Raw genomic sequence first — 230,686 nt, forward strand, 5'->3', positions numbered from 1 at the left:
ACGTCGACAACGCCGAAGGCCCTTCCGTCTTCTACGACCTGGGCGCCCTGACCAAGGGCCGCACCATCGAGGTCGAACGCAGGGACGGCAGCGTGGCGGTGTTCACCGTCGACGCGAACGAGGTCTACGCCGCGAACAACTTCCCCGACGAGAAGGTGTACGGCGCGGCGGACCGCCCCGAGTTGCGGGTCATCACCTGCGGCGGCACGTACTCGCGCTCGAGCGGCTACCAGGGCAACGTGGTGGTCTTCGCCCATCTGACGGGCGTGCGCTGAGACACCGGCGGGCGCCGGTGGCTAGGCGACCCACTGCTCGTACGCCATCTTGGCCACGAGCCCGAACACCGTGGTCAGGAGCACGATCCGGACGAAGCCGCTGCCCTTCTTCAGGGCGGTGCGCGCGCCGACCATGCCGCCCGCGAGGTTGAAGACGGCCATCAGACCGGCCAGTTGCCACATGACCGCGCCCTGCCAGGCGAACATCGCGAGGGCGCCCGCGTTGGTGCAGCAGTTGACGATCTTGGCGGTGGCGGAGGCCGCCACCAGGTCGAGGTGGAGCACGGCGGTGAGCGCGAGCACCAGGAAGGTACCGGTGCCGGGCCCGATGAGACCGTCGTAGAAGCCGATGCCGAGGCCCGCGAGGCCGATCGCGGCGAGGATCCTCTTGGGCGACGCGGGCCGGGCCGCGGGCGCGGTGCCGAAGGCGGGCTTGAAGATGACGAAGGCGCCGACGCCGACAAGCACGACCATGATCACCGGCTTGAGCACATCGGTGCTCATCCCCGCGGCGAAGACGGCGCCGCCCATCGACCCGGCGAGCGCGGCGAGCCCGATGCGTACGGCGGTCGGCACATCGACGGGTGCCTTGCGTACGTACGTCACCGCGGCGCCGGCCGTGCCGACGATGGCGACGGCCTTGTTCGTCCCGAGGGCGTGCGAGGCCGGGGTCGCCCCCGGAAGCCCGATGAGCAGCGCGGGCAGCAGAAGCAGCCCGCCACCGCCGACCACCGCGTCGATCCAGCCTGCCGCGAGGGCGGCGATACAGAGGACGACGACGGCGGTCAGCGATATGTCGGGCATGATCGCGACCCTATGGAGGGAGTGATCACGCCGTCCATGAAATCGGCGGGAGTTGAGCGTCTTCTGAGGTTGGCCGTCGGCCGGGGCGGGGGTGCCGCCCCGGCCGACGGTCCTCGGGTCAGTCGCCGATCCGCGGCAGCAGGGAGACCATCTCGCTGCCGTTGCGGACGACCAGTGCGTCCTCGTAGAGGAGGACCTGGGACGTGTCCCCGAAGTGGGGCTTCGGCTCGCCGGGCTCGACGTGATCGCGCCAGACCCGCTCACCCGAGCGCAGATCGAGGGCGGACAGGTATCCGGTGGGGCTGTAGAAGTACACGAGCCCCTGCCTCTCCGAGACCACGGGAGGTGCGATGCCGACCGAGGGAGGTGCGACGCCCGTCATCGTCTCCTTGTCGGGCATCTTGACGCCCACCGGCCTTGTCCACAGGGTCTCTCCCGTGGTCAGCGAGTAGACGGAGGCCTCGCCCTTCCAGGACACGGTGATCAGACGGTTGCCGATGACCTCCGAGTTGGCCAGCTCTCCGTTGATCCGGTAGGGGTGTGAGACCTGCTCCCCGGAGCTGCTGATGAGGGTCACCACCAGGTCCTTGTCGGCCGGACTCTTCGCTCCGGCCACGACGAGACGGTCGCCGAAGGTCCCCATGAGCCGCTGCCTGCCGGGGAGGGTCGTGACCTTCTCGGCGTCTCCGGTGGCGGGGTCGAGACGGAAGACGTCGGTGCCGTCCGGCTTCTCGACGTCCGGCGCACACAGGAGGTAGGGCGTACCGCTCAGGACCGCCCGCTGGCACACGGTGCCCTTGTCCCAGGTGTGGCGCCACTTCTCGTCGCCGGTCCGCGGATCGAGGGCCGACATCGTGCGCAGCGACGGGGTGTTCACGAACACCGCGCCGTCGATGAGCATGGCGGCCTGTCCGGTGCGGTCGTCCTGCGGCATCTCGGTCTTCCACAGGACGTCGCCGTTGTCGGCGTCCACCGCCATCAGGTCGGTGCCGCCCATGTAGTCCCCGTTCGGCAGGTTCTCCGCGGTGTGGTTGCGGTAGGTGTAGACGACGCCGTCGCGCACGGCGAACGGGTGGTCGAGCCCGTCGCCCTCGCGGTTGACCTTGACGGTCCACTGCCGCTCGCCGGTGTTGGCGTCGTACTTCGCGGCGTCGTACTTGGACCCGGCGCAGTACAGCGCGGAGCCGTCCACCAGGCAGCCCCGCTCGCTGCCGCCCGGAGTGTCGCTCTGCCACGGCTGCCAGCCCTCCGGCGACGACGCCGCCGGCCGCACGGGCCGGTCGGGCTCGGCGCTGCCGCCGCCCCCGAAGCCGAACACCGCCCCCACAGTGATCGCCGTGACGGCCGTCGCCGCCCCCGCGGCCTGCGAGAAGCGGCGCCGGCCGCGCCGCCGCACCACCTGCTCGGCCAGGTCCCCGGGCGCGCGCACCCCGCCCAGGGCGACCGCCCGCAGCGTGTCCCTGACCTTCTCCTCCACCTGTTCCGTCGTCATCCCTGGACCCCCTTCGGCGTATAGCTGAGCGGCTGCACCTGTTCCGCGGGCCTCTCGGGCCCGAGCTCCGGTACGAGCGACCGGAGTTTGGCGAGCGAGCGGTGCGCCGTGCTGCGCACCGTGCCGACCGGGCAGCCGAGCAGCGCCGCCACCTCGGCCTCCGGCAAGTCCTCGAAGTAGCGCAGCACGACCACGGCCCGCTGCCGCTTCGTCAGCCGGCCGAGCGCCGCCCACAGCGCGACCCGCAGCTCGGACTCCGCACCGGCGTCGGCGTCCGTGCCGGACTCCGGCAGTACGGGCACCATCGTCTCGGCGCGGTGCCTGCGCAGCCGCCAGCGGTTGACCTGCTGGCGGTACAGGACCTGGCGGACATACGCCTCGGGCTGCTCGATGCGCGACCAGCGCCCGTACGCCTTCATCAGCGCGATCTGCAGCAGATCCTCCGCGGCATGCCGGTCCCCACCCGTGAGCAGCACCGCGAGCCGCAGCAGCGCGGTGGAGCGCATCGCTACGAACTCCCGGAACTCGTCGTGATTCGAGGCCTCCATCGACCCTCCCCTTCTTGGCAACCATCACGACGCGATGGGCCGCCCGCTGCTGTCCATCGGCGGGCGAGATTGTGGATCACACCAAGTCGGCGGCGGCTCACGCCTGCGCCGTGGCCGTCCCGACGAGCAGCGCGACAAGGCGCTCCACCCGCTCCCTGGGGTCGGGGGCCTCGCCCCAGCCGGTCATCAGCAGATGGTGGACGGTGCCGACGAGCGCGAGCGCGACGGCCGCGCCGTCCGTGGCGGCGGCCAGCCGCCCGAGCCGCACCTCGGCGTCCAGATAGGCGGTGACCGACTCCTCGATGGCCGCGAAACCGGGCGCGCCGTCCGCCAGCGCCGTGCGGATCCGCAGGGACGCGTCCGCGCGTGTCATGGCAAGGCCTACGACCGTGGGATCCAGGGATTCCAGCAGGGCGAGGGCGACCGCAGTGAGGTTCGCGGGCACGGTCGAACTCCCCGCCCGGCCGGGGAGTCCGGCGGCCTTCTGAGCCGTGCGCGCGAATCGGTCGAGGACCAGCTCCGCGATGAAGGCGTCGAGTCCGTCGAAGTGCGTGTGCAGCACCCCCTTGGCGCAGCCCGCCTCACCGGTGACGGCCCTGCTGGTCAGGGCGGCCGGGCCTTCGCGGGCCAGCACCCGCTCCGCGGCGTCGAAGAGCCGCTCGCGAAGGTCGGGGATCGCAACTCCACGCGGTGACATGCATTTCTCCTGGGGGGATTGCCAGTATGGGCGCTTGCCCATACTGTTGTTTGGGCAAGCGCCCATACTAGCGCCGGCACCCCGGCCCGGGCCCCGTCCCACAGGAGGCACCCCATGGAGCAGATCGCCAACACCGAGCAGGCACAGGCATGGAACGGCTACGAGGGAACCCACTGGGCCCGGAACCAGGACCGCTGGGACGCCGTGAACGCGGGCTTCAACGAGCCCCTGCTCACCGCCGCCGCGCTCACCGGCGGCGAGCGCGTCCTGGACATCGGCTGCGGCGCCGGAGCCACCACCAGGCAGGCCGCACGGCAGGTGGGCACGGGCAGCGCCCTGGGCCTCGACCTGTCGGGACCGATGCTGGAGCGCGCCCGTGCGAGCGCCCGGCACGAGGGCATCGACAACGTGGTGTTCGAGCGGGGCGACGCCCAGGTCCACCCCTTCGATCCGGACACGTACGACGTGATGCTCAGCCGCTTCGGCGTGATGTTCTTCGCCGACCCCGTCGCCGCGTTCACCAACATCGCGGGCGCCCTGCGCCCCGGCGGCCGCGCCGCCTTCATCTGCGCCGCCGAGGCCGAGGGCAGCGAATGGCTCCAGGCCATCGCGGCACTCGGCGACATCCTGCCCATCGGGGGCTTCGGCAAGCCGGGCGGACCTGGCATGTTCTCGCTGGCCGACCCGGACCGCGTCCGCTCCGTCCTGACCGCCGCGGGGTTCGAGCGGCTCGGCGTCACCCACGTCGAGGCGGACGGGAACTGGGGCCGGGACGCCGATGACGCGGCCGCGTTCCTGCTGGACTCCGGCCCCGGCCACCATCTGCTCGGCCAGGTCGGACCGGACGCCCAGGAGCGTGCCCGCCGCACCCTCACCGACGTACTGCGCCCCCACGAGCGGGACGGGGAGCTGCGGCTGCGCGGCACCGCCTGGCTGGTGACGGCCGAGCGCGCGAAGTAGCCCCTACGGCTCTATGCCTCTAAGGCTCTAAGGCTCTAAGGCGCGACCTGCGGCGTCGCGGGTACCCCCGACGAGGGGCGGTCCGGGGCCGGTGGGGCCGCCGGGTCGAGCGTGAGGGTCAGCGCCGTGGCGACCAGCGCGCTCGCCCCGGCGAGGCCTGCCGCCAGCTTCCGCCGCGCCTGAAGCGTGGGCCCCTGCCCGGGGCGTACGGGTCTGCGGTGACGTCCCATGTCAGCTGTCAGCTCTCTAGAAGGCGAAACACTCGGCATGGATCCGCTCCCGCGGCACCCCGCCCCGCTCCAGCGCGGCAACCGCCCCCGCCGCCATCCCCGGCGGCCCGCACACATAGACGTCATGTTCGGCGAGGTCGGGGACGAGATTGCGCAGCGCTTGTGGCGCAAGGGGATCGAAGGCGGCGTCGGACCGGCCGAGGAGATAGTGCAGCCCTGCGCCCCTGCTCCGGGCGATCTCCTCCAGCTCCTCCCACAGGACCAGCTGCTCCGCGCTCCCGGCCCGGTAGAGCAGCGTGATGTCACCGGGCCCGCCGGGCAGCGTCTCGAAGAGCGCCCGCATCGGCGTGATGCCGATCCCGCCCGCGAGCAGCAGCACCTTCCGCTTCGTACGCCGATGGGCGGTCAGCGCCCCGAAGGGCCCGGTGGCGAGCACCCGCGTCCCGCGCTTGAGCCTGCGCACCCGCCGAGTGTGATCGCCGATCGCCTTCACCGTGATCCGGAGCGTGTCGTCGCGCACGGGCGCGGACAGCGAGAACGGCAGCGCGGTGCGCCAGAGCCCGCGCCGCAGAAAGCGCCAGCGGAAGAACTGCCCCGCCTCGGCCCGCAGTTCGTCGAGCCCGATGCCCTGCATGACGACTGACACGACTCCGGGCCCTTCATCGCGTACGTCGATGACGCGCAGGCTGTGCCGGAGGGCCTGCCGCACGGGTACGACGACGCGGTACCAGACCAGCAGGACCGCGACGCCCGCGTGCAGCAGCGACCACAGCCACACCGTGAGCACGCCGCCCGCCACATCGGGCCCGGCGAGCTGGTGTACGAAGGCGAGCGCCGCGCCGAGGTAAGTCAGCAGGTGCACGGCCCGCCACGTCTCGTGCGGCACGCGGCGCCGCACGGCACGCGCCGAAGTGACGCCGACGGCGACGAGCAGGGACGTGCCGACGACGGCGAGGGCGAGCCCCGGATAGCCGAGCAGGCCGAGGGTGGCGCCGACGAGGTCGGTGTCGGCGTGGGCGGCGTATCCGCACAGGGCGAGCAGGGCGTGGCCCAGGCACAGGATGAGTACGTGGCGACCGCCCAGGACGTGCAGCCGGGCGAGCCGGTCGGCGCCGACGCCGTGCTCGATCGCGGGTACGCGGGCCATCAGGAAGAGCATGACAAGGACGCCGTACCCGGCGAGCAGCCCGGTGAGGTGGGCGCCGGTCGCGAACACCACGTCGAGCCGGGCCGAGGGTTCGGCCTGCACGGCCCAGAGCGCGGTGACGGCGAGGGCCGCGCCGAGAATTCCGCCCCGCAGGGCGGCAGGGGTGACACGGACCGGCGCCGCGGGAGTGGCGGCGGCCGGGGGCCGCCGACGCCTCTGACGCAGGTACGCGGACAGCGCGGGGTACGCGGAAAGCCGGGATTCGGCAGCCTCGGTGGTCACCGCCGCAGACTAGGCGCGGGGCGCCGCTGAAAGCGGCTGGTCAGGGGCTGATTGCTGATCCTTAAGGTGGTCTTGAGGATCGGCTCAACGGCGGTTAAGCCCGGGGCAACGGGCGGGTGGGCGGGAAAGGCCTGTTCGGCACGCACCGCCGCGGGGCACCCTCACACCCCGCCCCGGCGCCCGCTGAGGGCAGCGTTCCCCCCGGGAAACAGTGAGGATGCGGTCGGGTAACACCGCCCCCGCACGCTGCCGTACATGACCTCATCTACCTCGAACGCACGCGTGGCGGTGATCGGCGCGGGACTTGCCGGTATGCGGCTCGCCCAGCGGCTCGGGGGTGCCGCCGTGCTCATCGGCGAGGAGCCGCACGCGCCCTACAACCGGGTGCTGCTCGCCGATGTCCTCGCGGGCCGGTACGGACCGGAGGTCATCGGCCTGCCGGCCGCCCCCGGGACGTTCCTGCGCACCCGCGCCGTCCGGGTCGACCGCGCGGACCGGCTCGTGCACTGCGCGGACGGCCGGGTCGTCCGGTACGAGACGCTCGTCCTGGCCACCGGCTCCAACCCGGTCCTGCCGCCCCTGCGCGGCCTCTTCGCGCCGGAAGCCCGCGAGCTGCCGCGCGGTGTGCACCCCTTCAGGACCATGGACGACTGCCTCGCGCTTTCGGACGCGATACGTCCGGGCGTGCGCGCCGTCGTCATCGGCGGCGGGCTGCTCGGCGTCTCCGCCGCCCGCGCGCTCGCCGTACGCGGCGCCCAGGTCGTCCTCACCCAGCAGGGCGACCGGCTCATGGAGCGCCAGCTCGACCCGGCCGCGAGCGAGCTGGTCCACCGGCATCTCACCGACCTCGGGGTGGAAGTGCACACCGAGTGCCGGGTGCGCGGTGTGCGGCAGGTCGACGGGGCCGTACGGTCCGTCGAGCTGGCCGACGGCTATCTGCTCGGCACCGACCTCACCGTTCTCGCCTGCGGCGTCCGCCCCCGCGTGGGCCTCGCCCAGGCCGCGGGGCTCGACGTACGGCGCGGCATCGTCGTCGACGACGAGCTGCGCACGTCCGATCCGCACATCCGGGCCATCGGCGACTGCGCCGAGCACTCCGGCGAGGTGCGCTGCCTCGCGGCGCCCGCACTCGAACAGGCCGACGCCCTGGCCGATTCCCTGCTCTCGCCGGACAGCGCGCGGCCGTACTCCGGCACCCGCGCCCTGACCCGGCTCACCCTGCACACCGGCCGTCCGGGCTCCGCTCCCCTGGACCTGGCGGCCTTCGGCGACCCCGAGCCCCGACCCGACGACGACGTGGTGCAGCTCGCGGACGCGACCCGCGGGACGTACCGCAAGGTCGTCGTGCGGGGCGACCGGCTCGTCGGCGGGGTCCTGCTCGGCGAGCTCGGCACCGTCGGCGCGCTCGCCCGCGCATGGGAGTCCGACGACCCGCTGCCCGAGGACGACGGCAGCCCCTTGCTCCACCTGCTCACTCACGACGGAGGCCTCTGATGCCCATGCCCACGGACACCCCCCGCCACAGCACCGCCCAAGGCACCATCGTGCTCGTCGGGCATGGCATGGTCGGCCAGCGCTTCCTGGAGGCCGCCGCCGCGCGCGGTCTCACCGACACGCACCGCGTCGTGGTCCTGTGCGAGGAGCCGCGGCCCGCCTACGACCGCGTACAGCTCACCTCGTACTTCTCCGGCCGCACCCCCGACGAACTCTCCCTCACGGACCCGGAATTCATCGAGAAGCACGGCATCGAGCTGTATGTGGGCGATCCCGCCGAGTCCGTCGACCGGGACGCGAAGACCGTCACGGCGCGCTCGGGGCAGACCTTCGCGTACGACACGCTCGTCCTCGCCACCGGCTCCTTCCCCTTTGTACCGCCGGTGCCGGGCAAGGACACGACGGGCTGTTTCGTCTACCGCACCATCGAGGACCTGCTGGCCATCGAGGAGTACGCGAAGACGTACGCGAAGACCGGTGCGGTCGTCGGCGGCGGGCTCCTTGGCCTGGAGGCGGCGGGCGCGCTGCGCGGGCTCGGACTCGACACGCACGTCGTGGAGTTCGCGCCGCGCCTGATGCCGGTGCAGGTCGACGAGGGCGGCGGCGCGGCGCTCCTGCGCACCATCACGAACATGGGCCTGACCGTGCACACGGGTGTCGGCACCCAGGAGATCGTGAGCACGCGGGGCGCGGTCAGCGGGATGAAGCTGTCGGACGGGAGTGAACTCGCCACCGATCTGGTCGTGTTCTCCGCCGGTGTCCGGCCCCGCGATCAACTCGCCCGTGACACCGGCCTTTCGGTGGGCGAGCGCGGCGGCATCACCGTCGACGAGCAGTGCCGCACCAGCGACCCGGACGTGTACGCGATCGGCGAGTGTGCGCTGGCTTCGGACGGCCGGGTCTACGGTCTGGTCGCGCCCGGCTACGAGATGGCGGAGACGGCCGCCGCGACGATCGCCGCCGAGGAGTCGAGCTTCACCGGCGCCGATCTCTCCACCAAGCTCAAGCTGCTCGGCGTGGACGTCGCCTCCTTCGGCGACGCGCACGGCACGGCCGAGGACTGTCTGGACGTCGTCTACTCCGACTCGCGCTCGGGAACGTACAAGAAGCTGGTCATCGGCCAGGGCGGCGAGCTGCTCGGCGGTGTCCTGGTCGGCGACGCGGAGGCGTACGGCGTGCTTCGGCCGCTGACCGGCAGCGTGCCGCCGGTCCCGCCGGAGCAGCTGGTCCTTCCCGCGGGCGCGGGTGGCCCCGTGTCGATCGGCCCGTCCTCGCTGCCGGACTCCGCGGTCATCTGCTCCTGCCACAACGTCACCAAGGGCACGATCCGCGGCGCCGTCACCGAGCACAGCTGCACGACCGTCCCCGAGGTCAAGAAATGCACCAAGGCCGGTACGGGCTGCGGCAGTTGTGTGAAGGTGCTCGGCCAGCTGGTCAACGACGAACTGGAGGCGTCGGGCGTCGAGGTCGACAAGGGCCTGTGCGGCTGCTTCGGCCAGACCCGCCAGGAGCTGTACGAGATCGTCCGCACCCTGGGCATCACCTCCTACCGGCAGCTCCTCGACGCCCACGGACGCGAGGCGGCGCGCGGCACCGAGGGCTGCGAGACCTGCAAGCCGACGGTCGGTTCGATCATCGCCTCGCTCGCCCCGACGATCGGCGCGGACGGCTACGTACTCGAAGGCGAGCAGGCCTCCCTCCAGGACACGAACGACCACTTCCTCGCCAACCTCCAGAAGAACGGCTCCTATTCGGTCGTGCCGCGCATCCCGGGCGGCGAGATCACTCCGGACAAGCTGATCGTGATCGGCGAGGTGGCACGAGACTTCGGGCTCTACACGAAGATCACCGGCGGCCAGCGCATCGATATGTTCGGCGCCCGCGTCGAACAACTCCCCATGATCTGGGCCCGGTTGGTGGATGCGGGCTTCGAGTCGGGTCATGCGTACGGCAAGTCGCTGCGGACGGTGAAGTCGTGCGTCGGGCAGACCTGGTGCCGCTACGGCGTGCAGGACTCGGTGCGGATGGCGATCGACCTGGAGCTGCGCTACCGGGGTCTGCGCTCCCCGCACAAGCTGAAGTCCGCCGTGTCGGGCTGTGCCCGCGAGTGCGCGGAGGCCCAGTCCAAGGACTTCGGGGTGATCGCCACGTCCAGCGGCTGGAACCTGTACGTGGGCGGCAACGGCGGCGCGACCCCGCGCCACGCGGATCTGCTCGCACAGGACCTGTCCGACGCCGAACTGGTGCGCCTCATCGACCGGTTCCTGATGTTCTACATCCGCACGGCGGACCGCCTGGAGCGCACCTCGACCTGGCTGGAGCGGATCGAGGGCGGCCTGGACCACGTACGCGACGTGGTCGTCCACGACTCGCTCGGCATCTGCTCCGAGCTCGAGGCCCTGATGGCCGACCATGTCGCGCACTACCGCGACGAGTGGTCCGAGACCATCAACGACCCCGAGCGGCTCGCCCGGTTCGTGTCCTTCGTGAACGCGCCGGACGTCCCGGACCCCACGGTGAGCTTCGTCCCCGAGCGGGGCCAGATCAAGCCCGACCTGCCGCTGCTGAGCATCGGCTCCCGCCCTCGCGACCTGGAAGGTGCCGCATCCTGATGACTGCCCCGATGACTGCCCCGACGAGTGTTCAACTCCGCCTGGAAGACGACTGGTTCGAGGTCTGCGACCGCGCACGGCTGCAGCCGGGCCGTGGCATCGCCGCCCTGCTCCCCGACGGCCGCCAGGCCGCACTCTTCATCGACCGCACGGGCCGCGCGTACGCGATCGACAACCGCGACCCGTTCACCGGCGCCGCGGTGCTCTCGCGCGGTCTGCTCGGCGCGGCGGGCGGGCGCCCGTTCGTCGCGTCGCCACTCCTGAAGCAGCGCTTCGACCTGGAGACGGGGCGGTGCCTGGACGACGACTCGGTGACAGTGGAGACGCATACGGTCCGGCTCGCCTGATCGCTCGATCGCCTGATCGCTCGATCGCCTTACTTGACCGCCCGTTCCAGAACCGCTTACCCTTCCCTCGTGGCCAGGACCAAGGGATTCGATCCGGACGCCGCGCTCCAGTCGGCCCTAGAGCTGTTCTGGCGGCGCGGCTACGAGGCGACGTCGATGGCGGATCTCGTCGAGGCGCTGGGCATCGGGCGCGCCAGCATCTACGCCACCTTCGGCAACAAGCACGAGCTGTACATGAAGGCGCTCGACCGATACGCCAAGGCCCAGAACCCGCGCCTCCTGACCGAACTCTCGCAGCCGGGGCCCGCACTGCCCGCCGTACGCGCGGTGGTGCGCCGCTTCGGGGGCGAGTCCGCCTCCGAGCAGGGACGCCTGAACGGCTGCTTCATCACCAATACGGCGGCCGAACTGGGCCCGCACGACGAAGCGGCCGCCCGTTGCGTCGAGCGCAACTGGGAGCACATCGAGACGCTGCTGCACTCGGCGCTCGTCCGCGCACAGGCGCAGGGCGAGCTCCCGGAGGACCGCGACCCGCTCGCCCTCGCGCGCCTGCTGCTGACCCTGACGCAGGGGCTGCGCGTGGTCGGCAAGGCGTCGCAGGATCCGGCGCGGTTGCGGGACGCGACGGAGCAGGCGCTGAGCCTGCTGGACTGAATTCAGACCACTCCGGCTCACCCCTGGCCTCTTTTTTCATGCCCTCATACGCCCCTCTCTCATGCCCTCATACTGAACCGATCGTTCAAGAAAAGAGCTCTGTCATGACTTCAGCACCGCGCACCCGTTTCACCGGCCGTACCGCCCTCGTCACCGGCGGCGGCTCCGGACTCGGCCGGGCCATCGCACTCGCCTTCGCCGCGGAGGGCGCGAACGTCGTCGTCGCCGGGCGTACGGAGGGCCCGCTCAAGGAGACCGTCGGGTTGATCGAGGAGTCCGGCGGCACCGCGCTCGCCGTCACCGCCGACGTCTCGCGCTCGGCGGACCTCGCGGCGCTCGTCGACGCGGCCGTCGAGCGGTTCGGCTCCCTGGACGTGGCCGTCAACAACGCCGGGGTCCTGCGGGCCGGCCAACCGATCGCGGAGCTGCCCGAGGAGGACTGGCGGACGATGCTCGACATCAACGTCACCGGCGTACTGCTCGCCCTCCAGGCCGAGGTGCGGCAGATGCGTACGCAGTCCGGGGGCGGGGCCATCGTCAACATCTCCTCCACGCTCGGCCCGCACATCAGCCTTCCGGGCACCATCGGCTACGGCGCCACCAAGGCGGCCGTCTCCGCGCTCACCAAGGGTGCGGCCGCCGAGCACATCCGGGACGGGGTCCGGATCAACGCGGTGAGCCCCGGCTCGTCCGACACCACCATGTCGCTGCGTCCGGGCGAGACCGAGGCCGAGCGCACGGAGCGCATGAAGAACGCCACACCGCTCGGCCGGGTCTCGTCGACCGCGGAGATCGCGGCCGCCGTGCTCTACCTCGCGTCGGACGAATCGGCGTCGGCGGTGGGCACGGACCTGGTGATCGACGGGGGCGCCGCCGCCTGAGGCACGCCTCTGTCGCTGAGACCACGCTTCCACTTACTCTCAAGTAAGAACAGTCGTGCACTCAAGCAGAGGGAGCCGCGCCATGGCGGGCTGGAACGCGAGCGACATCCCCGACCAGAGCGGCCGCACGGCCGTGGTCACCGGAGCCAACAGCGGCATCGGCTATGTCACGGCACGCGAACTCGCCCGCCGTGGCGCGCGCGTGGTCCTCGCCTGCCGCAGCGAGGAGCGCGGGTCGCGTGCGCTCGCCCGGCTGCGCTCCGAAGTGCCGGGCGTGGAAGCCGAGTTCAGCAGACTCGACCTCGGGGATCTGAGCTCCGTACGGGAGTTCGCGGCATCGTACGAGAGAGATGCGGGGCAGCGGCCCGGCGACGGCGGTCTTGATCTGCTCATCAACAACGCGGGCGTGATGGCGCTGCCCTACCGGCAGACGGTGGACGGCTTCGAGACGCAGTTCGGCGTCAATCACCTGGGCCACTTCGCGCTCACGGGGCTGCTTCTGCCGCTGCTCCTGCGGACGCCTGGCGCACGGATCGTCACGGTGTCCAGCGCCATGCACGCCGTGGCGAACATCGACATCGGGGACCTCAACAGCGAGCGGGGATACCGGCGTTGGATCGCCTACGGCCGCTCCAAGACGGCGAATCTGCTCTTCGTCCACGAACTGGCGCGGCGCCTCGCGGCCGCCGGCTGCGATGTCGTGGCCGCGGCGGCGCATCCCGGCTATGCGTCGACGAACCTCCAGGCGGCCGCACCCCGAATGGAGGGCCGCAAGGGGGCCGAGCGCGTGATGCGCATCGGCAACGGCCTGGTCGCGCAGTCGGCCGATGCGGGCGCGCTGCCCACCCTGTTCGCGGCCACGGCCCCCGGAGTACGGCCGGATTCCTTCACCGGGCCGAGGATTCTGGGGTGGCGCGGGGCGCCGGCGAGGTCGTGGCGGGCGGGGTGGACTCGGGATGACGTGGCCGCGGGGCGGCTGTGGGAGGCGTCGGAGGGGTTGACGGGGGTTGAGTACGGGGCGTTGAAGGGCTGATTCGGGGCGCCGAAGGGGGGTGAGCAGGGGGCTGGCTCCCGCCCCCGCCCCGCCCCTAACCCCCCTCCTCCAGAAGGGACTTCAGCGCGGCCAGGCGGTCCTTCCAGAAGGACTTGTACGCCGCCACCTCAGCCGCGTCCCGCAGCTTCTCGTGGCCGACCCCCACCACCGTCTTCTCCGGCCCCTTCACCGTGAGCGTCACGGAGATGCGCCCGGCGCCCCCGCCGCCCGGGTCCTTGAAGTCGGCGGTCACCGACTTGGCGGGGCGGTGCGTGCGGACGGTGAAGTCGACGTCCGGCAGCCACCGCCGCCGCAGGCCGTCGTCGGCGAACGCCTCGATCACCCGCGCCGCCGTGGCGTCGATCGTCTTGCTGCCGCTGGTCCGCCACTCGCCCGTACTGCTCTGGCCGACCTCGCGAAGACCGCGCTCCTGTTCATAGCCGACGGCCACGGACTGCGCGTACCAGCCGTCGACGCCGTGGTCCTCGCGGACGTGACGGGCGATCTCGGTGTGATTGCGGGACATGCCGCCCCAGGCGTCGAGGAGACCGAACCACTCCTCCCACCCCTTGCCGGTGGCCTCGCGCAGCGACTCGTCCGAAAGCTTCTCGGTGATCTTCTTGCCCGCACCCGCATGGCTCGCGCTTCCGCTCATGGCGCCGACGCTAGGGCCTGTCCGATGGGTCAGGCCGGTCTTCGCGCCGGGTGCCGATTCAGCAGGGCCGAGCGGGCCCTGGTGCGTGCAGCTGCAAGGCGGAGGAGGGCGACAACGCGAATGGGGTCTCCCCTGCTCGAGCGGAGTCGAGAGCTTGGGGAAGTTGGCAACCGACGACAACGCGGCAGATGGGCGTGCCAGGGGTCGCGACCCCGGCAGGACCCATCGGACAGGCCCTAGGACCGGCGCCGCCCCGCTGCAAGACGGAACCGCAGTCGGCAGATGACCGCGTCCGTGTCGCGGCGAACCGCGTGCGCGAGGACCGAGCCGCGCTGGTTCTGCAGCAGCCGCTGCCAGACATGGGCGGGCTCCACCTCGGGGATCAGGACGGTGACGCGGGTGGTGGGGTGGTACGTGTAGATCTTCCGTACGTACGCCGACACCGGCCGCCCGACGGTGCGCGTCTGCGAGGGCAGCTCCACCAGGTCGACACCCGGGTCCCACAGCTCCCAGTCGCGGCGCAGCGCCTCCGCGGCGCGCCGGTCCTCGGGGTCGGCGTGGGTGACGGTGACGGCGCGGACCTCGTCGCCGAGCGAGACGGCGGCGCCCAGTGCCTCGCAGGTGAGGCGGGAGAGGTTGGACACGGGGACGATGACCAGGGAGTGGTCGCGGTGCGGAGGCTCCGGGACGCGCCCCAGACCCAGGTCCTCGCCGATCCTGAGATAGGCGCGGTGCACGGACTCGAAGCAGAGCACGATCGCCGGAAGCGCGAGCACGATCAGCCAGGCGCCCTCGGTGAACTTGGTGGCCGTGACGACCACCGCGGAAATACCGGTGAGCACCCCCCCGAAGCCGTTGAGCAGGGCCTTCGCGGGCTTCCCCGCCTTGCGCCAGTGCAGCACCATGCCGGTCTGGCAGAGCGTGAAGCCGACGAAGACGCCGATCGCGAAGAGCGGCACCAGGGTGTTGGTGTCGCCGCCGGAGAAGACGAGCAGCGCGGCGGACACGGCGGCGAGCGCGAGGACGCCGTGCCGGTGGACCTGGCGGTCGGCCTTGAGCGCGAAGACGTGGGGGAGGTAATTGTCCCGGGCGAGCAGGCTCATCAGAACAGGCAGTCCACCGAAGGAGGTGTTGGCGGACAGTGCCAGCAGGATCATCGTCGCGAACTGCACAACGTAGAAAGCCCAGTTGTGACCGAGTGAGGCGTCCGCGAGCTGGGCGAGGACGGTGACACCCTCGACCGGCTGAAGCCCGAACCGCGAGATGAGCACGGACAGGCCGATCAGCATCACGCCGAGCAGCGCGCCGAGCGCGACCTCGGCGTGCTGGGCGCGCTTGACGCGGGGGGTGCGGAAGGAGGGCACGGCGTTGGCGATCGCCTCGACGCCCGTCAGCGCGGAGCAGCCCGAAGCGAACGCCTTGAGCAGGAGCAGCGCACCGACCGTGGTGGCGTTGTCGGCGAGGACGGATGCGTGCCCTTCGGCCGCAGCAGTGCTGACAGGACCGTCCCGGAAGAGCCCTACGACGATCATGGTCAGGATCGCGCCGACGAATATCGCCGTCGGCGCGATGAAGACGCGTGCCGAGTCGACGATGCCGCGCAGATTGACCCCCGTGACGACGACGAGCACCGCCAGACAGATCCACACCCGCTCGCCGTACAACTCGGGGAACGCGGAGGTGAGCGCGGCGACGCCCGCCGTGACGGCGACGGCGACATTGAGTACGTAGTCGAGGACGAGCGAGGCCGCGGCGACGAGCCCGGCCCGGCGCCCCAGGTGAGTCTTGGCGGCGGCATAGCTGCCACCTCCATCCGGGAAGGCGGCGATGACCTGGCGGTAGGAGGCGACGAGCACGGCGAGCAGCGCGGCGATGCCGAGCGTCACCGGGAGCGTGAAGCCGAGGCCGTGGCCGCCGGCCGCGGCGAGCACCAGGACGATGGCCTCGGGGCCGTAGGCGACGGAGGCCATCGCATCGAGGGAGAGCGCGGCGAGCCCCTGCACGGCGGTAAGCCGATGACGATCCTCACGGGCGGCAGCCGCTCCTCCGGTATCCGGGGGTTCCTCGACGGCGACGCCGACGGGGCTGCTGTCCGGCGACTCGGACACGGTGGTCATGGGCTTACCTCCGGGCAGGGGTGGGGGTGGGGGTGGGGGTGGCAAAGGAATCCCCAGCGTCAGGGCGCACGCCACGCCCCACGCGCCGTCTTGGTGACTCCCTTGCGCGCCGGGCCGGGATCTTCACGCGTTGTTGACGCGGAGTCGCGCGGGCCACGGCGTGGCATCAGCGGTACGTCAAGGAGTACGGCGGCGGAGTAAGCGGCCCGTCAACGCAGCTGACGCGACACGGTGCCGGGCCTACGGTGCCGCACATGGGACATGACAGGACGACACGGGGCAGGGTGCTCGGCAGGGGCGTGGAGGCGTGGGAGGGCGCCGCGGAGGACACCGTGTCCGACCGGCGCTGGGCGGGCGACGTACGGGCCGCGGCCTTCTGCTCCCTCGCCCTCTTCCTCCTGGTCACGCTCGTCGACCTGGCCAACGGCACGCTGGACGCGGTGCGGGCCGGGCTCTGGGCGACGCTTTCGGCGCTCCTGTACGTCATCCTGCATCCGGTGCGGGTGACGGCGGGCCCGGGATGGCTGGCCGTCCGCGGACTGCTGCGCGGCCGTCATGTGTGTACGGGCCTGCTGACCGCGGTGCGGCACGAGCCGGGAGTCGCGGCGCGCCTGATCCTGAGCGACTCCCTGGGCAACCGTGTGCAGCTCGACCCCAAGGTGCTCGCGGAGAACCCCTTGCTGCTGCACCGCCTGGACGCGGGGGCGCGGGATGCGAAGCAGCGGGGGCTGCTGCGGACAGGCACGGAGGTGCTCGGCGGCCTGTCCGCCCGCCTGGACGCGGAGGGGGCGCGGGGGGTCTTCGAGGCGTCCGACCTGCGGTAACCCCGGTAACCCCGGTAACCCCACCCCATTCCAGCCCGTCGAGGGGGTCTCCCCTGCTCTTTAAGAGCTTGGGGGAGTTTGAGGACGAACTCGGCGGAGCCGGTGACAGACGGCCACCGCGCGGCGTACGGCGTACCGCCTACCCCCGCACCTCGAACCGGTACAACGAATACCCGTACTCCGTCTGCCGCTTCACCCCCTGCATCCGCACAAACCGCGCCGCGGCCGACGGCAGGTCGACCACGTCGACCCCCGTCTCCTCCCGCCCCCGCCGCTCAGCCACGGTCCGCCACCCCGACGGCCCCCCGTCCGCCGAGACCTGCACGTCATAGTCCCGCCCGGCCGCCACCTCCCAGTCGAAAAGCACCCGCCGCACACTCCGAACCTCCCCGAGATCAACGGCGATCCACTCCCCATCGGTGTACTTCGAGGCCCACCGAGTACCCGCATCCCCGTCGACCGCGTTCTCCGGCCCCAGCGAATCCGTCTCCGCGGAAGAAGCCGTCACCTCCCGCCCCCGCGCCAGATCGGGCACGTCGAAGACCTGCACCGACCACAACACCCACCGCACCCGCCCGCTCTCCCGCCCCCGCACCCGGACGTACCGCGCCTCCACACCCCCGAACTCCACCTCGTCCCAGCCGGACCGCGACACCCCCCGCCGAGAGGCGACCCTCCGCCACGCACCCCCATCCTCCGAAACCTCGATGTCGTACGAACGCCCGTGCTCCCGCCCCCAGTCCAACCGCACCCGCCCCACATGCCGCACCTCACCGAGGTCCACCCGCAGCCACGGTCCCCCCGCCTCCACACCACTGCTCCAGCAGGTGACATGGCTGCCGTCGGACGCGTACGACGCATGCGCACCCGACGAAGCGGTCGCAGCCGCGCCGAAGCCGAGCTCGTCGGGCTCGGCCAGTGTCGGGGCCACCGTGGAGAGCCCCGGACCCTGCGCCCCGCGCCGCAGCAGCGCGGTGAACTCCCCGTAGGCAAGGCCCTGCCCGCCACCGCTCCACATCTTCTGAGCAAGCGTTCCGTACGTCTTCTCAACAAGACCGTGCACGTCCTGCTGGGTATACGTGGCATGCACGAGGTCGTTCCACACCGCAGACATCGCACCCCGCAACTGCGGATCGCCGGGAGGCAGACTCTCGCTCCCGGGGAAGACGTGCGGCTCCCAACCCTCATACAGATAACGGCCGTCGAGCCCGTGCCCGTGGTAGTAGTCGGCGAACGGCACCACGTACAAAAGCCCGTCGTTCGTATTCACGATCTCGTAGCCATCCGCCTTGGCGGCCTGCGGCCCGTACCACCCGTTGTTCCAGCTGTGGATGGTCACGTCCCGGTCGTACCCGTCCGCCGAACCGGCCATCTCGGTCAGGCTCCCCCAGGCACGCGGATGCTTGCCGAGGCTCCGCAGATGCTCCGCCATGTCGTTGAAGTACGCGCGGTACTGGGCCTCGGGCCCGGTGTACTCGTCGGCCCCGTAGTGCACTTCGGGACTGCGGAACCACGGCACGAACTCCTCGAAGACGGCCTTCATGAACGCCGTCGTCCCGGGCTTGGCGAGGTCGAGGTGATCGGAGTTGCCGCCGTCGAGCCCCAGCGATGGCCGGAAGCGTACGAAGGAACGCGAGTGCGCCGGAGCATCGATCTCCGGGGTGAGCTGCACGGCATGCAGGGCGGCGGTGTCCTCGAAGGAGTCCCAGTCGCCACGCGAGTACGACCCGTCGGGCGCCGCAAGCCCCTCCCACTCGGCGGCATCACTCCGCAGCCGGAAGGCGTCATAGGCCTTGCTCCAGTCGCCGCCCGGAGCCTTGATCTCGTTGTCGTTGAGGTGCAGCTGGAGATCATTGAGCTTGAACCACCCCATGACGCGCAGGTAGTCCCGCACAAATCCGGGCGTGAAGAAGCGCCGCCCGACATCCAGCATGAAGCCGCGCAGACGGTAGTTGGGCCAGTCCTGCGCGGTCCCGACGGGCAGGCGCGAGCGCTGCTCGTCGTGGAGGAGTATCTGGAGCAGAGAGCGGGTGCCGTAGTAGACGCCGCTGTAGGCGGGCGCGGTGATGGTGACGGCGTCACCCGTGACGGCGAGTTCGTACCCTTCGCGAGCGTAGAGCTCACCACCCTTGCCGTGCCGGGCGCCCGCGTCGAGGCGCAGCAGGATCTCGCCGTCGGCGGCACGGGAGCGGCGGACGGCGCGAGGCGTGGCGAGCTTCAGCCCGCTGACGTCGGCGACGTCCCGCGTCAACTGCTGTGCCAGCTCCAGAAGTTGACCGGCATCCTGAGCGGGAACGACGACCCGAGACTCCGGGGTGAGCCGGTGGACGCCGTCACCGCCGGCCCATTCCTGGAGGGCGGGAATGACGGTCGGGCGGACATTGCCCCGACTCGCGGCACCGGCAGGGGGCGCTCCCGCGCCCACGGCGTGAGCCGTGGGCAACGGAAGGGCGACGGCCGCGCCCGCGACGGCTGTCGCGGCGATGAGAGTGCGACGGGAGAGGTTCGTCATGGCAGTGGACTACACCACTCAACTCCCCAGTCTCACAAGGGAATCAACAAAGACACTCGCGAGCCGTCGCCACAGGAGCGGCGGCTATCCGCATTCGATGCGATCGATCTGATCGTAGGCCGCGGCATGGAATTCCCGGCCGTCGTACGTCTCGATGAAGCCGTTGGTGACGCCCTGGTAGTCGTGCGTCCCCGTGCCGGAGCAGTCCACCCAGATGTAGGTGTCCAGGGAACTGCTGTCATCGGTGTCGAAGGTCTGCTCGTAGAGCTCCTGCCAGCCCCACCAGCGGGACCAGGCCAGACCGCTGTGCATCTGGATGTCGAGCACCTGGTAGAGGCACGAGGTCAGCGAGTCGTTGTAGATCAGATTGCCCTGGCGGTACACAAGGACCCAGAGCCCGCAGCCCGTTGGGTACTGGGCCGGCCCGACCTCCGCCGTACCGCTGCTCGCCTTGCTGCCGTACTTCAGTCTCTTGAGCTCGGCGGTCGAGGAACCCTTCGAGGACCCCTTCTTGGTCTCCTCGTACGGAGCCGAGGTGACGCCGAGTATCTCGGCGCCGTCGGCCTTCAGTTCGGAGATGCGCTTCTCGAGCCGCTCGGGAAGCTTGTCGGGGACGGTGTTCGCACCGCTCCCACCGCTCGTGCCGTTCCCGCCGCTCGCTCCGGTCCCGCCGCTCGCGGTCTGGGCCTGCGCCGGGCCGACCACCAGGAGCGTCATGGCACTGACCAATGCGGCCAGCAGAAATAAGAATCGCCCTTTCATTGTCTCCCCCTGTCTGGCAGTGGGGATCCAGTAACCGCCCAGGGGCATTCCAGGAACTGGTCCAAGATCTCCCCCGGCGATCATTGGATCAATGTCGGGCGCAACACTATTCGCCGTTATGGACAACCGGGGCGCTGTTCACAGACTCTCCTTCAGTCACCCCTTGCCGGGGTGGCGCGTTCCTCACCGCTGCCCGGATCCTCCGGCGGATCGACGCGCGGCTCCCGCGTCCCGCCCGCCTCTCCCCCATCCTCATCCTCGAAACCGTCCCGAGCTGCGTCTTCCCGCTGCGGCCAGGTCCGCTCCTCCGGAGAATGAGATCGGAACGAAAGCGTCCGCCGCACTTTGATCTTTTTCATTCGACCACCCCTTCTGTCTCGATGATATCGGCGAGCACAATCCGGGGGTCTCATAAATTATCCCCACGAAGGTCACCAATTCTGCACGTCAGCAGTCGATTCACGCCACCCTCAAATAGGGACAGGGGAAGGGGCAGGGGTAGGGCGACGGAAACTCCGGGTCATTTCCAACCACGGGTGTGCCACTCGGTGCTGCGGCGCGGCGAGTCCGGCACGTTCAGGTGTCCAGCTCCCCGTCGCCGTCCTCAGCGGGCGCAACTTGTTCCATGTCGCCATCCCCATCGTCGTCATAGGCGGGGGCGAGACCCGAGCCGCCCGGCGCTCCGCCGCTCTCATCCATCGCGGAACTGACGTCGTTGGTGCCGTCGCTGTTCAGCGCCGCCGCGGAGCCCCCACCGGGTGCTCCGGTGTTCTCGGTCGCGCCCCAGGACGCGTAGTCCTGAGTCCCGTCACCGTCGGTCATCGGCAGCAGGCTCCCGCCGCCGGGCGCCCCGTTGCCCTCGCCCTGCGGCGCGATGCCCCCACCGCCGGGAGCTCCGGTGTCCTCGCCCATCGGGTCCAGGGTTCCGCTCCCGGGAGAGCGGTCCGAGCCTTCCCACTCCAGCACCGGCGCGAGTCCGGCCCCGCCGGGGGCGCCGCCGCTCTCATCCATCGGGGCGAGGCCGCCACCAGGCGAGCCGGAGCCGTCGCCTGCTGTTGCGGCACCGGTGCCGACGGCAAGACCCCCTGTAGCAAGACCCCCTGTAGCAAGACCCCCTGTAGCCAGGAGTGCCACCGCGGTAGCGCGCACCACCATCCTCTTGATCGTCATGCTTCCCCCATCGAATCGCGAACGGATCCAAGCGAGTCTCATCCGCCCGCCGCGAGGGACACCACGCCTTTCGGCCCTGCCCGAAACAGCACCGCCCCTCATACCCGAAGGGGCAGCACCCCCGCACAGGGTGCTGCCCCTTCATGGTGGACCGGGACCGTCGCCGCATCGGTTCTGAGGGTCGGGGACACGGCGACGGTCCCGGGGCTTTACCGGTGGTCGCTGCCCGTGGAGTGGGAAGCGGCGCGGCCTGCCTCGAGGCGGGCCACCGGGATGCGGAACGGCGAGCAGGAGACGTAGTCCAGGCCCACCTCGTGGAAGAAGTGCACGGACTCCGGGTCACCGCCGTGCTCGCCGCAGACGCCGAGCTTGAGGTCGGGGCGCGTGGCTCGGCCCGCCTTGACGGCGTCCTTCACCAGCTTGCCGACGCCGTCCTTGTCGATCGTCTCGAAGGGGGAGACACCGAAGATGCCCTTCTCCAGGTATGCCGTGAAGAAGGAGGCCTCGACGTCGTCCCGCGAGAAGCCCCAGACCGTCTGCGTCAGGTCGTTCGTGCCGAAGGAGAAGAACTCCGCGGCCTCCGCGATCTGGTCCGCCGTGAGCGCTGCGCGCGGGAGCTCGATCATCGTGCCGAGGGCCAGCTTCAGGTCTACGCCCGTCGCCTCGATGACCTCCGCGATGACCTGCTCGGCCTCCTCGCGGACGATCTCCAGCTCCTGGACCGTGCCGACGAGCGGAATCATGATCTCCGCGCGCGGGTCGCCCTTGGCGTTCTTACGCTCGGCCGCGGCCTCGGCGATCGCGCGGACCTGCATGGTGAACAGGCCGGGGATGACGAGGCCGAGGCGTACGCCTCGCAGGCCCAGCATCGGGTTCTGCTCGTGCAGGCGGTGGACCGCCTGGAGCAGGCGCAGGTCGTTCTCGTTGGCGTCCTTGCGGGACTCGGCGAGAGCGACGCGGACCGAGAGCTCGGTGATGTCCGGGAGGAACTCGTGCAGGGGCGGGTCCAGGAGGCGGACCGTGACCGGGAGGCCGTCCATTGCCTCGAAGAGTTCGACGAAGTCGCGCTTCTGGAGGGGGAGCAGCTCCTTGAGGGCTTCCTCGCGCTCGTCGTCCGCGTCCGCCAGGATCAGGCGCTCGACCATCTCGCGGCGCTCGCCGAGGAACATGTGCTCGGTGCGGCACAGGCCGATGCCCTGCGCGCCGAAGCGACGGGCACGGAGCGCGTCCTCGGCGTTGTCCGCGTTGGCGCGGACGCGCAGACGGCGTACTCGGTCCGCGTACGCCATGATCCGGTGCACCGCGGCGACCAGCTCGTCGGCGTCGTCGGCGCCCGCGTGCATACGGCCCTCGAAGTACTCGACGACCGGGGAGGGGACGACCGGAACTTCGCCGGCGTAGACCTTGCCGGTGGAGCCGTCGATGGAGACGACGTCGCCCTCTTCGATGACCGTGCCGTTCACCGTCAGGCGGCGGCGCTTGGTGTCCACCTCGAGGTCCTCGGCGCCGCACACGCACGTCTTGCCCATGCCGCGCGCCACCACGGCCGCGTGCGAGGTCTTGCCGCCGCGGGAGGTCAGGATGCCCTCGGCCGCGATCATGCCGTCGAGGTCGTCGGGGTTGGTCTCGCGACGGATCAGGATGACCTTCTCGCCCGAACGCGACCACTTGATGGCCGTGTACGAGTCGAAGACCGCCTTGCCGACCGCGGCACCCGGTGACGCGGCGATGCCACGGCCGAGCTGCTCGACCTTCGCGTCCTCGTCGAAGCGCGGGAACATCAGCTGCGCGAGCTGGGCGCCGTTGACGCGCTGCAGCGCCTCGGCCTCGTCGATCAGGCCCTGGTCGACGAGCTGCGTCGCGATGCGGAAGGCGGCACCGGCGGTGCGCTTGCCGACGCGGGTCTGCAGCATCCACAGCTGACCGCGCTCGATGGTGAACTCGATGTCGCACAGGTCCTTGTAGTGCGTCTCGAGCGTTTCCATGATCTGCATGAGCTGGTCGTACGACTTCTTGTCGATCTGCTCCAGATCGGCGAGCGGGACGGTGTTGCGGATGCCCGCCACGACGTCCTCGCCCTGCGCGTTCTGCAGGTAGTCGCCGTAGACGCCCTGGTGGCCGCTGGCCGGGTCGCGGGTGAACGCGACGCCCGTGCCGGAGTCCGGGCCGAGGTTGCCGAAGACCATGGAGCAGATGTTGACCGCGGTGCCGAGGTCGCCGGGGATGCGCTCCTGGCGGCGGTAGAGCTTGGCGCGGTCGGTGTTCCAGGACTCGAAGACCGAGCGGATCGCGAGGTCCATCTGCTCGCGCGGGTCCTGCGGGAAGTCGCGCCCCGCCTCGGTCTTGACGATCTTCTTGAACTTCGTGACCAGCTTCTTCAGGTCCGCGGCCTCGAGGTCGGTGTCGACCGTGACCTTCTTGGCGGCCTTGGCGGCCTCAAGCGCGTCCTCGAAGAGCTCGCCCTCGACGCCGAGCACGGTCTTGCCGAACATCTGGATGAGGCGGCGGTAGGAGTCCCACGCGAAGCGGTCGTCGCCGGACTGCTTGGCCAGGCCCGTCACCGACTTGTCGGAGAGCCCGATGTTCAGGACGGTGTCCATCATGCCGGGCATCGAGAACTTGGCGCCCGAGCGGACCGAGACGAGCAGCGGGTCGTTGGCCTGACCCAGCTTCTTGCCCATGGTCTTCTCGAGGGCGTCGAGGTGTGCACTCACCTCGTCGCGCAGCTCGACCGGCTCCTCACCACTGGCGAGGTACGTCTTGCAGGCCTCGGTGGTGATGGTGAAGCCCGGGGGGACGGGCAGCCCGAGGTTGGTCATCTCGGCGAGGTTCGCGCCCTTCCCGCCGAGAAGGTCCTTGAGGTCCCTGTTGCCCTCGGTGAAGTCATAGACGAACTTCACGGCCGCATCGCTCTGCGCTACGTGGGGATCTTTGTTTTCCGACACGGGTCTCGACTCCTCGAGGACTCGGTGGCTGCCCTGACGGCGAGGAACATACCCAGATCGAAGGCACCTGGGTACGTCCACTTGTGCGTCATACGGCTGTAACCACCCGTCCGCCAGTAGATCGAAAGTAACTCGGCGGTAGCCAACGGACCGACACTGCGTTCAACTCTTGAACGATCAACCCCCGCAGAACCAGGGATTTGCTCAGATGAGCAGAGAAATCTCAGATGTGAGTTCACCCTTTGAATGATCGAGCATTGGCACTGAGTGCCACCCCTTGGAGAAGTGGATTCGCTCAAGATCCGCTCATCTGAGCGCAACCCCTATCAGGGGTGGCGAGAATCACGCTGTCCGGAGGCCCCTGATGTCAGCATCCGGACCCCGATCCGGACGGTCGCGCGGCCGTCATACGCCGAGCGCGGCGAGCCGCTCCTCGGCCCGCCCCGGCGCGTACAGGTGCTCCACCACCAGCGCACCCGCCCCGACCAGGCCCGCACGCTCACCGAGCCGCGAGGTGACGATCTCCAGATGAGCGGTGGAGCGCGGCAGGGCCCGCTGATAGAGGAGTTCGCGTACGCCGGTGAGGAAGGGAGTTCCGGCCAGATCTCCGGCGATCATCAGAACCCCGGGGTTGAGCAGCGTGACGACGGTGGCGAGCACCTCGCCCACCCGGCGCCCCGCATCCCGTGCGAGCCCGACGGCCTCCGGGTGCCCGGCGTCCAGGAGCGCGCGCACATCTGAGCCGGACGCCGCGGGGACGCCCGCCGCGGTCAGCTGCTCGGCGACCGCGCGCCCGCTGGCCACGGCGGCCAGACATCCGTAGGACCCGCATTTGCACAGGGCGGCGGCACCCCGTGTCCCGTCCATGACCCGTATGTGGCCGATGTCCCCGGCGCCGCCGTCGATGCCCCGGTACACCGCGCCGCCGACGACGACGCCCGCGCCGATGCCGGTGGAGACCTTGACCAGGGCGAAGGCCGAGCACTCCCGGTAGGAGGCGCGCTGTTCTCCGTACGCCATGAGGTTGGCGTCGTTGTCGACGAGCACCGGGAGATCGGCGGGGCCGCTCGTGTGCTCGGCGAAGGCGCGGCTCAGGCGGCCTCTTATGTCGTACCCGTCCCAGCCCGGCATGATCGGCGGCTGGACGACGCGGCCCGTCTCGCTGTCGACGGGGCCCGGCACGGCGAGCCCGATGCCGCACACCGTGCCCGGGGCCCGCCCCGCCTTGCGCAGCAGCTCGGCGAAGCGGGCGCCGAGCTCACCCAAGACCGCGTCCGGGCCCTCCTCGATCGACAGCGGGCCCGCGTGCTCGGCGACCATCTCGCCGGTGAGGCTCAGCAGGGCGGTGCGGGCGTGCCGGGTCTCCAGGTCGGCGGCGAGCACCACGGCGTGGGCGTCGTCGAACTCCAGGCGGAGCGCGGGGCGCCCCCCGAGCGGTGACCCCCCAGGACCGCCCGCCCCCTCGCGCAGCCAGCCCGCCCGGAAGAGCCGGTCGAGGCGCTGGCCGACGGTGGCGCGGGAGAGTCCGGTGACCTGCTGGAGGGCGCCGCGTGTGGTGGCACGGCCGCTGCGCACCAGGTCGAGCAGGTCACCGGCGCCGGCGTGCGGTCCGCCCATGCGCCCTCCCGCAGCCTGCCCCATGTGCCCTCCCACCGACTGCCCCGCACGATCCTCACGAACCGATCCGTCCGGCATCCACTCTCCCCTTGCGCTCATCAACTCCACGTTACATATTGAGTTTTGCGTGTTAAGTAGACGTAACCCTATGGTGGATAACACCAAACTGACAGGGCGTCGAGCCCCTCGGGGAGATCCGCGTGGACCGCATGAACGTGGGCACAGCCCAGCTGACCGCCCGCCCCGTCACGCCGCCGTCGCTGCGCGAACGGGCCGCCGAAGTCCTCTGGGCCAACTGGACGGGCACGTCGACCGTCCCCTCCCGTGATCTGTATCCGCACCAGTGGTCCTGGGACTCCGCGTTCATCGCCATCGGGCTTCGCCATCTCTCCCCCTTACGGGCCCAGTTGGAGCTGGAGACGCTGCTGTGCGCCCAGTGGGGCGACGGCCGCGTACCGCACATCGTGTTCAACCCCGCCGTCCCCCTGGACGCCTACTTTCCCAGCCCCGACTTCTGGCGCTCCACGACGGCAGGCCGCACGGCAGGGGCGCCCGGTGCCGTGCACACCTCCGGCATCGTGCAGCCGCCGGTGCACGCGCTCTCCGCCTGGCTGGTGCACCGGGCCGACCCGGGCCTCTCCCGGGCCCGTTCCTTCCTGGCCCGCGTGCACCCGCGCCTCGCCGCCTGGCACGGCTATCTGCTCGGCAGCAGGGACGCGGGGGGCGCGGGGCTCGCCTCCGTCGTCCACCCCTGGGAACAGGGCATGGACAACAGCCCTTGCTGGGACGCCCCGTTGAGCCGGGTGGCCCCCGCGGACCCGGCCGCCTACCGGCGCGCGGACCTGGATCACGGGGCCGCGGAGGACCGGCCCACCGATCTCGACTACGGCAGATATGTGCGCCTGGCCGCCGACTACCGAGATGGCCGGTACGCGGACGGGGCGGGCGCATTCGCCGTCGAGGACCCGTCGTTCAACGCGCTGCTCATCTCATCCGAGTACGCACTGGCCCGTATCGAGGCCGAGTTGGGCCTGCCGGATGCGCCTGAAGAGCGCGCAGCCCGTGCCGACGCCCTGACCGGGGTCCTCGTGGAGCGGCTCTGGGACGCGGCGCAAGGCATGTTCTTCTGCCGCGACCAGCTCTCCGGGCAGCTGGTGCCGGAGCGCGGGGTCGGCGGTCTTGTCCCGCTGATCCTGCCCGCGCTGCCGCGTCCCGTGGCCGCCGCGCTCGTCCGCACCACGCACGGACCGCACTTCGGGCTCGGCGGCGCGGCCCGCCTCGTGCCGAGCTACGACCTCACCGGGAGCGCCTTCGACCCCCGTCGGTACTGGCGCGGGCCCGCGTGGTTCAACACCAACTGGCTGCTGGAGCGGGGACTTCGGCTGCACGGCGAGCGGGCGCGGGCGGACGGCTTGCGGCGCGCGTTGCTCGAAGTGGCCGGGGAGTCCGGGTTCGCCGAGTACGTGGACCCGTACACGGGGCGGGGCTGCGGTGCGCGCGGCTTCGGCTGGAGCGCCGCGCTCGCCCTGGACCTGCTGCTCGACGATCCCGCCGGGCGCGACGAGGGAGAGCTTCGAGGATGGACGAGGGAGGGGTTTGGGGATGACTGAGGGACATCAACTGCTCGTGCGGGGCGGTACGTTCGCCACCATCGGCGCAAGCGGCGACATCAGCGGCGTGCGAGGCAGCGGCACGGCTCCGGACGGGCTCTTCGTCCGTGACGCCCGGCATCTGAGCCGCTGGCAGCTCACGGTCGACGGGGCCGTCCCGGAGATCCTCACGCCGGTGTCGCAGGCCGACGCGGAGGCGGGCGCCGGGCGCTGCGTCCTGGTGCCGCGCGGCGGGCGCCAGGAGCCTCCCGCGTACACCGTCTTCCGTGAACAGGCCGTCACCGACGGTACGTTCGTCGAGCGCCTTCGGGTCACCAGCAATCGCGGGGTGCCGACGACCGTGCAGGTCGCGCTGACCGTCGACGCCGACTTCACCGACCAGTTCGAGCTGCGGGCCGACCACCGTACGTACGCGAAGACCGGCGCCGTCAGGTCGCGGCGGGTGATCGGCGGCGGCGACGAAGGGCCGATCCTGGGCATCGAGTTCGGCTACCGGCGGCGCGAGTGGCGCTCCTGTACGACGGTGACCGCCGAGCCCGCGCCGGACGCGGTCGAGGAGACCGGCACCGGTGCGCGGCGCCTCGTCTGGTCCCTCGACCTCGAAGCGCACGGCACGGCAGAGGTGGCACTGCGTGCCGCGGCGCGTCCGCACGACGCGCCGGAGCCGGAGGTGCCGGGCTCCCCCTCGGAGGCGGTGCGCCAACTCGCCGCCTCCGAGGCGGACTTCACATCCGGGGTGACGCTCCCCGGCGCCTGGCCGGAGCTTGCGGCCGCGTGCCGCCGTGGCCTCGCCGACCTCGCCGCGCTCCAGGTCCCCGCGTCGGGCCCGGACGGCGAGGCCCTGCGCGTCCCTGCGGCGGGCGTCCCCTGGTTCCTCACGCTGCTCGGCCGTGACGCCCTCCTGACCTCCCTCTTCGCGCTCCCCTATGTGCCGCGCCTGGCCGCGGCGACGCTGCCCGCGCTCGCCGCGACGCAGGCGACGGAGTCCACCGAGGGCACGGTCGCCCAGCCGGGCAAGATCGTGCACGAGGTGCGGCACGGGGAGCTCGCCCACTTCGGGCAGGTTCCGTACGGGCGCTACTACGGCTCGGTCGACGCGACCCCGCTCTTCCTCGTGCTGCTCGGCGCGTACACGGAACAGTCCGGCGACACCGCCTTGGCCCGCCGCCTGGAGCCGCACGCACGGGCCGCCGTCGGCTGGATCCTGGACCACGGCGGGCTCACCTCGCGCGGCTATCTCGTCTACCGCGCGGACGAGGGCGGCCTCGCCAACCAGAACTGGAAGGACTCCCCCGGCGCGATCTGCTCCGCCGACGGGAGCCGCGCCACGGGCCCGGTGATGGCGGCGGGCGCGCAGGGATACGCGTACGACGCCCTTGGCCGCACCGCCTGGCTGGCCCGCACCGTCTGGGACGACAAGGTGTACGCCGATCTGCTCACGCAGGCGGCCGCCGATCTGCGGGACCGCTTCCAGCGGGACTTCTGGATGCCGGGTCAGGGCTTCCCCGCGCTGGCCCTGGACGGCGACGGCAACCAGGTCGACGCGCTCGCGTCGGACGCGGGCCATCTGCTCTGGTCCGGCCTCCTGGACAAGGAGTACGGGGAGGCGGTCGGGCGCCGCCTCCTCGAACCGGACTTCTTCTCGGGCTGGGGCGTACGGACACTGGCTGCGGGCCAGGCGGCGTACCACCCGCTGTCGTACCACCGTGGTTCGGTGTGGCCGCACGACAACGCGCTGATCGCGCTCGGCCTCGCGCGCTACGGCCTGCACGACGAGGCGCGCGCGGTGGCACGCGCTCTCGTGGCGGCGGCGTCGACGGGCGGGGACCGGCTCCCGGAGGTCCTCGCGGGGTACGGGCGCGAGGCGTATCCGGGTCCTGTGCCGTACCCGCACGCCTGCGTACGGGAGTCCCGTTCGGCGGCGGCGCCGCTCGCGCTGCTCACCGCGGTGGGCGGGGCGTAGCGCTCCGCTGGAAGACCGGTACCAAATCCGCGGGCCGCATGTGGCTGGTCGCGCAGTTCCCCGCGCCCCTTCGGGGCACGGAACCTAGCCGCGCGGGAGCTCCTTGCCCAGGTGGGCCAGTGGGGAGAAGGCCATGTACAGCGGGGACAGCGCGAGGGCGACCGCGGTCATCAGGAGGCCTGTGCGCAGTCCCCACTCGCCCGCGAGCAGGCCGCCGAGCAGCGAGCCGAGCGGGGTCAGACCCATGCCGACGAAGTTGATCGTCGCGACGACCGCCGAGGACACGAGCACCATGCCGTGGCCGAACCTTCCCGGCAGCCGTGCGGCGAGGAGCGAGCCGACGACCGCGCCGGGACCCGTCGCCGCCAGGGCGAGGCCGACTTCGGCGCCCGACAGGTGCAACCCGCGCGGCAGGAAGAGCAGATAGACGGTCATCACGGCGGCGAAGGAGAACTGGAAGAGGGCGGATGCGATGCCCACCGCCCACAACGAGCCGTCACCGACGACCAGTTGGAGCCCTTCGCGGATCTGCCGCCAGATGCGAGGGGGCCGCTCGGCCTGCCGGCCCTCCCGGCCCTCCCGGTCCGGCATCGGCTCATGGCGGCGGATCCGCCGGATCGAGAGGAAGGACAGCAGGAAGAAGAACGCGCCCGCCACCGCGGCGACCGGTGCCGAAAGGAGCGTCACCAGCGCACCGCCGAGCGCCGGACCGCCGATCCGCGCGGCGGATCTGCTGCCCTCAAGTGCGCTGTTGCCCAGCATCAGTTGATCGCGTCGTACGAGCCGTACGAGAGAGGCCTGGTAGGCCACATCGAAGAACACGCCGAGCGCACCGACGACGAAGGCGACGACGAGCAGCGCCGGAACGCCGAGCACGCCGAAGAGGTACGCGACGGGAAGCGCGGCCAGGGCGACGGCGCGGGCGAGGTCCGCGGACACCATCACCGTGCGGGACCGTCGGCGGTCCACCCATGCGCCCGCGAGGAGCGAGAGCAGCAGGATCGGCGCCTGTTCGACGGCGCGCAGGACACCGAGCTGTCCCGGGCCCGCGTCCAGGGCGAGGACGGCGATGAGCGGCAGGATCACCTGGCCGGACTGTTCACCGAGCTGGGAGGCGGTCTGGCCCGCCCAGAGGCGGCGGAAATCACGGTCGCGCCACAGGCTGGAGATGTATGCCGACGAGGGCGTGGTGAAGGGATCGGACGGCAACGAGGGCCCCTTGAGGTGCTGATGGCGGCGCGCCCGTGGCCCGGTGCGCGCGGGCGCACGGGGCGGGACGGGGCGTGGAAAGGTTCGCCGTGCCGCAGCTCAAGGGCAGCACGCGATGACAGGTCGGTCGTGGCCTACGAAGTCAACGCGCGCTCGGGTGACCGGGCATCTCAGCTCCTGGGAGGGTCGGTTGCCGGGGCCAGGCTAAGGGATTCTGCCGTGCGGTACCACGGCCCGTCAGCGGCACGGGGCTGTGACATGTGCGGCTCCGCCGCGTGGGCTCGACCAGCCACGGACGGCCCGCAGATTCCGCACAGGTCTTCCAGCGGAGCGTCTGGCCGCCGATCGACCGGCCCGGCAGGGATTTACGCGGCGGCCTCCGGCTCCGGAAGCGCCATCAGCTCCCGCCGGTAACTCCCCGCAAGTGCCGCCGCCTTGGGCCCGCCGAGTGCGGCGATGCCGATCAGCCGCTCGTCCCGGTAGTAGCCGTAGAGCACATCGCTGTCGTACGACTCCGGGTCTCCCTTGAGGAGTTGGGACCGTTCGGCGAGCCCCGGCTGGCCGAACGACTGGATGCGCATCGCGAACTGGTCGCTCCAGAACGACGGCAGCGGCGCGAACGGCCCCAGGCCGTGCTCCCCGCCGGTGAGCCCCGCGACCAGGACGCGGGCCGCGTGCTTCGCGCTGTCGGAGGGGATCGACCAGTGCTCCACGCGCCGCGCGACCGGCCCGTACCGGGGGTTGGGGAAGCGCGCCACGTCCCCGACGGCCACCGCGTGCGGCAGGCCGCCGATGCGCAGATGCTCGTCGCAGAGGATGCCGTCGCCGAGGTCGATCCCCTCGGTGGCACCCAGCCACTCCGCGTTGGGCAGTGATCCGACGGCCTCGACCAGGACGTCGGCGACGCACGCCGTCCCGTCGTCCAACACCACGTACCCTTCCGCTAGTTCGGCGACCAGGCGGCCCATGCGGAAGCACACCCCGTGCGCCTCGTGCCGCCGCCGCAGTACGCGTGCCAGGCCCTCGCCGAGCGCCAGGATCATCGGCTCGGCCTCCGGCGCGACGACCGTCACCTCGCAGCCGGCCCTGCGGGCGGTGGCGGCCACCTCGCAGCCGATGAAACCGGAGCCGATCACCAACACCCGTACCCCTTCGTCGAGTTCGGTCCGCAGCCCCGCCGAGTCCTCCAGGGTGCGCACGACATGCCGGGGCGGTCCCCCGGTCAGTGGGAGCCTGCGTGGCCGCACCCCCGTGGCGGCCACCAGACCCTCGTACGCATGCGTCGCACCGTCGGCCAGGGTGAGTGTGCGCGCGGCCAGATCGGCGGAGACGACCGCCGTGCCGAGCCGCCACTCGACGTCCTGGACGCTGGGGCGGTGACGCAGCGCCGTGACGGTCGCGGGGGCATCCCCCGCGAGGACCTCTTTGGACAACGGAGGCCGGTTGTACGGGAGATGGGGCTCGGCCCCGTACACGGTGATCGCCCCCTGCCAGCCCGCCGCGCGCAGTTGTTCCGCCGCGCGCAGGCCGCCGAGCGACGCGCCGACGACGGCGATTTGGGCCGGGGCCACGGCGGGTCAGCCCTCGACCCGGATGGCCTGCAGCGGGCAGACGTCGGCGGCGTCCTCGGCGTCGGCGCGCAGCGAGTCGTCGGGCGTGGCGACGTAGGAGAGACGGCCGTCGTCGTCGAGCGTGAAGACGTCCGGCGCGGCGAAGACGCACTGCCCGTGGTCCTGGCAGACGTTCATGTCGACAGTGATCCTGAGCATCTCAACTCCCTTCTGTACGTGCCTCTGTACGTGGATGGATCAGCGTGGGTGGATCAGCGGCGCGGCGGCCGGACACCCCGGAACTCCCAGTCGCCGCCGAAGGCCGTCGAGACGACCTCCTCGGACTCGGTGGGCTGGGCGCCGACGTCGGAGCGGATCGCCGTCGGCCCGGTGACGATGCGGTTCATGAGCCTGCCGAGGCCTTCGGCCTCCACCTCGACGACGTCGCCCGGCGCGACGGGCCGGGAGTTGGCGGGGGTTCCGGACAGGAGCACGTCGCCGGGCTCCAGCGTGATCGTGCGGGCGATGTCGGCGACGAGATAGTGCATGTCCCACTCCATCTCGTCCGTCGAACCGTCCTGCACGAGCCACCCGTTGACGTATGTCCGCAGGTATTTGCCGTGGAAGTCCCAGCCGGTGACGAGTCCGGGGCCGAGCGGGCAGAGCGTGTCGGAGCCCTTGACGCGGAGCATCGAGCCGGCGTCGGTGTCGCGGAAGTCGTGCAGGCCGTAGTCGTTGGCGACGGTGTATCCGGCGATGTACGCGCCCGCGTCGGCGGGGGCGACGTTGCGGCACGTACGGCCGATGACGATGCCGATCTCGCCCTCGTAGTTGAGGTACTTGCAGCCGTCGGGGCGGACCACCGCACCACCGTGGGAGTTGAGGGCGGAGATGGGCTTGTGGAAGAAGGTGGGAGCGGGTGGAAGCCCGATCCCGAACTCCTCGACTCTGCTGCGGTGGTTGAGGTGCACGGCGATGACCTTGGAGGGGCGCACGGGAGGCAGGTGGTGCGCCTCGGCCGCCTTGACGCGGCGGCCGTCGGCGGCGACCAGTTCATCACCGTCGCGCACGACCTGGACGGCGGCTCCGTCGAGGAGGATCCGGCGGTACTCGGTGGTGATGGTGGTGGTGTTGGTGTTGTCCGTCATGCGCTGACCTCGGCCTCCGTGTCAGGGACGGCACTCTGCGTGTCCCGTGCGGCGGTCCAGCCCCCGGCGGGGCGGTCGAACCACAAGTGCATCTGTCCGGTGCCGACCGAGTTCTCGTACGCGCTGTAGGCGCGCCCGGCGGCGGAGCACCGCTCTTCTCCGAGAGCACCGATCATCATCAGGTAGTGGCCGAAGCGCGCCTCGGGCTTGTGGGTGAGGAACTCCGGCATCGTGCGCAGGACTTGCGCGTGGTCGCCGCGCTCCAGCCATGCGATGCGCAGCTCGTCGGCGGTCCGCGCCTCGGGCGTACGGATGTGGCTGAGCCCGCTCGACTCGTGGGCGCGCAGCTGTCGCAGCGGCCAGAAGGTGTGCGAGAGAGCCCCGGAGGCGATGAGGAGCACCTTGCGGCCCGGCAGCGCGGCGATACCGTCGGCGAGCGCGCGGCCGAGCCGCAGATGATCCTCGGTGTCTCCGGTCTGACAGACCCCGATCGAGACCCATTTCCTGGCGGGGAGGCCTTCGCCCAGGTACTTCCAGAGATTGATGGTGGCGTAGTACACGGGCAGGTACGGGTCGTCGATCGGGGTGATCCAGGTGCCGTGCCGCTCGGCGAACTCGGCGACGGAGTAGGCGAGTTCGGGGTCTCCGGGATAGTCGTACGGCATGCGGCTCATGCCGCGCGGCAGTTCCTCGGAGGTGTAGAGCCCGGCACGCCGGTGCTGTGCCGAGACGACGAACTCGACGGTGGTCGCCCAGTGCGAGTCGAGCACCACGACGGTGTCGTACGCGAGCGTCTCGAAGACCTCTTCGCGCAGCCTCCGCAGGCCGGGGACGAGGCTGATCTCGCGGCCTTCGTTGAGCTCTTTACGGGTCTCCTCGGGGAGCACGATGGTCGGCACGTGGGCGAGCAGGCCCGCCCCGACGATCTCACCCATGCTGTCGCCAGCCCTTCGGTGCGGTGACGGTGTTCTTCAGGTCGCAGTAGAAGTCGAAGGACCAGTCGCCGCCCTCGCGCCCGATGCCGGACCGGCGGGAGCCGCCGAAGGGTGCGGAGAGGTCGCGTACGAAGAAGCAGTTGACCCAGACCGTTCCGGCGACGAGCCGTGCGGCGACCCGGTCGGCGCGGTCGTGGTCGCCGGTGGCGAGGGTGGCGGCGAGGCCGAAGCGGGTGCCGTTGGCGAGGCGCACGGCCGTGTCCTCGTCGCCGTCGGGGAAGGTCTGGAGAGTGAGGACGGGCCCGAAGACCTCTTCCTGGACGATCTCGGAGTCCTGGGCGACGTCGGTGAGCAGGGTGGGCAGGTAGTAGCTCCCGCCGAGCCGCCCGCTCAGTGCCTCGTTGCGGCCGCCGCCGACGACGGCTTTGGCGCCCGCGTCCAGGGCGCGCCGCACGAATCCGTCGACGCGCTCGATGTGCCGGGGCTCGATATTGGGCCCGAGATCAGTGCTCTCGTCGCGCGGATCTCCCTGGGTCAACTTCGTTACCCGGTCAAGAAAGAGACCGAGGAAGGCATCGCGTACGGATTCCTCGACCAGGATGCGTGTGGCGGCCAGGCAGACCTGTCCCGCGTTGTCGAACTGCTCGACGGCGAGCTCGGCGGCCAGCTCCAGATCGGCGTCGGCGAAGACGAGCAGCGGCGATTTGCCGCCGAGTTCGAAGCTGCACGGCACGAGGTGCGCGGCGGCCGTCTCGGCGATGCGCCGCGCGGTGGGCACGGACCCGGTGAAGCTGATCCGGCGCACGTCCGGGTCGGCGACCAGGGGCTCGCCCGCCTCCGCGCCGTACCCCTGCACGACATTGAAGACCCCGGCCGGAAGACCGGCCTCGTGCGCGATGTCCGCGAGGAGCGAGGCGGTCAGCGGGGTCCACTCGGCGGGCTTGAGCACGACGGTGTTCCCGGCGGCGAGCGCGGGCGCGACCTTCCAACTGGCCAGCATCAACGGGGCGTTCCACGGCGTGATGAGGACGGCGGGGCCCGCCGGATCCCAGCTCACGTGATTGACGTGCCCCCTGGTGTCGAAGTCGTCGTGGGCGAGGGCGAGCAGGCGGTCGGCGAAGTAGCGGAGGTTGTGGGCGACGCGGGGCATGACGCCGCGGCGGTGCGAGCGCAGCAGGGCGCCGTTGTCGGTGGTCTCGACGATCGCGAGGTCCTCGATGCGGGCCTCGACCCCGTCGGCGACGGCGTGCAGGAGCCGGGCCCGTTCGGCGGGCGGGGTGGCGGCCCAGCCGGGAAAGGCGGCGCGGGCGGCGGCCACGGCGGCCCGCGCCTCGGCGGCGCCGCCGCGGGCGATCTCGGCGAGCGGCGCACCGTCGATCGGCGATCGGTCGGTGAAGGTGGCGGCGGAGGCGACGCGTTCGCCGCCGATCCAGTGGCGGGTGTCGACGGGAACGCCTGCGACGGTCGCGAGGGGCGTGACGGTCGCGGTGTGCGGGGTGCGCGGGGCGTACGGGGTGCGCGGGGCGTCGGCCGGTGGTCCGGGAGCGGGGGGAGCCATGGCATCCTCCAGTTCGCCAGTTCGTTTGAACCCAAACAACATTATGAGTGCGGGGTCGCCCGGGTCAACCCCTCGATGGGGGCGCAGTGTTGGACTACCGTTTGAGACCAAACGACACCACCCCGCGTGTGGCGGCGCACCCAGCCGAGTACGCCGCCACAGACGCCCCACAGACCCCTCCGCGCACGCCACGCACCACGTAACCACGTACCCCCACACCAACACCCCCGGAGGCCCCCATGCCGGACGACGCCCTGTCCACCAGCAGCCACCAGGACTGGATGCGGCGGGCCGACGCGCTCATCCCCGTCCTGCCCACCCGGCACCGCGTCGCGGGCGCCGAAGCGGACGGTTCGGGCGGCGCGTTCCCCGTCGTCTCACCCCGCGACGGCCGCACCCTCGCCCTGGTCGCCGACGCGGGCGAGAAGGAGGTGGACCTCGCGGTCGCCGCCGCCCGCCGGGCCTTCGACACCGGACCGTGGCCGCGCCTCTCCCCCGCCGACCGGGGCCGGACCCTGCTGCGGATCGCCGCTCTCATCGAAGAGCACCGCTCCACTCTCGCCCTCACGGTCACCCTGGAGAACGGCAAACCGATCTCCGAGTCGTACGCGATCGAACTGCGCGCCCTGGCGAACACCTTCCGCTGGTACGGCCAGCTCGCCGACAAGCTGACCGACACATCCCCGCACACGGACCCCGACGCCCTCGCGCTCGTCACACGGGAACCCTCCGGCGTGGTCGGCGCGGTGGTCCCCTGGAACTTCCCGCTCACGCTCGCGGCCTGGAAGGTGGCCCCGGCGCTCGCGGCGGGCTGCACGGTGGTCCTCAAACCCTCCGAACTCACGCCCCTGTCCGCCCTGTTGCTCGGCAGGATCGCCGACGAAGCGGGCCTGCCGCCCGGCGCCCTGAACGTCGTCGCGGGCGACGGGCCGACCGCGGGCCGCGCGCTCGGCCGCCACCCGGACGTGGACGTCGTCGCGTTCACCGGCTCCACGGCGGTGGGCCGCCACTTCCTCCACTACGCGGCCGACTCCAACCTCAAGCGGGTCTGGCTGGAGCTGGGCGGCAAGTCTCCCAACATCGTCCTGCCCGACGCCCCCGACCTGGCTGCGGCAGCGGCCACCGCGGCCTGGGGCATCTTCTTCAACCAGGGCGAGATGTGCACGGCGCCCTCGCGGCTCCTTGTGCACGAGTCGGTGGCGGAGGAGGTGACGGCGGCGGTCGTCGAGCGGGCCGGGACGCTGCGGGTCGGCGATCCCCTGGACCCGGCAACGGAGATGGGGGCGCTGGCCGGGACGGCGCGAGTGGAGTCCGTACTGCAGCACGTACGCCGGGGCGCGGAGGCCGGCGCCCGGCTGCGCGCCGGGGGCACCCGGCTCGAAGTCGTCCCCGGCGGCAGCTACTTCTCCCCCACCGTCTTCGACCAGGTCACCCCGCGGATGCCCCTGGCCCGCGAGGAGATCTTCGGCCCGGTCCTCGCCGTCCTCACTTTCGGCTCGCTGGACGAGGCGATCGCGCTCGCCAACGACACCCAGTACGGGCTCGCGGCCGGACTCTGGACCTCGGACCTGTCGACGGCACACACCGTGGCGCGCCGGCTGCGGGCGGGCACGGTGTGGGTCAACTGCTACGAGGAGGGCGATGTGACGGTGCCGTTCGGCGGCTACAAGCAGTCGGGGAACGGGCGTGACAAGTCGCTGCACGCGCTGGAGAAGTACACGGAGCTGAAGACGACGTGGATCCAGCTTTGATGCACCGTGGCGCGCCGGGCGACCTGAGCCCCGCTGAAGCGCGCCGGGCGACCCGAGCCCCACTAAGGAGCACCGGGCGGCCTGAACCCCCGCTGAGGAGCGCCGGGCCACCTGCCCCGCGCCGCCCCCGGCGGATCACTCCTTGGCCCGCCGCCCACTCCTGCGCGGCGCAGGCTCGGCCCCATCCAGCAACTCGACCCTCCGCTCCTCCCCCTTCTCCTCCGTCTGCACAACAATCTTCCGCAGCAGATCCGCCAGCGTCCGGCACTCCGCGTCCGTCAGCCCCTCGGTGACGAACACCTCTTCCCCGTTGAAGGCGGGGAACACCTTCTCCATCAGCCGCTCCCCCTCCCCGGTGAGCCGCAGCAGTGCGAGCCGCCCGTCGTCCGGGTGGCCCCGCCGCTCAAGCAGCCCCCGCCCGGCCAGCGTCCGAGCGACCCCGGTCAGTGTCCCCTTGGAGATCCCGGCCTCCTCCGCGACGTGACGGGTCTCCATCTCCCCCCAGATCCAGACCACATACAGCACCACGAACGACGTCCACGTCAGCTCGGCGCCCCGCAGCACGGAGTTCTCGAAGTGCTGGCGAACGGCCGCCGCCGCGCGGTAGATGTTCGAGACGGCGGCCATCTGCTCGTACTTGACGGGCGTGCCACCGAGCTTGGCCCGGACCGCCTTCTCGGTCTCGCGGATGGAGCGGTAGCCCGTCACGTGCGTGTCCCCTCGTTCTCGTGTGCCCGGCCGTCGTTCGTGTGGTTCCGGCCGGCGGGCCCAGTCTCCCAAGACCTTGCCGGGGCGCATACGCGTCCGTACCATCAGCGCCACTCGAATTTCGTACGGGCTCAAACGATAACGCGTTTCCGGCGGAAACGCCCTCCCCTCCCCGGAGTCCCGGTATGACCATCGATCAGCACGGCGTGCCGTCCCCCGCGCCGCCCCTCTCCTCCGCGACCGCACCCCGCCGCCGCCCCATCGGCGTGACCGGCATCGTCTTCTTCGTCGTCGCGGCATCGGCCCCGCTCACCGTGGCCGCGGGTGGCATACCGCAGTCCCTCGGCGTCACGGGGATCCTCGGCATACCGTTCCTCTACCTCCTCATCGGCGTCGTCCTCGCGCTCTTCAGCGCGGGATACGCGGCGATGAGCCGCCACATCACGGGGGCCGGGGCGTTCTACGCGTACACCGCGCAGGGACTCGGCCGCACCGCCGGTGTAGGTGCGGCGTTCGTCGCGCTGCTCGCGTACAACGCCATGCAGATCGGCATCGCGGGCCTCTTCGGCGCGACGACGGCGCAGTTCATCGAGTCCAAGACAGGTGCGGTCATCCCCTGGTGGGCGCTGGTCCTCGCGTGCACGGCGGTCGTCGGGGCGCTCGGGTACCGGCGCGTGGACCTGGGCGTAAAGGTGCTCGCCGTACTGCTCGTGCTCGAGTTCGGCACCGTACTCGTCTTCGACATCGGGCAGTTCGCCGACGCCCCCGATGGCATCTCGACCACGCCCCTCACCTGGGGCGCCGCCACCGACGGCTCGCTCGGGGTCGCGCTGTGCTGCGTGTTCGCCGCGTACATGGGCTTCGAGTCGGCGGCGCTCTACAGCGAGGAGTGCCGAGATCCGCGCCGGACGGTGGCGCGCGCGACGTACATCGCGGTCGGCCTCATCGGTGTCTTCTACGCGGTCACGGCGTGGGCGATGATCAGCGGCGCGGGCACGGGGCAGGCGACGAAGGTCGCGGCCGAACAGGGGCCGGAGATGCTGTTCTTCCTCTCCGACCGGAGCGACGGCCTGGGCACCACCTTCTCCGACTTCGCCCAGCTCTTCCTCATCACCAGCCTGCTGGCCGCGCTCCTCTCCTTCCACAACGCCGTTGCCCGGTACGTCCGTTCGCTCGGACGCGAGGGTGTGCTGCCGCGCGGGCTCGGCGCGCTGCATCCGCGACATGGGTCGCCGCACCGGGGCTCGCTGCTCCAGACGACACTCACCGTCATCGTCATCGGGGTCTTCGCGCTGGCGGGGCGCGACCCGGTGGCGGACGTCTTCACCTGGCTCACCAACCTCAGCGCGCTGGGCGTGATCCTGCTCCTGCTCGCCACGTCGGCCGCGGTGGTCGGCTACTTCGCCCGCCGCCGCGAGGTGAGCGAGCCACTGTGGCACCGACTGATCGCCCCGGTCCTGTCGGGCGTCGCGCTCACCGTCATCTTCTGGCTCGCGATCACCAACTTCAGTGTGCAGCTGGGGGTTTCACCCGACAACCCGCTGCGGTGGATCCTGCCGTGCCTGATTCTCATCGCGGCAGCGGCGGGGATCGCGTGGGGTCTGTGGCTGCGGAAGTTCCGCCGAAGGACGTACGAGGGGATCGGGGCGGCGGCCCCTGCCGGGGAGTAGCACTGCGCCTCGCCTACAACGCCCTCTCCAGCAACGTACCGCCGTTCCAAGTCACCCCCACCTGCCGGTAGTAGGCCCCGATCGGCTCCTCGACGGCGAGGGCGGACAGCTCCTCCGTCGGCGCGTCGAAGAGGTCGAGCTCCGCGTCGCCCGCCCACGCCTGCCCGCCCTCGAAGGACGCGGCACCGGACGCGACAAGTTCGTCCAGGGCGAGCCCTTTGCCGTCGATGGCGGGGAGTTGGCGGTGGTGGGCCATGGGGTGGGCGTTGACGAAGCCGTTCGTCTCCGAGGGTTCGCGCAGGGTCACCACGGCCTGGGCGATGCGCCGGTCGGCGGCGGCGAGCGTGGCCCCGAAGGCGGCACCGGCCGCGATGCGGGGGGCGGGGCCGTAGGGGTGCGGCCGGGTCATGTGGATGGACCCGAGCTTCTTCGGGTACCCCTGGTGGATCCCCCTGGCGACGGCGAAGTCCTTGTCGACCCAGATGAAGACGCAGCGTGAGTACGTACGTCCGCGATATCCGCAGCGCACGACGGCGAAGCACTCCTTGTACTGGGCCCGGACCGGATCGAGCAGCTCCGCCCCCGTATCCCCGCAGGACTGCCAGTCGGCCCAGATGAGAGCGACGGCACCGGGATCCTCGGGCGCCAACTCCAGGGATTCGGGGAGGAGTTCACGGACCCTTGCCGGGTTGGTCCGATACTCGACGGTGAGGAGGTCGCCCGAGTAGTGCCAGGGCGGTGCGGGGATGAGCGAGGCCCGCCCCGTCGCGGTCCTGGGCGGAAAGAATCCTTGAACTCCGGCCATGGAAAGGCTCCTTGGGCATCCAGGAGTGCAGTTATTTGGACCCGTACGATATGCCTTCCCGGCCCCTCTGTCACGAGCGGCCACCCCCGCCACCCCTCCCTGCTCCGGGGGCACAATTCCCCGCCGCCCCCTTGCCCCGGACCCCACCGACTCCCTATCGTTTGATCTCAAACGACAGCCGCGCGAAAGGCTGGACCACGGGTGAGTGAAGCAACCGCAACACCCCGCAACCAAGCCGCAGGGAACCCCCAAGTCGCCGAAACGGTAGACGCACTCCGCGCCCAGGGCACCGACATCGTCCGCGTCATCTACCCCGACCTCATCGGCGCGGACCGGGGCCGCGACATCCTCGTGAGCCAGCTGCCCGGCGCCTGCGGCCACGGACTCTCCTTCTGCCGCGCCGTCTACCACACCACCCCCCGCGGCGACGTCGTCCCCGTGGCGGGCGGGCTCGATGCCGGGCTTCCCGACGTTTCCGTACGGCCCGATCTGCGCACCCTGCACACTCTCCCCTGGGAGCCCGGCGTCGCCTGGTGTCTCGGGGACACCTTCGATCCCGCCACCGGTGAGCCCACCCCCGAGTCACCGCGCGCCCTGCTGCGGCGCGTGCTCGACCGCGCCGCCGAGCACCCCACCGGCCCCCTCACCCCCGTCGTCGGCCCCGAGCTGGAGTACTTCCTCTGCGACGCCGACCCCACCACCGCATCCGGCTGGTCGGTGTACGGCGGCGCCACCGGGAACGTATACAGCGCGGGACGGCGCGGCGACCCGGACGGTCATCTGCTGCGCACCCTGCGGCAGTTGGCCGAGCTCGGCATCGGCGCGATCGCGGGCAACCACGAATTCGACGGCGGGCAGTTCGAGATCAACCTGGACCACTCCGAGGCCCTGGACGCCGCCGACCGCGCCTTCCGCTTCAAGGCCGCCGTCAAGGAGACGGCCCGCCGCGAGGGACGCCTCGCGACCTTCATGGCCAAGCCGTTCAACGCGCTCGGCGGCTCCGGCTTCCATCTGCACATCTCGTTGGTCGATGCCGCGGGACGCAATGTCTTCGCGGACGCGGATGCCCCCGACGGTCTTTCGGCGACCGCGCGGCACGCCGTCGCCGGACTCCTGGCGCACGCGCCCGCCCTCAGCGCCCTGCTCAACCCGACGATCAACTCGTACAAACGCTTCGGACCCGACACCCTGGCCCCCTGGCTGATCGACTGGGGCCTGGACAACCGCAGCGCGATGCTCCGGATTCCACCTGAGAGGGGGTCAGGGACCCGGCTCGAACTGCGACTTGGCGATGCGTCCGCCAATCCCTACCTCGGCATCGCGGGCGCCGTGGCCGCCCTCCTGCTCGGCATCCGCGACAAGCAGGAGCCGCCCGCACCGCTGGAGGGCTACGGCTACCAGGAGGACTCCGCGCCCCGCCTCCCCGGCACCCTCGGCGCGGCACTCGACGCCCTGGAGGCCGACGAGGCACTCACCCGGCTGCTCGGCGACGGCTTCACCGGCGCCTTCCTCACGTACAAGCGCAACGAGATCGAACGCTTCCAACAGCACATCACCGACTGGGAGTTCACGGAGTACGCCTTCCTCATCTGAATCCGCATCCGCATCCGCATCCGCATCCGCATCCGATGAATCCGACCGCACCCGCCTCCCCCTGCCCCCAGTAGGAGTACGTCCCATGAGTACGGTCACGAGCGCCCCGCCCCTGCCCCTCTCCGACGTCGACCTCGCCGACAACGACCGGTTCACCGATGCCACCCTGCCCTGGCGGATGTTCGACACGCTGCGCCGCGAGGACCCCGTCCACTGGCAGCCCGAGCCCCCGCCCAACTCCGGCTTCTGGGCGGTCACCCGGCACGCGGACATCGTGCGCGTCGACCGTGACCCGGAGACCTTCACCTCCGAGCGGTTCACCAACCTCGAAGAGGTCGACGAGGACTTCATCGCGCTGCGCCGCTCCCTCCTGGAGACCGACGGGCTTCGCCACCGCGCGCTGCGGCTGATCCTGCAGAAGCAGTTCACCGCGCGAGCCGTCGCGACGTACGAGACGTTCCTGCGCGGCCTCACCGCCCGCACCCTGGACGCCGCGCTGCCCAAGGGCACCTTCGACTTCGTCAAGGAGGTCTCGGCCGACTTCCCGATCAACGTCCTCGCGCGGATGCTCGACGTCCCCGAGGAGGACACACAGCAGCTCATCGACTGGGGCAACCGCATCATCGGCAACACCGACCCGGACTACGCCGACGTACTCCTGGAGAGCGCGGAGAGCGAGCGCTACCGCAATCTGCCGTTCCGCTCCCCCGCCGCGCTCGAAGTCTTCGCGTACGGAAGGGAGTTGGCGGCGAAACGGCGCGGCGGCGACGGGACGGACCTGGTGAGCACGCTGGTCAACAACTCGCCCAAGGACGGCGTACCGCTCTCCGCCACCGACTTCGACAACTACTTCCTGCTGCTCGTCGTGGCAGGGAACGAGACGACGCGACACGCGATCTCGCACTCCATGCTCGCGCTGATCAACCACCCGGACGAGCGCGCCAAACTCACCGCCGACCCCTCCCTCATCCCGGGCGGCGTCGAGGAGTGCCTGCGCTGGGCCTCGCCCGTCTACCACTTCCGGCGCACGGCGACCCGTGACGTCGAACTGGGCGGCAAGCTGATCAGGGAGGGCGACAAGGTGGTGCTGTGGTTCGCCTCGGGGAATCGCGACGCGGACGTCTTCCCGGATCCGTACCGCTTCGACGTCACCCGCGAGAACATCGACCACGTGACCTTCGGCAAGGGCAGCCCGCACTTCTGCCTGGGCAACTCCCTTGCCCGCCTGGAGATGCGGGTCATGTTCGAGGAGCTGCTGCCGAGGTTGGCGGACATCCGCGTCGCCGGTGAGGTGCGGCGGGTGCGGTCGAACTTCGTGAACGGGATCAAGGAGCTGCCGGTGACGGTGACTCTGGCGTGAGCGTGAGCGTGGGGTGAGCGTGAGCCTGAGGGTCAGCCGCCCGACGTGTCCAGCTCGGCGTCCTCGCTGATGCCCGCGCAGTCGTAGGGGTCCTTCAGCCAGCCGTCCGGCAGGACGACGCGGTTGTTGCCCGACGTACGCCCGCGCGGCCCGTCGGCGCCGACCGGCCACGGCTGGTCCAGGTCCAACTCGCCGAGCCCGTCCTCCAGTTCGGCGAGCGAGGACGTGATCGCGAGGCGCTTACGCATCTCGGAGCCGACCGCGAAGCCCTTCAGATACCAGGCCACATGCTTGCGGAAGTCGATGACGCCGCGCGCCTCGTCGCCGATCCACTCGCCGAGGAGGGTCGCGTGCCGCAGCATGACCTTCGAGACCTCGCGCAGGTCCGGGGCCTTGGGCGCGCCCGTCCCCTCGAAGGCGGCGACGAGATCACCGAAGAGCCAGGGGCGGCCGAGGCAGCCACGCCCCACCACGACACCGTCGCAGCCGGTCTTCTTCATCATCCGCACCGCGTCGGCGGCGGACCAGATGTCGCCGTTGCCGAGCACCGGGATCTCGGGGACGTGCTCCTTGAGGCGGGCGATGGCGTCCCAGTCGGCGGTCCCGCCATAGTGCTGTGCGGCGGTGCGGCCGTGCAGCGCGATGGCGGTGACGCCCTCCTCGACGGCGATACGGCCGGCGTCGAGGAAGGTGATGTGCTCGTCGTTGATGCCCTTGCGCATCTTCATGGTGACGGGGATGTCACCCGCGCCGCTGACCGCTTCCTTCAGGATCGCCCGCAGCAGAGGCCGCTTGTACGGCAGCGCGGAGCCGCCGCCCTTGCGGGTGACCTTGGGGACGGGGCAGCCGAAGTTCAGGTCGATGTGATCGGCCAGGTCCTCCTCCGCGATCATGCGGACGGCCTTGCCGACGGTCGCCGGGTCCACCCCGTACAGCTGGATGGACCGCGGCTTCTCGGTCTCATCGAAGTGGATCAGCTGCATGGTCTTCTCATTGCGCTCGACCAGCGCCCGCGTCGTGATCATCTCGCTGACGAAGAGCCCCTTGCCGCCGGAAAACTCCCTGCACAGCGTCCGGAACGGCGCGTTCGTGATGCCCGCCATGGGGGCGAGCACGACGGGCGGCCGCACGGCGTGCGGGCCAATCGACAGCGGCTGCGGCGGCTGGGACATCGGGGATCTCTCCGGGACATACGGATGATGGAATGGAGCGGGGGCAAGCATCCATTGTCCCTCACCTCACGCACCGCCTGCCCTCACTCCCCGGGCAGCTCCCCGGACAGCTCCCCGGACAGCTCCGCGAGCCGCTCGAGTCGCTCGTCCGTCTCGTCGTCGGCCGGGACGTACGCGATCAGACGGTGCGCCTGCATCAGCGGGGCCATCCACAGCATGCGGTGCTCAAGGCGCAGCAGCCCGACCTGAGGGTGCTGGTAGCGCTTGACGTGCGGGGACATCGTCGCCACCTCGTGTCGCTCCCACAGCTCGCGGAACTCGGCGGACGCCGCGAGCAGCCGGTCGCGCAGCTCCTTCCAGGCAGGCTCGGCGCCGTGCTCGGCCATGGCCGCCCGGAACTTGGCGGTCAGGTCGGGCAGCATCTCCTCCCGGTCGAGGAAGGTCTCGCGCCAGCTCTCGCTGGTGGCAAGGAGCCACAGGCAGTTGCGGTCCCGCGGCTCCATCGCATCGAAGTCGCCGAAGACGTGTGTCCAGGAACGGTTGTGGGCGAGGACGTCGTAGCGGCCGTTCTGCACGACGGCGGGGTAGGGGACGATGCGGTGCATCAGCCGCCGGACCGGCGCCGAGAGCGCGGTGCACTCCGCCTCGGGGCGCGGGTCGACGACACCCGCGAGCGCGAAGAGGTGGGCGCGCTCGCTCGGGTCCATCAGGAGCGCGCGGGCGATCGCGTCGACGACCTGCGCCGACACTCTGATGGGCCGCGCCTGTTCCAGCCACGTGTACCAGGTGACGCCCACTGAGGAGAGCTGTGCGACCTCCTCGCGGCGCAGCCCCGGCGTGCGGCGGCGCGATCCGCGGGGCAGGCCCGTCTGCTCGGGTGTGACGCGCTCGCGGCGGCTGCGGAGGAAGGCCGCGAGTTCCTGACGGCGGATGATGGCGGCGGAATCGGGACCGGGGTCGAGGGCGCGGGCGCGGGCGCGGGCGCGGTCGGAGTGGTGGCCGGTGGCGTCCGGCACTGCGGTAACGGTCACCATTCAAGGCTGCCCCATACCGCAGCCTGCTTCCAGGTGCGCTTGGTACCAGGATAAGGAGACTCTGGTACCCCTCTGAGGACCGGATCATCGTCGTACCCGTGACTCTCGCACCCCATGACACCCACGGCCGTACGTCTCCCACCGCCGGGACATCCGTCTCCGCGCCGACCGCCCTCACCCCCCTCGGCCTGATCACGGTCCTGCTCGGCGCCTCCCTCTCCAGCATCGACTTCTTCATCGTCAACGTCGCCCTGCCCAGCATCGAGCGCGACCTGCACGCGTCCCCCGCCACCTTGGAGATGGTCGTCGCCGGCTACGCGGTCGCGTACGCCGTGCTGCTCGTCCTCGGCGGGCGGCTCGGTGACGCCTACGGGCGCAGGAAGCTCTTTCTGTGGGGCGTGGCCGCCTTCGGCGTGACGTCGCTGGCCTGCGGGCTCGCACCCGGGGCGTGGTGGCTGGTGGGGGCTCGCGTCGCACAGGGGGCGGCCTCCGCGCTGATGCTGCCGCAGGTCCTCGCCACCATCCACGCGACGACACGGGGCGAGCGGCGGGCCAGGGCCGTCGCGATGTACGGCTCGGTGAGCGGGCTCGCCGTGGTGCTCGGGCAGGTCATCGGCGGGGTCCTGGTGGCCGCCGACGTGGCGGGCACGGGCTGGCGCATGGCCTTCCTGGTGAACGTGCCGGTCGCGGTGGCCGCCCTCGTGTGCGCGGTGCGCGCCGTGCCGGACAGCCGCGCGGAGCAGCCACGGCGCAGCGACGTCGGCGGCACGGTCCTGTTCGGTGCCTCACTCACCGCCCTGCTGCTTCCCCTGTCCGAGGGGCGGGCCGCGGGCTGGCCCCTGTGGTCGGTCGCGCTGCTCGCCGCGGCGCCCCTGCTCGCCGCCGCGTTCGCGTACGTGGAGCGGCGCGCCGAACGCACCGGCGGCAGCCCTCTGCTGCCCCCGTCGCTGCTGCGCGAACCCGGCGTACGCAAGGGGCTCGTCCTGGGTGTGCCGATCTTCGTCGGCTTCAGCGGCTGGCTGTTCGTGACCGCGGTGACCCTGCAGCAGGGTCTGCACTACAGCGCTCTGAAGGCCGGTCTGACGCTGGTCCCCATGGGCATCACACAGTTCGCGACGTCCATGCTGGCGCCACGGCTCGTGGCACGGCTCGGCAGCCGCGCGATGACGGCATGCGCGCTGGTACACGGTGCGGGCCTGGTGGTCCTCGCGCTGACGGTGCTTTCGACGCCGTGGTCCGGAGTGAGCCCGCTCGCCCTCGCTCCCGGCCTCGCCCTGTGCGGCCTCGGCCAGGGCGTCCAACTCGCCCTGTACTACCGCATCGTGCTCGCCGCGGTCCCTGCCGCTCGGGCGGGCGCGGGCAGTGGGCTCGCGGCGACGGTGCAGCAGGCCTGCCTGGCTGTCGGCGTCGCGACGCTCGGCTCGCTCTTCCTGGCCCTGGTGCCGGACCTCGGGATGCGGAACGCGTTCGCGATCGTCCTCACGGCTCAGTTGGCGGGGCTGATCGGCCTGGCCCTGCTGAGCTTGCGGCTGCCCCGGCGGCTGGGTTGAGGGGACGGGCGCGTACGGGCCCGGGGGTCGCGTGTGGCGCCCAGTGGTGGGGAGCCGCACACGCGCCACCCCGCCCCCCCTCCTCCGAGATACCGTCGAACCCATGCCCCAGCAAGAGCTCACGCACCGCCGGCGCATGCTCGTCCTCGCGATCTGCTGCATGAGCCTGCTGATCGTCAGTCTCGACAACACCGTCCTGAACGTGGCCCTGCCTTCCATGGCGCGGGAGTTCGACACCGAGATCTCCGGCATGCAGTGGACGATCGACGCGTACACCCTGGTCCTCGCCGCGCTGCTGATGCTTGCGGGCTCGACGGCGGACCGGGCGGGGCGCCGCCGGATCTTCAAGGCGGGCCTGGTGATCTTCACCATCGCCTCGGTCCTCTGCTCGCTCGCCCCCAACCTCGAATCCCTCGTGGCGTTCCGCATGATCCAGGCGGTCGGCGGCAGGGGGGTACCCCCTGGTCCTTAAGACCTTGGGGGAGCTGAACCCGGTCGCGATGTCGATCATCACGAACACCTTCACGGAGCCCCGTGAGCGGGCCCGCGCCATCGGCGTCTGGGGCGGCGTGGTCGGCATCTCCATGGCGGCGGGCCCGATCGTCGGCGGACTCCTCGTCGACTCCGTCGGCTGGCGCTCGATCTTCTGGATCAATCTGCCGGTGGGCCTCGCGGCCCTGCTCCTCACCATGCGGTACGTCCCCGAGTCCCGCGCCCCCAGGCCCCGCCGCGCGGACCCCGTGGGGCAGCTCCTGGTGATCGTCCTGCTCGGCGCTCTGACGTACGCGATCATCGAGGCGCCGACGGCGGGCCTGACGTCGCCGCTGATCATCGGCTTCGCGGGCGCCGCGCTGCTCGCCCTGCTCGGCCTCCTCGGCTACGAACCCCGCCGCGCCGACCCCCTCATCGACCTGCGCTTCTTCCGCTCGGCACCCTTCAGCGGGGCGACAGTGATCGCGGTCTCCGCCTTCGCGGCGCTGGGCGGCTTCCTCTTCCTCTCCACGCTCTACCTCCAGAACGTCCGCGGCCTGACCGCCCTGCACGCGGGCGTATGGATGCTGCCGATGGCGGCGATGACGCTGATCTGCGCCCCGCTTTCGGGCCGCCTGGTGGGCAGCCACGGCCCACGGCTGCCGCTCCTGGTGGCGGGGGTCGCCATGACGGCTTCGGGCGTGTTGTTCGCCGCCTTCGACGCGGAGACCACGAACGCGACGCTCTTCCTCGGATACGTCCTCTTCGGCCTGGGCTTCGGCTTCGTGAACGCGCCGATCACCAACACCGCCGTCTCCGGGATGCCCCGCGCCCAGGCGGGCGTCGCCGCGGCCGTCGCCTCCACCAGCCGCCAGATCGGCCAGACGCTGGGCGTCGCGGTGATCGGCGCGGTCCTGGCATCGGGGGTGGGGAGTTCGTCGTACGCCGCGGTCTTCACGGAGGCGAGCCGCCCCGCCTGGTGGATCATCGCGGGCTGCGGCCTCGCGGTCCTCCTCCTCGGCGCGCTGACGAGTGGCAGGTGGGCGCGGGAGACGGCGCGCAGGACGGCGGAGCGTCTCGACGCCGGGCCGGAGGACTCGGATGGATCGGAGGGCTCGGAGGGCCTGCCCCGCACTACGCTCGCGCCGTGACTAGGACTTGGGATCCCACAGCGCCGGGCGTGCTGCGACTCCCCTCGGGCCGGCTCGTCCGCGGCCGAGGCCTGAGGCATCCGCTCCCCGAGGGGCCGACCCCCGACTTCGCGCTCTACCTACTGGCCAAGGAGCCGCCTGCCGTCACCTGGGAGGCCCGGTGGGTGCGGTGGCCCGACTTCCGGTTGCCCGCCGACCACGCGGATGCGACGACGGCCCTGCGCAAGGCGTGGGAGCGGGCGGAGGAAGAGCGGGTCGAGGTCGCGTGCGGTGGCGGGCAGGGACGTACGGGGACGGCGCTGGCGTGCATGGCGGTACTGGACGGGGTGCCGGGCGGGGAGGCCGTGGCGTACGTGAGGGAGCACTATGCGCGGCGGGCGGTGGAGACGCCGTGGCAGCGGCGGTTTGTGGCGCGCTTCGGCTGACGCTCCCGTCCGACACGGAGCGCGTCGGTGAACTCATCAGCCATGAACTCCCTGCGGGTTCCCCGGCCGGCCGGGCGCAGACCTGGCTCAACCGGAGGGCGTGACCGAGGACCACACGCCGAACCATTGCTCGGCACGCTCTGCATCGCGCCGATCGAGCGTGATCATGCCGATCATCGCTCCGTCGAGGTCGATCAGCTCGATGAACGTCGCACGGTCCCGGGCCTCCCTGAATGACAGATGACAGATATTGAAATCTGTCATCTGTCATGGCATCGTAGAGGCATGCGCACTCTCACTCTCGGAACCACCGGCCCCCACACCTCCACCCTCGGCCTCGGCGCCATGGGCATGTCCGCCCTGTACGGCGAAGCCGACCGCGCGGAGTCCATCGCGACCATCCACGCCGCCCTCGAAGCGGGCGTCACCCTCATCGACACCGGCGACTTCTACGCCATGGGTCACAACGAAATGCTGATCGGCGAAGCCCTGCGCACCGCGCCCGCCGCGCGCCGCGAACAGGCCCTCACCAGCGTCAAGTTCGGTGCCGTCCGAGACCCGGACGGCGGCTGGTCCGGCTACGACGGACGCCCCGCCTCCGTCAAGAACTTCGCCGCGTACTCCCTCCAGCGGCTCGGCGTCGATCACATCGACGTCTACCGCATCGCCCGCATCGACCCCGACGTACCGGTCGAGGAGACCATCGGCGCGATCGCCGAGCTCGTCGAGAAGGGGTACGTCCGCCACATCGGCCTCTCGGAGGTCGGCGCCGACACCATTCGCCGCGCCGCCGCCACTGCCCCCATCTCCGACCTGCAGATCGAGTACTCGCTCATCTCACGCGGCATCGAGGACCAGATCCTGCCGACCGTCAGCGAGCTCGGCATCGGCGTCACCGCCTACGGAGTCCTCTCCCGCGGCCTGATCTCCGGCCACTTCACCCGCGACCGGCAGCTGGCCGCGAACGACTTCCGCGCCATGAGCCCCCGCTTCCAGGGCGAGAACCTGGACCGCAACCTCGACCTCGTCGACGCCCTGCGCAAGATCGCCGAGCAGAAGGGCGTGAGCGTCGCCCAGACGGCCATCGCCTGGGTGCTCGCCCAGGGCCCCCGGCATGACGCGGCCATCGTCCCGCTGGTCGGCGCCCGCCGCCGCGACCGCCTGACCGAGGCGCTCGGCGCACTCGACGTGACGCTGGACGCGGCCGACCTCGCCGCGATCGAGCAGGCCGTCCCCGCCGACGCCGCCGCGGGCGCGCGGTACCCGGAGGCACAGATGGCACACCTCGACAGCGAGCGCTGATCGACTCCGGGTACGGTCGATGTCATGGCAACCGGCACCCTGACCCCCGAGCGCATCCTCGAAGCGACCGAGGACATGCTGCGCCGCCACGGCGCGGCAAAGGCCACGGTCGTGGACGTGGCCCGCGCCCTGGGGGTCAGCCATGGCACGGTGTACCGCCACTTCCGTACGAAGGCGGCCCTGCGGGAGGCGGTCACCAAGCGGTGGCTGGACCGGACGTCCGACTCCCTGTCCGGAATCGTCACCGGCACCGAGCCCCCCGAGGCGAAGCTCCGCGCCTGGCTCATGGGCCTGTTCGAGGCCAAGCAGCACAAGGCGGGCGACGACCCCGAACTGTTCGCCACGTACACGGTGTTGACCGGCGAGAACAGCGCGGTGGTGGACCGCCACATCGCCGACCTGACGGGCCAACTGGCCACAATCATCCAAGAGGGCGCCACCCAGGGCACGTTCGAAACTCCGGACCCCGCATCCACGGCCCGCGCAGTCTTCGACGCCACCAACCGCTTCCACGACCCGGCCTACGCCCCCCAGTGGTCAAGCCCGGAAATAGACGCGGCCTTCACTGCCGTACTGGACCTGGTACTGCGCGGCTTGCGTCCCTAGGGCCGCGCCCTGGCCCTGCAGGACACCACCACCACGAAGGGCCATGCCGTCTGGGCGGTGGTCAGGACGCGTTCAGCCACGCCGGCGGTGCCCTGGCTATGCAGTTCGATCAGGAACCACGCCGCGCCGGCTCCCATCAGCAGGCACACCGCGAGCGACAGCGCGGGCCGTAGTCCCCAGGGGGCGGCTCCGTCGCGGTCGGACGCCAGGACCGGCCACAGCGCCATGAGCGCGAAGCCGACGGCGACGACCCAGCCGTGCACCAGCGAACCCCCGCTCTCCGGAACCGGGGCCAGGCCCATCCCCATCACGGCCACCCCGCCGCAGCCCAGCGCCACCCTCCCGGCAGGTGCGGCCGGGCGCAGTCCCCAAGCGGTGACGAGGTGACAGATCCCCAGGACGAGCAGCGCCCCGGTCAGCACCCACCGTCCGGAAGCTCCGTCGGCCGCCATGACGCTGATGGTCTCCGTGACCGGGTCGTAGCCGGGCCCGTGCAGTACCGCCGCGACCGACCAGCCACCGACCAGCAGAAGAGGCGCGCACCCGGACGAGAGCACGGCCCACCAAGGTACGAACCTCATCAAGCCACCATAAGCACCCAAATCACCCATCGGTGCCCATGCTGGCGGCCCGGCCAGGACGCGGCGTCGTCGTGGCCGGTCACTAGCTAGGGGGGGGAGACGCCCCCTAGCACCGCAACAGACTCAAGGCACCGACGGATCCACCGTCGCCTGATGCTCCTCGGCGAGGTGTTCCTCCGCCTTGAGCCACGGCAGGAACTGCACCCGCTTTTCCCAGCCGCACGTGTCGCAGCTCAACTGGCGCTGAACGCCTGCCTTTTGCACGTGCACGACGTGTTCGCGCCCGTGCTGGTCCCATCTGCTGACCTTGCTCGTGGTCATCGAAGGCATGGCGAACAGTGTGCAGCAGAAGCCCCCGGTTCCGTACCCGGAACCGGGGGCTTCCTTCAAGCTTCACTCAGCGGACGCCGAAGCGAGGTCAGGCGTCAGCAGCCCACCAGGCGCGAAGCAAGGTAGCCCTCGATCTGGTCCAGCGAAACCCGCTCCTGCTTCATCGAGTCGCGCTCGCGCACCGTGACCGCGTTGTCGTCCAGGGTGTCGAAGTCGACCGTCACGCAGTACGGCGTGCCGATCTCGTCCTGGCGGCGGTAGCGGCGGCCGATGGCGCCCGCGTCGTCGAACTCGATGTTCCAGTTCTGGCGCAGCGCCGTCGCCAGGCCCTTGGCCTTGGGCGAAAGCTCCGGGTTCCTCGAAAGAGGGAGAACCGCTACCTTCACCGGGGCGATGCGGTGGTCGAAGCGCATGACCGTGCGCTTCTCCAGCTTGCCCTTGGCGTTCGGCGCCTCGTCCTCGATGTAGGAGTCGAGCAGGAAGGCGAGCATGGTGCGGCCCACGCCCGCCGCCGGCTCGATGACGTACGGAGTCCAGCGCTCGCCGGCCTCCTGGTCGAAGTAGGACAGGTCCTGGCCCGACGCCTTGGAGTGCGCGGAGAGGTCGTAGTCCGTGCGGTTGGCGACGCCCTCCAGCTCGCCCCACTCGCTGCCGCCGAAGCGGAAGCGGTACTCGATGTCAGCGGTGCGCTTGGAGTAGTGGGAGAGCTTCTCGGCCGGGTGCTCGTACCAGCGCATGTTCTCCTCGCGCAGGCCCAGGCCGGTGTACCAGTTCCAGCGCTGCTCCATCCAGTACTCCTGCCACTTCTCGTCCTCGCCCGGCTTGACGAAGAACTCCATCTCCATCTGCTCGAACTCGCGGGTGCGGAAGATGAAGTTGCCGGGCGTGATCTCGTTGCGGAAGGACTTGCCCATCTGGGCGATGCCGAACGGCGGCTTCTTGCGCGAAGTCTGCTGGACCTGGGCGAAGTTGGTGAAGATGCCCTGCGCGGTCTCGGGGCGCAGGTAGGCGACGGAGCCGCTGTCCTGGGTGGGGCCGAGGTGCGTGGCGAGCATGCCCGAGAACTGCTTGGGCTCGGTGAACTGGCCCTTCGTACCGCAGTTGGGGCAGTTGATGTCGGCGAGGCCATTCTCCGGGACGCGGCCGTGCTTGGCCTCGTACGCCTCTTCCAAGTGGTCGGCGCGGTGGCGCTTGTGACAGGAGAGGCATTCGGTGAGCGGGTCGGAGAACGTCGCGACGTGGCCGGAGGCCTGCCAGACCTCGCTGGCCAGGATCACCGACGAGTCGATACCGACGACGTCCTCGCGCGAAGTGACCATGTAGCGCCACCACTGGCGCTTGAGGTTCTCCTTGAGCTCGACGCCGAGCGGCCCGTAATCCCAGGCGGCGCGCTGGCCGCCGTAGATCTCACTGCACGGGTAAACAAAGCCACGGCGCTTGCTCAGGCTGACGATGCTGTCGATCTTGTCGGCGGCCACGGTGCTCTCTTCATTACGACGGTGGGCGAAGCGAATGCTTCAGGTTACCGGCGGCCTTACCCCCCTAATCAAATCGGTTCCCGAGTAGAGCCCGCAGCGCCCGCTAGTTGACAATCGTTTCCAGATTTGTTGAAAATGAGTGTCATGAACGTACGCCGCCTCATACCCACCGCCGCCATCGCCTCCGCCACGGTCCTCGGCCTCACGGCCCTCTCCGCCTGCTCGTCCTCCAACGCCGCGGACAAGGACGGCGACGGCAAGCTGAATGTGATCGCGTCGTTCTACCCCATGCAGTTCCTGGCCCAGGAGATCGGCGGCGACCACGTCTCCGTGGAGACCCTGACCAAGCCGGGCGTCGAGCCGCACGACCTGGAGCTCAGCCCGAAGCAGACCGCCTCCCTGGGCGAAGCGGACTTCATCCTCTACCTCAAGGGCATCCAGCCCGCCGTCGACGACGCCATAGGCCAGTCCGGCGTGAAGAACACCGTGGACGCCGCGACCCTCACCAAGCTGGAGAAGCACGGCACCGAGGTCGGCCACGACCACGGCCACGAGGGCGAAGAGCACGCCGACGAGCACGGCGACGAGCACTCCGAAGAGGGCGAAGCCGGCGCCGACCCGCACATCTGGCTCGACCCGGTGAAGTACGCCGAGGTCGCCGAGGGCGTCGGCAAGGCCATGGAGAAGGCCGACCCGGACCACGCGGCGGCGTACAAGAAGAACACCAAGGACCTGGTCAAGAAGCTGGACGGCCTGAACACGAAGTTCGAGGACGGCCTGAAGAACACCAAGACCAAGACCTTCATCACCACGCACTCCGCCTTCGGCTACCTCGCCGAGCGCTACGGCCTCGACCAGGAGGGCATCGCCGGCCTCGACCCCGAGTCGGACCCGAGCCCCGCCCGCATCAAGGAGCTCCAGGGCATCGCCAAGGAGGACGACGTCTCCACGGTGTTCTTCGAGACCCTCGCCAGCGATGACACCGCCGAGACCCTCGCGAAGGACACCGGCCTCAAGACGGACGTCCTGGACCCGCTGGAGGGAATCACGGGCAAGTCCAAGGGCGATGACTACGTAGAGGTCATGGAGTCCAACCTCACCGCGCTCGAGAAGGCTCTCGGCGCGAAGTGACCGCACGGCAGTCAGCAGCATCGGAGGCACACGTCATGGAAGCCGCGGGATCCACGTCCGGAGCGGACACCCCGCCCGTCATATCCGTGCGGGCGGCCACGGCCACCCTCGGCGCGCGCCCCGTGCTGCGCGGCATCGACCTCGCCGTCGAGCGCGGTGAGGTCGTCGCCCTGCTCGGCGCGAACGGCTCGGGCAAGTCCACCGCCGTGCGCTCGGTCATCGGCCAGGTCCCGCTCACGGGCGGCGGCATCAGCCTCTTCGGTACGCCCCTGAAGCGCTTCCGGCAGTGGTCGCGCATCGGCTACGTCCCGCAGCGCACCACGGCCGCCAGCGGCGTCCCGGCGACGATACGCGAGGTCGTATCGGCCGGGCGTCTCTCGCGTACGAAGCTGGCGAAGCTGGGGTGGACGACCAAGGCGGACCGTGCGGCGGTCGACCGGGCCATCGAGCTCGTCGGGCTCGCCGACCGCGCCAAGGACTCCGTGAGCGCGCTCTCCGGCGGCCAGCACCAGCGGGTCCTGATCGCCCGCGCGCTGGCCTCCGAGCCCGAGCTGCTGATCATGGACGAGCCGATGGCGGGCGTCGACCTGGCAAGCCAGGAGATACTCGCCACGACGCTGCGCGAGCAGGTCGCGGCGGGCACGACGGTCCTGCTTGTCCTGCACGAGCTCGGCCCGCTGGAGCCCCTGATCGACCGCGCGGTCGTGCTGCGCGACGGCTGTGTGACGCACGACGGCCCGCCCCCGAAGGCGGTCGGCCAGCACGCCCTGCCCGGCCACGACCACGTACATCCGCACTCGGCCGACGAGCGCGAGCCGATCCGCACGGGACTGCTGACCTGATCATGGAAATCCTCGAGACCGCATTCATGCAGCGGGCGCTGATCGCCGCCGTCCTGGTCGGCATCACGGCCCCCGCCATCGGCATCTACCTCGTCCAGCGCCGCCAGGCCCTGATGGGCGACGGCATCGGCCACATCGCCATGACGGGCGTCGGCCTCGGCTTCCTGCTCAACTCCAGCCCCGTGTGGATGGCGACGCTGATCGCCGTCGTCGGCGCGGTGACGATGGAGCTGATCAGGGCGTACGGGAAGACGCGCGGCGACATCGCGCTCGCGATGCTCTTCTACGGCGGCATGGCGGGCGGTGTTCTGCTGATCAACCTCTCGGACACCGGCTCCAACGCGAACCTCTCCTCGTACCTGTTCGGCTCGCTCTCGACGGTCTCCGACTCCGACATCACGGCGATCTGCCTGCTCGCGGCCTTTGTGGTCCTGATCACGGTCGGGCTGCGCAAGCAGCTGTTCGCGGTGAGCCAGGACGAGGAGTTCGCGCGGGTGACGGGGCTGCCGGTGCGCGCGCTGAACCTCCTCGTCGCGGTCACGGCGGCGGTGACGGTGACGGTCGCGATGCGCGTCGTGGGCCTGCTTCTGGTGAGCGCGCTGATGGTGGTGCCGGTCGCGGCGGCGCAGCAGATCACCCGCTCCTTCAAGGTGACGTTCGTCCTGTCGGTGGTCATCGGCACGGCCGTCACGCTGTCCGGCACGGTCACGTCGTACTACGAGGACGTGCCGCCCGGAGCGACGATCGTCCTGATGGCGATCGGCGTCTTCGTGGTCCTCACCGCCCTCGCGACCCCGCTCGCGAGGCGCCGGGCCCGGACCCTGGCGACGGCCGAGGCCGCGACCTGCACGGCGGAGGTCCCCGACCCCCGGCGCTCGGCGGGCAAGGCCACCGTCTGAGAGCGAGCTGGCACAATGGCCCCACGGGATACGACAGATGTGCGGGCGATCGTGCGAGTTTTCAGTTGAGGAGGCACCTGTGACAACAGCTGCGGGACCCCCGGTACGAGGCCGGTCCACCAGGCAGCGTGCCGCGGTGGCGGCGGCCCTGGGCGAGGTGGACGAGTTCCGCAGTGCGCAGGACCTGCACGACATGCTCAAGCACAAGGGCGATTCGGTGGGCCTGACGACGGTCTACCGGACGCTCCAGTCCCTCGCCGACGCCGGCGAGGTCGACGTGCTGCGCACCGACGAGGGCGAGTCGGTCTACCGCCGCTGCTCCACCGGCGACCACCACCATCACCTGGTGTGCCGGGTCTGCGGCAAGGCGGTCGAGGTCGAGGGCCCGGCCGTCGAGAAGTGGGCCGAGCAGATCGCGTCCGAGCACGGGTACGTGAACGTGGCGCACACGGTCGAAATCTTCGGTACGTGCGCAGAGTGCGCGAGCGCGAAGAAGTAGCCGTACGAAGAAGTAGCCGTACGAAGAGGGGCCCGCACCGTCAGCACGACGGTGCGGGCCCCTCGCACATACAGGGATGCCTAACTCTCGGCGATCTGCTGCTCGTTCGGGATCGCCCCACCGAAGCGGCGGTCCCGCGAGGCGTATTCGAGGCAGGCGCGCCACAGGTCGCGCCGGTCGAAGTCCGGCCACAGCACGTCCTGGAAGACCATCTCGGCGTAAGCGCTCTGCCACAGCAGATAGTTGGAGGTGCGCTGCTCGCCGCTGGGCCGCAGGAACAGGTCGACGTCCGGCATGTCCGGGTAGTACAGATACTTGGCGAAGGTCTTCTCGCTGACCTTCGACGGGTCGAGCCGCCCCGCCTTCACGTCCTCGGCGAGGGCCTGCGCGGCATCGGCGATCTCGGCCCGCCCCCCATAATTCATGCAGAAATAAAGAGTGAGCTTGTCGTTGCCCTTGGTCTGCTCCTGGGAGATCTCCAGCTCCCTGGCGACCGACTTCCACAGCTTGGGCATACGGCCCACCCAGCGCACCCGGATGCCGAGCTCGTCGAGCTGGTCGCGGGTCTTGCGGATGAAGTCGCGGTTGAAGTTCATCAGGAACTTCACCTCGTCCGGGGACCGCTTCCAGTTCTCGGTGGAGAAGGCGTACAGCGAGATCGCCCCGACGCCCATCTCGATGCCGCCCTGCAGCACGTCGAGGACGCGCTCGGCGCCGACCTTGTGCCCCTCGGTGCGCGGAAGCCCGCGCTCCTTCGCCCACCGGCCATTCCCATCCATGACGATGGCGACATGCTTCGGCACCAACTCGCCGGGGATCTTCGGCGGCTTGACACCCGTGGGGTGCGGCTCGGGGGTCTTGTACTCACGGCGGGACCGCCCGAGGATTCCGCGTCGTGACACTGCCATGGGGGGCTCTCTCCTAGCTAGCTTCAGTTCTTCTCTACGTACCGCAGTGAACGCAGTCCGCGCTCCAAGTGCCAATGCAGATAGGCGGAAACAAGTCCGCTGCCCTCCCTGGCGTGCCGTGCCTCACACGCGTCCGCCGTGTCCCAGTCGCCGGTGAGCAGCGCGCCGAGCAGCGTGAGCGCCTCCGCCGACGGCACGACGCTGCCGGGCACCCGGCAGTCGACGCAAATCGAGCCGCCCGCCGCGACCGAGAAGAAGCGGTTGGGTCCCGGCATGCCGCACTTCGCGCAGTCCGTGAAGCTCGGCGCATAGCCGTTCACGGCGAGGGAGCGCAGCAGGAACGCGTCGAGGATGAGATGCGGCTCGTGTTCACCGCGGGCCAGAGTCCGCAGCCCGCCCACGAGCAGCAGATACTGCTGCACGGCGGGCTCACCTTCATGATCGGTGAACCGCTCGGCGGTCTCCAGCATCGCCGTCCCGGCGGTGTACCGCGCATAGTCGGTCACGATCCCGCCACCGTACGGAGCGATGGTCTCACTCTGTGTGCACAACGGAAGCCCGCGCCCGATGAGTTCACTGCCGCGCGCGAAGAACTGCACATCGACATGGGAGAACGGTTCGAGCCGCGCCCCGAACTTGGACTTGGTCCGCCGCACCCCACGGGCAACGGCCCGCACACGTCCGTGACCGCGCGTGAGCAGCGTGATGATGCGGTCTGCTTCACCCAGCTTCTGGGTGCGCAGCACGATGCCGTCATCACGGAACAGACTCATGGGTTCATTCTCGCGTACGTCACCGGGGCGGCGGCCCCGGGTTCCCCACCCGGGTTTCGGTTCGCCGCGTATGCCGCCTACCTCCTCCGGTGGACCGGTAGCGTACGAAGACCCGCCCCACCCGCCCGAGCAGGATCCCACGGAGGCGATTTCCGAGATCCGCCGCATCCGGGAGACGGCGGAAGCGGAGACCGGTCTGTGAGCGACTGGGCTTGGGACTACAACCCGAGCGCAGCCCTGCGCGTGTACGGCCGCAAGCTGCCTACTGACGGCTGATCGCGCGCGTAACGCCCGCCGCGATCGTCGTCGCCAGGGTCCAGCCCATGACGATCAGGGCGTACGAGAGCGACTGGTACGCCCCTTGTGCGGCGTACGCCTGTTCCTGGCCGAAGCCGACGATGGGGAGCAGCAGGTCGAGGGTGTAGAAGACGGGGTCGAATTCGGGGGCCTCGTCCGGCTTCAGGGCGCGCGGGTGGTGTACCGCGTACGTCACAGAGCCGATGAGCAGCAGCGAGAGCAGCCACAGGGCCGCGCGTCCGGGCCGGAAGCCGTAGCCGACGGTGAAGTCCTGGAGGTACCCCCAGGCCCTGGCCCACCAGGAGAGCGTCCCGCGGTGGCGGCGCAGTTTGGCGAGCTGGACGGTGCGGGCGGCCGCGTCGTCGCCGATGCCCCGGTACGCGGCGGTGAGTTGCTCGTAGGCATGCGGGACATATCCCTCGGTGTCCCGCTCCAGGACCTCCAGGCGCCGCTCGGCGGGTTCGTTCGGGCCGAGCCTGGTGTAGGTGAGGCCGTCGAGGCGGACCTGGTCCGGCCAGATCTCCGGGGCGATGTGGAGCAGGCCGAGCTGAGCGCCGCGCAACGCGACTGCGCCCTCTATGCGGGCGGCCTTGTCCAGCCAGAGAGTGCCGCCGGTCAGACCGCTGGCCCGCAGGGCTGTCCCGCCCGGGTTGGACAGGTGCGCGGAGTCGAAGTCGAGGTGACCCGGTATCCGGGCGCCCGGCATGTTGATCCGGCCGCGTGCCGTGAGCCGCACGGCGTGCAGATCCGCCCCGCCACTGAGGTTCGACGCGTGCAGGGCCGTGCCGCCCGGGTTGTCGAGGACCGCGTCGTCGAAGGTGATGCTCCCGGCGACGACGGCGCCCGCGAGGCGGACGAGGCCGTGGGCGGTGAAGCCCCCTGCCTGGAGGTCGTCGTCGATCGTGGCGCGGTGGAGCGCGAGGACCGGCTCGGAGAGGTCCACGCCCTCCTCCCCCAGTACCGCCCGGTCGAAGAAGACCGGCCCCGCGATCCTCGCGCCGCCGAGCCGGACAGGACCCCGGACCCGGCACCCGCTCATCCGCAGCGAGCCGTCGACGCGCAGCGCGACGGCGTGCAGGCCCGGCAGCACGGACCGCCCCAGGTACAGCTGCCGGAACTGCGCCCCGTACAGGTCGAGCGTGTCGTCGAAGTAGCAGGACCACAGGTGGACGGGCGCCGCGACGTCCGCGTACTGGAGGTCGAGGCGCCCGCTGATCCGCGCCCCGGTGACCCGGAGCACCGGGGTCTGCCCCTCCCTGCGCGGCCCGTCGAGCAGCAGCTCGCTGAGCACCTCGGCCCGCAGGGTCCGTTCGGGTCCCCAGCCCGCCCCGGATTCGGGGTCGTCCTGAGGCGACGGTCTGAAGTCGACGGTACGGCCCCGCGGATACGCCTCCCACACGCGTGCCTCGGCGGCGGTCAGCTCACTGATCTCCATCGGCGCGACGATGGCGCGGGGCGGGGACGGGTGTCAACTTGCCGGTTCCGAAGGGTTGTTGGGCCCCTAGTCCTGACCAATCCGCCCCCACCTGACAAAATGCCCGCATGAAGAGTGACCTGTTTTCCAGCGAGCACATGGTGCAGCCGTCCGCCGTTCCGGGGATGACCCAGCAGAACGCCAAGTCGATCAAGTACACGGTGAACGGCGAGATGCACGCGCGACAGGGCGCGATGATCGCCTACCGCGGCAGTCTGCAGTTCGAGCGCAAGGGCCAGGGCGTGGGCGGGATGCTCAAGCGGGCCGTCACGGGGGAAGGGCTGCCGCTCATGGCCGTGCGCGGCCAGGGTGAGGCGTGGTTCGCGCAGGAGGCGCAGAACTGCTTCATCGTCGACATCGAGCCGGGCGACGCCCTCACCGTCAACGGCCGCAACGTCCTGTGCTTCGACGCGACACTCTCGTACGAGATCAAGACGGTGAAGGGCGCCGGCGTCACCGGCGGCGGGCTGTTCAACAGTGTCTTCACGGGAGCGGGGCGGCTCGGGCTCGTCTGTGAGGGCAACCCGCTCGTCATCCCCGTCTCGCCGCAGCAGCCCGTCTACGTGGACACGGACGCGGTGGTCGGCTGGACCGCAGGACTCGACACCTCGCTGCACCGCTCGCAGTCGATCGGCTCGATGATCAGGGGTGGTTCGGGTGAAGCAGTGCAGCTGATGCTGCGGGGTGAGGGGTACGTCATCGTGCGGCCCAGCGAGGCGACCCCGGCGAAGCCGCAACAACACTAGCGGCCGGGCCGTGGCCTGTCCGGGTTGCTGATCGCTTCCCAGGGGGCCAGGTTCCACGGGCTCGTACGGTTCGCCGGGTCCAGGAGGGCCTTGAGGTGCTCGTCGGAGGCGGACTGCGGGGCCGGGAAGTTCTCATCCCTGGTGCCCCGGAGGTTGTTGCGCCAGACCTGCCTGCCCTGGAGGTAGTGGTCGGCGTACTCGTTCCAGGAGCCGTACGTCCCCGCGACCGCGGGCACGATGTCCTTGAGCAGGCGCCAGGTGTCGACCTCGGTGAGCATCCCGCAGGCGAAGCCCCTGCGGGAGATGTCGACGTACAGGCCGACATCCCACGCCAGGGGCGCGAACCCGAGGACCCGCTGGAACTGCGCCCGGTAGCCGAAGCGCGCCAGACGTCCGAGGCGGCCGATCAGCTGCTCGGGCGTGGTGATCTCCCACTGCTCCGCCAGCCACCGCTCCGCCTTGGCGTCATCGATGCGGGTGAACGGATACAGCGTCGTCCGCGAGGCGTCCTTGTCCCGGCTGACCGGCGCGCTCAGCGACACCATCCAGAGCTGGTGCATGGTGAGCCGCGCCGGGTACTTGGACTCGGTCTTCGGCCTGCTCCACTTCCTCCATATCGCCATGCGCCCGCACCCTACGTCACGGCACTTCGCCCCGGCTTCGGGCATTCGCATACGCCGTCGCGGCACGGAGGCGTTCGGATGTGGTGGCGGTGCGCAGCGCGTCGGGGGCGCAGTCCCATTCCCGGCCGCCGCCGAAGGGGCGCAGCTGGATGTAGGGGCCTTCGTGGCCCATGACTCTGCCGACCTGGCCGGTGCGGGTGTCCACGGCGTACGTACCGATGGGGAGCGCGTTGGCGTTCATGGCGCAACCCCCAGAGCCGCGGTCAGGCGGGCCGCCGTCTCGACGCGACAGCCGCCCAATTCGATGAGTGGGCAGGGCGCCTCGCGGGCCAAAGATGTGGGGTCGATGCGCAATGAGGGCAAAGTAATTCCCGCTCGCGCGAGTGCGGCGCGCAATTCCTTCATCGTTTCCTCCGCCTCTTCGACACAGACCGGCGCGTGTGTCTTGTTCTCAGCCATCGGGTGGTTCCCCTTTGCTGTCGGATCTCACTCTTCGCATCCCTACGGTGACTGAATCCGCCTACAATCGGCAGGAGTCTGTCTCCTACAACTGCGGGGCAGGGACTGGGGGTTGGCCATGGCCAATGGTTCGAGGCAGGCGGCTTGGGAGTTCTTCGGAGCGGAGCTGAAGCGGCGTCGCGAGGACGCGGGACTTACGCAGTCGGCGCTGGGGGTACGGGTTTTCGTATCCGGCGGATACATCGGCCAATTCGAACAGGCAATTCGTAAGCCACAGTTGGATGTTGCGGAGAGGATCGACGAGGTCCTGCAAACCGATGGCTTTTTCGAGCGGATGTGCCGGAAGCTGATCGATGACAGGCGGTACGCGGATTACTTTGCGGCCGTCGTGGAGTTGGAGGCGCTGGCGACGAGGATCTGCGAGTTCGCGCCCACGCTGATTCCGGGGTTGCTGCAGACCGCCGAGTACGCCCGTGCCGTGACCTTGGCGGCCAACCCGTTCGTCACGGACGAGTACGTGGACGAGAAGGTGACCGCCCGGCTGGAGCGGGCGAGCGTGCTCAAGGACGCTACAAGGCCCGAGTATTGGGTGGTGCTGCACGAGAACGCGCTGTACATCCCGGTGGGCGGACCGGCTGCCATGGCGGAGCAACTGGAGCACGTCGCGGGGCTGATGCGTGAGCGGCAGGCGTTGGTGATGCTGCTTCCGTACGAGGCGGGGGCGCACGCCAACATGACCGGGGACCTGAGGCTCATGGAGTTCGACGACGCTCCCCCAACCGCCTATACAGAGACGGCGTTTTCGGGAACCCTCGTCGACGAACCGGCGGTGGTGGTGCGGGCACAGCACGCATACGATCTACTCAGGGCCGCCGCACTGTCGCCGAAGGCGTCCCTCGCCTTGATCGCATCGGCGGCGGAGGACTACAGACGATGCGCGAGTACGACCTGAGCAACGCACGCTGGCACAAGAGCAGCTACAGCAACGGCGAAGGCGGCAACTGCGTCGAGGTAGCCGACGGAGTCCCCGGCGTCGTCCCCGTCCGGGACAGCAAGAACCCCCAGGGCCCCGCCCTGTTCATCCACCCCGAAGCCTGGTCCGCGTTTGTCGCGGGCCAGCGAGCGGGATGACTCCCAGGCCCCTGGAGGTGAGTGGGGCATGCCCAGCCCTCCCCGTGAGGAACGGCTCTCGGCCGCGTTCGTCGAGCTCGCCGACACGCTCGTACGCGACTTCGATGTCATCGGGTTCTTACACACCCTCGCCGAGCACTGTGTGGATCTCCTTGACGTGTCCGCGGCCGGGGTGCTGCTGAGCACGCCTACCGGCCAGGTGGTGGATGCCGCCGCTTCCGACGAGCGGATCCGCGTCCTGGAGATGAACAGCATCGAGTGGGACGAGGGACCGTGCCGGGACTGCGTACTCGGCGGTCAGCAGGTTCCGGACGTGCCGCTTGACACCGAGGCGGCCCGCAAGCGGTGGCCCCGATTCGCGCCGTGCGCCGTGGAGTTGGGGCTGACGTCGGTGGTCGCCGCTCCGTTACGGCTGCACGACCAGGTGATCGGGGCGCTGAACCTGTTCCGCAGCGAGCCGGGTCCGCTGGACGCGCCCCAGTTACGGCTGGGTCAGGCGCTTGCGGACACCGCCACCATCGGTGTGCTGCAACAGCGGGCGGTGAGCGAGCAGATGGTAGTGAGCGCACAGCTGCAGTCGGCCCTGGACAGCCGGATCGTGATCGAGCAGGCCAAGGGGTATCTCGCGCACCGCCGCCGGACCGGGGTGGAGGAGGCGTTCACGGTGATGCGGCAGTACGCGCGCAGTCACAACGCGCGGCTGACCGACGTCGCCCGGCAGGTCCTGGAGGGCACGGCCGACCCCGTGTTACTGAACCCCGGACGGTGAGAGGTGAGGGCGGTGCCGATGCGCGCGATGGCGTCGTATCTGCGGGCACTGCACACGCACTCGGGTCCGGGGCTTGCCCCGCTGCCGCTGAAGGCGTGCTCCGAGGCGCTGGGCCTGGACGGTCTCGCGCTGCTGCTTGCCCGCGAGGGCAGCACCCCGGAGCTGGTGCAGTCCTTCGGTGAACGCACCGGTGCGCTGGAGGATCTGCAATTCACCCAGGGGCACGGGCCGAGCCGGGACGCCGCCGCCGACGGCGCGCTGCTCCTGATGCCCGATCTGGGCGATGCGACGGGCTTCGCGGCCGTGCGCTGGCCCGGACTGCCGTACGCCGTCGAGGAGTTGGGCGTAGCGGCCGTGTTCGCGTTCCCGCTGCGGATCGGGGTGATCGCGCTGGGGGCGCTGACCGGGCACCGCACCACGCCGGGGCCGCTCGGCACCGATCAGCTCGCGGGCGCGTTCGCGCTGGCGGACACCCTCTCCCAGGTCGTCATCACGCTCAGCGCCCGTCCACTCCCCTCCTCCGGTCTGCTCCTGGACGAAACCTGCCTGCACTTCGCGGAGGTCCACCAGGCGACCGGCATGCTTGCCGCGCAGCTGAAGATCCCCTGCGCGCAGGCGCTGATCCGCCTGCGCGCCTACGCCTACAGCCACAACCGCCGTCTCCTTTCGTGCGCCCGTGACGTGATCCAGTACCGGTTGGACCTGGACGACAAGGGCGCATAGTCGCGATGTCAGGGCTTGCGCGCCCGGAAGCGCAGGCCGCCGCTCTCCGGGTGGCGGTCCACGAGCGGCTCCGTGAATCCGGCGGCCGTCAGGCGCGCGGGGAGGTCGGCCGGGGCCACGGTGTTCATCGTGTCGCGGAAGTGCAGCAGCCGGAAGCGGAGGCTGGGCTGGCTGTCGCTGCCCGCGAAGACGCCGCCGGGCCGCAGCACGCGGAACGCCTCGGCGAAGATGCGGTCCTGGAGTGCGTCGGTGGGCACGTGGTGCAGCATCGTGAAGCAGACGACGGAGGAGTAGGTGTCGTCAGGGAGCGGCATGTCGGAGCCGTCCGCGTGCAGGATGCGGGCCCGGTCGCCCCACTCCCGCTCAAGGAGCCGTGCCGTGTCGCCGTCGATCTCGACGGCGGTGAGGCGGGGCACTTGGTCGACGAGTACGCGCAGATTGGCCCCGTACCCCGGACCGATCTCCAGTACGTCATCGCCGAGTTCGACGTCTTCGAGGGCCCAGGGAAGGAGGCGGTCCTTCACGGCCTGGGCCCATTCCTGGGAACTGCACAGCTTGCGGTGTGCTCGGTTCATCGGCATACGACGACGCTAGGTCCGGGCCCGAGGTGTCCGCGACGGGCTAGGCTGCCGTCCCATGTCGCAGACCGGACACGGGACCGAGCACTCCCACCGAGCGCTGACGGCGATCTTCGTCGGCGACTTCACGATGCCCCGCGGCCTGACGTACCCGACACACCACCATCCGCAGCATCAACTCGCCTGGTCGGCACGGGGATTGCTCCGCATCAGAACTGCGACCGGCTCCTGGCTGCTGCCACCCACGCTCGCGCTGTGGATCCCGGCGGGGCTGCCGCACGCGACAGAGGCGGCGGGCGACACGGTGATGCGCTGCCCGTACATCGAACCGGCGAGCTGCCCCGCGGCGGCGTCGTGGACGGAGCCGACGGTACTTGCGGCGGGCCCGCTGCTGCGCGCCCTGATCGACCACTTGCTCCGCACGGATCTGGACGTGGCCGCACGGGCGCGCGCGGAGCGGGTCCTGCTCGACGTACTCCACCCCGTCCCCGTGACGAGCATCTCCGTGACGGAGCCGAAGGACCCACGGGCGAGGGAGGTGGCAACAGCCCTGGCCACCGACCCATCCGACAGCCGCTCCCTGGAGGCATGGGGCCGGACGGTCGGCGCGAGCGCCCGGACGCTCGCCCGTGCCTTCTCGTCCGACACGGGCCTGACGTTCGGCCAGTGGCGGGAGCGCCTGCGCATGCAGGCGGCGATGCCCTTGCTGGCGGACGGCATGACGATCGAAGCGGTGGCGGCGCGGGTCGGCTATGCGTCGGCGAGCTCGTTCGTGGCGGCGTTCCACCGGATCGTGGGTCTGACGCCGCGCCAGTATTTCCCGGTGCGGCAGGAGGGTGGCCGGGGCTAGCGTTCGCGCATGCCCGAACTCCAGCGCCTCCGCCACGACCACGCCCCGGCCCTGCTCGCCTTCGAGCAGGAGAACCGCGCGTACTTCGCCAAGTCGATCCCCGACCGCGGCGACGCCTACTTCACTGATTTCGAGACCCGCCACGCATCCCTCCTCGCCGAACAGGCAGCCGGGGTCTGCCACTTCCACGTACTGGTGGGAGACGGCGGCGAGATCCTCGGCCGGGTCAACCTGATCGACGTGACACCGGACGGCGAGGCGGAGCTGGGCTACCGCATGGCGGAGAGCGCGGCGGGCCGGGGCCTGGCGACGCGCGCGGTACGCCAGGTGTGTGTGCGGGCGGCCGAGGAGTACGGCCTGCGAAAACTGCGGGCGGAAACGACTCTCGACAACCCCGGCTCGCAGACAGTACTGACGCGCACGGGCTTCATGGCGACAGGCGAACCGGACGTGGAGCTGGACGGCCGCCCGGGCATCCGCTACGTACGCCAACTCCCGTAGAGGACCTGTCCGCGCCCCATGTCGCGATATAACGTTAGTCCTCAACGGCGGACGGAAGGAAAGCATGTCGGGAGAGACCTCGCCCACCGGAAAGCACTCCGGCGACGGCTCGTCGCCCGAACTGCGGGCCTCTCATGCGGACCGGGACCGCGTGGTGGACGTACTGCGCATCGCGGCGGGCGACGGCCTGCTGACCGCGGCCGAACTGGACGAACGCCTGGAGACCGCCCTGTCGGCCCGAACCATCGGCGAACTGACCACGCTCACCGCCGACTTGCCCGGCGCGGCTGCAGCAGAGGCCAAGGACGTGGTCCGGATCCAGCAGGTCCACAGCGGCGCGATCGAGCGCGTGGGCCGCTGGGTGGTGCCGCGGAAGCTGGAGCTCTCGGTGTACTGGTGCGACGTGACACTCGACTTCACCGAGGCCGTGATCACGCACGACACCCTGCGGATCGAGATGGAATCGGCAGGGAAGACGCTGACCCTGATCACGAGGCCGGGCATCGTGATCGACGCGGACGACCTGCAACTCGTCTTCAGCAAAATCAAGTACCGCAAGGCCCCGCCGTCTCCCGACGTGCCGGTCGCGCTGCGAGTACAACTGGCCGGCACCAAGACCCACGGCCGAGTGGTCGTAAAGCCCCGCCGCCGGACGTTCGGCCAGTGGCTGACCAGAAGGTGAGTACTGGGTACTGAGCCTTTCTCGGCAGCTACGAGGGTGCGCGCAGGAATGGCCTGATGGTGCGGACGAGTTCCTCGGGATGATCCCACTGCGGCGTGTGTGCGCCCGGGGTCTGCACTACCTCGACCCCGAGTCGGGCGGCGAGCCAGGCGGCGGCTTCGCGGAAGAAATCCGGTGATTCCTGGCCGACCAAGACCTGGGCAGGGGCGGTGATGCCGGCGAGCGTCGCATCGTCAGGGCGGTAGGACTCGAACGTCCCCATCTCGAAGCCGAAAAGGGTCTCCCCGTTCGAGGCCATCCTGTGGCGCAGGTCCGGGTCCAGGCGATCCCAGTTGTCGTCGCCCGCAGCGAATCGGATGAAGTGCTCGACGGCTGCCTGAGGCCCCCCAGCGGCCATCCCCGCTTCGACGACCGGCCCCACGACGGCCTGGGCCTCGCCCGGGTTCTCCAGGACTGAGAAAAGCGTGATCTCGTGCAGCAGGGCGCCGCGGACGACACCGGGGTGGCGGATGAGCAGGTCGAGGGCGGTGATCGCCCCGTAGCTGTTGCCGAACACGGCGGCGGGAGCGAGCGCGAGCGCGGTGAGAAGTGCCGCGGCGTCGTCGGCCTGCTCACGTACGGAGGTGGCCTCCCACCCGCTGGGGCGGGGGCTGCGGGAGTTGCCGCGCCGGTCGTAGGTGACCACGGTGAATTCGTCGGCGAGCAAGTCCGCGACGCGGTCGAAGTGTCCGGCATCGCCGGTCGCGCCGGAGATGAACAGCACCGATGGGCCATCGCCCCGAAGCTCGTAGTAGATGTCTGTCCCGTTCACGGCAATCGACGGCATAGCGACTTCCTCAGCTAGACGGGGAACTAGACGAGGGCCTTCGCGCCTCTGCGGGATACTGCTGGTCCTGCTAGCTGTGCGCGTCGGACGCGGCGCGCGGTGTCGCCTGCGGGTGGGCGCGTCGAGCGGCCAAATGGCGGTCGCCGGCTGTCCGCTCGCGTTCGTATCGGACAGGCCCTAGCGCGGTCCGGTACGGAAGTTGAGGGCGATGAGCAGCCCGCAGGTGAGGGCCGCGAGTGCCGCCATGCCCGTGAGGATCACGGGTGGGGAAAGCGCGCCGGCGCCGGACAGGAGCGTGACCGCGTACGGGGTGAACATGCCGACGTACGCCGCCGTCCAGAAGTACGCGGTGATGCGGGCCAGGCGCCGGGGCGGGGCGATGGCCGTGACCTCGGTGAGACCGTGGGTGAGGGCCAGGCCGTATCCCGCGCCGAGTATCGCCGCGGCCGCGAGGGCGAGAAGCTGCTGGTCGGCCTTCACCGCCGGTACGGCCAGGGCGAGGCCCGCGGTGATGGCCGTCAGCGCGGCCACCGCCGTGGCCAGACGGTGCCTCGCCGCCAGGAGGCGGGCCGCCGGCTGGATCAGCAGACCGGCGCCGGGGACGACGGCGGTGGCCACGCCGGTGTAGACGAGGCTGCCGTGGACCAGGGCGGGGAGCGTGACGAAGCCGGTCGCGGGGGCGGCGAAGATCCAGGGGGCCAGGGGGAGAACGGCCCGCCGGAAGTGCTTTCCGGGGCGAGTGCCGTCGTCCGTCGGGCTCGGCACGGCGGGGACGGCGGGGCGGCGCGGAACGGCGGGGCGACTCAGACCGGCCGGGCTGCTCAGACCGGCGGGGCGGCTCAGACCAGCCGGGCTGCTTGGACCGGCCGGGCTGCTCATACCGGCGGGGCGGCGCGGAACGGCAGGCCGGCTCAGACCAGCCGGGCGGCTCAGACCAGGCGGGCTGCTTGGACCGGCCAGGCGGATCAGACCGGCGGGAACGGTCTCCGGGGACCGTCGCGCCGCCAGACCGGCGCCCGCCGCCAGCAGCATGTGGGGCAGATACGCCGTGATCAGCGGATGCGGTGCCCACTCCGCGATCAGCGCCGCCGCGAGGCCACCCGACGCGAAGCCCGCCGACACGAAGAGGCCCGCCCGGCGGGAGGCCGTGGACGCGGGGCCGCCCTCGGCAACGTACGGCGGAGAAGAGAGTTCCTTGATCCACGCGCTGCCCGCCGCGAGCAACGCGCCCGCACTGACGCCCGTCAGAAAGCGACCCGGCGGCACCCACGCGGTGGCCCCCGCGCCCAGCATCAGCAAGCCGGTGGAAACGAGGTTCAGGGCCAGCGCGGTCAGGGCGACCGGGCGGCGGCCGATGCGGTCCGCCAGCGGTCCGCCGACCAGGAGGCCGGGGATGAGGCCGATGACGTACAGGGCGAAGAGGCCGGTCACCGCCGACTCGGAGAAGCCGAGCTCGGAGCGGTAGGCGCCGAGGAGGGCGGAGAACTGGTTGGCGCTCCAGCCGGAGGCCATCATGATCCAGCCCGTCCGGAGCCCATGGCTCGGGGCGGGCGCGGGTGGCTGTTCCATCGGGGCGAGACGCGTGGCGGTGGTGCTCATGAGGCCCAGTTCTATGGCTGCCAGGCGCCCGCCCGCCGCCTGCGTTCACGATTCGTAAATGCCGCGCGGCCACCCACCATCACCCCGTTTACGCTGGTCCGCATGGCCTCCGCACCCCTCGACCTGCGACTCCTTTCGTCGTTCCTGGCGGTGGTCGAAGAGGGTCACTTCGGGCAGGCCGCAAGGCGCCTCTTCCTCTCCCCGCCGGCCGTGACGCAGCACGTCCGCCGCCTGGAGACGGAACTCGGCACGCGGCTGCTCGACCGCACGGGCAGCCCCGTGGTCCCCACCCCGGCGGGCACCCGCCTGGCCGGGCACGCGCGCGTGCTGCTCGCCGCGTCGAACGCGGCGCTCGACGACATGGCCGAGGCGACAACGCCCCCTGCCGGGCGGCCGCTGCGGGTCGGCATCATGGGCCACGGCTCGGCGGAGCTGACCCCTGCGTCGATCAACGCGTTCCGCCGCGCACGCCCCGAAGTGGCCGTCGAAATCCGCCAGTTGGACTTCACCGAACACGTCACGGCCCTGACGGAGGACCGTGTGGACGTGGCCTTCGTCCGCCCGGGCCCCGACGACGAACGGATCACGGCCGACGTCCTGACGACCGAGCAGCGCATCGTGGTCGTTCCGGAGGGCTCCGCCCTGGCCGACGCCCGCCTGACCGGCGCGACGGTGGCCGACATCGCCGACCTCCCGTTCTTCCGCGTCCCCGGCCACACTCCGCGCACGTTCACGGACTACCTCTACTTCGACGACGAGGCCAGGCGCCGCAGCACGGCGTACGCGGTGACCCCGCAGGAGGTCCTGACCGGGGTGATCACCGGCACGGCGGCGGGCTCGGGCCTCAAGTCCTTCGCCCGCTACTACGCCTGGCCGGGCGCGGTCTTCGTACCGATCCTGGACGCCCCATGGGTGAGCAGCTACCTGGCGGTACGCGCGAACGACAACAACCCGGAAGTCCGCATCTTCCGCGCCCTGACGATCGCCCTGTCCCACGACCCGACGTTGACGGCAGCCATTCGGGGTCCGTCACGTCCATCATCGGACGTTGCGTAGTCGTTCAAGGCTGATGAGGAACCTGCTGACATGCTGCACGATCTCGCGGGCGCGAAGGCGTACATGGACACCCGTGAAGGGGATGAGGGCTAAGCCGTCGAGGACGCGGCGCCTCACCCCACCCCCCTGGACTCCTGCCCCGCCCGCGCCTCGATCCCCCGGAAGTGGTCCGCCATCGCTCGCTGGGCCCGGGGTACGTCCCGGGCCCGTAGTGCCGTCACTATGTCCCGGTGCCTGCTCACCGTCAGCTCCGGTGCGGGGTCGTTCGACCAGCCCCGGACGCCTGCCACTCGATGGAAGACGTTCCAGAACGCGGTCAGGAGCTGGGGCACCAGTTCGTTGCCCAGGGAGCGGTACAGGGTTTCGTGGAACTCTCGGTCCAGGTCCGGGAAGGCGACCCCCTGCTCTGCCGCCTCCTCCATCTTTCCTACCAGCGCCTCCAGTTCGCACAGTTCGCCGTCCGTCAGGAGAACCGCGACCCGGCGTATCAGGCCCTCCTCCAAGACCTCTCGGAGTTGGAGGATTTCCGCCAGCGCGTGGGTGTCGTCCGCCAGTTGGACCAGGGTTCGGAATGTCAGGCCGTCCGCCAGAGGGGTCAGTGACGCCTGGCCCACGTATGTGCCGTAGCCGTGTCTGATCTCCACTATGTCCAGGGCCTGGAGCGCCTTCAGCGCCTCCCGTACCGAGTTCCTGCTGACACCGAGGGCCTCCATCAGTTCGGCCTCGGTGGGCAGCGACGCGCCCGGGCGAAGTCTCCGATCGAGGATCAACTGCATGACGGCGCGCTGGACTTGACTGCCCACGCGCCGTTCGCGGACTGGCTCCTGAGGCATGCGGCACATCGTAGGCACGGATGACATCCCACGTCCCACCTCTGGACAGAGATCATCGGCGCGGAGCCCGAAACCGCCCGGAATCCGATCCGTGCGCGATCTCTTGACCGGCCATCGCGGCGCTCTTATGGTCGCCACGCCACCACGACGTAGGACGTGGGATCTCTCAAGGAGCAAGGGGAGACACAGTGAGCGACCAGAAGACCAGCATCGGCTCCACCGGACCCGCACCCGACCGCCGCTCCTTCCTCAAGTACACCGGTGCCCTTGGCGCTGCCGCGGCCATCACCACCACGCTCTCCGCCTGTTCGTCGGGGCCCGAGTCCACCAATGAGGCGGGCGGGGGCGGCGGCAAGGGCGGGGGTTCCACGCTCACCGCCGTCATCGGGTATGGAAACGACGGCAGTTGGGACCCGACCCAGACCGCGTCCGCGTTCGCGATGGCCGGCAACGAGCACATCTACGAGGGTCTCCTCGGCACCGACCCCATCACCCGCGAGCCGTACGCCGCGCTCGCCACCGAGGTCCCCACCGACCCCAAGGCGACCACCTGGAAGTTCACCCTGCGCGCGGGCGCCAAGTGGCACGACGGGAAGCCCGTCACCGCCGACGACGTGGTTTTCGTCTTCGACCGGATCCTCGACCCGAAGACGCAGACCCTCGCCAAGGGCTTCTTCGAAAGCTGGCTCAAGGGCGTCAAGAAGGTTGATGCGACCACCGTCGAGATGACGCTGAAATTCCCCTTCCCCGACGGCATCGCCCGGCTCTCCCTCGCCAAGATCATGCCCAAGCACGTCTTCTCCAAGCCCGGCGCCTGGGACGAGGCGACCAAGGGCAAGGCCGTGGGCTCGGGACCGTACAAGCAGGCCTCGCACGCCCCGAAGTCCAACACCACCTTCGAGGCCTTCGACGACTACAACGGACCCCGCAAGGCCGCCTTCAAGAAGATGAACTGGCTGACCATCGTGGACGCCGCACCCCGCGTCGCGAAGATCTCCGGCGGCAGCGCGGACTCGGAGATCGCGGACAACATCCCGTATGCCAACATCACGCAGTTGGAGAAGGGCGGGCTCACCGTCGAGGGCGGGGCAGGGATGAACAACCTGTTCCTGATGTTCAATACCGCCCACAAGCCCTTCGACGACGTGCGTGTGCGACAGGCTCTGCACTATGCCATCGACACCGAGAAGATGATCGAGGTCGCCCTCAAGGGGCATGGAAAGGCGTCGACTTCGTTCCTCAACGAGTCCAATCCCGCCTACCGGCCCGCCAAGACCGTGTACGCGTACGACCCGAAGAAGGCGAAGCAGCTTCTGGAGGACGCCGGGGTCAAGGATCTCACCGTCAATCTGATGGCTGTGAACGTCAGTTGGATCGTCGACTGCCTTCCGACCATCAAGGCCTCGTGGGACGCCATCGGTGTGAAGACCACGCTCGATCCGCAGGAGACCACCGCCGTCTTCACCAAGATGGATCAGAAGAAGGACTATCAGGTCGTTGCCGCCGCATCGAATCCCAATCAGTTCGGGATCGACGCCGATCTGATCATGCATTACAACTACGGGCCCGAGAACCTGTGGATGGGCTACGCCCGCTGGGCCGGCAACTCCACCGCCAAGAAGCTCTTCAAGGACATGGACCAGGCCACGCGCGAGCCCGACGCGACAAAGAAGAAGGCCATGGTGCAGGACTACATCGACATCGTCGCCGAGCAGGCCGTGATCTATCCGGTCGTCCACAACGAGCTGATGACCGCCTGGGACCCGAAGAAGCTCACCGGCATCAAGGCCCAGCCCTACCCCGGCATCAATCTCCTCCAGGCCAAGTGGGCCAACTAGCCCCGCCTGTCGGCCCGTAAGACCGTTGGGAGTCGTACGAACGTGACCGCGATCGTCAGAATCCTGGCCCGCCGCATCGCCCTGCTCGTCCCGCTGCTGCTCGGCATCATCCTGTTCGTCTTCCTCGTGATGCGGTTCTCGGACATCGATCCGGCCTCGGCGTTCTTCCAGGGCGCCAATCCGACCCAGGAGCAACTGCATCAGTTCCGCGAGGAGAACGGTCTCCTCGATCCGCTGCCGGTGCGCTACGTCGCCTTCGTGGGCGACCTGGCCCAGGGCGACATGGGCATCAGCGTGCTCACCCGCTCACCGGTGGTGGACCAGGTCACCACCGCTCTTCCGCTCACCGTGCAGCTGACCTTCATGGGTCTCGGCATCGCCGTCGTCATCTCGCTGCTGCTCGGCGTGACCGCCGCGATCTACCGTGACCGGCTGCCGGACCAGCTGATCCGCGTCGTCTCGCTGACCGGTGTGGCGGCGCCCGGCTTCTGGCTCGCGCTGCTCATGATCCAGTACTTGGCGGTGGAGGCGGGGTGGTTCCCTACCGGCGGATACGTCAACCCCGGTGACTCACTGAGCGGTTGGCTGAAGACCATGACGCTGCCCGCCTTCGCGCTCTCCCTGCCCGTGGCCGCCGGGCTCACCCGCATCATCCGTACTGCGGTGGTCGAGGAGCTCGACAAGGACTACGTACGGACGGCGATCGGGAGTGGCCTGCCACCCGTCGTGGTCGTCGGACGCAACGTACTGCGCAACGCCCTCATCAATCCGCTGACCGTGCTCGGCCTGCGCGTCGGCTATCTGCTCGGCGGCGCGGTCGTCATCGAGACGATCTTCTCGCTGCCGGGGATGGGGAAGCTGATGATCGACGCCGTGAAGAACGGTGACCCGGCCGTCGTGCAGGGCGTCGTCATCACGACCGCCGTGGGGTTCGTGGTCGTGAATCTCGTCCTTGACATCCTCCACTTGCTCGTCAATCCGCGCCTGAGGGGGGCCGCTTGATGATCACGTCGCGCAAGGCACTGGCCGAGCGGCTCTCCCGGCCCGGCATCCGGCTCACCTCTCTGCGCCGCCTGCCTCTCCTCTCCCGGGTCGCGGTCGGCGTCGTAGGCATCGTCGTGCTCGTCGCGCTCTTCGCACCGCTGCTCGCCCCGCACGACCCGCTCGACCAGCAGCCGCAGGTCGACGGCACGGGACATCCGTCCGGCGGCCACTGGATGGGGCAGGACAGCCTGGGCCGGGACATCCTCAGCAGGCTGATGTACGGGGCGCGTTGGTCCCTGGCGATCGGTCTCGGGGCGACGCTCCTCGCCCTGATCGTCGGCGCGGTGCTCGGCGCGATCGCGGCGACCTCGCGCAAGGCCGTCGACGAGACGCTCATGCGGTGCCTGGATGTGGTGATGGCGTTCCCGGGGATCGCGCTCGCCGCCGTGCTCGTCGCGGTCTTCGGAGGCGGCATCCTCGTCCTGATCTGCGCCATCGCGTTCCTGTTCACGCCACCCATCGCACGGGTCGTACGCGCGAATGTGATGGATCAGTACGGGGAGGACTACGTCGTCGCCGAGCGCATCGTCGGCGCCCGCACCCCGCACATCCTCATCAAGCACGTCGCCATCAACTGCGCCGCGCCCATCCTGGTGTTCTGCACGGTGCAGGTCGCCGAGGCCATCGTCTTCGAGGCCTCGCTGTCCTTCATCGGCGCGGGCGTACGGCCCCCGGACCCGTCCTGGGGCAGCGTCATCGCCGACGGCAAGAACATGGTGCTGCTCGGCGGCTGGTGGGCGACGGTCTTCCCCGGCCTCCTCATGCTGATCACGGTCCTCGCCCTGAACATCCTCTCCGAGGGCGTCTCGGATGCCTGGGCGGCGCCCGCGACCCGCGACGTGCCGGGCGCGGCCCGCAAGGAGGATCGCCTCGAAGCACCCGAGCCGGGCAGCGGCAAGGTCCTTGAGCTGCCGGGCCTGACGGAGGCGGCCCGGCGGCTGCGCTCACGCGCACGCCCTCTGCCGGAGGGGACACCGGTCCTGACGGTCTCCGATCTCGCGATCGGCTTCGACGCCCGCCACGGTGGGGTGGACATCGTCGACGGCATCAGCTTCCACGTACGACCCGGCGAAGTCCTCGGCCTGGTGGGCGAGTCGGGCTGCGGCAAGTCGCTCACCGCGCTGACCGTGATGGGCCTGGAGCCGAAGGGCGCCCGCATCGGCGGCCAAGTCACCTTCAACGGCGAGCAGTTGATCGGTATGCCGATGCGCGCCCGCAGGCGGCTGCTCGGCCACGACATGGCGATGATCTACCAGGACGCCCTGTCGTCCCTGAACCCCGCGATGACGGTCCGCGCCCAGCTCAAACAGGTCGTACGAAGGGGCGGCCGCCGCACATCGGTCGAACTCCTCGAACTGGTCGGCCTGGACCCGGACCGCACCCTGCGCAGCTATCCGCACGAACTGTCGGGCGGCCAGCGCCAACGCGTACTCATCGCCATGGCGCTCTCCCGCGACCCGAAGCTGATCGTCGCGGACGAACCGACGACGGCCCTGGACGTCACGGTCCAGGCCCAGGTGATCCAGCTCCTCCTGCGGCTGCGCGAGGAGCTGGGCTTCGCGCTGATCCTCGTCTCGCACGACCTGGCGCTCGTCGCCGACGTCACCGACCGGGTCGTCGTGATGTACGGCGGGCAGATCGTCGAGACGGGCGTGACGGCTGACCTCGTCGAGTCGCCGTCCCACCACTACACGCGCGGCCTGCTCGGCTCGGTGCTCTCCCTGGAGTCGGCGGCCCAGCGCCTCACCCAGATCAAGGGCGTCGTCCCGTCGCCCGCCGACTTCCCCGCGGGGTGCAGGTTCGCCGACCGGTGCCCGCTCGCCAGTGAGGTGTGCCGCACGACGGCGCCCGAACTCCTGGGCGGGGCACGGCATTCCATCGCCTGCCACCATCCGGCCGTCGAACCGCCCCGGCTGCCGGAACCCAGGGGAAGCGAGGCCCTGAATTGAACCCGACCGACGCATCCCCCGACTCCCCTCACTCCCTCGAATCCCCTGACTCCCTGATCTCTCTCTCCGGCGCGCACGTCGTGCACCGGGCCCGCTCCGGCGGCCTGCTCTCCCGGGACCGCGTGTACGCCCTGACCGGCGCGGATCTCTCCATCGCACCCGGCGAGACCGTGGGCGTCGTCGGCGAGTCGGGCTGCGGCAAGTCGACCCTGGCGAAGGTGCTCGTGGGGGTGCAGCGCCCCACGGCCGGCACGGTGTCCTTCCGCGGCCGCGACCTGTGGACGATGAAGCCCGCAGAGCGGCGCGCCGCGATCGGCCGGAACACCGGCATGATCTTCCAGGACCCGTCCACGGCACTGAACCGCAGACTGCCGGTGCGGCAGATCCTCCGGGACCCCTTGGACGTACACAGGCAGGGCACTCCCGCCCAACGCGACGAACGCGTCCGGGAGTTGATGTCACTCGTCGGCCTCCCCAAGGTTCTGGCGGACGGCCTCCCGGGCCAGTTGTCGGGCGGACAGCGCCAACGCGTGGCGATCGCCCGCGCCCTGGCGCTTGAACCGGAACTGGTGGTCGCGGACGAGCCGACGAGCGCGCTCGACGTCTCCGTACGCGCCCAGATCCTCAACCTCCTCCTCGACCTGAAGGAGCGCCTCGGCCTGGCCCTGGTGTTCGTCTCGCACGACATCCAGACGGTGCGGCGGATGAGCGACCGGGTGATCACCATGTACCTGGGCAGAATCGTGGAGGAATCCCCGGCCGAGGAGATCCTGGACCGGGCCAGGCACCCGTACACACGGGCGCTCTTCTCCGCGACCCCCGGCCTGCTCGACCCCATCGACCCGATCCCGCTGGTCGGGCCTGTCCCGTCGGCCACCCGGCCGCCGAGCGGTTGCCCGTTCCGTACGAGGTGCTGGAAGGCGGACGAGATCTGCGCCGCCGCCATGCCGGACTTCGCGGCGACGGAGGGGTCCGGGCACCGCTACCGATGCCACCATCCCGTGCGGGACGGCCAGTCCACGCACGAACTCGTCATCCAGTCCGCCGCCACGGACACAGCATCAAGGGAGCCTCAATGACCATTCCCACCCCACTCACCGGTGTCATCCCGCCCGTCTGTACTCCACTGACACCGGACCGTGAGGTGGATACGTCGTCGCTGGTGAGGCTCGTCGACCATCTGGTCGACGGGGGCGTCGACGGACTCTTCGTGCTCGGCTCCACGTCGGAGGTGGCGTTTCTTACGGACGGGCAGCGCAGGAAGGTCATCGACACGGTGGTGGGCCATGTCGGGGGTCAACTCCCCGTCCTGGCAGGGGTGATCGACACGGCGACGCCCCGCGTCCTCGACCACGTCCGTTCGGTGACCGATGCGGGGGCGGACGCGGTGGTGGTGACCGCGCCGTTCTACACGCGCACCCACCCGGCGGAGATCGCCCGCCACTTCCGGCTGATCGCCGCAGGATCGACGGTGCCGGTCTTCGCGTACGACTTGCCCGTCGCCGTCCATTCCAAGCTGGGCGCGGAGCTGGTACTCGACCTGGCGGCGGAGGGGGTCCTCGCCGGTCTGAAGGACTCCAGCGGGGACGAGGGGAGCTTCCGTGAGGTTGTCCTGGGGGCGCGGGGGCGGGGGGACGTGAGCGGGTTCAGTGTGCTGACGGGGTCGGAGACGACGGTGGACGCGGCGCTGTCGATGGGGGCGGACGGGGTGGTGCCGGGGCTCGGCAATGTCGACCCCGAGGGGTATGCGCGGCTCTATCGATACTGCCGGGAGGGGGAGTGGGTGTTGGCGCGGGCCGAGCAGGAGCGGCTGTGCGGGCTGTTCGGGATGGTGCGGGTGGGGGACCCCGCCCGGATGGGCGGGTCGTCCTCCGCGCTCGGGGCGTTCAAGGCGGCGCTGCAGTTGCGGGGCGTGATCGCGTGCGCGGCGACCGCGGAGCCGCAGGTGCCGTTGGACTCCGGGGAGGTTGAGCGGGTGGGGAAGTTTCTGGCGGGGGCGGGGTTGCTGTAGCCGGGGACGAGGTGGCCGTCCATCACCGGCTCCGCCGAGTTCGTCCTCACCCCGCTGACGCCCCACCCGGCCGCACAAGCCCCGACTCATAAGCCACAATCACCAACTGCGCCCGATCCCGCGCCCCCAACTTCCCCATGATCCGGCTCACATGCGTCTTCGCCGTCAGCGGCGACAACCCCAACGCCTCCGCGATCTCCGTGTTGTTCAGGCCCCGCGCCACCAGCGAAAGCACCTCCCGCTCCCGCTCGGAGAGGCCCTCGGGCCCGCCCGCGGCAAGCCCCGCCGGAGCCGACGGCGCCCGCAGCACGCGGGCGATAAGGCGGGACGTCGGGCCCGGCGACAGCAGGGACTCCCCCGCCGCCACCGTCCGGATCGCCTCAAGGAGTTCCGCCGGCTTCGTGTCCTTGACCAGGAAGCCCGACGCCCCCGCCCGCAGCGCGTCGACGACGTGCTCATCGGTGTCGTACGTCGTCAGCATCAGCACCTTCACACCCGCCAGGTCCTCGTCCTTGGCCAGCAGGCGCGTCGCCTCGATGCCGTCCAGGTCCGGCATGCGGATGTCCATGACGATGAGATCGGCCCGCTCGGAGCGGGCCAGATCGACCGCCGCACGCCCCGTCTCCGCCTGCCCGACCACCTCCATGTCCGGCGCCGACTCCACGAGCAGCGCGAACGCCGCCCGTACGAGCGTCTGATCGTCGGCGAGCAGCACACGGATCGTCATCGGAGGCCTCCCACGGGCACCAGGGGCAGTACGGCGTCCACCATGAAACCGCCCTCGTCCCGAGGCCCCGCCTCCAGGGTGCCGCCCACGCTGCGGGCCCGCTCGCGCATGCCGACGAGGCCGAAGCCCGGCGTGTGGTCCGGATCGCGTACGGCACGCCCGTCATCCGTGACCGTCACCTTCAGCGCCGCGTCCTCGGTGCGTACGCCGACCCGGATGGTGAGGCCGGGGCCGCCGTGCCGTACGGCGTTGGTGAGGGCCTCCTGGACGATGCGGTACGCGGCTGCGCCCACGGCGGGCGGTGCGTCCGCCGGAGTCTCGCGTACCGAGAGGTCGACCTCCGCGCCGGAGATCCGGGCGGCCGCGGCCAGATCGGTGAGACCGTCGAGACCCGGCAGCGGCCCGCGCTGCTCGTCGGGGTCCGACCTCAACACCTCAAGGGTGGCCCGGAGTTCACCGCGGGCGGACCGGCAGGTCTCCGCGATGTCGTCAAGAGCCTTGGCGACCGCCTTGCGGTCGAGCCGCTCCGGATCGGCGGCCAGGACGTGCGCCGCGACGGAGGTCTGGACGCCGACCAGGGTGATGCTGTGCGCAAGGAGATCGTGCAGATCGCGGGCGACCCGCAGCCGCTCCTCGGCGACGCGCCGCCGCGCCTCTTCCTCGCGTGTACGTTCCGCACGCTCGGCACGTTCCACGACGGAGGCGACATACTGCCGATGGATCCGCACGTACACCCCGAGGAGCAGCACGGCCACGATCCAGCCGGAGATCCGCAGTACTTCCGTGACCTGGTACGGGGCGACGCTCGCGTTGATGGCGAGGGGTACGCCGACGACGGTGAGGCCGGTGAGCAGGGCGCGGCGGGGGCGGCCGGTGGCCGCGACGGTGTAGAGGGCCAGCATCTCCACCGGGACGGCGGCGATGTCGGTGAACTCGGCGGTGTGGTACGGCACTACGAAGGCGGCGACGGCGAGCAGCACCAGCTGAGGGCTGCGCCGCCGCCACACGATGGGGATGTTGGCGGCCATGAGGAGGGCCCACCCGATGGCGTCCGGGCGATGCTCGTCCCGCACGAACGCGGCGAGGAGAGCGGCGAGCAGGGTGACCGCCGCCGCAAGGACGGCGTCGTCCCGCAGGGCCCTGCGGCTGCCGGGGGCCGCGCCGCTGAACGGCAGGATCCCCGCACCGTCGAACCCCTGCGCCGCGTACCGCTCCCCTGAACCGTCCTGAACCTGCGGGCTTTCCACCACCGCTCCATCCTCTCGTACGCCGCTTTCCCCGTGGGGGTTCCTCTGCCCGGAAGCCGGACGGGCTGGAGTCCATCCAGCCCGCCCGGCCCTTTTCCAGGGGCTACGACACCGGAACCGGGGGTGTGTCCGTCTCCTTCGCCACCGCCGAGGGACGCGACAACGCTCCGGGCCACCAGACCTTCCGGCCCAGGGCGACACTCGCGCTCGTCACCAGGTACGTCCGCACGAGGAACGTGTCCAGGAGCACTCCGACCGCGATCACGAACCCCAGCTCGACCAGCTGCACCAGCGGCATGCTGGTGAGCACCGCGAACGTGGCGGCCAGTACGAGCCCGGCCGATGCGATGACCCCGCCCGTCGTGCGCAGCGCGGTCAGGGCGGCGTCGCCCGGCTCCGCCCCGGCCAGGGACTCCTCGCGCATGCGGTGCATCAGGAAGATGCCGTAGTCGACGCCGAGGGCGACGAGGAAGACGAAGGAGAGCAGACCCAGACCGGGATCCGTGCCCTCCAGGCCGAGGAGCGGTTCGAAGACGAGTCCTGCGATGCCGAGCGACGCGCCCCAGACCGCGACCACCGCGGCGAGCAGCAGCAGCGGCGCGACGAGGCTCCGCAGCAGCGCCACGAGGATCAGCAGGACCGCGGCGAGCACCAGCGGCACGACGATGTTCCGGTCACGGGCGTTCGTGTCCTTCAGGTCGATCTGCTGGGCGCTCGCCCCACCGACGTACGAGGAATCCAGATCCGACCGCAGCGTTTCGATGGTCGCGGTCTCGCCCGCCGACTGCGGTGCGGACGATGCGATGACGGAGATCTCCGTCCAGCCCTTCGCGGTACGTCCCTTGGCCGCGCTGTCCACGCCCTTCGTGTCCTGGATCCGGGTGAGCGCGGCGCCCGCGTCCTCGGTGGGCGTCATCACGGTGATCGGCTGACTGCCCAGATCGGGGTAGGCCTTGGCGAGCGTCTCCATGGCGGAGACGGAGTCGGGCGTCTTGGTGAAGGAGTCCTCCTGCTTCAGGGCTCCGGGCAGGTTCAGCGCGCCAAGCGCGAGCGCGCCGAGAAGCACCGCGCCACCGGCGAGGACCGTCAGCGGCCTGCGCCCCGCCGAGCTGCCCATCGCGGAGAAGAGGCTGCGGCGCTGCTTGGGCGTGCTGCCGAACGCGGGAATCAGCGGCCAGAACACCCGGCGGCCGAGGAGGACGAGGATCGCGGGCAGCAGCGTCAGCATCGAGGCGAGCGCGCACAGCACACCCACCGTGCCGAGCGGGCCCATGCCCCGGCTGCTGTTGAGGTCCGCGGCGAGCAGGCAGAGCAGGCCTGCCGCGACCGTGCCGGACGAGGCGAGCACGGCGGGGCCGCAGCCACGCAGGGCGGCCACCATCGCGTCGTAGGGACGCTCGATGCGGCGCAGTTCCTCCCGGTAGCGGGCGACGAGCAGCAATGCGTAGTCGGTGCCCGCGCCGAAGACGAGGATCGTCATCACGCCCGAGCTCTGGCCGGTGACGGCGGTGCCGAACCATTCGTGCAGTCCGTACGCGATGGCCATCGCGAGGTAGTCCGCGAGGCCGGCGACGGCGAGCGGAACCAGCCACAGGAAGGGGCTGCGGTAGATGAGGATCAGGAGGAGCGCGACCACGCCTGCCGTGGTGTAGAGCAGCGGGCCGCCCAGCGAGTCGTAGACCTTGCCCGCGTCGGTGCCGAACGCCCCGTCGCCGCCCACCTCGACGCTCAACCCGCCCTGGCCTTCGGCGACTTCGCGGACGTCCTCGACGAGCGCGTCCCGCTTCTTCTCGTCCTGGCCGGGCTCGGTGCTCGCCACCGGGTACATCAGCGTGGTGCCGTCCTTGGACGGTACGGCGCGGGGCTCGGAGGTCAGTTTATGGGCGCCCTGGATCTCGGCGACCTGGTCCGCCGCGGTCTTGCGGTCGGCGGCGGTCAGACCGCTGTCGCGGTGGTAGACGAGCACCATCTCGGTGGCCTCGCCGCCGGGCAACTGGTCTTCCAGTTCAGCCACTTGGGTGGAGTCGGCGCTTGCGGGGAGGTAGTCGACGACGCGGTCCTGCTGGGTGTCGGCCAGCTTCGCCGCGAAGGGCGCGGCGAGCGCGATGACACCGATCCACAGCACGAGGAACACCCAGGGCACGGCTCGTCGCCGTCGAGCGGTGGTCTGTTCGGCCCGCATGACAGGCCTCCTTCCGGCAGGTTGGCAGGTTCAGCGCCAACCCTCCCGGAATCAGGGGGCCAATCCGTCGGGCCGGAGGGCGAGTTGGGGCGTACACCCCAGGGAGTCAAGGGGAGATAAATACTCCCGGGGGAGTACTGCGCTACGACTGCGTAGTCCGCGCCGCCACCAGAAGTCGGGTCACCTCGTCGGCGCCGATGGTCAGCGCCCCGCCCGTCGTGCCGAGCACCTCGCGCTCGGCGGGGGTGTAAGGCCCGTCGGCGAGGGCGATCCGCGCTCCCTGCAGGAGCAGCGACTCGCGTCCCGCGGGGGCGAGGTGCGGGGCCAGCGGGCCGAGCGCTTCGTGCAGCTCTATGGCCAGACCCGGCACATAGTCCGGCACCGTGGCCCGCCCGGTGTCGGCGGCGAGCGCCTCGACGAGCGCGACGAGCTGTTCCTCGCAGCAGTCGTCGTATCCGGCGGCGCGCAGCGTCGCGACGGCCGCGTCGAGCGTCGTGCGCGACGAGGTGCCGCCGGCGGAGAGGACTGCGAGGACGACCGTGTGCACGGCGTCGCGCACCATCGCGGAGAGCCGGGTGGTCGTGGGATGGCCGAGAACATCCGTACCGAAGTGGTCCTGGCAGGCGGCGCATTCGACGATGGGGCCCGTGGTGCCGCGGGGCAGGACGGGCACGCCGAGGAAGACGAAGCGGCGCCGCCCTGTACGCCGCTGGTAGTTGCGGTCGCCACCGCAGCCGGGGCAGAAGAACTCGCCGTCCCCGACGGTGGTCCAGGCCGTATGCACACCGATCACGCGCCTGCGCAGCGCCCGCGCGCGGGACACGGGCCTGCCGAAGATGCGGGATTCCCGGCCGTTTCGTCCCCGATCTGGCAGCACCACGCACCTCCGTAACGCCCCGGCAACATTGCCTGGTTGGGCGTGATGTTAGCCACATTGTTGATGTGGCGTCAGCACCCTGTGCGAGAGATGGCCGGTAGACGCCGCCGGACGGGCTCACATTGTGAGCCCGTCCGGCGAGGGGAGCGCCCCGAAGGGGCGCGGGGAACTGCGCGACCAGCCACGGCAAAGCCGCAGCCGAAGAGCAGGAGTGCGACTAACGCGCCGCGCGGTTCACCGCGGAGACCGCCGCCTTCAGCGACGCCCGCGTGGTGTTCGCATCGATGCCGATACCCCACAGCACCTTGTCCCCGATGGCGACCTCAATGTACGAGGCGGCGACGGCGGACGCCCCCTCGCTCATCGTGTGCTCCTGGTAGTCAAGCAGGCGTACGTCGATGCCGATGCCCTGCAGCGCCTGGAAGAAGGCCGAGATCGGGCCGTTGCCGGTGCCGGTCAGGACCGTGTCGGCGCCGTCGACCGTGGCCTCCACGGTGAGGGTGTCCGTGCCGTCCTTGTCGGTGGTCGTCTGGCCGTTCTTGACCTGGATGCGGCCCCACGGGTTCTGCGGGTTGGGCAGGTACTCGTCCTGGAAGATGCCCCAGATCGCGTCCGGCGTGACCTCGCCGCCCTCGGTGTCCGTCTTCGTCTGGATGATCTTCGAGAACTCGACCTGCATGCGGCGCGGCAGGTCCAGCTTGTGGTCGTTCTGCAGGACGTAGGCGATACCGCCCTTGCCGGACTGCGAGTTGACGCGGATGACGGCCTCGTAGGAGCGGCCGACGTCCTTGGGGTCGATGGGCAGGTACGGCACGGCCCACTCGATGTCATCGACCGTCTTGCCCTGCTGCTCGGCCCGGACCGCCATGGCCTCGAAGCCCTTCTTGATGGCGTCCTGGTGGGAGCCGGAGAAGGCGGTGTAGACGAGGTCGCCCGCGTACGGGTGACGGGGGTGGACCTCCATCTGGTTGCAGTACTCGGCGGTGCGGCGGATCTCGTCGATGTCGGAGAAGTCGATCTGCGGGTCGACGCCCTGCGAGAACAGGTTCATGCCCAGGGTGACCAGGTCGACGTTGCCGGTGCGCTCGCCCTGCCCGAACAGGCAGCCCTCGATGCGGTCGGCACCGGCCATGATGGCCAGCTCCGCGGCGGCGACGGCGGTGCCGCGGTCGTTGTGCGGGTGCACGGACAGGCAGACGTGCTCGCGCCGGGTCAGGTTGCGGGACATCCACTCGAAGCGGTCCGCGTGCGTCGACGGGGTCGAACGCTCCACCGTGGCGGGCAGGTTGAGGATGATCTCGCGGCCCGGACCCGGCTGCCAGACGTCGCAGACGGCCTCGCAGACCTCCAGGGCGAAGTCCAGCTCGGTGTCCGTGAAGATCTCGGGGCTGTACTGGTAGCCGAAGACCGTCTCGGGGCCAAGCAGCTTCTCGGCGTACTCCATGACCAGCCGCGTGCCGTCGACGGCGATCTGCTTGACCGCATCCTTCGAGCCACGGAAGACGACCTCGCGCCAGACGGGTGCGGTCGCGTTGTACAGGTGGACGGTGGCGCGCTTGGCGCCGACCAGCGACTCGACGGTGCGGGAGATCAGCTCTTCGCGGGCCTGCGTCAGGACGGAGATCGTGACGTCGTCCGGGATCGCGCCGTCCTCGATGATCGAGCGTACGAAGTCGAAGTCCGTCTGCCCGGATGAGGGGAAGCCGACCTCGATCTCCTTGTAGCCCATACGGACCAGCAGATCGAACATCTCGCGCTTGCGGGCCGGGGACATCGGGTCGATCAGCGCCTGGTTGCCGTCGCGCAGATCCGTGGAGAGCCAGCGGGGGGCGACCGTGATCCGGTTCTGCGGCCACGTGCGGTCGGGGATGTCGACCTGCTCGTACTGGCCGTACTTGTGGATCGGCATGGACGTGGCGCGCTGGAAATTCGGCTTGATCGCCATAATGCGGGGCTCCTCGGGTGTGTCCTTAAGGACGGCCGACGGTCGCTTTCGCGAGCAACACCGAACTCCGCGGGGAGGGGGTCGGCCTCGACTACAGGCCCTCGCCGCGGCAGCTAAGGAGAAGCAGCCCGTAACGCATGATGCTCCGCAGCCTAGCCGAGCCGCGCTGTGTGCGCGGATGCGTATCAGTATGCGGGATCACCATCAGGTAACGGGGTAGAGGTGATCAATCCCTCTATTTCACTAATCATGGTTGCAGGTAGTGACAGCGGCATGACCCAGTGCCACATTGCGCCCATGACCGCCAATCCAGGCTTCGAGCCTGTCTTCTGCACCATCATTCCGCCCCACGTGCTCGACACTCTGGCCCAGAGTGACGACGCCTCGCTCGCCGGACCCGCCCGCCGCACCCTGGAGCGGGACGCCATCGAGCGCACCCACCGCCGGCTGACCACGGTCATCGGCGCCCCCTCCGTCACGCCGCCCAAGGAAGCGGCCGAAGGCAAGCCGCACCGCACGATCTACGACGCGAAGCACAAGACCGAGCTGCCGGGCCGCAAGGTCCGCGGCGAGGGCGACAAGCCCGGCAAGGACGCGACCGTCAACCGCGCGTACGCGGGCCTGGGCGCGACCTTCGAGCTGTATCTGAAGTCGTACGCCCGCAACTCCATCGACGGCAGCGGCCTGCCGATGAACGCGACGGTCCACTACGGCGAGAACTACGGGAACGCCTTCTGGAACGGCGAACAGATGGTCTTCGGCGACGGTGACGGCGAGATCTTCCTCGACTTCACCATTCCGGTGGACGTCATCGGCCACGAGCTGACGCACGGCGTCGTCCAGTACACGGCGAACCTCACGTACTTCGGCCAGCCGGGCGCGCTCAACGAGTCCATGGCGGACGTCTTCGGCTCGCTGATCAAGCAGTACACGCTCGGCCAGACCGCGGCCGAGGCCGACTGGCTGATCGGCGCCGGGCTGCTCGCGCCGCGCGTCACGGGCATGGCGCTGCGCTCCATGAAGGCGCCGGGTACGGCGTACGACGACGACGTGCTCGGCAAGGACCCGCAGCCCGCCGACATGGACCACTACGTCCGCACGGGCCGCGACAACGGCGGCGTGCACATCAACTCCGGCATCCCCAACCACGCCTTCTACCTGCTCGCCGAGGCCCTCGGCGGCCACGCGTGGGAGCGGGCAGGACAGATCTGGTACGCCGTCCTGACCGGCGGCGATCTTGCGCAGGACGCGTCCTTCGCGGACTTCGCGAAGCTGACGGTGGCCGCGGCCCGCGACAAGTTCGGCGAGGGCGAGGAGCACGGGGCCGTCCTGAAGGCGTGGTCCCAGGTCGGGGTGCCTACCAACTGACCGCCTCCTGGAGTAGACAGGACCCATGCGTATCCAGGTGAAGCGCACGGGAGGATTCGCGGGCATCGAGCGGCACGCCGAGATCGACACCTCGGGACTGCCCGATGCCCACGAGTGGCACGCCCTGGCCGAAGAGGCCGTGGCCGAGGGCCGGGGCACGCCACCCATAGGGGTGCCGGACGGTTTCAACTACCAGCTCACCGTCGACGGGCGCACGGTGTACTGCTCGGATCCCCGGCTGACGGAGCCGCAGCGGAAGCTGATCTCGCGCGTCCTGAAGGAGGGCTCGTAGCTTGTTCGCAGCACTCTCGTAGAACTTGAGAAGTGTTCATCTTTTCTCGTGTACGCCCATTGACTTCCGTACTGGGCGGTACGGAAGATCGCGCCCATGGCAGCGAGCGATGCGCGCGAACCGATACCTCAGTTCCCCCGCGACTTCCTGTGGGGGGTGTCCACATCGGCCCATCAGATCGAGGGCGCCGTCGACGAACGCGGCCCCTCGGTCTGGGACGCGTTCACGGCGGTGCCGGGCCGGGTGAAGGACGGCACGACGGCCGCCGTCGCCTGCGACCACTACCACCGCTACCGCGAGGACGTGGCGCTCATACGGGAGTTGGGCGTGGGTGCGTACCGCTTCTCGGTGTCGTGGCCGCGGGTGCTTCCGACGGGCGCGGGTGAGGTGAGCGCCGCGGGGCTCGACTTCTACGACCGCCTCGTCGACGAGCTGTGCGCGGCGGGGGTGCGCCCCGTCCCCACCCTCTTCCACTGGGACACCCCGCTGGCCGTGCAGGAGGCCGGCGGCTGGCTGCGGCGCGACACGGCCGAGCGGTTCGCCGATTACGCCGCCGTGGTGGCCGCCCGTATCGGCGACCGCGTCACGAAGTGGATCACCCTCAACGAGCCTGCGGAACACACCCTGTTGGGCCACGCCCTCGGCCAGCACGCCCCCGGCGAGCAGCTGCTCTTCGACGCGCTGCCGGTCGCCCACCACCAGCTCATCGCGCACGGCCTCGCGGTACGGGCGCTGCGCGCGGCGGGCGCGCACGACATAGGCATCGCCAACTCGCACGGCCCGACCTGGCCCGCATCGGCCGCCGACGAGGACACGGCGGCCGCGGACTTCTACGACGTACTCCTCAACCGCCTCTTCGCCGATCCGCTGCTCCTCGCCCAATACCCGGAGGGAATCGGCGAGTTGATGCCGTCGGACGACCTCGAAGCGGACCTGAAGGTCATCGCGGAGCCGATCGACTGGTACGGCATCAACTTCTATCAGCCGACGAAGGTGGGAGCGCCCCTGCCCGGCAGCACGGCCACCGAGTTCTCCGGACTCACGCTCCCGCCCGAACTCCCCTTCTCGCCGAGGGAGATCGAGGGATACCCGGTGACGGACTTCGGCTGGCCGGTGGTCCCGGACGCGCTCACGGAGCTGCTCACCGGCTTCCGCGACCGGTACGGCGACCGGCTCCCGCCTCTCGTCATCACCGAGAACGGCTGCTCGTACGAGGGTCTCGACGACCAGGAGCGCATCAGCTACCTGGACGGCCATCTGCGGGCGCTGCACAGGGCGTTGGAGGCCGGGGTGGATGTCCGCGGCTACTTCGTCTGGTCGCTGATGGACAACTTCGAGTGGGCCGAGGGCTACCGGCAGCGCTTCGGCCTCGTCCATGTCGACTTCGAGAACACAGCCACGCTGGAGCGCACCCCGAAGGCGTCGTACGGCTGGCTGCGCGATGCGCTGCGGGCGCAGCGACCATGACCGCCACCGCGCTGGCGGAGCCGGCGGAGCGGGTCGAACGGGGCTGGACCACTTCCCTGTCGGTCGCCAACGGGGCGATCTGGGTGGGCTGGTACGGCCCGTTGCAGATCCTGCTCGCCGTGCAGGCGGAGGACCTGGCCCCGGCGGGCACGTCGAAGGAGACGGTCCTCGCGTGGGTGACGGGCGTGGGCGCGGTGGTGTCCCTCGCCGCGAACCCGCTCTTCGGCGCGCTCTCGGACCGCACGACGTCCCGCTGGGGGAGGCGCACCCCGTGGATCGTGGCAGGCACGGCAGGCGGCGCGGTCTCCCTCCTCCTGGTCTCCGCGGCGGGCTCCGTCTGGACGATGGCGGCGGGCTGGTGCCTGGTCCAGCTCACCCTGAACGCCGCCTTCGCCGCGGTCACCGCCGCCGTCCCCGACCGGGTGCCGCGCCTTCAACGGGGCTCCGTGGGCGGCTGGTTGGGGGCGGCGCAGCTGCTCGGCGTGGTCGTCGGGACGGGCCTCGCGACGGTGGCGGGCGGGACGGTCGCGGGGTACGCGGCGTGCGCGGTGTTCACCGTGGCGGGCGTGCTGCCCTATGTCGTACGCCATCGGGACCTGCGCCTTGCGGCCGCCGACCGCCCGCCGTGGAACTGGCGGGGCTTCCTCGCGGGCTTCTGGCTGAGCCCGCGCCGCTACCCGGATCTCGGCTGGGCCTGGCTGACCCGCTTCCTGATCAACGTCAGCAACTCGGTGGTGCTGCTCTATCTCCTGTACTTCCTCCGCGACCGCCTGCACCGCTCCGACCCGGAGCAGGGCGTACTGATCCTGACGGCCGTGAACGGCGTGACGATGCTGGCCACGGTCGTGGTGGGCGGCGCCTGGTCGGACCGGGTGGGCCGCCGCAAACCGTTCGTGATCTGGTCGGGCTCCCTGATGGCGGTGGCGACGAGCCTCCTCGCGGTGTGGCAGACCTGGCCGGGCGCGATCGTCGCGGCGGCGGTGCTCGGCATCGGCTTCGGCGTCTTCACGTCGGTGGACTTCGCCCTGATGACGGACGTCCTGCCGAAGGCCCTGGACCGCGGCAAGGACCTCGGCGTCATCAACATCGCCAACTCCCTGCCCCAGGTGGCGGCCCCGGCGATCGCGGCCCCGATCGTGACGTATCTGGGCGGCTACCGGGTCCTGTACCTGGTGGCGGCGGCGGTGGGTCTTGCGGGGGCGCTGCTCGTCACGCGGATCAGAGGGGTGGAGTAGCAGTACCGCCGCCGCCCGCAAGGCCCGAGGTCACGGACGCCTCGGCCGCGCCCGCCTCGTCCCCGGCTGCGAAGGCGAAGTCGCGGAGCATTCCGTGGAGCACCTGGTCCGGGGTGAAGCCGCCCATGATGTAGCCGGCGCGGGCCAGTTCGGCGAGGCCGTGCATCTGGCTGAAGAGCTGGCGCACCAGCAGATCGGGGTCCGCGTCCGCGCGGAAGCGGCCCGCGTCCACGCAGCGGCGGATGGCGTCGCGCGGGGCCCTCAGCACGAACGTACCCATCCGGCGGTCGTCGTCGGAGAGTGCGAAGCCGGTGACCACCGAGCTGCCGAACATCACGGCGTAGACATCCGGTTCGGCGCGCGCGAACTCCTGGTAGACGCGGCAGAGTCCGGCGAGTTCGACGACGGGGTCGGCGCCCTGCTCGATGGCGGCGGCGCGGGCATGGAACCGCACGAAGCCCTCCCGGATGACCTCGCGCACCAGCTCGGGCATCGACCCGAAGTGGGTGTAGACGGCCATCGTCGAGGCCCCGACCGCCTTGACCAGGCGGCGGGCGCTGAGCGCGGCGGGGCCCTGCTCGGCGATGACGCGGGCGGCCTCGTCGAGGAGACGGCGCCGGACGTCGGCCGATTCCCGCGGCGTTTCCTGCTTTCCGGTTGACACGGGGAGCAGCATAACGCTGTTATAGCCATAACAGCGTTATGCGCATGGGGGACGGGACACGGAGCGCGGAAGGGGCTCGGGATGTTCGCACGGGGAATGCGGGGACGGCTGGTTCGGTTGCCGGAAGCAGCCGGGAACGACAGCGGGCTGACCGGGCCGCAGCGGGAGAACGGGGGTCCTCCGCTGCGGCTCGCGGTCATCGGCGACTCGCTCGCCGCGGGCGTGGGCGCGGCCAGCCACGACGAGGCGCTCAGCGGGCAGCTCGCCCGGACACTGACGGCGATGACGGGACGCACCGTCTCCTGGCGGGTGTCGGCGAAGGCCGGGGCGACGGTACCGGTGGTGCGGCGTGGCCTGCTGCCGGGCCTGACCGACCCGATGACCCGCTGGCGGCCCGACCTCGTCCTGGTGGCCGCGGGGTCGAACGACGCGCTGCGGATGCGCCGCCCGCGGGCGTTCCGCCACGACGTGGAGAGGCTGATCAGGGACGTACGACTGCGTCTCGGCGAGGACGTCCCGATGGTCTTCGCGGGCCTGCCCCCGATGAACCGCGTAGCCGCGCTGCCCCGCCCGGCGCGGGGCCCGCTGGACGTCTATGTCCGGCTCCTGGACCGCCAGTTGAGGACGGTGGCCCGCCGCACCCCGGCGGTCTTCCACCTGCCGACGGGCGGACCGCCGAAGATCGCGGGCGAGTGGTTCGCGGCCGACCGCCTGCACCCGTCGCCGGACGGCTACCGGGTGTGGGCGCGGGAACTGGCCGTGGGCCTTGCGACCCTGACGGAAGCGGGTCCGGCACCGGCCTGAGCGCTCCGCGAACGCGTCAGAAGCCCAGCTTCCGCAGCTGCCTCGGGTCCCGCTGCCAGTCCTTGGCCACCTTCACGTGCAGGTCCAGGAAGACGGGTGTGCCGAGGAGTGCCTCGATCTGCTTGCGGGACTTGATGCCGACGTCCTTGAGGCGCTTGCCCTTCGGGCCGATGATGATGCCCTTCTGGCTGGGGCGCTCGATGTAGACGAAGGCGTGGATGTCGAGCAGCGGCTTGTCGGCGGGGCGGTCCTCGCGCGGCAGCATCTCCTCCACCACGACGGCGATGGAATGCGGCAGCTCGTCCCGTACGCCCTCCAGCGCGGCCTCACGGATCAGCTCGGCGACCATGACCTGCTCGGGCTCGTCGGTGAGGTCGCCCTCGGGATAGAGCGCGGGGCCCTCGGGCAGGAGGGGGACGATCAGGTCGGCGAGGAGGTCGACCTGCTTCTCCCCGACGGCCGACACCGGCACGATCTCGGCCCACTCGAAGCCCAGCTCCTTGCCGAGCTGGTCGATGGCGATGAGCTGCTCGGCGAGGGTCTTGCTGTCGACCAGGTCGGTCTTCGTGACGATCGCGATCTTCGGCGTCTTCTTGATGGAAGCGAGTTCCTTGGCGATGAACCGGTCGCCGGGGCCGAGCTTCTCGTTCGCGGGCAGGCAGAAGCCGATGACGTCGACCTCGGCCCAGGTGGTGCGGACCACGTCGTTGAGGCGCTGGCCAAGGAGCGTGCGCGGCTTGTGCAGGCCGGGGGTGTCCACCAGGATCAGCTGCGCGTCGGGGCGGTGCACGATGCCGCGCACGGTGTGCCGCGTGGTCTGCGGCTGGTCGGCGGTGATCGCCACCTTCTTGCCGACCAGAGCGTTCGTGAGGGTGGACTTGCCCGCGTTGGGGCGGCCCACGAAGCAGGCGAAGCCGGCGCGGTGGTTGGCCGCGGACGGCTCGGATGACTGGGTACGAACGCTCATGGCGCCCATTGTCCCTGATCGACGGAGGCCCGCAGTACGCACGGGCCCCGCCGGCGGCGCGACAGCACCGCGGTGAGCTCCCGGAAACCCCCGCGCAACACGAAACACGGCGGAAACGCGTGGTTGCCCGTTCCGAAACGCGTGCCGGTGACGCTCTCCCCCATGACTTTTCTGGCCGCAGCACAAGGCCCCGACACAGGCGACACCGCCTGGCTGCTCGCGGCCACCGCACTCGTACTCCTCATGACCCCGGGCCTCGCGCTCTTCTACGGCGGCATGGTCCGCACGAAGAGCGTCCTGAACATGCTGCTCATGAGCTTCGTGTCGATCGCCCTGGTCACGGTCGTGTGGCTGGTCGCGGGCTACTCGCTCGCCTTCGGCGACGACGCGTTCGCGGGCCTGATCGGCGGCCTCGACCACCTGGGCATGGCGGGCATCGGCCCGGACACCCTCACCGGAACGGTCCCCACGTTCCTCTTCACGACCTTCCAGCTGACCTTCGCGATCCTCACCACCGCACTGATCAGCGGCGCGATCGCGGACCGCACCAAGTTCGCCGCGTGGCTGGTCTTCGTGCCTCTCTGGGCGCTGCTCGTATACGTTCCCGTGGCGCACTGGGTATGGGGCCCGGACGGCTGGATCTCCAACTCCCTCGGCGCCCTCGACTTCGCGGGCGGCCTGGTCGTCGAGATCGCGTCCGGCGCCTCCGGTCTGGCCCTCGTCCTGGTGATCGGCCCGCGCATCGGCTTCAAGAAGGACGCGATGCGCCCGCACAACCTGCCGATGGTCCTGATGGGCGCGGGCCTGCTCTGGTTCGGCTGGCTCGGCTTCAACGGCGGCTCGGCACTCGGCGCGAACGGCATCGCCGCGGCCGCCCTCCTCAACACGCTGCTCGCCGGCTGCACGGGCCTGCTCGGCTGGCTCTTCGTGGAGCAGCGGCGCGACGGCCACCCCACCACCTTCGGTGCGGCGTCCGGCGCGGTCGCGGGCCTGGTGGCGATCACCCCGTCGTGCGGGGTCGTCGGCATCCTGGGCGCAGCGATGATCGGCCTGGCGGCGGGCGTGGTCTGCTCGTACGCCGTCGCCTGGAAGTTCCGCTTCGACTACGACGACTCGCTGGACGTCGTCGGCGTCCACCTGGTCGGCGGCGTGATCGGCACGCTCCTGATCGGCCTGTTCGCGACGGCCACGATGACGGACGGCGCGGAGGGCCTCTTCTACGGCGGCGGGCTCGCCCAACTGGGCAAGCAGACGGTGGCGGTCCTCGCGGTGGCGGCGTACACCTTCGCCGTGACGTACAGCATCGGCAAGGCGATCGACAAGCTGATGGGCTTCCGTGCGAGCGCCGAGGACGAGTTGACGGGCCTCGACCAGACGCACCACGCGGAGACGGCCTACGATCACGGCGTCCTGGTCGGCCCCATGAAGGGCAGCACCGTCCCGCACCACCCGAAGGGAAACACCGTCGCATGAAGCTCGTGACCGCGGTCATCAAGCCGTTCCGCCTGGACGAGGTGAAGACGGCGCTGCAGGAACTGGGCGTGCTGGGCCTCACCGTCACCGAGGCGAGCGGGTACGGACGCCAGCGGGGTCACACGGAGGTGTACCGGGGCGCGGAGTACCAGGTGGACCTGGTGCCGAAGGTGCGGATCGAGGTCGTCGTCGACGACGTGGACGCCGAGGCGGTCATCGACGCGGTCGTGCGCGCGGCCCGCACCGGGAAGATCGGTGACGGGAAGGTGTGGGCGGTGCCGGTCGACTCCGTCGTACGGGTACGGACCGGTGAGCGGGGCCCGGACGCGGTGTGATTCCCGCCGGTGCGGGACCGGCGGCCACCCGCGCCGGGAGTGGAAAAGCACTGCGGCGGTGACAGTGGTGCGTCGTACTCTTGGCAGTGCAAGGCTGTCGAGCGGCCACCAAGCCCCGCATGAGGAGGATGAGCAGGCCCTAGAGCCGGCCCATGACTCAGACACCCACAGCTCGTACCCCTGCCCAGGGTCAGTCCCGAGCCCACTTCACCGTCCCGGCGAACCATCCCATGGTGACGGTGCTCGGCTCCGGAGACGCCCTGTTGCGCGTGATCGAGAAGGCCTTCCCGGCGGCCGACATCCATGTCCGGGGCAATGAGATCAGCGCCGTCGGTGACGCCCATGAAGTCGCCCTCATCCAGCGCCTGTTCGACGAGATGATGCTGGTGCTCCGCACCGGTCAGCCGATGACGGAGGACGCAGTGGAACGCTCGATCGCCATGCTCAGGGCGGACGAGGCAGGAGAGGGCGACGGCCAGGAGACCCCGGCCGAGGTCCTCACGCAGAACATCCTCTCGTCGCGGGGCCGCACCATCCGCCCCAAGACCCTCAACCAGAAGCGCTATGTCGACGCCATCGACAAGCACACCATCGTCTTCGGTATCGGCCCCGCGGGCACCGGCAAGACGTATCTCGCCATGGCCAAGGCGGTGCAGGCCCTGCAGTCCAAGCAGGTCAACCGCATCATCCTGACCCGCCCCGCCGTCGAGGCCGGCGAGCGGCTCGGCTTCCTGCCGGGCACGCTCTACGAGAAGATCGACCCGTATCTGCGCCCGCTCTACGACGCCCTGCACGACATGCTGGACCCGGACTCGATTCCTCGCCTGATGGCGGCGGGCACGATCGAGGTCGCCCCGCTGGCGTACATGCGAGGCCGCACGCTGAACGACGCGTTCATCATCCTCGACGAGGCGCAGAACACCAGCGCCGAGCAGATGAAGATGTTCCTGACCCGGCTCGGCTTCGACTCGAAGATCGTGATCACGGGCGACGTCACCCAGGTCGACCTGCCGGGCGGCACCAAGTCGGGTCTGCGCCAGGTCCAGCACATCCTGGAGGGCCTCGACGACGTGCACTTCTCGCGGCTCACCTCCAGCGATGTCGTACGGCACAAGCTGGTCGGCCGTATCGTCGACGCGTACGAGAAGTACGACGACAGCCAGCAGAAGCAGCAGCAGAGTCAGCAGCACAAGAAACACGGGAAGTAGCGGAAACCGCACCATGTCGATCGACGTCAACAACGAATCCGGGACCGAGGTCGATGAGCAGGCGATCCTCGACATCGCCCGCTACGCACTCGCGCGGATGCGCATCCACCCGCTCTCCGAGCTCTCGGTGATCGTCGTGGACGCCGACGCCATGGAGCAGCTGCACATCCAGTGGATGGACCTGCCGGGGCCGACGGACGTGATGTCGTTCCCGATGGACGAGCTGCGCCCGCCCGCCAAGGACGAGGAGGAGCCGCCGCAGGGCCTCCTCGGCGACATCGTGCTCTGCCCCGAGGTCGCGCTCAAGCAGGGCAAGGAAGCGGAGACGGAGCACTCCATGGACGAGGAGCTGCAGTTGCTCACCGTCCATGGGGTGCTGCACCTGCTCGGATACGACCATGAGGAGCCGGACGAGAAGGCGGAGATGTTCGGTCTCCAGGCGGCCATCGTCGACGGCTGGCGCGCCGAGCACGGCCTGACCGGGCCGTCTCCCGCGCCCACCGTCTCCTAGGGCCGCCGACGCCGTCATGAGTCCTCAACTGATCGCGGGCGCCGTCGCCCTGGTCGTCGTGGCCTGGCTCGCGGCCTGCGCCGAGGCGGGCATCGCCCGCGTCTCCAGCTTCCGCGCCGACGAGGCCGTCCGCTCCGGACGGCGCGGCAGCGCGAAGCTCGCGCAGGTCGCCGCCGACCCCACCCGCTATCTCAACGTGGCGCTGCTGGTGCGCGTCGCGTGCGAGATGGCCGCGGCGTCCCTGGTGACGTACGCCTGTCTGAAGGAGTTTGCCGAGACCTGGCAGGCGCTGGCCGTCGCCATCGCGGTGATGGTCCTCGTGTCGTATGTCGCCGTGGGGGTGTCGCCGCGCACCATCGGCCGCCAGCACCCGCTCAACACGGCGACGGCGGCCGCGTACGTCCTGCTGCCGCTGGCCCGCGTCATGGGCCCGATCCCGCCGCTCCTGATCCTCATCGGCAACGCGCTCACGCCCGGAAAGGGCTTCAGGCGCGGCCCGTTCGCCTCCGAGGCCGAGCTGCGGGCGATGGTCGACCTCGCCGAGAAGGAGTCCCTGATCGAGGACGACGAGCGCCGCATGGTGCACTCCGTCTTCGAGCTCGGAGACACGCTCGTACGCGAAGTCATGGTGCCCCGGACCGACTTGATCGCCATCGAGCGCTTCAAGACCATCCGGCAGGCGCTGACGCTCGCGCTGCGTTCCGGTTTCTCGCGGATCCCGGTGACGGGCGAGAGCGAGGACGACGTCGTCGGCATGGTGTATCTGAAGGACCTGGCCCGCAAGACGCACATCAACCGCGACGCGGAGAACGAACTGGTGTCGACGGCGATGCGCCCGGCGACCTTCGTGCCGGACACGAAGAACGCGGGTGATCTGCTGCGGGAGATGCAGCAGGAGCGCAATCACGTCGCCGTCGTCATCGACGAGTACGGCGGCACGGCGGGCATCGTCACCATCGAGGACATCCTCGAGGAGATCGTCGGCGAGATCACCGACGAGTACGACCGTGAACTGCCGCCGGTGGAGGCGCTCGCGGACGGCTGCTACCGCGTCACCGCGCGCCTCGACATCGGTGACCTCGGCGAGCTCTTCGGGCTCGACGAGTTCGACGACGAGGACGTCGAGACGGTCGGCGGCCTGCTCGCCAAGGCGCTCGGCCGGGTGCCGATCGCCGACGCGTCGTCGATCGTGCCGCTGCCGGACGGGCGGGAGCTGCGGCTCACCGCGGAGTCCGCGGCGGGGCGGCGGAACAAGATCGTGACGGTGCTTGTGGAGCCGGTCGTGCCGGGTGGCACGGGAGAGGGGACTTCGGGGTGACACCGCAGGAGCTGCGTGCGTTCTGTCTGTCGTTCAACGCGGCGGTGGAGGAATTTCCGTTCAACCCCGACACCTCGGTCTTCAAGGTGCTCGGCAAGATGTTCGCGCTCTCCCACCTCGACGGGCGGCCGCTCACGGTGAACCTGAAGTGCGAGCCCGACATGGCGGTCCAACTGCGGGCCGCGCACCCGGAGATCGTGCCGGGGTGGCACATGAACAAGCGGCACTGGAACACGGTGACGGTGGACGCGGAACTCCCGGACCAGTTGGTCCGGGAGCTCATCGAAGACTCGTACGACTTGGTGGTGGCGGGGCTGCCGAAGGCCGAGCGGCTTCGTCTCGACCGGCCTTAAGCGTTGCGCCGGGCGCGCAGGCCCGTCGCCACCAGGGCCGCCGTCACCAGTACCACGACCGCGTCGATCAGGAGCACCGTCCGCGTCCCCGCCAGAAGATCCGTGCCCGTGGTCGCGATGACCCCGAGGAGCGGGATGCCGACGGTGATGCCCACCTGCTGGGTGGAGGTGACCAGGCCCGTGGCCAGGCCCTGTTCCTCGTCCGGGACGCCCGATGTGACCGTCACGCCGTACGAGATGATCGCGCCCAGGTGGAACATGCTGGCGATCGAGACGCCCGCCGTGGCGAGCCAGACCGACCAGGTGCCTTCGTCGATGCCGAGCAGCGACGCGATGAACAGGCCCTGGCCGAGCAGCGAGACGACGAGGGTGCGGTGCGCCCCGAAGCGGCTGATGACCCTGGGCGCGTAGATCCCGGCGACCACGGAGAGCACGCCCTGCACGCCGAAGACGAGACCCGTCCGGAAGGCGGAGAGCTTCAGGACTTCCTGTAGGTAGAGCGTCAGGACGAAGATGACCGCCGACATCATCGAGAAGGTGACCAGACCGCCCAGGTTGCCCCACGCCACCGTCCGCCGCCGCAGCATCGGCAGGGAGACCAGCGGGGACGCGGCACGCGACTCGACGTAGCCGAAGGCCGCCAGCAGCAGCACGCCGCCGATGAGCGTGACGATGACGTCGGTGCCGCCGAAGCCGCGCTCGGCGGCCGTGGACAGGGCGTAGATCAGGGCGAGCAGACCGCCGGTGACGGTGACCGCGCCGGGGATGTCGAGGCGGGGGCGGTCAGGGGTGCGGGACTCGGGCAGCAGGCCGGGGGCCAGCGGCAGCACGATCAGCGCGAAGAGCGTCAGCAGGCCCATGGTGGAGCGCCAGCCGAGCGTGTCGGTGAGTACGCCGCCGAACACCATGCCGAGCGTGTAACCGAGCGAGAGCAGCATGCCGGAGATGCCGAGCGCCCGGTCACGCTGCGGACCCTCGGGGAAGGTCGTGGTCAGCAGGGACATGCCGGTCGGCACGATCGCCGCCGCGGCCACGCCCTGCAGCGCACGCCCGGCGAGGAACGACGCCGGGTCCCAGGCGAACGTCGCGAGCAGCGAGGCCAGGCCGAACAGGGCGAGCCCGCCCAGGAACAGCCTGCGCCGCCCGAACAGGTCGCCGGTGCGGCCGAACAGCAGCAGGAAGCCGCCGGACGGCAGGGCGAACGCGGTCACCGCCCACTGCAGCGCGGACTGGCTCATGCCGAGGTCGGCGCCGAGGACGGGCAGCGCCACGTTCAGCACGGAGAAGTCGAGCGCGACCATGAACTGGGCGGCGCAGAGCACGAAGAGGACGAGCTTGTCGCGGGTGGAGAGCTTGGGGGCCCGAGGCTGCCGCGGTGCCGCGTCGGCGGCTGGTGCGGAAGAGGGAGTGGAGGTGTCGATCGCCATGTCCATGAGCTTCCGGTGTCCGGAATAGCCGTGGGGAGCCGGAACTTATGCTGGTGGTCGGAACACCAGGCAGGGGGAGCTGCGGATGGCAGGGACGAGTGAGGCGGCGGCCACGCGGCCCCAGGACGAGTCCAAGGCACGGCGACTTGGCGAACTTCGCGAGTTCCTGATGAGCCGCCGGGCCCGGGTCAGCCCCGCGGAGGCGGGACTTCCGGACGGCGGGGCGCGACGGCGTACGCCGGGTCTTCGCCGTGAGGAGGTCGCCGTGCTCGCCGGGGTCGGCGCGTCCTGGTACCAGTGGCTGGAGCAGGGCCGCGACATCTCGGTGTCGCCGCAGGTCCTGGACTCCGTGGCGCGCGTCCTGAAGCTGTCGAGCGCCGAGCGGCGGCACCTGTACGTCCTCGCCGGGCTCAACCCGCCCGCGCCGGAGGTCGAGCAGGCCGACCGGGACATGTGCCACGGCATGCAGCGCCTGATCGACACATGGATGCCGTATCCGGCCCACATCATGGACCGCTACTACAACTGCGTCATGTACAACGAGGCGGCCGGGATGGTCTTCGGGATGCGCCCCGAGATCACCCAGAACTGCATCGTCGACTTCTTCACGGACCCCATCTACCGCTCACGGAGCGTGAGTTGGCAGGAGAACGCGGCGCGGGTCGTCGCGCAGTTCCGCGCGTCGTGCTCGGAGCACCCGGACGACGAGGGGTTCCAGGCGATCCTCGCCGAGCTGCGGGATTCGGCGGGCGATGAGTTCACGGAGCTGTGGGAGCGGCGGGACATCCAGCCCGCCGGGCAGGTCCACAAGGAGCTGACGCATCCGCTGGTGGGCTCGCTGCACGTCGAGTCGACGGCGCTGCGGGTGCCGGCCCGGCCCGATCTGACGATCGTGCTTCACACGCCGCTTGACGAGGCGGAGACGGCGGCGAAGCTGGAGTGGCTCGCGTCGCCGGAGGGGCGGCGGGGGTCCATGTTTCCGGTGGCGATGTAGCTCCGTATGCTCGGATCATGACCGAGAGCACCGCGCTTGGCGCTGAGGACCAAAAGATCGTTACGCTGGCGCGTTCGGCGCGGGCGCGCAATCAGGTGCCCGAGGGGGCCGCCGTGCGGGACGAGACGGGGCGTACGTACGTCGCCGGGACCGTCGCGCTTGCCTCCCTCGAGCTTTCCGCGCTGCGGACGGCGGTGGCCATGGCTGTCGCCTCCGGTGCGGAGTCCCTGGAGGCGGCGGCGGTCGTCTCCGGTGCCGAGGAGCTGCCGGCGGAGGACCTCGCCGCCGTGCGGGACCTCGGCGGGGCCGGGACGCCGGTGTTCCTGGCGGGGCCCGACGGGGAAGTCCGGGCGCAGCTCCAGGCCGGCTGACCTGCCGTTACGCCGAACGGAACCCGATCGTCGGCACCGCGCGCCGCAGCGGCCACGGACGGGTCACCTCCGGAATCAGGCCCTCCAGGAAGCCGTAGCGGTGCAGCGCCGCCGGGTCCTGGTCGTCGAGCTCCCGCACGGTGCGCCACCACGCTGCGACCTCCGCCCACCCGGGCGCCGACAGGGACCCGCCGAACTCCTGCACCGAGAGCGCCGCCGTGAGCCCCGCGAAGGCGAGCCGGTCGGCCAGCGGCCAGTCCGCGAGCGTCCCGGTCACAAAGCCCGCCACGAAAACGTCCCCGGCCCCCGTGGGGTCGAGCGCCTCGACCTCGATCGCCGGGACCTCGGCGGTCTCGCCGGTCCGCCCGTCCACCGCGTACGCCCCTTCGGCGCCCAGCGTCACCACGACGAGCGGAACGTGCTCGGTCAGTGCCCGCGCGGCCGCACGCGGGCACTGGGTCCTCGTGTACCGCATGGCCTCTTCCGCGTTCGGCAGGAACGCCTCGCAGTGCTCCAGGTCCGCGAGCCCCGCCAGGTCCCAGCGCCCGGTGTCGTCCCACCCCACGTCGGCGAAGATCCGCGTCCCCTTGCGGGCGGCCTGGGCGATCCACGGTGCGCGCGTGCCGGGCGTCAGGGCGGCGACGGCGGCACGCGCGCGTGGCGGGCAGTGCGGGGCGCCGCCGTCCGGGGAATCGGCGTCGGGCGGCGGCTCGTGGCCGTGGCTGACCATGGTCCGCTCACCCTCGTACGCCATGGACACGGTCACCGGGGAGTGCCAGCCCGGCACGGTGCGCGACGTGGCGAGGTCGATGCCCTCGCCCTGTTCGAGCGCGTCCCAGCAGTACTCCCCGTAGTGATCGTCCCCGAACGCCGCCGCGAGCGAGGTACGCAGGCCGAGCCGGGCGAGCGCGGTCGCCATATTGGCCACGCCACCGGGGCTCGACCCCATCCCCCGCGCCCAGGACTCGGTCCCGCGCACGGGCGCGGAGTCGAGCCCGGTGAAGATGATGTCGAGGAAGACCGTGCCGGTGAGGTAGACGTCGCATTCCGGATCACCGGCTCTGCGGGCTGCCTTGAGCGGGTCGACGCTGGGTTTGAGGGGTACGACCATGCAGGCAACGTAACCGACGGAGCTTTCGGCCACTCGGTGTGGCACGGCATGGAGTCGTCCATGCCGTGCCGTGCGCCTCGAGGGGCTAGGAGATTCCGAGCTCCGCCTCGACGAGATCAGCCGCGCGAGCCGCGCCGCCCTCGGCCCGTGCCTCGGCCTTCAGGCGGGCGAGCCGAAGCTCGACGTCGGGGTCGGATGTCAGGTCGAACAGCGCGGAACGCAGCGCATCCCCCGTCGCATCGGCGGTGTCGATCCTGCGGGCGACCCCCAGCTCCACGAGCCGGTCCGCATTCATTGGCTGCTCCGCCCCCTGAGGCACCGCGATCATCGGCACCCCCGCGAACAGCCCCTCCCCACAACTGCCCATGCCCGCATGCGTGACGAACGCGTCGGCCTGCTCCAGGATCGCCAACTGCGGCACCCACGACCGCACTTCGACATTCCCCGGCAGCTGCTTGAGCTGCGCCCCGACCTCCTCCTCGTAGCCGTCCCAGGCCACATAGGTGGGCGAAAGCTGCACGAACGGCCGCCGCTGCCCCTCGGCCAGCGCACGGGCGACGTACGCGCCGATGTCGTACAGATGGTGCCCGCGCGCCACCAGCTCGCGGATGATCTCGAGACTCCCCACGCTCAGTCGAACAAATACTCAGCGACCTCGGCGAGGTACCGCGCCCGCAGTGCCTCGTCCTCGGCGCTCCCGTCGAGGAAGGACGCCTCGAACGAGTTCCGCGCGAGCTCCCGCAGCCGCTCCTGGTCGAGCCCGAGCGCTTCCCGCACGGCGTGGAAGGTGTCGCCGACATAGCCGCCGAAGTACGCGGGGTCGTCGGAGTTGACCGTGCAGAGGAGCCCGGCGTCCATCATCCGCGCCAGCGGGTGCTCTTCGAGTACGTCGATGGCGCGCAGCCGGACGTTGGACAGCGGGCAGAGCGTGAGCGGCACCCGCTCCCGCACGAGGCGCTCCACGAGCTCCGGGTCCTCCATGCACCGCAGCCCGTGGTCGATGCGCTCGACGCCCAGGACGTCCAGGGCCTCGGTGATGTACGCGGGCGGCCCCTCCTCGCCCGCGTGCGCGACCCGGCGCAGACCGAGCGCGGCGGCCGCCTCGTACACCTCGCGGAACTTGGCGGGCGGATGCCCGACCTCGGCGGAGTCGAGCCCGATGCCGACGATCCGGTGGAGGTGGGGCTTGGCGGCGTCCAGCGTCTCCAGGGCGGAATCGGCGGACTGGTCCCTCAAGAAACACATGATGAGCCGGGTCGAGATGCCGTGCCGCTCCTCGCTGCGGTCCAGGGCGCGCCCGAGCCCCTCCATCACGGTGCCGATGCCGACGCCGCGCGCCATGTGTGCCTGCGGGTCGAAGAAGATCTCGGCGTGCCGTACGCCCTGCTGAGCGGCCCGCGCCAGATAGGCGTCGGCGAGCTCCTCGAAGTCCCGCTCGGTCCGCAGAACGGCCATCAACCCGTAGTACAGATCGAGAAAGGACTGCAGATCGTCGAAGAGATAGGCCTTGCGCAGCGCTTCGGTGTCCGCGAACGGCAGGGTGACGCCGTTGCGGGCGGCGAGGGCGAAGGCCAGATCGGGCTCGAGCGTTCCCTCGATGTGGAGGTGGAGTTCGGCTTTGGGAAGGGGCATGGCGGCGGCTCACTCAGGTGGTTCGTTTGGGCAGGGGTACACGCAACAGGTCCTGTGCGACGGTGAGTTCACCGTCGAACCCGGCCTCCCGGGCCTGCTGCTCGAAAACGCGGGAGTCGGGGTAGCGCTGACTGAAGTGGGTCAGTACGAGATGCCGGACACCGGACTCCATGGCGACACGGGTCGCCTGCCCCACGGTCAAGTGCCCATGATCGACGGCAAGTTGCTCGTCCTCGTTGAGGAAGGTCGACTCGATGACGAGCATGTCGCACCCTTCCGCGAGTGCGTGGACGCCGTCACACAGCCGGGTGTCCATGACGAAGGCGAAGCGCTGTCCCCGCCGCACGGTGCTCACTTCGTCGAGCGCGACGCCCCGCAGCTCCCCTTCCCGCTGCAGCAGGCCCACATCCGGCCCGGCGATCCCCCGCGCGGCGAGCAGCTCGGGCCGCATCCGCCGCCCGTCGGGCTCGGCGATGCGATAGCCGAAGGACTCGACAGGGTGCGAGAGCCTGACCGCGTCGAGCGCGAACGACGAAGAGACGGCCAACTGGCCGTTGCCGTCGACGGGTTGCTCGATCAGCGGGACCGTCTCGCGGTAGGCGGTGGCATACCGCAGCCGGTCGAAGAAGTGCTGCCCCGAGCGCGGGAAATGCACGGTCACGTCATGCGGGACCCGGTCCAGATTTATCCGCTGGATGACGCCCGGCAGACCGAGCGAGTGATCGCCGTGGAAGTGCGTGACACAGATCCGGTGCAGGTCGTGCGCGGCGATCCCGGCACGCAGCATCTGCCGCTGCGTGCCCTCGCCGGGGTCGAAGAGGATCCCCTGCCCGTCCCAGAGCAGGACGTAGCCGTTGTGGTTGCGGTGCCGGGTGGGGACCTGGCTCGCGGTGCCGAGGACCACCAATTCGCGTACGGACAAGGTGAGTTATCCCGGGGGCCACTGGAGGCCGCGTCCGCCGAGGACGTGGGCGTGCGCATGGAAGACGGTCTGGCCCGCACCGGAGCCGGTGTTGAAGACGATGCGGTAGCTCTCCGCCTTCTCCTCGGCGGCGACCTCGCCGGCCTCGCGGAGGAGGTCGGCGACGATGGTGGGTTCGGCGGCGGCGAGGGTGGCGGCGTCCCTGTAGTGCACCTTGGGGATGACCAGGATGTGGGTGGGGGCCTGCGGGTTGATGTCCCGGAAGGCGACGGTCGTCTCCGTCTCCTTCACGACGGTCGCGGGTACATCACCCGCGACGATCTTGCAGAACAGGCAGTCTGCCTGCGGTTCTCCCGCCATGGGGCGCCTCCGGTCCACGCTGATTCACTATGCCCCCCGCATGCTATCCGGGCTGCGCCCACGCCAGGCCGCCTCCACGCCCCCCGGCAGCGGTGAACTGCGCCCCGCGGTCCCGCCAATCCTTTCCCGCCCACCCGCCCATAACCCGGCAGCCCCGCCTGAACGAACAAGCCTTCCCGCCTGCCCACCCGATTCCCCGCGGGGTGATCGGGTGGGTGGGTGGGGAGAGCCGCCGCGTGGTGATCGGGTGGGTGGGCGGGGAAGATCCGCCGCGAAGTGACCAGGTGGGTGGGGAGAACCGCCGCGGGGCGATCGGGTGGGTGGGGAGGGAGAGCCGTCGCGGGGTGATCGGGTGGGTGGGTGGGGAAGATCCGCGGCGGGGCAGGAAGGCCGCCCGAGCACCGGGGCCATCGCGGACCGGCCCCACCGCCCCGGGGCCCGAGGCCGCAGGCCGGCTCCCTCACGACCCCGGCAGCTCCGGGGCAGTCTTCGGCGGGGAGTTCTCCAGCGCGGCCAGCGCCAGGCGGATTGCCTCGTCCAGTTGGGGGTCCGCGCCGGACGCGTAGTCCTCCGGTGTCGTCACCACCTCCACGTCCGGGTCCACGCCGTAGTTCTCGACGCCCCACCCGTACCCCTCCAGCCAGAACGCGTACTTCGGCTGGGTGACCAGCGTCCCGTCCACGAGGCGGTAGCGGCTGTCGATGCCGATCACCCCGCCCCACGTCCGCGTCCCCACCACGGGCCCGATCCCCAACGCCTTGATCGCCGCGTTCACGATGTCCCCGTCGGAGCCGGAGAACTCGTTGGCGACGGCGACGACCGGCCCACGGGGTGCGTCCGCCGGGTAGCTGTACGGCTGTGCGCCGCGCGGCAGGTCCCAGCCCACGATCTTCCGGGCGAGCTTCTCCACGACCAGCTGGGACGTGTGGCCGCCACGGTTCTCGCGTACGTCCACCACGAGACCGTCCCTGGCCACCTCCACCCGCAGGTCCCGGTGGATCTGTGCCCAGCCGGGAGCCTGCATGTCCGGCACGTGGAGATAGCCGAGCCGCCCGCCGGATCGCTCATGGACGTACGCACGGCGGTCCACGACCCAGGCGTGGTATCGCAACGGCTCCTCGTCATCGACGGGGATGACCACCGCGTGCCGCGGATCGCCGCCCCCCGCGGGCGACACGGTCAGCTCGACAGGCTTGCCCGCCGTGCCCACGAGCAGCGGCCCGGGACCCGTCACCGGATCGACCGGCCGCCCCGCGACGGCCAGCAGCGCGTCGCCGGCCCGCACCGCGACCCCAGGGGCGGCGAGCGGGGACCGGGCAGCGGGATCCGACGTCTCGGAGGGGAGGATCCGGTCGATCCGCCACGCCCCGTCCGCGCCCCGCGAGACATCCGCCCCGAGCAGCCCCTGCCGCACCGCGGACGTCCCCCAGGCCCCGCCCCCGACGACGTACGCATGGGACGTACCGAGCTCTCCTGCCACTTCCCACAGCAGGTCGACGAGGTCATCGTGCGTGGCCACCCGGTCGAGGACCGGCCGATAGCGGTCGAGCACGCCGTCCCAGTCGACCCCGCCCAGGTCAGGACGCCAGAAGTTGTCCCGCATGAGCCGCCCGGCCTCGTCGTACATCTGGCGCCATTCGGCGGCGGGGTCGACGGTCTGCCGGACCCGTGTGAGGTCGACGGTGACGTTGGAGTCGGAGTTCTCGTCGCCGGAGGCGCGCCGGTCGCTCGGCACGACCTTCAGCTTGCCGTCGACCCACAGCAGGACCCGCTTGCCGTCCCCGCTGACGGAGAAGTGGTCGGCGTCCGACGCCAGTTCCTCGATGCGCTGTTGTACGAGGTCGTAGCGTTCGAGTTCGGTCTGCGGGTCGGGGTCCGACGGGGTGGCGCGGGACGCGCCGAGTACGCCCCGCACGGGGTGCCGCAGCCACAGGACGCCGTCCTTGGCGGCCCGCAGCGTCGAATAGCGGGCGGCTTCGACGGGGAAGGGCACGATGCGGTCGGCGAGCCCGTCGAGGTCGATCCGGGTGACAGGAGCGCCCTCGCTGTCCGGCGTCTCGTCCTTGTCGGGCGCTTCGAAGGGCCGCCCGTGGCGCTGCGGCCCGAAGGGCGACGGCGTGGTGGCGGCCAGCGTGATCAGGTACGGCCGCGATCCGCCGACGAAGGCGAGGTCGAAGACGTGCTCGTCGTAGACGGGGTCGAAGGAGCGCGCCGACAGGAACGCCAGATGCTTCCCGTCAAGGGTGAACGCGGGCGCGTAGTCGCGGAACCGCAGCGGAGTCGCATCGGACACCGACAGATCGGCCGTGTTCGCCAGCTTCAGCTGACGCAGCGGACGCGGCCCCGGATGCGACCAGGCGAGCCAGGCCGAGTCCGGCGAGAAGACGAGCCCGGTGGCGTCCCCGTGCTCCCCGCGGTCGACCTCGCGCACCTCCCCGCTCTCCCGCTCGACGAGCAGCACACGGCCGTCGTGCGAGGCGACGGCGGCCCGGCTGCCGTCGGGCGCCACGGCGAGCCCGAGCACCCTGCCCAGCTGCCCGGCGGCGATCCTGCGCGGCGTCGCGCCCGGCGCGAGCCCCGTGGCGGGCGCGAACTGGAGCGCGTCGTCGCCCTCCGCGTCCGTCACCCAGACGACGTGTTCCTCGCCGTCGACGCGGAACGTGCGCGGCAGCCGTGCGCGCACCCCGTGATCGACGGCGAGGGCGCGGGCGGGCCCCTCGCGGTGGGTCACCCAGTGCACGCCGCCGCGCACGGAGACGGCGCTGCCGCGTCCCGTGTGGTCGGGAGCGGCGGCACCGAACCAGCGCGCCGCGCTCACGGGGAACGGCTGGAGGTCGGTGCGCTGGCCGCCGAGGCGGATGTCGATGCGGCGCGGCTCGGCGTCCACCAGGTCGTCGAGGAGCCAGAGTTCACCCGCGGACGCGTAGACGACGCGGGTGCCGTCGGTGGCGGCGTGCCGGGCATAGAAGTCGTCGACACCTGTGTGCCGCCGCAGATCTGACCCGTCGGGCAGCGAGGAGTAGACGGCACCGACGCCTTCGTGATCGGAGAGGAAGGCAATACGCTCCCCCACCCACAGCGGGTACTCGATGTTCCCGTCGAGCTCTTCATGGACGCGTACGAAGCGGTCGTCGCCGCCCTCGTCACCCGCACCGCCACTCCGGATCCACAGCTTCCCCGCGGTGCCGCCCCGGTACCGCTTCCACCAGGCGGCCTCGCGCCCCATCGGCGCGGAGAGCAGCAGGACTTGACCGTCCCGCGGGCCGTGCGCGACATCGCCGACGAGCCCGTACGGCAGCGTGTCGGCGGGCCCGCCGTCCAACGGGACGGCCCGCGCCCAGCTGCGGCGCAGCGATGCCTGACCGTACGTACTGACCGCGAGGACCTGCCCGTCCGGAGTCCAGCCCCGCACGGACGTACGTGAACTCCCCCAGTACGTAAGGCGCTTGGAGGATCCGCCGTCGACCGGGGCGACATGCACCTCGGGGGCGCCGTCCCGCGTGGACGTCCAGGCGAGGGTCGTGCCGTCCGGGGAGATGCGGGGGTGGTTCACCGGCATGTTGTCGGCGCTGACGCGCCATGCCCGGCCTCCGTCGAGGGGAGCGACCCAGACGTCGTCCTCAGCGGTGAAGGCGACCAACTCGCCGCGCAGATGCGGAAACCGAAGGTACGCGGGGTGTCCAGTCAGTGTCACACAGCCAGCCTAAGCAGGTGCGGCGGAGCCGGTCAGTGTTTTGGATTGTTTTGGATCACTTGCCCTTGAAGCACGAGCAGGTCGGGTCGGGAGTCGCCGGCGGCGGATCGGGCGTGACGGTCACGGTGACGGTGGGGGCGGGCGGCTGATGGGACGTCGGGGCTTGGGTCGGCTTGTCTCCGCCATGGTCACCGCCGTCGTCACCACCGCCGCCGTTGCCATTCCCGTTCCCGTCGTCGCCCCCGGAGCAGTCGCCGAGCACGTCCACCCGGAACCACTCCTTGCCGTCGACCTTGGCGGTCAGGTTCCCGCGTACGCAGTGCCCGTCGACGACCGACCACACCGTCCCCTTGACGGTGATGTCGCTGGTGTCGTCGGACCCCTTGCCGTTCTTGGCCTGCCCCTGGCAGTCGACATGGGCGACGGCGTCGTCGTCCGGATCCCCGCTGGACGGCGTGACCTTGTCCTTGAAGCGGGCGGTGCAGCTGATCCACAGCACGTCGAGGTGCTGCCGCTCCAGTTCCTTCGTCGCCATCTCGTCGGTGGTGATCGCGATGGATGAGGTGTTCATGCCCCCGTCGACGGGATCGCACGCGGCACCCCCGATCACCGCGGCCCCCGCGAGCCCGACGGCGTACAGCACCCGTCGGCGCCGCCCGCGCACGACCACCGCACGATCACGTAATCGCCTCAATGCCCCCATAGGCGGCAGAGTGCCACTGCGAGCCGCCTGACGGTAGACCCCTTTGCGTCCACTCCGGGCGGATCGCTGGTGGACATGACCGAGAACGACGACCGGAAGTGGCTCAACCTCTACGAGCCCTGATCCGTCCGCTCCTTGAGGGTGCCCTCAGCCGCGCAGCAGCAGCCACTCCTGCAGCTCCACCAAGTTCCCTTCCGGGTCCTTGAGATGGGCGACCCGCATGCGGTCGGTCATGGGCGCGGGGCCCTGGGTGATGACCCCGCCGCGCTCGACGATGCGGCCGCAGTACGCGTCGAGGTCGTCGACCCGCAGCACCACCAGTGAGCGGTGCCCCGTCGCCGACTCCTCCAGTTCGCCGAGGAGTCGGGCCATCATCGCGCGGTCCTGGAGAGCGATCCCCGCGGAGCCGATCGCCGGACTGAACTTCTCGTACGGCCCGTCCACCGCCCCCGACTGCGGCTTGAGGCCGAGGACTTCGGCGTAGAAGCGGTAGCAGGCGCTGAAGTCCGATACGAGCAGCCGTACTTGAGCGAGTTCCAAGGCGTCCCCCTGACAGCGTGCGGGGAGTCAGGACCAGCGGCCCGTGCGTCCCAGGAGCAGTGCGGCCGCCGCCGTCCCCGCGGTCGATGTACGCAACACGCTACGCCCCAGGCGGTACGGCTTCGCCCCCGCGGCGGCGAAGGCCGCGAGCTCGTCCGGGGACACTCCGCCCTCGGGGCCGACCACGAGGACGATGTGCCCGGCCGCCGGAAGCTGCGCCGTGGCCAGCGGTTCGCTGCCCTCCTCGTGCAGGACGGCGGCCAGGTCCGCCTCCGCGAGCAGCGCCGCGACCTGCTTGGTCGTCGCCGCGTCCGCGACCTCCGGGAAGCGCACCCGGCGCGACTGCTTGCCCGCCTCGCGCGCGGTGGCCCGCCACTTGCCGAGCGCCTTGAGCCCGCGCTCGCCCTTCCACTGCGTGATGCAGCGGGACGCCGCCCAGGGCACGATCGCGTCGACGCCGGTCTCCGTCATGGTCTCCACGGCGAGTTCACCGCGATCGCCCTTGGGCAGCGCCTGCACGACAGTGATCCGGGGCTCTTCGGGAGCCTCCTCGCGCACGGTGTCCATCCGCACGATCAGCCGGTCCTTGCCCTCGGTGTCGAGGACCACGCAGTCCGCCCACCGCCCCGCGCCGTCGGTGAGGACGAGCTCCTCGCCGGGGTTGAGACGCTTCACGGAGACGGCGTGCCGACCTTCGGGACCATCGAGTACGTAGCGTCCTTCGCCGCCCGCGGCAGTGCTCTCGAAGGTCTCCACGACGAATACGGGCGCGGTCATGCCTGGCTCCCGGGCTGGGTTCCCTGCTGGCCCCCGGCCGCCAACGCGGTCTTCGCCGCGGCCAGTTCGGCCGCGAGGACCTCCACGAGCTGCCCGGCGGGCAGCTCCCGCGCCATCCGGTGCCCCTGTCCCGCCCAGAGCGCCATGCCCTGCGCGTCACCGGCCTTGGCCGCGGCCTTGCGCAGGCCGCTGGTGAGGTGGTGGACCTGGGGGTAGGCGGCGGGGGCGTACGGGCCGTGCTCGCGCATGAAGCGGTTGACCAGGCCGCGCGCGGGGCGTCCTGAGAAGGCGCGGGTCAGTTCGGTCCGGGTGAACAGCGGATTGGTCATGGCCTGCTTGTGCAGGACGTTCGCGCCCGACTCGGGGCAGACCAGGAACGCCGTGCCGAGCTGCGCCGCGTCCGCGCCCGCCGCGAGCACCGCGGCGATCTGCGCGCCGCGCATCAGGCCGCCGGCCGCGACCACGGGGATCTGCACGGTCTCGCGCACCTGCGCGATGAGCGAGAGGAGGCCGAGCCCGGAGCCGTCCGTCTCGGGGTTGTCGCGGTGCGTGCCCTGGTGGCCGCCCGCCTCGATGCCCTGTACGCAGACGGCGTCGGCGCCGGACCACTGCGCGGTCTGGGCCTCTTCGGGGGTGGTGACCGTGGCGACGGTGATCGTGCCGACGCGGGCGAAGGCGTCGAAGACGTCGCGGGTGGGGCATCCGAAGGTGAACGAGACGACCGGTACGGGGTCGTCGATCAGAATGGCGAGCTTGGCGTCGTAGCCGTCGTCACGCCCGCTGTCCGGATCACCGAGCTGCGTCTCGTACCAGCTGGCCTCGCCCGCGAGCTGGTTGCGGTACACCTCGACGGCCGCGGTGTCGGCGTACTCGGGCTGCGGCATGAAGAGATTCACGCCGAAGGGCTGAGCGGTGAGCCCGCGCAGCTGTTTGATCTCCTGGTACATCCCGTCGGCCGTTTTGTACCCGGCGGCAAGGAAGCCGAGCCCCCCGGCTTCCGACACGGCAGCGGCAAGCTGCGGGCAGGAAGCACCGCCCGCCATGGGGGCCTGCACGATCGGATAGCGGCAGAGATCGGTCAGCGCGGAGGACATGAACGCATCGTGCCATGCCCTGGGCGGGCGGCCGAATCTCGCCCCTTCCGCTGGGCCCGCAGGCGCCTGCGCCTGCGGCGGGCAACAGACCTTTCCCACCCACCCGCCCGTTACCCCGGCACCGGGGCAGAACCCCGGCGCCGGAGCACCAATGCCTCAGCGGCCGTTGAACGCGTCCTTCAAGCGGGAGAACAGCCCCTGCTGGCCCGGCTGGAACTGGCCGGTGGGCCGCTCCTCGCCCCGGAGCTGCGAAAGCTCCCTCAGCACCCGCTCCTGCTCGGCATCCAGCTTCGTCGGCGTGAGGACCTCGACGTGGACGATCAGATCGCCACGGCCGCCGCCCCGCAGATGCGTGACGCCGCGCCCGTGCAGCGGCACGGACTGCCCCGACTGTGTACCGGGCCGGATGTCGATCTCCTCGAGCCCGTCAAGGGTCTCCAGGGGCACCTTCGTGCCGAGCGCCGCGGCCGTCATCGGGATCGTCACCGTGCAGTGCAGATCGTCGCCGCGCCGCTGGAAGACGGAGTGCGGCAGCTCGTGGATCTCGACGTACAGGTCACCGGCGGGACCGCCGCCGGGGCCGACCTCGCCCTCGCCCGCGAGCTGGATCCGCGTGCCGTTGTCGACACCGGCGGGGATCTTCACGGTCAGCGTCCGCCGCGACCGGATGCGGCCGTCACCGGCGCACTCCGGGCACGGAGTGGGCACGACCGTGCCGAAGCCCTGACACTGCGGGCACGGCCGCGACGTCATGACCTGGCCGAGGAAGGACCGCGTGACCTGCGACACCTCACCGCGACCGCGGCACATGTCACACGTCTGGGCGGACGTCCCGGGGGCCGCCCCTTCCCCACTGCAGGTCGTACAGACGACAGCCGTGTCGACCTGAATGTCCTTGGTGGTCCCGAAGGCGGCCTCGTCGAGGTCGATCTCCAGACGGATCATGGCGTCCTGGCCGCGGCGCGTGCGCGAGCGCGGGCCGCGCTGCGACGCCGTACCGAAGAACGCGTCCATGATGTCCGAGAAGTTGCCGAAGCCACCGGCCCCGAAACCGCCCGCGCCACCGCCGCCGCCCGCCTGGGACAGCGGGTCGCCGCCGAGGTCGTAGACCTGCTTCTTCTGCGGGTCCGACAACACCTCGTACGCGGCGTTGATCTCCTTGAAGCGCTCCTGAGTCTTCGGATCCGGATTCACATCCGGGTGAAGCTCACGCGCCAGCCTCCGGAAGGCCTTCTTGATCTCGTCCTGGGAAGCGTCGCGGCGCACGCCGAGTACGGCGTAGTAGTCCGTGGCCACTTACGACTCCGCCAGGATCTGTCCGACGTAACGTGCCACTGCGCGTACTGCTCCCATCGTTCCCGGATAGTCCATGCGGGTCGGTCCGACCACGCCGAGTTTGGCTACTGCCTCGCTGCCCGAACCGTAGCCGACCGAGACCACGGACGTGGAGCTGAGTCCCTCATGGGCGTTCTCATGACCGATCCGTACGGTCATGCCCGAATCCGTAGCCTCCCCAAGCAACTTGAGGAGCACGACCTGCTCCTCAAGGGCTTCGAGTACGGGCCGGATGGTGAGGGGAAAGTCATGTCCGAAGCGGGTGAGATTGGCCGTTCCGCCGATCATCAGCCGCTCCTCGGTCTCCTCGACGAGCGTTTCGAGAAGCGTGGAGAGCACCGTGGCCACCGTGCCACGGTCCTCCGCGTCGAAGGAGTCCGTCATGTCCTGCACCAGCTGCGGCACGTCCGCGAAGCGGCGGCCCGCGACCCGGCTGTTGAGCCGCGCCCGCAGGTCGGCGAGCGAGGTCTCGCCGAACGGGGCGGGACAGTCGATCATCCGCTGCTCGACCCGTCCGGTGTCCGTGATCAGTACGAGCATCAGGCGGGCGGGAGCCAGCGAGAGCAGCTCCACGTGCCGGACCGTCGACCGGGTCAGGGAGGGGTACTGCACGACGGCGACCTGCCGGGTCAGCTGTGCGAGCAGTCGCACCGTACGAGCGACCACGTCATCGAGGTCGACGGCACCATCGAGGAAATTCTGGATGGCCCTGCGCTCGGGCGCCGCCATCGGCTTGACGCCGGCCAGCTTGTCGACGAAGAGGCGGTACCCCTTGTCTGTGGGGATGCGCCCCGCACTCGTATGAGGCTGGGCGATGAACCCTTCCTCCTCCAGCGCCGCCATGTCGTTGCGGACGGTCGCCGGGGAGACGCCGAGGCTGTGCCGTTCGGTGAGGGCTTTGGAGCCGACGGGCTCCTCCGTCCCCACATAGTCGTGGACGATGGCGCGCAGCACCTCGAGCCTGCGTTCACTGAGCATCCGCGCACACCTCCACCGTTTCGTCCACCGTTTCGCCCTGGCACTTGTCTGCCCCGAGCCCCTTCCTGGCACTCCCCTCGGGCGAGTGCCAGTCCTCGCCGCGCCCAGTGTACGGCCGTCGGGTACGGCCCCGGCAAGGGCCGGACCTCCTGCTTCGGTACCACGGCACCGGGCAGCGGCTGCCAAGCCTTCCGCCGGGGGCTAGCGTCGGCATATGGACGTGGCGCTGGCATGGGACGAGGCGGGATGGGAGCGGCTTGCGCCGCATGTCGGGCGGCGACGCCTTCCGGTGTGGGACTGCACGGCGGGTCTTGTCGTCGGCGGCGAATCCGCCCTCATGATCGAGGCGGGCGCGACCCTGCGCGAGGGCGCGGAGCTGCGGACCCAGGCCCGCGACATTCTGGGCGGCGGCCGCCGGGTCACCCATCTCGCCCTGACCCACCCGCACTTCGACCATGTGCTCGGCGCTGCGGCGTTCGCGGGGGTTGAGTTGTACGGCGCGGTGGGCCTGGACACACTCCTTGCCAGGGGCCGCGACGAGCTGCGGGAGTCGGCGGTACGGCACGGTGTCCCCCGGGACGCCGCCACCGAGGCCGCGGACCTGCTCGTCCACCCGCATCACATGGTGTGCGGGGAGTGGACGCTCGACCTGGGCGGCGGGGTGCAGGTACTGCTCGCCAACGTGGGCCCCGGGCACTCGGGCCACGACATGGCGGTCCTCGTCCCCGGCACGGAAAGCTCCCCGGAGATCGTCTTCTGCGGCGATCTGGTCGAGGAGTCCGGCGAACCGCAGGCGGGTTCCGACGCGGTCCCGAAGCGGTGGCCGGCGGCGCTCGACCGGCTCCTGGACCTGGGCGGGGACGACGCGTTGTACGTCCCCGGGCACGGAGCCGTGGTGAATGCGGAGTTTGTCCGTGCGCAGCGGGCCACACTGGCGGCGCGTTTCGGCGTGTCGTAGGCGGTGGGGCGCCGCTTCTTCCTATCGTCGTCCGAATGCGCCAGTACTCCCCCGATCTCACCCCGCCATGGAAGAAGCCGAAGCCCGTGCCGGAGGTCGCCGCGGATGCGGGCCTCGTGGTGGAGGAGCTGAGCACCGGTTTCTGCGGGGCGGTGATCCGCTGCGAGAAGACGGCGGAGGGGCTGACGGTCACCCTCGAGGACCGCTTCGGCAAGCACCGCGTCTTCCCGATGACGCCGGGCGGCTTCTCCCTGGAGGGCCGTACAGTCACGCTGGTGCGGGCCGCGGCCTCGGCTCCGGTACGTCCCACCCGTACCGCTTCCGGGTCGGTGGCCGTGCCGGGAGCGCGGGCCCGGGTCGCCCGGGCGGGGCGTATCTATGTCGAGGGGCGGCATGACGCGGAGCTGGTGGAACGGGTCTGGGGTGACGATCTCCGCATCGAGGGGGTCGTCGTCGAGTACCTGGAGGGCATCGACGATCTGCCCGCGATCGTCGCGGAGTTCGCGCCGGGTCCTGACGCGCGGCTCGGCGTCCTGGTGGACCACCTGGTCCCCGGCTCGAAGGAGTCCCGCATCGCGGCGTCGGTGAGCAGTGCGAGTGCGCATGCGCTGGTCGTCGGCCACCCGTATATCGACGTGTGGGAAGCGGTGAAGCCGGGGTCGGTGGGCATCGCGGGGTGGCCCCGGGTCCCCCGGGGGCAGGACTGGAAGACGGGCGTCTGCGCTGCTTTGGGCTGGTCCCCGAACACGGGCGCCGCCTGGCAGAGGATCCTCGGCTCGGTGCGCAGCTACCGGGATCTGGAGCCGGAACTCCTGGGCCGCGTGGAGGAACTGATCGACTTCGTCACAGCTCCCTAGCCCGCCGACGCGCCGTCGTCGACCGCGCCGCCGTACCGCCGCTTCGCGGCGAGTTTCCCGCCCACCCGCCCGAAACCCGGCACTTACCCGCCCACCCATCGGCAGGTCTTCGAGCCCGGCCGCAGGTCTTTCAGCCCGTCCGGCATTTGAGGACGAACTCGGCGGAGCCGGTGATTGACGGCCACCCCGGCCGGCGGAGCCGGAAAGTTTCGGGAAGGGGCGGGGTTGGGGAAAGGAAGCCGCTCTGACCGTCAGTCGACGAGATCCCGCACAACCCCATCCGCCAGCAACCGCCCCCGCAGAGTAAGTACCGCCCGCCCCTCCCCGAAGGGCCCCGCCTCCAGCAACCCCTCCTCCAACGCCCGCCCCGCAGCCGCAAGCCCCGCAGGGCGGAGCAACGACAACGGGCACCCCGAAAGCAGCCGCAGCTCAAGCAGGATCCGCTCCACGCGCCGGTCCTCCGGCGAGAGGACCTCCCGCCCGGCCCCGGGCGACCGACCACCGGCCAGCGCCCCCGCGTACGCCCCCGGATGCTTCACGTTCCACCACCGCACACCCCCGACATGGCTGTGGGCCCCCGGCCCGGCCCCCCACCAGTCGGCCCCCCGCCAGTACAACTCGTTGTGCAGACACCGCCCCGCCTCCGATGTGGCCCAGTTGGACACCTCGTACCAGGAGAATCCCGCGCCACCGAGCACCTCGTCGGCCATCAGGTACCGGTCCGCGTGCACGTCGTCGTCCGTCATCGGCACCTCCCCGCGCCGGATCCGCCGCGCCAGCTGGGTGCCTTCCTCCACGATCAGCGCGTAGGCACTGACGTGGTCGGGGCCCGCGCCGATCGCCGCGTCGAGCGAGGCCCGCCAGTCGGCATCGGACTCGCCCGGAGTGCCGTAGATCAGGTCCAGGTTCACGTGGTCGAAGCCCGCCGAGCGGGCCTCAGCCACGCACGCCTCGGGGCGGCCCGGCGTGTGCGTACGGTCGAGCACCTTCAGGACGTGCTGCTTCGCGCTCTGCATGCCGAAGGAGATTCGGTTGAAGCCGCCCTCCCGGAGCTCCGCCAGGTACGCCGCGTCGACCGACTCCGGGTTCGCCTCAGTCGTGATCTCCGCGTCGTCCGCGAGGCCGAACTCGTCCCGCACCGCACCCAGCATGCGGACAAGATCACCCGCCGCAAGGAGCGTCGGCGTACCCCCTCCTACGAACACGGTCCGCACCGGGCGCGGGTCGTCGCCCAGTACCTTCCGTGCGAGGCGCACCTCGTCGATCAGGGTGTCCGCGTAGTTGTCGCGCGAGGCGAGGACGCCGCCGGAGCCGCGCAGCTCGGTCGCCGTGTACGTGTTGAAGTCGCAGTATCCGCAGCGCGTGGCGCAGTACGGAACGTGGAGGTAGAAGCCGAGTGGACGGGCCCCCGCCCCCTGCAGGGCGGACGCGGGCAGCGTCCCGTCCTCGGGCATGGGCTCACCATCGGGCAGTGCGGAAGGCATACCTTCGATTGTCCCGCACCGCAGGGAATCCCCGAGCCGCCCTCGTTCTGCCCTGACGCGACTACTGCGCCTGCAGCACAAGCACCGCCATGTCGTCGTCCGGCGGCCGCTCGGAGAACTCGTGCACCAGACGTTTGATCCGCTCCGCGACCAGACCGGCGTCGAGCCCCGCGCAGCCGGCAAGCGCCGTCGCGAGGCCGTCCTCGTCGTCGAACAAGTGGCGGCCCGAGCGGCGCTCCGTGACGCCGTCCGTGACACAGAGGAGCGTGTCGCCTGTCCGCAGCTCGAAGGTCTCGCTCGTGTACGTCGCGTCGTCGACGACTCCGAGGAGGAGCTGGGGCGTGGCCGCTCCCCGGACGTCCCCGTCGGGGGAGAGCAGCAGGGGCAGCGGGTGTCCCGCGCTCGCGATGGTGCAGCGGACGCCGCCCTCGACGGGCACCAGCTCGCCGTAGAGGAGGGAGAGAAAGCGGGACGTGGCGCCGTCCGGCGGCACGCCCTGGCCGCCCGCCACCGCGACCACCACCGCGGCCGCGTCCGCCGCCTCCGTCGCGTCGTCGAGGAGGAGCTGGTTGAGGCGGTCGAGGACCTCCGCGACCTGGTAGCCCTCGCGGGCGAGCAGCCGCAGCCAGGGCCGGGCGAGGCCGATGACGACGGCCGCCTCGACGCCCTTGCCCTGGACGTCGCCGAGCGCGAAGCACCAGCGGCCCTTGCCCGCCTGGAACACGTCGTAGAAGTCTCCACCGGGGCCGCCCTTGTCGCGGGGTTCGTAGACCACGCCGCTCTGTACGCCGGGGATTTCGGCCACGGATCCCGGCAGCAGGCCGCGCTGCAGGACCTGGCTGATATTGGCCTGCCGCTGGTAGCGGCGGGCCGCGCTGACGGCGAGGGCGACGCGGCGGCTGAAGTCCTCGATGAGCCCGGTGACCTCGTCGGCGAAGCGCACCATTCCGGACCGCCCGATGACGAGCGTGCCGAGCGCGCGCCCGCCCGCGGTCAGGCGGTACGCGAGCGCCGTGCCGGCCTCTTCGTCCGGCAGCGCGTCGGCGGGCCAGGGCACGGGGACCGCGCCGGTGCCGACCGCGTCGGAGAGCCGGGGCGGGTCCTTCTCCAGGGTGCGGCGCAGCTCCTCTATGCGCTGTTCGCTGGTGTGCCAGACGCGGGCGAGGCGGGTGCCGGGCGCCCCGGCGCCGACGCCGCGCCCTGCGACCTCCGTCTCGTCGTCGAGCCAGACCGCGCACCAGTCGGCGAGCCGGGGCACCAGGAGCTGTCCGGCGAGCGCCGCCACCAGGTCCTCGTCGAACTGTCCGGCGAGCAGGTCGGAGGCCTCGGCGAGGAAGGTGAGCGCGCCGCGGTTGACCCACTCCGTGTCGTGCGTGATCCGCTTCGGCAGCGGCGCGAGGATCTCGGCGGCCCGCAGACCGCGCTGCAGCGCCTGTTCACTGGCGTACGACTCGATCTCCTGGGCGGCCTGTACGCCCTCGACGGGGAGGCGGGCCCAGACGGTCTTGGTCCCGGTGCGGTAGGTGATGCCCCAGGACTCGGAGAGGGTCGCGACGAGCTGCAGGCCCCTGCCGTACTCGGGAGTGCCGGGCGGCTGGGGCACGGGCTCGCTGCGGACCGCGCGGGCGGGGTGGTGGTCGGAGACCTCGATGACCAGGGCGTCGGCGCTCTCGCCCAGGCCTGCCTCGTCGAGCTGGCACAGGAGCTCGACGGTGGTGCCGGCGTGGACCACGGCGTTCGTGACGAGTTCGCTGACCAGGAGCACCGAGTCGTCCGCCAGGCGGTCGGTGATGCCCGCGGCGGCGGGCACCGCGAGTTCGGTCCAGTCCGCCAACGCCGCGCGCACGAACCTGCGCGCGGCGGCGGGCGCCATCGAGTTGCCGGGCAGCGATGTGCGCACCACGGCCGGCGGGCCGGGGCGTTGCTCCGGCTGGAGGGACGCACGGAAAGTGGTCTCCCGTTGCATCGGAATGGACCCCACGTTTCGGCTCCTGAGCAGTTCGGTCAAATACGCCTCAGGCGACACGGACAGAGTGACAGACTGGCCACGCCCATAAGCACCGAGTTACTGAAGTGGGCCGTTATGAGTGAGAACAGTGGTATGCCTGCGCTCGGTTTCGGTCAGATTCCGGCTCCGATACCCGTGCCGGATCCGGTCACGGTCGCGCCGGTCGGGAGCACGGTCACGTCCGTCGAGAGCTCCGCGGAGCTGACCTCCGACCTGCGTTCCCTCCTGGCGGCGATGCGGGCCGCGCGGGACGGGGACTTCACCAAGATCGCGGTGACCGGTGACGGCCTGGCCGGCGAGCTGCACACGACCTTCAACGAAATGCTGGACCGCTCACTGCACTTCGACAGCGAACTCACCCGCGTACGCCGGGAGATCATCCGCCACGGCCACCTCGACGAACGGTTCTCGGCGAGCCCCGGCCCCGGCAGCTGGACCACGCGCGTCACAAACGTGAACTCGCTGCTCAACTCGCTGGTCGCCCCTGCGGCCAACGCCACGCGCGTCCTGAACGCGGTCGCGGGCGGGGATCTCACCCAGCGCGTGGACCTGCACGACGGCTCACAGGAACTGCGGGGCGATCTGCGGCGCCTGGGCCGCGCCGTGAACACGATGGTCGACCAGCTGTCGCTCTTCACGGGCGAGGTCACCCGGGTCGCGCGCGAGGTCGGCACGGAGGGGCGGCTCGGCGGGCGTGCCAAGGTCCGTGGTCTGTCGGGGAGTTGGCGGGACGTGACGGAGGCCGTCAACACGATGGCGTCCCGGCTCACCGCCCAGGTCCGGGACATCGCCCTGGTGACGACGGCCGTGGCGCAGGGCGATCTGACGCGTACGGTGACGGTCGAGGCGACGGGTGAACTCCTTGAGCTGAAGCTCACCGTGAACACGATGGTCGACCAGCTCTCGGCGTTCGCGGCCGAGGTGACGCGGGTGGCGCGCGAGGTCGGCACGGAGGGGCAGCTGGGCGGCCGGGCGCAGGCGCGGGGTGTGTCGGGGGTCTGGAAGGACCTCACCGACAACGTCAACTTCATGGCCTCCAACCTCACTTCGCAGGTACGGAACATCGCGCAGGTGACGACCGCCGTCGCGAACGGCGATCTGAGCCAGAAGATCACCGTCGATGCGCGCGGCGAGATCCTCGAACTCAAGTCGACGGTCAACACCATGGTCGACCAGCTCTCCGCGTTCGCCGACGAGGTGACGCGGGTGGCACGCGAGGTCGGCACGGAGGGCAATCTGGGCGGGCGGGCTCAGGTGCGTGGGGTCTCCGGCGTATGGAAGGACCTCACCGACAACGTCAACTTCATGGCGGACAACCTCACTTCGCAGGTCCGCAACATCGCGCTGGTGTCGACGGCCGTCGCCCAGGGCGACCTCGGCAAGAAGATCACGGTCGAGGCGAAGGGCGAGATCCTCGAACTCAAGTCGACGATCAACACCATGGTCGACCAGCTCTCCGCATTCGCCGACGAGGTGACAAGGGTGGCCCGCGAAGTCGGCACGGAGGGCAACCTCGGCGGTCAGGCCCAGGTGCGCGGCGTGTCCGGCGTATGGAAGGACCTCACCGACAACGTCAACTTCATGGCGCTGAACCTGACGTCGCAGGTGCGGAACATCGCGCAGGTCACCACGGCCGTCGCCAACGGCGATCTGTCCAAGATGATCACAGTGACGGCGCGCGGCGAGATCCTGGAGCTCAAGGACACCGTCAACACGATGGTGGAGCAACTGCGGGCCTTCGCCGACGAGGTGACGCGGGTGGCCCGCGAGGTCGGCACGGACGGGCGGCTCGGCGGCCGGGCCCAGGTCCTCGGCGTATCGGGCGTGTGGAAGGACCTCACGGACAACGTCAACTACATGGCGGACAACCTCACAGGACAGGTCCGCAACATCGCGCAGGTGGCGACGGCGGTCGCCGAGGGCGACCTCTCCAAGAAGATCGACGTCGACGCGCGCGGCGAGATCCTGGAGCTGAAGACCACCATCAACACCATGGTGGACACGCTGTCCTCGTTCTCCTCCGAGGTCACCCGGGTGGCCCGCGAGGTCGGCTCCGAGGGTCAACTGGGCGGCCAGGCAAGGGTCGAGGGCGTCTACGGCACATGGAAGCGCCTGACGACGAACGTGAACGAGCTGGCCCTCAACCTCACCACCCAGGTCCGCGCGATCGCCGAAGTCGCGTCCGCCGTCGCCCAGGGCGACATGACCCGCTCCATCACGGTCGAGACCCGCGGCGAGGTCTCCGAACTCAAGGACAACATCAACCTGATGGTGTCCAACCTCCGCGAGACCACCCGGGCCAAGGACTGGCTGGAGTCCAACCTGGCCCGCCTCGCGGGCCTGATGCAGGGCCACCGCGACCTGATGGAGGTCGCCGATCTGATCCTGCGCGAGCTGACTCCGCTGGTGAACGCGCAGTACGGCGCCTTCTTCCTGGCCGACGCGGACGCCGAGGACACGGCCACGCTGCAGGCTCCCCCGGTCAAGGGGCTCGCCTTCATCGCCGGGTACGGCTCCGCGCAGGGCTCGGTCATCGACACCGGCGGCATGCCGGCGCACGGTCTGGTGCGGCAGGCGGCTCTTGAGAAGAAGCGGATCCTCGTCGACGAGGTGCCGCCCGACTACATCAAGATCCACTCGGGGCTCGGGGACGCGACGCCGGCCAGCCTCGTGATCATCCCGATCCTCTTCGAGGACAAGCTGCTCGGCGTGATCGAGCTGGCCACGTTCTCCCGCTTCTCCGACGTCCACCTGGCGTTCTTCGACCAGTTCGTGAGCACCATCGGCGTCGCGATCAACACCATCATCGCCAACTCCCGTACGGAATCACTGCTCAGCGAGTCGCAGCGGCTCGCCACCCAGCTGCAGGACCGCTCGGACGAACTCCAGCTCCAGCAGGCCGAGTTGCAGCGCTCGAATGCCGAACTGGAGGAGAAGGCGGCGCTGCTCGCCACGTCGTCGCAGTACAAGTCGGAGTTCCTCGCGAACATGTCGCACGAGCTGCGCACCCCGCTGAACTCGTTGCTCATCCTGGCCCGGCTGCTCTCCGACAACCCCGACGACCATCTCTCGGACCAGGAGGTCCAGTTCGCGACGACCATCCACCGCTCGGGCTCCGACCTTCTCCAACTCATCAACGACATCCTGGACTTGTCGAAGATCGAGGCGGGCCGGATGGACGTCAGGCCCAAGAGCCTCCCGCTGATCAAGGTCCTCGACTACGTCCACGCGACGTTCCGCCCGCTCACCCTCGACCGGGGTCTCGCCTTCGAGGTGTCGGTCGGCGAGGACGTGCCGCGCGAGATGTTCTCCGACGAGCAGCGCCTCCAGCAGATCCTGCGCAACCTCCTGTCGAACGCGGTCAAGTTCACCGCGAACGGCCGCGTCGAGCTGCGTGTGACCCGCGTCAAACACCCCGGCGACCGGCCGCGCCAGGACAACGACGACCTGATCTGCTTCGCCGTCAAGGACACCGGCATCGGCATCCCCGCCGAGCAGCTCCCGGTCATCTTCGAGGCGTTCCAGCAGGCGGACGGCACCACCAACCGCAAGTACGGCGGAACCGGCCTCGGCCTCTCCATCAGCCGCGAGATCGCGGGACTCCTCGGCGGCCGCATCACCGCGGAGAGCAGCCCTGGCCAGGGTTCCACCTTCACGCTGTACGTCCCCGTGGTGCACCCCGGACACGGGGCCGCCGCGGCGGCGTACGCGGCGTCCCGGACCCACGCGCCGCCGATCCCGGAGGACCAGACGGCCGCCATGTCCCCGCACGCCTTCCGCGACCAGGACGACAACTGGCCCACGCCCACCAAGCTGGAGGAGTATCGCGAGGGCCGGGCGGGCCGGGTCCTTCGCGGCCGCCGGGTGCTCATCGTGGACGACGACATCCGCAATGTCTTCGCGCTGACGCATGTACTGAGCCGGGTCGGCATGCCGGTCCTGTACGCGGAGAACGGCCGCGAGGGCATCGAGACCCTGGAGCGCAACCCGGACGTCGACATCGTCCTGATGGACATCATGATGCCGGAGATGGACGGCTACGAAACCATCGCCGCGATCCGCCGCACCCCGCGCTGGTCCGGCCTCCCCATCATCGCGCTGACCGCCAAGGCCATGCCCGGCGACCGCGACAAGGCGATCACGCAGGGCGCCACCGACTACGTACCCAAGCCCGTGGATGTGGACCAACTGCTCAGCGTGGCCTGCGCCCTGCTGGCTCCCGATGGCGGTGCGAACGCGGTGGAGCTGTCCGCACCGGCCACCACTCCACCCGAGAAACCCGTTGTCCCGGAGCAGCCGAGCGCACCAGGGGAGAGCGCTGCTCCGCCGAGGCCCGAGTGAGGCACTGTCACCATGAGCACAGAGGTCATGACCGACAACCGCGCGAGCATCCTCCTTGTCGACGACATGGAGGACAATCTGATGGCGCTCGAAGCCGTCCTGGGGTCACTCAACGAACCACTGGTACGCGCCCGTTCGGGCGAGGAGGCGATGAAGGCGATCCTGCGGCAGCGGTTCGCCGTGATCCTCCTGGACGTACGGATGCCGGGGATGGACGGCTTCGAGACCGCGTCGAACATCAAACGGCTCGACCAGACCAAGGACGTACCCATCATCTTTCTGACGGGCACGGACAATGACGCGGGGTACGCCTTCCGCGGCTACGCGACAGGCGCCGCCGACTATCTCACCAAGCCGTTCGACCCGTGGGTGCTGCGCGCCAAGGTCACCGTCTTCCTCGAACTGCACCGCAAGAACCAGCAGTTGGAGCGCATTCTGGCGCGCGAGCAGCAGCAGTTCGACGAGCTTGCGGCGCGCCTCGCGGCGATCGAGACGCACATGGCCGCCAGCAGCCTCAAGGACGTCCTTGAACTGCGCCACCATGTGACGCACATGGAGGAGATGGTGAAGGAGATGCGGCGCGGACGGGGTGGTGGGTGAGGGCGGAGGCCCTGCGAACACCCCGTCCGCGTGCGGGACTTGAGACTTGGGCTCGATCGAGACTCAGGCCTCGCGCGAGCCCGCGTACATCTCGTCGATCAGGTGCTGGTACTCGCGCTCGACGACCGGGCGCTTCAGCTTGAGGCTGGGCGTCAGTTCGCCGTGCTCGATGTCCAGGTCACGCGGGAGCAGCTTGAACTTCTTGACGGTCTGCCAGCGCTGCAGGCCTTCGTTGAGCTGCTTCACATAGCCCTCGATGAGCGCGACCGTCGCCGGGGCTGCGACCACGTCGGCGTAGCTCTTGCCCTCCAGACCGTTCTCCTTGGCCCAGTCCAGGATGGCGGGCTCGTCGAGGGCGATCAGGGCGGTGCAGAAGTTCCGGTCGGCGCCGTGCACCAGGATGTTGGAGACGTACGGGCAGACCGCCTTGAACTGGCCCTCGACCTCGGCGGGCGCGATGTACTTGCCGCCGGACGTCTTGATCAGGTCCTTCTTGCGGTCGGTGATCTTCAGGTACCCATCGGGCGACAGCTCGCCGATGTCCCCGGTGTGGAACCAGCCGTCGGACTCCAGGACCTCGACGGTCTTCTCGGGCAGGCCGTGGTAGCCCTCCATGATGCCGGGGCCGCGCAGCAGGATCTCGCCGTCGTCGGCGATCCGGACCTCGGTGCCGGGGAGCGGCTTGCCGACGGTGCCGGTGCGGTAGGCCTCGCCGGGGTTCACGAAGGAGGCCGCGGAGGACTCGGTCAGGCCGTAGCCCTCCAGGATGTGGATGCCCGCGCCGGCGAAGAAGTAGCCGATCTCGGGTGCGAGCGCGGCCGAACCGGAGACGGCGGCGCGCAGGCGTCCGCCGAAGGCTTCCCGCAGCTTGGAGTAGACGAGCGCGTCGGCAACCTTGTGCTTGGCGCCGAGCCCGAACGGCACGGAGGCGTTGCCGGTCCTGCGGAAGTTGTCCTGGCTGACCTTCGCGTACTCGCGGGAGACCTCCGCGGCCCACACGAAGATCTTGTACTTGGCACCGCCGCCGGCCCGCGCCTTGGCCGCGACGCCGTTGTAGACCTTCTCGAAGATGCGCGGCACGGCCGCCATGTACGTCGGCTGCACCACCGGAAGGTTCTCGATGATCTTGTCGACGCGGCCGTCGACGGCGGTGACGTGCCCGAGCTCGATCTGGCCGGACGTCAGCACCTTGCCGAAGACGTGCGCGAGCGGCAGCCACAGGTACTGCACGTCGTCCGGGCCGAGCAGACCGGTCGCGGCGATGGCCTTCGCCATGTACGACCAGTTGTCCTGCGGCAGCCGCACGCCCTTGGGCTTACCCGTGGTGCCGGAGGTGTAGATGATCGTGGCGAGCTGGTCCTTGGTGATCGCCGCGATCCGCTCCTTGACCGCCTCCGGGTTCTTCTCCAGGTGGGCGGTACCGCGCGCCTCCAGTTCGGCGAGGGTGAGCAGCCAGCCGTCGGGGTCGCCGTCGACGGGCTCGGCGCCCTCGGTGTCGATCACCACGACGTGCTTGAGCTCGGGCAGCTCGGCCCGCTTCTCGCGCGCCTTGGCGAGCTGCTCGGCGTTCTCGGCGATCAGCACCCGGCTGCCGGAGTCGGCCAGGATGTAGGTGGACTCCTCGGCGTTGGTCTGCGGATACACCGTGGTGGTGGCCGCGCCCGCGCAGAGGATGCCGAGGTCGGAGAGGATCCACTCGACCCGGGTCGACGAGGCGAGCGCCACCCGGTCCTCGGGTGCGAGGCCGAGGTCGATCAGGCCCGCGGCGATGGCGTAGACGCGCTCGGCGGCCTGCGCCCAGCTCAGCGACTTCCAGTCGTCGGGGCCTTCGCCGGCGGCCGCCGGCACGGGATAGCGGTAGGCCTCTGCGTCCGGCGTGGCAGCCACGCGCTCCAGGAAGAGATGCGCCACGGACGGCGGACGGTTCTCGATCAAGGTCTGTGTGTCGCTCACGACATCCTCCGGGCCCGCGACAGTGCGGCGACTGGCTGGCGGCTGCTTGATGTTTCTCTGGCGGCTGCTTGTTTAACTTGCGAGTAACCTGCGAGTGGTGATCAGAGTAGAGCGCCGAAGCCCGCTGCGTAAGGGCCTTCTGCCTGTCACTTCCTACAGCTTCTGCCTGCCACCTCATACAGAACGGGTCCGCCGCGCAAAAGCGCGACGGACCCGTCAAAATGCCCGTGCCGGGCGGGGCGTCTGTTACTTCTCGGCTACTTCTTGGCCTTGCCGGGGCCGCTGTCGTCGCTGGAGAGCACCGCGATGAAGGCTTCCTGCGGCACCTCGACGGAGCCGACCATCTTCATGCGCTTCTTGCCCTCCTTCTGCTTCTCGAGCAGCTTGCGCTTACGGGAGATGTCACCGCCGTAGCACTTGGCGAGGACGTCCTTGCGGATGGCGCGGATGGTCTCGCGGGCGATGACCCGGGAACCGATCGCGGCCTGCACCGGCACCTCGAAGGCCTGCCGGGGGATGAGCTCGCGCAGCTTGGCGACGAGCCGCACGCCGTACGCGTACGCCGCGTCCTTGTGCGTGACGGCGGAGAACGCGTCGACCTTGTCGCCGTGCAGCAGGATGTCGACCTTGACGAGCTGCGCGGACTGCTCGCCGGTGGGCTCGTAGTCCAAGGACGCATAGCCCCGCGTCTTGGACTTCAGCTGGTCGAAGAAGTCGAAGACGATCTCGGCGAGCGGCAGCGTGTAGCGGATCTCCACGCGGTCCTCGGAGAGGTAGTCCATGCCGAGCAGGGTGCCGCGCCGGTTCTGGCACAGCTCCATGATCGAGCCGATGAACTCGCTCGGGGCGAGGATCGTGGCGCGTACGACGGGCTCGTAGACCTCGTCGATCTTGCCCTCGGGGAACTCGCTCGGGTTGGTGACCGTGTGCTCGCTGCCGTCCTCCATGATCACGCGGTAGACCACGTTGGGAGCGGTGGCGATGAGGTCGAGCCCGAACTCGCGCTCGAGCCGCTCACGGATCACGTCGAGGTGCAGGAGGCCGAGGAAGCCGACGCGGAAGCCGAAGCCGAGCGCCGCCGACGTCTCCGGCTCGTACACGAGCGCGGCGTCGTTGAGCTGCAGCTTGTCGAGGGCCTCGCGCAGGTCGGGGTACTCGGAGCCGTCGAGCGGATAGAGACCCGAGAAGACCATCGGCTTCGGGTCCTTGTAGCCGCCGAGGGCCTCGGTCGCGCCCTTGTGCAGGGAGGTGATCGTGTCACCGACCTTGGACTGACGGACGTCCTTCACGCCGGTGATGATGTAGCCCACCTCGCCGACGCCGATGCCGTCGGCCGGGGTCATCTCGGGGGACGAGACACCGATCTCGAGCAGCTCGTGCGTGGCCCCGGTGGACATCATCCGGATCCGCTCACGCTTGTTGAGCTGGCCGTCGACGACACGTACGTACGTCACGACGCCCCGGTAGGAGTCATAGACCGAGTCGAAGATCATCGCGCGGGCGGGCGCGTCCGCGACGCCGACCGGCGGCGGGACCTCGGCCACGACCTTGTCGAGCAGCGCCTCGACGCCCATGCCGGTCTTCGCGGAGACCTTCAGCACGTCCTCCGGCTGGCAGCCGATGAGATTGGCCAGCTCCTCGGAGAACTTCTCCGGCTGCGCCGCCGGCAGGTCGATCTTGTTGAGCACCGGGACGATCTTGAGGTCGTTCTCCATCGCCAGGTAGAGGTTGGCGAGAGTCTGAGCCTCGATGCCCTGGGCCGCGTCGACAAGGAGGATCGTGCCCTCGCAAGCCGCGAGCGAACGCGAGACTTCATACGTGAAGTCCACGTGCCCGGGGGTGTCGATCATGTTGAGGATGTGGGTCTTGCTCTGATCCGGGCCCTCGGTGGGGGCCCAGGGCAGACGCACCGCCTGGGACTTGATCGTGATGCCGCGCTCGCGCTCGATGTCCATCCGGTCGAGGTACTGAGCACGCATCTGCCGCTGCTCGACCACACCGGTCAGCTGGAGCATGCGGTCGGCGAGCGTGGACTTGCCGTGGTCGATGTGCGCGATGATGCAGAAATTACGGATCAGAGCCGAGTCGGTACGGCTCGGCTCGGGCACATTCTTAGGGGTCGCGGGCACGCAGGGTCCTGTCTCTTGAGGCGCCTGTCGCCTCGGGTCGGATCTATACGTAGGTTCCATGGTCCCACGGGTGGGGCACTGGGCCAGGTCTGGGCCGCTCGGGGCGGGGACCACGCCCGGATTGGGCCGGTCGCGGGGCGGCTGGTAATCTGGGCAGCTGTGTCTCCTGGCCCTCTCGGCCCTGAGGTACGTGTCAAAAAAACTCATCTGCAGTACCTCTGCAGTACCTGAACCTGAAAAGGCTCTTTCGTGGCGAACATCAAGTCCCAGATCAAGCGGATCAAGACCAACGAGAAGGCGCGTCAGCGCAACAAGGCGGTCAAGTCTTCCCTGAAGACCGCGATCCGCAAGGCCCGCGAGGCCGTTGCCGCGGGTGACACCCAGAAGGCCGTCGAGGCGACGCGTGAGGCTTCGCGCCAGCTCGACAAGGCCGTCTCCAAGGGCGTCATCCACAAGAACCAGGCCGCCAACAAGAAGTCGGCGCTTGCTTCGAAGGTTGCGACCCTCCAGGGCTGAAGCCCTGTCCGAGCGCCGCTCTGCGGTCGCTCACTTGATTGACGCCGGAACGGACCCAGCGGTCCCTCTCTTCCGCTCCTGACCGGCACCTCGGATCCGCACGCGACCTGCGTTCGCCACGCGGGTGCGGATCCACCAGAGCTCGAACCGGAAGCCCCGTCTCCCGTCCTTCCCCAGGACGGCGAGGCGGGGCTTTTGGCGTTGCGCCCCGGAGGCCCATTCGAACAAGGTGGAATTTTGCATTCCGGTAACTGGGAATTCGGTCCCGTGCCACCCCGTCGCGCAATCCCTTGTGATGTAGGCGACAGAACGCCTCACCAAAGCCGCCCACGAAACTGACGTGCCGTCGCATGGTGCTAGCATTCGATCTTGTTCGACTTTGGAAAGTGTGTGCGGGCGGGGGTGAACTCCCGTACACCGGGGGGCCAGAGGAGATTCGCCCCCTGCTGACGCGTGGGGGATTCTCAGAGTGTTCGACGGGCCGCAGTCCGCAGGTAATCCTTTGTCGGTGGCACAGGAGCGCGTCTGGTTCGCTCAGAAGCTGGCCCCGAACAGCCTTCTCTACAACGTCAACGGCTACGTGGAGATTCGCGGCGCACTCGACGAGGAACTGTTCGAGAAAGCACTGCGCCGAGCGGTCGACGAGGCCGAGGTGCTGCACGTCACGTTCAGCGAGACGGACGGCGTCCCCCGGCAGTCGCTGCGCTCCGAGCGCGACTGGCCGCTGCCCCGCGTGGACCTCACGACCGACGACGACCCGCGCGCCACGGCATTCGCGACCATGGAGTCGGACCTCGAGCGGCCCATTGATCTGCTGAATGGTCCACTGTTCAAGCAAATCCTTTTCAAGGTGGGGCCCGACCAGTTCTTCTGGTACATGCGGACGCATCACATCGTGTTGGACGCCTATGCCTTCAATCTCCTCGTGCAGCGTGTCTCCGAGTGCTACTCCGCACTCACGGAAGACGGCCACGAGATACCCGCAACCCCTTTCTCGCCGCTCGACGAATTCCTCGACGAGGACACGAAGTACGCCGAGAGCGAGCGCAGTGTCAGGGACCGCGACTACTGGCTGGACAAGTACGGTGACGACCCCGACATCCTGAACCTTCCCGACCGCGCCACCGGCCTGTGGGCCGAGTCGAAGAGCCATGTCTCCTGGCTGGAATCCGATTACTTCGCGGAAATCAAACGGCTGGCCCGAGAGGCGAGGTCGACCTGGCAGGTCACCCTGACCGCCGCCGCCGCAGCCTATCTGCGGCACTTCACCCGCACCGAGGACGTCGTTCTGGGCTTTCCCGTCACCGGTCGCCTCACGCCGGTCACCCGGGAGACCCCCGGCATGAACTCCAACGTGCTTCCGCTGCGGGTCGCCGTACGCCCCGACATGTCGTTCGGCGACCTGCAGCGTCATGTCGGCCAGGAAATGCGCGGCCTGCTGCGCCACCAGCGCTACCGCGGCGAGGACCTGCGCAAGGACCTCGGCCTCGGCGGTCTCTCCCGCCGTATGTTCGGCCCCTCCATCAATTTCCTCCCCTTGGAGGAGGGCCTGCGGTTCGGCCCCTGTGTGGCCTCCGTCCACGGCATGCCCAGCGGTCCCGTCGACGACCTGGTCATCATCTTCGAGGGCGGCTCCGGCGATGACGGCATCGGTGTCCGGATCACCGGCAACAACGCCGCGTACGACGCCGAGGCCATCACCGGCCACGGGCAGCGGTTCGTCGCGTACCTGCGGGCACTGACCGCCGACCCCGCCCGGCCCATCGGCACCCTCGACGTGATGGCGCCGGACGAGCGCGGCCGCGTACTCGACGAGTGGAACGGCACCGCGGACGGCCTGGACGCCGGGACGCTGCCCGCCTGGTTCGAGGCACAGGTCCTGCGCACCCCCGACGCCCTCGCCCTGGTCCACGAGGGCGAGCGGCTGACCTACCGCGAGCTGAACGAACGGGCCAACAGGCTCGCCCACCGGCTGATCGACCGGGGAGCCGGGCCCGAGCGGCTCGTCGGGCTCGTCCTGCCGCGCTCCGTCGAACTGGTCGTGGCCGTCATCGCCGTGCTCAAGTCCGGCGCCGGATATCTGCCGATCGACCCGGACGCGCCGGCCGCCCGCATCGACGCCGTCGTCTCCGAGGCCAGGCCCGTCCTGGTGCTCGACACCGTCGAGTCCGTACGCGACGTGGCCGGGTGCCCCGCGAGCGACCCCACTGACGCCGACCGGTCCGCCGCGCTGCGGGCCGAGCACCCGGCGTACGTGATCTTCACGTCCGGTTCGACGGGCAAGCCCAAGGGCGTGGTGATCTCCCATCGCAACGTCACCCGGCTGCTCTCGGCCACCGAGGAGCAGTACGGCTTCGGCGAGCGGGACGTCTGGACGCTCTTCCACTCCTACGCGTTCGACTTCTCCGTGTGGGAGCTGTGGGGCGCGCTGCTGTACGGCGGCCGCCTGGTCGTCGTGGAGCACGCGGTCTCGCGCTCGCCCGAGGCCTTCCTCGACCTGCTCGCCGCTGAGCGGGTCACGGTGCTCAATCAGACCCCCTCGGCGTTCTACCAGCTGATCGAGGCCGACCAGCGGCGCCCGGACACGCGGCTCGCCCTGCGGTACGTCATCTTCGGCGGCGAGGCGCTGGCCCCGGGCAGGCTCGGCGAATGGTTCGCCGGCCACCCCGACGACCGGCCGACGCTCGTCAACATGTACGGCATCACCGAGACCACCGTGCACGTCACCCAGCACGCCCTCACCCGCGAGTCGGCAGCCGCGGACCGCGGCAGCACCGTCGGCCGCGCGCTGCCGGACCTGCGCGCCTATGTGCTGGACGCCGCGCTGCGGCCGGTGCCGCCCGGCGCCGTCGGTGAGCTGTACGTGGCCGGCGCCGGACTCGCCCGCGGCTACCTCGGCCGGCCAGGACTGACCGCCGACCGGTTCGTCGCCTGCCCCTTCGGCCCGGCCGGCACCCGGATGTACCGCACCGGCGACCTGGCCCACTGGACGTCCGACGGCCTGCTCGTCCACGAGGGGCGCGCCGACCACCAGGTGAAGATCCGCGGGTTCCGCATCGAGCTCGGAGAGATCGAGGCCGCGCTCGCCCACCATCCGCGCGTCGCCCAGGTCGCGGTCGTGGCCCGCGAGGACCGCCCCGGCGACAAGCGGCTCGTCGCCTATGTGGTGCCGCGTGACGGCGGGGCCGACCCGTCCGAACTGCGGTCGTACGCGGGTGAGTCCGTCCCCTCGTACATGGTGCCCGCGGCCGTGGTCGCCGTCGACTCCCTGCCGCTGACGCCGAACGGGAAGCTCAACCAGCGTGCGTTGCCCGCCCCCCGCTTCGATGCCGCGTCCGCCGGACGTGCGCCGCGCACCGCGCACGAGGAGATCCTCTGCGGGCTCTTCGCCGAGGTCCTCGGCGTGGAACGGCCCGGCATCGACGACAACTTCTTCGAACTGGGCGGCCACTCGCTGCTCGCCACCCGCCTGGCCGTACGGGTCCGGGCCGAGCTCGGCGCCGAGATCCAGCTGAGCACCCTCTTCGAGTCGCCGACCGTGGCCGGCCTCGCCGCCGCGCTCGCCGCCGACCCCGCGGCCGGTACCGCCGTACGCCCGGCGCTTGTGCCGATGCCCCGGCCCGACGCCGTCCCGCTCTCCTTCGCCCAGCAGCGGCTGTGGTTCCTGCACCAGGTCGAGGGCGTCGGGTCGACCTACAACATGCCGCTTGCCCTACGGCTGCGGGGCGACCTCGACCACGCTGCGCTGCGCACCGCTGTGGGTGACGTCGTCGCCCGGCACGAGTCGCTGCGCACCGTCTTCCCGGAGACCGACGGCGCCGCACGCCAGACCGTGCTCGGCTCCCCCGCCGTGCCGCTGCCGGTGATCGAGACCGACGAAGCGCGGTTGTCCGGCCTCCTGGACGACGCGGCGCGCACGGACTTCGACCTGTCCAGCGAGATACCGCTGCGCGCCACCCTGTTCAGGCTGGGCGAGCGGGAGCACGTGCTCGCGCTCGTCCTGCACCACATCGCGGGCGACGAGTGGTCGATGGCCCCGCTGGCACGCGACCTCGGCACGGCGTACGCGGCCCGCCTGGAGGGCGGCGAGCCCGGCTGGCAGCCGCTGCCCGTCCAGTACGCCGACTACAGCCTGTGGCAGCGCGAACTCCTCGACGACGAGACCGAGCCGGACAGCCTGGCCCACCGGCAGCTGGCGTACTGGCGCACCACGCTGGCCGCCCTGCCACAAGAGCTCGACCTGCCGACGGACCGGCCCCGCCCCGCGGTGACCGGTCACGAGGGCGCGGCGCTGCCCGTGGCCTTCGACGCGGAACTGCACCGGGCCCTGGCAGGCCTTGCGGCGGGCCGCGGGGCCACGCTGTACATGGTGCTGCAGGCCGGTCTTGCGGCGCTGCTCAGCCGGTTGGGCGCGGGCGACGACATCCCCGTCGGCAGCCCTGTCGCGGGACGTACCGACGAGGCGCTCGACGATCTCGTCGGGTTCTTCGTCAACACCCTGGTGCTGCGCACCGACACGTCGGGGAACCCCGGATTCGGCGAGCTCGTGGACCGGGTCAGGGCCGCCGACCTGGAGGCGTACGCCCATCAGGACCTGCCGTTCGACCGGCTCGTCGAGGTGCTCAACCCGGCCCGTTCCGCGAGTCGGCAGCCGCTGGTGCAGATCCTGCTTGCGCTGCAGAACACCCCGGAAGCCGGCCTGGAGCTGCCCGGCCTCGAACTCGACCGGTACGGCGTCCACCCCGGCGGATCCAAGTTCGACCTCTCGCTGAGCCTGACCGAGACACGGGACGCCGAGGGCGCGCCCGCCGGTCTCGAGGGGTTCATCGAGTACAGCACCGACCTGTTCGACCAGGGCACCGTGGAGCTGATGGTGGCCCGGCTCGGGCGGCTCCTGAGCGCCGCGGCGGCCGAGCCCGAGCGGGGCATCGGCGACATCGAGCTGCTCACGGCCGCCGAGCACACCCAGCTGGCGAGCGACTTCAACGACACCCGCCGGGACGTGCCGCGCCTGACCGTGCCCGCGCTCTTCGAGGCCCGTGCCGCCGGGTCCCCGGACGCGCCCGCCGTCGTCGACGACACCGGCACCGGCATGTCGTACGGAGAGCTGAACCGGCGCGCCAACCGCCTCGCCCGCATGCTGATCGCGCGCGGCATCGGCCCCGAGGACACGGTGGCCCTGATGCTGCCGCGCTCGGCGGAGCTGGTCGTCGCGGTCATCGCCGTGCTCAAGGCCGGTGCCGCGTATCTGCCCGTCGACCCGGCCTATCCGGCCGACCGCATCGCGTATCTGCTCACCGACGGCGCGCCCCGGCTCACCCTCACCACGACCGCTCTCTCGGGCGGGCTGCCCGCGGGCACGGCGCACTGGACGGCCGAGGAGTGGGCGGCGGCCGATGAGGCGACGGCCGGGCTCATCGGCGAGGGCGTTCTCCCCGGCACGGGTGTGCTCTCCGGCGGCGACGTCCTCTCCGAGGTGGGCGACGTTCTCTCCGAGGTGAACGTCACCGACGCCGAGCGGCTCAGCCCGCTCACGCTCTCCCATGCGGCGTACATCATCTACACCTCGGGATCCAGCGGCCGCCCCAAGGGAGTGGTCTGCACGCACACGGGCGTGGCGAGCCTGCTCGACGCCCGGGGCAACCTCCTCGACCTGGGCCCCGGCGACCGGGTGCTTCAGTTCGCCTCGCTCAGCTTCGACGCGGCGTTCTGGGAGCTGTCCATGGCGCTGCTGTCCGGCGCCACCCTGGTCCTCGCCTCACCCGACCGGCTGCGGCCCGGCGCCCCGCTGGTGGCGCTCGCCGCCGAGCACGAGGTGACCCATCTGCTCCTTCCGCCGTCCGTGCTCGACGTCCTCGCGCCGTCGGACCTGCCGACGGTGCGCACGCTCCTGGTGGGGGGCGAGGCGTCGTCCGGCGAGCTGGTGGCCCGCTGGTCCCCCGGCCGCCGGATGATCAATGCCTACGGTCCGACGGAGATCACCGTCTGCGCGACGATGAGCGCGCCGCTGTCCGGCGACGCCAAGCCGCCGATCGGCCGGCCGGTCACCAACATGCGCGCCTACGTCCTGGACGCGCGGCTGCGCCCGGTGCCGGTCGGTGTCGTGGGTGAGCTGTATCTCGCGGGCGACGGTGTGGCGCGCGGTTATCTGGGGCGTCCGGGTCTGACCGGCGAGCGCTTCGTGGCCTGCCCGTTCGGCGAACCCGGCGAGCGCATGTACCGGTCCGGTGACCTCGTCCGCTGGAACACCTCCGGTGAGCTGGAGTACCTGGGCCGCGCGGACGACCAGGTCAAGGTCCGCGGCCACCGCATCGAGCTCGGCGAGATCGAGTCCGTGCTCACGGCCCGGCCGACGGTCGCCCAGGCGGTCGTGGTGACGCGGGCCGACCGTCCGGGTCAGCTCGTGGCGTACGTGGTTCCGGCGGACCCCGGTCAGGAGGTGGACGTGGCGGAGCTGCGCGGCCACGTCGCCGCCACCCTGCCCGAGTACATGATCCCGGCCGCCGTCGTGACCATGGACGCACTGCCACTGACCCCGAACGGGAAGCTCGACCGGCGCGCGCTGCCCGCACCGGACTTCGGAGCAGTCGCGGCGGGGCGTGCACCGCGCAGCCCGCGCGAGGAAGTCCTGTGCGGCCTCTTCGCCGAAGTCCTCGGCGTCCACCAGGTCTCCATCGACGACAACTTCTTCGACCTTGGCGGACATTCACTCCTCGCCACGCGTCTGGTCAGCCGCGTGCGGTCGGTCCTGGGTGTCGAGCTGTCCCTGGGCGCGCTCTTCGAGACGCCCACCGTGGCCGGACTCGCCACCGCCTCCGACGAGGCCGACACCGCACGGCCCGCCCTGACGCGGCTGCCGCGTCCGGATGCGGTGCCGCTGTCCTTCTCGCAGCAGCGGCTGTGGTTCCTCAACCGTCTGGAGAGCGCGGGCGCGCTCTACAACATGCCGCTCGCCCTGCGCCTCACCGGCACCCTGGACCACAAGGCGCTCCAGGCCGCGCTCGGCGACGTCGTCGCACGGCACGAGTCGCTGCGCACCGTCTTCCCCGACACCGACGGCGAGGCACACCAGACCGTCCTGGGCTCATCCCCTGTGCCACTGCCGGTGACCGAGACCGACGAGCAGGCGCTTCCCGGCCTTGTGAGCGCGGCAGCGGGTGCGGGCTTCGACCTGTCCCGTGAACTGCCGGTGCGGGCAAGCCTGTTCAAGCTCGACGCGACCGAGCACGTGCTCTCGCTGGTCCTGCACCACATCGCGAGTGACGGCTGGTCCATGGGCCCCCTCGCCAACGACCTAGGCACGGCCTACGCCAGCCGCATCGAGGGTGCGGCCCCGAACTGGCAGCCACTGCCGGTCCAGTACGCCGACTACGCCCTCTGGCAACGCCAACTCCTCGGCGACGAAACCGAGTCCGGCAGCCTGGCCCACACACAGCTCGACTACTGGCGCGACACGCTGGCAGAACTCCCCGACGAGCTGAACCTTCCCACCGACCGGCCCCGCCCCGCGGAGGCGAGCCACCGCGGCGGCCGGGTCACGGTGGACTGGGACGCCGAACTGCACCAGGAACTGGCCGAGTTCGCCCGCGAATCCTCCTCGTCCGTCTTCATGGTCGTCCAAGCCGCCCTCGCCGCCCTGCTCAACCGACTCGGCGCGGGCGACGACATCCCCATCGGCAGCCCCATCGCCGGACGCACCGACGAAGCACTCGACGACCTCATCGGGTTCTTCACCAACACCCTCGTCCTGCGCACCGACGTATCGGGCCAGCCCACCTTCCGGGAACTGGTCTCCCGCGTCCGCACCACCGACCTCGACGCCTACGCCCACCAAGACATCCCCTTCGAACGCCTCGTCGAACTCATCAACCCCACACGCTCACGAGCCCGCCACCCCCTCTTCCAGGTGCTCCTCGCCTTCCAGAACACTCCTGAGGCGTCGCTGGAACTGCCCGGCCTCTCCGTCGGGATCGAGCCGGTCGACATCGGCGTCGCCAAGTTCGACCTGTCGATCAACGTCCAGGAGCGGCACGGGAGTCAGGGCCCCGCAGGCATCGGCGGCACGCTGGAGTACAACGGCGATCTCTTCGACCACGACACCGCGGCCGCGCTCACCGCGCGCCTCGACCAGACCCTGCGTGCGCTCCTGACGGACCCGGACCGCCCGGTCAGCCGTGTCGAACTCCTCGGCGACGACGAGCGACGCCGCATCCTGACCGACTGGAACGACACCGCCACCCCGGTCGAGCACGGCACCCTCCCGGCCCTCTTCGAGACCCAGGCCGCCCGCACCCCGGACGCCGACGCCGTCAGCCACGACGGCACCACCCTCAGCTACGCCGAACTCAACTCGCTCGCCAACGGTGTGGCACGGCAGCTGACCGAGCGGGGCGTGGGCCCCGAGGACCTGGTGGCAGTGGCCATGCGCCCGTCGCCACGGCTGCTCGCCGCGCTGCTCGGCGTACTCAAGGCCGGTGCCGCCTATCTGCCGGTCGACTGCGACTATCCGGCCGACCGCATCGCGCACATGCTGCGCGACTCCGCCCCGGCCCTGCTCCTGACGACGGAGGAAACGGTCGCCGGGCGGGCGGAGTTCGACGGGGAACCGTCCGGCCTGCCACGGCTCTTCGGCGACGGCCTGCCGCCCGTCGCCGAGAACCCGGACGACGAGCGGCGGACCAGTCCGCTGCGGCCGCACCACCCCGCCTACGTCATCTACACCTCGGGTTCCACCGGTACGCCCAAGGGCGTCGTCGTGGAACAGCGCAACCTCGTCGACTACCTGGAGTGGGCGGGACGGAGCTACCCGAGCGCGGCCGGATCCACGCTGCTGCACTCCTCGGTGTCCTTCGACATGACCGTCACCGCGCTCCTGACACCACTGACCGTCGGCGGAACCGTGTGCGTGGGCAGTCTCGACGAGGCCGGCCTTCCGGCCACCGCGCCGACCCTGCTCAAGGGCACGCCCAGTCACCTGCCGCTGCTCGAAGCCCTTCCCGGGCACGCGTCGCCGACCGGCGACCTGCTGCTCGCGGGCGAGGCGCTCTCCGTCGAGGCCCTGGAGAGCTGGCGCTCCGCGCACCCCGCGGTGACCGTGCGGAACGTCTACGGGCCGACCGAGACCACCGTCAGCTGCACGGAGCACCGGATCGCCCCCGGCACGGGTCCGGAATCCGGGCCGCTGCCGATCGGCCGTCCGCTCGCCAACACCCGTCTGTACGTGCTCGGTTCGGGGCTGCTGCCCGTTCCGGCCGGGGTGCCCGGAGAGCTGTACGTCGCCGGACGCGGTGTGGCGCGCGGTTATCTGGGGCGTCCGGGTCTGACCGGCGAGCGCTTCGTGGCCTGCCCGTTCGGCGAACCCGGCGAGCGCATGTACCGCACCGGTGACCTCGTCCGCTGGAACACCTCCGGCGAGCTCGAATACCTGGGCCGCGCCGACGACCAGGTCAAGGTCCGCGGCTTCCGCATCGAACCCGGCGAGATCGCCGCCGTCCTCGACCGCCACCCCACCATCACCCACGCGGCAGTCGTCGTACGCGAAGACCGCCCCGGCGACAAACGACTCGTCGCCTACGTCGTACCGACCAACCCCGGACAGAAAACGGACGCCGCCGAACTCCGCGCCCACGTAGCCGCCACCCTGCCCGAATACATGGTCCCGGCCGCCGTCGTGACCATGGACGCACTGCCCCTGACCCCGAACGGGAAGCTGGACCGGCGCGCCCTGCCCGCACCGGACTTCGCAACCGCCACGGCGGGGCGTGCACCGCGCAGCCCGCGCGAGGAAGTCCTGTGCGGCCTCTTCGCCGAAGTCCTCGGCGTCCACCAGGTCTCCATCGACGACAACTTCTTCGACCTTGGCGGACACTCACTCCTCGCCACCCGTCTGGTCAGCCGCGTGCGGTCCGTCCTGGGAGTCGAGCTGTCCCTGGGCGCGCTCTTCGAGACGCCCACCGTGGCCGGACTCGCCACCGCCTCCGACGAGGCGGACGCGGCTCGACCGGCCCTCACCCGCCGGCGACGCCCCGAAGCCGTACCACTGTCCTTCGCCCAGCGCCGCCTGTGGTTCCTCAACCGTCTGGAGAGCGCGGGCGCGCTCTACAACATGCCGCTCGCCCTGCGCCTCACCGGCACCCTGGACCACAAGGCGCTCCAGGCCGCGCTCGGCGACGTCATCGCCCGGCACGAGTCGCTGCGCACCGTCTTCCCCGACACCGACACCGGCACCGGCACCGACGGCGAGGCACACCAGACCGTCCTCGGTATCGAGGCCGCGTACGTACGCATCCAGCAGGTCACCGTCTCCGATGAGGCACAGCTGCGTACGGCACTGCGTCAGGAGATGACGACGGGCTTCGATCTGTCCTGCGAACTGCCCGTGCGCGCCGCCCTGTTCACGCTGGGCGCGGACGAGCACATCCTGTCGCTGGTCCTGCACCACATCGCGGGCGACGGCTGGTCCATGGGCCCCCTCGCCAACGACCTCAGCACGGCCTACGCCAGCCGCATCGAGGGTGCGGCCCCGAACTGGCAGCCACTGCCGGTCCAGTACGCCGACTACGCCCTCTGGCAACGCCAACTCCTCGGCGACGAAACCGAGTCCGGCAGCCTGGCCCACACCCAGCTGGAGTACTGGCGCAAGAACCTCGCCGCCCTCCCCGAGGAACTGGAACTGCCCACCGACCGGCCCCGGCCCGCGGTGGCCAGCCACGACGGCGGCTTGATCCCGCTCGACTGGGACGCCGAACTGCACCAGAAACTGGTCGAGTTCGCCCGCGAAACCTCCTCATCCGTCTTCATGGTCGTCCAAGCCGCCCTCGCCGCCCTGCTCAACCGACTCGGCGCAGGCGACGACATCCCCATCGGCAGCCCCATCGCCGGACGCACCGACGAAGCACTCGACGACCTCATCGGGTTCTTCACCAACACCCTCGTCCTGCGCACCGACGTCTCCGGACAACCCACCTTCCGCGACCTCGTCTCCCGCGTCCGCACCACCGACCTCGACGCCTACGCCCACCAAGACATCCCCTTCGAACGCCTCGTCGAACTCATCAACCCCGCACGCTCACGAGCCCGCCACCCCCTCTTCCAAGTGCTCCTCGCCTTCCAGAACACCCCGGAGACGGCCCTCGAACTGCCCGGCCTCACCATCGGGGCCGAGCCGGTGGACACCGGTGTCGCCAAGTTCGACCTGGTGTTCAGCCTGCGCGAGCGCGCGGAGACCGGCGGCATGCACGGCCTGCTCGAGTTCAGCGGTGACCTCTTCGAGGCCGACACCGCCGCGGGTCTGGCGCGCCGCCTGGAAGGCCTGCTGCGCGCCGTCGTCGCCGACCCCGACGTACCGGTCAGCCGTGTCGAACTCCTCGGCGCGGACGAGCGGCAGCAGGTGCTTGCCGAGTGGAACGACACCGCCACCCCGGTCGAGCACGGCACCCTCCCGGCCCTCTTCGAAGCCCAGGCCGCCCGCACCCCGGACGCCGACGCCGTCAGCCACGACGGCACCACCCTCAGCTACGCCGAACTCGACGCGCGGGCAAACCGCCTGGCCCGTCTGCTGGTCAGCCGTGGCGTCCGGCCCGAGTCGGTGGTGGCCCTCGCCGTCCCGCGCTCGGCGGAGCTTGTCGTGGCCGTTCTCGCGGTGGTCAAGGCCGGCGCGGCCTACCTGAACATCGACCCGGACTACCCGGCCGAGCGTGCCGCCTACATGTGCGCGGACGCCGCACCCATGGGCCTGCTGACCGTGGGCGACGCCGGAAAGCGCGTCCCGGACTCCGTGCCGCGCTGGCACCTCGACGGGCCCGATGCCGCCGCCGAGCTCGCCGCCTTCCCGGCTGCCGCCCTGACCGACGCGGACCGGCACTTCCCGCTGCGCACCGACCATCCCGCGTACATCGTCTACACGTCGGGCTCCACCGGTACGCCCAAGGGCGTCCTGGTCACACACCAGGGCCTGGCCGGCCTCGCCCTCTCCCACCAGGAGTCGCTCGGCGTGGACGGCGCGTCGAGGGTGCTTCAGTTCGCCTCGCTCAGTTTCGACGCCTCCGCCTGCGAGCTGGCCATGACCCTGCTGGCCGGTGCGGCCCTGGTCGTGCCGCGCCCCGAGCAGGTCATCGGGGACGCCGTGGTGCGGCTCATGGCCGAGGAGCGGGTGACGCACGCGATGCTGCCGCCCGCGTTCGTCGCCACCCTGGACCCCGAGCGCGTACCCGCACTGCGCGGTCTGATCACCGGCGGCGAGGCCTGCCCGCCCGAGGTGACCGCCCGTTGGTCGGCCGGGCGGCGGATGCTCAACGCGTACGGCCCGACCGAGTCGACCGTGTGCGCCACCCTGAGCGCCCCGCTGACCGGCGCCGTCTCGGCACCGATCGGCCGCCCCATCGCCAACACCCGTGTGTACGTGCTCGGTTCGGGCCTGCGCCCGGTGCCCGCCGGAGTCGTCGGTGAGCTCTACCTGGCAGGCGACGGCCTGGCGCGCGGTTATCTGGGGCGTCCGGGTCTGACCGGCGAGCGCTTCGTGGCCTGCCCGTTCGGCGAACCCGGCGAGCGCATGTACCGCACCGGTGACCTCGTCCGCTGGAACACCTCCGGCGAACTCGAATACCTGGGCCGCGCCGACGACCAGGTCAAGGTCCGCGGCTTCCGCATCGAACCCGGCGAGATCGCCGCCGTCCTCGACCGCCACCCCACCATCACCCACGCGGCAGTCGTCGTACGCGAAGACCGCCCCGGCGACAAACGACTCGTCGCCTACGTCGTACCGACCAACCCCGGACAGGAAACGGACGCCGCGGAACTCCGCGCCCACGTAGCCGCCACCCTGCCCGAATACATGGTCCCGGCCGCCGTCGTGACCATGGACGCGATCCCGCTCTCCCCCACCGGCAAGGTGCACCGCGAGGCGCTGCCCGCCCCGGACTATGACGCGGTGATCTCGGGGCGCGCCCCGCGCACCCCGCGCGAGGAAGTGCTCTGCGGCCTCTTCGCCGAAGTCCTCGGCCTCACCAGGGTCGGCATCGACGACAACTTCTTCGACCTTGGCGGACACTCACTCCTCGCCACCCGTCTGGTCAGCCGCGTGCGGTCCGTCCTGGGGATCGAGCTGCCGCTCGCCGCCCTGTTCGAGGCGCCGACAGTGGTGGGGCTCGCCGCCGTGTCGACCGGCGCCGAAGCGGCCCGCCCTGCGCTGGAGCGGCAGGAGCGTCCGGAGCCGCTGCCGCTGTCCTTCGCCCAGCACCGCCTGTGGATGCTGAGCCGCCTGCACGACGCGGACGCCCTCTACAACATGCCTGTGGTGCTGCGCCTCACCGGCGCAGTGGACCGCGAAGCCCTCCAGGCCGCGCTCGGCGACGTCGTCGCCCGGCACGAGTCGCTGCGCACGGTCTTCACCGAGTCCGACGGGCACGCGGAGCAGCGGATCCTCGCACCGGCGGAAGCGGCCTTCTCGCTGTCCTTCACGCGGACCGACGAGCAGGCGCTTCCCGGTCTGCTGAGCGCGGCAGCGGGCGCGGGCTTCGACCTGTCGTCCCACATACCGCTGCGGGCCCGCCTGTTCACCCTGGACGAGACCGATCACGTCCTGCTCCTTTCCCTGCACCACATCGCGGGCGACGGCTGGTCCATGGGCCCCCTGGCGAACGACCTCGGCACGGCCTACGCGGCACGCCTGAAGGGCGAGGCGCCCGCCTGGCGGCCACTGCCCGTCCAGTACGCCGACTACGCCCTCTGGCAACGCCAACTCCTCGGCGACGAAACCGAGTCCGGCAGCCTGGCCCACACACAGCTCGACTACTGGCGCGACACGCTGGCAGAACTCCCCGACGAGCTGAACCTTCCCACCGACCGGCCCCGCCCCGCGGAGGCGAGCCACCGCGGCGGCCGGGTCACGGTGGACTGGGACGCCGAACTGCACCAGAAACTGGCCGAGTTCGCCCGCGAAACCTCCTCGTCCGTCTTCATGGTCGTCCAGGCCGCCCTCGCCGCCCTGCTCAACCGACTCGGCGCAGGCGACGACATCCCCATCGGCAGCCCCATCGCCGGACGCACCGACGAAGCACTCGACGACCTCATCGGGTTCTTCACCAACACCCTCGTCCTGCGCACCGACGTCTCCGGGCAACCCACCTTCCGCGACCTCGTCTCCCGCGTCCGCACCACCGACCTCGACGCCTACGCCCACCAAGACATCCCCTTCGAACGCCTCGTCGAACTCATCAACCCCTCCCGGTCACGGGCCCGACACCCTCTCTTCCAGGTGCTCCTCGCCTTCCAGAACACCCCGGAGACGGCCCTCGAACTGCCCGGCCTCACCATCGGGGCCGAGCCGGTCGACATCGGCGTCGCCAAGTTCGACCTGTCGCTGAGCCTGCGGGAGGGCACGGACGGGCAGAGCGCCGCCGGAATCCGCGGCATGCTCGAATACAGCACGGATCTCTTCGACCACGAGAGCGCGAGCCTGATCGCGCTCCGGCTGCGGCGACTGCTGCACGCGGTCGTCACTGATCCGGACGTCCCGGTCGGCCAGGTCGACATCCTCGGCCCGGACGAGCGGCACCGGACCCTCGTCGAGTGGAACGACACGCGCGTGGCCGTTGCCGGGCTCGACTCGACGGCGCACGAGAGGTTCGCCGAGCAGGCGCGGCTGCGGCCGGACGCCGTGGCCGTCACCTCCGGCGACCTGCACCTGACGTACGCGGAACTCGACCGGAGGGCCAACGGCCTCGCCCATCATCTGGTGGGCCTGGGCGTGCGCCCCGAGGACCGGGTCGCCGTGCTGATGGAACGGTCCGCGGACCTCGTTGTCGCCCTGCTCGCCGTGCTCAAGGCGGGCGCGGCCTACGCGCCGCTGCACGAGAGCTACCCGGACGAGCGCATGCGCGATGTGCTGCGCGGCTCCGGCGCCCACGTCCTCGTCACCGACCGCGCGTGGCGCGAGCGGGGCGTTCCGGAGAACGCCGCGCGGGTGGTCATCGCCGAGGAGGGCGGGTCCGCGGAGCACGCGCCTGTGGTCCCGGGGCGGTCCGACGCTCTCGCGTACGTCATGCACACCTCTGGTTCCACCGGGGAGCCCAAGGGCATCGCGATATCCCACCGCGCCCTCCTGGAGCTGGCTCTCGACCCGGCCTGGGCGGACGGGGGCCGCCATGAGCACGTGCTGATGCACGCCCCGTACGCCTTCGACATCTCCGACTACGAGCTGTGGGTTCCGCTCCTGTCCGGTGCGCGGGTCGTCCTCGCGCCCCCCGGTGAGCCGGACATCGCCGAGCTCAAGCGGCTGATCGTCGAGGAGGGCATCACCGGCGTCCACTTCACCGCGGGGCTCTTCCGCGTCGTCGCGGACGACCTGGGTGACGCGCTCGGCGGCGTCAAGGAGATCCTCACCGGTGGCGACGTGGTGTCGGTCGCGGCGGTCGAGAGCGTGCTGCGCGCCGCTCCGCACGTGGCCGTGCGTCACCTGTACGGGCCCACCGAGATCACCCTGTGCGCCACGACGCATCTGGTCACCACCGCGGACGGTCTCGGCGACCGGCTGCCGATCGGCCGTCCGATGGCCAACACGCGGACGTACGTGCTCGATTCCTCGCTCGCGCCGGTGCCGGTGGGTGCCGTCGGCGAGCTGTACATCGCGGGCGCGGGCCTGGCGCGCGGGTATCTCGACCGGGCCGCGCTCACCGGCGAGCGGTTCGTCGCCGATCCGTACGGTCCGGCGGGGAGCCGGATGTACCGCACGGGTGACCTGGCGCGCTGGCTGCACGACGGCACTCTGGAGTTCGCGGGCCGGGCCGACGACCAGGTCAAGGTGCGCGGCTTCCGCATCGAGCCGGGCGAGGTCGAGGCGGCGCTCACCCGCCACCCCTCGGTCGCGCAGAGCGCGGTCGTCGTCCGCGAGGACCGTCCCGGTGACAAGCGGCTTGTCGCCTATGCCGTCGCGGCGGATCCGGCCCACGGTCTCGATCCGGCAGAACTGCGGGCCTACGTAGGGGACTTGCTGCCCGACTACATGGTCCCGTCGGCCGTGGTACCCCTGGACGAGCTGCCGCTGACCCCCAACGGAAAGCTGGACCGGGCCGCGCTGCCCGCTCCCGTGTACCGGACGGGATCCGCCACCGCCCCCCGCACGGACCGGGAAGTGCTGCTGTGCCGCCTGGTCGCCGAGGTGCTCGGCCTTGAGCAGGTGGGCGTCGAGGACAACTTCTTCGAGCTCGGCGGGGACAGCATCGGCTCGATCCAGCTGGCGAGCCGGGCCCGCTCGGCCGGTCTCGCGCTCACCCCGAAGGACGTCTTCCGTACCCGCACGCTGACCGAACTTGCGGCTGCAACAGGCGAGTTGACGGAGCAGGGCGCCCCGTCCGCGGCGGATGACGGTGTCGGGGACATACCGCTCACCCCGGTCGTGCGCGATCTGCGCGCACGCGGCGGCAGCCTGGACGGACTGCTCCAGTCGGTGCTCCTGCAGGTACCGGCCGATCTCACCGAGCCGGGCCTCGCGGCGACGCTGCAGGCGGCCGTCGACCAGCACGACGTCCTGCGCCTCGAAGTCGTGGACGACGACTGGCACCTGCGGGCGCGGCCCACCGGCACGGTGTCGGCCGCCGAGCACCTGCGCCGCGTCGACACGGCAGGCCTGGACGAGGAGTCGGCCCGCGCGCTGATGGCCAAGGAGGCGACCGCCGCGAGCGAGCGGCTCTCGCCGCAGGACGGCGTGCTGTTCCAGGCCGTCTGGTTCGACGCGGGCCCGGCGACCTCCGGACGACTGCTCCTGACACTGCATCACCTGGCGGTGGACGGCGTGTCCTGGCGTGTCCTGCTGCACGACCTGAGCACAGCCTGGAGCGCCGTCGCGGCCGGCACCGCACCCCGCCTAGAAGGGGTGGGCACGTCCTTCCGGCGCTGGGCGAATCTCCTGGCCGAGGAGGCCTCGCAGCCTTCCCGTACCGCCGAACTCGCCTACTGGACCGGCCTGTACGACCGGCCCGAGCGGCGCATCGGCACACGGGAACTCGACCCGGCACGGGACACCACCGCCACAGCGCACTCGCTCGCGGTGGCGCTGCCCGCCGCGGTGACCGACGCCGTGCTGTCCCGAGTGCCCGCCGCGTACAACGCGGGCGTCAACGACGTGCTGCTGACCGCGCTCGCCCTGGCGTCACTGGCCTGCCGCGACAGCGGCGACGAGAGCCCGGTGCTCGTGGAGGTCGAGGGCCACGGCCGGCACGAGGACCTGGCGGACGGTCTCGACCTGTCCCGCACCCTCGGCTGGTTCACGAGCGTCCACCCCGTGCGCATCGAGCCGGGCGACGTCGACTGGGACGATCTGTGGCAGGCGGGGCCCGCGGTCTCGGACGTACTCAAGCGCGCCAAGGAGCAGCTGCGGACCGTTCCCGGACAGGGTCTTGGCCACGGCCTGCTGAGGTACCTCAACGCCGAGACCGCGCCGGTGCTCGCCGCACTGCCCGTCCCGCAGATCGGCTTCAACTACCTGGGCCGGTTCGACGGTTCGGGGCAGCCGGCCGACTGGGGTCTGGCTCCCGAGGCCGCGACGGCCGACGGCGCGGGCATCCCGCCGGGGACAGCGATGCCGCTGCGCAATCCACTCGCGGTCAACGCCATGACGCGGCCGGGACCGGAAGGACCCGAGCTGCGCGCCGTGTGGACGTGGCCGGACGGTCTGCTGACCGAGGCGGAGGTGTCCGCGATCGCGGACGCCTGGGTGCGCGCGCTGACCGTGATGGCCCGGCATGTGGAGCGTGCCGACGCCGGTGGCGCGACGGCATCGGACTTCGACCTGGTCAGCCTCGACCAGAGCGAGATCGAGGCGTTCGAGGACGAGTTCGCCTTCGACGACTTCACCGAATTCGACGAGAACGACCAGTTCGACAGGTTCGACAAGTTCGACCAGGTCGACAAGGACGGGGACCAGGGATGAAGCGCGAATCGGGCGCGAAGCGCGCTCCGGCACGCATTGAGGACGTGCTGCCGCTGACGGCCCTCCAGGAGGGCTTCCTGTTCCACTCGATGTACGACGAACAGGGCGCGGACGTCTATCACTTGCAGTTCGTCTTCGACCTGCGCGGGGACCTGGACACCGCGGCCCTGCACCGGGCCGCCGACGGACTGCTGCGCAGGCACGGCAACCTGCGCGGGGCGTTCCGCCAGCGCCGCAACGGCGAATCGGTGCAGGTCGTCCTCGAACGGGTGCCGGTGCCGTGGAGCGAGCTCGACCTCTCGGCGCTGTCCGAGGCCGAGCGGGCGGAGCGGCTCGCCGACGCGCTCGCCGACGACCGGGCGACCCGCTTCGACCTCAAGAAGCCCCCACTGATCCGCTGCCGTCTGATCCGGCTCGGCGCGGCCGAGTACAGGTTCGTGCTGACGAGCCATCACATCCTGCTTGACGGCTGGTCGGTGCCGCTGCTGCTGCACGAGCTCTTCACCATGTACGCCGAGGGCGGCAGCGATCACACCCTGCCGCCCGTCCGGCCCTACCGCGACTACCTGCGCTGGCTGGCCGGCCGCGACCGCACGGAAGCCACCGCCGCCTGGCAGCGGCACCTCGCGGACCTCGAGGGGCCGACCCTGCTCGGCCCGCCCGGCGCGGGCCGCGAGACCGTGCTGCCCGATGAGGCCGAGGCCGAGCTGGACGCGGAACTCACGGCGGCCATCGCCGAGTTCGCGCGGCGCGGCGGCCTCACCCTGAACACGGTGGTCCAGGGCGCCTGGGCGCAGGTGCTCGGCGCGCTCACCGGCAGCGACGACATCGTCTTCGGCGCGACGGTGTCGGGGCGGCCCCCGGAGCTCCCCGGCGTCGAGTCGATGATCGGCCTCTTCGCCAACACCGTCCCGGTGCGGCTGCGTCTCGACCCGGCCCGGTCGGTGGCGGACACGATGGCGGGCCTGCAGACCGAGCGCTCGTCCCTCGCGGCGTACGAGTACGTCGGGCTCGGCGAGATCCAGCAGCTCGCCGGGGCAGGCGGTGAACTCTTCGACACGCTGTACGTCTTCGAGAACTACCCCGCCCCGTCCGGAGACGGCAGGCCCGCCTACCAGGGCCTGGAGATCGCGGGCACGGAGGGCCAGGGCGCCGCTCACTACCCCCTGACGCTCACTGTGCTGCCCGGCACACGGCTCCGGTTCCGGCTCACCTACCGGCCCGACCTGTTCACCCGTGAGACGGTGCTCGGCTGGGCCGAGCGGCTGCGCCGGGTGCTGCTGGCCGCCGTGGCCGCCCCCGAGCTGCCCCTCGCGCGGGTGGACGTGCTCGACGCCGCGGAGCGGCACCGCGTCATCGAGGAGTGGAACGACACGGCGGGCGCGCTCTCCGAGCGGTGCTGGCCCCGGCTCTTCGAGGAGCAGGTGCGGCGCACCCCTGAGGCGGCGGCGCTGTGGCAGGACGGCGGCGTCACCACGTACGCCGAACTGAACGCCCAAGCCAACCGTCTGGCGCGCCTCCTGGTGGCACGCGGCGCTGGGCCCGAGACGCTCGTCGCCCTCGCACTGCCCCGCTCCCCGCAGCTGGTCGTCGCCCTGCTCGCCGTACAGAAGGCGGGCGCCGCCTATCTTCCGGTGGACCTCGGGCACCCGGTCGAGCGCGTCGCGGCGATCCTCACCGCGGCCGGTCCGCAGGCCGCCCTGACCACGTCGGACGACCGGCACCGGCTGCCCGACGGCCAGGTGGCGCTCTGCCTGGACGACCCGGAGCTGCGGGCGGCCCTGGCGGTGCAGGACGAGCGGGACCTGACCGATGCGGAGCGCACCACCGCGCTGCGGCCCGAGCACCCCGCCTACGCGATCTTCACCTCGGGTTCCACGGGCGCGCCCAAGGGCGTCGTCGTCCCGCACCGGGCGCTGCTCAACTTCCTGACCGCGATGGGCGGCACGTTCCCGCTGGACGCCACGGACCGGATGCTCGCGGTGACCACGGTCGCGTTCGACATCCACGCCCTGGAGCTCCAACTGCCGCTGCTCAGCGGGGCGAGCGTGGTCGTGGCCGACCGGGACGCGGTACTCGACCCCGCCGCGCTCGCCGGTCTGATCCGCCGCAGCGGGGCGACGATCATGCAGGCGACGCCCACGCTCTGGCACTCGCTGCTGTCCGAGCAGGCCGGCGCCGCCGAGGGCCTGCGGATGCTGGTGGGCGGCGAGGCGCTGCCCGCGGCGCTGGCCGCCCGGATGCGGGAGACCGGCGCGGAGGTCACCAACCTCTACGGACCCACCGAGACCACGGTGTGGTCGACGTCCCTCGTGATCGAAGGCCCCGTCCAGGGCGCGCCCACCATCGGCCGCCCGATCCTCAACACCCGTGCCTACGTGCTCGACAGCACCCTGCGCCCGGTCCTGCCCGGCGTGGCCGGAGAGCTGTACCTGGCGGGCGAGGGTCTCGCCCGGGGCTATCTGGACCGACCCGCGCTCACCGCGGGACGCTTCGTGGCGGACCCGCACGGGACCCCGGGGGCGCGGATGTACCGCACCGGTGATCTGGCGCGCTGGACCCCGGACGGCGAACTGGAGTACCTCAGCCGCACCGACCACCAGGTGAAGGTCCGAGGGCACCGGATCGAGCTGGGCGAGATCGAGACCGTACTCGAAGCCGACGCGCGGGTGACACAGGCCGCGGTCCTTGTCCGCGAGGACCGGCCCGGCGACAAGCGTCTTGTCGGGTACGTCGTGACCTCAGGGACCTCAGGGACCTCAGGGACCTCAGAGAACGTCTCCGAGTCGCTCCGGGCGCAGGTCCGCGGTCGCCTGCCGGACTACATGGTCCCCTCGGTCGTCATCACGCTGCCCTCCCTGCCGCTCACCCCGAACGGCAAGCTGGACCGCAAGGCGCTCCCGGCGCCCGGCGTCACGGACCGCCCCGGCACCGGTGGGCGCGCGCCGCGCACCGAGCAGGAAGCGATGCTGTGCGGGCTGTTCGCGGAGGTGCTCGGCCTGGAATCGGTCGGCATCGACGACGACTTCTTCGACCTCGGCGGCCACTCGCTGCTCGCCACCCGGCTGGTCAACCGCGTCCGTGCCGAGCTGGGCACCGGCACCTCGATCCGCAGCATCTTCGAGGCACCGACCGTCGCCGGACTCACCCGGCGGCTGCACCAGGACGACGACCCGTTCGCCACCCCGCTGCGGCTGCGCGCCGGACAGCGGGGCAGCACCCCGTACTTCCTGATCCACCCGGTGGTCGGCATCGGCTGGTGCTACTCCGGGTTCATCACGCGCCTGGGCCAGGACACTCCCGTCTACGCTCTGCAGGCCCGCGGCCTGAACGCCGACGAAAAGTGCGCGGCCGATCTGCGGGAGATGGCCGCGGACTACGTGGCCCAGATCCGCGCGGTCCGGCCGACGGGCCCCTACCGCCTGATCGGCTGGTCGTTCGGCGGCCTGGTGGCCCACGAGATCGCCACCCGGCTGCAGAGCGAGGGCTCCGAGGTCGAACTGCTCGCGCTGCTCGACTCCTACCCCGCACGGGCGGAGGAGACCGGCGCCCCGGACGGCGACCTGGAGCAGGAGATCCTCGCCGTGCTCACGGCCGCGCTCGGCCCGGCCGCGGGCGACCGGGGCAGATCCCTGTCGGCGGCGGAGATCGCCGAGCTGCTGCGCGAGCAGGACAGCCCGCTGGCCGGCATCGGGGAACGCGGGATCGCCGCGTTCAACCGGGTTGCCACCAACAACCGGCGGATCGCCGGGGAGTTCGAGCCCGGCGTGTTCCAGGGCGACGTACTCGCCTTCCGCTCCGGGCAGGCCGACGGGGCGCACCCCTATGCCGTCAAAGCGTGGGACTCCCACGTGACGGGAGAGATCCATGAGTACGAAGTGGACTGCACTCACCTGGAGATGACCACCCCGGCCGCGCTGGACGTGATCACTCAGGTACTGAACGACCGGATGTCCGGTCGAGGACAAGGAGAGGAAACAGCATGACGACCAACCCCTTCGAGGACGACAACGGCAGCTACCTGGTCCTGGTCAACTCCGAGGGCCAGCACTCCCTGTGGCCGGCCTTCGCCGACGTACCGGACGGCTGGGAGCGGGTGCACGGCGAGGACACCCGGCAGGCATGCCTTGACCACATCGAGCAGAACTGGACGGACATGCGTCCCAAGAGCCTGGTCGATGCCATGAACTCCATGAACACCGAACGGGCCTAGCAAACCGGGGAATTGGTGAAAGCGTGTATATGACCGAGAAGGCGTCGGTGGGGGGATCCGCTGAGCACCTCGACCAGGAGAAGACCGGCGTCGGCGGGACGGCGCTGGGCCGCGGGACCTCCCGCGACCACAACCGGGCGCTGCGGCAGGCCCACGATGCGGTGACCGCCTGGTCGCACCGGGCGCTCGGGCCGGGCCCGACCGACTTCGGCGGCTTCCCGTACCGCGAAGTCGTCGACTATTACCAGCGGGTGGGCAAGCAAGCCGTCTCCCCCGAGCTGGTCGCCGCCCTGCGCGGGGCCAGGCTCGGCGTCGAGTGCTCCGGCCGCGCACGCCCCTGGTCGTCCCCGGACGCCTGGATGTTCGACAGCTGGCTGCCACAGACCTTCACCGACCGGCCCATGAACTACGTCTCGTACGCGGGGAACAACGTACTGGGGGTGGCCCAGTGGACGGCGGACGGCACAGCGGAGGCCGCCGACCTGGCCGACGACCGGCTGATGGCGGTGCTGCTCGCCGATCTCGTGACACAGGAGACCGACGCGCTCGCGGCCGACGGGACCGACCCCCGCCAGCGCACCCGGACCACGGCTGTGTGGCAGGCACTTGCCCGGCTCGCCGACTACGCACCGACGGGTCTTTCGGACACCGCGCCGCTGGACGCGCTGCGCGGCGCGCTCGGCGGCCTCGACGACGAGCCCGCGGCGGACGCGGCGCGGGAAGCGGTGACCGCCATCCGGGCCGAGGCGCCGCCCGCGGTGCTGAGGGCCGTGGAGATAGCGCTGCTGCCGGTCACGACACTGCACGACGAGCAGATGTTCATCCGCTCCATCCAGCTGTTCGAGCGGCTGTTCACGCTGACGGCACGGGCACTGACCACGGCGGTCGAGGCCGTCCGCGCGGACCGTCCGGCCGAAGCGGCGGCCGTCCTGGAGGCGGCGGCGACCCGCCTCTCGGGCTCCACCGGGCCGCTCTACCGGGTGCTCACCACCATGCCGCCGGAGTCGTTCGCGGTGATCCGGGACCACACCCACGGCGCGAGCGCCATTCAGTCGCGTCCCTATCAGCTGGTCGAGACGGTGAGCGCCAAGCGCGAAGGCGAGGCGCACCGGCCGGAGAAGGGCCCGCTCTTCACCCTCGACGCCACGCTGCAGGAACAGTTCCTGCAGCGGGCCGCGGGCTGGGCGACGCAGGACACGCGTCGCCTTCAGGACGCCATGCGCACGCTGGACACGAACTGGCGAGGGATGAAGCGCACGCACTGGGGCGTCACGATGAAGATCATCGGCCGCGTGCCGGGCACCGGCGGAACCGCCGGCGCCGACTACCTCAAGGCGGCGGCCGACATGGGACTCTTCCCGCTGCTCGGCACGGTCTGAGGTCGGGCGCGGGGCGCACCGCGCCACGGGGCACGGGCAGGGCACGAGCCACGGGCCACGGGGCACGGGGCACGAGCCACGGGGCACGGGGCACGAGCCACTGGCCACGAGCCACGGGCCACTGGCCACGGGGCACTGGGCACTGGGCACTGGGCACTGGCCACGGGGCACTGGGCACTGGCCACGGGGCACTGGCCACGGGGTTACCGGTCACCGGTCACCGGTTCGGGTCACGCAAGCCGAGGGTCACGTCCGCAGGCCTCATCGGCCGTGGCAGGCGTGACCCTCGGACCGCGTCAGACGTGAACCGTGCGCAGCTCACCCGCGGCCGCGAGGTCGGGGCAACCCGACAGCAGGAGCGCCTCGCGCAGTTCGGTGTGCAGCAGTTCGAGCACGAGTCGCGCCCCGGCCTCGCCGTCGGCGGCCAGGCCCCAGAGCACCGGTCGGCCGCACAGCACCCCGTCCGCGCCGAGTGCCACGGCACGCAGGACGTCCATGCCCGTGCGCACGCCGCTGTCGAACAGCACCGAGCAGCGGCCGCCGACCGCGTCAAGGACCTCGGGCAGCGCGGTGACACTGGGCACGGCGGCCGCGAACTGCCGGCCGCCGTGGTTGGAGACGATCACTCCGTCGGCGCCCAGGTCCACGGCGCGTTCGGCGTCCCGCGGATCCAGGATTCCCTTGAGGACCAGCGGGAGCGTCGTCTGCCCGCGCAGCCAGGCCAGGTCGTCCCAGCCGACCGCCGGGTCGAAGGCCAGGGCGGTGTGGGTGGCCACCGCCGAACTTCCGGCCTGCCGCGTGTGCGCGGCGGAGACCGGGGCCGGACCGAGGTTCGCCGCGACCACGTCGGACGGCAGCGAGAAGCCGTTGCGCACGTCACGCAGCCTGCGGCCCATGTGGGGCACGTCGACCGTGACGACGAGGGCCTCGCACCCTGCCTGTTCGGCCCTGCGGACCAGGTCGAGCACCGTGTCGCGGCCGTGCACCCAGTACAGCTGGAACCAGACGGGACCGCCGACCGAGGCGATCTCCTCCATCGTGCAGCTGCTCAACGTACTGATGATGAAGGGCACTTGGGCGTCGCGCGCGGCGCGCGCCGCGGCCAGTTCACCGTCCGCGTGCAGCAGTCTCTGGTACGCCATCGGGGCCACGGCCACCGGCATCCCGGCCGTGGTGGCGAGCAGCTTCGTGGAGGTGTCGGCCTCGCCCGTGCCGCCCAGGACCCTGGGCAGCAGCCGGACCCGGTCGAGCGCGGTCCGGTTGGCGGCCTGGGTGGACTCGTCGCCGCTGCCGCCGTCGACGAAGTCCCGTACGCCCTGGGGCAGTCGCTCGCCCGCGAGGCGGGCCACATCGGCGATGCAGAGCGGAATCACCGGCCGCCGTCCTGCTGCGCCCGCTCCATCTCCATCTCGACCGCGGTGTAGAGGGCCTTGATGTTGCCGCTGCCGAACGTGCGCGCGCCCAGGCGCTCGATGAGCTCGAAGAAGATGGTGCCGCGGGGGTGCACCGACTTCGTGAAGATCTGCAGCAGCTGACCGTCCTGGTCCTCGTCGACCAGGATGTTGAGCGAGCGAAGCTGATCGACCGAGTGCCGCAGCAGGCTGAGGCGCTCCGGTACGAGGTCGTAGTACGTCGACGGCGTCGTGAGGAAGGCGAGACCGCCACCGCCGAGCAGGGTCACGTCCCGCACGATGTCGTCCGTGGCGAACGCGATGTGCTGGACGCCCGCGCCGCCGTGCTCCTTGACGAACTTGTCGATCTGCCCCGGCTCACGGGAGGTGTCCGGCTCGATCAGGGTGAGCGTCACCGCGCCGGAGCGGCTCTGGACCACCTTGGAGTCCATGGCCTGGCCACCGACGACGATGCGCTCGGTGAAGACCATCTCGAAGTCGAGGACGGTCTCGTAGAACTCGACCGTGGGCGACAGTTGCCCGGGCTCCAGGCACACGGCGAAGTGGTCGATCGTGTGCAGTCCCGCCGCGGCGGCCGCGTCCGTCACGTCAGTCACGTCGGCCGGCATTGTCAGACCGGGCAGCGTGTGTGCGGGCACGCCTGCCGAACGCTGCACGAACGTATGGGTCACATCGCCGAACGCGGATATGGACGCGGTGATGACACCGTCGCGGTCCTGCGGAGCGGCTACCGGGCGGGCGCCACGGCGTACCGCCTCTGCGAAGGCGCCCGCGGCGTCCGGCGCACTCAGGGCGATGTCTGACACACCGTCACCATGGCGCTCCACATAGGCGGCTGCCGGGTGGTCGGTGCCCTGTGCGTCGGTGAGCACGAATCGGATGCCGTGCCGGCCGACGGCGGCGCGGGCCTCTTCGGTGGGCGCCGAGCGCGCGTAGACGCTCAGCCCATAGCTCTCCGCGAAGAATGCGGTGGCGGCGTCGAGGTCACCCACCGAGAAGCCGACGTGGTCAATTCCGAGTTCGTCAAAGGGACTCATTTTCTTCCTTCTTCAGGCAGGCCGAACGGCAGTTTCCGGGCGCGGGAATCCGGGCGCGGGAATCCGGGCAGCGGATTTCAGGCACCGCGATTCGAGTACTGGATCAATGGATTAACGGGTGTCAGACGCCGCACTGCTCGCGAATGAACTCCGCGAGACGGTCGACGCCGACCGAGATGTCACCCGGGGAGAGATAGCTGAAAGACAGGCGGATCTGCCGACGCGGGCGCCCGTCGCCATAGAAGTGATGCATGGGAGTCCACAGGACACGATGCCGGCGCGCGGAATGCTCGAGGAGTTCGTCGTCGACCGGGAAGGGAACCGTGACGACGACGAAGAAACCGCCGGCCGGCGTATTCCAGGTCACCTCGGGCCGGCTTCCCTCGGGGAAGTTCCGCTCGAGTTCCTTGACCAGATGCCGGAGGTTTCCCTGATACAGCTCTGTTTCCCGTACGTTCGCCGCGCGCAGGCTGCAGTCGTTCTCCAGGAGCTTTCCGCCGATCACGGCCTGGGCGACCGGCGATGTGTTCACCGTGAGCATGCTCTTGATCTTCGCAAGCTGGTCGGCGAAGAGTTCGGACCGGCCGCCCGCCGTCGCCACCTGTTGGTCGGCGACCACAAATCCGATCCGCGCACCCGGGAGACCCGTCTTGGCGAAGGAACCGAGATAGACGACCCGCCTGTCCCGGTCGAGGGACTTGAGCGTCGGAAGCGGCTCGATGCCGGTGGCCTGAAATATCCCGTAGGGGTTGTCCTCGAGGACGAGGAAGTCATGCTCGTCGGCCAACCGGAGCAGGGATTCCCTGGCGTCACGGCTGAGGCTGACACCTGAAGGATTGGCGAAATCAGCCACGACATAGCAGGCGCGCGGACGCAACCCGGCCGCCTTGGCCTCCTCGGCGACCCGGACGAGATCGTCCAGATCGATGCCGTCGGCGCTCTCCTTGACGGGAAGTACCCGCATATCCGCCAGTTCGGCCGCGCCCGTCGCTCCCACATAGCAGGGCATCGGGGCCAGCAGCACGTCCTCTTCGCTTCGGCGCAGCGCGCGCAACGTGAGGAAGAGCGCCTCCTGGCAGCCGACCGTGACGACCACACTCTCCGGGTCGACTTCGATGTTCTCGTCGACGGAGAGGTTCTTGGCGATCAGCCCGTGAATGATCCCCTTGGTCCTGCCGTACTGCAGGAGCGTGCGGCGCGTCCGGGTCACGTCCCCATCGTTCTCCGAGAGGAGATACTCCTCGAAAACACGAAGATGCCGATGCATGTCCGCGGTGTCGAAGAATCCCTCGTACGGCCGCCCAGCGGCGAGAGAAAGTGCCTTCGGGAAACGCTGCGCGACCTCGTTGAGGAAGTTCATCGATTCAATGACCGGCGAATCGAGAGACGTGTGCAGATCGATCAGATTCAGCTCTGCGTGCATAAAGTGACGGCCGCGTGTGGCCGGATCCCCTCCGAGAGAACGGAGGCCCCCCACTTCTCACCACATGAACACGGAACCCCGGCCCCCGCTTTGAGGGTTCCCTGCGAATGGCACCCATGAAGTGGCTTGAATCACACCGGAATCAAGAGGGGATCCAGTGGAATCACGCAGAAGTCAATGGGTACGGATTACAACTTGATCGATTCAAGCACGACGCCTGAGTGACCGTCAACCTCCGCCCATAGCACCGACGTCGACCCCCTTGACACGATGGCCGCAGCCGGTCACAGCTGGCCACGGCACGCCAACTGGCCCAAGGTGGCCTGACATTGCCCGTTGTGCCCGCGGGCCCCGGATGCCGTCAGGAAGGGCCCGGAGGCTAGTCTGATCCCGGGCGTGGACCGCGCCCGGCTCGCAGTCCGAATCCTTCAAAGGGGCAGAGAAGTGAATCTGGCCGCCGCCAACGAGAACTTGGCGCACATCAGCAATGTGCTGATCTATTCGTCAATGGCTGTCTACACGTTGGCCTTCCTCGCCCATATCGCCGAATGGATTTTGGGCAGCCGCAGCAAGGTCGGCCGCACGGCCGCCGCGCTCGTCGCCGACAGCGGGGCGGGGGCCGGGCGTGAGGCCGCGGGGGCGGGCAAGGCGCAGGCGAGCGGCGGAACGGCCGTACTGGACCGGCCGAAGGTGATCGGGCGCGCCGCGGCCGACGCGCGCGACGTCAAGGACGGCCCCGGCGCGCACGGCGGCGACGAGAAGGGTGACCTCTACGGCCGGATCGCCGTGTCCCTGACGGTGCTCGCCTTCCTCACCGAGGCCGGAGGCGTGCTCAGCCGCGCCCTCTCGGTGCAGCGGGCGCCGTGGGGCAACATGTACGAGTTCAGCATCACGTTCTCCACGGTGGCCGTCGGCGTCTATCTCGCCCTGCTCCTGGCGAAGAAGGACGTGCGGTGGATCGGTCTGCCGCTGGTCACGACCGTCCTGCTCGACCTGGGCATCGCCGTCACCTGGCTCTACACCGACAGCGCCCCGCTGGTCCCGGCCCTGCACTCCTACTGGCTGTGGATCCACGTCTCCACGGCCATCTTCTGCGGCGCGGTCCTCTATCTCGGCGCGGTGTCCAACGTCGTCTACCTCTTCCGTGACTCGTACGAGACCAAGCTGGCCGCAGGCGGACAGCCCGGCCGCTTCGCGACCTCCGTCATGGAGCGGCTGCCCGCCGCCATCAACCTCGACCGGTTCGCCTACCGCGTGAACGCCGCGGTCTTCCCGCTGTGGACGTTCGCGATCGTCGCGGGCGCGATCTGGGCGGGCGACGCGTGGGGCCGCTACTGGGGCTGGGACCCCAAGGAGGTCTGGTCCTTCATCACCTGGGTCGCCTACGCCTGCTACCTGCACGCCCGCGCGACGGCCGGCTGGAAGGGCCGCAAGGCCGCCTACCTGGCCCTGATCGCCTTCAGCTGCTACCTGTTCAACTACTACGGCGTGAACTTCCTCTTCGGCGGCAAGCACTCCTACTCGGGCGTCTGAGCCGAGCGCCTGAGCCGAGCCGGTCGGGCGCCGAGCCGAGCCGGTCGGGCGTCTGAGCCGAGCAGTCTCGCGCTTGTCCGGTTCACGCCGGGCGGGGCTCGTGCCGTCCTGCCGGCGTGAACCGGCGCGAGGCGGTGGCCGCCGGCAGAGGTTCAGCCGCGACGGGCCCTCGCCGCGCGGGCGACGGCTACGACAGCCTTCTCCAGGGCGTACTCCGGATCATCGCCGCCCCCCTTGACCCCCGCATCGGCCGCCGCGACAGCGGTGAGCGCCGCCGCCACCCCGTCCGGCGTCCACCCCCGCATCTGCTGCCGGACCCGATCGATCTTCCAGGGCGGCATCCCCAGCTCACGGGCAAGATCGGCGGGCCGCCCGCCCCGCGCGGAGGACAGCTTCCCGATCGCCCGGACGGCCTGTGCCAACGCGCTGGTGATCAGAACGGGGGCGACACCGGTCGACAGGGACCACCGCAACGCTTCGAGCGCCTCGGCGGCCCGGCCCTCCACCGCACGGTCGGCCACCGTGAAGCTGGAGGCCTCCGCGCGACCCGTGTAGTAACGCCCGACGACCGCCTCGTCGATCGTGCCCTCAACGTCCGCCACCAGCTGGGAGGCCGCGGAGGCGAGCTCCCGCAGATCGCTGCCGATCGAGTCGACCAGGGCCTGGCACGCCTCGGGCGTGGCCGATCGGCCCAGGGCGCGGAACTCACCCCGTACGAACGACAACCGGTCCGCGGCCTTGGTCATCTTGGGGCAGGCGACCTCACGGGCCCCCGCCTTGCGGGCCGCGTCGAGCAGGCCCTTGCCCTTGGCGCCGCCCGCGTGCAGCAGGACGAGGGTGATCTCCTCGGCCGGCGATCCGAGATACGCCTTCACGTCCTTGACGGTGTCGGCCGACAGATCCTGCGCGTTGCGCACGACCACGACCTTCCGCTCGGCGAAGAGCGAGGGGCTGGTCAGCTCGGCGAGCGTGCCGGGCTGCAGCTGGTCGGGGGTGAGGTCGCGCACGTCCGTGTCCGCGTCCGAGGCGCGGGCGGCGGCGACCACCTGCTGCACGGCGCGGTCGAGGAGGAGGTCCTCCTGACCCACGGCGAGCGTCAGAGGGGCGAGCGGATCGTCGTTTGCTGTCTTCCTGGCCATCGCGGTCAAGCATCCCACGCGGCACTGACACCCCGGCCCGTGCGACCTTTTCCGTATCGGAGAATGAGCACGTGACTGACGTACGACATGTCCTGGTGCTGCCCGACCGCGACGCCGCGGAGGAAGTGGCCGAAGAGCTCCCCGACCGTTTCCGGGTCGCCGAGGAACCCCAGCTCGTCCGTGACGCCCTGGCCGGCGAGGACGACGCGGAGGATGCCCAGTGGCTGGTCGTGGTCGAGGACCCGGAGTCCCGGCTCGACCCGGCGGCGCTCGACGCGTTCGCGGCGGAGCACGAGGGGTGGCTCGAGGCTCCTCAGCCCTGAGGCCCCCTTGGGCAGGGCCCGGTCAGCCCTTGGGCAGGACCTGGATGTCGAGGTCGATCGTGATGCTCGGGCCGATCGCGGCGATACCGCGCGCCAGCATCGTCTGCCAGGTGATCGTGAAGTCGTCGCGGTGCAGCTCGGTGGTGGCACGGCAGGCGACCCGGGTCTCGCCCTCGAGCCCCTTGCCGACCCCGAGGTACTCGGTGTCCAGCGTGACCGTGCGCGTCACACCGTGCAGCGTGAGGCCGCCCGTGATCGCCCAGCGGCTGCCGCCCTTGTGCACAAAGCGGTCGCTGTAGAACTCCATCGTCGGGAACCGCTCCACGTCGAGGAAGTCGCCGGACCGCAGATGGTCGTCGCGCATCTTGACCGCGGTGTCGATGGAGGCCGCGTCGATGACGACATGCATCGCGGAGTTCTCCATCCGGTCGGCGATCCGGATCGCGCCCGCGAAGCTGTTGAAGCGTCCGTGGATACGGGCAAGACCGATGTGCCGCGCGGTGAACCCGACCGAGGAGTGCATCGGGTCGATCTCCCAGTCCCCGGACTCGGGCAGCACCGGAGGCTGAGCGACCTGGAGCATCACATCGCCGAGCGACGCGTGCGTGCTCTCCCCGACCGTGGCGTTCGCCCGGTACGGCGTGAACCCCTCCGCGGAGACCGCCAGACGGTAGTCACCGGCCGGAACCGTCGCCACGAACGAGCCGAACGGGTCCGTCCCCCCGGTGACGACCTTGCGCCCCATGGCATCACTGACCGCGAACTCCGCGTGGCGTACCGGTTCGTTGACGGGGTCGAGCACCCGGCAGCTGAGCACTCCCGCACTGGGCGGAACCGGCACGGCGGACAGCAGTCCCCCAGCCCCACCGCCTCGGTTCGTACGGTTCCCCAGCCAACGGCCGAACATGTGCGACATACCCCCGCGCTACTTGACAACTCCTGTCCCGAAGGTGCATTCGATCACCGTTGCGGCATTCGATGCAACACGAACCCACATCGCAGGAATCAGGCACTGGCGCTTGAACTGTCGTGAGTAGCCCGAATTAACCAGCTAGGGCGGCTTAACCAGCTAGGGCGGCCGTGTAACCACCTCCATCTCCGGAGCCGCACCTTCCACCGCTCCTGCCGTCGGTCCGATGACAGCAATCGAGCCATTCCTGTCCGTCCGCAGCACCTCCGCTCCCCCGGCCCGCAGCGCCTCGACCGTGCGCGGTGAGGGGTGACCGTAGGAGTTTCCGAAGGGTTCCAACTGGTAGTTCAGAAGGAACCCCCCTGATGATGGCAAAACCGCAGGTCAACGGCGGGTCACCGACTCCCTTCGTCGCGGGCATGACCACTCAACTACGCGGGCTGTCCGCCCTCCGCCTGTCTGTGCTGACGGACGAGACCACAAGCCCCGAACGACAGCGCACCGCCAACCACGAAGCCGCCGCCGCCCTGAACATCGACCTAAGCGACCGCGAAGCCGTAGACCTGGGCGTTAGTGCATCGAAAACCACGCCTTTTGAGCGTCCCGAATTGGGCGCATGGCTGGAACGCCCCGAAGAGTTTGATGCACTGGTCTTTTGGCGCTTTGACCGTGCCGTTCGCTCCATGGACGACATGCACGCACTGTCTCTGTGGGCGCGTGAACACCGGAAAATGATCGTGATTGCGGAAGGGCCCGGCGGTCGTCTCGTTCTCGACTTCCGCAATCCGCTGGACCCCATGGCCCAACTCATGGTCACGCTCTTCGCATTCGCAGCACAGTTTGAAGCCCAGTCGATTCGCGAACGCGTGATCAGCGCTCAGGCGGCAATGCGGGTTATGCCGCTCCGTTGGCGCGGTTCTCGTCCTCCGTACGGGTATGAGCCGTCCCCGTTGGAAGACGGGGGATGGACACTCGTTCAGGACAAGAAGGCCGTTACCGTCATTGAACGGATCATCAAGGAACTACACGAGAACAAGCCCGTGTTGGCCGTCGCTCAGGAACTCAACGCAGCGGGCATTCCGTCGCCGCGCGACCACTGGAGTTTGCGGCAGGGGCGAAAGACGGGCGGCAAGACGGGGGGAGCTCCGGGCGAAACCGTCGTGAAAGAGCGGTTCACGTGGCGACACAACGCCATTAAGGAACTCCTCACGTCTGAGCGCCTGTTGGGGTGGAAAGTCACCGAACAAGGGCCCGTTCGTGACAGCGAAGGCGCTCCGGTCATGTCGACCCGTGAACCGATTCTGACGCGCGAAGAATTCGACGCCGTGGGCGCACTCTTCGCCGAACGGAGCGTCGACAACAAGACCTTCCGAACCGATAGCGTCGCCCTTTTGCTTCGGGTGATCGTGTGCGCAGGGTGCAACGAAATCATGTACGCGCACCGCCCTTCTTCGGGCAGCAAGGCAACGAGCAAAACCGAAACATACAAGTGCGGTTCGTACGGGCGTGGAGTCAAGTGCCCAGCCCCTGCGTCCGTTAAGCGCGAATGGGCAGACGAGTACGTGACAAACCGCTTCCTGGCTGCTGTGGGCGGACTGAGGCTGACGGAGACCCGCCGTACGCCTGGGTATGACCCTCAGCCGGAAATTGACGCCACAACGGCCGAATACGAAGCCCACATGGCGGAGCAAGGACAACAGAAGAGCAAGGCGGCACAAGAGGCATGGAAGCGTCGGGCAACCGCACTTGACGCACGCCTTGCCGAGTTGGAAAGCCGAGAAGCTACGCCGCCGCGCGTGGAAGTCGTCCAACTGAAAGAGACGTACGCGGATGTGTGGCGAGACGCGGACGACACGAAGCGACGCAACATGTTGCGCACGGCGGGTGTCGTGTTCAGCGTCAGGAAGGCGAAGCGCGGCAAGGCCTTCGGACTGGACGAAAGCCGGGTGTCGTTCGAGATCAGTGACCAGTTCTTCGCCGAAGGCGCGGAAGAGCTTGCCGGTATCGAGCGCGCGGAACTCAGCGTTACCGAGCGTGCGGAGCAACAACTAGGCCCGACGCTCAACGCCCGAAGGGGTTCCGCTCAACTGGCGTTCAGCGTGCAACAGATCGTGAGCGACGCGGCGGCAGAACGGAACGACGAAGAGCCGGAGCCCGCGGAGTCCATAAGGGCCCGGTACGAAGCACTGATGACCAGTCACGACGAAGCCGACCGCGCGGACATTGAGGCACGAGCGGACGAGTTGCGGCGCCGGTGACGGCAGCGGGAAGGGTCCGATCCTTCGGGGTTGGGCCCCTCTCTTGCACCTTCAGACCTTTAGTTAGACTAACTACTTGTTCCTTCGTCACCTCAGCGGCCAAGCGGCAAGGCTCTGACCTGGGGTTAGTGATGTTGTGACGGAATGACTCGTACCTCAGATTCATATAAGACTTCTCTAAGGGCAATCCGGATTCGACGGCACAGCGTCTCAGCGTCACGCGCCCTTCCCGCTGCTCGCCGGCGAACCCAGGTCACCGACTCCCTTCATATAGGTAGAGGGGTTTGCGCCGCGCATCTAGTAGCGGTGAGCCACGGCGGTCAGAGCGCACCCTTCGGTTTGCCGGGTTGCTCCCCTGCCTTCTCTCCCAGGGTTGAGCCCCGGCGTTGCCCTGTTGGTCTAGCGGTCTAAGACGTCGTCTTCTCATGGCGAAGGTCACCGGTTCGAATCCGGTACGGGGTGCTTGCGTAGGGAGTTGGGATGAGCGGCTACACCTGGGCTTGGCTCGCGTGGATTGCCACGTTCGGAGTCATTGAGGGCAAGGCGCTCTTCAACCGCACTGAGGGCGACACCCTGTCTGAGCATGTGTGGCGTTGGTTCGCTACCGCTCAGGGTTCTACGGGCAAGCCCTCAGGTTGGGTGCGTGCTCGACGCTTTGGCCTGCTCGCTTTCATGGCGTGGCTCAGCGTCCACTTCCTGACGGGTGGCCGGTTCTAAAGGGTAGGGGGGTGTCCCCAGGAAGGGGGTACCCCCGTGCGTACACGGTGCCTTGACTGTAGGGAGTGGGCTACCCACTCAGGTAGGTGTGCACTGCACCACGCTGACTACAACGCACGGCGCAGCATCAAGAGCCATAGCAAGCGGCGTGCTGCGATAGCGCGTGGCAACAACGCTGCGGCCAAGCTGAGGCGTGCTGTGCGTAAGGCTGTTGGTGGGCACTGTGCCTCATGTCGTGGTTGGTTCCTGCCTAGTCAGGTGGACATAGACCACGTGTTGCCGCTCGCTAAGGGTGGCGAAGACGTTGAGACCAACGTTCAAGTGCTGTGCAAGGCATGCCATAAGACGAAGACGGCAATGGACTTCGGCAAGCGCCCTTTCTAGGGGGAATGCGGTCCGAAAGTTCCCGCCAAATTCTCTCAGCGATCCCGGCCCCAGCTCGGAAAACGCGCGCTAGGTGTAAGCCCGGACCCAGGCCCCCCAGTGGCCTGAACCCTTGGTACGACTGGGCAAGCGCCACTTCGGCACGCTGAGAACGGCCCTTCTAACGGGTCCCTAAGCCCGCTGAAGGGAGCGCGAACGTGAGCCGTAGCAAGAGCCCCGACATGAGAACGGGCAACGCCAACACAGCCGCGGAGTCTGCTGCCCCCGTTGTGTACGAGGGTCGCGCGCCCAGAGTGCCCAGTCACTTGAAGGCGACGGGCAAGGACGTTTGGCGGAACGTGTGGGCAGCGGGCATGGGTGCCTACTCCCCTGACACTGACCGCAACGTGATTCAGCGGTACTGCGAACTGCATGACAGGCGCGCTGACTTGCTCGCCCTTGTCGCTGCCGATGGCTACATGTCTGAGGGCTACAACGGTCAGCCGGTTGCGCACCCGATGTTGCGCTACGTGGAGTCGACGGAGAAGGAACTCCGCTCCATTGAGACGGCAATCGGGTTCACGCCCGAAGCTCGTTTGCGCCTGGGCCTTGTGGCCGCTGAGGCGCGGAAGGTTGCGGCCGGTCCTGAAGACTTCTAGCGGCTGAGCGCCCGCTTCAGTTCATTGCGGTACACGCGCCCTACTGGCTCACCTGCGTCGTAGGCGAAAAGCCTCCGCAGTATTCCCGCCGTGTGAATCCAGTAGCGATGCCCCGCACTATCCCATCCGTAGTAGGTGCCGTTCGGATTCTTCCGCGCTCGAACGATCGATACACCACTTCGCATCAAGGCAAGGTATCAGGGGGTGACCGGTGGCAATAGATCCGGTCATCGCTCGACACATACCCGCTGACGCTCCGTTCCCCAGCGAGGGTTACCGGGTCGCGAAGTGGATTGAAGAATTCTGTTACCTGACGGGATCGTTCGCCGGCCAACCGTTCCGGCTTCTCCCTTGGCAGCATGAACTTCTCGTTGATGCGTACGAGTTGACGCAAGACACCTTCGGTCGTTGGCGTCGAAAGCACCGCACGGTTGTTGTGTGCGTGGCTCGAAAGAACGGCAAGTCAACGATTGCCGCTGCCATCATGCTCTACCACCTGATCGCGGACCGCGCGGACTCACAGCGTCAGATCATCGCTGCCGCCAACGACCGCAATCAGGCGCGTATGGTGTTCGACTCCGCGAAGCAAATGGTGAACGCGAGCCCGAAGCTCTCGGCTGTGTGCACCGTGCATCGCGACGTGATCCGGTACAAGGACAACACTTACCGGGTCGTCAGCGCCGATGCCGGACGGCAACAGGGCTTGAATCCCGCGGCTGTGAGTCTGGACGAGTACGCGTTCAGCAAGCAAAGCGACTTGTTCGACGCGCTGACGCTGGGTTCGGCCGCGCGTAACCAACCCATGTTCCTGATCATCTCTACCGCTGGGCCCGATCCAGACGGACCCTTTGCCGCACTGTGCGAACAGGGCGAGCGCGTGAACTCCGGCGAAGCCGATGACCCGACCCTGTTCTATCGGTCGTGGGGTCCGAAGCTGGGGCAGACGGTTGACCACCTTGACCCCGAAGTGTGGCGCGCGTGCAACCCGTCGTACGAGATCCTGAACCCGGATGACTTCAAGGCGGCAGCGCAGCGGAGTACTGAGGCTTCCTTCCGTATTTACCGCTTGAGTCAGTTCGTGCGTGGTGCGTCCACGTGGTTGCCGCACGGCTTGTGGGACAGCTTGGGCACGGACGCTGAGCCGCTTGCACCTGGGGACGAAGTTGTTCTTGGGTTCGATGGCTCTTGGAAGGGTGACAGTACGGCCCTTGTCGCCTGCCGTCTCGCTGACCTTCGGGTGTTCGTGCTGGGTCACTGGGAAGCGCCGGCCGATGACGTGCATTGGCGGGTTCCCATGGCGGACGTCCGTGACGCGCTGAACGAGGCACTAGACGAGTACCGGGTGCGGAACCTTGTTGCCGACCCGTACCGCTGGGAAGAGACGCTAGACAACTTGGAAGCTGACGGCTTCCCGGTTGAAGCGTTCCCGACGAACTCTCTGAAGCGCATGATCCCTGCGACGCAGGCCGTGTATGACGCGTGCCGTGACGCTCGCTTGTCGCACGACAGCAATCCGGCTCTTGCCCGGCACATCGGTAACGCAGTGCTTCGCGAGGACAAGAACGGCGCGCGAGTCACGAAGGAGTACGCGGCAAGCCGTCGAAAGATTGACCTTGCTATCGCGATGATCCTTGCCGTTCACGGCGCGATCATGTGGCGCGAAGACAACGGCATCCACACGGACACAGCGATTCTCGCGACCTGGGAAGCCGACGACGGACACGTTTTCACGTCCGGCCTTCCGGGTGATGAAGCCCTCTTCTCTGATCTCTAACCCACTCACGGTGAGTGGGTTAAACACCTACGCACCGAAGGGGGCACGGTGGGTTTTTGGTCTGCACTCTTCGGGCGGGGCGAGTCTCCCGCGCTGGACGCTGCCACTGAGGCGCGCGCCTGGGAACCGTATGACCCGACGCTGTACGGCTTTGACGTGGCGTCCAGTGGGCAGCGGGTAACGCCGCATGAAGCCCTTCAGGTCTCCGCGGTCTTCGGGTGTGTCCGTCTGCTCAGCGAGACGATTGCGACGCTTCCGGTGACGACGTTCAGCAAGAGGGGCGGAGTTCGGCGAGAGATCAAGTCTCCTGACTGGATTGAGTACCCAAACGCTGAACCGGGCGGCATGGGGCGCATTGACATTCTGTCTCAGACGGTTCTGTCGCTCCTCCTTCAGGGGAACGCGTTCCTTGCGGTCCGGTGGCAGGGGCCGAACATCGTCGGCCTTGATGTGCTGGACCCGACGAAGATTCACGTTCACATGGTTCAGCTTGAACCGAACGGCGTTCGCCGCAAGGTCTTTGAGGCTTTCGACGTAGACGACGACGGCAACGAAGTGTTGCTTGGTTGGTTCACGCCGCGCGACGTCCTACACATTCCCGGAATGATGCTGCCCGGTGAGTTCGTCGGGTGCTCCCCCATCACGTACGCGCGTGAGTCCATCGGGCTCGCCCTTGCCTCACAGAAGTACGGCAGCAAGTTCTTTGCGAACGGCGCTATGCCGGGTGCTGTCGTTGAGGTTCCGGGCACCATGTCCGACGAAGGGCTTTCCCGCGCACGTGAGGCGTGGCGTGCTGCGAACTCCGGCGTGGACAACGCGCATCGGGTTGCGCTTCTCACTGAAGGTGCGAAGTTCAGCAAGGTTGCCATGTCGCCGGACGAAGCTCAGTTCTTGCAGACGCGACAGTTTCAGGTTCCGGAAATCGCGCGAATCTTCGGCGTGCCGCCGCACCTGATCAGCGATGCAACGAACTCCACTTCGTGGGGCTCCGGCCTTGCTGAACAGAACATCGCGTTCAGCATGTTCAGCCTTCGCCCATGGCTTGAGCGCATCGAGTCGGGCGTCAACCGGCTTCTCTTCGCTGAGACAGCGGACCGCATGAAGTTCGTGAAGTTCGACCTTGACGAGATCAAGCGCGGTGCTCCGAAAGAGCGCATGGAGCTTTGGTCTCTGGGTCTTCAGAACGGCATTTACAGCATTGATGAAGTGCGAGCCGCTGAGGACTTGCCGCCGCTTCCTGACGGGTTGGGCGAGGCGTACCGCGTCCCCATGAACCTGAGCGAAGTCGGCGCAGAGCCGGAGCCGGAGCCGTCTGCTCCCCCGGCCATTGAGACCCCGGTATCTGGGCCGGCGGACGACGAAGAGCCGGAGCCGGAAGGCGATCCGGACGAAGGGACAACAGAAGATGACGGAAGCTCGTGAGCTTCGCTTCGCTGTAAGTCCCCTTGAAGAGCGCTCGTCTGGTGACGGGCGCATTTCTATGCGCGGGTACGCGTACCGCTTCAACGAGCTGTCCCATGACTTGGGTGGATTTCGTGAGCGGATCGTGCCCGGTGCGGGGGCTCCGTCGCTGCGTCAGAACGACGTGTTCGCGACGTTCAACCACGACACGGCGAGTCTGCTAGGGCGAACGTCCAGCGGCACGCTGCGAGTTGGGGAAGACCGCGAGGGCGGTTGGTACGAGATTGATCTTCCGGACACGACGGTTGGCCGTGACGTTGCTGCGCTTCTGAAGCGTGGTGACCTTGCGGGTTCGTCCTTCACCTTCAGGGTGCTGGACGGGGGACAGCGCCGTTCGGATGACGACGACCCGGAAACCGGTCTGCCGGTTCGGGAAATCACAGCCATGGATGTTGTGGAAGTCGGGCCGGTTGTGAACCCGGCTTATCCCACGACCCAGGCGGCGCTTCGTTCGGTCGAACAGGCGCTTCAGATCGGGGAGTTCGCGCCCCCGCCGGCTGAGGCCGAAGAGCGCGATTCCCAACCGGCGAGCGATGACGCCCCGGTTTCTCACCCTGACGCGCGTGCACTCATCCGCGCTCTTTCCAAGTAAGGGGTCCCTGTGGACGCTACTACCCTGAGCGCGAACTTTGATGCTCGCGAGAAGGCTACCGCTGAACTCCGCACCCTGGGCGAGCAGTTCGCCGGTAAGGACATGGACGCGGACGCGCGGGCAAAGGAGGACAAGCTTCTTTCCGCGATCTCTGACTTTGACGGTCGGATCAAGCGCGGCGTTGAGGCACTGAAGGCCAATGAGGGTGTGCAGTCCCTCATGGCGCAGCTCGACACCGGCAAGGGTTCTGGACTGACGGAGCGCGGCGACACGCCTTCGGACGCTGACATTCTCCGCTCGCTCAAGGTCAACGAAGGTACGGAGTTCCGCGCCCAGCTCGACAAGACCAGCGGATCGAACGCCCTTGCGCGTGGCCTCTACCCCCAGCTCATGGCCCAGGCTGTGAACCGGTCCGCTGTAATGCGTTCCGGTGCGACCGTGTTCAACACGTCGGACGGCAACCCGCTCGACTTCACCGTTGTTACTGGCCGTTCGACTGCCACGATCGTTGGCGAGAACGCGGCCATCGGTGAGTCGTACCCGACGACCACGCAGCGAAGCATGGGCGCTTACAAGTACGGGTACGGCGCGACCGTCTCGTACGAGTTCGCCACTGATCAGGTTCTTGACCTTGTCGGCTTCCTTGTCGGTGACGCCGGTCCGGCCATTGGCGACGCTATGGGGCGGCACTTCCTGACGGGTACGGGCACCGGTCAGCCTAAGGGCATCATCCCGGATGGCTCCGCCGCGACCGCTACGTTCTCCGCTGCGGCTGCACCTACTTCTGCCCAGTCCGACGCGCTCATTGACCTCTCGTATGAGCTCAAGTCGGCGTACCGGTCGAACGCTACCTACTTGGTGTCGGACAAGAACGCGGCGAAGCTCCGCAAGCTGAAGGACTCTACGGGTCAGTACCTTTGGCAGCCTTCGCTTCAGGTCGGCATCCCGGACACCTTCAACGGGCGGCCGATCACTTCCGACGACGGCATCCCAGACGACAAGATCGTGTTTGGTGACCTGAGCAAGTACCGGGTGCGCTTCGCGGGTGCGCTGCGTGTCGACCGTTCCGTTGACGCCAAGTTCGCCACTGACCAGATCGTGTACCGGTTCCTTCAGCGTGCGGACGGTCTTCTCGTTGACCAGACCGCCGTGAAGGTTATGACCATTGCCGCCTGATTCCTTCTAGCGCGGGGGTTCGACGTACTCACTGTGAGTGGGTTGGGCCCCCTGCCCTAGGAAGGGGCTCAGCGTGGCATACGCAACGATTGACGAGTTGCGCGCGCTGGACGGATTGGACGATGCGTCGCTCTTCCCTGATGAACTTCTGTCCGACGCAATCGACTTCAGCGTTGAAACCGTCGAAGTCTACTGCGGTCAGAAGTGGGACACGGTAGACAACCCGACGCCGGAAACGATCCGTTGGTGCGTGCGCACTCTCGCACGGCAATACGTTCTGGATCACGTGTCGCGCATCCCTGATCGCGCGCTTCAGCTTCAGTCGGAGTTCGGGTCAATTCAGCTTGCTCAGGCGGGCGGGAATTGGCGCCCTACCTCGCTGCCTGAGGTGAACGCGAAACTCAACCTGTACAGGGTGCGCCTTCCATTCATCTTTATGTGAGGGGCGCAGCGTGGCACTGATCTTTGATGCGAAGGTCGCCCTGTTCAACGCCGTGAAGGCTGTCTTGCCCGGTGGCGTTCAGTGCACCTTTGCCGAAACCGTTAAACAGGATCGGCGAAAGCAAGTGTGGTTTGGGGCGACCACTGATGACGACCTTGCCCCCGTTGCCATGCGTTCCGGCGCGAAGCCGACGAACGTCACGGGCTACGTAGAAGTACACGCCGTGGCTGTGATTCCCGGCAATCCCATTGACGCTGAGCGTGCCGTGTACGAGCTGCGCGACTACGTGAAGACGGCGTGCGGGGCGTTGAACTCCGCCCTCGCCGTTGTGCCGGGGTTGCTGGACGTGCGCGCCGAGTCGGCAAGCGTCGAGACGTCCGAGACCACTGACGGCGCGTACTCAGAACTCACTCTTCGCGTCCGGGTTCGTGGGCGCGTCTACCAATAGAAGGGGGCGCACGCATGGCGCTTGACGCAAGCATTGGCATTGGGCAGGAATCCACTTACGGAACTCTGTCCAGCGTAGTTGAGGGCTACGAGGGTCACGCTGACAGTTGGAAGACCGCGCGAGAGTTCATTGAGTCTGTTGGCTTCAGGGCCGGTATGCAGACGGCTCGCGCTGACCGCCGAAACATCATCAACATGGGCGGTGAGGGCGAACTTGAAGTTGATTTGCTGGACGCCGGAGCCGGTTCCCTTCTGACTGCGGCGTTCGACAAGGTCACGGTCACCGACACAGGCGGCGTGAAGACGACCGTTCTTGAGACTTCGGATGTGTCCGCCGCTCCGTCCTTCTCTGCTCAGATGGTGCGTCCGGGCACGGACGGCAGCAAGGTTGCGTACAAGCACGTCGGGTGTGTGGCCACTGAGTGGAGCCTGACGGCCGAAGTTGAAGAGGCTGTCACGCTGACGGTCACGTTCGACTTTCAGGACGTCACGCACACGTCTACGCCCGGTCAGATAGTTGCGCCGACGTACCCGGCGGTCGCTTTCCCGTACGACTGGTCACGGACTTCTGTTGCGCTGACTCGCGGTGGCGCCGCTGTGGTGTTCGACGCTACGTCTCTTGAGTTGTCCGGCGAACTGGGCATGAAGACAGACCGCCGGTTCCTGCGGGGCAACGAGCTGAAGAAGAAGCCCGTACGCAACGCTGTCCCGACGTATGAGGGCACCCTTGAAGGTGAGTTCAACGCCGCGTCTCAGGGACTGTACGAAGCGTTCATTGCGGGTGAGCTGTGCGCGCTGAAGGTGTCGCTGACCGGTATCACGCCGGGTTCATCGCTGACGATCGATGCGCCGGCGATTCAGTTCACGGGTGAGTCTCCCGAAGCGGCTACGGACGAAGTCACGGTTCACAACCTGCCGTTCCGTGTGCTCGACCCTGGGGACGGTACCGCAGCGATCAAGCTTACGTACGTTGAGCCGGGAACCGTCGCGCCGTAATGGCTCAGCGGTCCGCGTACACGATTCGTGTTGACGGACTCCGCGAACTACAGCGCAACGTTCGCACGCTGAAGGACCGGGAACTAAACAAAGCCGTGCGTGAGGCTAACAAGGCTTCCGGCGAGGTTCTCATTCCTCAGGCCAAGCATGAAAGCCCGGATGGTAGACGCGACGCTAAGAGTGCGAAGCGCTACCGTCCGGGCAAGCTTGATAAGTCCATCAAAGTCACGGCGTCCGTGAAGGGTGCCGTCATTAAGGCGGGTAGCGCGTCACGGGTTCCGTACGCCGCCGCTATTCACTTCGGTTATCGGAAGCGAAACATCGGCCCGAACCGATTCCTTTTCCGTGCTATGGCGCGCAAGTCCGATCAGGTTGCCGCCACGTACGAACGGCGTATTGCCGCCGTAGTCCAACGCTACTTGGAGAGTGACTGACTCGTGCCTGCTAAGAAGCCTGCCCCCGCAATGCCTACCGTTGTTGATCTCAAGATGGACGCTCTTACCATCGGTGAGATTTGCGCGATTGAGGACATTACAGGTCAGCCGCTCGATTCGCTGAACAAGCCGGGTGCCAAGCGGGGGCCGATGCTCCGCGCAATGGCTTACGTCGTCATGAAGCGCAAGCATCCCGACTTCTCCATTGAGGACGCTGACAACCTTCAGATCAACCTGAAGGGCAAGGGAAAGCCGGACCCTACCGCAGCCAACGCGTAATTGCGTGCGCGCGTCTGATCAGTCATTTCCGGGGGTTGACGTGGTCGGACGTGCGCGGCATGGAACTTCAGGATTTCAACGCGTTGGTTGAACAGATGGTTGAAGACATTGAAGCGGAGAAGCGCGAGACGAAGCGCGGGGCGCGTGGTCGCTCCGGCGCTACTTCGGCGAATGGGGAACGGCGTACGCCGGTAATGACTTAGGGGGTACGCCGTGGCTAGACCCATTCAAATCACGATCATGGGTGATGCCGAACAACTGTCACAAACCTTGGACGAAGCGTCTGAGGAAATCAGCACGTTCGGTGAGACTGCGGCGGGGCTCGCCACTGCGGCAGGGGCCGGTATCGCTGTGGCGCTAGCTGCGGGCATTGGGCAGGCGCTTGAACAGGAAGCCGGCTCAGACGTCCTTGCCGCCCAGCTCGGCGCGTCGCCCAGTGAAGCTAAGAAGCTAGGCGAAGCGGCCGGAGCCGTATACAGCGACGGATACGGCGAAAGCGTGGCCGATGCGAACGAAGCCCTGAAGAGCCTTTGGCAACAGGGTCTTGTTCCCGCGGGGGCGACCGCTGATGAAATGGCAAACATCAGCAAGAAAGCAATGGACGTCGCTACGGTCCTGGGTGACGAAGTCGGCCCGACTTCAAACGCTGTCGGTCAGATGTTGAAGACCGGTCTTGCGAAGAACGCCGACGAAGCCTTTGACATTCTCGTTGCCGGTACTCAGAACGGCGCGAACAAGGCCCAAGACCTGTTGGACACGTTCAACGAGTACGGAACCCAGTTCAGGAAGCTGGGCCTTGACGGCAAGACGGCAATGGGCCTGATTCAACAGGGCCTCCAGGGTGGCGCGCGTGACGCGGACATTGTGGCGGACACGTTCAAGGAATTTTCCATTCGCGCCATTGACGGCAGCGCAACCACGATTGCGGGCTTCAAGGCAATTGGGCTGAACGCCGACGACATGCGGAAGAAGATTGCCGCGGGTGGCCCGTCGGCTCAGGAAGCATTGGGTCTGACGCTCGACAAGCTGAGGGAAATCAAGGACCCGGCGGAGCGCTCCGCTGCCGCTGTGAACCTTTTTGGTACCCAGGCTGAGGACATGGGCGACGCGCTCTATTCGCTGGACGTCGACACGGCCGTTGAGTCGCTGGGAAAGGTGAAGGGTGCCGCTAAGGACGCAGGCGACACCATGCACGACAACGCCGCGAACAAGGTCAAGCAATTCACGCGCGGGCTTCAGACCGGTTTGGTTGACTTCCTGGGCACTGCCGTCATTCCGGCGATCTCCGCTTTTGCCAGCAAGCTCAGTTGGATCGGGTCTTCCTTCTCGACTGCCGCCGGGTTCATCAGACAACACAGCACCATATTCGCCACGATAGCGAGCCTGATCACGCTTCTCGTTCTGCCCGCGCTGATCAAGTGGGGCATTCAGCAAGGCATTACCGCTACGGCGGTGGTCACCGGATGGGTTACAACGGCTGCCGCATCTGTGACGTCCGCGGCTACTCAGGTTGCGGCTTCGTGGTCGACCATCGGCGGATGGATAGCCGCCGCTGCAAGGGCGGTTGCGTCGGGTGCCGTGATCGTCGGCCAGTGGATTCTGATGGGGGCTCAGGCGACCCTTCAAGGTGCACGGATGGCGGCAGCGTGGCTTGTGGCCATGGGCCCGATTGCGCTGATCATCGCGGCCATTGTGGGACTCGTCGCGATCGTGGTTCTCAACTGGGACACGATCAAGAAGTACACCGTTGGCGCCTTCCGGGCGGTATGGAACGGCATCAAGAGCGTCTTCGGCTGGATCAGAGACCTGTTCGCGAACTTCCCCGGTCCGGGCCTGATCGCCAAGCATTGGGCCACGATCGTCAGCGCAACGAAGCGTGCGTTCACGACGGTCAAGGATTTTGCGCGCACTGCGCTAAACGCGGTGGTCGACTTCGTTCGGGCGCTGCCTTCGCGGATCGTGTCGGCAGGTCGCGCCATCCTGGGAGCCGGCAAGTCCATCGGCAAGTTCGTCATTGACGGGATCAAGAACGGGCTTTCCCGACTGGGCGGCTTCGCAACGTCGCTCGCTTCGGCCGTGAAGGGCGCCGCAAGGGGCGCTATCAACGGGGTGATTGACCTCCTGAACTGGGCGATCCCGAACAAGCTCGGTTGGGGCAAGTTGAGCATTGACCTCCCCGACAGCCCCATTCCGAAGATTCGCGCCATGGGTGGCCCGGCTTCCGGCTGGACCCGAGTTGGCGAGCGTGGACCTGAGTTGGTCAACCTGCCCCGTGGCTCGACCGTCGTTCCAAATCATTCCCTGGGTGCTGGAGGTGGAGTCACGGTCAACGTCCAGACGAACGCTGACCCTTGGGCGATCGGGCGTGAAGTTGCCTGGGCACTGCGGACAACCCCCGCGTAACCCACTACGGCTAGCCCCTCAGCTTCACACGCTGGGGGGCTTCGCCATGGATGAAGGAGGTTCCCCAGTGGCGGAGTTGAGCGACTGGACCTGTGAGTTCAACGAGCTTGTCATGGGGTCGCCCGACTCCCCCATTTCGATCATGGGAGTTGACGGGCTTCTCTCGCTGCCGGATGTGCGGAGTTCAGACCTCACCCTTGTCCAGCGCAACGGACTGTGGGCGGGAACGGACTACTTGAACGGGCGCACCGTGACCATGACGCTTGAGGTCTACGGCAGCACACGTGATGAGTTCACGGACGCACTGAACAAGCTGCAGGCGGCTTTCATGCCGGGTGTCGCTGAATCGCCTTTCCGGTTCAGGTTCCCAGGCGCAGCGGCAGACCAAACGGCGTACGTCATGGCACGCGTCCGTAAGCGGTCCGCTCCCCTTGACCTGAACTTCGCGTACCTCACAGCGAACATGGCCGTTGAGTTGTACGCCACGTCTCCGTACATCGTCGGCGACATGGCGCGGACCGTGAGCGTACGGAGCTACGAACGGGAACAGTTGCCAACTGGTCTTGTTCTTCCCGCGGTTGTTCCGTGGACGATTCAGGGGCAGGGTCCTCAGCCGGCCGACCCAGTAACCCGGTTCACGCAGTACGGCAGTGTCGCGGCGCTGCCCACGGTGCTCATTGAGAACGCCGCTTCCCCCTCTCTGATAGACGACGTCACGGGACGCTACTTCAGCTTGGACTATGACGGCACGGTGTTGATTGACTCCGCCGCCCAGACGGTTACGAACGCTCAGGGTGAGGACGTGGGCGGGCGCATTTCCGTTGGGTCGACGTGGCCGGAGTACGGGCCCGGTGAGCACCGTTTGAGGCTCCGCAGTAGGGACGAATACACAGCGGCTACGGCTGCAATGACGTGGTCGGATAGGTGGGTTTGATGAGTTCCTTTGCATGGTTTCAGGACGGTGTTGGCTACGGCGCTGCGGAGCTTTCGACTTGGCAGGGGCTAACCCATGTTCGTGGGTCGCTCAAGCATGTCTTCAGGTCGACGTCTGAGTTTCTGGCGACCCCCAACCTGACAAACCGCACGGTGGCTGTTGGCTCCGGCAACGTGCTGATTGGTGGTGTGACGGCAGGCGGAACCTGGGCGTGGTCGAGTGGCGAGACCCTCAACGTTCCGACAGCTTCCAACGACAATCCGCGTAAGGACTTGATCGTTGCTCGCCTCACCACTGCCGCTGTGGACGGCGCCAACGGGCTTGCTATCGAGCTGATTCAGGGCGCCCCTGCCGCTGCCCCCACAGCCCCCGCACGCCCGGACAACGCCGTTGCACTGTGCGTTGTGGATGTGCCGAAGGCTTCCACCACGTTCAGTATCACGGTGACACGCCACACGGGTCAGTACGCGGACCAGGCGGCTTTGGCGAACGGGCATCTTGCTATCGGGTGGCCGAACGCTCAGCTTCCCTCAGCTGCGGGATTCCCAACGGGTTTCACGCTGTACGACGTGCTCACCAATCAGCGGTGGGTACGCACCAACTCCGGCACGTGGCACACGACGGACTTCGGCCCGTGGCTGACGTGCACCCTTCTGAATTTCCAGAACGGCGACGGAGTGAACGTGACGACGTCCGGCACGCTGTACGTCCGTGAGTCCTCTGTTGGCTGGGAGTTCTCGGGTCGGGTCGACTTCTCCCCCACCTTCACGGCCTCTGGGCTCATTGCGTCTATCGCATCGATCCCTTCAAGCATTACGCGGCCAACACAGCACACCTACGGAACAGTTGGCCAGACGTGGGGAAACACCCGAAGCGGAAACGCCCGTGTGGCCTACACGACGTCGGGCGGGTTTGAGCTTGGCATTGATACGTCGGCTTCAGCGCTGTACGTGAACGTTCAGCTCAGCAAGTCACCTTGGAACACGGCCGGTTAACCGACTCCCTTCATATAGGTAGGGGGTACAGCCATGCCTGAATACAAGGTTCTACAGGTAGAAGCCCGCACCGGTGACGTCATAGCGACGTTGCCGGTTACCGGCATTAGCTACGGCGAGTCGTTGAACGCAGCGGGAACGGCCACGGTCGGTATGCCACTTGATGCTGCTGACCCGGAGACGCTGAGCCCTGGGCGCGCTGCGCTTGTCGTCACTCGCGACGACTCCCCTGTGTGGGGCGGCATCGTTTGGACGGCAAGCGCCGACCTTTCAGCCGGAACGTTGGCGCTGAATGCGTCCGGATGGCACAGCTACTACAGCGCGTGCTATCTGGGCGGGTGGGTGCCATGGGAAACGGGTCCGCTGCCCGGCAAGTGGCTCGGGTACAAGGGCAAGAAGGATCAAGCCCTTCTTCTCAAAGACTGGATTACGTACGCCAACGACAACGGCGGCATTGACACGGACACTTCGCGCCTCACCACAACGGGGCGCATTCGCTCGCGTGAGTGGGGCTTCTCAGAGTTCAAGAACACTGCTGAAGCGATCAACGAGCTTGCCGACGAAGACGGTGGCTTTGACTTCCGGTACGAAACCTACTGGCGTAGCAAGACGCGCATAGGGAACCGGATTCTGAAGTCTCCGCGGGTCTCGCTCACGTTCCCGACGCTGACGCACGCCGTGAACGCTGACGTGTCCCAGGTCGCTTACGACGGCAGCAAGCTCGCAACTCGCGCTTGGGCGTTCGGCGCGGACATGGGTACCGGCCTGAAGCCGTACGCGTCCAAGATCAATGTTCTTGATACGCCGACGCTGACTCAGGTGGTCACGTACGCCGACTTGAAGGCGACAGCAGACCTGATTCCGAAGGCCGCTGCCCTGGGGGCTGTGGGGCGTCAGGTCATCGCGATTCCGACGCTGAACCTGTATCCCGGCGTGTTCGATCCTGCCGCGTTCCTGCCCGGTTCATCTGGCTTCGTGAATGTCGACTCCGGCTATGTCCGCTTGCTTGAAGAGTTCGTGATCACAGAACGGCGCGTTGAAGTTGACGTCAATGGCACAGAGGTGGCTTCGCTGTCTCTGGCGAGTAAGGAAGTGTTCGCTAGTGGCGATTCAAGCTAACGCGCTGCCGCCCTCACTGATTGCGGAGCTGAACGAAATGAAGCGCCGGCTGACGGCGTTGGAGCGGAAGCCGAAGTTGGGCAGCGTGAACGAGCGCTTGCCGTACGGGTCGATTCAGTCGCCTTCACTTGAGGGCACTGAAGGCAACATTGAGCACGCGCTTGGCACGATCAATTCAACGGGGCTGAATCAGCCGGTACTTCTGTGCGCAATCCCGTTCCACATTCCCCAGGGCGATAGCGGTCCGCTTGATGTGTCGGTGACTTTGTGGATTCGCGACATGGTCACCAACGGCAAGACGGCAGAGATCACGCTGACGAAGGCCAACGACACAGCGGCTCCGAACCGGGGCTTTACGCAGACGATTACTTGGTCTTGGCGGCACCCTCAGCCGATCGGCTTTGACGACTCGAACGAGTGGAAGGGCTTTGCCGTCGAGTACCGCGTGAACAAGCGCGTCACGTACGGGGGCGAGTCGCTGACGGTCGGCATGGGCAACCCGCTGCTGATTACCGGTGTGCCTGACGGTACGTACCTAGAAGAGAAGACCAACGGCAACCCGCGCATCGGCGGCACGCTCACACCTACGGATGGGGGGCCGGTGACGTGGGGGTGACAGATCTCGTGGGCACCGCGGAGATTGTTGGCGGCGCTGCGGTCTTCCTTCTGTTTGTGTACCGGCAGGTGAAGACCGGAACGCGCGACGCGTGGCGAGAGGCTGCGGAGTCACAGGCTTCCCACGCTGAGGCACTTGAGAAGCGCGTCGGCTCGCTTGTCGAGTCCGTTGAGGCACTCCGACTTGAGAACACGGCCCTTCGTAACGAGGTGGCGGAGCTGCGCAGCGAGAACCGTGAGCTTCGCGAGCACATCGACAGACTGATTGGGGGCGACGGCGCGTGAGCATTCCCGCTGCAATTCCTACCGTCCGGGTCACAGCTAAGTACGTCGGCCCTGACGGTCGCTCGCTGAAGGGCACGGTGACGTTTACCGGTCCTGGGCTTCTGACGTTCCCGGAATCCAACCTGTTCATTGCGGGCCCGGTCGTTGCGTCGCTTGATGAACGGGGGCAGGTGATCGATGCGGCCGGCAACGTTGGTATCCGCTTGCCTGCCACCGATTCGCCGGACATGAGCCCTTCGGGTTGGGCGTACACGGTGAAGGAGAACCTCACCGGAGTCACGGGCGCGCGCACGTACGCGATGCTGCTACCGAAGGACACTCCGGGCGGCATGGTCGACCTTGCCGACATTGCGCCTTCTGACCCTTCGACGCCCAACTATGTGCCGGTTGTTGGGCCCGAAGGTCCCATCGGGCCTGAGGGAGCCTTGGGCCCCGTGGGTCCGCCTGGGCCGATCGGTCCGCAAGGTGTGAAGGGTGATCCGGGTAACGGCTCCGTCGACAGCGTGAACGGGAAGCTCGGGCCCGATGTTGAGCTAACCCCGGAAGACGTTGATGCGCTCCCGAAGTGGGGCGGGCAGATTGACGACGGAAGCCTTTCCCTGAACTCGACGGCAGTCGGGTACCGAACTCTGTCGTTCAAGACAGCGAACGTAACCCGCTGGGCGTACCAGGTCAGCAACTCCGCAGAGACAGGTGCAGACGTCGGCTCGAACTTTGAGCTGAGCAACTGGTCCGACGCTGGGGTGTGGAAGTCATCGGTTCTGTACGGCAACCGTGCAACGGGCGGCTTGGGCGTCGGCACGAACACTCTGGCCACGGGCGCGAAGCTCACGGTTGCGGGTCCTGTTGCGCTGCGGAATGCAGCAAGTCCCCCGGCGGCATCCTCAGCTACGGCGATCGTCTACAGCGAAGCCGGGCAACTGAAGGTGGTGCAGTCGGACGGCAAGCGCCACACGATCGGCAGCACGGACGGTCTGATTGATGTTCGCGTGTACGGGGCGAAGGGCGACGGCACGACTGACGACGCTCCGGCTTTCCGGGCGGCACTTGCGGCGCTCTCCGCTCAGGGCGGCGGCACGCTGAGGGTTCCGGGCGGAACGTACCTCATGAACTCCGCGTACGGTGCGTGGCCTGCGCCCTGTCTGTACGTCCGCGACAACATCACGTTTGAGTGCAGCAACGGCGCTGTGATCCGGCGTGGGCTCACGATGGGCACTGCCCGGCTTGTGCAGAACTTTGACGGTACGGAGTCGAACGCCGGCTACGCCGGGCACAGCAACATCCGAATATCGGGCGGCACTTGGGACGGCAACGCACCAGACAAGGTCGACGCAGGCAACATGTTCGCGTTCGCCCATGCCAAGAACATCACGCTTGAGAACGTGCGCGTGATTGATCAGCCGAACAACCATGCAGTCGAGTTGAACGCCATCGACGGCGCACGCGTGGTCACCTGCCGCTTTGAGGGCAGCGTGCCTAAGCCGGGTAGCCCCCAGACCACTGAAGCCATTCAGATTGACGGCGCATTCGGTGACGTGGGGCTTGAGGGCGGCTTGCCGTACGACAACACGTTCAGCCAAAACATCGTGGTGGAAAAGTGCTACACGAGCGCTTCCCCCAAGAACGGTGCATGGGGTGCCCTTGTCGGCTCGCACGCTGGGGTTGCTGGGGGTCAGTACCGGCGCATCATCGTCGTGAACAACACGATTGACGACACGTTGGTGTACGGCATCCACGCGTACGACTGGTACGAGTCGCAGATTGCCAACAACACGATCTACAGCACAGCCCCGGCAACCTACCGGTCCGGTGTGCGCGTGACGTCCGGCAAGACGAAGTGTGACGGCGTGCTTGTGACTGGCAACGTCCTGAACAACACAGGCGGAGTCGGGTACGGAGCCATTGAGGTTGAGCAGCTCAGCGGCGCAACGCTCGCGGGCGGAATCACGATCTCAAACAACATCGTGAGCGCGTACTCAGGCGACGGACTCAGGGTCACTGCTGACGCACCACAGATCAACATGAACCTGATTCGTGCCGCGAAGGCGGGTGCGGTGAACGGAATCAACATCGTTGAGGACGGCTCACACGGCAACGTCTCAATGAACCGGGTCACGGGCAGCGTCGCGAACGTCATTCCCGCCGGAACCATCGGCGGACTCAACGACCCGGCATCCATCAACCCCGCCTAAAAGCCCACTCGCGTAGCCCCTCAGCAAGACCGCTGGGGGGCCTTTTCATGCCCAAACTCAGGAGAAGCACGCATGAGTGTTTTCGAAAAGGTCGTGTCCATAGGTAAGGCCGAAGTCGGGTTCCACGAAGGACGGTCCGGCGGACATTGGAACAACAAGCAAAAGTACAGTCCCGCCGTTCCTGGGCTTGAGTGGTCCGACTATCAGGCGTGGTGCGCAACGTTCGTGGCCTGGGTCGCCATGAAGGCGGGTGCCGCTGACCTGTACCCGCGTACCGCGTCTTGCGCCGTTGGCGTTTCGTGGTTCCGCAACAAGGGGCGCTTCAGCGCGTACCCGGCGGTGGGCGCTCAGGTGTTCTTCGGCAACGGCGGAGGGGCGCACACGGGACTCGTGTACGCCTTTGACGCTGACTACATCTACACCGTTGAGGGCAACACGAACGACGGGGGCAGCGCTGAGGGTGATGGCGTCTACCTGAAGAAGCGTGCACGGCGCGATGCCTACACGTACGGGTACGGCGTTCCCGCGTTCGCCGGCCTTGTGTCCGCTGACCCTCGCTGGGGTGGCAAGTCGTCGGGCAGCGTGAAGGCTCCGGCCAAGCCCGCCGCGAAGTATGAGCCGTTCCCCGGAGCCACGTTCTTCAAGGGCGAGCCGAAGAGCGCGATCGTCACGGCCATGGGCAAGCGTCTCGTTGCTGTCGGTTGCTCCGCGTACAAGGAAGGTCCGGGCGCCCAGTGGTCGGACGCTGACAAGGCTTCGTACGCGAAGTGGCAGAAGAAGCGCGGATTCACGGGCACGGACGCTGACGGTTGGCCGGGCAAGTCCACATGGGACGCGCTGAAGGTTCCGAAGGTCTAAGGGGGCGCAATGGGTGATCACAGCAAGCCGGACAGCGGGGGCAGACTCCGCGCACTACTGGAGTGGGCGAAGGCTCACCCGAAGGTGGTTACGTCCGTCGTCGTTGGCGTGGTGGGTGTCGTGACTGCCATCAAGCCTGACTTCCCAGGCGCCACGGTCCTAGCGATCGTTCACGGCGTGCTCGGCGTGTAGGTCACCGACTCCCTTCCTGGCAAGCGAAAGCAACCCAGGAGGGGAGTACGGAAGTGGCTTACTACCGTCACGTTGGTCTGATCGGTCGCGCTCAGGTGGGCAAAGACACCATGGCCGGGTTCATGGGCCAGAGGTACGCCTACCAGCGAATCGCTTTCGCCGACCGCTTGAAGGCCGCAGCGCTGGACGTGAATCCGGTTGTGGGGTTCGCAGTGGGGGAACCGGTCCGGCTTACCGAAGTGGTGCGTCTGGGCGGTTGGGAGTGGGCGAAGGCGACGTACCCGGAAGTGCGCCGGATGCTTCAGCAGTACGGGCAGACGATCCGCAAGACCGACCCCGATTTCTGGATTCGGGCGGCAACACCTGCCATGGATGCCGTGCGGAGCCTGAACCTGCCCATGGTCGTCACTGACGTCCGATACATCAATGAGGCGAACTACCTTCGCGCGAAGGGCTTCAAGCTCATCAGGGTCACGCGCCCGACGGGTGGCCTGACTGGTGCCGCTGCCAGGCATGACAGTGAGACGGAGTTGGATCGGTACCGCGCTGACCTGACTGTCGCGAACACGGGAACGACGGCGGATCTGAGTTCCATCGTTGACAGCTTGCTTCTGCGCGGCTGACGAACTTGCCCCACCTGAGCCTTCACGGGCTTGGGTGGGGCTCTTTGTGTTTCCGGGCTCACCTACTCACTGTGAGTAGGTTGGACACGGCAAGATCACTCCGCTAGGGTCGGCAGCGCAAGAACGACGGTATCGAAGGGGCGGGAAAATGAGCGCTGTAAGTGCACCCAAGGGGTACCGCACCTTCTACCTAGGTAAGGGCTCGGTCGTGCACGCAGCGCAGGACAGCGACACTGCGACTCTTTGCAAGAAGCCGCTCATCACCGTGAGGCTTGCCCACTCCCCTTATGTCTCGTGCACCCGATGCATGAAGGTCGCTCACTCCCTCAACACTTCCGCTGAGAGCCCCACCACGAAGGCGAAGGACACCATGCCCCCGAAGAGCAAGTCTCCCGCGAAGAAGCCTGCCGCGAAGAAGGCGACCGCAAAGCCGACCGTCGATGTGGACGCCGTTACGAGTGACGTTCATGCGCTTGTTGATCAGATCAAGGCAATCAAGGTGGCGGATGACGACGCGGAGAGCAAAGCCGCGGGGCTGAAGTTCGACGCTGAGGCGAAGATTCTCAAGCTCCCTACTCATAAGCGCACTGCCCTGCGTAAGGCGGTGCGCGATGCTGTCGAAGCTGTCACAGCCGCGAAGGCGGATCTCCGAGCGGCAACGAGTATTGCGCTTTCGGATGACCCGATGGAGTGGGAAGGTCTTCCGCCCCTGATCGCCCATGGCGTCAAGGAAATGCGCAAGGGTGTTGACGCGGGGCTTCAGCTCACGTCCGCTGGGGAACAGGTCGCGAACGTACTCCTGACAATTCGGCAGCATGTTATCGACCCGGAAACCGGTCTGCCGGATCTTGTTTGGCGCTTGAAGGTCACCCGAAACTCTGCGAGCAAGGTGTACAACGACGTCCTCAACGAGATCGCTGAAGACGACGAAGACCGTCTTGCCTCCCACGCCTCCCTGATCAAGGCGACGAACAACAAGGCGAGTGACGTTCTTGTTGAGTGGCTCCGCGGTTACCGGCGCGAGAGTGCCGAAGACATGGAGCTGTTGCGTGAGCTCTACCCCGCTGCCGTGGACGCTTGCGAGGCGGACGAAGACCTGAGCCCCGAACAGGCGATTCGTGATCTGTACGCCGAGCATGGCATTGAGCTTCCGGTTCGGGGGCGCACAGAGCACCAGCGGCTTACTCGCCGAGTCGACAAGATCCTGAAGATCACGAAGGAGCTTGAGGCAGCGCAGGACGAGAACGACACCGAGACGGTTGAGACGAAGCAAGCCGCAATCGACGAACTGAAGGCGACGCTTCCGGAAGACATGCTTGAGCGCCTGGGCGAGACGCACGAGAAGACCGACGCGGAGAAGACCGAAGACGCGCTCAAGCACGCGTGGAAGTCGCTTGAGACGGCAGGCAAGCGCGCGAAGACGCTGAAGGGTGCAGAGAAGCGCAAGGTCAAGACGCAGATGTACAAGAAGATCCGGGCCTTGGCCGAAGAATTCGATCTCGACCTGAGCAAGCTCGTGCCGTCAGACGACAGCGAGTAACCCACGCGTAGTACCCGGAGCCCCGTCGGTCACGAAGGCCGGCGGGGCTTCGTCACGTCCAAGACCACAGCGCAAGGCTTTGACCTGGGCTTAGTGATGAAGTGACGCTGTGACTTCAAATCAAGATTCACCTAAGACTTCTCTAAGAGCAATCCGGATCTGACGGCACTGCGTCCCTCCGTCACTGGTCACCGACTCCCTTCAAGTCGAGAGAGACCAACGAAGGGAGCGACCTTGCCGAAGGTACGCACTATCTACCGTGGCGGTAGCCGGTTCTATGTCCATCCGGAAGACCGCGAGATCGTCCATCCCGGCGTGACGTCGGTTATCGGCATGCTGCCGAAGCAAAACTTTCTCGCCCCGTGGCAAGCGAAGATGACCGCTGAGCTTGCGGTTGACTCGCTCGACTTCATCGCGGAAATGGCTCAGCGGGACAAGGTCGGAGCCGTCGACTACCTGAAGGGTGCCGCGCGCCGGTACACGAAGGTTCGCGCTGACATCGGCAGCGAGGCACACGACCTGTTCGAGCGCCTTATCCGCGGTGAGCACGTGGGGCGGGTACGGGCGGATCTCGAACCGTACGTTGCTCACTTCCGTGAGTTCATGGCTGCCGTGAACCCCCAGCTCGTTCGCGCTGAGGACGTCGCATGGTCGGACACGTACGGGTACGCCGGATCGTTCGACGTCGTCATGTACGTATGGCTCGACGAGAACGGAGATCCGACCCCGGACCGTTCCGGCGAGAAGCATCTGATCATGGGCGACTGGAAGACCAGCAAGAGCACGTACCCGGATGTGGCGCTTCAGATGAGCGCCTACATGAACGCCGACTTCATCATTGATCCGGACGGCAACCGCGAGCCCATGCCGGAGTTCGACGGCGCGGCAGTGCTCCACATCACGGATGAGACCTGGGCGTTCAAGCCCGTCGTCACCGACGCTGCCGTGTTCGCTGAGTTCCTGCGGCTCCGCGGCACGTTCGATTGGGACCGTGACCTTTCTCGGAAGGTGATCGGGAAGCCCATTGCGAAGAAGGTGGGCGGCAAGCTTCAGACCGGTACGCAGCGGAGGGCGCGTTAGTGGCGAGCACCACGGGCACCATCAAGGACGCGTACACGCATGGCGGCACAGTGACGCTGCACATGGACCCCGTGTATTGCGACGTGACCCGACCCTTGGCCGCTGGACTGTCGCCGGATGAGGCGCGTCTTCTGGGGCTCAAGCTCATTCGCCTTGCCGACAAGGCCGACGAACAGGAGTGGTGACGTGACGGGCCCCAACTGTTTGTGCAACCCCCAGCGGTCTGGGCTCTGCCCGAACTGCGGCAGGTAACCGACTCCCTTCAGGGCCAGCACAAGCCCGCAGATGAAGGAGAGACACCCTTGAAGGACTTTCTGAAGGTCGCCGGAGTCGCGTTCGTGCTCGCCATCCTGGGTCTGTTCGCGTCCGCGTTCCTGGTCATGATCCTTGTGGGCATGTGGCACGGGCACAACGCCGCGATTCCTACGCTGGGCTTCGTTGACGCCATGTTCGGCGTGGGCCTGGTGGTGCTGCTCGCACTCGTTGTCTCCCCTGCCACGCGCGACTAGCGCCACTCCCCCACACGTAGCCCCTCAGCGCCTTCACGGGCGTTGGGGGGCTTTCGTGCGTTCCGCGGTAGGTCACCGACTCCCTTCACCAAGAGAGACAGAGCAAAGCGGCTGGACGGGAAGTGTTCGCGCCTTCCCGTCCACCTACCAAGGGAGCAACCCACCTATGGCACAGAACGTCAACCTGTGGGCGAAGGACCCGGAGAACAAGCCGAAGGAACGTCAGAGCTTCTCTGACGACACCGTTGGCCGGCTGCACTCCGGCTACATGGACGAGACGGGTCGGAAGCCGAAGCCCGTCGCGCTTTCGGAGTGGCGTTTCAGCACGGGTGAGAAGACCGTTGCGGACGCTGTTGCCCAGCTCTTCGGCGGCACTCCCGCAGAGAACGAGGAGTCTCCTTCGGAGAACTTCATCGACGTCTTCACCGATGCGGCGAAGGTGCCCGTCATCATCGAGCATGACGGCATCCACTCCGACATGAAGCAGTGGGTCAACGGCAAGCTCATCCACCACTGCGACGGGTACGAGTTCGTGAGCCCCGAAGAGAAGGCGGGGCAGGAGTGCGGTTGCCCGACGCTGTTTGATGAGCGGAAGCAGGCAGCGAAGGACTACCAGGGCCCGAACCCGTCCATCACGGTGACGTTCCGTCTCGCTGATGACCCTGAGCTTGGCCTCTTCAAGTTTCAGACGGGTTCGTGGACGCTCGCGAAGGTGCTTCACGAAGCGCTCGACGCTCAGGACCGTCTTTCCGGCGCCCCCGCGCTTGCGCATCTCGTACTTGAGTACGTGGAGTACACGCCCAAGAAGGGGCCGATGCGCAACAAGCTCGTGAGCTACACGAAGCCCGTAATCAAGATCGTCAAGGCGTACAACGACGCGATTGCGGACGCTGCCGAGTGAAGAAGCTTGACGCGTCGGAGCCGTACAACTGGGCGCGCGCGCTTCGCGGAGCGGCAGACGAAACGGTGAAGGCTCCACTGTGGGAGTTCCCGCCGGAAGCCGCTACCGCAGTCCTTCATGAGCGGCGTGTCCGGTTCGGTGTGCCGACAGCAGACGACTTTGACCCGGAGTACCACTAGTGGGCAAGCGAGGAACGGTCACCGACTACGCAGGCGAAGCCCTGTACAAGGGTGACCTCATCAACTACGCAACGCGCTGCGGGAATCGTGCGCGTGCGACGGACGCAATCATTCTCGACATTGAGATACGGAACGCGTACGGCAAGGCGATTGCCTTCCTGAAGGTTCAGCCTACGGGCGTCGATTCCGGCTATGGCCTGGGCGAGCGGAAGACGCTGCGCAAGGAATGGGTCAGCACCGAACACGTACGCCTGTTGCGGTCGAGCGTGACGAACTAACCACCAACTGACGACAAGCCCCGGACGGAGCACTGAGCTTCGCGCCGGGGTTTGTCGCGTTTAAGGCACTCACGGTGAGTAGGTTATGGCGGCAATTCTGATAGGCCCTGACATTGTTCCGGCCCTGGGGGACGTGCGCGCCCTGGGCTACGGAGACACCATCTTTCTGCGCAAGGGTTGGGCTCAGCGTCCGGACGGCGGACGGTACGCCGACGCTATCGGCTCCGCGATTCAGCGGGGCGCTGACGTTCGGTGGGTGCGTCTTGCGTCATGAACCCAAGTGCCCATGCAAGGCGTGCCGGGACAAGCGGCGGAAGGCGCACATCAAGCGCTACTACTCCAAGCTTCCCCCGGACAAGCGCCACGAACTGACGCACAAGAAGCGTGCGAAGGCGTACGGCGTTGAACATGAGGCGTACAGCCGCACGGAGATCATGCGCCGTTGGGGCTACCGCTGCGCCTACTGCGACGCGAAGGCCACTCACCTTGACCACGTGCACCCCCTGAGCAAGGGCGGGGCCGACAAGGCTTCCAACATGCTGCCCGCGTGCGCTGACTGCAACTTGTCTAAGGGCGCGAAGACGCTTGCCGAATGGGCGGAGACCTTCAGCCGGCGAACAAGTCACCGACCCCCTTCTAGGCCCACGAAGGCAACTAGAAAGGCGCTTCCGTGGACTTCGTGAGCTTGCTGGACCGATTCAAGGACGTCAGCGAAGAGCCGGACGGCGGATATCTCGCCCTGTGTCCGTCTCACCCCGACTCCCGACCCTCATTGCGTATCTGGCGTGGTGACGACCTGAAAGTACGGCTGACTTGCCGTGCCGGATGCGACACGGGCCACGTCGTGAACGCTGCGGGACTCCGTTGGGCGGATCTGTTCAACGCATCGGGTGAGGGTGCGACCGTAGCTAAGGAGAAGCCGCAGCTTGTGAGCGGGGCTCCGGTGACCCGACTCCGCATGTACGTGGACGAGACGTCAGCGCTCATTGGGTCCTACCGGGACGAGTACCCGACTGCTCAGGTTGCCCGCGATTACCTGAGCGCGCGTTTCGGCGTGGACGGCGAGACAGCCGCGGGCCTGGGTATCGGGGTGGACGCGGGTCCAGAGACTGACGGTCGGATCTCGGAATCCTTCCCGTACCGCTCCCCCTCCTTCCGCCGCTTCCCGCGCCTCACCGTTCCGCTTGTGGGCTTTGACGGAGTCGTGCGCGGGCTTCAGGGTCGGGACCTGAGCGGCAAGTGCCCTGGGCGGTGGCTGAGCCTGAGTAACCCGAACGGTCAGCGCTGGGCTCCGTATGGAGTTTTCCGGAGTGACGCCGGGTACGGCGTAATCCTGATCACTGAGGGTCCGGGCGACGCACTTACAGCCGTGTCCGTGGGGTATGACGCTGTAGCCGTGCGCGGGGCTTCTCTGGTCAACAATCCGGAGCTTGTTGCCGAGTTGGCCGCTGGGCTGAAGGGCTCGCAAGTCATCGTGGCCGGAGACAACGACACGGCAGGGAACGGGTTCACACTCCGGCTGTCTGAGGGGCTTGCCGCTCACGGGATCGATGTTCACACGCTCGACATTCCGCACGACGGGGACGACCTGACGGATTGGCGTTCACGCGATCGTGACACGTTTCCCGCGCACCTTCATGCCGCTGTGAAGTCGGCGCGTCCCGTGAAGGATCGTGCCACCGCGGAGAAGGAACACCGACGTGCGGAGGTTGCGCACCGTACGGGCGCTGTGCAGATTTCGAGTGATCAGGGCAGCGAAGCCGCGCGCATCCTGGGCGAACTTGTCACCACCTACGGCGAGTCGGACGCGATGAACGCGCACGCGCTTGTTGCGTGGACTGACGGGCGGATCAAGTACGCGTCAGGCCTGGGCTACTTCGTGTGGGACGGCTCGACGTGGGTCAAGAGTGCGACTCGCGTGCGTCAGGAGATCCACGCCATGGGTGCTGCCCTGGTGCTCGCCGGATGCCTGCCTGAAGCGCGCGGGTTCACCATGACTTCGCGCATTGATGCCCTGATGACGGAGCTTCGTTCCGTGCCCAGCGTCCATGTGGAAGCCGAAGAGTTCGACGCGAAGCCCCACCTGTTGAGCTTCCGTAATGGCGTGGTCGACCTTCGCACGGGGCAGCTTCGGGCACACGACAAGCGCGACATGCTCACGGTCACTCTGCCGCTTGAGTTCGACGCGCACGCCCCAGCTCCGCGCTGGGAACAGTTCATGTCTGAGATCTTCCCCAGCGCTCCGGACCTAGTGACGTACCTTCAGCGGCTCGTTGGCTACGGGATCACGGGCAGCACGTCTGAGCAGTGCTTCGCTGTGTTCTGGGGGAAGGGCGCGAACGGCAAGTCGGTGTTCACGGACACGCTTACTGAGGTCTTCGGCGGCATCACGAAGACAACTCCGTTCGCAACCTTTGAGGACAAGGGCAACGGCGGGGGCATTCCTAACGACATTGCCGCGTTGAGGGGTTCACGTCTCGTCATGGCTTCTGAGGGCGAGTCGGGTAAGCCCATGTCTGAAGCCGTCCTGAAGCGCATCACGGGCAAGGATAAAGTCACGGCGCGCTTCTTGCGTCAGGAATTCTTCACCTTCGCGCCTACCTTCCTGATCATGCTGGCGACCAACCACAAGCCCAAGTTTCGCGGGCAAGATGAGGGATTGTGGCGCAGGGTCAAGCTCATTCCCTTCGTCCGATACTTCGCGCCGGAAGAGCGGGATTACAACCTTGACCGCAAGCTTCTCGCTGAGCGCGCGGGCATTGTGGCCTGGGCTGTGCGTGGCGCCGTGGAGTGGTACGCGAACGGGCTGAAGGACCCGGACAGCATCACGACGGCAACGCGGGAGTACCGGGCGACGTCCGACGCGCTCGCCGGCTTCTTCCCCGGAATCGTGGCCACGGCCAGTGATGACGTCATGCTTCCGGGCGCTGACGCGTACAACGCATACCGCGATTGGTGTGAGGCCGAAGGGCTGAAGAGCACAGAGGTTTGGTCCCGCAAGGCTTTCTACGGCGCCATGGAAGAGCGGGGCATCGGCAAGAAGAAGACCAACAAGGGCATTGCGCTTGTTGGTGTGACGCTCGATTCGTTGGACGCTGCCACGGGTCCGGGCATTTTCTCGCAGGACTGACACGGAGCCCCAACCCCCTCACAGCGAGTGGGTTGGGGCTTTTCGTGTACCCAGGTCACCGACTCCCTTCTAGGCCCACAACGAAGGGAGTGACGCAGTGCCGATACTCGAACTATGCGCAGGATACGGCGGTCTTGGTATCGCCGTAGAGAACCTGACAGGCGACAGAGTCACCGTCGTTGCTGAGGTTCACAAGGCAGCGTGCGAAGTCATGGCGTACCGGTTCCCGGACGCACCCAACATCGGAGACGTCCGAACTCAGACGTGGACGCCACTAGTTGGCGAAGTCGACACGATCACAGCGGGGTTCCCGTGCCAAGACATTTCGAACGCAGGAAAGCGTGAAGGGATCAAGGGTGAGCGCTCCGGAATCTGGTTCAACATTGCAGACGCCATACGGGTCATTCGACCCCGATACGTCTTCTTGGAGAACGTCGGAGCACTCCGAAATCGGGGACAAGCGGCAGTGCTCACATCGCTTCACGAAGTCGGGTATGACGCTGCGTGGACAGCTATACGAGCTTCCGACATTGGAGCTCCGCACATGCGCGAACGATGGTTCTGCGTTGCGACTCCTTCCAACTCCGACGGTGGCTGACGCAGATCGGGGGCCCGACTTCGCCAAGCGCGACCGTGAAGGGGCAGGGGGCGACGACCTTGTTACGGCGGTTGCTCGCCTCTTCCCGCGTGACCGCGCTGACACGCTCTTCAAGACACCGACAGCGAACCTTGCCAACAACGGCAGCGCCCAGCATCCGGACAAGCGCAAGGCAGGCGGACACGGCCCGACGTTGGAAGATGAAGTGTGCTTCCTGTTGAACGTCACGCCTGACGACGAGTTGCCCGACGATGGGCCGCACTCCCCCGCTGAGTGGTGGAACGAGTTTGCCCCTGCCGTGTACCGGTGGGAGTGCATTCGTGGCACAGCGGCACCCGTTCCGGTTGTGCGTGGTCCGCGCGGTGGCGTGAAGCTTTCGCCGGAATTCGCCGAATGGCTCATGGGCCTTGAACCGGGTTGGGTGACTAGCGTTCCGGGGCTCACGCGCAAAGAGATGATTGAGCGCATCGGCAACGGTGTTGTGCCGCACCAAGCCTTCTACGCGTTCCGTGAGCTGAAGGCGACGCTCGACGCGCGCTAGCTAGTCACCGACTCCCTTCCTGGCACTCAGTGAGGAAGGGAGTTTGGTTCATGCGCACTATGCGCCACAACGTGGCAGGTGACATCGTCACGATTCGCATTCCGGAGACGGATGCGGACCTTCGGGAGTTCATGCACTGGGCGCGAAACAAGCCTGAGCTTGCGCTCGATACGGAGACAACAGGTCTCGATATATTCCGGCCCGGATACCGGCTCCGCACGGTGCAGTTCGGCACGGAGCACGAAGCTTGGGTCATCCACTATGAGCGAGGTGGCCGCTTCGTTGAAGCCGCGGATTACGTGCTCAAGCACTGCCCGCGCTTCCTGATCCACAACGCGCCGTTCGACTGGCTTGTGTTGGACGCGCACGCGGGTACGTCGCTTGAGTCGCTCGCCCCGCGCACGACGGATACGAAGATCAAGGCCACGCTCGTTGATCCACGCCAGCCGCAAGAAGGCGGCATTGGAACGGGTCTCAAGCCGCTCAGTGCCCTTCTCGTGGACCCGGCGGCAGCGGACACGCAGGGCGACTTGACCGCAGTGTTCCGAAGTTTGGGGCTCACGAAGGCAACGGGCTTCTCACAGATCGACCTTCAGCACCCGGTTTACAACCTGTACGCGGGGCTTGACGTCATCTACACGGCTCGCCTTAACCCGAAGCTTGACGCGGAACATGCGCGCCTGGGCGTGCGTCCGACGTTGGTTCAGTACGAGCACGAGATAGCACACATGTGCGCGTACATGCAGCGCGCTGGGCTTGTCCTTGATCTCGACTACGTGGACACGCTGCGCACGATGCTGCGCGAGGAAGAGGCCACACACAATCTCGTTGCCGCCCGCTACGGCGTTGAATCGGCCAACTCCGGCACTCAGGTGGCTGACGCGTTGTTGGCCATGGGCGAGACACTCACGGAGTTGACCGACGGCGGAGCGCTGAAGGTCGACAAAGCCGTGTTGCTCCCGCTCGCTGACCTTGACCGTGACTGGCAGCGCATCGGAGCACGCACGCCGAACCCGCTTGCCGAAGCCGTCCTGAGGGCGAAGCGCGCCGGTAAGTGGATGACGTCGTACGCCGACAAGTTCGCGGCGAACGTAGACGCGTCCGGGCGCATTCACCCGACTGTGCAGACCCTTGCCGCGCGCACGGGGCGTATGTCCATCACGGGCGACCTTGCCGCACAAACGCTGCCGTCGTCTGACTGGATGATCCGTCGCGCTGTGGTGGGAGACAAGCCGGATCACGTCATGGGGTCGGTCGACTTTCAGGCGATTGAGATGCGCGTCTTGGCAGCGTTGGCCAACGTCAAGCGCATGAAAGCGGGATTCTGTGACCCGCATCCGGACCCGGAGATCTACCCCAAAGGGTTCGACATTCACATGTACACGGCGCGCCTCATCAAGGGCCGTGACGCCACCGAACGGGACCGAAAGGTTTTCAAGGGCGCCGGGTTCGGCAAGGTCTACGGCGGCGGGATCACGACGATTGCGCGGCAGACCGGAGCCACTGAGCCTGAGATTGCGCGTGCCGTGTCGGAGTACGACCGCGTGTTTCCGGAGATCAAGCGGGCCTCTTCGCGGTGGCAGCGGGAGGCGCGCGGTACGGGCATGGTTACCGTCTCGGTCACTGGCCGGCGATTGCCCCTTGACCGTCATCGCGCGTACGCGGTCGTCAACTACCAGTGCCAGTCAGCAGCGCGTGACGTGCTCGGCCAAGCCATGATCAACATGCGTGAGGCGGGGCTTCTCGACTACATGAAGCTTCCCATTCACGACGAGATCGTGTTCAGCGCGCCGGAGTCCGAAGCGAAGGACGTTGCCCGTGAGTTCGAGCGCTGCATGACCATGGACCTCTTCGGCGTGCCCGTCGTTGCGAAGGCCGATCTAGGCGGGCGTTCGTGGGGCTCCCTGTACGGAGCCGACTTCTAAGCGGAACCGGACGGCCACAGACCGGAGTTCTGACACCCGGTCATTGATCACGCGCCGGTAACAATCAAAGGTACTCACGGAGAGTACGTCAGAAGTAGGAGAGAGGCCCCGCACCGATACATCTTCGGTATCGGGGCCTCTGGCATATGCGCAACCCGTACTCCCGAAGGCTGAGATGCCTGTTGCGCCTTCAAATTCACGGCAACTCCCCTACGCCCCGCCGGGTCTACCGCTACGCAAGATCGGACCTCGTACATACTCACGTGAGTAGGTACGAGCTATGTTCTGCATGCACGACGGACCGGAAGTGATCAGCCCCCGTCGGCAAGAGTCGGTGGCCGTTTGGTCGCCCCGCCATGCCCGAAAACGCATGCGGAACCTTGCCGTGAACAGGCGCTGACACTCCGTCACTTCGCCCTAGGTCACCGACTCCCTTCAGCGGATTCGAACCGACCTAGGGAGTCCCTCAGTGCTGTCTTTCGACACCATTGCCGCAGCTCAGACCAACGACCTTGCCGCCGTAGCTGAGGTCATTGCGGCAACCGAATCCCGCATCATCGTCCTTGCCGACAAGGCAGCACGCCGGATGGCTCCGCACGGTGGCGCCCGACTCGCCAACTACCGCGAAGAGTTCGCTCAGGTTGGCCGAATAGCCGTGTGGGACGCGCTGACCCGCTTCACCGACACCACGACGGAAGCCTTCTTTCGGTACATCTATACGACCGTTGAACGCACCCTCTTGGACGCTGTGCGCAGCGAGCGGAACGGCGGGGCAGGCGCGGACCCGGACGCTGTGAAGGTCTTCGCTTCCATGCTTGAAGCGGCAGACGGAGACGTGAGCGAAGCCGCGAAGCTCGCCCAGACCGTTCCTCCGAAGGGCAGGCGCCTGAGCGCTGAGCGTGCCGAAGCCGCCCGTCTCGCGTGGCAGGGTGCCGTGTCTATCGACAAGGTCACCGGGTCGGACAACGCCGACGCGAACGGGTCTCTTGCGGACACCCTGCGCGTGGTCGACGAAGAGCCGGATGGGGAGATCCGCCCGAAGGTGGGCCGTGGCGCTGTCGTTGAAGCCGTCAGCGTGCTTGAGCGGTACGTGCCCGTTCCGGCTGACGAGAAGACCCGCACGGCACTCACTGAGTCGCTTGAGGTTCTCACCCAGGGCATCGCGACCCTGACGGACGTTGAGGCGCTTGAGGACAGCGTGAAGGTTCCCAGCGATCCGGCGAAGCGCCGTTACGTGCTCGACGCCATGGCCATTCTTCGCTCCGCGGTATCCACTGCCACGGATGGCGCGCTTTCCGATGACCTGCGGGACGTCCGTGATGAGCGCATGGCTGACAGCCGCGAGAAGCACGCGCTTGTGAACGCATGCGTTGACTCGCTGGGTCCGGCTCAGCGTGACGTCCTCAAGCACTCCTTCGGCATCGCTGACGTCATGGACTTCGGTTGGGGCGACGGATGCGACATGGACGGACTCTGCGCGTTCCTCGGCATGACGTACGCCAACGTCAAGGCCCACCGGGGCAAGGGCCGCAAGACCTTTGCGAAGCGCTACGTAGCCGCTGTGAGCCTCACGGATGCCGCCCTTGCCGCGGAGCTTGAGTCTGCCGCCGCCGCGAACCTCACCAACAAGGGCCGCAAGTAGCCCCTTGCTTCCTGGGGCGGAGCTACCCGGTTCCGCCCCAGGTAACCGACTCCCTTACTGGCTCACGAAGGCAACGACGCAAGGGGAACGCAATGGTCTACCGACTTGAGAACGGCTTCCGCATCCGCACTGCCCGCGTGGGCAACGCCGTGGAGTTCGAGACGAAGAACGCGAACGGCGAAACGATCAGCACCGTTCACCGCACCCACGCTGAGGCTGTGCCACTCCTCAAGCGCCTCGCGCTCTCTGACTCGCTCCGCTTCATGCGGCAGTACGGCGGGGTTCATCGCTAGCACTCAGGGGCTTCGGTCCCACAAGCCCCGGTAGCTCAGCGGAAAGAGCACCCGGACCTAGGGCCCGCAAGGGTGAAACGGGAAGCCGCCGGTTCGAATCCGGCTCGGGGCACGCACCAAATTCCAACCTACTCACTGTGAGGAGTCTGGACCGTGAAGGTTTGGCGCGTTGGCCACGAATCGGCCCTTGACTGCGGATTCCCGTCCGGCCCGTACACGTGCAAGGGCATGGACCGGACCGAAGCTAACCGGTTGTGGGGCATGGCGGACGACCACTGCAACTACACCCACCCAAGCCCCAGGGCCGACCCGCTGTTGCGCAGCATCGCTTCCCATGAGCGCTGCGGGTTCGACTCGCGCGACGCGCTGAACACGTGGTTCGACGGTTGGACGGAAACGCTCAACGAGTGCTCGTTTGTCGTGTGGGAGTACGACGTACCGGATTGGGCCGTGCGGGTCGGCAAGTTCGGGCAAGTCGTCTTCATCGCTGACGAAGCCGTTCAGGTCAGCCGGCACAGCTTCAAGCCTGAGCAATTGGCGCTCTCCCTGTGAGTGTGCGGCACGAAGCCGCCGGTTCTCACATCGGCGGCAACTCCGACGACGACTAGCTAACCCACTCACCGTGAGTGGGTTTGGAGAGACGGTCATGTCTGACGCAAACCCTTTCCTGAACCTCAGCCCCGCTGCCGTGGACGTGCTCGACGACATGGCGGACGCATGGGCAGACAAAGACAGACACGGCGAGTTGACCGGAGAACTGATCTACGGCCCGAAGAAGCTCGCGGCATTCAGCGAGTTGCACACGCTGATCAACGAGGCGTGGAGAGCGCGCGTCAAGTTCGGCAACGTTGAGGAGATCTCAGAGTGAAGAAGCCCACCGCCGCCCTTGCCGTTACCGCCTTGCTCGCTGCCGCCGCACTGACCGGTTGCGGCTCCGACGACGATACGGACTGCACCACCTTCACGTCAGTCGCCATTGTCGTTCCGGCTCCGAAGCCCGCTCCCCCGGCTCCGAAGGTTCCCAGCGCTCCGAAGGTGAAGCCGCCCCAGGCTCCGCCCGCTCAGCCCAATTCGCCCCGCACACACACGACCTGTTGGGAGGACGAAGACCAGTGATCAATGCCGTTCTGTGTGGTCTGCCTGGGCACGGCGTTGGGTTGCGGACTTGGCTTCCGTTCCGCGAGGAGTGCTGGGCCGCTGACGTTGAGCCCGAGTTTGTGGACGTGACGACGTACGACTCACGCGCCGATACCGTTGAGGTTGTGCCGACCGTGCGCGTGTACGCGGATGCCGACCCGTACGGCGCTGTGCTTGCCGAGCATCGGGGCGCAGCAACCCGCGAACAGATACGCGCGCTTCTCGAAAGGGGCGCTGTCCTTGCTGCCTGAGATTCCAACGAAGAGCGTCGGTTCGCCGGTTGACGTTCTGGGCGCTGAGCTTGTACGCGATAAGTGGCGTGACGGCGAGCTTCGGACTCGCGTTCACGGCGCTCACGTTGCGGGCGGCAGTAGCTACGGCAACGAGATCATCATTGCCGACCGTGACGCGCTGAAGCGCCTGATCGATGACCTTCAGGGCTGCTACCGCACATGGCCGCATTGACGGTACTCACGTGAGTACCTTAGAGTCTCTCCTGTCAGCACAACGACGGAGGGGAACACCATGGAAGACTTCTTGATCGTCTCTTGCGGGGGTTGCAGCACCGACATCCGGGTCACCCCGAAGCAGTGGGCGAACGACGATACGGCAGACTGCCCCAACTGCCCTGCGGGCGCAGACCTGAAGCACGCGAGACGGCACGCGTAAGGCACCAACGAAGCCCCCGACCTACTCAACGCGAGTAGGTCGGGGGCTTTCATGTTTGCCACAAGGGAAGCCCTCTGTCGTTTCCTACGAAGATCGCTTCACGTAATCACGATCACTACTCTCTGGCATATGACCGATCCGGAGCGTACTGTCCTTCGTACAGTCGTTCGACCCAGGCGCCTCTGTGGGCGCTTTGCTCCCACGACTGCTCAGAGCGCTTGATGGTTGTACAACCTGGGGAGGGGTGTTTATCACCCCTCACGGGTGATACACGTTCACCACACAAGCCACACCATTGGAAGTACAAATTCCGCCATGGGGGGCGCACATGCACGACGTACCGTTCACACTTGCACTGACCGTCTGGGTCCCATCCGGCGCTGCGCGTGCATGGCTTCCGTGCAGTCTCCTCGGTACGTCCATGACGGAGGAGTTGGTCAAGTCGTGTGACGAACTCCGAACTGTGATCGGAGCGCACGGCCGTTTGGTCGCCCGCATCCTCAGCGCCCCAGCGGGCCACCTGTACAGCGGATTTCGCATCATCGGGCGCCGGAGAGACACAGGGGTTCTCGTCGCTGGATCCGAGTGGGTTCGGTCGCGCGAAACGCACCAACTCATTCTGGGCGCAGGCATCTTCACGGCGTGCGAGTGGGTGCATGGGCAAGACCATGCGCTTGTCGCCTAGCTGCTACGGAACATTGCATTCCGAACGTCCTGCATATTCGGCCACACGGCCGTAGCTCATTGAACTCGAAACAAAAGTGTGGGGGAACCATGCGCAAAATCACGTTCGCGGCGTCAATGGCGACGTCCGCGGCCTTCGCGCTGGGTGTAGGGGCACTGACCTTCAGCGACAACGGGAAGCCCGCTGAGGTCACGACAGCACCCGCACCCATCGCAACCACACCAACTCCGGCGCAAGCGTCCACAGCGTCCCCCAGCGCTGCTACTGCGAAGGCCCCGACTTCCCCCGGCTCCACGCCGCCTACGGCCGTAGCACCCAACGTCGTCAGCATCCCTCAGCCGGCTCAGGCGACCCGCGAAGCGACCCAGGCGGCACCCCGGCATGCGAAGCCGTCCAGCGCCCCAGAGAAGCCCAAGACGGCGACGAAGAGGCCGAAGCACGCAAAGAAGCCGAAGGCGGGTAGCAAGGGCCCCATGCGCGACGGCGACAAGGACGGCAAGCTTCTCGACGACGTGGGCGAGTGGATTGCCCCCAACTTGCCTGAGGTACCTGACCCGTTGATCCCGTTCCCTGGGCCGATTGACGGCGCGTTGCCCGGCTATGAAGACCCGTCTCCGTGCGCAGACTCCGGAGAGGTTCACGAGCCGGAGCTTGCCAACACCCAAGGAAATCTTCAGGTCCTCTAACGGCGAGTCACCGACTCCCTTACTGGCCTTCGCAATCAGATGATCACTAACTGAGCGAAGGAGTAAGGGAGTTGGACACACACACGATCAAGCGGACACGCTACGTGCTGACGGGTGGCCGCTGGTTCCTGATCAGCGGGCTTGTCTTCTACAGCCTCATGACCACGACTCCGTTCGTCTCGGAGCACAGCGAGTGGAAGTGGTCGGGGTTCGTCTTGGGCCTGATCGTGGATGCCGCGTTCATCATGGCGTTGAGCGCCGAAAGCACCCTCGCGAAGTACGGCATCCGAAAGCTTGGCCGTTGGCCGGTTGCCTTCCGCTGGGTCACGGGCCTCAGCTCCGTCTTCCTGAACGTGTGGCTCAGCGTCAGCGCGCACGACTGGGTTGGCGTCGCAGTGCACTTGATCGCTCCGGCGCTTGTGATGCTGCTCGCTGAAGTCGGGCCCGTGTACATGGCGGCACTCGCGGACGCTGAGCGAGAAGCCCTGAGAGAGCCGGAGCCGTCGCCACTGCCCGAATGGGTGGCGGAGGCCCTGAGCGAGCCGGAAGCGGCACCGATGCACGTTCCGCCGGTCCCACTCACGTTCAAGACGCCGGAGCCGGTACAGGGCGCGCTTCCGGAGTCGGAGCCCGCGGCACGCATCCCGAACAAGGAAGCCGACGAGATCATTGAGAAGGGTTGGCGTCACCGACTCGACCCGACCGAAGTCGCTGACGCTGCGGGACGTCACCCGGCAACCGTGCGCCGGAAGTACAAGCAACTTGACGCTGAGCTGAGCGTCTGAACTGAGCCCCCAGTATTGGCCAAGTGGCCGGTACTGGGGGCTTTGTCGTATGTGCACGATACGATCGCGCCCCACACACAACATGCACACATGGGGGGCCCATGCGACGCACCACGATTGCCGCACTGTTGACCGCTTCCGTTCTCGCGCTTGCCGGTTGCAGCGACGACGGAGAAACCGACGCTGCCGCAAAGCCCAAGCCGAAGGCCACGCCGACACAGACCACGCCTGACACGCCTTCCGTGCCGTCACCGAACGCCGCCCAGACGAAGGCACTCACTGACGCGCTCAGCGCCATCAAGCCCGAACTTGCCGCTGACGAAGAGCGAGCAGTCCGCCGGGCACAGAACGTGTGCATGGACGTGAAGGGCGGCAAGGACGCGGCGACCATGGCCAAGAACGCCAACGCGCGATACAGCGGCGGAACCGCGGGACAGCTCACCGACGCGCAGGGCGCCCAGATCGTGAAGGCAGTCAAGGACACATTCTGCTCGTAAATCTCGTGCGCACAGAGTGTGTTCAGTCCTACGCTCAATGTCATGGGCGAACTGAGTGATCACGATGTTCGGGAACGGCTCCGCGCGCACCAGGGCAGCGGACCAATCAGCCGACTGTTCGAAACAGGCGAGATCGTTGACGGGGCGGAGCTTCAAACCGCGCTGTCTCTCCGCATGGACGCGTTGGAAGACGACGGCAAGCACGCTGAAGCGGAGTCGCTAGGTGACGTTCTCACCTACGTGTGTGACGTCATGGACCGCCCACCCGTCCCAAACTGGGTGAACCGCTAACGGCAAAGAGCCCCCAACGTCGACGTTGGGGGCTCTCGTGCGCGTGAGGGTCAGTTGGTGGTGCGTGCGTGGCGCTTCTCAGGCGGACACTCACGACACCGATAGGTGCCTGGCCTGGTGTAGCTCTCCACCATCAACACGCCTGGGTGAACGGGGCACCGAACAACCTTGTCCGGGTTGTCAGCGGCCCAATCAGCCTCTTCAAGGGCCCGAAGGGTTGCGTGGTCTATCCCGCTCTCTCGACGGCTCACGCGCTCGCTCCTTTGCTACATGGGGGGCGTGGACGGGTCGTCATCCGGGTTCGGTACGGGGTTGCCGTCGTCTCCGGGGCTGCTGTCGTCGTCATCGTCCCCGTTGCCGTTGCCGCCGTTCCACAAGGTCCCTAGTTCTAGCCTCATAGTGTGCTCTCCCTCTCTCGGGCGTGTCTCGTGATTGCTCGTTCCGGGCGACCCACCCCCGATCGCCGACGACCGAGGGTGGGGTTGAACCCACCCCCTCACCGGACGGGGAGCCTGGGCACTCAGGCAACCGGCAAAGGGGTGGAACTTGACCCGCTTCCCCGCCGGGCGGAACCAGGGCACCGACAAGGAAGCGGGAGCTTCAGGGGCCGAGTCTGTTCGTCAAAGACAGGTAGATCACTAGGACGAGTGAGGCCACGGAGACGAGTGTCAGGATGCCGCCCCAGAACGCCCCGTCATTCGTGACCTTCCAGCCCTTCGTACGCGTCACAGAACTCGCCGCAGCTCTTGCTTACGGGCCTCAACAATCGCTCGGCGCGCGTAGTCGAGACCCTCGACTTCCTTCGGGGTCGCAGGACGGCAGTGCTGATCGTCCGCCGGCCACTCAATGCCAGAGGGGCGAGCCAACGTGAGTCGATCCCCGTTGACCGCAACCACTTCAGCCACTTGGTCACGCCGCCAATCCCTCACTACGTCTCCGACCTTGTTCAGTGCCACGGCGCAGACCGCCCTCTGTCGTGAACTTCCTTGTCTGACTCATAGGTTGGTCGGTTCCGACTAGGGTCACCAGGGGTAGCGGTATCAACACAGAAGCCTTGATATGAGGAGCGGTCATGCCCCCCGCGAGAAAATTGGACCCGACAGCGTCTGTGGCGCATCTGCTCGGCTACAAGGTTCAAAAGGCGCGGGAAGCGCTCGGTTGGACACAGACGGAGCTAGCTGACAAGGTCCCGACCACGCAAAACCGCATCTCTCAGATTGAGAACGCGACCGACCCACCAAGCCTCAAGATGACGACCCAACTTGACGCGATGCTGGGGCTGAAGGGCGCCTTGGTTGAGCTGTGGCCATTGGTCGGCATCTCGGGGTTTCAGGACTACGCTCAACCGTTCCTGAAGCAGCAAGGGACCGCGCGCACCATCCATGAGTTTTCACTGACGGTCCCTGGGCTGTTGCAGACAGAGGACTACGCGAACGCGATCATGAGTCTCAGCGTTCCCGACGGCAGCGAGGATCTAGCCGACAAGATCACGCGACGCATGGAGCGGCAGAGTGTCTTTGAGAGGGACGAGCCGCCTTGGCACTGGGTACTACTCGACGAAAACGCGCTGAATCGCGCACAGGGCTCCAAGGAAACGATGGCTGCTCAAATAGAGCGGCTACTCACGGACGTACAGCGCCCGTACATCAACGTTCAGATCCTGCCTGCCAACGCGGCATGCACTCCAGGGTCGTTCAGCCTTCTGACGATGCCCGACGGAGAGCGCTGCGCATACACCGAAGGGTTCCGTACGGGCATGTACTTTGAAGAACCTGCCGAAGTAGACCGCTACCAGAGGATCTATGATCGGCTCCGGTCTGACGCGCTGGGAACTGACGAGTCAGAACGACTCATGCGGAACGCACTGGAGAAGCACAGATGATGCCCAACTGGCACAAGAGCACCTACAGCGGCGATAACGACAACTGCGTTGAGGTTGCCGACAACGACCCCACAACGGTCATGGTGCGCGACACGAAGCGCAACGAAACGGGTCCTGTGCTCACCTTCGGTGCCCCTGCCTGGGGTGCCTTCGTGAGGCGGGCACAGAGCGAGATCTGACCGTTCTTTACGCAGAGAGAACGGTCACCGGGCCCCCGACATCACGTCGGGGGCTTTGTGCTGCGCTCAGTGCTGCCGAAGAGCCTTCCGCAACGCCCCTTCAATTGCTCGTACCGCCGGACCGTACGAGGGATCTCTCAGGCGCTCTTCGCGCAACTCCGCCACCCTCGCAACGCACACCACATCGTCAACCAGCGTGCGCACAACCTTGCGAAGGTCGTCGTGCGAAACGTCTGGGCGGTCCACCATGGCCAACGCGTACCGAGCATCGTTGCGCGCCATGGTGAGCGTGTGGGCTTCTTCCCGGTCGGCAAAGTCGTCCACTTCTCCGGGTGCTGCGTACTCCGGTTCTCCGTTCGGTCCGGTCCACGGAAGCCGACGGACGTTCAGGGGCACCACGTTTCCGGTTTCAGACACGGCAACTCCCGTCAATCGCATTGCGTTTCTTGCAACCACGCTACGCACGCCGAACACTCCGAACGCCGCTGAGCGTGCCCCAGCTTGTTGCGGGAACCGGCTGTACCGGACACACCGGACATGCTAGAACTACTAGTTCCGACCCTTCGGGTTGTCCCGGCCGCAGGAGATGAGCGCGAGGCGCGGCGCGGACCGTCTCAGCAGCCCGGGGTCCTGATAGGCCGAGCCGTGATGGGCGACCTTGAGCACATCCACCTCCGGCAGCGACGCCACGGCCGGCGTCCGCAACAGGGCACGCTGTGCGGGCGGTTCGAGATCTCCGAGCAGTAACAGAGTGAGCCCTTCGGCGCGGACGAGCAGGGTGACGCTGGAATCGTTGGGCCCCTCAGGACTCAGCGCCCCGCCAACCCCCTGGGCCATGGGCCACAACACCTGCCAGTCAAGGCCTCCGGTGCGCCGCCGCTCCCCCGCCACGGCCCGGGTCACCGGGATGCGATGTGCGGCCGCCTGCTCGTGCACGAACTCCGCCTGGTCCGGCGGTTCATGAAACCCCGTCGTCTGGATCGCGCCCACCCGGCGCCCGCGCAGCACGCCCGGCAGGCCCGCGACATGGTCGGCGTGAAAGTGCGTCAAGAGCACGAGCGGAACGCGCGTGACGCCGAGCGAACGCAGACAGCGGTCCACGAGCACCGGGTCGGGCCCCGCGTCGACGACCACACCCGCGCCGTCCCCCGCAGCGAGCACGGTGGCGTCCCCCTGACCCACGTCACACATCGCGAACCGCCAGCCCGCCGGGGGCCACCCCGCGATCACCCTGGTCAGCGGCGGTGGCTGCACGACCGCGAGGAGAAACAGCAGGGCACAGGCCGCGGCGAGCCAGGGACGCCGAAGCAGCCCGCGCCCGACCAGGACCACGACGACCGTGACGGCGGCGAGCAGCAGCCCGCCGCGCCAGCCACCGGTCCAGTCGACCCCGCTGCCGGGCAGCGCCGCGCCCGTACGGGCGATGTCCGCGATCCATCCGGTGGGCCAACTGGCACACCACGCAAGAAACTTGGCGACCGGCATCATCACAGGCGCCGCCGCCAGCGTGGCGAAGCCAAGGACCGTGGCGGGCGCGACGGCGACCTCGGCCAGGAGATTGCAGGGCACCGCCACCAGGCTCACCCGGGCCGCCAGGACGGCGACGACCGGTGCGCACACCGCCTGAGCGGCGGCGGCCGCGGCGAGCGCCTCGGCCGGACGCGGGGGCACCCGGCGTCTTTGGAGGGACGCGCTCCACCGCGGGGCGAGGGTGAGCAGGGCGCCGGTGGCCAGGACGGACAGCAGGAATCCGGGGCTGCGGGCCAGCCATGGGTCGTAGAGGACGAGCAACAGCACGGCGGCGGCCAGGACGGGGATCAACGACCGGCGGCGCCCGGTGCCGATGGCAAGCAGGGCGATAAGACCGCAGGCCGCCGCCCGCAGCACGCTCGGGTCCGGTCGGCAGACGATCACGAAGCCCAGGGTGAGAGCGCCGCCGACGAGCGCGGTCGTCCGCAGCGAAATCCCCAGCCGTGGGGCGATGCCCCGCCGCTCGGCGCGCTGCGCGATGCCGGGCGGGCCGATGAGCAGCGCGAGCACGATCGTGAGGTTGGCCCCGCTGACGGCGAGCAGATGGGTGAGGTCGGTCGCCCGGAAGGCCTCGTCGAGATCGAGCGGCACGCGGGAGGTGTCCCCGACCACGAGCCCGGGCAGCAACGCCCGGGCATCGGCCGGCAACCCGTCCGTGGCCTCCCGCAACCCGCCCCGCAGCCGACCGGCCACCCGCTGCGCCCCGGACGGCCCCTCCACCACACGCGGCGCCCGCTCCCCGGACACCCGCAGCACCGCCGCGACCCGATCCCCCCGAGGCAACGGAGGCGCGAGACTCCCCTGAACCCGCACCCGAGTAGAGGGCAACAACGCGAACCAACTCGCCGGATGCGCACGGGGATCGGGACGCCCACCCCTGCCAGGATCCCCGGCGGGGCCGCGTGCGGCATCCGCCTCGGCACGGCCGCGCTCAACAGCGGAGTCCCTGACGATGACCAGGACCGGGGCGCGCGTCACGGATGTCGCACCGTCCGTCGAACCGACCCGGACGATCTCCGCGTTCAGCACGACGGAGGGCGGGACGGATCGATCCCCCGTGACGTGCGGGCGGGTCCGGCGAGGGTCGGATGTGACCTCCAACTCGACGTCCACCTCCGCGTATTGCCGGGCCAGCACGGGGACGGGTCCGCGGTGCAGGTCGGCACCGTGCAGGCCCGCCGACGTCGCGGCCGCCGCGCCGCAGAGCAGTGCCGTCGCCACCGAGACCCGCCCCCACGGCTGCCGTCGCCCCGAAGCCCGCGCGCACTCCTGATCCTGCCGCTGCTCGTGCCGCCGCTCCCGCTCCTGATCCTGCCGTCGCCCCCTCCTCCGCTCCCGCGCAGCCCATCGGCCCGCGCCCGTCGGCCACCCCCGCACCGTCAGCGTCACCAAAAGCGCGCCCGACACCACCACACAGACCACCACTGCCGCGATCACCCATCGAGGCGGGGCGTCAAGCGCCAGGGCCGCCGTCCCCCAGGCCGCCAGCGCGGGCGGTACGAGGCGGAGGTCCGCCGGGCCCTCCTGCCGGGGGTGGGAGTCCCCGAGCCGGCGCCCGGACGACGCGTGCACCGCGGGGCGGACCGGGGGCACGGCAGACCCCGCGGCCGAGGGCGGCGGGCTCATGGCCGCACCAGATTCTGCAGGTCGGCGAAGCGGCGGTCGCCGATGCCGTTGACCTCGCGCAGTTCGTCGACCGAGCGGAAGCCGCCGTGCTCCGTGCGGTAGTCGATGATGTGCTGGGCCAGTACGGGACCGACACCGGGCAGCCCGTCGAGCTGCTCGGCGGTGGCCGTGTTGAGCCCGACCGGCGCGGCAGGACTCGCTCCCGTCGGCCCCGCGGCAGCCCCGGCGCCGGGCACGGCGGGTGCCGTCACCGGCGCGCCCACCACCACCTGCTCGCCGTCCATGAGCGGCCGCGCGCGATTGAGGCCGTCCGTGTCAGCGCCGGGACGGACCCCGCCCGCCGCCTTCAGCGCGTCGGCGACCCTGGAGCCCGCGGGCAACCGCAGAATGCCGGGACTGCGGACCTTCCCGCTGACGTCCACGACGATGCCGCCACCGGCACCGCCCTCACCGCCCGCCGCGCCCCCTGAACCAGCCGTTGGACCAGCCGTCGCCTGACTGCCGCCCTCCGGAGGCGGAACCCCCGGAGACGGAGACGGAGACGGCTCCGACTCCCCGTCCGACGCCGCCCGCACCACCTCCGGTGCCCGCACCGGCAGCGTGCGCCCCGCCCAGAAGTGCTGGGCGGCGAACACCGCGGCGAGGACGAGCACCGCGGCCAGCGCGATCAGGCTCCGCCGCTCGATCCCACACCTGAGTTGCAGCCACAGTGGCAGCCGCTCCCGCAAGGCAAGACCCACCCGCCCCCGCACCGGCGGCTCCGCATCGGGCTGCACCGCCGGCTCCGGCGCGGGCCGCCCCACCGGCTCGGGCACAGGCCGCCCCGCCACCGGTGTCGCAGGCCGCCCCGCAGCCGATACCCCCTCCCGACGCACATCCGGAGCCGCTCCCGACCTCAACCCGACGCCGCCGCCCGCCCGTTCAGGCTCGGCGAACAGCGTCTCCGCGCGCAGCCGCAGCGCCTCTGCCGAAGCATGCCGCCGGGCGGCCCGTCTGCGGGCGCGCCCCTGACTCCCACGACCGTCCGAAGCGCGACCGTCGGAACCGCGGCCCCGCCCCGGCCCACTCGTGGCGCCGGAAGTCCATGCAGGACGTGTAGGGGATGACCGTGAAATTGATGTCCGTGAACGTGATCGAAGTGCCATGCAGACGACGCTAGGCACTCCACCAAAGTAATGTTGATCTTGGTCAATTCCCGTGGATTACCCACGAGTTGTGGATAACTCCGTCACCCACAGGCGCGCCCTCCGCCATCCCGCGTCGCTCGGCGAAGCCTCAGCGAGGCGAGACCACAGCCCCCAGCAACCCCGGCCCCGTATGCGCCCCGATCACCGCGCCCACCTCGCTGACATGCAGTTCGGCCAGGTCCGGCACCCGCTCCCTGAGCCGCTCGGCGAGCGCCGCGGCCCGCTCAGGTGCCGCCAGGTGATGCACCGCGATGTCGACGCGGTTCGCCCCGGCCCGCTCGACCACGATCTCCTCAAGCCGGGCGATCGCCTTCGACGCCGTCCGCACCTTCTCCAGCATCTCGATGCGCCCGCCGTCCAGCTGAAGCAGCGGCTTCACCGCGAGCGCGGAGCCGAGCAGCGCCTGCGCCGCACCGATCCGCCCGCCCCGGCGCAGATAGTCCAGCGTGTCGACGTAGAAGTAGGCGGACGTGCCCGCGGCCCGCTTCTCCGCGGCCGCCACCGCATCGTCCACCGAGCCGCCGGACTCGGCCGCCTCCGCCGCCGAGAGCGCGCAGAACCCCAGGGCCATCGCGACCATCCCGGTGTCCACCACCCGTACCGGCACCGGCGCGTCCTTCGCCGCGAGGACCGCAGCGTCGTACGTGCCCGAGAACTCGGCGGACAGATGCAGTGAGACGATCGCCGTCGCGCCCGCCTCCGCGACCTTGCGATAGGTCTGGGCGAAGAGTTCGGGGCTCGGCCGGGAGGTGGTCACCGGCCGCCGTTTCTGCAGCGCCAGGGCGAGCGAGCGGGCGGAGATCTCCGTGCCCTCCTCGAGCGCCTGATCGCCGAGGACCACGGTCAGGGGCACCGCTGTGATGCCGTGCCGCTCCATCGTCCGCTGCGGCAGGTAGGCCGTTGAATCCGTGACGATCGCGACATGACGGGACATGCGCTGGAGATTACCTGCCTGGGCCCGGGGGCGGCAGCCCGACCCCTTGCGGGCGGGCCCGTCAGGTCGTGCTCTCGGGCCTGGTCTTCTTCTGCCAGGGGTAGTCCGGCTGCGGCGCCGACGGGGTGATCGCGGGCCGCTCCGGCTCCTGTTCGGACGCCTTGGACGGCTCGGCCCAGGTCTGCTCGGCTCCCTTGTCCGCGTCCGTCTCGGGCTCGGGCCAGGAGGTCGCCGGGGCCGGGGATTGCGTCGACGACGGCTCCGTCGTCCAGTGCCGCAGGGCACCCGCCTCCATGTCGATCTGTGTGCTCAGCGTGTCCAGGTCGTCGTCGGCGAACCTGCGGGCCCGGTCGCGCGCCGACCACCGCAGCGAGTCCGCCGCCTTCGTGATCTGTTCCGTGCGCTCCCGCAGCCCGGGGAGCCGCTCGGCCAGACTGCCCTTGTCCGGGTCACGCTCGAGCCGCCTGAGTTCGTCGTCCAGCTCGTGGCCATGGGCGCTCAGCCGCTCGAAGAGCCCCAGGGACTCCTTCAGCGAGGCGTCCTCGACCACGCCCGCCTGCAGCGTCTCCTGCGTGGCCCGCATCGACGTGCGCAAGGAGAGCCGCAACTGGGCCAGTTCGCCCGCGGGGCCGATCTGTCCGAAGCTCTTCGCCCGGAGCGTCGTGTCCTCCACCGTCCGGCGCGCCTGCGAGATCGTGCGGTCCACGCCGCGCTTGGCCGCGCCGACCACCTTCACCGTCGCGTACGCCCCAAGGACAAAGAACAGCACGACGAGCAGCGCCACGACTGCGATCACGGCGTCCATGACGCTCCTCTCAGGTCCCGCGGCGGGTTCCGCATCGCCCCTTCAACCGTAAACGCAAAGGGCAGGTCGAGGGTTCCAGCAGAACCCCCAACCTGCCCGTAAGGGAAGACCCCTATGCGCTACGCCGGGACGATGTTCACCAGCTTCGGCGCCCGCACGATGACCTTGCGGATCCCGGCGCCGTCCAGCGCGGCCAGGACGCGCTCGTCGCCCAGGGCCACCTTCTCCAGCTCCTCGTCCGAGATCGACGGGGAGACCTCCAGGCGCGCCCTGACCTTGCCCTTGATCTGCACGACGCAGGTCACGGTCTCGTCCACGACGAACGCCGGGTCGGCGACGGGGAAGTCCTGGTGGACCACCGATTCGGTGTGGCCCAGCCTGCGCCACAGCTCCTCGCCCACATGCGGGGCCAGCGGCGCGATCAGCAGCACCAGGCGCTCGGCGACCGAGCGCGGCAGCGCGCCGCCCTCCTTGGTCAGGTAATTGTTCAGCTCGGTGATCTTGGCGATGGCGGTATTGAACCGCATGCCGCCCAGGTCCTGGCGCACCCCGTCGATCGCCTTGTGCAGGGCGCGCAGGGTGCCCTCGGCGATCTCGGTCTCCGCGACGTCCGCGACCGTGACCTCACCGGTCGACTCGTCGACGATCAGGCGCCACATACGCTGCAGCAGGCGGTACTGGCCGACCACCGCGCGGGTGTCCCACGGGCGCGAGACGTCCAGCGGGCCCATCGCCATCTCGTACAGGCGCAGGGTGTCCGCGCCGTACTCCTCGCAGATCTCGTCCGGAGTGACCGCGTTCTTCAGGGACTTGCCCATCTTGCCCAGCTCGCGCTTGACCGGCTCGCCCTCGAAGAAGTACTTCCCGTCGCGCTCCTCGACCTCGGCGGCCGGGACCGGGAAGCCACGGCTGTCGCGGTACACGTAGGCCTGGATCATGCCCTGGTTGAACAGCTTGTGGAACGGCTCGGCGGACGAGATGTGCCCCAGGTCGAACAGCATCTTCGACCAGAAGCGGGCGTACAGCAGGTGCAGCACCGCGTGCTCGGCGCCGCCCACGTACAGGTCGACACCGCCGGTCGGCTGACCCGAGCGGGGGCCCATCCAGTACTGCTCGACGGCCGGGTCGACCAGCTTCTGGTCGTTGCGCGGGTCCAGGTAGCGCAGCTCGTACCAGCAGGAACCGGCCCAGTTGGGCATGGTGTTGGTCTCGCGGCGGTAACTTCGCAGACCAGCACCGTCGCCCAGGTCCAGGGTGACGTTGACCCAGTCCTCGTTGCGGGACAGCGGCGTCTCCGGAGAGGTGTCCGCGTCGTCCGCGTCGAAGGTGCGCGGGCTGTAGTCGTCGACCTCCGGCAGCTCCAGAGGCAGCATCGACTCGGGCAGCGAGTGAGCGATGCCGTCCTCGTCGTAGACGATCGGGAAGGGCTCGCCCCAGTAGCGCTGGCGGCTGAACAGCCAGTCGCGCAGGCGGAAGTTGACGGTGCCCTCGCCGATGCCCTTGCGGGCCATCCACTCCGTGATGCGCGCCTTGGCGTCGACGACCCCCAGGCCGTCCAGCGAGATGCCCTGTCCGGAGGAGTTGACCAGCTTCGCCTCGTACGAGCCGAACGCGTCGTCCCACGTGGAGGCGTCGGTCCCGCGGTCGTCGGAGGGCTCGACCACGCACCGCATCGGCAGTTCGAAGGCGCGCGCGAAGGCGAAGTCGCGGCTGTCGTGCGCCGGGACGGCCATGATCGCGCCGGTGCCGTAGCCCATCAGTACGTAGTCGGCGATGAAGACCGGGACCTGCTCGCCGCTGACCGGGTTGGTCGCGTAGACGCCGGTGAAGACGCCGGTCTTCTCCTTGGCGTCGGCCTGGCGCTCCACGTCGGACTTGGCGGCGGCGAACGCGCGGTACTTGGCGACAGCCTCGGCCGGCGTCGCATGCCCGCCGGTCCACACGTCGTGGGTACCCTCGGGCCAGGCGGCCGGGATCATCTTGTCGACCAGGTCGTGCTCGGGCGCCAGGACCATGTAGGTCGCGCCGAACAGAGTGTCCTGACGGGTCGTGAAGACGGTGATCGCGTCGTCTCCGGAGCCGACCGGGAAGTCGACGCGCGCACCTTCGGAGCGGCCGATCCAGTTGCGCTGCTGCAGCTTGATGGCCTCGGGCCAGTCCAGGGCGTCCAGGTCGTCCAGCAGGCGGTCGGCGTACGCCGTGATCCGCATGTTCCACTGGCGCAGCTTGGCCTTGAAGACGGGGAAGTTGCCGCGCTCGGAGCGGCCGTCGGCGGTGACCTCCTCGTTCGCCAGGACGGTGCCCAGGCCGGGACACCAGTTGACGGGGGCGTCGGAGGCGTACGCCAGGCGGTACTCGCTCAGCACGTCGGCGCGCTCGTTGGCGCTCAGCTCGTGCCACGCGCGCGTGGTGCCCGGTACGGCGCGCTCACCGACCTCGAACTGGGCCACCAGGTCGGCGATCGGACGGGCCTTCTTCGCCTCGTCGTCGTACCAGGAGTTGAAGATCTGGACGAAGATCCACTGGGTCCACTTGTAGTAGTCCGGGTCGATCGTCGCGAAGGAGCGGCGCTTGTCGTGACCCAGGCCCAGACCGCGCAGCTGCGACTTCATGTTCTCGATGTTGGCCTCGGTGGAGACCCGGGGGTGGGTGCCCGTCTGCACGGCGTACTGCTCGGCGGGCAGGCCGAAGGCGTCGAAGCCCAGGGTGTGCAGGACGTTGTGGCCCGTCATGCGCTGGAAGCGGGCGTAGACGTCCGTGGCGATGTACCCCAGGGGGTGGCCGACGTGCAGGCCCGCACCGGAGGGGTACGGGAACATGTCCATGATGAACTGCTTGGGCTTGGCGACCAGCGCGGCCTGCGCGGCGTCGCCCGCCGCCATGTCGCCGCTCGGGTTCGGCGCCTCGTACGTGCCGTCGGCGTCCCAGAAGTCCTGCCAGCGTGCCTCGATCTCGGCGGCCAGGACGGCCGTGTAGCGGTGCGGCGCGGCCACCTCGGAGGCGGCAGCAGAATTCGTCTCGCTCATGATCCTCAAAGCTCCATCGATCGTCTCTGCCTGCGGAATTGACCGTCCTGGTCAAATAAAAATGCCCCTCGCACAGGAGGGGACGCCGCGCCGATGCCGACCGCGAATTACCGGCGGTCGGGACTGATCAGCGCGGCCCGCTAAGCAGAAGGCGTACGGCACGCATGGCGTCAGGGTACCGCAGCGCCCGCGCGGCCCGCGACGAACCGGGCCCGTGACGCTCGATCACGTCCCATGACGCTCCGGAGGCCCACCGGAAGCCCGGACTCCACCTTTGGCCAAGGGTTACTCCGCGTACCGACCACTATCGGGGCAACACCAAGATCGCGTCGCGCTTTTATAACAACGCAATAACTCAAACCTCGTACTCACTGGTATGCGGCGACTTAGCATGCGGCGATCGAGCCATTTCGGAGTCGCCCCCATGAACCCTCTGAATCCTCATCACAAGAGCCGCGCAAGCCGCACCGATCGCACGAGCCGCACCACGCGCACGACCCGTTCGACCCGTTCGACCCGCAAGAGCCGCACTGATCGCGAAAGCCGCACGTTCCCCGCGTTCCCCGAGCCGAGCAGAACCACCCGCGGGGTCCTGTCCACGGCGGCTCTGCTGCTGATACCTCTGCTCGTCATAGCCGGGAGCGACGCCTTCCGCGCCGCCCTCGACTTCACCACCGGCGTCCTGTCCCTGGTCAGCCTGACCGCCGCCGTGGTCTGGGGCCTGGTCGCCACGGACCGCCTTTTCCTGCACTCCCGTCAGCGACTGCTCGCCCAGGCCGTGCACCGGGCCACGGCGGTCGCCTCCATCGGCTTCCTGCTGCTGCACGTCACCGTCAAACTCGCGCTCGACCATGTCTCGCCGGTCGGCGCGCTCATCCCCTTCGGCCTCGGCTTCTCCGGAAGCGACGGGCTCATCGGCCTCGGCTCGCTCGCCGGGCTCCTCATGGTGACCACGGGCATCACCGGGGCCCTGCGCAGCGCCTTCGCGTCACCGGCCCAGATCGCATCGCGCTGGCGGGCGCTGCACATGCTCGCCTACCCCGCCTGGTGTTCGGCGCTGATCCACGGCCTGTACGCGGGACGCGCGCCCAAACCGTGGGTGATCGCCCTCTACTGCCTGTGCCTCGTCGCCGTTGCGGGAGCCGTCGCGCTGCGCGCGGCACCGCTCCCGGTGAAGCGGAAGGTCGCCGCCCGGATCCTGGCCGTCCTCGAACCGGACCGGAACGGGCCTGCCCGCAGGAACACCGCCGAATCACCGCTCCCCGGCACGACCGCCGCTCCCGGCCGTGCCCCACACCCCGAACCCGAGCCCGATCCGGCCCCCGTGGTCGGCATCGCCGCGGCCTACCGCGTGCTCGCATCCGACAACCGGCCCACGGAGGTCCTCCCCCGCACCGACCCGCCGGCCCCCCGCTGGCCCTCCCCGTCCCCGCCGCCTCCCGCCGAGGCCCCCCGTGTGCCGTACGACTCCTATGACACCGCGCACGACACGGCGTACGTCTCCGAAGACCCCGCCTACCGCTCCCACGAGACCTCGTACGGCTCCACGTACGAACCGGCGTACGACCCCACGCCCACGTACGAAGCCCCGTACGACAGCGGTCCCGCCACCGAACCGCTGCCCCACACCTTCCAGGCGCCGAGTCCGGGCGAACCCTGGAACGCCGCCACCGGAGGCCCCAAGTGAACGCGTCGCTGCCCGATGTCCCCGAAGTCCGCGTGGTCGGACTTCCGCTCCTGACCTCGGGCTTCGACCTGGTCGAGCGCCTTGATCTGGCGATGCACCTGAAGGTGCACGGGCCCCTGGAACCCATGGCCGGCGAATCCCTGGCCACCCTCTCCGAAGACATCTCCTTGCGCGGCAGGGGCGGCGCGGGCTTCCCCTTCGCCCGGAAGCTGCGCGCGGTCGCCGACTCCGCGATACGTCGTGGGGTGCGCCCCGTGGTCGTCGTCAACGGAAGCGAGGACGAACCGGCCTGCCGCAAGGACACCGTCCTGATCAACCGCGCCCCGCACCTCATCCTCGACGGCGCGCTCCTCGCGGCCGAGGCGCTGGGCGCCCGCACCCTCGTCATCGGCGTGACCCGCGACTCCACGGAGTCCTCCATGCGGTCGGCGCTGGCCGAGCGCGGCCTGACCAACCGGCGCGGATCGGGCATCCGCGCGCGCGTGCAGCGCAATCCGGTGCGCATGGTGACCGGCGAGTCGTCGGCTCTGGTCCGCTCGGCGGACGGCGGCCCGCCGCTGCCCCCGGGGCGCAAACTGCGGACCTCCGACTCCGGGGTCGGCGGCGCACCCACCCTGCTGTCCAACGCGGAGACCTTCGCCCAGCTCGCGGTCGCCGCCCGCATCGGCGCCGACCGCTACCGCCGCACCGGTCTGCGGGACGAGCCGGGGACGGTGCTGCTCACCGTCTCCGGAGCGGTCGCCCGCCCCATGGTGGTGGAGGTCCCCACCGGAGTGCCCCTGCGGTACGTCTTGCAGCTGGCCGGCGCTCCGCCGCTCCCCCAGGGCGTTCTGACGGGCGGCTATCACGGCAAGTGGCTCGACGCGGTCACCGCTCATGACGCGGTCGTCTCACGCGCCTCCCTGGAGGCCTGCGGCGGCGCGCTCGGCGCGGGCGCCATCCTGCCCATCGGCCCTGGCACCTGCCCCCTCGGGGAGTCGCTGCGTGTGGCGCACTGGCTTGCCGCCGAGAGCTCGGGGCAGTGCGGCCCCTGCTACCTGGGGCTTCCGGCGGCGGCGCGCGGCCTCGCGGACATCCTGGACGGCGGCGGGCCCACCGCCCTGGAGGCGCTGCGGGAGGTGACACGAGCCGTGCGGCGGCGCGGCGCCTGCAAGCACCCGGACGGCTCGGCGGCCTTCCTGGACTCGACGATCTCGGCGTTCACGGACGACCTCGCCGCGCATGTCCTGGGCGGCGGGTGCGGCCGCCCCGTGGAGGGCGTCCTGCCGCTCCAGGCCGAGGCTCCCCAGGGAGAGGCGCCGAGCGGTCGCAAGCTCGCCGTCGACTGGACGCTCTGCCAGGGCCACGGCCTGTGCGCGGACATCGTCCCCGAGCTGATCCAGCTGGGCCCCGACGGCTTCCCCGGCGTACCGGAGGCCTCCGTACCGCAGTACTCCGAGGCGCGCGCCGCGCGTGCCGTACGCCGCTGCCCGGCACTCGCGCTCCGCATCGAGGAGGACCCCTCGGTGGCGCCACCGCGCCCGGCACTGCCTCCCGCCCTGCCGCCGGGCCGCGGCCGCAGGGCACTCGGAAGCGGGCGCCCTTGATACTCCCGTACATGACACACCCGTAGAAGCGCCGTCTACGTAGACACACGAAAGCGGGCCACCCGATCCGGGTGGCCCGCTTTCGGGGTGCGTGACCCCGCCGAACGCCGCCGTAGCTGTGAGCCCACCCATAGGAGCCACGTCACATGCTAACGACGGTAGTAGTGCCGTCGAGGCGCCCGCTGCGGGGCCGTGAGTCCTCTACGGGCCGTCTGACCAGGGCATCCTGCGTACCCGGGTAGTACGTCACATCGTTGCGTCCCCCTCCGGTGGCCGTTAACCCTTGCTGAAGTTCCGGGGGAGCCGGGATCGCACCCGGCGGATCCGCTCGCTTCGACCGAGCCCCCCACGCACACTTCGCATTGGAGAGTCACCCCCGCATGGCCATCACCGAGACGCAGACCAGCACCGCCCGATTCCGCAAGATCTCCGTCGCCGGCATAGCCACCGCCGGTGCCGCGGCCGCGGCCCTCACGCTGATCCCCTCGACCGCCCACGCCGCCGAGCCGGCTGCGGCGAGCGCCCCGGCAGCCAAGACCGCCGCGGCAGCCAAGACCGCCGCGGCTGCCAAGAAGACGTACCCCAACAACCTCGACGGCTGGATCCGCGAGTCCCTCGACATCATGAAGGCCAAGGGCATCCCCGGCACCTACGAGGGCCTGCACCGCAACATCATGCGTGAGTCCTCCGGTAACCCGAACGCCCAGAACGGCTGGGACGTCAACGCGCAGAACGGCACCCCGTCCAAGGGCCTGCTCCAGGTCATCCAGCCGACCTTCGACGCGTACCACGTCGCGGGCACCGAGAACGACCTGACCGACCCGGTCGCCAACATCACCGCGGCCGCCAACTACGCCGCCGACAAGTACGGCTCCATCGACAACGTCGACTCCGCCTACTGAGCCACCGCTCGGAGAAGTCGAAGAAGTCGAAGCAGGTCGAAGAAGAGGGACAGCGCATGCCGCACGCGAGCGGGAACGAGCATCCGGCTCACCGGGCCGAGGCCCAGGGCCCCGCAGTGCCCGACTACGGGCCCGCGCGGGTACGGCGCTCCCGGCGCAAGCCACGCAAGAAGGCGCTGCGATACGTCGCATGGGGCACCCTGGGCGTGGTCCTGATCGGCGGCGGGGGCCTGGCCTATGCCTGGCAGCACCTCAACGGCAACATCCAGGGCACGGACGTGAACGCCGCCCTCGGGCACGACCGGCCGAGCGAGCAGCGCGACGGCTCGATGAACATCCTCCTGCTCGGGTCCGACTCCCGGGCGGGAACCCACGGCAAGTACGGCCGCGGCATCAGCGGAGCCCGCGCCGACACGGCGATGGTCCTGCACGTCGACAAGACCCACAAGAAGGCTTCGGTCGTCAGCATTCCGCGCGACACCATGGTCGAGCGGCCCCGGTGCGCGAAGCCGAGCGGCGGCACGGCACCGGGCGCGCAGCAGGTCATGTTCAACTCGTCCTACCAAGTGGGCGGCCCCGCGTGCACCGTCAAGACGGTCGAGAAGATGTCGGGCGTCCGCATGAACCACTATCTCGAAGTCGACTTCAAGGGATTCCAGAAGCTCATCGACGAGCTCGGCGGCGTGGACATCACCACCCACAAGGCCATCGACGACCCCAACAGCGGTCTCTCCCTGAAGACCGGCAAGCACACGCTGAAGGGCAAGCAGGCACTGGAGCTCGTCCGCACCCGGCACGGCGTGGGCGACGGCAGCGACCTGGGCCGCATCCAGCTCCAGCAAGCGTTCATCAAGGCACTGATCCACCGTGCCCAGACGGTCGATCCGCTCGGCAGCCCGGCCAAGTCCTACGCCCTGGCGGACACGGCGACCCAGTCCATCAGCGCGGACTCCGAGCTGGCGTCCGCGGACAAGCTGCTCGGTCTGGCCAAGGAGTTGAAGGGCATCAGCCCCGACCGCACCGACATGGTCACGATGCCGGTCACCTACGACGCCCAGGACTCGGGACGGGTCCTGCCGCTGGACAAGGCCTCGCACCGGGTGTGGACCGCTCTGCGCAAGGACCGGCCCATCCCGGAGTCGGCGACCCGGGGATCGGTGGGCGACAGGACCGACTCGCCGGTGTCGGCGGGCGCCTGACTCGGCCACTGCGGGCCGAAACGCGAGATCCCGCCCGATCGCATCGATCGGGCGGGATCTCGGGAACGAACCTGAGGCGACTCAAGTGCGTCTCTCCTGTGGAGCTAAGGAGAATTGAACTCCTGACCTCCTGCATGCCATGCAGGCGCTCTACCAACTGAGCTATAGCCCCTTGCTTCACGCGGCGGCAGCCGCATGATGTCTCGTCGCCCGGTTCCCCCGGCGGCTCGGCCAACATTACACGGTCCTCCCCGTGCTCCACCAAATCGTTTCCGTTCTGTACGGATACGGCCGGTACTGTCTGCCTTCGTGACCGTGATCGCGCTCGCCGCAGCCCGCCGCCGCGTTCCCCTGGCCGCCTGGGGCTGCCTGCTGTCCTTCACGGCCTTCTGGCTCGCGCAGCGCGCCGCCGACGTCTCGATGATCGACCTGATGGTCTACCGGGCCGAGGGCGAGACCGTGCGCGCGGGCGGCGACCTCTACGCACTGCGCACCACCGAGGCCCATCTGCCCACCACCTACCCGCCGTTCGCCGCCCTCCTGTTCACGCCGCTGACGCTCCTGGACACGGCGGACATGCGGACACTGGCGACGCTCGGGAACCTGGTGCTCCTCGTGGTGCTCGTCCGCCTCTCCCTGCGTCTGATCGGAGATCCGCGCCACGCGCGCGTGGAGAGCGTGCTGTGGGTAGCTGCGGTCGCGGTCTGGGCGGAGCCGGTGTGGACGACGCTGCGGTACGGCCAGATCAATCTGCTGCTCGCCGTCCTGGTCCTGTGGGACCTGTCCCGACGGCCGGGCCACCGCTGGGCCGGTGTGGGCATCGGCGTCGCGGCGGCAATCAAGCTCACGCCCGCGCTCTTCGCGGTGTTCCTGCTGCTCACCGGCGCCGCCGAGGCCGTACGGCGGGGGCAGTGGCGAGTACCGGTGCGGCACGCGTGCGTGGCCGCTGTTTCGTTCGCCGGCGCGACACTGCTCGCGGCCGCCGTCCTGCCGTACGACTCCTGGCGCTTCTGGACCCGGATGGTCTTCGAGGCGGGCCGGGTCGGGCTCGCCGAGGACACCGCGAACCAGTCGCTGCGCGGGGTCCTCGCACGGCTCCTTCACACCGAGGAACCAGGTCTGCGGTGGGCGGTGACCGCGGCGGCGGTCGGCGCGCTCGGCCTCGCGGTCGCCGTCGCCGCCGAGCTGCGCGGGGAGCGCACCCGGGCGGCGGTCTCCTGCGCGGCGACGGCGCTCCTTGTCAGCCCGGTGTCGTGGTCGCACCACTGGGTGTGGTGCGTACCGATGGCGCTGCTGACGTGGACGGCGGCGGTGCGCCGGGGCGGCCGGGCCGGCTGGGCGGCGACCGGAGCCGTCGCCCTGGTCTTCTGCTCGTACGCCCTGTGGTGGGTGCCGCATGGCGCGGGACGGCTCGAACTCGGCCAGAATTATGGCCAGATGACGCTGTCCGCCCTCTACGTAGTGACCGCTTTCGCGTTCCTGCTGCAAGGGGTTTGGCCCCGGCCGCAAGAGATGGGGCGCCGGACCCGCCTGGAGATCAGGCCGTGGCGAAGGAGTAGAAGCGCTTGAGCGTGCAGTGCTCGTCGAGCAGCCGACCGTAGATCGGCTCCCCCTCGAGCTCCCGGTACGTCTCGATGGGATCGCCTTTTATGATCAGCGCCCGCGCGCATTCCTCGCACCAGTACTGGTAGTCCTGGTTGACCGGTTCCATGTCGCGGACGATCGGCGTACCACTGCCGCACCAGTCGCACTTCCGCCTGTGTGCACCCATCGATCAGCTCCAGCTGTGGCCGCAGGCCGTGCACACGTACGAGACACCGCCGTTGTCGCCGAGCACTTGGGCGACATGGGACGAACCGCAGGACGGACAGGTCAGGAGGGCGATCGCCGCGAAGGGAGCGGCAGCGCGGCGCGGCGCTGCCACTTCGATGAGGCCTTCGGCCTCTTCGAGGATGCTCGCAGGCATCGCTCTCCCTTCCGTCGGGTCACATTCGGTGATCTGGTGCGGTCCCCTTCCGGCCGTCCGATTCTGCCACGGTCTGAGCGAACCGGTCAGCGACGCATTCGTACCAGTCCGGACACGGCGCCGAGGGCGGCCGCCCCTGCCAGCGCGTACGCGCACACCAGGAGCGCGTCCGCGGATGAATACGCCCCCGGAGCCCCTTGTGACTCAAGCCGGTTGAGGAAAAGTGCGCCGAAGGCCGCGACACCGGTCAGCTGGCCGAGCTGAGCGACCGTCGAGAGCAGGCCGCTGGCGTCCGCGGCGTCCTCGGGCCGCACCGTGGAAAGCGCCCGGGTGAGCGTCGGGCTGAAGCCGAGGGAGAGGCCCACACCGATGCCCACGAAGGCCGCATACAGCCACAGGCCGCCTTCCCCGCCGTCGCGCAGCACCAGACCCACGGCGAGCGCCGACACCGCGGAGAGCGCGAACCCGCCCGGAATCAGCGCGCGTTGGGCCGCCGCGGGCCAGCGCCGCCAGGTCAGGCCGACCGCGCCGAAGACCACGGCGGTCGGCGCGAAAGTGAGCCCGGCGCGCAGCGCGCTGTAACCGAGGCCGCCCTGGATGTGCAGGGTGAGCACGAAGAGGAAGCCCGCGTTGACCGCCATCACCACGGCGATCCGGAAGACCGCGAGGCCCATGCCCGGGATGCGCAGGACCCGCGGCGCGATCAACGGCGCCCCGCCACCGCGGGAGAGCCGGGACTCGTAGGCGCAGAAGAGCGCGAAGACGACCGCCGCCGCACCGAGGGAGAGCCAAGACCAGAGCGGCCAGTCCTTCTCCTGTCCGAGCACCAGCGGCACGGTGAACAGCGAGACCGCGGCGCCGAGCAGCACCAGACCGGGCAGATCGAGCCCGCGGGCCCGCTCGGCGGCCCGCTCTCCCGCCGCCTCCCCGGCCCGCCCGGGGCCACCGCCGCCGTCGCGCGGCAGCACCCGCCGCGCCACGACAAGCAGGGCCACGCCGACCGGCACGTTCACCAGGAACACCGGGCGCCAGCCGGTGCCGAACAGATCGGCGCTGACCAGGATTCCGCCGAGCACCTGGCCCGCCGCGGCCCCGATCGCGAGGACCGCCGAGTACACGCCGAGGGCCCGGGTGCGCGCCTCGCCGGTGAAGTTGCGCTGGATCAGGCTGAGCACCTGCGGAATGAGCAGCGCCGAGCCCGCGCCCTGCAGCAGCCGGAAGGCGATCAACTCACCCGTGCCCTGGCTGAGTCCGCAGGCGAGCGAGGCGACGGTGAACACCGCGAGCCCCAGCAGATACATCCGCCGGTGGCCGACGCGGTCGCCGAGCCGCGCGCCGGTGATGAGCAGCACGGCGTACGTGATGGTGTAGCCGGCGATCACCAGCTGCAACCCGGCGCCGGACGCGCCGAGTTCACTGCGGATGGTGGGGGCGGCGACATTGACGATGAAGACGTCGAGCAGCGCCATGAACTGGGCCGCGATGACGACCGCGAGCAGCCGTCCGGGGCGATTGTCAGTGCCAGGGTCTTTACTGAGTAGGTGACTTGGACCAGTGGGATCGGTCGGAGTTGCCGTTGCCATGGCAGCGAGCCTGCGGGCGGCTCGGTACAGGTAACGAGAGCCTGCCGATGCTGGTACTGACAGCACCTGGCAGTGCTCGGGGAAGGCACGGACGATGGGGGATGTGACGACGATGGGGACGACTCAGCGACGGCGGCCGGAGCTCGCCGCCTTCCTGCGCAGCCGCAGGGCGCGGGTGACACCGGCCGATGTGGGCATGCCGCCGGGGCTGCGCCGCCGCACGCCAGGGCTGCGCCGCGAGGAGGTCGCCCAGCTCTCCGGCGTGGGCGTCACTTGGTACACGTGGCTGGAGCAGGGCCGCCCGATCAACGCGTCCGCGCAGGTCCTGGACGCCGTGGCGCGCACGCTGCGCCTGGAGCAGCCCGAGCGCGAGCATCTCTATCACCTGGCCGAGGTGCCCTACTCGCCGGACCCGGAGGCCGCCGCGAAGGCCGTCGGCCCGGAGATCCAGGGCATCATCGACGCCCTCGATCCGCACCCGGCGGTGGTCTACAACGCGCGGTACGACATCCTCGCCACCAACCCCGCCTACCGCGACCTCTTCTTCGTCCCTCAGATAGCGGCCCTCGGCGTACCGAACGTGCTGTGGACGCTGTTCATCGTGCCCGACCCCGTGTGCCCGCTGGTGTTCCGGGAAACGGAGCTGCCGGTGATGGTGGCGACGCTGCGCAGTGCGTACGGCCGTCATGTGGGCGAGCCCGCCTGGGAGGCGTTCATACGCCGCCTGTCCGCCGCGAGCCCGCTCTTCACCGAGTTGTGGGAGAGCGGGAACGTGGCGCCGCCGGGGCCCCGCGTGAAGACGTTCCGACACGAGGCGGTCGGCGAGCTGCGGATGACGTCGGTCTCGCTGTCCATCAACGGCATGCCGGAGTGCCGGATCGTCGCGTACACACCGGACGACGAGGAGAGCAGGAAGCGGACGACACGGCTGCGGGAGATGCGGGAGCCGCTGTGGCCCATGGAACCGATGGAACCGATGGAACAGGTGGAGTAGATGGAACAGATGGAACCAACAGCGGCCCCGGGAACGGAAAATCCCGCCCTCTGACGAGGACGGGATCCGAATTGTGGAGCTAAGGAGAATTGAACTCCTGACCTCCTGCATGCCATGCAGGCGCTCTACCAACTGAGCTATAGCCCCTTGCGTTCTCCCCGCTCGGCGGGCGAACAAGAAGAACTTTAGCCTGCGACCAGCCGGAATGTGAAATCCGGGTCCGGCCGCCCGCCGAAGCGGTTCCGGGGCGCTCAGTCGTCGTCGCCGAGCACCGGTTCCGGCAGCGTTCCCGCGTTGTGTTCGAGGAGGCGCCAGCCGCGCGCGCCCTGGCCGAGAACGGACCAGCAGCAGTTGGAGAGCCCGCCGAGGCCCTCCCAGTGGTGGGACTCCAGGCCGAGGAGACGGCCGATCGTGGTGCGGATCGTGCCGCCGTGACTGACCACCACGAGCGTGCCGTTGTCCGGCAGCTTCTCGGCATGGCGCAGGACGATCGGCGCGGCCCGGTCGGCGACCTCGGTCTCGAGCTCGCCGCCGCCGCGGCGCACCGCTTCGCCGCGCTTCCACGCGGCGTACTGGTCGCCGAAGCGGGCGATGATCTCGTCGTGCGTCAGGCCCTGCCACTCACCGGCGTACGTCTCCTGGAGACCCTCCTCGTGCGTGACGGGGAGGTCGGTGACGGCGGACAGCTCCTCGGCCGTGGCCGCCGCCCGCTTGAGGTCGGACGCCACGATCGCGTCCGGCTTCAGCGAGGCGAGCAGCCGGGCGGCGCGCCTGGCCTGCGAGACGCCGGTGTCGGTCAGCTCGATGTCCGTGGAGCCCTGGAAGCGGCGCTCCAGGTTCCACGCCGTCTGACCGTGCCGCCACAGGATGATCCGGCAGCCGCGGTTGCTCACCGAAGCTCACCGTCCAGGTCGGCCTCCTCCGCGGCCCGCTGCTCGGCGTGCTCGGCGGCCTTGCCGCGGGTCGCCTTGGCGTCCTCGGGCAGGTCGATCTCGGGGCAGTCCTTCCACAGACGCTCGAGGGCGTAGAAGACACGCTCCTCGCTGTGCTGGACGTGCACCACGATGTCCACGTAGTCGAGGAGGATCCAGCGGGCGTCGCGGTCCCCCTCGCGGCGGACCGGCTTGGCGCCGAGCTGCTTGTTCAGCTGCTCCTCGATCTCGTCGACGATCGACTTGACCTGGCGGTCGTTGGGCGCGGATGCGAGCAGGAAGGCGTCCGTGATCGACAGCACGTCGCTGACGTCGTACGCGATGATGTCGTGCGCGAGCTTGTCGGCCGCCGCCTGCGCGGCGGTGGTGATGAGCTCGATGGAGCGGTCCGTGGCGGTCACAGTTGAGCTTTCCTTCGGAGGGCAATACCTCCCCAAGGGTCTCACGGACCGCCGACAGCACCCCCGGCGTTTTTTCGATCACCCTGTCTGCTGCGTCACCCCGGCGGTGCTCCCGGCCGGGGCGACGCAGCGGACAGCGCTCGGCTCAGCCCGTCTTGTAGTCCCGGCCGAGCACCACCGAGACGTCCGCGTTCGGTGCGGTCTTGCCCTTGCGAACCGCGCTCTCCGGCAGGCCGAGGGTCTTGGCGACCTCGGCGGCCTGCGTCTTCTTGGCCGCGTCGGCGAACGTGACCTGCGACGCCGCCTGAGCGACGGAGCCAGCACCACTGTCGACGAAGGTGTAGCCGCCGTTGACCAGGGAAATCCGTGCGTCCTGTCCCGCGCCCTTGGTCCCGGAGGCGTTCTTGACGCCGACCCGCACGGCCGCGCCCTTCTCGGGGCTCTTGACCGCGCCGCCCAGGACGTTCTCGACCACGCTCTCGCCGGCCTTCTCCGACAGCGTTCCGTCCTGCTGGACCGGGAGCAGCTGCGTGGCGTAGTCGCCGCCCTTGGCTCGGTCGGCGAGCTTGGCGAGGAAGGCGCCCAGGTCCTTCTCCTTGAGCGACGGGTCCAGGATCTGGGCCAGCGACTGCACGGTGGTCGTCGCGGCCTGCGGGTCGGAGGACAGCTTCCGCAGGACGCCCTGCATGACCGCGCCGAACCGGCTCAGCTGGGCCGTCTCGGACTCGCCGGACGCCCGGTAGGTGGCGTACGCGACGGCCATCGGGCCGCTCAGGGTCTGCTGCTCGCCCTTCTTGACGAGCGGGGCCTCGCCGTTCTTCGCCTTGGGGTCGGGCACATCGGCGTTCGTGTCGATGTCGATGTTGCCGACGAGCTCGACGAGGTTGTTCAGGTAGGGGGTGTCGAGGCGCCAGGTGCCCTCGACCTGAGTGCCGAGCAGCGCGTCGATCGACTCGCGCGTCCCGGTCGAGCCGTCGTCGTCGACCGACTTGCCCAGCGTCGTCCCCGCACCGTCGTCGTCCGTCACCGAGAGGGAGTTGGGCAGCAGCACGGTGGTGCCGCGCTTGGTGGTGGTGTTGTTCACCAGGAGCGCGGTGGAGGTGCCGCCGCCCTTGGTGTTGTGCAGATGGACGACGATCACGTCGCGGTTCTGCGGTCCTGCCGCGGCGGCGCCGCCACCGGTCTTGTCGTCCGAGAGGCCGGGCAGCTTGCCCGCGTACCAGAGGTAGCCGACGCCGCCCGCGATCACGAGCGCGAACACCACGATCAGCACGACGACCCGGGAACGCCCGCGCCGCTTGGCCTCCTCGCGCCGCTCGGTGCGGCTCTCGGTGAACTTCAGCCAGTCGATGACGTCTTCGGATTCCTCGTCCGGCTCCTCGATGAACGAGAACTGCTGCGTCTCGTACGCACGCTCGCGCTCCGGCTGCCGTTCGGGCTCCCGCTCGGGCGCCGGCCGCCGCGGCTGCGGCGGTACGGCCTCCGGGGGCTGCTGCGGAGGCTGTTGCTGCTGGGGGATCCAGCCGGTCTGGGGCTGCTGGGCGGCCTGCTGCGACTGCTGGGGCGGCTGGGGCGCCTGCCGCTGGTCGTACGGCGGGTACGAACCGGTGTCGTACGACCCGGAGTCGTACGACGGCACGGGAGGCTGCTGCCCCGTCGCGTACGGGTCGTAGCCGTAGCCCTGCGGCTGCTGTTGCTGCGACTGCTGCTGGTGCTGTTGCTGCTGAGCCCCGTACTGGTCGTACGAAGCCGAGGGCTGCACCTGCTGGTACACCGGCTGCCCGTACTCGTCGTACCCGACGACCTGGTACTGGTCAGCCGCGTACTCGCCCGCATACGGGTCGCCGCCCGCGTACGGGTCGTACTGTCGGTCGTTCACCGGTGCCCCTCTCGGCTCAGTCGCCGCGGTACAGCTCGCGCTTGTCGATATAACGCACCACGCCGTCCGGCACCAGGTACCAGACGGGGTCCCCCTTGGCGACCCGTGCACGGCAGTCCGTGGACGAGATGGCGAGAGCGGGCACCTCCACGAGGGAGACGCCGCCCTCGGGAAGCCCGGGGTCGGCCAGCGTGTGGCCGGGCCGGGTGACCCCGATGAAGTGCGCCAGGGAGAAGAGCTCCTCCGTGTAGCGCCAGGTCAGGATCTGGCCGAGGGCGTCGGCGCCCGTGATGAAGAAGAGGTCTGTGTCGGGGTTGAGCGTGCGCAGATCGCGCAGCGTGTCCGTGGTGTACGTCGGTCCGCCGCGGTCGATGTCGATACGGCTCACCGAGAACTGGGGGTTCTCGGCGGTCGCGATGACCGTCATCAGATAGCGATCCTCGGCCGGGGACACCACCTTGTCGCTCTTCTGCCACGGCTGCCCGGTCGGCACGAACACCACCTCGTCGAGGTGGAACTGCGCGGCGACCTCCTGGGCCGCCACCAGGTGTCCGTGGTGGATCGGGTCAAACGTTCCGCCCATGACACCCAGGCGGCGCTTGCCCTTGCTGGCCGGGCCGGTACCGGGACCGGTAGGCATGTCCTGCTCTCCCATGCGTGCAGACCCTACCGGCCCGGCGGACGGGCTCCGTTTCAGCGTCCGTTCAGCGGTACTGCTCAGCGGTCCCGGTTGAAGCGCGTGGTGATCCACAGGAGCAGGCACAGAACGACGAACGCGCCGCCGCCGGTGACGAGAGGGTTGAGGCTTTCGTGGTTGCCGCCGTGCTCGCCGCCCTCGGAGGCGAGAGTGACCAGCTGGGCGGCGGTGCTGTGGAGGCTCATCTCAGGCAGGACCTATCCGGGGGTGGGATGGACATAAAGACTTCCGGGCCATCGTATGCGGGGGCCATGGCGGAGCTCACGCCGACTCAGCTGTCGCGGCCCTCGGACCGGGCCGCCTCTGCCGTCTCTGCCGTCTTGGCCTCCGGACTCGACTCGTCCTGCCCCTGCCGGTACCCCCGGAGCAGGAACCACGCCACCAGGACACAGCCGACGACCATGACGATCAGCACGACGCGCAGCAGATTGCCCGCCCCCTGCTCCTTGGCGGCCAGGTCGGCCGCCTCCGTGACCCAGTGGTGGGACGCGGCGCTGTGCTCCATGACGGACGACATGACGGACGACTCCATTCGCTGTGCTGCCCTGTCACGGTAACTCCGCCTACGCTGGGACCCACCTCGGGGGCATGACTGGACGAGCATGGGGGATGGCGCATGACCGACGACAACGACCACGGCCACGCGAACGGCGGCCAAGAAGACAGCGGTCACGAGAACGTACCGAGCCGGCAGCGCAGGCGCTTCCCCGGCATCTCGTCACGGGCGTACGAACACCCGGCGGACCGTTCGGCCCTGGTGGCCCTGCGCAAGCTCAGCGGCTTCGACACGGTCTTCAAGGCCCTCAGCGGACTGCTCCCCGAGCGGAGCCTGCGGCTCCTGTTCCTCTCGGACTCGGTACGGGTGTCCGACGCGCAGTTCACGCACCTCAACACCATGCTGCGGGACGCCTGTTACATCCTGGACCTGGAGAAGGTCCCGCCGATGTACGTGAACCAGGACCCGAACCCGAACGCGATGTGCATCGGCCTGGACGAACCGATCATCGTGGTGACCACGGGCCTGGTCGAGCTGCTCGACGAGGAGGAGATGCGGGCGGTCGTCGGCCACGAGGTGGGGCACGCGCTGTCCGGCCACTCGGTGTACCGGACGATCCTGCTCTTCCTCACCAACCTCGCGCTCAAGGTGGCGTGGATCCCGCTCGGCAACGTGGCGATCATGGCGATCGTGACCGCCCTGCGCGAGTGGTTCCGCAAGTCCGAGCTGTCGGCGGACCGCGCAGGCCTCCTCGTGGGCCAGGACCTCAAGGCGTCGATGCGCGGCCTGATGAAGATCGCGGGCGGCAACCACCTGCACGAGATGAACGTGGACGCGTTCCTGGCACAGGCCGAGGAGTACGAGGCCGGGGGCGACCTGCGCGACTCCGTCCTGAAGATCCTGAACGTACTGCCGCGCTCGCACCCCTTCACCACCGTGCGCGCCGCCGAGCTGAAGAAGTGGGCCGAGACCCGCGACTACCAGCGGATCATGGACGGCCACTACCCCCGCCGCGACGAGGACAAGGACACCTCGGTCTCGGACTCCTTCCGCCAGTCCGCCTCCAGCTACGCGGACGACGTACGCCACAGCAAGGACCCACTGATGAAGCTGGTCAACGACATCGCGGGCGGCGCGGGCGACCTGGGCGGCAAGCTGCGCGGGAAGTTCACCGGGCAAGGCGGGCAGGGCGGCGGCGACCAGCGGGGCAGCGGCTCCTCGGACGACAAGTAGCCGACAGAGCGATCCTCACAACGAAGGCTGGGCGGTAGCCGCGAGCGACCCGCACAGCGCCGTGGCATCGCCCGTCGCATACGGGTCGGTGCCCGCGGGGCCGCCCGCCTTCGCCTTCTGCCCGGCGAGCAGCGGCCGCAGCTGGTTCGCGGCGTCGGCGGAGCAGGCGAGCGGTCCTGCCTGCATGTACGAGACGATCAGCTCGGTCTGGCGCATCCGCAGGTCGTCACGGTCGAAGCGGAACTGCAGCTCGCGGCGGACGGTGAACAGCGAGGCCTTGGCGTGCTCGTCCTTGGCGTCCTTGCCGTCCTTGCCTACGGGCTTCAGGGCGTAGACGAACGTGTGGTCCGAGGTCACCTCGAGCGTGTCCTTGTCCGTCTCGGTGACGTGCAGCGAGCCCTGGACGCGGATTCCGGTCGAGGCCAGGGCCACCTTCGTCGGGTCGAACCGCACCAGCCAGCCGGTGGGCGCGTGCCGCCCGTCCGCCGCGGGGTGCGCGAAGCTCTGGTCGAACTGGTCGAGCTGCTGCGGGTCGAGCAGGATCCGCGCGGACCGCACGGCGCCGCCGGTGAGCACGTCCGGGTCGAGCGAGGACTCGACCAGATAGTCCTTGGCGGTGGTCAGGGCGGTCATGACCTGACCGTCCGAGAAGTGTGAAGTGCGGCGCGACGAGGGCAGGTTGATGCCGGACGCGCCCACCCGGAACTGCGCGGCGGGGCTGTGCGCGTACAGTTCGGCGGGCTTCTCGGCGCCGGGCACGGGCCCCTGTGGGGCGAGCGGTATGACCGTCATCCGCAGCGGTTCGGGGCGCTGGGCGACCGGGGCCTGGTAGGGGTGGCGTACGCCCATGTAGATCGCGGTGCCGAAGGCGACGGCGATCAGCAGGACGAGGATCACGGCCTGCTTGGAGTAGTTCCGGCGGGCCGCAGCGGGGCGGCGGCGCACCGCACGTGCGTGATCACCCATGCGCTCCTGCGCGGAGTACTCCTGGAGCCGCGCGGCGCGGACGAACGACTCGTCGAAGACGACGGATCGGTACTCGTCCTCGCCACCGGCGGGAGCGCCCTCGGGTGTCCCCTCAGGTGGTTCTCCTGGCCCGCCCATACCTTCAGGGTAGGTCTCCCGGCCGTCAGGTAAACGCGCTGGTGCGCGACAAGTTCTGACAAGTTCCTACGGGGTGCGGGGCGCCGCCGACACCGGCGGCTGGCCGTACTCCGCGGAGGCCGAGGGCTCCGTCGAGACGGGCGGCGGGATGCGGTCCTGGCGGCCCGACGAGGCTCCCCGGTAGACCGCGGTGAAGGCGAGCGCGACCATGCCGATGCCCATCAGGAGGGCGAGCATCCAGGCGACGGGGCGGTGCCAGCGGGCCTGGCCGGTGTAGCCGCCCGGCCGGCCGTAGCCGTCCTCCGTGAATTCACGGTCGTACACGTCGTCGAGGTCGGGGTCGTGGCCGAACTCTCCGCCGTCGTCCGGGCCGAAGCCGTCCTCGTAGAGGTCGTCGTCCGGCGATTCACGGCCGGAGCCTCGGGTGCGGGCCCTGCGGGCCTCGGCCTCGGAGGCCTCGGCGCGCGCCTGGGCGGCGGCCAACAGCCGCTCCACCGCGGTGGGTTCATGGACCTCGGCGGCCTTGACGAAGTCCTCGTCGAAGACCACGGAGGCGAACTCTTCGTCCGCACCCCCGCGGTCGCGGTCGTCGTCGGGCTCCCAGCCGTCAGGAAACGACGGCGTGCCCCCCACGTCCTCCGGCACCCTTCCAGCGTAGACCCGGAAGGGGCAATCTGGGCAGACGGTAAGGGAATTCAGCCCGTGCGGTGACGGGGCGGGGTCAGCGGATGTGACCGTCGCCGGTGACGATGTACTTCGTCGAGGTCAGCTCGGGCAGGCCCATCGGGCCACGGGCGTGCAGCTTCTGCGTGGAGATGCCGATCTCGGCGCCGAAGCCGAACTGGCCGCCGTCGGTGAAGCGCGTGGAGGCGTTCACCGCGACCGTCGTGGAGTCCACGAGCTGCGTGAAGCGGCGCGCGGCCTGCTGCGAGGTGGTGACGATGGCCTCCGTGTGCCCCGAGGTCCACAGCCGGATGTGCTCGACGGCCTGCTCCAGGGAGTCGACGATGCCCGCCGCGATGTCGTACGAGAGGTACTCGGTCTCCCAGTCCTCGGTCGTCGCGGGCACGACGGTGGCCTTGGACGCGTCGGCGTAGGTGAGCACACGCTCGTCCGCGTGCACGGTGACGCCCGCTTCGGCCAGCGCGTCCAGGGCGCGCGGCAGGAACGCGTCGGCGATGTCCGCGTGCACGAGCAGCGTCTCGGCGGCGTTGCAGACGCTGGGGCGCTGCGCCTTGGAGTTGATCAGGATGTCGACGGCCATGTCGATGTCGGCCTTCGCGTCCACGTAGACATGGCAGTTGCCGGTGCCTGTCTCGATGACCGGGACGGTGGACTCCTCGACGACGGTCTTGATCAGCGAGGCGCCGCCGCGCGGGATGAGCACGTCGACGAGGCCGCGGGCGCGCATCAACTCCCGTACGGAGTCACGGCTTTCGCCCGGGACGAGCTGGACGGCGTCGGCGGGAAGCCCGGCGCCGTGCACCGCGTCGCGCAGCACCCGCACGAGCGCCGTGTTGGATTCGTACGCCGATGACGAGCCGCGCAGCAGCACCGCGTTGCCGGACTTGAGGCAGAGGGCGGCCGCGTCCACGGTGACGTTCGGGCGGGCCTCGTAGATGATCCCGACGACGCCGAGCGGGACGCGGACCTGGCGCAGGTCGATGCCGTTGGGGAGCGTCGAGCCGCGGACGACCTCGCCGACCGGGTCGGGCAGGGTGGCCACGTCGCGCACGTCGGCGGCGATGGCGCGGACCCGCTCCGGGGTGAGCGTGAGCCGGTCGACGATCGACTCGCTGGTGCCGGCCTCACGGGCGCGCGCGGTGTCCTTGCCGTTGGCCTCGACGATCTCGGCGGTGCGCACCTCGAGCGCGTCGGCGATCGCGAGCAGCGCGTCGTCCTTGGCGGCGCGCGGCAGCGGCGCGAGCGTGGCGGCGGCGCCGCGGGCGCGGTAGGCGGCCTGGGCGACCGGCGAGAGGTTGTCGTAGGGCGAACCCGAGAACGGCGGGGTGAGGGACGTCATACCCGCAGGGTAATGCGCCGCGGGCGCGGTCCACCCCTCGTTTCAGCAGCCGAGACCACGGTGCTCACGACGGCTCAAAAAGGGTGGACGCCCACGGGGGTCGCGGGCAGCGGTCCGTACCCTTCCGCGATCCGCTGGTGATAGGTGTCGCGGTCGATCACCTCGAGCCCCACGATCTCCCACGGCGGGAGCTGCGCGCTCTGCCGGTGCTCGCCCCACAGCCGCAGCGCGACGGCGGCCGCGTCGTGCAGGTCCCTGGCCTCTTCCCAGTAGCGGATCTCCGCGTGGTCGGGCGCGTACCTGCTGGTCAGCAGAAAGGGATGGTCGTGGGCGAGCTGTTCGAGGCCTCGCCTGACCTCCTTGAGCGGGGCCTCGGCGCCCGAGACGCTCAGCGTGACGTGCCACAGACGGGGCGCCTCCACCGTCTCGCCCTCCCTCTCGTCCGTCTCAGGCAGCTCGTTCGTCCCGTCCGTCTCGCCCGCCGCTCGCGTGCCACCCGCGTACGTCGCCCCCGCGGCGACGCTCGTCAGGGCCCGCTCGGCCGACCCGCGGGACGCCGCCCCTGGGCGCACTCGTCTCACGACGGCCTCCTTTACTCAATGGTGGTGCGGATACGCAACGGTCGTGCGGAAGTGTCTGGAACAAAGTTGAGCAGGCCAAGCGCCCCCGCGGGGCGGTTTTGGGGAGTTTCACCTCGCAGGGGCCGGTCGCCGCACGGCGTTCGCGCCTGTTTTCGGCCGGGGCCCCCGGGGGCTTCTGTGGCTGCCGGTGCGACGGAACCACGGACCGCCCGGGGGCTCGCGAGGGGCTAGTGGTGCAGCAGGACCAGGTCGTCGCGGTGCACGACCTCCCGCTCGTACGCCGGTCCGAGCTCCCGCGCGAGCTCCCGCGTGGAACGGCCGAGCAACTGCGGGAGCTCCTTGGCGTCGAAGTTCACCAGACCGCGTGCGACGGCTCGCCCCGCGGCGTCCCGCAGCTCCACCGGATCACCCGCGGAGAAGTCGCCCTCGACGGCCGCGATGCCGGCGGGCAGCAGCGACTTGCGCCCCTCGACCACCGCGCGCACCGCCCCCTCGTCGAGGACGAGCGCGCCCTGCGGCTCGGAGGCGTGCTGCAGCCACAGGAGACGGTCGGCGGAGCGGCGTCCCGTGCGGTGGAAGTACGTTCCCGTGTCGCGGCCCGCGAGGGCGTCCGCGGCCTGGCTCGCGGAGGTCAGGACGACCGGGATCCCGGCGGCCGCGGCGATCCCCGCCGCCTCGACCTTGGTGACCATGCCGCCGGTGCCGACGCCCGCCTTGCCCGCGCTGCCGATCTGGACGTGCGCTATGTCGGCGGGCCCTGTGACCTCGGAGATCCGGGAGGTGCCCGGCTTGGCCGGGTCACCGTCGTAGAGGCCGTCCACGTCCGAGAGCAGCACGAGCAGATCGGCGCGGACCAGGTGGGCGACGAGGGCGGCGAGCCGGTCGTTGTCACCGAAGCGGATCTCGTCGGTCGCCACGGTGTCGTTCTCGTTCACCACGGCCAGCGCGCCCATCGCCAGGAGC

Annotated in this window: 198 protein-coding genes, 4 tRNA genes and 2 pseudogenes (2 of these 204 running past the window's edge); 115 read left to right on the forward strand and 89 right to left on the reverse strand. The window is 69.1% G+C overall.

The features are described from left to right. Positions 1 to 275 carry the final stretch of a class F sortase gene (locus AB0O76_RS03945; RefSeq protein WP_365485086.1) on the forward strand. The gene continues 367 nt to the left of window position 1, outside the view, so only the last 275 of its 642 coding nucleotides appear in the window; the start codon falls outside the window, past its left edge; the stop codon is at positions 273 to 275. Between the two features lie 21 nt (positions 276 to 296). Here the strand turns inward: AB0O76_RS03945 and AB0O76_RS03950 are convergent, their stop codons facing one another. From AB0O76_RS03950 to AB0O76_RS03965, 4 genes are all read right to left on the reverse strand, one after another. After that, positions 297 to 1,079 carry a TSUP family transporter gene (locus AB0O76_RS03950; RefSeq protein ID WP_365485089.1) on the reverse strand — a complete coding sequence of 261 codons (783 nt, stop codon included), beginning with the start codon at positions 1,077 to 1,079 and terminating at the stop codon, positions 297 to 299. A gap of 118 nt (positions 1,080 to 1,197) precedes the next feature. Then, positions 1,198 to 2,571 (reverse strand): PQQ-binding-like beta-propeller repeat protein, encoded by a 1,374-nt coding sequence (locus tag AB0O76_RS03955; RefSeq protein WP_365485092.1) that lies wholly within the window; start codon positions 2,569 to 2,571, stop codon positions 1,198 to 1,200. Then, complete coding sequence (locus AB0O76_RS03960; RefSeq protein WP_365485095.1) at positions 2,568 to 3,119, reverse strand: SigE family RNA polymerase sigma factor; 552 nt, start codon at positions 3,117 to 3,119, stop codon at positions 2,568 to 2,570. The genes AB0O76_RS03955 and AB0O76_RS03960 overlap by 4 nt, the downstream gene beginning before the upstream one ends. 97 nt (positions 3,120 to 3,216) lie before the next feature. Next, the gene (locus tag AB0O76_RS03965; RefSeq protein WP_365485098.1) at positions 3,217 to 3,816 is read right to left on the reverse strand and encodes a TetR/AcrR family transcriptional regulator; all 600 of its coding nucleotides are present in this window, start codon (positions 3,814 to 3,816) and stop codon (positions 3,217 to 3,219) included. Between the two features lie 114 nt (positions 3,817 to 3,930). Here AB0O76_RS03965 and AB0O76_RS03970 point away from each other — a divergent pair, with 114 nt between their 5' ends. Beyond that, positions 3,931 to 4,776: a class I SAM-dependent methyltransferase gene (locus AB0O76_RS03970; RefSeq protein ID WP_365485101.1), complete on the forward strand. Its 846-nt coding sequence runs from the start codon at positions 3,931 to 3,933 to the stop codon at positions 4,774 to 4,776. A gap of 35 nt (positions 4,777 to 4,811) precedes the next feature. Here the strand turns inward: AB0O76_RS03970 and AB0O76_RS03975 are convergent, their stop codons facing one another. Beyond that, positions 4,812 to 5,006: a hypothetical protein gene (locus AB0O76_RS03975; RefSeq protein ID WP_365485104.1), complete on the reverse strand. Its 195-nt coding sequence runs from the start codon at positions 5,004 to 5,006 to the stop codon at positions 4,812 to 4,814. A 16-nt stretch (positions 5,007 to 5,022) separates the two neighbouring features. After that, entirely contained in the window at positions 5,023 to 6,435 is a 1,413-nt protein-coding gene (locus AB0O76_RS03980; protein WP_365485107.1) for a ferric reductase-like transmembrane domain-containing protein, read from the reverse strand. A 255-nt stretch (positions 6,436 to 6,690) separates the two neighbouring features. On the opposite strand from AB0O76_RS03980, the gene AB0O76_RS03985 reads away from it, so the two are divergent. The 6 genes from AB0O76_RS03985 to AB0O76_RS04010 all read left to right on the forward strand — a co-directional run bounded on the left by AB0O76_RS03985 (position 6,691) and on the right by AB0O76_RS04010 (position 13,456). Beyond that, positions 6,691 to 7,929 (forward strand): FAD-dependent oxidoreductase, encoded by a 1,239-nt coding sequence (locus AB0O76_RS03985; protein ID WP_365485110.1) that lies wholly within the window; start codon positions 6,691 to 6,693, stop codon positions 7,927 to 7,929. A gap of 5 nt (positions 7,930 to 7,934) precedes the next feature. Next, a complete protein-coding gene (gene nirB / locus AB0O76_RS03990) occupies positions 7,935 to 10,541 on the forward strand; it encodes a nitrite reductase large subunit NirB (RefSeq protein WP_365485556.1) in 2,607 nt (868 codons plus the stop codon). Beyond that, positions 10,541 to 10,888 carry a nitrite reductase small subunit NirD gene (gene nirD, locus AB0O76_RS03995; RefSeq protein ID WP_365485113.1) on the forward strand — a complete coding sequence of 116 codons (348 nt, stop codon included), beginning with the start codon at positions 10,541 to 10,543 and terminating at the stop codon, positions 10,886 to 10,888. Before nirB ends, nirD begins: the two co-directional genes overlap by 1 nt. Positions 10,889 to 10,957: 69 nt before the next feature. Further along, entirely contained in the window at positions 10,958 to 11,542 is a 585-nt protein-coding gene (locus tag AB0O76_RS04000; protein WP_365485116.1) for a TetR/AcrR family transcriptional regulator, read from the forward strand. 104 nt (positions 11,543 to 11,646) lie between these two features. Next, positions 11,647 to 12,423, forward strand: coding sequence for a glucose 1-dehydrogenase (locus AB0O76_RS04005; protein ID WP_365485119.1), 777 nt, complete (start codon positions 11,647 to 11,649; stop codon positions 12,421 to 12,423). An 82-nt stretch (positions 12,424 to 12,505) separates the two neighbouring features. After that, entirely contained in the window at positions 12,506 to 13,456 is a 951-nt protein-coding gene (locus AB0O76_RS04010) for an oxidoreductase (RefSeq protein ID WP_365485121.1), read from the forward strand. A gap of 55 nt (positions 13,457 to 13,511) precedes the next feature. On the opposite strand, the gene AB0O76_RS04015 is transcribed toward AB0O76_RS04010, so the two are convergent. Together AB0O76_RS04015 and AB0O76_RS04020 are read right to left on the reverse strand one after the other, a co-directional pair. After that, positions 13,512 to 14,111: a hypothetical protein gene (locus tag AB0O76_RS04015; protein WP_365485124.1), complete on the reverse strand. Its 600-nt coding sequence runs from the start codon at positions 14,109 to 14,111 to the stop codon at positions 13,512 to 13,514. Positions 14,112 to 14,347: 236 nt separating this feature from the next. Beyond that, a complete protein-coding gene (locus AB0O76_RS04020) occupies positions 14,348 to 16,228 on the reverse strand; it encodes an APC family permease (RefSeq protein WP_365485127.1) in 1,881 nt (626 codons plus the stop codon). Between the two features lie 254 nt (positions 16,229 to 16,482). Here AB0O76_RS04020 and AB0O76_RS04025 point away from each other — a divergent pair, with 254 nt between their 5' ends. After that, the gene (locus AB0O76_RS04025) at positions 16,483 to 17,052 is read left to right on the forward strand and encodes a hypothetical protein (protein ID WP_365485130.1); all 570 of its coding nucleotides are present in this window, start codon (positions 16,483 to 16,485) and stop codon (positions 17,050 to 17,052) included. 139 nt (positions 17,053 to 17,191) lie between these two features. On the opposite strand, the gene AB0O76_RS04030 is transcribed toward AB0O76_RS04025, so the two are convergent. The 5 genes from AB0O76_RS04030 to AB0O76_RS04050 all read right to left on the reverse strand — a co-directional run bounded on the left by AB0O76_RS04030 (position 17,192) and on the right by AB0O76_RS04050 (position 26,058). Continuing rightward, on the reverse strand, positions 17,192 to 19,564 hold the full coding sequence (locus AB0O76_RS04030; RefSeq protein ID WP_365485133.1) for a discoidin domain-containing protein: 2,373 nt from the start codon (positions 19,562 to 19,564) through the stop codon (positions 17,192 to 17,194). 84 nt (positions 19,565 to 19,648) lie between these two features. After that, the gene (locus AB0O76_RS04035; RefSeq protein WP_365485136.1) at positions 19,649 to 20,281 is read right to left on the reverse strand and encodes a hypothetical protein; all 633 of its coding nucleotides are present in this window, start codon (positions 20,279 to 20,281) and stop codon (positions 19,649 to 19,651) included. 621 nt (positions 20,282 to 20,902) lie between these two features. Continuing rightward, positions 20,903 to 21,496: a hypothetical protein gene (locus tag AB0O76_RS04040; protein ID WP_365485139.1), complete on the reverse strand. Its 594-nt coding sequence runs from the start codon at positions 21,494 to 21,496 to the stop codon at positions 20,903 to 20,905. 209 nt (positions 21,497 to 21,705) lie between these two features. After that, the gene (ppdK, locus tag AB0O76_RS04045) at positions 21,706 to 24,441 is read right to left on the reverse strand and encodes a pyruvate, phosphate dikinase (RefSeq protein ID WP_365485142.1); all 2,736 of its coding nucleotides are present in this window, start codon (positions 24,439 to 24,441) and stop codon (positions 21,706 to 21,708) included. Between the two features lie 405 nt (positions 24,442 to 24,846). Continuing rightward, positions 24,847 to 26,058, reverse strand: a complete 1,212-nt coding sequence (locus AB0O76_RS04050; RefSeq protein ID WP_365485145.1) for an ROK family protein — start codon at positions 26,056 to 26,058, stop codon at positions 24,847 to 24,849. Between the two features lie 209 nt (positions 26,059 to 26,267). On the opposite strand from AB0O76_RS04050, the gene AB0O76_RS04055 reads away from it, so the two are divergent. Both AB0O76_RS04055 and AB0O76_RS04060 read left to right on the forward strand, forming a co-directional pair. Further along, a complete protein-coding gene (locus AB0O76_RS04055) occupies positions 26,268 to 27,668 on the forward strand; it encodes a hypothetical protein (protein ID WP_365485558.1) in 1,401 nt (466 codons plus the stop codon). After that, a complete protein-coding gene (locus tag AB0O76_RS04060; protein WP_365485148.1) occupies positions 27,661 to 29,631 on the forward strand; it encodes a glycogen debranching N-terminal domain-containing protein in 1,971 nt (656 codons plus the stop codon). The genes AB0O76_RS04055 and AB0O76_RS04060 overlap by 8 nt, the downstream gene beginning before the upstream one ends. Before the next feature lie 84 nt (positions 29,632 to 29,715). On the opposite strand, the gene AB0O76_RS04065 is transcribed toward AB0O76_RS04060, so the two are convergent. The 6 genes from AB0O76_RS04065 to AB0O76_RS04090 form a co-directional block, all read right to left on the reverse strand. Continuing rightward, entirely contained in the window at positions 29,716 to 30,840 is a 1,125-nt protein-coding gene (locus AB0O76_RS04065) for an MFS transporter (RefSeq protein WP_365485151.1), read from the reverse strand. Positions 30,841 to 31,205: 365 nt separating this feature from the next. Then, positions 31,206 to 32,411 carry an FAD/NAD(P)-binding oxidoreductase gene (locus AB0O76_RS04070; RefSeq protein WP_365485153.1) on the reverse strand — a complete coding sequence of 402 codons (1,206 nt, stop codon included), beginning with the start codon at positions 32,409 to 32,411 and terminating at the stop codon, positions 31,206 to 31,208. A gap of 6 nt (positions 32,412 to 32,417) precedes the next feature. After that, the gene (locus tag AB0O76_RS04075; protein WP_365485156.1) at positions 32,418 to 32,609 is read right to left on the reverse strand and encodes a ferredoxin; all 192 of its coding nucleotides are present in this window, start codon (positions 32,607 to 32,609) and stop codon (positions 32,418 to 32,420) included. 53 nt (positions 32,610 to 32,662) lie between these two features. After that, the gene (locus AB0O76_RS04080) at positions 32,663 to 33,538 is read right to left on the reverse strand and encodes a fumarylacetoacetate hydrolase family protein (protein ID WP_365485159.1); all 876 of its coding nucleotides are present in this window, start codon (positions 33,536 to 33,538) and stop codon (positions 32,663 to 32,665) included. Beyond that, positions 33,535 to 34,473 (reverse strand): catechol 1,2-dioxygenase, encoded by a 939-nt coding sequence (locus tag AB0O76_RS04085; RefSeq protein ID WP_365485162.1) that lies wholly within the window; start codon positions 34,471 to 34,473, stop codon positions 33,535 to 33,537. The genes AB0O76_RS04080 and AB0O76_RS04085 overlap by 4 nt, the downstream gene beginning before the upstream one ends. Further along, entirely contained in the window at positions 34,466 to 36,031 is a 1,566-nt protein-coding gene (locus tag AB0O76_RS04090; protein WP_365485164.1) for an aldehyde dehydrogenase, read from the reverse strand. The genes AB0O76_RS04085 and AB0O76_RS04090 overlap by 8 nt, the downstream gene beginning before the upstream one ends. A gap of 239 nt (positions 36,032 to 36,270) precedes the next feature. Between AB0O76_RS04090 and AB0O76_RS04095 the strand changes: the two genes are divergently transcribed. After that, positions 36,271 to 37,782, forward strand: a complete 1,512-nt coding sequence (locus AB0O76_RS04095; RefSeq protein ID WP_365485167.1) for an aldehyde dehydrogenase — start codon at positions 36,271 to 36,273, stop codon at positions 37,780 to 37,782. Between the two features lie 135 nt (positions 37,783 to 37,917). On the opposite strand, the gene AB0O76_RS04100 is transcribed toward AB0O76_RS04095, so the two are convergent. Further along, positions 37,918 to 38,490, reverse strand: coding sequence for a MarR family winged helix-turn-helix transcriptional regulator (locus AB0O76_RS04100; protein ID WP_365485170.1), 573 nt, complete (start codon positions 38,488 to 38,490; stop codon positions 37,918 to 37,920). A 185-nt stretch (positions 38,491 to 38,675) separates the two neighbouring features. Between AB0O76_RS04100 and AB0O76_RS04105 the strand changes: the two genes are divergently transcribed. Beyond that, positions 38,676 to 40,160, forward strand: a complete 1,485-nt coding sequence (locus AB0O76_RS04105) for an APC family permease (protein WP_365485173.1) — start codon at positions 38,676 to 38,678, stop codon at positions 40,158 to 40,160. Positions 40,161 to 40,173: 13 nt separating this feature from the next. On the opposite strand, the gene AB0O76_RS04110 is transcribed toward AB0O76_RS04105, so the two are convergent. Beyond that, complete coding sequence (locus AB0O76_RS04110; protein ID WP_365485176.1) at positions 40,174 to 40,965, reverse strand: acetoacetate decarboxylase family protein; 792 nt, start codon at positions 40,963 to 40,965, stop codon at positions 40,174 to 40,176. Between the two features lie 294 nt (positions 40,966 to 41,259). On the opposite strand from AB0O76_RS04110, the gene AB0O76_RS04115 reads away from it, so the two are divergent. Together AB0O76_RS04115 and AB0O76_RS04120 are read left to right on the forward strand one after the other, a co-directional pair. Beyond that, positions 41,260 to 42,558, forward strand: a complete 1,299-nt coding sequence (locus AB0O76_RS04115; protein WP_365485560.1) for a glutamine synthetase family protein — start codon at positions 41,260 to 41,262, stop codon at positions 42,556 to 42,558. An 85-nt stretch (positions 42,559 to 42,643) separates the two neighbouring features. Further along, entirely contained in the window at positions 42,644 to 43,918 is a 1,275-nt protein-coding gene (locus AB0O76_RS04120; protein WP_365485178.1) for a cytochrome P450, read from the forward strand. 32 nt (positions 43,919 to 43,950) lie between these two features. Here the strand turns inward: AB0O76_RS04120 and dusB are convergent, their stop codons facing one another. Then, on the reverse strand, positions 43,951 to 45,090 hold the full coding sequence (dusB, locus tag AB0O76_RS04125) for a tRNA dihydrouridine synthase DusB (protein WP_365485181.1): 1,140 nt from the start codon (positions 45,088 to 45,090) through the stop codon (positions 43,951 to 43,953). Positions 45,091 to 45,173: 83 nt separating this feature from the next. Further along, complete coding sequence (locus AB0O76_RS04130) at positions 45,174 to 46,025, reverse strand: helix-turn-helix transcriptional regulator (RefSeq protein WP_365485562.1); 852 nt, start codon at positions 46,023 to 46,025, stop codon at positions 45,174 to 45,176. Positions 46,026 to 46,222: 197 nt separating this feature from the next. Between AB0O76_RS04130 and AB0O76_RS04135 the strand changes: the two genes are divergently transcribed. The 3 genes and pseudogenes from AB0O76_RS04135 (at position 46,223) to AB0O76_RS04145 (ending at position 49,721) form a co-directional block, all read left to right on the forward strand. Next, entirely contained in the window at positions 46,223 to 47,674 is a 1,452-nt protein-coding gene (locus AB0O76_RS04135) for an MFS transporter (RefSeq protein WP_365485184.1), read from the forward strand. Between the two features lie 103 nt (positions 47,675 to 47,777). Then, a pseudogene (locus AB0O76_RS04140) lies at positions 47,778 to 49,296 on the forward strand (MFS transporter). Beyond that, the gene (locus AB0O76_RS04145) at positions 49,293 to 49,721 is read left to right on the forward strand and encodes a protein-tyrosine phosphatase family protein (protein WP_365485187.1); all 429 of its coding nucleotides are present in this window, start codon (positions 49,293 to 49,295) and stop codon (positions 49,719 to 49,721) included. The pseudogene AB0O76_RS04140 and the gene AB0O76_RS04145 overlap by 4 nt, the downstream one beginning before the upstream one ends. Before the next feature lie 87 nt (positions 49,722 to 49,808). Here AB0O76_RS04145 and AB0O76_RS04150 read toward each other — a convergent pair whose 3' ends face one another. Continuing rightward, the gene (locus tag AB0O76_RS04150) at positions 49,809 to 49,985 is read right to left on the reverse strand and encodes a hypothetical protein (RefSeq protein ID WP_365485190.1); all 177 of its coding nucleotides are present in this window, start codon (positions 49,983 to 49,985) and stop codon (positions 49,809 to 49,811) included. 21 nt (positions 49,986 to 50,006) lie between these two features. On the opposite strand from AB0O76_RS04150, the gene AB0O76_RS04155 reads away from it, so the two are divergent. Next, on the forward strand, positions 50,007 to 51,023 hold the full coding sequence (locus tag AB0O76_RS04155; RefSeq protein ID WP_365485193.1) for an aldo/keto reductase: 1,017 nt from the start codon (positions 50,007 to 50,009) through the stop codon (positions 51,021 to 51,023). A gap of 24 nt (positions 51,024 to 51,047) precedes the next feature. Beyond that, positions 51,048 to 51,629 carry a TetR family transcriptional regulator gene (locus tag AB0O76_RS04160; RefSeq protein ID WP_365485195.1) on the forward strand — a complete coding sequence of 194 codons (582 nt, stop codon included), beginning with the start codon at positions 51,048 to 51,050 and terminating at the stop codon, positions 51,627 to 51,629. Here the strand turns inward: AB0O76_RS04160 and AB0O76_RS04165 are convergent. The 3 genes from AB0O76_RS04165 to AB0O76_RS04175 form a co-directional block, all read right to left on the reverse strand. Then, the gene (locus AB0O76_RS04165) at positions 51,626 to 52,210 is read right to left on the reverse strand and encodes a DUF998 domain-containing protein (RefSeq protein WP_365485199.1); all 585 of its coding nucleotides are present in this window, start codon (positions 52,208 to 52,210) and stop codon (positions 51,626 to 51,628) included. The two genes, AB0O76_RS04160 and AB0O76_RS04165, sit on opposite strands and share 4 nt — an antisense overlap. Before the next feature lie 123 nt (positions 52,211 to 52,333). Then, on the reverse strand, positions 52,334 to 52,540 hold the full coding sequence (locus tag AB0O76_RS04170) for a hypothetical protein (protein WP_266867194.1): 207 nt from the start codon (positions 52,538 to 52,540) through the stop codon (positions 52,334 to 52,336). A gap of 95 nt (positions 52,541 to 52,635) precedes the next feature. Beyond that, the gene (locus AB0O76_RS04175) at positions 52,636 to 54,018 is read right to left on the reverse strand and encodes a glycine--tRNA ligase (protein WP_266867192.1); all 1,383 of its coding nucleotides are present in this window, start codon (positions 54,016 to 54,018) and stop codon (positions 52,636 to 52,638) included. A gap of 144 nt (positions 54,019 to 54,162) precedes the next feature. Between AB0O76_RS04175 and AB0O76_RS04180 the strand changes: the two genes are divergently transcribed. The 4 genes from AB0O76_RS04180 to AB0O76_RS04195 are packed head-to-tail and all read left to right on the forward strand — an operon-like array spanning position 54,163 to position 57,389. Next, positions 54,163 to 55,149 carry a zinc ABC transporter substrate-binding protein gene (locus tag AB0O76_RS04180; protein WP_365485202.1) on the forward strand — a complete coding sequence of 329 codons (987 nt, stop codon included), beginning with the start codon at positions 54,163 to 54,165 and terminating at the stop codon, positions 55,147 to 55,149. Positions 55,150 to 55,184: 35 nt separating this feature from the next. Continuing rightward, positions 55,185 to 55,991, forward strand: coding sequence for a metal ABC transporter ATP-binding protein (locus AB0O76_RS04185; protein ID WP_365485205.1), 807 nt, complete (start codon positions 55,185 to 55,187; stop codon positions 55,989 to 55,991). Between the two features lie 2 nt (positions 55,992 to 55,993). After that, positions 55,994 to 56,890 carry a metal ABC transporter permease gene (locus AB0O76_RS04190; RefSeq protein WP_365485208.1) on the forward strand — a complete coding sequence of 299 codons (897 nt, stop codon included), beginning with the start codon at positions 55,994 to 55,996 and terminating at the stop codon, positions 56,888 to 56,890. 37 nt (positions 56,891 to 56,927) lie between these two features. Beyond that, entirely contained in the window at positions 56,928 to 57,389 is a 462-nt protein-coding gene (locus tag AB0O76_RS04195; RefSeq protein ID WP_365485210.1) for a transcriptional repressor, read from the forward strand. Positions 57,390 to 57,469: 80 nt separating this feature from the next. Here the strand turns inward: AB0O76_RS04195 and AB0O76_RS04200 are convergent, their stop codons facing one another. The 3 genes from AB0O76_RS04200 to AB0O76_RS04210 all read right to left on the reverse strand — a co-directional run bounded on the left by AB0O76_RS04200 (position 57,470) and on the right by AB0O76_RS04210 (position 60,802). Beyond that, positions 57,470 to 58,297 (reverse strand): isoprenyl transferase, encoded by an 828-nt coding sequence (locus tag AB0O76_RS04200; protein WP_266867182.1) that lies wholly within the window; start codon positions 58,295 to 58,297, stop codon positions 57,470 to 57,472. A 23-nt stretch (positions 58,298 to 58,320) separates the two neighbouring features. After that, entirely contained in the window at positions 58,321 to 59,070 is a 750-nt protein-coding gene (recO, locus tag AB0O76_RS04205) for a DNA repair protein RecO (protein ID WP_365485214.1), read from the reverse strand. A gap of 262 nt (positions 59,071 to 59,332) precedes the next feature. Then, entirely contained in the window at positions 59,333 to 60,802 is a 1,470-nt protein-coding gene (locus AB0O76_RS04210; RefSeq protein ID WP_365485217.1) for a membrane-associated oxidoreductase, read from the reverse strand. A gap of 107 nt (positions 60,803 to 60,909) precedes the next feature. Between AB0O76_RS04210 and AB0O76_RS04215 the strand changes: the two genes are divergently transcribed. Beyond that, the gene (locus AB0O76_RS04215; RefSeq protein WP_365485220.1) at positions 60,910 to 61,587 is read left to right on the forward strand and encodes an AIM24 family protein; all 678 of its coding nucleotides are present in this window, start codon (positions 60,910 to 60,912) and stop codon (positions 61,585 to 61,587) included. Here AB0O76_RS04215 and AB0O76_RS04220 read toward each other — a convergent pair. From AB0O76_RS04220 to AB0O76_RS04230, 3 genes are read right to left on the reverse strand one after another with little or no spacing between them, the layout of a single operon-like run. Continuing rightward, a complete protein-coding gene (locus tag AB0O76_RS04220) occupies positions 61,584 to 62,210 on the reverse strand; it encodes a DUF1266 domain-containing protein (protein WP_365485223.1) in 627 nt (208 codons plus the stop codon). The genes AB0O76_RS04215 and AB0O76_RS04220 overlap by 4 nt on opposite strands. Positions 62,211 to 62,226: 16 nt before the next feature. After that, a complete protein-coding gene (locus AB0O76_RS04225; RefSeq protein WP_266867174.1) occupies positions 62,227 to 62,451 on the reverse strand; it encodes a hypothetical protein in 225 nt (74 codons plus the stop codon). Then, a complete protein-coding gene (locus AB0O76_RS04230) occupies positions 62,448 to 62,669 on the reverse strand; it encodes a hypothetical protein (RefSeq protein WP_365485226.1) in 222 nt (73 codons plus the stop codon). Before AB0O76_RS04230 ends, AB0O76_RS04225 begins: the two co-directional genes overlap by 4 nt. A 118-nt stretch (positions 62,670 to 62,787) precedes the next feature. Between AB0O76_RS04230 and AB0O76_RS04235 the strand changes: the two genes are divergently transcribed. Genes AB0O76_RS04235 through AB0O76_RS04250 form a run of 4 tightly spaced genes read left to right on the forward strand, consistent with a single transcriptional unit; the run spans position 62,788 to position 65,292 of the window. Continuing rightward, on the forward strand, positions 62,788 to 63,621 hold the full coding sequence (locus AB0O76_RS04235; RefSeq protein WP_365485564.1) for a helix-turn-helix transcriptional regulator: 834 nt from the start codon (positions 62,788 to 62,790) through the stop codon (positions 63,619 to 63,621). Further along, complete coding sequence (locus AB0O76_RS04240) at positions 63,603 to 63,800, forward strand: DUF397 domain-containing protein (protein WP_365485229.1); 198 nt, start codon at positions 63,603 to 63,605, stop codon at positions 63,798 to 63,800. Before AB0O76_RS04235 ends, AB0O76_RS04240 begins: the two co-directional genes overlap by 19 nt. Before the next feature lie 28 nt (positions 63,801 to 63,828). Beyond that, positions 63,829 to 64,569, forward strand: coding sequence for a GAF and ANTAR domain-containing protein (locus AB0O76_RS04245; protein ID WP_365485232.1), 741 nt, complete (start codon positions 63,829 to 63,831; stop codon positions 64,567 to 64,569). 12 nt (positions 64,570 to 64,581) lie between these two features. After that, a complete protein-coding gene (locus AB0O76_RS04250; RefSeq protein ID WP_365485235.1) occupies positions 64,582 to 65,292 on the forward strand; it encodes an ANTAR domain-containing protein in 711 nt (236 codons plus the stop codon). Positions 65,293 to 65,300: 8 nt separating this feature from the next. Here AB0O76_RS04250 and AB0O76_RS04255 read toward each other — a convergent pair whose 3' ends face one another. Further along, positions 65,301 to 65,873, reverse strand: coding sequence for a class I SAM-dependent methyltransferase (locus AB0O76_RS04255; RefSeq protein ID WP_365485238.1), 573 nt, complete (start codon positions 65,871 to 65,873; stop codon positions 65,301 to 65,303). A 55-nt stretch (positions 65,874 to 65,928) separates the two neighbouring features. Between AB0O76_RS04255 and AB0O76_RS04260 the strand changes: the two genes are divergently transcribed. The 3 genes from AB0O76_RS04260 to AB0O76_RS04270 all read left to right on the forward strand — a co-directional run bounded on the left by AB0O76_RS04260 (position 65,929) and on the right by AB0O76_RS04270 (position 67,903). Then, entirely contained in the window at positions 65,929 to 66,720 is a 792-nt protein-coding gene (locus AB0O76_RS04260) for a helix-turn-helix transcriptional regulator (protein ID WP_365485241.1), read from the forward strand. 9 nt (positions 66,721 to 66,729) lie between these two features. Then, positions 66,730 to 67,221, forward strand: coding sequence for a GNAT family N-acetyltransferase (locus tag AB0O76_RS04265; protein WP_365485243.1), 492 nt, complete (start codon positions 66,730 to 66,732; stop codon positions 67,219 to 67,221). Positions 67,222 to 67,285: 64 nt separating this feature from the next. Continuing rightward, positions 67,286 to 67,903 (forward strand): DUF1707 domain-containing protein, encoded by a 618-nt coding sequence (locus tag AB0O76_RS04270; RefSeq protein ID WP_365485246.1) that lies wholly within the window; start codon positions 67,286 to 67,288, stop codon positions 67,901 to 67,903. A 28-nt stretch (positions 67,904 to 67,931) separates the two neighbouring features. Here the strand turns inward: AB0O76_RS04270 and AB0O76_RS04275 are convergent, their stop codons facing one another. Both AB0O76_RS04275 and AB0O76_RS04280 read right to left on the reverse strand, forming a co-directional pair. After that, complete coding sequence (locus tag AB0O76_RS04275) at positions 67,932 to 68,729, reverse strand: alpha/beta hydrolase (protein WP_365485249.1); 798 nt, start codon at positions 68,727 to 68,729, stop codon at positions 67,932 to 67,934. 177 nt (positions 68,730 to 68,906) lie between these two features. Beyond that, positions 68,907 to 70,328 carry an MFS transporter gene (locus AB0O76_RS04280; protein WP_365485252.1) on the reverse strand — a complete coding sequence of 474 codons (1,422 nt, stop codon included), beginning with the start codon at positions 70,326 to 70,328 and terminating at the stop codon, positions 68,907 to 68,909. A 102-nt stretch (positions 70,329 to 70,430) separates the two neighbouring features. Between AB0O76_RS04280 and AB0O76_RS04285 the strand changes: the two genes are divergently transcribed. Further along, positions 70,431 to 71,384, forward strand: a complete 954-nt coding sequence (locus AB0O76_RS04285) for a LysR family transcriptional regulator (RefSeq protein ID WP_365485255.1) — start codon at positions 70,431 to 70,433, stop codon at positions 71,382 to 71,384. A 113-nt stretch (positions 71,385 to 71,497) separates the two neighbouring features. Here the strand turns inward: AB0O76_RS04285 and AB0O76_RS04290 are convergent, their stop codons facing one another. Beyond that, the gene (locus AB0O76_RS04290; RefSeq protein ID WP_365485566.1) at positions 71,498 to 72,226 is read right to left on the reverse strand and encodes a FadR/GntR family transcriptional regulator; all 729 of its coding nucleotides are present in this window, start codon (positions 72,224 to 72,226) and stop codon (positions 71,498 to 71,500) included. A gap of 179 nt (positions 72,227 to 72,405) precedes the next feature. Here AB0O76_RS04290 and AB0O76_RS04295 point away from each other — a divergent pair, with 179 nt between their 5' ends. Genes AB0O76_RS04295 through AB0O76_RS04315 form a run of 5 tightly spaced genes read left to right on the forward strand, consistent with a single transcriptional unit; the run spans position 72,406 to position 79,059 of the window. After that, positions 72,406 to 74,055, forward strand: a complete 1,650-nt coding sequence (locus AB0O76_RS04295) for an ABC transporter substrate-binding protein (RefSeq protein WP_365485258.1) — start codon at positions 72,406 to 72,408, stop codon at positions 74,053 to 74,055. A gap of 42 nt (positions 74,056 to 74,097) precedes the next feature. Beyond that, the gene (locus AB0O76_RS04300; RefSeq protein WP_365485261.1) at positions 74,098 to 75,057 is read left to right on the forward strand and encodes an ABC transporter permease; all 960 of its coding nucleotides are present in this window, start codon (positions 74,098 to 74,100) and stop codon (positions 75,055 to 75,057) included. Further along, on the forward strand, positions 75,057 to 77,048 hold the full coding sequence (locus AB0O76_RS04305; RefSeq protein ID WP_365485263.1) for a dipeptide/oligopeptide/nickel ABC transporter permease/ATP-binding protein: 1,992 nt from the start codon (positions 75,057 to 75,059) through the stop codon (positions 77,046 to 77,048). Before AB0O76_RS04300 ends, AB0O76_RS04305 begins: the two co-directional genes overlap by 1 nt. Continuing rightward, positions 77,045 to 78,127: an ABC transporter ATP-binding protein gene (locus tag AB0O76_RS04310; protein WP_365485266.1), complete on the forward strand. Its 1,083-nt coding sequence runs from the start codon at positions 77,045 to 77,047 to the stop codon at positions 78,125 to 78,127. Before AB0O76_RS04305 ends, AB0O76_RS04310 begins: the two co-directional genes overlap by 4 nt. Beyond that, positions 78,124 to 79,059, forward strand: a complete 936-nt coding sequence (locus AB0O76_RS04315; RefSeq protein ID WP_365485269.1) for a dihydrodipicolinate synthase family protein — start codon at positions 78,124 to 78,126, stop codon at positions 79,057 to 79,059. The genes AB0O76_RS04310 and AB0O76_RS04315 overlap by 4 nt, the downstream gene beginning before the upstream one ends. Before the next feature lie 46 nt (positions 79,060 to 79,105). On the opposite strand, the gene AB0O76_RS04320 is transcribed toward AB0O76_RS04315, so the two are convergent. The 5 genes from AB0O76_RS04320 to leuA all read right to left on the reverse strand — a co-directional run bounded on the left by AB0O76_RS04320 (position 79,106) and on the right by leuA (position 86,037). Continuing rightward, complete coding sequence (locus tag AB0O76_RS04320; protein WP_365485272.1) at positions 79,106 to 79,786, reverse strand: response regulator transcription factor; 681 nt, start codon at positions 79,784 to 79,786, stop codon at positions 79,106 to 79,108. Further along, positions 79,783 to 80,964, reverse strand: coding sequence for a histidine kinase (locus AB0O76_RS04325; RefSeq protein ID WP_365485568.1), 1,182 nt, complete (start codon positions 80,962 to 80,964; stop codon positions 79,783 to 79,785). Before AB0O76_RS04325 ends, AB0O76_RS04320 begins: the two co-directional genes overlap by 4 nt. A gap of 172 nt (positions 80,965 to 81,136) precedes the next feature. After that, the gene (locus tag AB0O76_RS04330) at positions 81,137 to 83,215 is read right to left on the reverse strand and encodes an MMPL family transporter (protein WP_365485274.1); all 2,079 of its coding nucleotides are present in this window, start codon (positions 83,213 to 83,215) and stop codon (positions 81,137 to 81,139) included. A 142-nt stretch (positions 83,216 to 83,357) separates the two neighbouring features. After that, positions 83,358 to 84,038, reverse strand: coding sequence for a TerB family tellurite resistance protein (locus tag AB0O76_RS04335; protein WP_365485277.1), 681 nt, complete (start codon positions 84,036 to 84,038; stop codon positions 83,358 to 83,360). A 271-nt stretch (positions 84,039 to 84,309) separates the two neighbouring features. Beyond that, complete coding sequence (gene leuA / locus AB0O76_RS04340; RefSeq protein WP_365485279.1) at positions 84,310 to 86,037, reverse strand: 2-isopropylmalate synthase; 1,728 nt, start codon at positions 86,035 to 86,037, stop codon at positions 84,310 to 84,312. A 297-nt stretch (positions 86,038 to 86,334) separates the two neighbouring features. On the opposite strand from leuA, the gene AB0O76_RS04345 reads away from it, so the two are divergent. The 4 genes from AB0O76_RS04345 (at position 86,335) to AB0O76_RS04360 (ending at position 90,399) form a co-directional block, all read left to right on the forward strand. Then, the gene (locus AB0O76_RS04345) at positions 86,335 to 87,405 is read left to right on the forward strand and encodes a M4 family metallopeptidase (protein ID WP_365485282.1); all 1,071 of its coding nucleotides are present in this window, start codon (positions 86,335 to 86,337) and stop codon (positions 87,403 to 87,405) included. A gap of 25 nt (positions 87,406 to 87,430) precedes the next feature. Further along, positions 87,431 to 87,697, forward strand: a complete 267-nt coding sequence (locus AB0O76_RS04350) for a protealysin inhibitor emfourin (RefSeq protein ID WP_365485285.1) — start codon at positions 87,431 to 87,433, stop codon at positions 87,695 to 87,697. Positions 87,698 to 87,793: 96 nt separating this feature from the next. Beyond that, positions 87,794 to 89,164, forward strand: a complete 1,371-nt coding sequence (locus AB0O76_RS04355) for a GH1 family beta-glucosidase (protein WP_365485288.1) — start codon at positions 87,794 to 87,796, stop codon at positions 89,162 to 89,164. Continuing rightward, positions 89,161 to 90,399 carry an MFS transporter gene (locus AB0O76_RS04360; RefSeq protein ID WP_365485291.1) on the forward strand — a complete coding sequence of 413 codons (1,239 nt, stop codon included), beginning with the start codon at positions 89,161 to 89,163 and terminating at the stop codon, positions 90,397 to 90,399. Before AB0O76_RS04355 ends, AB0O76_RS04360 begins: the two co-directional genes overlap by 4 nt. Here AB0O76_RS04360 and AB0O76_RS04365 read toward each other — a convergent pair. Beyond that, entirely contained in the window at positions 90,383 to 91,063 is a 681-nt protein-coding gene (locus AB0O76_RS04365; protein WP_365485293.1) for a TetR/AcrR family transcriptional regulator, read from the reverse strand. The genes AB0O76_RS04360 and AB0O76_RS04365 overlap by 17 nt on opposite strands. 81 nt (positions 91,064 to 91,144) lie before the next feature. Here AB0O76_RS04365 and AB0O76_RS04370 point away from each other — a divergent pair, with 81 nt between their 5' ends. Continuing rightward, positions 91,145 to 91,867, forward strand: coding sequence for an SGNH/GDSL hydrolase family protein (locus AB0O76_RS04370; protein WP_365485295.1), 723 nt, complete (start codon positions 91,145 to 91,147; stop codon positions 91,865 to 91,867). A 16-nt stretch (positions 91,868 to 91,883) separates the two neighbouring features. Here the strand turns inward: AB0O76_RS04370 and era are convergent, their stop codons facing one another. Beyond that, positions 91,884 to 92,843 (reverse strand): GTPase Era, encoded by a 960-nt coding sequence (gene era, locus AB0O76_RS04375; RefSeq protein ID WP_365485297.1) that lies wholly within the window; start codon positions 92,841 to 92,843, stop codon positions 91,884 to 91,886. Positions 92,844 to 92,996: 153 nt separating this feature from the next. Between era and AB0O76_RS04380 the strand changes: the two genes are divergently transcribed. The 6 genes from AB0O76_RS04380 to AB0O76_RS04405 all read left to right on the forward strand — a co-directional run bounded on the left by AB0O76_RS04380 (position 92,997) and on the right by AB0O76_RS04405 (position 98,032). Then, entirely contained in the window at positions 92,997 to 94,307 is a 1,311-nt protein-coding gene (locus AB0O76_RS04380; protein WP_365485299.1) for an ammonium transporter, read from the forward strand. Continuing rightward, positions 94,304 to 94,642 carry a P-II family nitrogen regulator gene (locus AB0O76_RS04385; protein WP_365485301.1) on the forward strand — a complete coding sequence of 113 codons (339 nt, stop codon included), beginning with the start codon at positions 94,304 to 94,306 and terminating at the stop codon, positions 94,640 to 94,642. The genes AB0O76_RS04380 and AB0O76_RS04385 overlap by 4 nt, the downstream gene beginning before the upstream one ends. A 152-nt stretch (positions 94,643 to 94,794) precedes the next feature. Next, entirely contained in the window at positions 94,795 to 95,850 is a 1,056-nt protein-coding gene (locus AB0O76_RS04390; RefSeq protein ID WP_365485303.1) for a PhoH family protein, read from the forward strand. A 13-nt stretch (positions 95,851 to 95,863) separates the two neighbouring features. Then, positions 95,864 to 96,361 carry an rRNA maturation RNase YbeY gene (ybeY, locus tag AB0O76_RS04395; RefSeq protein ID WP_135335530.1) on the forward strand — a complete coding sequence of 166 codons (498 nt, stop codon included), beginning with the start codon at positions 95,864 to 95,866 and terminating at the stop codon, positions 96,359 to 96,361. Positions 96,362 to 96,377: 16 nt separating this feature from the next. After that, a complete protein-coding gene (locus tag AB0O76_RS04400; RefSeq protein ID WP_365485306.1) occupies positions 96,378 to 97,679 on the forward strand; it encodes a hemolysin family protein in 1,302 nt (433 codons plus the stop codon). After that, positions 97,676 to 98,032, forward strand: coding sequence for an MmcQ/YjbR family DNA-binding protein (locus tag AB0O76_RS04405; RefSeq protein ID WP_365485308.1), 357 nt, complete (start codon positions 97,676 to 97,678; stop codon positions 98,030 to 98,032). The genes AB0O76_RS04400 and AB0O76_RS04405 overlap by 4 nt, the downstream gene beginning before the upstream one ends. Here the strand turns inward: AB0O76_RS04405 and AB0O76_RS04410 are convergent. Then, complete coding sequence (locus AB0O76_RS04410; protein ID WP_365485310.1) at positions 98,029 to 99,459, reverse strand: MFS transporter; 1,431 nt, start codon at positions 99,457 to 99,459, stop codon at positions 98,029 to 98,031. The two genes, AB0O76_RS04405 and AB0O76_RS04410, sit on opposite strands and share 4 nt — an antisense overlap. Positions 99,460 to 99,628: 169 nt before the next feature. Here AB0O76_RS04410 and AB0O76_RS04415 point away from each other — a divergent pair, with 169 nt between their 5' ends. Together AB0O76_RS04415 and AB0O76_RS04420 are read left to right on the forward strand one after the other, a co-directional pair. Further along, positions 99,629 to 100,453 (forward strand): helix-turn-helix transcriptional regulator, encoded by an 825-nt coding sequence (locus AB0O76_RS04415; RefSeq protein WP_365485570.1) that lies wholly within the window; start codon positions 99,629 to 99,631, stop codon positions 100,451 to 100,453. Between the two features lie 17 nt (positions 100,454 to 100,470). Then, positions 100,471 to 100,824, forward strand: coding sequence for a cytidine deaminase (locus AB0O76_RS04420; RefSeq protein WP_365485312.1), 354 nt, complete (start codon positions 100,471 to 100,473; stop codon positions 100,822 to 100,824). A gap of 7 nt (positions 100,825 to 100,831) precedes the next feature. Here the strand turns inward: AB0O76_RS04420 and AB0O76_RS04425 are convergent, their stop codons facing one another. From AB0O76_RS04425 to hrcA, 12 genes and pseudogenes are all read right to left on the reverse strand, one after another. After that, positions 100,832 to 101,935, reverse strand: a complete 1,104-nt coding sequence (locus tag AB0O76_RS04425; RefSeq protein WP_365485314.1) for a PfkB family carbohydrate kinase — start codon at positions 101,933 to 101,935, stop codon at positions 100,832 to 100,834. A gap of 85 nt (positions 101,936 to 102,020) precedes the next feature. After that, positions 102,021 to 102,518, reverse strand: a pseudogene (locus AB0O76_RS04430) (nucleotide disphospho-sugar-binding domain-containing protein); the annotation flags it as partial. A 47-nt stretch (positions 102,519 to 102,565) separates the two neighbouring features. After that, positions 102,566 to 103,567 (reverse strand): adenosine deaminase, encoded by a 1,002-nt coding sequence (locus tag AB0O76_RS04435; protein WP_365485315.1) that lies wholly within the window; start codon positions 103,565 to 103,567, stop codon positions 102,566 to 102,568. A gap of 13 nt (positions 103,568 to 103,580) precedes the next feature. Continuing rightward, positions 103,581 to 104,489, reverse strand: a complete 909-nt coding sequence (locus tag AB0O76_RS04440) for a ribonuclease Z (RefSeq protein ID WP_365485316.1) — start codon at positions 104,487 to 104,489, stop codon at positions 103,581 to 103,583. Between the two features lie 6 nt (positions 104,490 to 104,495). Then, entirely contained in the window at positions 104,496 to 104,849 is a 354-nt protein-coding gene (locus AB0O76_RS04445; protein WP_365485318.1) for a histidine triad nucleotide-binding protein, read from the reverse strand. A 460-nt stretch (positions 104,850 to 105,309) separates the two neighbouring features. Beyond that, positions 105,310 to 108,537: a S41 family peptidase gene (locus AB0O76_RS04450; RefSeq protein ID WP_365485572.1), complete on the reverse strand. Its 3,228-nt coding sequence runs from the start codon at positions 108,535 to 108,537 to the stop codon at positions 105,310 to 105,312. 61 nt (positions 108,538 to 108,598) lie between these two features. Beyond that, positions 108,599 to 109,246, reverse strand: a complete 648-nt coding sequence (locus AB0O76_RS04455) for a hypothetical protein (RefSeq protein WP_365485320.1) — start codon at positions 109,244 to 109,246, stop codon at positions 108,599 to 108,601. 147 nt (positions 109,247 to 109,393) lie between these two features. Next, positions 109,394 to 109,786 carry a VOC family protein gene (locus AB0O76_RS04460; protein WP_365485322.1) on the reverse strand — a complete coding sequence of 131 codons (393 nt, stop codon included), beginning with the start codon at positions 109,784 to 109,786 and terminating at the stop codon, positions 109,394 to 109,396. A 27-nt stretch (positions 109,787 to 109,813) separates the two neighbouring features. Beyond that, positions 109,814 to 110,563: a 16S rRNA (uracil(1498)-N(3))-methyltransferase gene (locus AB0O76_RS04465; protein ID WP_365485324.1), complete on the reverse strand. Its 750-nt coding sequence runs from the start codon at positions 110,561 to 110,563 to the stop codon at positions 109,814 to 109,816. Continuing rightward, the gene (locus AB0O76_RS04470; RefSeq protein WP_365485326.1) at positions 110,560 to 111,657 is read right to left on the reverse strand and encodes a nitronate monooxygenase; all 1,098 of its coding nucleotides are present in this window, start codon (positions 111,655 to 111,657) and stop codon (positions 110,560 to 110,562) included. Before AB0O76_RS04470 ends, AB0O76_RS04465 begins: the two co-directional genes overlap by 4 nt. Before the next feature lie 156 nt (positions 111,658 to 111,813). Continuing rightward, entirely contained in the window at positions 111,814 to 112,953 is a 1,140-nt protein-coding gene (gene dnaJ, locus AB0O76_RS04475) for a molecular chaperone DnaJ (RefSeq protein WP_365485328.1), read from the reverse strand. Further along, positions 112,954 to 113,970 (reverse strand): heat-inducible transcriptional repressor HrcA, encoded by a 1,017-nt coding sequence (gene hrcA, locus AB0O76_RS04480; RefSeq protein ID WP_365485330.1) that lies wholly within the window; start codon positions 113,968 to 113,970, stop codon positions 112,954 to 112,956. Between the two features lie 214 nt (positions 113,971 to 114,184). Between hrcA and AB0O76_RS04485 the strand changes: the two genes are divergently transcribed. Together AB0O76_RS04485 and AB0O76_RS04490 are read left to right on the forward strand one after the other, a co-directional pair. Continuing rightward, a complete protein-coding gene (locus AB0O76_RS04485) occupies positions 114,185 to 114,928 on the forward strand; it encodes an MBL fold metallo-hydrolase (protein WP_365485332.1) in 744 nt (247 codons plus the stop codon). A 35-nt stretch (positions 114,929 to 114,963) separates the two neighbouring features. Continuing rightward, positions 114,964 to 115,785: a DUF3097 domain-containing protein gene (locus AB0O76_RS04490; protein WP_365485334.1), complete on the forward strand. Its 822-nt coding sequence runs from the start codon at positions 114,964 to 114,966 to the stop codon at positions 115,783 to 115,785. 251 nt (positions 115,786 to 116,036) lie between these two features. Here AB0O76_RS04490 and hemW read toward each other — a convergent pair whose 3' ends face one another. Beyond that, positions 116,037 to 117,269, reverse strand: a complete 1,233-nt coding sequence (gene hemW, locus AB0O76_RS04495; RefSeq protein WP_365485336.1) for a radical SAM family heme chaperone HemW — start codon at positions 117,267 to 117,269, stop codon at positions 116,037 to 116,039. A 61-nt stretch (positions 117,270 to 117,330) separates the two neighbouring features. Then, entirely contained in the window at positions 117,331 to 119,250 is a 1,920-nt protein-coding gene (locus AB0O76_RS04500) for an ATP-binding SpoIIE family protein phosphatase (RefSeq protein WP_365485338.1), read from the reverse strand. Between the two features lie 261 nt (positions 119,251 to 119,511). Between AB0O76_RS04500 and AB0O76_RS04505 the strand changes: the two genes are divergently transcribed. After that, positions 119,512 to 123,618 carry a HAMP domain-containing protein gene (locus tag AB0O76_RS04505; protein ID WP_365485573.1) on the forward strand — a complete coding sequence of 1,369 codons (4,107 nt, stop codon included), beginning with the start codon at positions 119,512 to 119,514 and terminating at the stop codon, positions 123,616 to 123,618. A 12-nt stretch (positions 123,619 to 123,630) separates the two neighbouring features. Continuing rightward, complete coding sequence (locus AB0O76_RS04510) at positions 123,631 to 124,218, forward strand: response regulator (protein WP_365485340.1); 588 nt, start codon at positions 123,631 to 123,633, stop codon at positions 124,216 to 124,218. A 63-nt stretch (positions 124,219 to 124,281) separates the two neighbouring features. Here AB0O76_RS04510 and AB0O76_RS04515 read toward each other — a convergent pair whose 3' ends face one another. Both AB0O76_RS04515 and lepA read right to left on the reverse strand, forming a co-directional pair. Next, the gene (locus tag AB0O76_RS04515; RefSeq protein WP_365485341.1) at positions 124,282 to 126,171 is read right to left on the reverse strand and encodes an AMP-dependent synthetase/ligase; all 1,890 of its coding nucleotides are present in this window, start codon (positions 126,169 to 126,171) and stop codon (positions 124,282 to 124,284) included. Between the two features lie 257 nt (positions 126,172 to 126,428). Continuing rightward, positions 126,429 to 128,300 carry a translation elongation factor 4 gene (lepA, locus tag AB0O76_RS04520; RefSeq protein ID WP_365485343.1) on the reverse strand — a complete coding sequence of 624 codons (1,872 nt, stop codon included), beginning with the start codon at positions 128,298 to 128,300 and terminating at the stop codon, positions 126,429 to 126,431. Positions 128,301 to 128,549: 249 nt separating this feature from the next. Here lepA and rpsT point away from each other — a divergent pair, with 249 nt between their 5' ends. The 5 genes from rpsT (at position 128,550) to AB0O76_RS04545 (ending at position 152,334) form a co-directional block, all read left to right on the forward strand. Next, positions 128,550 to 128,816, forward strand: coding sequence for a 30S ribosomal protein S20 (gene rpsT, locus AB0O76_RS04525; protein WP_135334171.1), 267 nt, complete (start codon positions 128,550 to 128,552; stop codon positions 128,814 to 128,816). A gap of 508 nt (positions 128,817 to 129,324) precedes the next feature. After that, a complete protein-coding gene (locus AB0O76_RS04530) occupies positions 129,325 to 146,742 on the forward strand; it encodes a non-ribosomal peptide synthase/polyketide synthase (RefSeq protein ID WP_365485345.1) in 17,418 nt (5,805 codons plus the stop codon). After that, positions 146,739 to 150,728: an amino acid adenylation domain-containing protein gene (locus AB0O76_RS04535; protein ID WP_365485347.1), complete on the forward strand. Its 3,990-nt coding sequence runs from the start codon at positions 146,739 to 146,741 to the stop codon at positions 150,726 to 150,728. The genes AB0O76_RS04530 and AB0O76_RS04535 overlap by 4 nt, the downstream gene beginning before the upstream one ends. Further along, entirely contained in the window at positions 150,725 to 150,955 is a 231-nt protein-coding gene (locus tag AB0O76_RS04540) for an MbtH family protein (RefSeq protein ID WP_365485349.1), read from the forward strand. Before AB0O76_RS04535 ends, AB0O76_RS04540 begins: the two co-directional genes overlap by 4 nt. A gap of 29 nt (positions 150,956 to 150,984) precedes the next feature. Further along, positions 150,985 to 152,334 carry a hypothetical protein gene (locus AB0O76_RS04545; protein ID WP_365485351.1) on the forward strand — a complete coding sequence of 450 codons (1,350 nt, stop codon included), beginning with the start codon at positions 150,985 to 150,987 and terminating at the stop codon, positions 152,332 to 152,334. A gap of 296 nt (positions 152,335 to 152,630) precedes the next feature. Here the strand turns inward: AB0O76_RS04545 and AB0O76_RS04550 are convergent, their stop codons facing one another. The 3 genes from AB0O76_RS04550 to AB0O76_RS04560 form a co-directional block, all read right to left on the reverse strand. After that, positions 152,631 to 153,707 carry an alpha-hydroxy acid oxidase gene (locus AB0O76_RS04550; protein ID WP_365485353.1) on the reverse strand — a complete coding sequence of 359 codons (1,077 nt, stop codon included), beginning with the start codon at positions 153,705 to 153,707 and terminating at the stop codon, positions 152,631 to 152,633. Next, a complete protein-coding gene (hppD, locus tag AB0O76_RS04555) occupies positions 153,704 to 154,783 on the reverse strand; it encodes a 4-hydroxyphenylpyruvate dioxygenase (protein WP_365485355.1) in 1,080 nt (359 codons plus the stop codon). Before hppD ends, AB0O76_RS04550 begins: the two co-directional genes overlap by 4 nt. Positions 154,784 to 154,904: 121 nt before the next feature. After that, on the reverse strand, positions 154,905 to 156,260 hold the full coding sequence (locus tag AB0O76_RS04560) for a PLP-dependent aminotransferase family protein (RefSeq protein ID WP_365485357.1): 1,356 nt from the start codon (positions 156,258 to 156,260) through the stop codon (positions 154,905 to 154,907). A gap of 390 nt (positions 156,261 to 156,650) precedes the next feature. Between AB0O76_RS04560 and ccsB the strand changes: the two genes are divergently transcribed. After that, positions 156,651 to 157,739, forward strand: a complete 1,089-nt coding sequence (ccsB, locus tag AB0O76_RS04565) for a c-type cytochrome biogenesis protein CcsB (protein WP_365485359.1) — start codon at positions 156,651 to 156,653, stop codon at positions 157,737 to 157,739. Between the two features lie 152 nt (positions 157,740 to 157,891). On the opposite strand, the gene holA is transcribed toward ccsB, so the two are convergent. Then, positions 157,892 to 158,878, reverse strand: a complete 987-nt coding sequence (holA, locus tag AB0O76_RS04570) for a DNA polymerase III subunit delta (RefSeq protein ID WP_365485361.1) — start codon at positions 158,876 to 158,878, stop codon at positions 157,892 to 157,894. Positions 158,879 to 158,949: 71 nt separating this feature from the next. Here holA and AB0O76_RS04575 point away from each other — a divergent pair, with 71 nt between their 5' ends. Next, positions 158,950 to 159,201 carry a hypothetical protein gene (locus AB0O76_RS04575; protein ID WP_365485363.1) on the forward strand — a complete coding sequence of 84 codons (252 nt, stop codon included), beginning with the start codon at positions 158,950 to 158,952 and terminating at the stop codon, positions 159,199 to 159,201. Positions 159,202 to 159,223: 22 nt separating this feature from the next. On the opposite strand, the gene AB0O76_RS04580 is transcribed toward AB0O76_RS04575, so the two are convergent. Beyond that, positions 159,224 to 160,108, reverse strand: a complete 885-nt coding sequence (locus AB0O76_RS04580) for a YceI family protein (protein ID WP_365485575.1) — start codon at positions 160,106 to 160,108, stop codon at positions 159,224 to 159,226. Positions 160,109 to 160,476: 368 nt separating this feature from the next. Between AB0O76_RS04580 and AB0O76_RS04585 the strand changes: the two genes are divergently transcribed. From AB0O76_RS04585 to AB0O76_RS04800, 44 genes are all read left to right on the forward strand, one after another. Next, a complete protein-coding gene (locus tag AB0O76_RS04585) occupies positions 160,477 to 162,369 on the forward strand; it encodes a recombinase family protein (protein WP_365485365.1) in 1,893 nt (630 codons plus the stop codon). 388 nt (positions 162,370 to 162,757) lie between these two features. Further along, positions 162,758 to 162,831 (forward strand) — tRNA-Glu (locus AB0O76_RS04590). An 18-nt stretch (positions 162,832 to 162,849) separates the two neighbouring features. Beyond that, a complete protein-coding gene (locus AB0O76_RS04595; protein WP_365485366.1) occupies positions 162,850 to 163,086 on the forward strand; it encodes a hypothetical protein in 237 nt (78 codons plus the stop codon). 198 nt (positions 163,087 to 163,284) lie between these two features. Next, positions 163,285 to 163,470: an HNH endonuclease signature motif containing protein gene (locus AB0O76_RS04600; protein WP_365485368.1), complete on the forward strand. Its 186-nt coding sequence runs from the start codon at positions 163,285 to 163,287 to the stop codon at positions 163,468 to 163,470. A gap of 197 nt (positions 163,471 to 163,667) precedes the next feature. Then, positions 163,668 to 164,108: a phage terminase small subunit P27 family gene (locus AB0O76_RS04605; protein ID WP_365485370.1), complete on the forward strand. Its 441-nt coding sequence runs from the start codon at positions 163,668 to 163,670 to the stop codon at positions 164,106 to 164,108. 211 nt (positions 164,109 to 164,319) lie between these two features. Further along, complete coding sequence (locus AB0O76_RS04610; RefSeq protein WP_365485372.1) at positions 164,320 to 165,882, forward strand: terminase large subunit; 1,563 nt, start codon at positions 164,320 to 164,322, stop codon at positions 165,880 to 165,882. Positions 165,883 to 165,930: 48 nt separating this feature from the next. Continuing rightward, entirely contained in the window at positions 165,931 to 167,304 is a 1,374-nt protein-coding gene (locus tag AB0O76_RS04615) for a phage portal protein (RefSeq protein WP_365485373.1), read from the forward strand. Continuing rightward, entirely contained in the window at positions 167,288 to 167,935 is a 648-nt protein-coding gene (locus AB0O76_RS04620; RefSeq protein ID WP_365485375.1) for an HK97 family phage prohead protease, read from the forward strand. Before AB0O76_RS04615 ends, AB0O76_RS04620 begins: the two co-directional genes overlap by 17 nt. 9 nt (positions 167,936 to 167,944) lie before the next feature. After that, positions 167,945 to 169,111 (forward strand): phage major capsid protein, encoded by a 1,167-nt coding sequence (locus AB0O76_RS04625; RefSeq protein WP_365485377.1) that lies wholly within the window; start codon positions 167,945 to 167,947, stop codon positions 169,109 to 169,111. A 73-nt stretch (positions 169,112 to 169,184) separates the two neighbouring features. Further along, the gene (locus tag AB0O76_RS04630) at positions 169,185 to 169,553 is read left to right on the forward strand and encodes a hypothetical protein (protein ID WP_365485379.1); all 369 of its coding nucleotides are present in this window, start codon (positions 169,185 to 169,187) and stop codon (positions 169,551 to 169,553) included. A gap of 10 nt (positions 169,554 to 169,563) precedes the next feature. Further along, complete coding sequence (locus AB0O76_RS04635; RefSeq protein ID WP_365485381.1) at positions 169,564 to 170,001, forward strand: hypothetical protein; 438 nt, start codon at positions 169,564 to 169,566, stop codon at positions 169,999 to 170,001. 14 nt (positions 170,002 to 170,015) lie between these two features. Beyond that, positions 170,016 to 170,996, forward strand: a complete 981-nt coding sequence (locus AB0O76_RS04640) for a phage tail tube protein (protein ID WP_365485383.1) — start codon at positions 170,016 to 170,018, stop codon at positions 170,994 to 170,996. Continuing rightward, entirely contained in the window at positions 170,996 to 171,430 is a 435-nt protein-coding gene (locus AB0O76_RS04645) for a hypothetical protein (protein WP_365485385.1), read from the forward strand. The genes AB0O76_RS04640 and AB0O76_RS04645 overlap by 1 nt, the downstream gene beginning before the upstream one ends. A 30-nt stretch (positions 171,431 to 171,460) precedes the next feature. After that, entirely contained in the window at positions 171,461 to 171,709 is a 249-nt protein-coding gene (locus AB0O76_RS04650; protein ID WP_365485387.1) for a hypothetical protein, read from the forward strand. Positions 171,710 to 171,949: 240 nt separating this feature from the next. Continuing rightward, positions 171,950 to 174,112 (forward strand): phage tail tape measure protein, encoded by a 2,163-nt coding sequence (locus AB0O76_RS04655; RefSeq protein WP_365485389.1) that lies wholly within the window; start codon positions 171,950 to 171,952, stop codon positions 174,110 to 174,112. Between the two features lie 67 nt (positions 174,113 to 174,179). Next, on the forward strand, positions 174,180 to 175,046 hold the full coding sequence (locus tag AB0O76_RS04660; RefSeq protein ID WP_365485391.1) for a hypothetical protein: 867 nt from the start codon (positions 174,180 to 174,182) through the stop codon (positions 175,044 to 175,046). Further along, a complete protein-coding gene (locus AB0O76_RS04665; RefSeq protein WP_365485393.1) occupies positions 175,046 to 176,041 on the forward strand; it encodes a hypothetical protein in 996 nt (331 codons plus the stop codon). The genes AB0O76_RS04660 and AB0O76_RS04665 overlap by 1 nt, the downstream gene beginning before the upstream one ends. A 33-nt stretch (positions 176,042 to 176,074) precedes the next feature. After that, positions 176,075 to 177,160, forward strand: a complete 1,086-nt coding sequence (locus tag AB0O76_RS04670; RefSeq protein ID WP_365485395.1) for a hypothetical protein — start codon at positions 176,075 to 176,077, stop codon at positions 177,158 to 177,160. Next, positions 177,144 to 177,776 carry a hypothetical protein gene (locus AB0O76_RS04675; RefSeq protein ID WP_365485397.1) on the forward strand — a complete coding sequence of 211 codons (633 nt, stop codon included), beginning with the start codon at positions 177,144 to 177,146 and terminating at the stop codon, positions 177,774 to 177,776. Before AB0O76_RS04670 ends, AB0O76_RS04675 begins: the two co-directional genes overlap by 17 nt. Beyond that, positions 177,773 to 178,060, forward strand: coding sequence for a cell division protein ZapB (zapB, locus tag AB0O76_RS04680; protein ID WP_365485399.1), 288 nt, complete (start codon positions 177,773 to 177,775; stop codon positions 178,058 to 178,060). Before AB0O76_RS04675 ends, zapB begins: the two co-directional genes overlap by 4 nt. Continuing rightward, complete coding sequence (locus AB0O76_RS04685; protein ID WP_365485401.1) at positions 178,057 to 180,252, forward strand: glycosyl hydrolase family 28-related protein; 2,196 nt, start codon at positions 178,057 to 178,059, stop codon at positions 180,250 to 180,252. Before zapB ends, AB0O76_RS04685 begins: the two co-directional genes overlap by 4 nt. 72 nt (positions 180,253 to 180,324) lie before the next feature. Further along, entirely contained in the window at positions 180,325 to 181,110 is a 786-nt protein-coding gene (locus tag AB0O76_RS04690; protein WP_365485403.1) for a peptidoglycan-binding protein, read from the forward strand. A 245-nt stretch (positions 181,111 to 181,355) separates the two neighbouring features. Beyond that, complete coding sequence (locus AB0O76_RS04695; RefSeq protein ID WP_365485405.1) at positions 181,356 to 181,925, forward strand: hypothetical protein; 570 nt, start codon at positions 181,356 to 181,358, stop codon at positions 181,923 to 181,925. Between the two features lie 148 nt (positions 181,926 to 182,073). Then, positions 182,074 to 183,465 carry a hypothetical protein gene (locus tag AB0O76_RS04700; protein ID WP_365485407.1) on the forward strand — a complete coding sequence of 464 codons (1,392 nt, stop codon included), beginning with the start codon at positions 182,074 to 182,076 and terminating at the stop codon, positions 183,463 to 183,465. A gap of 234 nt (positions 183,466 to 183,699) precedes the next feature. Beyond that, on the forward strand, positions 183,700 to 184,545 hold the full coding sequence (locus AB0O76_RS04705; RefSeq protein WP_365485409.1) for a hypothetical protein: 846 nt from the start codon (positions 183,700 to 183,702) through the stop codon (positions 184,543 to 184,545). Beyond that, complete coding sequence (locus AB0O76_RS04710) at positions 184,545 to 184,730, forward strand: hypothetical protein (protein ID WP_365485411.1); 186 nt, start codon at positions 184,545 to 184,547, stop codon at positions 184,728 to 184,730. Before AB0O76_RS04705 ends, AB0O76_RS04710 begins: the two co-directional genes overlap by 1 nt. Positions 184,731 to 184,847: 117 nt before the next feature. Continuing rightward, positions 184,848 to 185,054 (forward strand): hypothetical protein, encoded by a 207-nt coding sequence (locus AB0O76_RS04715; RefSeq protein WP_365485412.1) that lies wholly within the window; start codon positions 184,848 to 184,850, stop codon positions 185,052 to 185,054. A gap of 166 nt (positions 185,055 to 185,220) precedes the next feature. After that, positions 185,221 to 185,955, forward strand: coding sequence for a hypothetical protein (locus AB0O76_RS04720; RefSeq protein ID WP_365485414.1), 735 nt, complete (start codon positions 185,221 to 185,223; stop codon positions 185,953 to 185,955). A gap of 178 nt (positions 185,956 to 186,133) precedes the next feature. After that, positions 186,134 to 186,412 carry a hypothetical protein gene (locus AB0O76_RS04725; RefSeq protein WP_365485416.1) on the forward strand — a complete coding sequence of 93 codons (279 nt, stop codon included), beginning with the start codon at positions 186,134 to 186,136 and terminating at the stop codon, positions 186,410 to 186,412. 434 nt (positions 186,413 to 186,846) lie between these two features. Further along, positions 186,847 to 187,095: an HNH endonuclease gene (locus AB0O76_RS04730; protein WP_365485577.1), complete on the forward strand. Its 249-nt coding sequence runs from the start codon at positions 186,847 to 186,849 to the stop codon at positions 187,093 to 187,095. Further along, complete coding sequence (locus AB0O76_RS04735) at positions 187,083 to 189,542, forward strand: phage/plasmid primase, P4 family (RefSeq protein WP_365485418.1); 2,460 nt, start codon at positions 187,083 to 187,085, stop codon at positions 189,540 to 189,542. The genes AB0O76_RS04730 and AB0O76_RS04735 overlap by 13 nt, the downstream gene beginning before the upstream one ends. Before the next feature lie 97 nt (positions 189,543 to 189,639). After that, positions 189,640 to 190,140 (forward strand): DNA (cytosine-5-)-methyltransferase, encoded by a 501-nt coding sequence (gene dcm / locus AB0O76_RS04740; RefSeq protein WP_365485420.1) that lies wholly within the window; start codon positions 189,640 to 189,642, stop codon positions 190,138 to 190,140. Then, on the forward strand, positions 190,133 to 190,681 hold the full coding sequence (locus AB0O76_RS04745; protein WP_365485422.1) for a DNA (cytosine-5-)-methyltransferase: 549 nt from the start codon (positions 190,133 to 190,135) through the stop codon (positions 190,679 to 190,681). Before dcm ends, AB0O76_RS04745 begins: the two co-directional genes overlap by 8 nt. A gap of 50 nt (positions 190,682 to 190,731) precedes the next feature. Further along, positions 190,732 to 192,606, forward strand: coding sequence for a DNA polymerase (locus tag AB0O76_RS04750; protein WP_365485423.1), 1,875 nt, complete (start codon positions 190,732 to 190,734; stop codon positions 192,604 to 192,606). Positions 192,607 to 193,075: 469 nt separating this feature from the next. After that, positions 193,076 to 194,248 carry a hypothetical protein gene (locus tag AB0O76_RS04755; protein WP_365485425.1) on the forward strand — a complete coding sequence of 391 codons (1,173 nt, stop codon included), beginning with the start codon at positions 193,076 to 193,078 and terminating at the stop codon, positions 194,246 to 194,248. Positions 194,249 to 194,340: 92 nt separating this feature from the next. Continuing rightward, positions 194,341 to 194,541, forward strand: coding sequence for a hypothetical protein (locus AB0O76_RS04760; protein ID WP_365485427.1), 201 nt, complete (start codon positions 194,341 to 194,343; stop codon positions 194,539 to 194,541). Between the two features lie 24 nt (positions 194,542 to 194,565). Next, positions 194,566 to 194,653, forward strand: a tRNA-OTHER gene (locus AB0O76_RS04765). A gap of 41 nt (positions 194,654 to 194,694) precedes the next feature. Beyond that, entirely contained in the window at positions 194,695 to 195,093 is a 399-nt protein-coding gene (locus AB0O76_RS04770) for a hypothetical protein (RefSeq protein WP_365485429.1), read from the forward strand. Positions 195,094 to 195,187: 94 nt separating this feature from the next. Next, complete coding sequence (locus AB0O76_RS04775) at positions 195,188 to 195,409, forward strand: hypothetical protein (RefSeq protein WP_365485431.1); 222 nt, start codon at positions 195,188 to 195,190, stop codon at positions 195,407 to 195,409. A gap of 443 nt (positions 195,410 to 195,852) precedes the next feature. Continuing rightward, on the forward strand, positions 195,853 to 196,143 hold the full coding sequence (locus AB0O76_RS04780; RefSeq protein ID WP_365485433.1) for a hypothetical protein: 291 nt from the start codon (positions 195,853 to 195,855) through the stop codon (positions 196,141 to 196,143). Between the two features lie 1,362 nt (positions 196,144 to 197,505). Then, entirely contained in the window at positions 197,506 to 197,718 is a 213-nt protein-coding gene (locus AB0O76_RS04785) for a hypothetical protein (RefSeq protein WP_365485435.1), read from the forward strand. Between the two features lie 104 nt (positions 197,719 to 197,822). Then, positions 197,823 to 198,503, forward strand: coding sequence for a hypothetical protein (locus tag AB0O76_RS04790; RefSeq protein ID WP_365485437.1), 681 nt, complete (start codon positions 197,823 to 197,825; stop codon positions 198,501 to 198,503). 101 nt (positions 198,504 to 198,604) lie between these two features. Continuing rightward, positions 198,605 to 199,000, forward strand: coding sequence for a hypothetical protein (locus AB0O76_RS04795; protein WP_365485439.1), 396 nt, complete (start codon positions 198,605 to 198,607; stop codon positions 198,998 to 199,000). 42 nt (positions 199,001 to 199,042) lie between these two features. After that, positions 199,043 to 199,291, forward strand: coding sequence for a hypothetical protein (locus AB0O76_RS04800; protein WP_365485441.1), 249 nt, complete (start codon positions 199,043 to 199,045; stop codon positions 199,289 to 199,291). A 266-nt stretch (positions 199,292 to 199,557) separates the two neighbouring features. Here AB0O76_RS04800 and AB0O76_RS04805 read toward each other — a convergent pair whose 3' ends face one another. Further along, positions 199,558 to 199,689: a hypothetical protein gene (locus tag AB0O76_RS04805; RefSeq protein WP_365485443.1), complete on the reverse strand. Its 132-nt coding sequence runs from the start codon at positions 199,687 to 199,689 to the stop codon at positions 199,558 to 199,560. 674 nt (positions 199,690 to 200,363) lie between these two features. Between AB0O76_RS04805 and AB0O76_RS04810 the strand changes: the two genes are divergently transcribed. Both AB0O76_RS04810 and AB0O76_RS04815 read left to right on the forward strand, forming a co-directional pair. Further along, on the forward strand, positions 200,364 to 201,173 hold the full coding sequence (locus AB0O76_RS04810) for a helix-turn-helix transcriptional regulator (RefSeq protein WP_365485445.1): 810 nt from the start codon (positions 200,364 to 200,366) through the stop codon (positions 201,171 to 201,173). Then, positions 201,170 to 201,352 (forward strand): DUF397 domain-containing protein, encoded by a 183-nt coding sequence (locus AB0O76_RS04815; RefSeq protein WP_365485447.1) that lies wholly within the window; start codon positions 201,170 to 201,172, stop codon positions 201,350 to 201,352. The genes AB0O76_RS04810 and AB0O76_RS04815 overlap by 4 nt, the downstream gene beginning before the upstream one ends. Before the next feature lie 66 nt (positions 201,353 to 201,418). On the opposite strand, the gene AB0O76_RS04820 is transcribed toward AB0O76_RS04815, so the two are convergent. The 6 genes from AB0O76_RS04820 to leuS all read right to left on the reverse strand — a co-directional run bounded on the left by AB0O76_RS04820 (position 201,419) and on the right by leuS (position 210,460). Next, positions 201,419 to 201,769: a hypothetical protein gene (locus AB0O76_RS04820; RefSeq protein ID WP_365485449.1), complete on the reverse strand. Its 351-nt coding sequence runs from the start codon at positions 201,767 to 201,769 to the stop codon at positions 201,419 to 201,421. A gap of 132 nt (positions 201,770 to 201,901) precedes the next feature. Further along, entirely contained in the window at positions 201,902 to 204,508 is a 2,607-nt protein-coding gene (locus AB0O76_RS04825; RefSeq protein WP_365485451.1) for a ComEC/Rec2 family competence protein, read from the reverse strand. After that, entirely contained in the window at positions 204,505 to 205,653 is a 1,149-nt protein-coding gene (locus AB0O76_RS04830) for a ComEA family DNA-binding protein (RefSeq protein WP_365485452.1), read from the reverse strand. The genes AB0O76_RS04825 and AB0O76_RS04830 overlap by 4 nt, the downstream gene beginning before the upstream one ends. A gap of 130 nt (positions 205,654 to 205,783) precedes the next feature. Further along, the gene (locus AB0O76_RS04835) at positions 205,784 to 206,629 is read right to left on the reverse strand and encodes a DegV family protein (protein WP_365485454.1); all 846 of its coding nucleotides are present in this window, start codon (positions 206,627 to 206,629) and stop codon (positions 205,784 to 205,786) included. A 61-nt stretch (positions 206,630 to 206,690) separates the two neighbouring features. Beyond that, the gene (locus AB0O76_RS04840; protein WP_365485455.1) at positions 206,691 to 207,434 is read right to left on the reverse strand and encodes a hypothetical protein; all 744 of its coding nucleotides are present in this window, start codon (positions 207,432 to 207,434) and stop codon (positions 206,691 to 206,693) included. Between the two features lie 119 nt (positions 207,435 to 207,553). Further along, positions 207,554 to 210,460, reverse strand: a complete 2,907-nt coding sequence (gene leuS / locus AB0O76_RS04845; RefSeq protein ID WP_365485457.1) for a leucine--tRNA ligase — start codon at positions 210,458 to 210,460, stop codon at positions 207,554 to 207,556. 424 nt (positions 210,461 to 210,884) lie between these two features. Between leuS and AB0O76_RS04850 the strand changes: the two genes are divergently transcribed. From AB0O76_RS04850 to AB0O76_RS04865, 4 genes are all read left to right on the forward strand, one after another. After that, entirely contained in the window at positions 210,885 to 212,147 is a 1,263-nt protein-coding gene (locus AB0O76_RS04850; RefSeq protein WP_365485459.1) for a cytochrome b/b6 domain-containing protein, read from the forward strand. Next, a complete protein-coding gene (locus AB0O76_RS04855) occupies positions 212,144 to 213,733 on the forward strand; it encodes an NADH-ubiquinone oxidoreductase-F iron-sulfur binding region domain-containing protein (protein ID WP_365485461.1) in 1,590 nt (529 codons plus the stop codon). Before AB0O76_RS04850 ends, AB0O76_RS04855 begins: the two co-directional genes overlap by 4 nt. A gap of 380 nt (positions 213,734 to 214,113) precedes the next feature. Continuing rightward, on the forward strand, positions 214,114 to 214,635 hold the full coding sequence (locus AB0O76_RS04860) for a transglycosylase SLT domain-containing protein (RefSeq protein WP_365485463.1): 522 nt from the start codon (positions 214,114 to 214,116) through the stop codon (positions 214,633 to 214,635). Positions 214,636 to 214,691: 56 nt separating this feature from the next. After that, entirely contained in the window at positions 214,692 to 215,834 is a 1,143-nt protein-coding gene (locus AB0O76_RS04865) for an LCP family protein (protein WP_365485465.1), read from the forward strand. Positions 215,835 to 215,933: 99 nt separating this feature from the next. Here AB0O76_RS04865 and AB0O76_RS04870 read toward each other — a convergent pair. Continuing rightward, a tRNA-Ala gene (locus AB0O76_RS04870) sits at positions 215,934 to 216,006 on the reverse strand. A 137-nt stretch (positions 216,007 to 216,143) separates the two neighbouring features. Here AB0O76_RS04870 and AB0O76_RS04875 point away from each other — a divergent pair. Then, the gene (locus AB0O76_RS04875) at positions 216,144 to 217,403 is read left to right on the forward strand and encodes a glycosyltransferase 87 family protein (protein WP_365485467.1); all 1,260 of its coding nucleotides are present in this window, start codon (positions 216,144 to 216,146) and stop codon (positions 217,401 to 217,403) included. On the opposite strand, the gene AB0O76_RS04880 is transcribed toward AB0O76_RS04875, so the two are convergent. The 3 genes from AB0O76_RS04880 to AB0O76_RS04890 form a co-directional block, all read right to left on the reverse strand. Next, positions 217,372 to 217,605 (reverse strand): hypothetical protein, encoded by a 234-nt coding sequence (locus tag AB0O76_RS04880; RefSeq protein ID WP_006137425.1) that lies wholly within the window; start codon positions 217,603 to 217,605, stop codon positions 217,372 to 217,374. The two genes, AB0O76_RS04875 and AB0O76_RS04880, sit on opposite strands and share 32 nt — an antisense overlap. Positions 217,606 to 217,608: 3 nt before the next feature. Continuing rightward, entirely contained in the window at positions 217,609 to 217,800 is a 192-nt protein-coding gene (locus tag AB0O76_RS04885; protein ID WP_365485469.1) for a hypothetical protein, read from the reverse strand. Positions 217,801 to 217,886: 86 nt separating this feature from the next. After that, on the reverse strand, positions 217,887 to 219,383 hold the full coding sequence (locus AB0O76_RS04890; RefSeq protein WP_365485471.1) for an MFS transporter: 1,497 nt from the start codon (positions 219,381 to 219,383) through the stop codon (positions 217,887 to 217,889). A 112-nt stretch (positions 219,384 to 219,495) separates the two neighbouring features. On the opposite strand from AB0O76_RS04890, the gene AB0O76_RS04895 reads away from it, so the two are divergent. Further along, a complete protein-coding gene (locus AB0O76_RS04895) occupies positions 219,496 to 220,377 on the forward strand; it encodes a helix-turn-helix transcriptional regulator (RefSeq protein ID WP_365485473.1) in 882 nt (293 codons plus the stop codon). A 74-nt stretch (positions 220,378 to 220,451) separates the two neighbouring features. On the opposite strand, the gene AB0O76_RS04900 is transcribed toward AB0O76_RS04895, so the two are convergent. The 7 genes from AB0O76_RS04900 to AB0O76_RS04930 all read right to left on the reverse strand — a co-directional run bounded on the left by AB0O76_RS04900 (position 220,452) and on the right by AB0O76_RS04930 (position 224,803). Further along, positions 220,452 to 220,524: transfer RNA gene (locus tag AB0O76_RS04900), tRNA-Ala, on the reverse strand. A 104-nt stretch (positions 220,525 to 220,628) separates the two neighbouring features. After that, positions 220,629 to 221,270, reverse strand: coding sequence for a histidine phosphatase family protein (locus tag AB0O76_RS04905; RefSeq protein WP_365485475.1), 642 nt, complete (start codon positions 221,268 to 221,270; stop codon positions 220,629 to 220,631). Next, positions 221,267 to 221,710 (reverse strand): ribosome silencing factor, encoded by a 444-nt coding sequence (gene rsfS, locus AB0O76_RS04910; protein WP_266867032.1) that lies wholly within the window; start codon positions 221,708 to 221,710, stop codon positions 221,267 to 221,269. Before rsfS ends, AB0O76_RS04905 begins: the two co-directional genes overlap by 4 nt. Positions 221,711 to 221,855: 145 nt before the next feature. Beyond that, on the reverse strand, positions 221,856 to 223,589 hold the full coding sequence (locus AB0O76_RS04915) for an LCP family protein (protein ID WP_365485477.1): 1,734 nt from the start codon (positions 223,587 to 223,589) through the stop codon (positions 221,856 to 221,858). Positions 223,590 to 223,605: 16 nt separating this feature from the next. Then, a complete protein-coding gene (gene nadD / locus AB0O76_RS04920; protein ID WP_266867029.1) occupies positions 223,606 to 224,244 on the reverse strand; it encodes a nicotinate-nucleotide adenylyltransferase in 639 nt (212 codons plus the stop codon). 62 nt (positions 224,245 to 224,306) lie between these two features. Further along, positions 224,307 to 224,471: a hypothetical protein gene (locus AB0O76_RS04925; RefSeq protein WP_365485479.1), complete on the reverse strand. Its 165-nt coding sequence runs from the start codon at positions 224,469 to 224,471 to the stop codon at positions 224,307 to 224,309. A gap of 86 nt (positions 224,472 to 224,557) precedes the next feature. Next, positions 224,558 to 224,803: a hypothetical protein gene (locus AB0O76_RS04930; protein WP_365485578.1), complete on the reverse strand. Its 246-nt coding sequence runs from the start codon at positions 224,801 to 224,803 to the stop codon at positions 224,558 to 224,560. Between the two features lie 99 nt (positions 224,804 to 224,902). Here AB0O76_RS04930 and AB0O76_RS04935 point away from each other — a divergent pair, with 99 nt between their 5' ends. Next, positions 224,903 to 226,015 (forward strand): M48 family metallopeptidase, encoded by a 1,113-nt coding sequence (locus AB0O76_RS04935; protein WP_365485481.1) that lies wholly within the window; start codon positions 224,903 to 224,905, stop codon positions 226,013 to 226,015. 15 nt (positions 226,016 to 226,030) lie between these two features. Here AB0O76_RS04935 and AB0O76_RS04940 read toward each other — a convergent pair whose 3' ends face one another. The 5 genes from AB0O76_RS04940 to proB all read right to left on the reverse strand — a co-directional run. Continuing rightward, positions 226,031 to 227,119 carry a hypothetical protein gene (locus AB0O76_RS04940; protein WP_365485483.1) on the reverse strand — a complete coding sequence of 363 codons (1,089 nt, stop codon included), beginning with the start codon at positions 227,117 to 227,119 and terminating at the stop codon, positions 226,031 to 226,033. A 66-nt stretch (positions 227,120 to 227,185) separates the two neighbouring features. After that, positions 227,186 to 227,764, reverse strand: coding sequence for a hypothetical protein (locus tag AB0O76_RS04945; protein WP_365485485.1), 579 nt, complete (start codon positions 227,762 to 227,764; stop codon positions 227,186 to 227,188). A gap of 76 nt (positions 227,765 to 227,840) precedes the next feature. Continuing rightward, a complete protein-coding gene (locus tag AB0O76_RS04950) occupies positions 227,841 to 229,142 on the reverse strand; it encodes a glutamate-5-semialdehyde dehydrogenase (RefSeq protein WP_365485486.1) in 1,302 nt (433 codons plus the stop codon). Positions 229,143 to 229,216: 74 nt separating this feature from the next. Continuing rightward, positions 229,217 to 229,723: a hypothetical protein gene (locus tag AB0O76_RS04955; protein ID WP_365485488.1), complete on the reverse strand. Its 507-nt coding sequence runs from the start codon at positions 229,721 to 229,723 to the stop codon at positions 229,217 to 229,219. A 227-nt stretch (positions 229,724 to 229,950) separates the two neighbouring features. Further along, a protein-coding gene (gene proB, locus AB0O76_RS04960; RefSeq protein ID WP_365485490.1) for a glutamate 5-kinase crosses the window boundary here: on the reverse strand, positions 229,951 to 230,686 show its 3' portion. It continues 392 nt past the right edge of the window; the window shows 736 of its 1,128 coding nt (coding positions 393–1,128); its start codon lies off the right edge, out of view; its stop codon occupies positions 229,951 to 229,953.

This window comes from Streptomyces sp. NPDC086554 (genome assembly GCF_040686095.1).
In the GTDB taxonomy this organism is placed as follows: Bacteria; Actinomycetota; Actinomycetes; order Streptomycetales; family Streptomycetaceae; genus Streptomyces.

Bases quoted from the DNA above. Each gene is read 5' to 3' on its own strand.
- AB0O76_RS03950 (WP_365485089.1), bottom strand. From the start codon at position 1,079: ATGCCCGACATATCGCTGACCGCCGTCGTCGTCCTCTGTATCGCCGCC.
- AB0O76_RS03955 (WP_365485092.1), bottom strand. From the start codon at position 2,571: ATGACGACGGAACAGGTGGAGGAGAAGGTCAGGGACACGCTGCGGGCG.
- AB0O76_RS03960 (WP_365485095.1), bottom strand. From the start codon at position 3,119: ATGGAGGCCTCGAATCACGACGAGTTCCGGGAGTTCGTAGCGATGCGC.
- AB0O76_RS03965 (WP_365485098.1), bottom strand. From the start codon at position 3,816: ATGTCACCGCGTGGAGTTGCGATCCCCGACCTTCGCGAGCGGCTCTTC.
- AB0O76_RS03970 (WP_365485101.1), top strand. From the start codon at position 3,931: ATGGAGCAGATCGCCAACACCGAGCAGGCACAGGCATGGAACGGCTAC.
- AB0O76_RS03975 (WP_365485104.1), bottom strand. From the start codon at position 5,006: ATGGGACGTCACCGCAGACCCGTACGCCCCGGGCAGGGGCCCACGCTT.
- AB0O76_RS03985 (WP_365485110.1), top strand. From the start codon at position 6,691: ATGACCTCATCTACCTCGAACGCACGCGTGGCGGTGATCGGCGCGGGA.
- nirB (WP_365485556.1), top strand. From the start codon at position 7,935: ATGCCCACGGACACCCCCCGCCACAGCACCGCCCAAGGCACCATCGTG.
- nirD (WP_365485113.1), top strand. From the start codon at position 10,541: ATGACTGCCCCGATGACTGCCCCGACGAGTGTTCAACTCCGCCTGGAA.
- AB0O76_RS04005 (WP_365485119.1), top strand. From the start codon at position 11,647: ATGACTTCAGCACCGCGCACCCGTTTCACCGGCCGTACCGCCCTCGTC.
- AB0O76_RS04010 (WP_365485121.1), top strand. From the start codon at position 12,506: ATGGCGGGCTGGAACGCGAGCGACATCCCCGACCAGAGCGGCCGCACG.
- AB0O76_RS04015 (WP_365485124.1), bottom strand. From the start codon at position 14,111: ATGAGCGGAAGCGCGAGCCATGCGGGTGCGGGCAAGAAGATCACCGAG.
- AB0O76_RS04020 (WP_365485127.1), bottom strand. From the start codon at position 16,228: ATGACCACCGTGTCCGAGTCGCCGGACAGCAGCCCCGTCGGCGTCGCC.
- AB0O76_RS04025 (WP_365485130.1), top strand. From the start codon at position 16,483: ATGGGACATGACAGGACGACACGGGGCAGGGTGCTCGGCAGGGGCGTG.
- AB0O76_RS04030 (WP_365485133.1), bottom strand. From the start codon at position 19,564: ATGACGAACCTCTCCCGTCGCACTCTCATCGCCGCGACAGCCGTCGCG.
- AB0O76_RS04035 (WP_365485136.1), bottom strand. From the start codon at position 20,281: ATGACGCTCCTGGTGGTCGGCCCGGCGCAGGCCCAGACCGCGAGCGGC.
- AB0O76_RS04040 (WP_365485139.1), bottom strand. From the start codon at position 21,496: ATGACGATCAAGAGGATGGTGGTGCGCGCTACCGCGGTGGCACTCCTG.
- AB0O76_RS04050 (WP_365485145.1), bottom strand. From the start codon at position 26,058: ATGGGCGGACCGCACGCCGGCGCCGGTGACCTGCTCGACCTGGTGCGC.
- AB0O76_RS04055 (WP_365485558.1), top strand. From the start codon at position 26,268: ATGAACGTGGGCACAGCCCAGCTGACCGCCCGCCCCGTCACGCCGCCG.
- AB0O76_RS04060 (WP_365485148.1), top strand. From the start codon at position 27,661: ATGACTGAGGGACATCAACTGCTCGTGCGGGGCGGTACGTTCGCCACC.
- AB0O76_RS04075 (WP_365485156.1), bottom strand. From the start codon at position 32,609: ATGCTCAGGATCACTGTCGACATGAACGTCTGCCAGGACCACGGGCAG.
- AB0O76_RS04080 (WP_365485159.1), bottom strand. From the start codon at position 33,538: ATGACGGACAACACCAACACCACCACCATCACCACCGAGTACCGCCGG.
- AB0O76_RS04085 (WP_365485162.1), bottom strand. From the start codon at position 34,473: ATGGGTGAGATCGTCGGGGCGGGCCTGCTCGCCCACGTGCCGACCATC.
- AB0O76_RS04090 (WP_365485164.1), bottom strand. From the start codon at position 36,031: ATGGCTCCCCCCGCTCCCGGACCACCGGCCGACGCCCCGCGCACCCCG.
- AB0O76_RS04095 (WP_365485167.1), top strand. From the start codon at position 36,271: ATGCCGGACGACGCCCTGTCCACCAGCAGCCACCAGGACTGGATGCGG.
- AB0O76_RS04105 (WP_365485173.1), top strand. From the start codon at position 38,676: ATGACCATCGATCAGCACGGCGTGCCGTCCCCCGCGCCGCCCCTCTCC.
- AB0O76_RS04110 (WP_365485176.1), bottom strand. From the start codon at position 40,965: ATGGCCGGAGTTCAAGGATTCTTTCCGCCCAGGACCGCGACGGGGCGG.
- AB0O76_RS04120 (WP_365485178.1), top strand. From the start codon at position 42,644: ATGAGTACGGTCACGAGCGCCCCGCCCCTGCCCCTCTCCGACGTCGAC.
- dusB (WP_365485181.1), bottom strand. From the start codon at position 45,090: ATGTCCCAGCCGCCGCAGCCGCTGTCGATTGGCCCGCACGCCGTGCGG.
- AB0O76_RS04150 (WP_365485190.1), bottom strand. From the start codon at position 49,985: ATGACAGATTTCAATATCTGTCATCTGTCATTCAGGGAGGCCCGGGAC.
- AB0O76_RS04155 (WP_365485193.1), top strand. From the start codon at position 50,007: ATGCGCACTCTCACTCTCGGAACCACCGGCCCCCACACCTCCACCCTC.
- AB0O76_RS04160 (WP_365485195.1), top strand. From the start codon at position 51,048: ATGGCAACCGGCACCCTGACCCCCGAGCGCATCCTCGAAGCGACCGAG.
- AB0O76_RS04165 (WP_365485199.1), bottom strand. From the start codon at position 52,210: ATGAGGTTCGTACCTTGGTGGGCCGTGCTCTCGTCCGGGTGCGCGCCT.
- AB0O76_RS04170 (WP_266867194.1), bottom strand. From the start codon at position 52,540: ATGCCTTCGATGACCACGAGCAAGGTCAGCAGATGGGACCAGCACGGG.
- AB0O76_RS04180 (WP_365485202.1), top strand. From the start codon at position 54,163: ATGAACGTACGCCGCCTCATACCCACCGCCGCCATCGCCTCCGCCACG.
- AB0O76_RS04185 (WP_365485205.1), top strand. From the start codon at position 55,185: ATGGAAGCCGCGGGATCCACGTCCGGAGCGGACACCCCGCCCGTCATA.
- AB0O76_RS04190 (WP_365485208.1), top strand. From the start codon at position 55,994: ATGGAAATCCTCGAGACCGCATTCATGCAGCGGGCGCTGATCGCCGCC.
- AB0O76_RS04195 (WP_365485210.1), top strand. From the start codon at position 56,928: ATGTGCGGGCGATCGTGCGAGTTTTCAGTTGAGGAGGCACCTGTGACA.
- AB0O76_RS04200 (WP_266867182.1), bottom strand. From the start codon at position 58,297: ATGGCAGTGTCACGACGCGGAATCCTCGGGCGGTCCCGCCGTGAGTAC.
- recO (WP_365485214.1), bottom strand. From the start codon at position 59,070: ATGAGTCTGTTCCGTGATGACGGCATCGTGCTGCGCACCCAGAAGCTG.
- AB0O76_RS04210 (WP_365485217.1), bottom strand. From the start codon at position 60,802: ATGGAGATCAGTGAGCTGACCGCCGCCGAGGCACGCGTGTGGGAGGCG.
- AB0O76_RS04215 (WP_365485220.1), top strand. From the start codon at position 60,910: ATGAAGAGTGACCTGTTTTCCAGCGAGCACATGGTGCAGCCGTCCGCC.
- AB0O76_RS04220 (WP_365485223.1), bottom strand. From the start codon at position 62,210: ATGGCGATATGGAGGAAGTGGAGCAGGCCGAAGACCGAGTCCAAGTAC.
- AB0O76_RS04225 (WP_266867174.1), bottom strand. From the start codon at position 62,451: ATGAACGCCAACGCGCTCCCCATCGGTACGTACGCCGTGGACACCCGC.
- AB0O76_RS04230 (WP_365485226.1), bottom strand. From the start codon at position 62,669: ATGGCTGAGAACAAGACACACGCGCCGGTCTGTGTCGAAGAGGCGGAG.
- AB0O76_RS04235 (WP_365485564.1), top strand. From the start codon at position 62,788: ATGGCCAATGGTTCGAGGCAGGCGGCTTGGGAGTTCTTCGGAGCGGAG.
- AB0O76_RS04240 (WP_365485229.1), top strand. From the start codon at position 63,603: ATGCGCGAGTACGACCTGAGCAACGCACGCTGGCACAAGAGCAGCTAC.
- AB0O76_RS04245 (WP_365485232.1), top strand. From the start codon at position 63,829: ATGCCCAGCCCTCCCCGTGAGGAACGGCTCTCGGCCGCGTTCGTCGAG.
- AB0O76_RS04255 (WP_365485238.1), bottom strand. From the start codon at position 65,873: ATGCCGATGAACCGAGCACACCGCAAGCTGTGCAGTTCCCAGGAATGG.
- AB0O76_RS04260 (WP_365485241.1), top strand. From the start codon at position 65,929: ATGTCGCAGACCGGACACGGGACCGAGCACTCCCACCGAGCGCTGACG.
- AB0O76_RS04265 (WP_365485243.1), top strand. From the start codon at position 66,730: ATGCCCGAACTCCAGCGCCTCCGCCACGACCACGCCCCGGCCCTGCTC.
- AB0O76_RS04270 (WP_365485246.1), top strand. From the start codon at position 67,286: ATGTCGGGAGAGACCTCGCCCACCGGAAAGCACTCCGGCGACGGCTCG.
- AB0O76_RS04275 (WP_365485249.1), bottom strand. From the start codon at position 68,729: ATGCCGTCGATTGCCGTGAACGGGACAGACATCTACTACGAGCTTCGG.
- AB0O76_RS04280 (WP_365485252.1), bottom strand. From the start codon at position 70,328: ATGAGCACCACCGCCACGCGTCTCGCCCCGATGGAACAGCCACCCGCG.
- AB0O76_RS04285 (WP_365485255.1), top strand. From the start codon at position 70,431: ATGGCCTCCGCACCCCTCGACCTGCGACTCCTTTCGTCGTTCCTGGCG.
- AB0O76_RS04290 (WP_365485566.1), bottom strand. From the start codon at position 72,226: ATGTGCCGCATGCCTCAGGAGCCAGTCCGCGAACGGCGCGTGGGCAGT.
- AB0O76_RS04305 (WP_365485263.1), top strand. From the start codon at position 75,057: ATGATCACGTCGCGCAAGGCACTGGCCGAGCGGCTCTCCCGGCCCGGC.
- AB0O76_RS04315 (WP_365485269.1), top strand. From the start codon at position 78,124: ATGACCATTCCCACCCCACTCACCGGTGTCATCCCGCCCGTCTGTACT.
- AB0O76_RS04320 (WP_365485272.1), bottom strand. From the start codon at position 79,786: ATGACGATCCGTGTGCTGCTCGCCGACGATCAGACGCTCGTACGGGCG.
- AB0O76_RS04330 (WP_365485274.1), bottom strand. From the start codon at position 83,215: ATGCGGGCCGAACAGACCACCGCTCGACGGCGACGAGCCGTGCCCTGG.
- leuA (WP_365485279.1), bottom strand. From the start codon at position 86,037: ATGGCGATCAAGCCGAATTTCCAGCGCGCCACGTCCATGCCGATCCAC.
- AB0O76_RS04345 (WP_365485282.1), top strand. From the start codon at position 86,335: ATGACCGCCAATCCAGGCTTCGAGCCTGTCTTCTGCACCATCATTCCG.
- AB0O76_RS04350 (WP_365485285.1), top strand. From the start codon at position 87,431: ATGCGTATCCAGGTGAAGCGCACGGGAGGATTCGCGGGCATCGAGCGG.
- AB0O76_RS04355 (WP_365485288.1), top strand. From the start codon at position 87,794: ATGGCAGCGAGCGATGCGCGCGAACCGATACCTCAGTTCCCCCGCGAC.
- AB0O76_RS04360 (WP_365485291.1), top strand. From the start codon at position 89,161: ATGACCGCCACCGCGCTGGCGGAGCCGGCGGAGCGGGTCGAACGGGGC.
- AB0O76_RS04370 (WP_365485295.1), top strand. From the start codon at position 91,145: ATGTTCGCACGGGGAATGCGGGGACGGCTGGTTCGGTTGCCGGAAGCA.
- era (WP_365485297.1), bottom strand. From the start codon at position 92,843: ATGGGCGCCATGAGCGTTCGTACCCAGTCATCCGAGCCGTCCGCGGCC.
- AB0O76_RS04380 (WP_365485299.1), top strand. From the start codon at position 92,997: ATGACTTTTCTGGCCGCAGCACAAGGCCCCGACACAGGCGACACCGCC.
- AB0O76_RS04385 (WP_365485301.1), top strand. From the start codon at position 94,304: ATGAAGCTCGTGACCGCGGTCATCAAGCCGTTCCGCCTGGACGAGGTG.
- AB0O76_RS04390 (WP_365485303.1), top strand. From the start codon at position 94,795: ATGACTCAGACACCCACAGCTCGTACCCCTGCCCAGGGTCAGTCCCGA.
- ybeY (WP_135335530.1), top strand. From the start codon at position 95,864: ATGTCGATCGACGTCAACAACGAATCCGGGACCGAGGTCGATGAGCAG.
- AB0O76_RS04400 (WP_365485306.1), top strand. From the start codon at position 96,378: ATGAGTCCTCAACTGATCGCGGGCGCCGTCGCCCTGGTCGTCGTGGCC.
- AB0O76_RS04410 (WP_365485310.1), bottom strand. From the start codon at position 99,459: ATGGCGATCGACACCTCCACTCCCTCTTCCGCACCAGCCGCCGACGCG.
- AB0O76_RS04415 (WP_365485570.1), top strand. From the start codon at position 99,629: ATGAGCCGCCGGGCCCGGGTCAGCCCCGCGGAGGCGGGACTTCCGGAC.
- AB0O76_RS04420 (WP_365485312.1), top strand. From the start codon at position 100,471: ATGACCGAGAGCACCGCGCTTGGCGCTGAGGACCAAAAGATCGTTACG.
- AB0O76_RS04425 (WP_365485314.1), bottom strand. From the start codon at position 101,935: ATGGTCGTACCCCTCAAACCCAGCGTCGACCCGCTCAAGGCAGCCCGC.
- AB0O76_RS04435 (WP_365485315.1), bottom strand. From the start codon at position 103,567: ATGCCCCTTCCCAAAGCCGAACTCCACCTCCACATCGAGGGAACGCTC.
- AB0O76_RS04445 (WP_365485318.1), bottom strand. From the start codon at position 104,849: ATGGCGGGAGAACCGCAGGCAGACTGCCTGTTCTGCAAGATCGTCGCG.
- AB0O76_RS04455 (WP_365485320.1), bottom strand. From the start codon at position 109,246: ATGGGGGCATTGAGGCGATTACGTGATCGTGCGGTGGTCGTGCGCGGG.
- AB0O76_RS04465 (WP_365485324.1), bottom strand. From the start codon at position 110,563: ATGACCGCGCCCGTATTCGTCGTGGAGACCTTCGAGAGCACTGCCGCG.
- AB0O76_RS04470 (WP_365485326.1), bottom strand. From the start codon at position 111,657: ATGTCCTCCGCGCTGACCGATCTCTGCCGCTATCCGATCGTGCAGGCC.
- hrcA (WP_365485330.1), bottom strand. From the start codon at position 113,970: ATGCTCAGTGAACGCAGGCTCGAGGTGCTGCGCGCCATCGTCCACGAC.
- AB0O76_RS04485 (WP_365485332.1), top strand. From the start codon at position 114,185: ATGGACGTGGCGCTGGCATGGGACGAGGCGGGATGGGAGCGGCTTGCG.
- AB0O76_RS04490 (WP_365485334.1), top strand. From the start codon at position 114,964: ATGCGCCAGTACTCCCCCGATCTCACCCCGCCATGGAAGAAGCCGAAG.
- hemW (WP_365485336.1), bottom strand. From the start codon at position 117,269: ATGCCTTCCGCACTGCCCGATGGTGAGCCCATGCCCGAGGACGGGACG.
- AB0O76_RS04505 (WP_365485573.1), top strand. From the start codon at position 119,512: ATGCGGGCCGCGCGGGACGGGGACTTCACCAAGATCGCGGTGACCGGT.
- AB0O76_RS04510 (WP_365485340.1), top strand. From the start codon at position 123,631: ATGAGCACAGAGGTCATGACCGACAACCGCGCGAGCATCCTCCTTGTC.
- AB0O76_RS04535 (WP_365485347.1), top strand. From the start codon at position 146,739: ATGAAGCGCGAATCGGGCGCGAAGCGCGCTCCGGCACGCATTGAGGAC.
- AB0O76_RS04540 (WP_365485349.1), top strand. From the start codon at position 150,725: ATGACGACCAACCCCTTCGAGGACGACAACGGCAGCTACCTGGTCCTG.
- AB0O76_RS04545 (WP_365485351.1), top strand. From the start codon at position 150,985: ATGACCGAGAAGGCGTCGGTGGGGGGATCCGCTGAGCACCTCGACCAG.
- hppD (WP_365485355.1), bottom strand. From the start codon at position 154,783: ATGAGTCCCTTTGACGAACTCGGAATTGACCACGTCGGCTTCTCGGTG.
- holA (WP_365485361.1), bottom strand. From the start codon at position 158,878: ATGGCCAGGAAGACAGCAAACGACGATCCGCTCGCCCCTCTGACGCTC.
- AB0O76_RS04580 (WP_365485575.1), bottom strand. From the start codon at position 160,108: ATGTTCGGCCGTTGGCTGGGGAACCGTACGAACCGAGGCGGTGGGGCT.
- AB0O76_RS04585 (WP_365485365.1), top strand. From the start codon at position 160,477: ATGATGGCAAAACCGCAGGTCAACGGCGGGTCACCGACTCCCTTCGTC.
- AB0O76_RS04595 (WP_365485366.1), top strand. From the start codon at position 162,850: ATGAGCGGCTACACCTGGGCTTGGCTCGCGTGGATTGCCACGTTCGGA.
- AB0O76_RS04620 (WP_365485375.1), top strand. From the start codon at position 167,288: ATGACGGAAGCTCGTGAGCTTCGCTTCGCTGTAAGTCCCCTTGAAGAG.
- AB0O76_RS04640 (WP_365485383.1), top strand. From the start codon at position 170,016: ATGGCGCTTGACGCAAGCATTGGCATTGGGCAGGAATCCACTTACGGA.
- AB0O76_RS04645 (WP_365485385.1), top strand. From the start codon at position 170,996: ATGGCTCAGCGGTCCGCGTACACGATTCGTGTTGACGGACTCCGCGAA.
- AB0O76_RS04650 (WP_365485387.1), top strand. From the start codon at position 171,461: ATGCCTACCGTTGTTGATCTCAAGATGGACGCTCTTACCATCGGTGAG.
- AB0O76_RS04655 (WP_365485389.1), top strand. From the start codon at position 171,950: ATGGGTGATGCCGAACAACTGTCACAAACCTTGGACGAAGCGTCTGAG.
- AB0O76_RS04665 (WP_365485393.1), top strand. From the start codon at position 175,046: ATGAGTTCCTTTGCATGGTTTCAGGACGGTGTTGGCTACGGCGCTGCG.
- AB0O76_RS04670 (WP_365485395.1), top strand. From the start codon at position 176,075: ATGCCTGAATACAAGGTTCTACAGGTAGAAGCCCGCACCGGTGACGTC.
- AB0O76_RS04690 (WP_365485403.1), top strand. From the start codon at position 180,325: ATGAGTGTTTTCGAAAAGGTCGTGTCCATAGGTAAGGCCGAAGTCGGG.
- AB0O76_RS04700 (WP_365485407.1), top strand. From the start codon at position 182,074: ATGAGCGCTGTAAGTGCACCCAAGGGGTACCGCACCTTCTACCTAGGT.
- AB0O76_RS04720 (WP_365485414.1), top strand. From the start codon at position 185,221: ATGGCACAGAACGTCAACCTGTGGGCGAAGGACCCGGAGAACAAGCCG.
- AB0O76_RS04730 (WP_365485577.1), top strand. From the start codon at position 186,847: ATGCGCCGTTGGGGCTACCGCTGCGCCTACTGCGACGCGAAGGCCACT.
- AB0O76_RS04750 (WP_365485423.1), top strand. From the start codon at position 190,732: ATGCGCACTATGCGCCACAACGTGGCAGGTGACATCGTCACGATTCGC.
- AB0O76_RS04760 (WP_365485427.1), top strand. From the start codon at position 194,341: ATGGTCTACCGACTTGAGAACGGCTTCCGCATCCGCACTGCCCGCGTG.
- AB0O76_RS04775 (WP_365485431.1), top strand. From the start codon at position 195,188: ATGTCTGACGCAAACCCTTTCCTGAACCTCAGCCCCGCTGCCGTGGAC.
- AB0O76_RS04785 (WP_365485435.1), top strand. From the start codon at position 197,506: ATGCGCGACGGCGACAAGGACGGCAAGCTTCTCGACGACGTGGGCGAG.
- AB0O76_RS04795 (WP_365485439.1), top strand. From the start codon at position 198,605: ATGCGACGCACCACGATTGCCGCACTGTTGACCGCTTCCGTTCTCGCG.
- AB0O76_RS04800 (WP_365485441.1), top strand. From the start codon at position 199,043: ATGGGCGAACTGAGTGATCACGATGTTCGGGAACGGCTCCGCGCGCAC.
- AB0O76_RS04805 (WP_365485443.1), bottom strand. From the start codon at position 199,689: ATGAGGCTAGAACTAGGGACCTTGTGGAACGGCGGCAACGGCAACGGG.
- AB0O76_RS04810 (WP_365485445.1), top strand. From the start codon at position 200,364: ATGCCCCCCGCGAGAAAATTGGACCCGACAGCGTCTGTGGCGCATCTG.
- AB0O76_RS04815 (WP_365485447.1), top strand. From the start codon at position 201,170: ATGATGCCCAACTGGCACAAGAGCACCTACAGCGGCGATAACGACAAC.
- AB0O76_RS04825 (WP_365485451.1), bottom strand. From the start codon at position 204,508: ATGAGCCCGCCGCCCTCGGCCGCGGGGTCTGCCGTGCCCCCGGTCCGC.
- AB0O76_RS04830 (WP_365485452.1), bottom strand. From the start codon at position 205,653: ATGGCACTTCGATCACGTTCACGGACATCAATTTCACGGTCATCCCCT.
- AB0O76_RS04835 (WP_365485454.1), bottom strand. From the start codon at position 206,629: ATGTCCCGTCATGTCGCGATCGTCACGGATTCAACGGCCTACCTGCCG.
- AB0O76_RS04840 (WP_365485455.1), bottom strand. From the start codon at position 207,434: ATGGACGCCGTGATCGCAGTCGTGGCGCTGCTCGTCGTGCTGTTCTTT.
- leuS (WP_365485457.1), bottom strand. From the start codon at position 210,460: ATGAGCGAGACGAATTCTGCTGCCGCCTCCGAGGTGGCCGCGCCGCAC.
- AB0O76_RS04850 (WP_365485459.1), top strand. From the start codon at position 210,885: ATGAACCCTCTGAATCCTCATCACAAGAGCCGCGCAAGCCGCACCGAT.
- AB0O76_RS04860 (WP_365485463.1), top strand. From the start codon at position 214,114: ATGGCCATCACCGAGACGCAGACCAGCACCGCCCGATTCCGCAAGATC.
- AB0O76_RS04865 (WP_365485465.1), top strand. From the start codon at position 214,692: ATGCCGCACGCGAGCGGGAACGAGCATCCGGCTCACCGGGCCGAGGCC.
- AB0O76_RS04880 (WP_006137425.1), bottom strand. From the start codon at position 217,605: ATGGGTGCACACAGGCGGAAGTGCGACTGGTGCGGCAGTGGTACGCCG.
- AB0O76_RS04885 (WP_365485469.1), bottom strand. From the start codon at position 217,800: ATGCCTGCGAGCATCCTCGAAGAGGCCGAAGGCCTCATCGAAGTGGCA.
- AB0O76_RS04890 (WP_365485471.1), bottom strand. From the start codon at position 219,383: ATGGCAACGGCAACTCCGACCGATCCCACTGGTCCAAGTCACCTACTC.
- AB0O76_RS04895 (WP_365485473.1), top strand. From the start codon at position 219,496: ATGGGGACGACTCAGCGACGGCGGCCGGAGCTCGCCGCCTTCCTGCGC.
- nadD (WP_266867029.1), bottom strand. From the start codon at position 224,244: ATGGGAGAGCAGGACATGCCTACCGGTCCCGGTACCGGCCCGGCCAGC.
- AB0O76_RS04925 (WP_365485479.1), bottom strand. From the start codon at position 224,471: ATGAGCCTCCACAGCACCGCCGCCCAGCTGGTCACTCTCGCCTCCGAG.
- AB0O76_RS04930 (WP_365485578.1), bottom strand. From the start codon at position 224,803: ATGTCGTCCGTCATGGAGCACAGCGCCGCGTCCCACCACTGGGTCACG.
- AB0O76_RS04935 (WP_365485481.1), top strand. From the start codon at position 224,903: ATGACCGACGACAACGACCACGGCCACGCGAACGGCGGCCAAGAAGAC.
- AB0O76_RS04940 (WP_365485483.1), bottom strand. From the start codon at position 227,119: ATGGGCGGGCCAGGAGAACCACCTGAGGGGACACCCGAGGGCGCTCCC.
- AB0O76_RS04950 (WP_365485486.1), bottom strand. From the start codon at position 229,142: ATGACGTCCCTCACCCCGCCGTTCTCGGGTTCGCCCTACGACAACCTC.